At 64.3% G+C, this 214,919-nt stretch carries 207 protein-coding genes, 3 tRNA genes and 2 rRNA genes; 86 read left to right on the top strand and 126 right to left on the bottom strand.

What is annotated here, in order from left to right; genetic code table 11:
* Nucleotides 1–51 precede the first annotated feature (51 nt).
* From clpA to ACN0YF_RS01050, 3 genes are all read right to left on the bottom strand, one after another.
* Nucleotides 52–2,367 carry an ATP-dependent Clp protease ATP-binding subunit ClpA gene (clpA, locus tag ACN0YF_RS01060; RefSeq protein WP_417481464.1) on the bottom strand — a complete coding sequence of 772 codons (2,316 nt, stop codon included), beginning with the start codon at nucleotides 2,365–2,367 and terminating at the stop codon, nucleotides 52–54.
* A 4-nt stretch (nucleotides 2,368–2,371) separates the two neighbouring features.
* Nucleotides 2,372–2,701: an ATP-dependent Clp protease adapter ClpS gene (clpS, locus tag ACN0YF_RS01055; protein WP_339747267.1), complete on the bottom strand. Its 330-nt coding sequence runs from the start codon at nucleotides 2,699–2,701 to the stop codon at nucleotides 2,372–2,374.
* 217 nt (nucleotides 2,702–2,918) lie between these two features.
* Complete coding sequence (locus ACN0YF_RS01050) at nucleotides 2,919–3,623, bottom strand: phasin family protein (protein WP_417492993.1); 705 nt, start codon at nucleotides 3,621–3,623, stop codon at nucleotides 2,919–2,921.
* Nucleotides 3,624–3,770: 147 nt separating this feature from the next.
* On the opposite strand from ACN0YF_RS01050, the gene ACN0YF_RS01045 reads away from it, so the two are divergent.
* The 6 genes from ACN0YF_RS01045 to rpmG all read left to right on the top strand — a co-directional run bounded on the left by ACN0YF_RS01045 (nucleotide 3,771) and on the right by rpmG (nucleotide 12,319).
* The gene (locus tag ACN0YF_RS01045) at nucleotides 3,771–5,078 is read left to right on the top strand and encodes a D-alanyl-D-alanine carboxypeptidase (protein ID WP_417492992.1); all 1,308 of its coding nucleotides are present in this window, start codon (nucleotides 3,771–3,773) and stop codon (nucleotides 5,076–5,078) included.
* 119 nt (nucleotides 5,079–5,197) lie between these two features.
* A complete protein-coding gene (gene topA, locus ACN0YF_RS01040; RefSeq protein ID WP_417492991.1) occupies nucleotides 5,198–7,894 on the top strand; it encodes a type I DNA topoisomerase in 2,697 nt (898 codons plus the stop codon).
* Nucleotides 7,895–7,899: 5 nt separating this feature from the next.
* A complete protein-coding gene (rnr, locus tag ACN0YF_RS01035; RefSeq protein WP_417492990.1) occupies nucleotides 7,900–10,155 on the top strand; it encodes a ribonuclease R in 2,256 nt (751 codons plus the stop codon).
* Nucleotides 10,152–10,832, top strand: a complete 681-nt coding sequence (locus ACN0YF_RS01030; RefSeq protein ID WP_417481469.1) for an NUDIX hydrolase — start codon at nucleotides 10,152–10,154, stop codon at nucleotides 10,830–10,832. The genes rnr and ACN0YF_RS01030 overlap by 4 nt, the downstream gene beginning before the upstream one ends.
* Before the next feature lie 57 nt (nucleotides 10,833–10,889).
* Complete coding sequence (locus ACN0YF_RS01025) at nucleotides 10,890–12,068, top strand: MFS transporter (RefSeq protein ID WP_417492989.1); 1,179 nt, start codon at nucleotides 10,890–10,892, stop codon at nucleotides 12,066–12,068.
* Nucleotides 12,069–12,151: 83 nt separating this feature from the next.
* Entirely contained in the window at nucleotides 12,152–12,319 is a 168-nt protein-coding gene (gene rpmG, locus ACN0YF_RS01020; protein ID WP_417481471.1) for a 50S ribosomal protein L33, read from the top strand.
* Between the two features lie 123 nt (nucleotides 12,320–12,442).
* Here rpmG and ACN0YF_RS01015 read toward each other — a convergent pair whose 3' ends face one another.
* Together ACN0YF_RS01015 and ACN0YF_RS01010 are read right to left on the bottom strand one after the other, a co-directional pair.
* Nucleotides 12,443–13,798 carry a PleD family two-component system response regulator gene (locus ACN0YF_RS01015; RefSeq protein WP_417481472.1) on the bottom strand — a complete coding sequence of 452 codons (1,356 nt, stop codon included), beginning with the start codon at nucleotides 13,796–13,798 and terminating at the stop codon, nucleotides 12,443–12,445.
* A gap of 11 nt (nucleotides 13,799–13,809) precedes the next feature.
* Nucleotides 13,810–14,175, bottom strand: coding sequence for a response regulator (locus ACN0YF_RS01010; RefSeq protein ID WP_417470163.1), 366 nt, complete (start codon nucleotides 14,173–14,175; stop codon nucleotides 13,810–13,812).
* 191 nt (nucleotides 14,176–14,366) lie between these two features.
* Between ACN0YF_RS01010 and ACN0YF_RS01005 the strand changes: the two genes are divergently transcribed.
* Together ACN0YF_RS01005 and ACN0YF_RS01000 are read left to right on the top strand one after the other, a co-directional pair.
* On the top strand, nucleotides 14,367–15,272 hold the full coding sequence (locus ACN0YF_RS01005) for an ROK family protein (RefSeq protein ID WP_417492988.1): 906 nt from the start codon (nucleotides 14,367–14,369) through the stop codon (nucleotides 15,270–15,272).
* Nucleotides 15,269–16,567, top strand: a complete 1,299-nt coding sequence (locus ACN0YF_RS01000) for a DNA polymerase IV (RefSeq protein ID WP_417492987.1) — start codon at nucleotides 15,269–15,271, stop codon at nucleotides 16,565–16,567. The genes ACN0YF_RS01005 and ACN0YF_RS01000 overlap by 4 nt, the downstream gene beginning before the upstream one ends.
* Here the strand turns inward: ACN0YF_RS01000 and ACN0YF_RS00995 are convergent.
* Nucleotides 16,503–17,405, bottom strand: coding sequence for a serine aminopeptidase domain-containing protein (locus tag ACN0YF_RS00995; RefSeq protein WP_417492986.1), 903 nt, complete (start codon nucleotides 17,403–17,405; stop codon nucleotides 16,503–16,505). The two genes, ACN0YF_RS01000 and ACN0YF_RS00995, sit on opposite strands and share 65 nt — an antisense overlap.
* A gap of 101 nt (nucleotides 17,406–17,506) precedes the next feature.
* On the opposite strand from ACN0YF_RS00995, the gene ACN0YF_RS00990 reads away from it, so the two are divergent.
* Nucleotides 17,507–17,968, top strand: a complete 462-nt coding sequence (locus tag ACN0YF_RS00990) for a RidA family protein (RefSeq protein ID WP_417492985.1) — start codon at nucleotides 17,507–17,509, stop codon at nucleotides 17,966–17,968.
* A gap of 3 nt (nucleotides 17,969–17,971) precedes the next feature.
* On the opposite strand, the gene ACN0YF_RS00985 is transcribed toward ACN0YF_RS00990, so the two are convergent.
* Nucleotides 17,972–18,535 (bottom strand): manganese efflux pump MntP family protein, encoded by a 564-nt coding sequence (locus tag ACN0YF_RS00985; RefSeq protein ID WP_417492984.1) that lies wholly within the window; start codon nucleotides 18,533–18,535, stop codon nucleotides 17,972–17,974.
* Nucleotides 18,536–18,680: 145 nt separating this feature from the next.
* Here ACN0YF_RS00985 and ACN0YF_RS00980 point away from each other — a divergent pair, with 145 nt between their 5' ends.
* On the top strand, nucleotides 18,681–19,424 hold the full coding sequence (locus ACN0YF_RS00980) for a DsbA family protein (RefSeq protein ID WP_417481478.1): 744 nt from the start codon (nucleotides 18,681–18,683) through the stop codon (nucleotides 19,422–19,424).
* Between the two features lie 71 nt (nucleotides 19,425–19,495).
* Nucleotides 19,496–20,257 carry an ion channel gene (locus ACN0YF_RS00975; protein ID WP_417492983.1) on the top strand — a complete coding sequence of 254 codons (762 nt, stop codon included), beginning with the start codon at nucleotides 19,496–19,498 and terminating at the stop codon, nucleotides 20,255–20,257.
* A gap of 4 nt (nucleotides 20,258–20,261) precedes the next feature.
* On the opposite strand, the gene ACN0YF_RS00970 is transcribed toward ACN0YF_RS00975, so the two are convergent.
* Both ACN0YF_RS00970 and thiS read right to left on the bottom strand, forming a co-directional pair.
* A complete protein-coding gene (locus ACN0YF_RS00970) occupies nucleotides 20,262–21,065 on the bottom strand; it encodes a thiazole synthase (RefSeq protein WP_417492982.1) in 804 nt (267 codons plus the stop codon).
* A complete protein-coding gene (gene thiS / locus ACN0YF_RS00965; RefSeq protein WP_417470251.1) occupies nucleotides 21,066–21,266 on the bottom strand; it encodes a sulfur carrier protein ThiS in 201 nt (66 codons plus the stop codon).
* Nucleotides 21,267–21,341: 75 nt separating this feature from the next.
* Here thiS and aroQ point away from each other — a divergent pair, with 75 nt between their 5' ends.
* Genes aroQ through aat form a run of 4 tightly spaced genes read left to right on the top strand, consistent with a single transcriptional unit; the run spans nucleotide 21,342 to nucleotide 24,333 of the window.
* Nucleotides 21,342–21,782 (top strand): type II 3-dehydroquinate dehydratase, encoded by a 441-nt coding sequence (gene aroQ / locus ACN0YF_RS00960; RefSeq protein WP_417481481.1) that lies wholly within the window; start codon nucleotides 21,342–21,344, stop codon nucleotides 21,780–21,782.
* Nucleotides 21,783–21,803: 21 nt separating this feature from the next.
* Nucleotides 21,804–22,292, top strand: coding sequence for an acetyl-CoA carboxylase biotin carboxyl carrier protein (gene accB, locus ACN0YF_RS00955; protein WP_417492981.1), 489 nt, complete (start codon nucleotides 21,804–21,806; stop codon nucleotides 22,290–22,292).
* Nucleotides 22,293–22,320: 28 nt separating this feature from the next.
* Nucleotides 22,321–23,667 (top strand): acetyl-CoA carboxylase biotin carboxylase subunit, encoded by a 1,347-nt coding sequence (gene accC / locus ACN0YF_RS00950; protein WP_417492980.1) that lies wholly within the window; start codon nucleotides 22,321–22,323, stop codon nucleotides 23,665–23,667.
* 15 nt (nucleotides 23,668–23,682) lie between these two features.
* On the top strand, nucleotides 23,683–24,333 hold the full coding sequence (gene aat / locus ACN0YF_RS00945) for a leucyl/phenylalanyl-tRNA--protein transferase (protein WP_417492979.1): 651 nt from the start codon (nucleotides 23,683–23,685) through the stop codon (nucleotides 24,331–24,333).
* Here aat and ACN0YF_RS00940 read toward each other — a convergent pair.
* Together ACN0YF_RS00940 and ACN0YF_RS00935 are read right to left on the bottom strand one after the other, a co-directional pair.
* Nucleotides 24,300–24,752 carry a DUF2155 domain-containing protein gene (locus ACN0YF_RS00940; RefSeq protein ID WP_417492978.1) on the bottom strand — a complete coding sequence of 151 codons (453 nt, stop codon included), beginning with the start codon at nucleotides 24,750–24,752 and terminating at the stop codon, nucleotides 24,300–24,302. The genes aat and ACN0YF_RS00940 overlap by 34 nt on opposite strands.
* 56 nt (nucleotides 24,753–24,808) lie before the next feature.
* A complete protein-coding gene (locus ACN0YF_RS00935) occupies nucleotides 24,809–25,219 on the bottom strand; it encodes an NADH:ubiquinone oxidoreductase subunit NDUFA12 (protein WP_417481486.1) in 411 nt (136 codons plus the stop codon).
* Between the two features lie 158 nt (nucleotides 25,220–25,377).
* Between ACN0YF_RS00935 and ACN0YF_RS00930 the strand changes: the two genes are divergently transcribed.
* From ACN0YF_RS00930 to ACN0YF_RS00920, 3 genes are all read left to right on the top strand, one after another.
* The gene (locus tag ACN0YF_RS00930) at nucleotides 25,378–28,344 is read left to right on the top strand and encodes a hypothetical protein (RefSeq protein ID WP_417492977.1); all 2,967 of its coding nucleotides are present in this window, start codon (nucleotides 25,378–25,380) and stop codon (nucleotides 28,342–28,344) included.
* Nucleotides 28,345–28,402: 58 nt separating this feature from the next.
* Entirely contained in the window at nucleotides 28,403–28,894 is a 492-nt protein-coding gene (locus ACN0YF_RS00925) for a pentapeptide repeat-containing protein (RefSeq protein ID WP_417492976.1), read from the top strand.
* A gap of 131 nt (nucleotides 28,895–29,025) precedes the next feature.
* Nucleotides 29,026–30,249, top strand: coding sequence for a pentapeptide repeat-containing protein (locus ACN0YF_RS00920; protein ID WP_417492975.1), 1,224 nt, complete (start codon nucleotides 29,026–29,028; stop codon nucleotides 30,247–30,249).
* A gap of 74 nt (nucleotides 30,250–30,323) precedes the next feature.
* Here ACN0YF_RS00920 and aspS read toward each other — a convergent pair whose 3' ends face one another.
* The 5 genes from aspS to ACN0YF_RS00895 all read right to left on the bottom strand — a co-directional run bounded on the left by aspS (nucleotide 30,324) and on the right by ACN0YF_RS00895 (nucleotide 36,122).
* Nucleotides 30,324–32,141, bottom strand: a complete 1,818-nt coding sequence (gene aspS / locus ACN0YF_RS00915) for an aspartate--tRNA ligase (protein ID WP_417492974.1) — start codon at nucleotides 32,139–32,141, stop codon at nucleotides 30,324–30,326.
* 746 nt (nucleotides 32,142–32,887) lie between these two features.
* The gene (locus tag ACN0YF_RS00910) at nucleotides 32,888–33,178 is read right to left on the bottom strand and encodes a DUF6522 family protein (RefSeq protein WP_417492973.1); all 291 of its coding nucleotides are present in this window, start codon (nucleotides 33,176–33,178) and stop codon (nucleotides 32,888–32,890) included.
* Between the two features lie 7 nt (nucleotides 33,179–33,185).
* Nucleotides 33,186–35,483, bottom strand: a complete 2,298-nt coding sequence (locus ACN0YF_RS00905; protein WP_417492972.1) for an adenosylcobalamin-dependent ribonucleoside-diphosphate reductase — start codon at nucleotides 35,481–35,483, stop codon at nucleotides 33,186–33,188.
* A gap of 89 nt (nucleotides 35,484–35,572) precedes the next feature.
* Complete coding sequence (locus ACN0YF_RS00900; protein ID WP_417492971.1) at nucleotides 35,573–35,674, bottom strand: hexameric tyrosine-coordinated heme protein; 102 nt, start codon at nucleotides 35,672–35,674, stop codon at nucleotides 35,573–35,575.
* A complete protein-coding gene (locus ACN0YF_RS00895; protein ID WP_417492970.1) occupies nucleotides 35,667–36,122 on the bottom strand; it encodes an Rrf2 family transcriptional regulator in 456 nt (151 codons plus the stop codon). The genes ACN0YF_RS00900 and ACN0YF_RS00895 overlap by 8 nt, the downstream gene beginning before the upstream one ends.
* A gap of 167 nt (nucleotides 36,123–36,289) precedes the next feature.
* On the opposite strand from ACN0YF_RS00895, the gene ACN0YF_RS00890 reads away from it, so the two are divergent.
* The gene (locus ACN0YF_RS00890; protein ID WP_417492969.1) at nucleotides 36,290–36,460 is read left to right on the top strand and encodes a hypothetical protein; all 171 of its coding nucleotides are present in this window, start codon (nucleotides 36,290–36,292) and stop codon (nucleotides 36,458–36,460) included.
* Nucleotides 36,461–36,597: 137 nt separating this feature from the next.
* Here the strand turns inward: ACN0YF_RS00890 and ACN0YF_RS00885 are convergent, their stop codons facing one another.
* Nucleotides 36,598–36,981, bottom strand: a complete 384-nt coding sequence (locus ACN0YF_RS00885) for a hypothetical protein (protein ID WP_417481495.1) — start codon at nucleotides 36,979–36,981, stop codon at nucleotides 36,598–36,600.
* A gap of 396 nt (nucleotides 36,982–37,377) precedes the next feature.
* Between ACN0YF_RS00885 and ACN0YF_RS00880 the strand changes: the two genes are divergently transcribed.
* Nucleotides 37,378–41,682: an autotransporter domain-containing protein gene (locus ACN0YF_RS00880; RefSeq protein ID WP_417492968.1), complete on the top strand. Its 4,305-nt coding sequence runs from the start codon at nucleotides 37,378–37,380 to the stop codon at nucleotides 41,680–41,682.
* 93 nt (nucleotides 41,683–41,775) lie between these two features.
* Here ACN0YF_RS00880 and ACN0YF_RS00875 read toward each other — a convergent pair whose 3' ends face one another.
* Complete coding sequence (locus ACN0YF_RS00875; RefSeq protein ID WP_417492966.1) at nucleotides 41,776–43,062, bottom strand: sensor histidine kinase; 1,287 nt, start codon at nucleotides 43,060–43,062, stop codon at nucleotides 41,776–41,778.
* Between the two features lie 155 nt (nucleotides 43,063–43,217).
* Between ACN0YF_RS00875 and ACN0YF_RS00870 the strand changes: the two genes are divergently transcribed.
* From ACN0YF_RS00870 to rnd, 6 genes are all read left to right on the top strand, one after another.
* Nucleotides 43,218–43,856: a response regulator gene (locus ACN0YF_RS00870; RefSeq protein ID WP_417492965.1), complete on the top strand. Its 639-nt coding sequence runs from the start codon at nucleotides 43,218–43,220 to the stop codon at nucleotides 43,854–43,856.
* Between the two features lie 225 nt (nucleotides 43,857–44,081).
* A complete protein-coding gene (locus tag ACN0YF_RS00865) occupies nucleotides 44,082–44,708 on the top strand; it encodes a TetR/AcrR family transcriptional regulator (protein WP_417481499.1) in 627 nt (208 codons plus the stop codon).
* 32 nt (nucleotides 44,709–44,740) lie between these two features.
* Nucleotides 44,741–45,526, top strand: a complete 786-nt coding sequence (locus ACN0YF_RS00860) for a lysophospholipid acyltransferase family protein (RefSeq protein WP_417492964.1) — start codon at nucleotides 44,741–44,743, stop codon at nucleotides 45,524–45,526.
* Nucleotides 45,527–45,554: 28 nt separating this feature from the next.
* Nucleotides 45,555–46,262 (top strand): lysophospholipid acyltransferase family protein, encoded by a 708-nt coding sequence (locus ACN0YF_RS00855; protein WP_417492963.1) that lies wholly within the window; start codon nucleotides 45,555–45,557, stop codon nucleotides 46,260–46,262.
* On the top strand, nucleotides 46,259–47,575 hold the full coding sequence (locus tag ACN0YF_RS00850; RefSeq protein ID WP_417481502.1) for an MFS transporter: 1,317 nt from the start codon (nucleotides 46,259–46,261) through the stop codon (nucleotides 47,573–47,575). Before ACN0YF_RS00855 ends, ACN0YF_RS00850 begins: the two co-directional genes overlap by 4 nt.
* A gap of 36 nt (nucleotides 47,576–47,611) precedes the next feature.
* A complete protein-coding gene (gene rnd, locus ACN0YF_RS00845; protein ID WP_417481503.1) occupies nucleotides 47,612–48,778 on the top strand; it encodes a ribonuclease D in 1,167 nt (388 codons plus the stop codon).
* Nucleotides 48,779–48,784: 6 nt separating this feature from the next.
* Here the strand turns inward: rnd and ACN0YF_RS00840 are convergent, their stop codons facing one another.
* From ACN0YF_RS00840 to ACN0YF_RS00820, 5 genes are all read right to left on the bottom strand, one after another.
* Nucleotides 48,785–51,139: a putative bifunctional diguanylate cyclase/phosphodiesterase gene (locus ACN0YF_RS00840; protein ID WP_417492962.1), complete on the bottom strand. Its 2,355-nt coding sequence runs from the start codon at nucleotides 51,137–51,139 to the stop codon at nucleotides 48,785–48,787.
* 123 nt (nucleotides 51,140–51,262) lie between these two features.
* On the bottom strand, nucleotides 51,263–52,792 hold the full coding sequence (locus tag ACN0YF_RS00835) for a Ppx/GppA family phosphatase (protein WP_417492961.1): 1,530 nt from the start codon (nucleotides 52,790–52,792) through the stop codon (nucleotides 51,263–51,265).
* Between the two features lie 5 nt (nucleotides 52,793–52,797).
* Complete coding sequence (locus ACN0YF_RS00830) at nucleotides 52,798–54,966, bottom strand: RNA degradosome polyphosphate kinase (RefSeq protein ID WP_417493082.1); 2,169 nt, start codon at nucleotides 54,964–54,966, stop codon at nucleotides 52,798–52,800.
* Nucleotides 54,967–54,968: 2 nt separating this feature from the next.
* Complete coding sequence (locus ACN0YF_RS00825; protein ID WP_417492960.1) at nucleotides 54,969–55,649, bottom strand: hypothetical protein; 681 nt, start codon at nucleotides 55,647–55,649, stop codon at nucleotides 54,969–54,971.
* Nucleotides 55,650–55,669: 20 nt separating this feature from the next.
* Nucleotides 55,670–56,749, bottom strand: a complete 1,080-nt coding sequence (locus tag ACN0YF_RS00820) for a DUF2066 domain-containing protein (RefSeq protein WP_417481507.1) — start codon at nucleotides 56,747–56,749, stop codon at nucleotides 55,670–55,672.
* 130 nt (nucleotides 56,750–56,879) lie between these two features.
* Between ACN0YF_RS00820 and purM the strand changes: the two genes are divergently transcribed.
* Genes purM through arfB form a run of 3 tightly spaced genes read left to right on the top strand, consistent with a single transcriptional unit; the run spans nucleotide 56,880 to nucleotide 59,039 of the window.
* A complete protein-coding gene (gene purM, locus ACN0YF_RS00815; protein ID WP_417492958.1) occupies nucleotides 56,880–57,920 on the top strand; it encodes a phosphoribosylformylglycinamidine cyclo-ligase in 1,041 nt (346 codons plus the stop codon).
* A 28-nt stretch (nucleotides 57,921–57,948) separates the two neighbouring features.
* The gene (purN, locus tag ACN0YF_RS00810) at nucleotides 57,949–58,599 is read left to right on the top strand and encodes a phosphoribosylglycinamide formyltransferase (RefSeq protein ID WP_417481509.1); all 651 of its coding nucleotides are present in this window, start codon (nucleotides 57,949–57,951) and stop codon (nucleotides 58,597–58,599) included.
* 20 nt (nucleotides 58,600–58,619) lie between these two features.
* A complete protein-coding gene (arfB, locus tag ACN0YF_RS00805) occupies nucleotides 58,620–59,039 on the top strand; it encodes an alternative ribosome rescue aminoacyl-tRNA hydrolase ArfB (RefSeq protein WP_417492957.1) in 420 nt (139 codons plus the stop codon).
* On the opposite strand, the gene ACN0YF_RS00800 is transcribed toward arfB, so the two are convergent.
* The 4 genes from ACN0YF_RS00800 to ACN0YF_RS00785 all read right to left on the bottom strand — a co-directional run bounded on the left by ACN0YF_RS00800 (nucleotide 59,036) and on the right by ACN0YF_RS00785 (nucleotide 62,088).
* Entirely contained in the window at nucleotides 59,036–60,055 is a 1,020-nt protein-coding gene (locus tag ACN0YF_RS00800; protein WP_417492956.1) for an adenosine deaminase, read from the bottom strand. The genes arfB and ACN0YF_RS00800 overlap by 4 nt on opposite strands.
* A gap of 103 nt (nucleotides 60,056–60,158) precedes the next feature.
* Nucleotides 60,159–60,767: a LysE family translocator gene (locus ACN0YF_RS00795; protein WP_417492955.1), complete on the bottom strand. Its 609-nt coding sequence runs from the start codon at nucleotides 60,765–60,767 to the stop codon at nucleotides 60,159–60,161.
* A 103-nt stretch (nucleotides 60,768–60,870) separates the two neighbouring features.
* Nucleotides 60,871–61,293, bottom strand: a complete 423-nt coding sequence (gene ndk / locus ACN0YF_RS00790) for a nucleoside-diphosphate kinase (RefSeq protein WP_417492954.1) — start codon at nucleotides 61,291–61,293, stop codon at nucleotides 60,871–60,873.
* A gap of 117 nt (nucleotides 61,294–61,410) precedes the next feature.
* Complete coding sequence (locus ACN0YF_RS00785) at nucleotides 61,411–62,088, bottom strand: hypothetical protein (RefSeq protein ID WP_417481514.1); 678 nt, start codon at nucleotides 62,086–62,088, stop codon at nucleotides 61,411–61,413.
* Nucleotides 62,089–62,252: 164 nt separating this feature from the next.
* Between ACN0YF_RS00785 and ACN0YF_RS00780 the strand changes: the two genes are divergently transcribed.
* Both ACN0YF_RS00780 and ACN0YF_RS00775 read left to right on the top strand, forming a co-directional pair.
* Nucleotides 62,253–64,136 carry an ABC-F family ATP-binding cassette domain-containing protein gene (locus ACN0YF_RS00780; RefSeq protein ID WP_417492953.1) on the top strand — a complete coding sequence of 628 codons (1,884 nt, stop codon included), beginning with the start codon at nucleotides 62,253–62,255 and terminating at the stop codon, nucleotides 64,134–64,136.
* A gap of 83 nt (nucleotides 64,137–64,219) precedes the next feature.
* A complete protein-coding gene (locus tag ACN0YF_RS00775) occupies nucleotides 64,220–64,615 on the top strand; it encodes a TspO/MBR family protein (protein WP_417492952.1) in 396 nt (131 codons plus the stop codon).
* Nucleotides 64,616–64,619: 4 nt separating this feature from the next.
* Here the strand turns inward: ACN0YF_RS00775 and ACN0YF_RS00770 are convergent, their stop codons facing one another.
* Genes ACN0YF_RS00770 through ACN0YF_RS00755 form a run of 4 tightly spaced genes read right to left on the bottom strand, consistent with a single transcriptional unit; the run spans nucleotide 64,620 to nucleotide 67,303 of the window.
* Nucleotides 64,620–65,012, bottom strand: a complete 393-nt coding sequence (locus ACN0YF_RS00770; RefSeq protein WP_417492951.1) for an I78 family peptidase inhibitor — start codon at nucleotides 65,010–65,012, stop codon at nucleotides 64,620–64,622.
* A gap of 18 nt (nucleotides 65,013–65,030) precedes the next feature.
* The gene (locus ACN0YF_RS00765) at nucleotides 65,031–65,330 is read right to left on the bottom strand and encodes an I78 family peptidase inhibitor (protein ID WP_417492950.1); all 300 of its coding nucleotides are present in this window, start codon (nucleotides 65,328–65,330) and stop codon (nucleotides 65,031–65,033) included.
* Nucleotides 65,327–65,779 (bottom strand): DNA polymerase III subunit chi, encoded by a 453-nt coding sequence (locus ACN0YF_RS00760; protein WP_417481519.1) that lies wholly within the window; start codon nucleotides 65,777–65,779, stop codon nucleotides 65,327–65,329. Before ACN0YF_RS00760 ends, ACN0YF_RS00765 begins: the two co-directional genes overlap by 4 nt.
* Before the next feature lie 45 nt (nucleotides 65,780–65,824).
* A complete protein-coding gene (locus ACN0YF_RS00755) occupies nucleotides 65,825–67,303 on the bottom strand; it encodes a leucyl aminopeptidase (protein WP_417492949.1) in 1,479 nt (492 codons plus the stop codon).
* Nucleotides 67,304–67,426: 123 nt separating this feature from the next.
* On the opposite strand from ACN0YF_RS00755, the gene ACN0YF_RS00750 reads away from it, so the two are divergent.
* From ACN0YF_RS00750 to rsmA, 6 genes are all read left to right on the top strand, one after another.
* The gene (locus ACN0YF_RS00750; protein WP_417481521.1) at nucleotides 67,427–68,542 is read left to right on the top strand and encodes an LptF/LptG family permease; all 1,116 of its coding nucleotides are present in this window, start codon (nucleotides 67,427–67,429) and stop codon (nucleotides 68,540–68,542) included.
* A 3-nt stretch (nucleotides 68,543–68,545) separates the two neighbouring features.
* Nucleotides 68,546–69,643, top strand: coding sequence for an LptF/LptG family permease (locus ACN0YF_RS00745; RefSeq protein WP_417492948.1), 1,098 nt, complete (start codon nucleotides 68,546–68,548; stop codon nucleotides 69,641–69,643).
* Nucleotides 69,644–69,723: 80 nt separating this feature from the next.
* Nucleotides 69,724–71,907: an LPS-assembly protein LptD gene (locus ACN0YF_RS00740; protein ID WP_417492947.1), complete on the top strand. Its 2,184-nt coding sequence runs from the start codon at nucleotides 69,724–69,726 to the stop codon at nucleotides 71,905–71,907.
* A gap of 67 nt (nucleotides 71,908–71,974) precedes the next feature.
* On the top strand, nucleotides 71,975–73,249 hold the full coding sequence (locus tag ACN0YF_RS00735; RefSeq protein ID WP_417481524.1) for a peptidylprolyl isomerase: 1,275 nt from the start codon (nucleotides 71,975–71,977) through the stop codon (nucleotides 73,247–73,249).
* Nucleotides 73,249–74,265: a 4-hydroxythreonine-4-phosphate dehydrogenase PdxA gene (gene pdxA, locus ACN0YF_RS00730; RefSeq protein ID WP_417492946.1), complete on the top strand. Its 1,017-nt coding sequence runs from the start codon at nucleotides 73,249–73,251 to the stop codon at nucleotides 74,263–74,265. Before ACN0YF_RS00735 ends, pdxA begins: the two co-directional genes overlap by 1 nt.
* Entirely contained in the window at nucleotides 74,262–75,122 is an 861-nt protein-coding gene (gene rsmA, locus ACN0YF_RS00725) for a 16S rRNA (adenine(1518)-N(6)/adenine(1519)-N(6))-dimethyltransferase RsmA (protein WP_417492945.1), read from the top strand. The genes pdxA and rsmA overlap by 4 nt, the downstream gene beginning before the upstream one ends.
* On the opposite strand, the gene gmk is transcribed toward rsmA, so the two are convergent.
* The 7 genes from gmk to fabD all read right to left on the bottom strand — a co-directional run bounded on the left by gmk (nucleotide 75,109) and on the right by fabD (nucleotide 81,108).
* On the bottom strand, nucleotides 75,109–75,762 hold the full coding sequence (gene gmk / locus ACN0YF_RS00720; RefSeq protein WP_417481527.1) for a guanylate kinase: 654 nt from the start codon (nucleotides 75,760–75,762) through the stop codon (nucleotides 75,109–75,111). The two genes, rsmA and gmk, sit on opposite strands and share 14 nt — an antisense overlap.
* A complete protein-coding gene (locus ACN0YF_RS00715) occupies nucleotides 75,752–76,633 on the bottom strand; it encodes a YicC/YloC family endoribonuclease (RefSeq protein ID WP_417492944.1) in 882 nt (293 codons plus the stop codon). Before ACN0YF_RS00715 ends, gmk begins: the two co-directional genes overlap by 11 nt.
* Before the next feature lies 1 nt (nucleotide 76,634).
* On the bottom strand, nucleotides 76,635–77,699 hold the full coding sequence (mltG, locus tag ACN0YF_RS00710) for an endolytic transglycosylase MltG (protein WP_417492943.1): 1,065 nt from the start codon (nucleotides 77,697–77,699) through the stop codon (nucleotides 76,635–76,637).
* A 25-nt stretch (nucleotides 77,700–77,724) separates the two neighbouring features.
* On the bottom strand, nucleotides 77,725–79,005 hold the full coding sequence (fabF, locus tag ACN0YF_RS00705; protein ID WP_417492942.1) for a beta-ketoacyl-ACP synthase II: 1,281 nt from the start codon (nucleotides 79,003–79,005) through the stop codon (nucleotides 77,725–77,727).
* Nucleotides 79,006–79,015: 10 nt separating this feature from the next.
* Nucleotides 79,016–79,252 (bottom strand): acyl carrier protein, encoded by a 237-nt coding sequence (locus ACN0YF_RS00700; RefSeq protein WP_091770144.1) that lies wholly within the window; start codon nucleotides 79,250–79,252, stop codon nucleotides 79,016–79,018.
* A 162-nt stretch (nucleotides 79,253–79,414) separates the two neighbouring features.
* Nucleotides 79,415–80,152, bottom strand: a complete 738-nt coding sequence (gene fabG, locus ACN0YF_RS00695) for a 3-oxoacyl-[acyl-carrier-protein] reductase (RefSeq protein ID WP_417481531.1) — start codon at nucleotides 80,150–80,152, stop codon at nucleotides 79,415–79,417.
* A gap of 2 nt (nucleotides 80,153–80,154) precedes the next feature.
* Nucleotides 80,155–81,108, bottom strand: a complete 954-nt coding sequence (gene fabD, locus ACN0YF_RS00690; RefSeq protein ID WP_417492941.1) for an ACP S-malonyltransferase — start codon at nucleotides 81,106–81,108, stop codon at nucleotides 80,155–80,157.
* A 236-nt stretch (nucleotides 81,109–81,344) separates the two neighbouring features.
* Between fabD and rpsF the strand changes: the two genes are divergently transcribed.
* The 9 genes from rpsF to ACN0YF_RS00645 all read left to right on the top strand — a co-directional run bounded on the left by rpsF (nucleotide 81,345) and on the right by ACN0YF_RS00645 (nucleotide 89,648).
* Nucleotides 81,345–81,701, top strand: a complete 357-nt coding sequence (gene rpsF, locus ACN0YF_RS00685) for a 30S ribosomal protein S6 (protein WP_091770150.1) — start codon at nucleotides 81,345–81,347, stop codon at nucleotides 81,699–81,701.
* Nucleotides 81,702–81,728: 27 nt separating this feature from the next.
* A complete protein-coding gene (gene rpsR / locus ACN0YF_RS00680) occupies nucleotides 81,729–81,968 on the top strand; it encodes a 30S ribosomal protein S18 (RefSeq protein WP_091770326.1) in 240 nt (79 codons plus the stop codon).
* Nucleotides 81,969–81,980: 12 nt separating this feature from the next.
* Nucleotides 81,981–82,607: a 50S ribosomal protein L9 gene (gene rplI, locus ACN0YF_RS00675; RefSeq protein ID WP_417481533.1), complete on the top strand. Its 627-nt coding sequence runs from the start codon at nucleotides 81,981–81,983 to the stop codon at nucleotides 82,605–82,607.
* 173 nt (nucleotides 82,608–82,780) lie between these two features.
* The gene (locus ACN0YF_RS00670) at nucleotides 82,781–84,262 is read left to right on the top strand and encodes a replicative DNA helicase (RefSeq protein ID WP_417491960.1); all 1,482 of its coding nucleotides are present in this window, start codon (nucleotides 82,781–82,783) and stop codon (nucleotides 84,260–84,262) included.
* Nucleotides 84,234–85,358: an alanine racemase gene (gene alr / locus ACN0YF_RS00665; protein ID WP_417492940.1), complete on the top strand. Its 1,125-nt coding sequence runs from the start codon at nucleotides 84,234–84,236 to the stop codon at nucleotides 85,356–85,358. Before ACN0YF_RS00670 ends, alr begins: the two co-directional genes overlap by 29 nt.
* Before the next feature lie 60 nt (nucleotides 85,359–85,418).
* The gene (gene radA, locus ACN0YF_RS00660; RefSeq protein WP_417492939.1) at nucleotides 85,419–86,795 is read left to right on the top strand and encodes a DNA repair protein RadA; all 1,377 of its coding nucleotides are present in this window, start codon (nucleotides 85,419–85,421) and stop codon (nucleotides 86,793–86,795) included.
* A 23-nt stretch (nucleotides 86,796–86,818) separates the two neighbouring features.
* Nucleotides 86,819–87,463: a CvpA family protein gene (locus ACN0YF_RS00655; RefSeq protein WP_417492938.1), complete on the top strand. Its 645-nt coding sequence runs from the start codon at nucleotides 86,819–86,821 to the stop codon at nucleotides 87,461–87,463.
* The gene (gene purF, locus ACN0YF_RS00650; protein WP_417492936.1) at nucleotides 87,460–88,941 is read left to right on the top strand and encodes an amidophosphoribosyltransferase; all 1,482 of its coding nucleotides are present in this window, start codon (nucleotides 87,460–87,462) and stop codon (nucleotides 88,939–88,941) included. Before ACN0YF_RS00655 ends, purF begins: the two co-directional genes overlap by 4 nt.
* Complete coding sequence (locus ACN0YF_RS00645) at nucleotides 88,938–89,648, top strand: SDR family NAD(P)-dependent oxidoreductase (protein ID WP_417492934.1); 711 nt, start codon at nucleotides 88,938–88,940, stop codon at nucleotides 89,646–89,648. Before purF ends, ACN0YF_RS00645 begins: the two co-directional genes overlap by 4 nt.
* Nucleotides 89,649–89,699: 51 nt before the next feature.
* On the opposite strand, the gene der is transcribed toward ACN0YF_RS00645, so the two are convergent.
* The 13 genes from der to ACN0YF_RS00580 form a co-directional block, all read right to left on the bottom strand.
* Nucleotides 89,700–91,097 (bottom strand): ribosome biogenesis GTPase Der, encoded by a 1,398-nt coding sequence (gene der / locus ACN0YF_RS00640; RefSeq protein WP_417481540.1) that lies wholly within the window; start codon nucleotides 91,095–91,097, stop codon nucleotides 89,700–89,702.
* 12 nt (nucleotides 91,098–91,109) lie between these two features.
* Nucleotides 91,110–92,477 carry a PQQ-binding-like beta-propeller repeat protein gene (locus ACN0YF_RS00635; RefSeq protein WP_417492933.1) on the bottom strand — a complete coding sequence of 456 codons (1,368 nt, stop codon included), beginning with the start codon at nucleotides 92,475–92,477 and terminating at the stop codon, nucleotides 91,110–91,112.
* The gene (locus ACN0YF_RS00630; protein ID WP_417492932.1) at nucleotides 92,470–93,219 is read right to left on the bottom strand and encodes a tetratricopeptide repeat protein; all 750 of its coding nucleotides are present in this window, start codon (nucleotides 93,217–93,219) and stop codon (nucleotides 92,470–92,472) included. The genes ACN0YF_RS00635 and ACN0YF_RS00630 overlap by 8 nt, the downstream gene beginning before the upstream one ends.
* 74 nt (nucleotides 93,220–93,293) lie before the next feature.
* Nucleotides 93,294–94,121 carry a 3-methyl-2-oxobutanoate hydroxymethyltransferase gene (gene panB / locus ACN0YF_RS00625; protein WP_417492931.1) on the bottom strand — a complete coding sequence of 276 codons (828 nt, stop codon included), beginning with the start codon at nucleotides 94,119–94,121 and terminating at the stop codon, nucleotides 93,294–93,296.
* 114 nt (nucleotides 94,122–94,235) lie between these two features.
* The gene (locus ACN0YF_RS00620) at nucleotides 94,236–94,577 is read right to left on the bottom strand and encodes a hypothetical protein (protein ID WP_417481544.1); all 342 of its coding nucleotides are present in this window, start codon (nucleotides 94,575–94,577) and stop codon (nucleotides 94,236–94,238) included.
* The gene (locus tag ACN0YF_RS00615) at nucleotides 94,574–95,080 is read right to left on the bottom strand and encodes an RNA polymerase sigma factor (protein WP_417492930.1); all 507 of its coding nucleotides are present in this window, start codon (nucleotides 95,078–95,080) and stop codon (nucleotides 94,574–94,576) included. Before ACN0YF_RS00615 ends, ACN0YF_RS00620 begins: the two co-directional genes overlap by 4 nt.
* 47 nt (nucleotides 95,081–95,127) lie before the next feature.
* Complete coding sequence (locus ACN0YF_RS00610) at nucleotides 95,128–95,511, bottom strand: hypothetical protein (RefSeq protein WP_417492929.1); 384 nt, start codon at nucleotides 95,509–95,511, stop codon at nucleotides 95,128–95,130.
* A gap of 80 nt (nucleotides 95,512–95,591) precedes the next feature.
* Entirely contained in the window at nucleotides 95,592–96,149 is a 558-nt protein-coding gene (locus ACN0YF_RS00605) for an NnrU family protein (protein ID WP_417492928.1), read from the bottom strand.
* 79 nt (nucleotides 96,150–96,228) lie between these two features.
* A complete protein-coding gene (locus ACN0YF_RS00600) occupies nucleotides 96,229–96,552 on the bottom strand; it encodes a hypothetical protein (protein WP_417492927.1) in 324 nt (107 codons plus the stop codon).
* Nucleotides 96,539–97,078 carry an RNA polymerase sigma factor gene (locus tag ACN0YF_RS00595; protein ID WP_417492926.1) on the bottom strand — a complete coding sequence of 180 codons (540 nt, stop codon included), beginning with the start codon at nucleotides 97,076–97,078 and terminating at the stop codon, nucleotides 96,539–96,541. Before ACN0YF_RS00595 ends, ACN0YF_RS00600 begins: the two co-directional genes overlap by 14 nt.
* On the bottom strand, nucleotides 97,078–97,497 hold the full coding sequence (locus ACN0YF_RS00590; protein ID WP_417492925.1) for a hypothetical protein: 420 nt from the start codon (nucleotides 97,495–97,497) through the stop codon (nucleotides 97,078–97,080). Before ACN0YF_RS00590 ends, ACN0YF_RS00595 begins: the two co-directional genes overlap by 1 nt.
* A 101-nt stretch (nucleotides 97,498–97,598) precedes the next feature.
* Complete coding sequence (locus tag ACN0YF_RS00585; protein WP_417492924.1) at nucleotides 97,599–98,447, bottom strand: redoxin domain-containing protein; 849 nt, start codon at nucleotides 98,445–98,447, stop codon at nucleotides 97,599–97,601.
* A gap of 71 nt (nucleotides 98,448–98,518) precedes the next feature.
* Nucleotides 98,519–100,006, bottom strand: a complete 1,488-nt coding sequence (locus ACN0YF_RS00580) for an alpha/beta fold hydrolase (protein WP_417492923.1) — start codon at nucleotides 100,004–100,006, stop codon at nucleotides 98,519–98,521.
* Nucleotides 100,007–100,147: 141 nt separating this feature from the next.
* Here ACN0YF_RS00580 and ACN0YF_RS00575 point away from each other — a divergent pair, with 141 nt between their 5' ends.
* Nucleotides 100,148–101,680 carry a LytTR family DNA-binding domain-containing protein gene (locus ACN0YF_RS00575; RefSeq protein WP_417492922.1) on the top strand — a complete coding sequence of 511 codons (1,533 nt, stop codon included), beginning with the start codon at nucleotides 100,148–100,150 and terminating at the stop codon, nucleotides 101,678–101,680.
* Between the two features lie 15 nt (nucleotides 101,681–101,695).
* Here ACN0YF_RS00575 and ACN0YF_RS00570 read toward each other — a convergent pair whose 3' ends face one another.
* A complete protein-coding gene (locus ACN0YF_RS00570; RefSeq protein WP_176780322.1) occupies nucleotides 101,696–101,917 on the bottom strand; it encodes a SlyX family protein in 222 nt (73 codons plus the stop codon).
* A 106-nt stretch (nucleotides 101,918–102,023) separates the two neighbouring features.
* Between ACN0YF_RS00570 and ACN0YF_RS00565 the strand changes: the two genes are divergently transcribed.
* Complete coding sequence (locus tag ACN0YF_RS00565) at nucleotides 102,024–102,389, top strand: hypothetical protein (protein ID WP_417492921.1); 366 nt, start codon at nucleotides 102,024–102,026, stop codon at nucleotides 102,387–102,389.
* On the opposite strand, the gene ACN0YF_RS00560 is transcribed toward ACN0YF_RS00565, so the two are convergent.
* The 3 genes from ACN0YF_RS00560 to guaA form a co-directional block, all read right to left on the bottom strand.
* The gene (locus ACN0YF_RS00560; protein WP_417492920.1) at nucleotides 102,386–102,979 is read right to left on the bottom strand and encodes a 2-hydroxychromene-2-carboxylate isomerase; all 594 of its coding nucleotides are present in this window, start codon (nucleotides 102,977–102,979) and stop codon (nucleotides 102,386–102,388) included. The genes ACN0YF_RS00565 and ACN0YF_RS00560 overlap by 4 nt on opposite strands.
* Nucleotides 102,976–103,719: an SDR family NAD(P)-dependent oxidoreductase gene (locus ACN0YF_RS00555; RefSeq protein ID WP_417492919.1), complete on the bottom strand. Its 744-nt coding sequence runs from the start codon at nucleotides 103,717–103,719 to the stop codon at nucleotides 102,976–102,978. Before ACN0YF_RS00555 ends, ACN0YF_RS00560 begins: the two co-directional genes overlap by 4 nt.
* 63 nt (nucleotides 103,720–103,782) lie before the next feature.
* Complete coding sequence (gene guaA, locus ACN0YF_RS00550) at nucleotides 103,783–105,342, bottom strand: glutamine-hydrolyzing GMP synthase (protein ID WP_417492918.1); 1,560 nt, start codon at nucleotides 105,340–105,342, stop codon at nucleotides 103,783–103,785.
* 351 nt (nucleotides 105,343–105,693) lie between these two features.
* Between guaA and ACN0YF_RS00545 the strand changes: the two genes are divergently transcribed.
* Nucleotides 105,694–106,494 (top strand): sulfotransferase family protein, encoded by an 801-nt coding sequence (locus ACN0YF_RS00545; protein ID WP_417481559.1) that lies wholly within the window; start codon nucleotides 105,694–105,696, stop codon nucleotides 106,492–106,494.
* Entirely contained in the window at nucleotides 106,487–107,284 is a 798-nt protein-coding gene (locus tag ACN0YF_RS00540; protein ID WP_417492917.1) for a sulfotransferase family protein, read from the top strand. Before ACN0YF_RS00545 ends, ACN0YF_RS00540 begins: the two co-directional genes overlap by 8 nt.
* Before the next feature lie 35 nt (nucleotides 107,285–107,319).
* On the opposite strand, the gene ACN0YF_RS00535 is transcribed toward ACN0YF_RS00540, so the two are convergent.
* From ACN0YF_RS00535 to ACN0YF_RS00500, 8 genes are all read right to left on the bottom strand, one after another.
* The gene (locus tag ACN0YF_RS00535) at nucleotides 107,320–108,633 is read right to left on the bottom strand and encodes an RsmB/NOP family class I SAM-dependent RNA methyltransferase (RefSeq protein WP_417492916.1); all 1,314 of its coding nucleotides are present in this window, start codon (nucleotides 108,631–108,633) and stop codon (nucleotides 107,320–107,322) included.
* The gene (locus ACN0YF_RS00530) at nucleotides 108,630–108,992 is read right to left on the bottom strand and encodes a DUF3088 family protein (RefSeq protein ID WP_417492915.1); all 363 of its coding nucleotides are present in this window, start codon (nucleotides 108,990–108,992) and stop codon (nucleotides 108,630–108,632) included. The genes ACN0YF_RS00535 and ACN0YF_RS00530 overlap by 4 nt, the downstream gene beginning before the upstream one ends.
* The gene (locus ACN0YF_RS00525; RefSeq protein ID WP_417492914.1) at nucleotides 108,989–109,405 is read right to left on the bottom strand and encodes an MAPEG family protein; all 417 of its coding nucleotides are present in this window, start codon (nucleotides 109,403–109,405) and stop codon (nucleotides 108,989–108,991) included. Before ACN0YF_RS00525 ends, ACN0YF_RS00530 begins: the two co-directional genes overlap by 4 nt.
* A gap of 114 nt (nucleotides 109,406–109,519) precedes the next feature.
* The gene (gene guaB, locus ACN0YF_RS00520) at nucleotides 109,520–110,989 is read right to left on the bottom strand and encodes an IMP dehydrogenase (RefSeq protein ID WP_417492913.1); all 1,470 of its coding nucleotides are present in this window, start codon (nucleotides 110,987–110,989) and stop codon (nucleotides 109,520–109,522) included.
* An 866-nt stretch (nucleotides 110,990–111,855) separates the two neighbouring features.
* Nucleotides 111,856–114,441 (bottom strand): hypothetical protein, encoded by a 2,586-nt coding sequence (locus ACN0YF_RS00515; protein ID WP_417492912.1) that lies wholly within the window; start codon nucleotides 114,439–114,441, stop codon nucleotides 111,856–111,858.
* A gap of 142 nt (nucleotides 114,442–114,583) precedes the next feature.
* A complete protein-coding gene (locus ACN0YF_RS00510) occupies nucleotides 114,584–115,612 on the bottom strand; it encodes a YHYH protein (RefSeq protein ID WP_417492911.1) in 1,029 nt (342 codons plus the stop codon).
* A 6-nt stretch (nucleotides 115,613–115,618) separates the two neighbouring features.
* A complete protein-coding gene (locus tag ACN0YF_RS00505; RefSeq protein ID WP_417492910.1) occupies nucleotides 115,619–116,260 on the bottom strand; it encodes a PEBP family protein in 642 nt (213 codons plus the stop codon).
* 212 nt (nucleotides 116,261–116,472) lie between these two features.
* The gene (locus tag ACN0YF_RS00500; protein WP_417492909.1) at nucleotides 116,473–116,877 is read right to left on the bottom strand and encodes a hypothetical protein; all 405 of its coding nucleotides are present in this window, start codon (nucleotides 116,875–116,877) and stop codon (nucleotides 116,473–116,475) included.
* A gap of 184 nt (nucleotides 116,878–117,061) precedes the next feature.
* Here ACN0YF_RS00500 and ACN0YF_RS00495 point away from each other — a divergent pair, with 184 nt between their 5' ends.
* Both ACN0YF_RS00495 and ACN0YF_RS00490 read left to right on the top strand, forming a co-directional pair.
* Nucleotides 117,062–117,907, top strand: a complete 846-nt coding sequence (locus tag ACN0YF_RS00495) for a metal-dependent hydrolase (RefSeq protein WP_417492908.1) — start codon at nucleotides 117,062–117,064, stop codon at nucleotides 117,905–117,907.
* A gap of 95 nt (nucleotides 117,908–118,002) precedes the next feature.
* On the top strand, nucleotides 118,003–118,383 hold the full coding sequence (locus ACN0YF_RS00490; protein ID WP_417492907.1) for a DUF1304 domain-containing protein: 381 nt from the start codon (nucleotides 118,003–118,005) through the stop codon (nucleotides 118,381–118,383).
* On the opposite strand, the gene ACN0YF_RS00485 is transcribed toward ACN0YF_RS00490, so the two are convergent.
* Nucleotides 118,368–118,757 carry a VOC family protein gene (locus ACN0YF_RS00485; RefSeq protein WP_417492906.1) on the bottom strand — a complete coding sequence of 130 codons (390 nt, stop codon included), beginning with the start codon at nucleotides 118,755–118,757 and terminating at the stop codon, nucleotides 118,368–118,370. The genes ACN0YF_RS00490 and ACN0YF_RS00485 overlap by 16 nt on opposite strands.
* A 134-nt stretch (nucleotides 118,758–118,891) precedes the next feature.
* On the opposite strand from ACN0YF_RS00485, the gene soxR reads away from it, so the two are divergent.
* Nucleotides 118,892–119,347, top strand: a complete 456-nt coding sequence (gene soxR / locus ACN0YF_RS00480) for a redox-sensitive transcriptional activator SoxR (protein ID WP_417492905.1) — start codon at nucleotides 118,892–118,894, stop codon at nucleotides 119,345–119,347.
* A gap of 41 nt (nucleotides 119,348–119,388) precedes the next feature.
* On the opposite strand, the gene ACN0YF_RS00475 is transcribed toward soxR, so the two are convergent.
* Nucleotides 119,389–120,153: an RlmE family RNA methyltransferase gene (locus ACN0YF_RS00475; protein WP_417481571.1), complete on the bottom strand. Its 765-nt coding sequence runs from the start codon at nucleotides 120,151–120,153 to the stop codon at nucleotides 119,389–119,391.
* Nucleotides 120,150–121,127 carry a Ppx/GppA phosphatase family protein gene (locus ACN0YF_RS00470; RefSeq protein WP_417481572.1) on the bottom strand — a complete coding sequence of 326 codons (978 nt, stop codon included), beginning with the start codon at nucleotides 121,125–121,127 and terminating at the stop codon, nucleotides 120,150–120,152. Before ACN0YF_RS00470 ends, ACN0YF_RS00475 begins: the two co-directional genes overlap by 4 nt.
* A gap of 328 nt (nucleotides 121,128–121,455) precedes the next feature.
* Between ACN0YF_RS00470 and hspQ the strand changes: the two genes are divergently transcribed.
* A complete protein-coding gene (gene hspQ / locus ACN0YF_RS00465) occupies nucleotides 121,456–121,791 on the top strand; it encodes a heat shock protein HspQ (protein WP_417481573.1) in 336 nt (111 codons plus the stop codon).
* Nucleotides 121,792–121,922: 131 nt separating this feature from the next.
* Complete coding sequence (locus tag ACN0YF_RS00460; RefSeq protein WP_417481574.1) at nucleotides 121,923–122,987, top strand: acyltransferase family protein; 1,065 nt, start codon at nucleotides 121,923–121,925, stop codon at nucleotides 122,985–122,987.
* Between the two features lie 78 nt (nucleotides 122,988–123,065).
* On the opposite strand, the gene ACN0YF_RS00455 is transcribed toward ACN0YF_RS00460, so the two are convergent.
* The 4 genes from ACN0YF_RS00455 to ACN0YF_RS00440 all read right to left on the bottom strand — a co-directional run bounded on the left by ACN0YF_RS00455 (nucleotide 123,066) and on the right by ACN0YF_RS00440 (nucleotide 126,502).
* On the bottom strand, nucleotides 123,066–124,073 hold the full coding sequence (locus ACN0YF_RS00455; RefSeq protein ID WP_417492904.1) for a fumarylacetoacetate hydrolase family protein: 1,008 nt from the start codon (nucleotides 124,071–124,073) through the stop codon (nucleotides 123,066–123,068).
* A gap of 66 nt (nucleotides 124,074–124,139) precedes the next feature.
* A complete protein-coding gene (locus ACN0YF_RS00450; RefSeq protein ID WP_417492903.1) occupies nucleotides 124,140–125,165 on the bottom strand; it encodes a hypothetical protein in 1,026 nt (341 codons plus the stop codon).
* A 22-nt stretch (nucleotides 125,166–125,187) separates the two neighbouring features.
* On the bottom strand, nucleotides 125,188–125,823 hold the full coding sequence (locus ACN0YF_RS00445) for a carbonic anhydrase (protein ID WP_417492902.1): 636 nt from the start codon (nucleotides 125,821–125,823) through the stop codon (nucleotides 125,188–125,190).
* Nucleotides 125,824–126,040: 217 nt separating this feature from the next.
* Nucleotides 126,041–126,502, bottom strand: a complete 462-nt coding sequence (locus ACN0YF_RS00440; protein WP_417492901.1) for a hypothetical protein — start codon at nucleotides 126,500–126,502, stop codon at nucleotides 126,041–126,043.
* A 91-nt stretch (nucleotides 126,503–126,593) separates the two neighbouring features.
* Here ACN0YF_RS00440 and ACN0YF_RS00435 point away from each other — a divergent pair, with 91 nt between their 5' ends.
* On the top strand, nucleotides 126,594–127,502 hold the full coding sequence (locus ACN0YF_RS00435) for a LysR family transcriptional regulator (protein WP_417481579.1): 909 nt from the start codon (nucleotides 126,594–126,596) through the stop codon (nucleotides 127,500–127,502).
* A 9-nt stretch (nucleotides 127,503–127,511) separates the two neighbouring features.
* Here the strand turns inward: ACN0YF_RS00435 and ACN0YF_RS00430 are convergent, their stop codons facing one another.
* The 6 genes from ACN0YF_RS00430 to ACN0YF_RS00405 form a co-directional block, all read right to left on the bottom strand.
* Nucleotides 127,512–128,174, bottom strand: a complete 663-nt coding sequence (locus ACN0YF_RS00430; protein ID WP_417481580.1) for a TIGR02466 family protein — start codon at nucleotides 128,172–128,174, stop codon at nucleotides 127,512–127,514.
* The gene (locus ACN0YF_RS00425) at nucleotides 128,171–129,226 is read right to left on the bottom strand and encodes an isoaspartyl peptidase/L-asparaginase family protein (RefSeq protein WP_417492900.1); all 1,056 of its coding nucleotides are present in this window, start codon (nucleotides 129,224–129,226) and stop codon (nucleotides 128,171–128,173) included. The genes ACN0YF_RS00430 and ACN0YF_RS00425 overlap by 4 nt, the downstream gene beginning before the upstream one ends.
* A gap of 72 nt (nucleotides 129,227–129,298) precedes the next feature.
* Nucleotides 129,299–129,829, bottom strand: a complete 531-nt coding sequence (locus tag ACN0YF_RS00420; protein ID WP_417492899.1) for a hypothetical protein — start codon at nucleotides 129,827–129,829, stop codon at nucleotides 129,299–129,301.
* 94 nt (nucleotides 129,830–129,923) lie between these two features.
* Nucleotides 129,924–131,966 carry a penicillin-binding protein 1C gene (gene pbpC / locus ACN0YF_RS00415; protein ID WP_417492898.1) on the bottom strand — a complete coding sequence of 681 codons (2,043 nt, stop codon included), beginning with the start codon at nucleotides 131,964–131,966 and terminating at the stop codon, nucleotides 129,924–129,926.
* Between the two features lie 3 nt (nucleotides 131,967–131,969).
* Nucleotides 131,970–136,829 (bottom strand): alpha-2-macroglobulin family protein, encoded by a 4,860-nt coding sequence (locus tag ACN0YF_RS00410; RefSeq protein ID WP_417492897.1) that lies wholly within the window; start codon nucleotides 136,827–136,829, stop codon nucleotides 131,970–131,972.
* Between the two features lie 106 nt (nucleotides 136,830–136,935).
* Nucleotides 136,936–137,643, bottom strand: coding sequence for a sulfite exporter TauE/SafE family protein (locus ACN0YF_RS00405; RefSeq protein WP_417492896.1), 708 nt, complete (start codon nucleotides 137,641–137,643; stop codon nucleotides 136,936–136,938).
* A gap of 125 nt (nucleotides 137,644–137,768) precedes the next feature.
* On the opposite strand from ACN0YF_RS00405, the gene ACN0YF_RS00400 reads away from it, so the two are divergent.
* Nucleotides 137,769–138,536, top strand: coding sequence for a DUF2189 domain-containing protein (locus ACN0YF_RS00400; protein ID WP_417481586.1), 768 nt, complete (start codon nucleotides 137,769–137,771; stop codon nucleotides 138,534–138,536).
* Here ACN0YF_RS00400 and ccoS read toward each other — a convergent pair.
* From ccoS to ACN0YF_RS00345, 11 genes are all read right to left on the bottom strand, one after another.
* Nucleotides 138,488–138,700, bottom strand: coding sequence for a cbb3-type cytochrome oxidase assembly protein CcoS (gene ccoS / locus ACN0YF_RS00395; protein ID WP_417492895.1), 213 nt, complete (start codon nucleotides 138,698–138,700; stop codon nucleotides 138,488–138,490). The two genes, ACN0YF_RS00400 and ccoS, sit on opposite strands and share 49 nt — an antisense overlap.
* Nucleotides 138,697–140,883 (bottom strand): copper-translocating P-type ATPase, encoded by a 2,187-nt coding sequence (locus ACN0YF_RS00390; protein ID WP_417492894.1) that lies wholly within the window; start codon nucleotides 140,881–140,883, stop codon nucleotides 138,697–138,699. Before ACN0YF_RS00390 ends, ccoS begins: the two co-directional genes overlap by 4 nt.
* Entirely contained in the window at nucleotides 140,871–141,338 is a 468-nt protein-coding gene (locus ACN0YF_RS00385; protein WP_417492893.1) for a FixH family protein, read from the bottom strand. The genes ACN0YF_RS00390 and ACN0YF_RS00385 overlap by 13 nt, the downstream gene beginning before the upstream one ends.
* Nucleotides 141,335–142,819, bottom strand: a complete 1,485-nt coding sequence (gene ccoG, locus ACN0YF_RS00380; RefSeq protein WP_417481590.1) for a cytochrome c oxidase accessory protein CcoG — start codon at nucleotides 142,817–142,819, stop codon at nucleotides 141,335–141,337. The genes ACN0YF_RS00385 and ccoG overlap by 4 nt, the downstream gene beginning before the upstream one ends.
* Nucleotides 142,820–142,860: 41 nt before the next feature.
* Nucleotides 142,861–143,790 carry a cytochrome-c oxidase, cbb3-type subunit III gene (gene ccoP / locus ACN0YF_RS00375; protein WP_417492892.1) on the bottom strand — a complete coding sequence of 310 codons (930 nt, stop codon included), beginning with the start codon at nucleotides 143,788–143,790 and terminating at the stop codon, nucleotides 142,861–142,863.
* The gene (locus ACN0YF_RS00370) at nucleotides 143,783–143,974 is read right to left on the bottom strand and encodes a cbb3-type cytochrome c oxidase subunit 3 (protein ID WP_417468382.1); all 192 of its coding nucleotides are present in this window, start codon (nucleotides 143,972–143,974) and stop codon (nucleotides 143,783–143,785) included. Before ACN0YF_RS00370 ends, ccoP begins: the two co-directional genes overlap by 8 nt.
* 9 nt (nucleotides 143,975–143,983) lie before the next feature.
* The gene (gene ccoO, locus ACN0YF_RS00365) at nucleotides 143,984–144,742 is read right to left on the bottom strand and encodes a cytochrome-c oxidase, cbb3-type subunit II (protein ID WP_417492891.1); all 759 of its coding nucleotides are present in this window, start codon (nucleotides 144,740–144,742) and stop codon (nucleotides 143,984–143,986) included.
* A gap of 12 nt (nucleotides 144,743–144,754) precedes the next feature.
* Complete coding sequence (gene ccoN / locus ACN0YF_RS00360) at nucleotides 144,755–146,404, bottom strand: cytochrome-c oxidase, cbb3-type subunit I (protein WP_417492890.1); 1,650 nt, start codon at nucleotides 146,402–146,404, stop codon at nucleotides 144,755–144,757.
* A gap of 196 nt (nucleotides 146,405–146,600) precedes the next feature.
* On the bottom strand, nucleotides 146,601–147,821 hold the full coding sequence (locus ACN0YF_RS00355; RefSeq protein WP_417492889.1) for a threonine ammonia-lyase: 1,221 nt from the start codon (nucleotides 147,819–147,821) through the stop codon (nucleotides 146,601–146,603).
* A 112-nt stretch (nucleotides 147,822–147,933) separates the two neighbouring features.
* Nucleotides 147,934–148,143: a hypothetical protein gene (locus ACN0YF_RS00350; RefSeq protein WP_417492888.1), complete on the bottom strand. Its 210-nt coding sequence runs from the start codon at nucleotides 148,141–148,143 to the stop codon at nucleotides 147,934–147,936.
* A 62-nt stretch (nucleotides 148,144–148,205) separates the two neighbouring features.
* Nucleotides 148,206–149,702, bottom strand: coding sequence for a flavin-containing monooxygenase (locus ACN0YF_RS00345; RefSeq protein WP_417492887.1), 1,497 nt, complete (start codon nucleotides 149,700–149,702; stop codon nucleotides 148,206–148,208).
* Nucleotides 149,703–149,835: 133 nt separating this feature from the next.
* Between ACN0YF_RS00345 and ACN0YF_RS00340 the strand changes: the two genes are divergently transcribed.
* On the top strand, nucleotides 149,836–150,510 hold the full coding sequence (locus tag ACN0YF_RS00340; RefSeq protein ID WP_417492886.1) for a hypothetical protein: 675 nt from the start codon (nucleotides 149,836–149,838) through the stop codon (nucleotides 150,508–150,510).
* On the opposite strand, the gene ACN0YF_RS00335 is transcribed toward ACN0YF_RS00340, so the two are convergent.
* A complete protein-coding gene (locus ACN0YF_RS00335) occupies nucleotides 150,453–151,031 on the bottom strand; it encodes a TetR/AcrR family transcriptional regulator (RefSeq protein WP_417492885.1) in 579 nt (192 codons plus the stop codon). The two genes, ACN0YF_RS00340 and ACN0YF_RS00335, sit on opposite strands and share 58 nt — an antisense overlap.
* Before the next feature lie 68 nt (nucleotides 151,032–151,099).
* Here ACN0YF_RS00335 and ACN0YF_RS00330 point away from each other — a divergent pair, with 68 nt between their 5' ends.
* The 4 genes from ACN0YF_RS00330 (at nucleotide 151,100) to ACN0YF_RS00315 (ending at nucleotide 154,158) form a co-directional block, all read left to right on the top strand.
* The gene (locus tag ACN0YF_RS00330; RefSeq protein ID WP_417492884.1) at nucleotides 151,100–151,474 is read left to right on the top strand and encodes a hypothetical protein; all 375 of its coding nucleotides are present in this window, start codon (nucleotides 151,100–151,102) and stop codon (nucleotides 151,472–151,474) included.
* Nucleotides 151,475–151,489: 15 nt separating this feature from the next.
* The gene (locus ACN0YF_RS00325; protein WP_417492883.1) at nucleotides 151,490–151,861 is read left to right on the top strand and encodes a hypothetical protein; all 372 of its coding nucleotides are present in this window, start codon (nucleotides 151,490–151,492) and stop codon (nucleotides 151,859–151,861) included.
* A 115-nt stretch (nucleotides 151,862–151,976) separates the two neighbouring features.
* Entirely contained in the window at nucleotides 151,977–153,020 is a 1,044-nt protein-coding gene (gene rsgA, locus ACN0YF_RS00320; RefSeq protein ID WP_417492882.1) for a ribosome small subunit-dependent GTPase A, read from the top strand.
* A gap of 91 nt (nucleotides 153,021–153,111) precedes the next feature.
* A complete protein-coding gene (locus ACN0YF_RS00315; protein ID WP_417492881.1) occupies nucleotides 153,112–154,158 on the top strand; it encodes a strictosidine synthase family protein in 1,047 nt (348 codons plus the stop codon).
* Here ACN0YF_RS00315 and ACN0YF_RS00310 read toward each other — a convergent pair.
* Entirely contained in the window at nucleotides 154,155–154,394 is a 240-nt protein-coding gene (locus ACN0YF_RS00310) for an excalibur calcium-binding domain-containing protein (RefSeq protein WP_417492880.1), read from the bottom strand. The genes ACN0YF_RS00315 and ACN0YF_RS00310 overlap by 4 nt on opposite strands.
* Before the next feature lie 1,009 nt (nucleotides 154,395–155,403).
* On the opposite strand from ACN0YF_RS00310, the gene ACN0YF_RS00305 reads away from it, so the two are divergent.
* The 3 genes from ACN0YF_RS00305 (at nucleotide 155,404) to ACN0YF_RS00295 (ending at nucleotide 159,666) form a co-directional block, all read left to right on the top strand.
* Nucleotides 155,404–156,504, top strand: coding sequence for an NADH:flavin oxidoreductase (locus ACN0YF_RS00305; RefSeq protein WP_417492879.1), 1,101 nt, complete (start codon nucleotides 155,404–155,406; stop codon nucleotides 156,502–156,504).
* 169 nt (nucleotides 156,505–156,673) lie between these two features.
* Nucleotides 156,674–158,785 carry an ATP-binding protein gene (locus ACN0YF_RS00300; protein WP_417492878.1) on the top strand — a complete coding sequence of 704 codons (2,112 nt, stop codon included), beginning with the start codon at nucleotides 156,674–156,676 and terminating at the stop codon, nucleotides 158,783–158,785.
* Between the two features lie 326 nt (nucleotides 158,786–159,111).
* Entirely contained in the window at nucleotides 159,112–159,666 is a 555-nt protein-coding gene (locus ACN0YF_RS00295; protein ID WP_417492877.1) for a hypothetical protein, read from the top strand.
* A 60-nt stretch (nucleotides 159,667–159,726) separates the two neighbouring features.
* On the opposite strand, the gene ACN0YF_RS00290 is transcribed toward ACN0YF_RS00295, so the two are convergent.
* The 13 genes from ACN0YF_RS00290 to ACN0YF_RS00230 form a co-directional block, all read right to left on the bottom strand.
* A complete protein-coding gene (locus ACN0YF_RS00290; RefSeq protein ID WP_417492876.1) occupies nucleotides 159,727–160,182 on the bottom strand; it encodes a hypothetical protein in 456 nt (151 codons plus the stop codon).
* Nucleotides 160,183–160,199: 17 nt separating this feature from the next.
* Entirely contained in the window at nucleotides 160,200–161,348 is a 1,149-nt protein-coding gene (locus tag ACN0YF_RS00285; protein ID WP_417492875.1) for a HigA family addiction module antitoxin, read from the bottom strand.
* Nucleotides 161,349–161,364: 16 nt separating this feature from the next.
* The gene (locus tag ACN0YF_RS00280) at nucleotides 161,365–161,706 is read right to left on the bottom strand and encodes a type II toxin-antitoxin system RelE/ParE family toxin (protein WP_417492874.1); all 342 of its coding nucleotides are present in this window, start codon (nucleotides 161,704–161,706) and stop codon (nucleotides 161,365–161,367) included.
* A gap of 309 nt (nucleotides 161,707–162,015) precedes the next feature.
* Nucleotides 162,016–162,091, bottom strand: a tRNA-Phe gene (locus tag ACN0YF_RS00275).
* A 115-nt stretch (nucleotides 162,092–162,206) separates the two neighbouring features.
* Nucleotides 162,207–162,389 carry a DNA gyrase inhibitor YacG gene (locus tag ACN0YF_RS00270; RefSeq protein ID WP_417471316.1) on the bottom strand — a complete coding sequence of 61 codons (183 nt, stop codon included), beginning with the start codon at nucleotides 162,387–162,389 and terminating at the stop codon, nucleotides 162,207–162,209.
* Complete coding sequence (locus ACN0YF_RS00265; RefSeq protein ID WP_417481607.1) at nucleotides 162,389–163,459, bottom strand: ribonuclease E/G; 1,071 nt, start codon at nucleotides 163,457–163,459, stop codon at nucleotides 162,389–162,391. The genes ACN0YF_RS00270 and ACN0YF_RS00265 overlap by 1 nt, the downstream gene beginning before the upstream one ends.
* Entirely contained in the window at nucleotides 163,456–164,064 is a 609-nt protein-coding gene (locus tag ACN0YF_RS00260) for a Maf family nucleotide pyrophosphatase (RefSeq protein ID WP_417492873.1), read from the bottom strand. The genes ACN0YF_RS00265 and ACN0YF_RS00260 overlap by 4 nt, the downstream gene beginning before the upstream one ends.
* A 38-nt stretch (nucleotides 164,065–164,102) precedes the next feature.
* A complete protein-coding gene (gene infA, locus ACN0YF_RS00255) occupies nucleotides 164,103–164,321 on the bottom strand; it encodes a translation initiation factor IF-1 (protein ID WP_019961978.1) in 219 nt (72 codons plus the stop codon).
* A 98-nt stretch (nucleotides 164,322–164,419) separates the two neighbouring features.
* Nucleotides 164,420–164,869 carry a low molecular weight phosphatase family protein gene (locus ACN0YF_RS00250; RefSeq protein ID WP_417481609.1) on the bottom strand — a complete coding sequence of 150 codons (450 nt, stop codon included), beginning with the start codon at nucleotides 164,867–164,869 and terminating at the stop codon, nucleotides 164,420–164,422.
* Nucleotides 164,866–165,369: a UPF0262 family protein gene (locus tag ACN0YF_RS00245; RefSeq protein WP_417481610.1), complete on the bottom strand. Its 504-nt coding sequence runs from the start codon at nucleotides 165,367–165,369 to the stop codon at nucleotides 164,866–164,868. Before ACN0YF_RS00245 ends, ACN0YF_RS00250 begins: the two co-directional genes overlap by 4 nt.
* Complete coding sequence (locus ACN0YF_RS00240) at nucleotides 165,366–165,806, bottom strand: DUF2948 family protein (RefSeq protein WP_417492872.1); 441 nt, start codon at nucleotides 165,804–165,806, stop codon at nucleotides 165,366–165,368. The genes ACN0YF_RS00245 and ACN0YF_RS00240 overlap by 4 nt, the downstream gene beginning before the upstream one ends.
* Nucleotides 165,807–165,818: 12 nt before the next feature.
* On the bottom strand, nucleotides 165,819–167,084 hold the full coding sequence (gene murA, locus ACN0YF_RS00235) for a UDP-N-acetylglucosamine 1-carboxyvinyltransferase (RefSeq protein WP_417492871.1): 1,266 nt from the start codon (nucleotides 167,082–167,084) through the stop codon (nucleotides 165,819–165,821).
* Between the two features lie 52 nt (nucleotides 167,085–167,136).
* On the bottom strand, nucleotides 167,137–167,361 hold the full coding sequence (locus tag ACN0YF_RS00230; RefSeq protein ID WP_417492870.1) for a hypothetical protein: 225 nt from the start codon (nucleotides 167,359–167,361) through the stop codon (nucleotides 167,137–167,139).
* A gap of 105 nt (nucleotides 167,362–167,466) precedes the next feature.
* Between ACN0YF_RS00230 and ACN0YF_RS00225 the strand changes: the two genes are divergently transcribed.
* Nucleotides 167,467–167,541: transfer RNA gene (locus ACN0YF_RS00225), tRNA-Thr, on the top strand.
* A 28-nt stretch (nucleotides 167,542–167,569) separates the two neighbouring features.
* Here the strand turns inward: ACN0YF_RS00225 and ACN0YF_RS00220 are convergent.
* Nucleotides 167,570–168,463: a CPBP family intramembrane glutamic endopeptidase gene (locus tag ACN0YF_RS00220; RefSeq protein ID WP_417492869.1), complete on the bottom strand. Its 894-nt coding sequence runs from the start codon at nucleotides 168,461–168,463 to the stop codon at nucleotides 167,570–167,572.
* A gap of 12 nt (nucleotides 168,464–168,475) precedes the next feature.
* A complete protein-coding gene (locus tag ACN0YF_RS00215; protein WP_417481615.1) occupies nucleotides 168,476–168,970 on the bottom strand; it encodes a MarR family transcriptional regulator in 495 nt (164 codons plus the stop codon).
* 156 nt (nucleotides 168,971–169,126) lie between these two features.
* Here ACN0YF_RS00215 and ACN0YF_RS00210 point away from each other — a divergent pair, with 156 nt between their 5' ends.
* Both ACN0YF_RS00210 and pip read left to right on the top strand, forming a co-directional pair.
* On the top strand, nucleotides 169,127–169,600 hold the full coding sequence (locus ACN0YF_RS00210) for a hypothetical protein (protein ID WP_417492868.1): 474 nt from the start codon (nucleotides 169,127–169,129) through the stop codon (nucleotides 169,598–169,600).
* A 63-nt stretch (nucleotides 169,601–169,663) separates the two neighbouring features.
* Complete coding sequence (pip, locus tag ACN0YF_RS00205) at nucleotides 169,664–170,692, top strand: prolyl aminopeptidase (protein ID WP_417492867.1); 1,029 nt, start codon at nucleotides 169,664–169,666, stop codon at nucleotides 170,690–170,692.
* Here the strand turns inward: pip and ACN0YF_RS00200 are convergent.
* On the bottom strand, nucleotides 170,689–171,411 hold the full coding sequence (locus ACN0YF_RS00200) for a DUF2793 domain-containing protein (protein WP_417492866.1): 723 nt from the start codon (nucleotides 171,409–171,411) through the stop codon (nucleotides 170,689–170,691). The genes pip and ACN0YF_RS00200 overlap by 4 nt on opposite strands.
* 160 nt (nucleotides 171,412–171,571) lie before the next feature.
* On the opposite strand from ACN0YF_RS00200, the gene ACN0YF_RS00195 reads away from it, so the two are divergent.
* Genes ACN0YF_RS00195 through ACN0YF_RS00185 form a run of 3 tightly spaced genes read left to right on the top strand, consistent with a single transcriptional unit; the run spans nucleotide 171,572 to nucleotide 175,676 of the window.
* The gene (locus tag ACN0YF_RS00195; protein WP_417492865.1) at nucleotides 171,572–173,005 is read left to right on the top strand and encodes a methylmalonyl-CoA mutase family protein; all 1,434 of its coding nucleotides are present in this window, start codon (nucleotides 171,572–171,574) and stop codon (nucleotides 173,003–173,005) included.
* The gene (gene scpA, locus ACN0YF_RS00190; protein WP_417492864.1) at nucleotides 173,002–175,155 is read left to right on the top strand and encodes a methylmalonyl-CoA mutase; all 2,154 of its coding nucleotides are present in this window, start codon (nucleotides 173,002–173,004) and stop codon (nucleotides 175,153–175,155) included. Before ACN0YF_RS00195 ends, scpA begins: the two co-directional genes overlap by 4 nt.
* Nucleotides 175,156–175,193: 38 nt before the next feature.
* On the top strand, nucleotides 175,194–175,676 hold the full coding sequence (locus tag ACN0YF_RS00185) for a CC0125/CC1285 family lipoprotein (RefSeq protein WP_417483305.1): 483 nt from the start codon (nucleotides 175,194–175,196) through the stop codon (nucleotides 175,674–175,676).
* Between the two features lie 25 nt (nucleotides 175,677–175,701).
* Here ACN0YF_RS00185 and ACN0YF_RS00180 read toward each other — a convergent pair whose 3' ends face one another.
* The 3 genes from ACN0YF_RS00180 to ACN0YF_RS00170 all read right to left on the bottom strand — a co-directional run bounded on the left by ACN0YF_RS00180 (nucleotide 175,702) and on the right by ACN0YF_RS00170 (nucleotide 180,128).
* Nucleotides 175,702–176,301, bottom strand: a complete 600-nt coding sequence (locus ACN0YF_RS00180) for a proton-conducting membrane transporter (RefSeq protein WP_417492863.1) — start codon at nucleotides 176,299–176,301, stop codon at nucleotides 175,702–175,704.
* A 3-nt stretch (nucleotides 176,302–176,304) separates the two neighbouring features.
* Nucleotides 176,305–177,339 carry a hypothetical protein gene (locus ACN0YF_RS00175; RefSeq protein WP_417492862.1) on the bottom strand — a complete coding sequence of 345 codons (1,035 nt, stop codon included), beginning with the start codon at nucleotides 177,337–177,339 and terminating at the stop codon, nucleotides 176,305–176,307.
* A 290-nt stretch (nucleotides 177,340–177,629) separates the two neighbouring features.
* A complete protein-coding gene (locus ACN0YF_RS00170) occupies nucleotides 177,630–180,128 on the bottom strand; it encodes a TonB-dependent receptor (RefSeq protein ID WP_417471282.1) in 2,499 nt (832 codons plus the stop codon).
* Between the two features lie 316 nt (nucleotides 180,129–180,444).
* Here ACN0YF_RS00170 and ACN0YF_RS00165 point away from each other — a divergent pair, with 316 nt between their 5' ends.
* Nucleotides 180,445–182,445: a prolyl oligopeptidase family serine peptidase gene (locus ACN0YF_RS00165; protein WP_417492861.1), complete on the top strand. Its 2,001-nt coding sequence runs from the start codon at nucleotides 180,445–180,447 to the stop codon at nucleotides 182,443–182,445.
* A gap of 13 nt (nucleotides 182,446–182,458) precedes the next feature.
* On the opposite strand, the gene ACN0YF_RS00160 is transcribed toward ACN0YF_RS00165, so the two are convergent.
* Nucleotides 182,459–183,088 (bottom strand): glutathione S-transferase family protein, encoded by a 630-nt coding sequence (locus tag ACN0YF_RS00160; protein ID WP_417492860.1) that lies wholly within the window; start codon nucleotides 183,086–183,088, stop codon nucleotides 182,459–182,461.
* Nucleotides 183,089–183,315: 227 nt separating this feature from the next.
* On the opposite strand from ACN0YF_RS00160, the gene ACN0YF_RS00155 reads away from it, so the two are divergent.
* From ACN0YF_RS00155 to ACN0YF_RS00140, 4 genes are all read left to right on the top strand, one after another.
* A complete protein-coding gene (locus ACN0YF_RS00155) occupies nucleotides 183,316–184,230 on the top strand; it encodes a hypothetical protein (RefSeq protein ID WP_417483300.1) in 915 nt (304 codons plus the stop codon).
* Nucleotides 184,231–184,289: 59 nt separating this feature from the next.
* Nucleotides 184,290–185,078 (top strand): hypothetical protein, encoded by a 789-nt coding sequence (locus ACN0YF_RS00150; RefSeq protein WP_417483299.1) that lies wholly within the window; start codon nucleotides 184,290–184,292, stop codon nucleotides 185,076–185,078.
* Nucleotides 185,079–185,222: 144 nt separating this feature from the next.
* Nucleotides 185,223–185,549, top strand: a complete 327-nt coding sequence (locus tag ACN0YF_RS00145; protein ID WP_417492859.1) for a hypothetical protein — start codon at nucleotides 185,223–185,225, stop codon at nucleotides 185,547–185,549.
* A gap of 71 nt (nucleotides 185,550–185,620) precedes the next feature.
* Entirely contained in the window at nucleotides 185,621–186,292 is a 672-nt protein-coding gene (locus ACN0YF_RS00140; RefSeq protein WP_417492858.1) for a glutathione S-transferase, read from the top strand.
* Between the two features lie 9 nt (nucleotides 186,293–186,301).
* Here the strand turns inward: ACN0YF_RS00140 and ACN0YF_RS00135 are convergent, their stop codons facing one another.
* The 5 genes from ACN0YF_RS00135 to wecB form a co-directional block, all read right to left on the bottom strand.
* A complete protein-coding gene (locus ACN0YF_RS00135; RefSeq protein WP_417492857.1) occupies nucleotides 186,302–186,595 on the bottom strand; it encodes a type II toxin-antitoxin system RelE/ParE family toxin in 294 nt (97 codons plus the stop codon).
* Nucleotides 186,582–186,839, bottom strand: coding sequence for a type II toxin-antitoxin system ParD family antitoxin (locus ACN0YF_RS00130; protein ID WP_417492856.1), 258 nt, complete (start codon nucleotides 186,837–186,839; stop codon nucleotides 186,582–186,584). Before ACN0YF_RS00130 ends, ACN0YF_RS00135 begins: the two co-directional genes overlap by 14 nt.
* A gap of 80 nt (nucleotides 186,840–186,919) precedes the next feature.
* Nucleotides 186,920–188,644, bottom strand: coding sequence for an NfrA family protein (locus ACN0YF_RS00125; RefSeq protein WP_417492855.1), 1,725 nt, complete (start codon nucleotides 188,642–188,644; stop codon nucleotides 186,920–186,922).
* A gap of 18 nt (nucleotides 188,645–188,662) precedes the next feature.
* Entirely contained in the window at nucleotides 188,663–190,858 is a 2,196-nt protein-coding gene (locus tag ACN0YF_RS00120; RefSeq protein WP_417492854.1) for a glycosyl transferase family protein, read from the bottom strand.
* 4 nt (nucleotides 190,859–190,862) lie between these two features.
* Complete coding sequence (gene wecB, locus ACN0YF_RS00115) at nucleotides 190,863–192,065, bottom strand: non-hydrolyzing UDP-N-acetylglucosamine 2-epimerase (RefSeq protein WP_417492853.1); 1,203 nt, start codon at nucleotides 192,063–192,065, stop codon at nucleotides 190,863–190,865.
* A 322-nt stretch (nucleotides 192,066–192,387) separates the two neighbouring features.
* On the opposite strand from wecB, the gene ACN0YF_RS00110 reads away from it, so the two are divergent.
* Nucleotides 192,388–193,200, top strand: a complete 813-nt coding sequence (locus ACN0YF_RS00110; protein ID WP_417492852.1) for a hypothetical protein — start codon at nucleotides 192,388–192,390, stop codon at nucleotides 193,198–193,200.
* A 21-nt stretch (nucleotides 193,201–193,221) separates the two neighbouring features.
* On the opposite strand, the gene ACN0YF_RS00105 is transcribed toward ACN0YF_RS00110, so the two are convergent.
* From ACN0YF_RS00105 to ACN0YF_RS00080, 6 genes are all read right to left on the bottom strand, one after another.
* Nucleotides 193,222–193,956, bottom strand: coding sequence for a hypothetical protein (locus tag ACN0YF_RS00105; RefSeq protein ID WP_417492851.1), 735 nt, complete (start codon nucleotides 193,954–193,956; stop codon nucleotides 193,222–193,224).
* Nucleotides 193,957–193,986: 30 nt separating this feature from the next.
* Complete coding sequence (locus ACN0YF_RS00100; RefSeq protein ID WP_417492850.1) at nucleotides 193,987–194,760, bottom strand: copper resistance protein B; 774 nt, start codon at nucleotides 194,758–194,760, stop codon at nucleotides 193,987–193,989.
* Entirely contained in the window at nucleotides 194,747–196,777 is a 2,031-nt protein-coding gene (locus ACN0YF_RS00095) for a copper resistance system multicopper oxidase (protein WP_417492849.1), read from the bottom strand. Before ACN0YF_RS00095 ends, ACN0YF_RS00100 begins: the two co-directional genes overlap by 14 nt.
* An 11-nt stretch (nucleotides 196,778–196,788) precedes the next feature.
* Nucleotides 196,789–199,152 carry a heavy metal translocating P-type ATPase gene (locus tag ACN0YF_RS00090; protein WP_417492848.1) on the bottom strand — a complete coding sequence of 788 codons (2,364 nt, stop codon included), beginning with the start codon at nucleotides 199,150–199,152 and terminating at the stop codon, nucleotides 196,789–196,791.
* A gap of 80 nt (nucleotides 199,153–199,232) precedes the next feature.
* Nucleotides 199,233–199,652: a Cu(I)-responsive transcriptional regulator gene (gene cueR, locus ACN0YF_RS00085; RefSeq protein WP_417492847.1), complete on the bottom strand. Its 420-nt coding sequence runs from the start codon at nucleotides 199,650–199,652 to the stop codon at nucleotides 199,233–199,235.
* Nucleotides 199,653–199,763: 111 nt separating this feature from the next.
* On the bottom strand, nucleotides 199,764–201,137 hold the full coding sequence (locus ACN0YF_RS00080) for a M20/M25/M40 family metallo-hydrolase (protein WP_417493080.1): 1,374 nt from the start codon (nucleotides 201,135–201,137) through the stop codon (nucleotides 199,764–199,766).
* A 127-nt stretch (nucleotides 201,138–201,264) separates the two neighbouring features.
* Between ACN0YF_RS00080 and ACN0YF_RS00075 the strand changes: the two genes are divergently transcribed.
* The gene (locus ACN0YF_RS00075) at nucleotides 201,265–202,158 is read left to right on the top strand and encodes a pirin family protein (RefSeq protein ID WP_417492846.1); all 894 of its coding nucleotides are present in this window, start codon (nucleotides 201,265–201,267) and stop codon (nucleotides 202,156–202,158) included.
* On the opposite strand, the gene ACN0YF_RS00070 is transcribed toward ACN0YF_RS00075, so the two are convergent.
* The gene (locus ACN0YF_RS00070) at nucleotides 202,159–203,271 is read right to left on the bottom strand and encodes a DUF2891 domain-containing protein (RefSeq protein ID WP_417492845.1); all 1,113 of its coding nucleotides are present in this window, start codon (nucleotides 203,269–203,271) and stop codon (nucleotides 202,159–202,161) included.
* A 231-nt stretch (nucleotides 203,272–203,502) separates the two neighbouring features.
* Here ACN0YF_RS00070 and ACN0YF_RS00065 point away from each other — a divergent pair, with 231 nt between their 5' ends.
* The 5 genes from ACN0YF_RS00065 to thrC all read left to right on the top strand — a co-directional run bounded on the left by ACN0YF_RS00065 (nucleotide 203,503) and on the right by thrC (nucleotide 209,624).
* A complete protein-coding gene (locus tag ACN0YF_RS00065; RefSeq protein ID WP_417492844.1) occupies nucleotides 203,503–205,128 on the top strand; it encodes a phosphoenolpyruvate carboxykinase in 1,626 nt (541 codons plus the stop codon).
* Nucleotides 205,129–205,359: 231 nt separating this feature from the next.
* Nucleotides 205,360–205,509, top strand: a complete 150-nt coding sequence (locus ACN0YF_RS00060) for a hypothetical protein (protein ID WP_417492843.1) — start codon at nucleotides 205,360–205,362, stop codon at nucleotides 205,507–205,509.
* 94 nt (nucleotides 205,510–205,603) lie between these two features.
* Nucleotides 205,604–207,391, top strand: a complete 1,788-nt coding sequence (locus tag ACN0YF_RS00055; RefSeq protein WP_417492842.1) for a homoserine dehydrogenase — start codon at nucleotides 205,604–205,606, stop codon at nucleotides 207,389–207,391.
* A complete protein-coding gene (locus ACN0YF_RS00050) occupies nucleotides 207,388–208,332 on the top strand; it encodes a homoserine kinase (RefSeq protein ID WP_417492841.1) in 945 nt (314 codons plus the stop codon). The genes ACN0YF_RS00055 and ACN0YF_RS00050 overlap by 4 nt, the downstream gene beginning before the upstream one ends.
* Nucleotides 208,329–209,624 carry a threonine synthase gene (gene thrC, locus ACN0YF_RS00045; RefSeq protein ID WP_417492840.1) on the top strand — a complete coding sequence of 432 codons (1,296 nt, stop codon included), beginning with the start codon at nucleotides 208,329–208,331 and terminating at the stop codon, nucleotides 209,622–209,624. The genes ACN0YF_RS00050 and thrC overlap by 4 nt, the downstream gene beginning before the upstream one ends.
* Before the next feature lie 51 nt (nucleotides 209,625–209,675).
* Here the strand turns inward: thrC and ACN0YF_RS00040 are convergent, their stop codons facing one another.
* The gene (locus ACN0YF_RS00040; RefSeq protein WP_417492839.1) at nucleotides 209,676–210,179 is read right to left on the bottom strand and encodes a hypothetical protein; all 504 of its coding nucleotides are present in this window, start codon (nucleotides 210,177–210,179) and stop codon (nucleotides 209,676–209,678) included.
* A 516-nt stretch (nucleotides 210,180–210,695) separates the two neighbouring features.
* Between ACN0YF_RS00040 and ACN0YF_RS00035 the strand changes: the two genes are divergently transcribed.
* On the top strand, nucleotides 210,696–211,172 hold the full coding sequence (locus tag ACN0YF_RS00035) for a GNAT family N-acetyltransferase (protein WP_417492838.1): 477 nt from the start codon (nucleotides 210,696–210,698) through the stop codon (nucleotides 211,170–211,172).
* 45 nt (nucleotides 211,173–211,217) lie between these two features.
* On the opposite strand, the gene ACN0YF_RS00030 is transcribed toward ACN0YF_RS00035, so the two are convergent.
* Nucleotides 211,218–211,481: a DksA/TraR family C4-type zinc finger protein gene (locus tag ACN0YF_RS00030; protein WP_417492837.1), complete on the bottom strand. Its 264-nt coding sequence runs from the start codon at nucleotides 211,479–211,481 to the stop codon at nucleotides 211,218–211,220.
* A gap of 261 nt (nucleotides 211,482–211,742) precedes the next feature.
* On the opposite strand from ACN0YF_RS00030, the gene ACN0YF_RS00025 reads away from it, so the two are divergent.
* Nucleotides 211,743–212,417, top strand: coding sequence for a DUF6946 family protein (locus tag ACN0YF_RS00025; RefSeq protein WP_417492836.1), 675 nt, complete (start codon nucleotides 211,743–211,745; stop codon nucleotides 212,415–212,417).
* Nucleotides 212,418–212,485: 68 nt separating this feature from the next.
* Here ACN0YF_RS00025 and ACN0YF_RS00020 read toward each other — a convergent pair.
* Nucleotides 212,486–212,562 (bottom strand) — tRNA-Met (locus ACN0YF_RS00020).
* A gap of 120 nt (nucleotides 212,563–212,682) precedes the next feature.
* On the opposite strand from ACN0YF_RS00020, the gene ACN0YF_RS00015 reads away from it, so the two are divergent.
* A complete protein-coding gene (locus ACN0YF_RS00015; protein ID WP_417492835.1) occupies nucleotides 212,683–213,948 on the top strand; it encodes a prolyl hydroxylase family protein in 1,266 nt (421 codons plus the stop codon).
* A gap of 225 nt (nucleotides 213,949–214,173) precedes the next feature.
* Here ACN0YF_RS00015 and rrf read toward each other — a convergent pair.
* Together rrf and ACN0YF_RS00005 are read right to left on the bottom strand one after the other, a co-directional pair.
* Nucleotides 214,174–214,288 (bottom strand): 5S ribosomal RNA (rrf, locus tag ACN0YF_RS00010).
* A gap of 91 nt (nucleotides 214,289–214,379) precedes the next feature.
* A 23S ribosomal RNA gene (locus ACN0YF_RS00005) occupies nucleotides 214,380–214,919 on the bottom strand; the annotation flags it as partial.

Genomic DNA, 214,919 nt, shown 5'->3' with positions numbered 1-214,919 from the left:
GGCGCCCCGTGGGAGCGCCGCTTTCTGTTCTGTCGAGGGAAAGTCTGAAGCCTAGACCGCTTCCTTCTTGCCCTTTTTCCCGGCCTTCGCGTTGCGTGGCAGCAAGCGGTCACCCGGGGTGATGTGGAAGTCGAGCCGGCTGTCATCGGCCGGATCGATATCGACCTTGACCAAGCCACCCTTGGCGAGTTCGCCGAACAGGATCTCGTCGGCCAGGGGCTTCTTGATATGCTCCTGGATGACGCGGCCGAGTGGGCGGGCACCGAAGCGGCTGTCATAGCCGCGCTCGGCAAGCCAGGCGGTCGCGTCCGGGGTCAGTTCGAAGGTCACGCCGCGATCGGTGAGCTGGGCTTCCAGCTGCAGTACGAATTTCTCGACGACACGGCTGATCGATTCCGGCCCGAGCGGCGCGAAGGGAATGATCGCGTCGAGACGGTTGCGGAATTCCGGCGTGAACAGGCGTTCGACGGCCTTGTCGGCCTCGTCATCCTTCTTGCCACGCCCGAAGCCGATCGCTTCCTTGGCGGCATCCGCGGCACCCGCATTGGTCGTCATCACCAGGATGACATTGCGGAAGTCGACTTTCTTGCCATTGCTGTCGGTCAGCGTGCCGTTATCCATCACCTGCAGCAGGATATTGAACAGATCCGGATGTGCCTTCTCAATTTCATCGAGCAGCAGCACGCAATGCGGATGCTGGTCGACGCTGTCAGTGAGCAGGCCGCCCTGGTCAAAGCCGACATAGCCCGGAGGCGCACCAATCAGACGCGAGACGGCATGGCGTTCCATGTATTCCGACATGTCGAAGCGCAACAGCTCGACGCCGAGAATGTCAGCCAGCTGCTTGGTTACTTCCGTCTTGCCGACGCCCGTCGGGCCGGAGAAGAGATAGCTGCCGATCGGCTTGTTGGGCTCACGCAGACCGGCGCGGGACAGTTTGATCGCCGTCGAGAGACGGTCGATGGCTGCCTGCTGGCCAAACACCACCCGTCCGAGATCGACCGGCAGGGTTTTCAGAGCCTGGGTATCGTCCTTGGAGACGGATTTCGGCGGGATGCGGGCCATGGTCGCAACCACGCCTTCCACTTCCTTGACGCCAATCGTCTTCTTGCGCTTCGACGTCGGCATCAGGCGCATTTGCGCCCCGGCCTCGTCGATGACGTCAATCGCCTTGTCGGGCAATTTGCGGTCACCCATATAGCGCGCCGACAATTCAACGGCCGTCTTCAGCGCATCATTGGTAAAGCGGACATCGTGAAATTCCTCGAAATAGGATTTCAGCCCCTGCAGGATCTTGATGGTGTCCGGCACGGATGGCTCGGCGACGTCAATCTTCTGGAAGCGGCGGGCCAGCGCCCGGTCCTTCTCGAAATGCAGACGATATTCCTTGTAGGTGGTCGAACCCATGCAACGCAGACCGCCCGATTGCAGGGCCGGCTTCAGCAGGTTGGACGCATCCATGGCGCCGCCTGAAGTGGCGCCGGCACCGATCACGGTGTGGATCTCGTCGATGAAGAGCACCGAATCCTCGGTCTCCTCGAGTTCCTTGACCACTTGCTTGATGCGTTCCTCGAAATCGCCGCGATAGCGCGTGCCCGCCAGGAGCGCGCCCATATCGAGCGAATAGATCGTCGCATTGGCCAGGACGTCGGGAACTTCATGCTCGACGATCTTGCGGGCAATACCTTCGGCAATGGCGGTCTTGCCAACGCCGGGATCACCGACCAGGAGCGGGTTATTCTTGCGGCGGCGGGCGAGCACCTGGATACAGCGCTCGACTTCGGCGTCGCGGCCGATCAACGGATCAACCTTGCCGGCTTTCGCCTTCTCGTTGAGATTGACGCAATAGGCCGTCAGCGCGTCGCCATCCTTGCGCGGCTCTTCGGCCTCCTCGGCACCGCGAACCACTTTCTGCTCGGTGGCGCCAGGTTTGCGCCCGATTCCGTGCGAGATGAAATTCACCGCGTCGTAGCGGGTCATGTCGCGTTCGGCGAGGAAATAGGCGGCATGGCTTTCGCGCTCGGCGAACAGCGCCACAAGCACATTGGCGCCCGTGACCTCCTCGCGGCCGGCATTCTGGACGTGGATCACGGCGCGCTGGATGACGCGCTGGAAACCGGCGGTGGGCTTGGCGTCTTCCTCGTCATCGACCACAAGCTCGGAGAGTTCGTTATCGACATATTCGACCAGGGTGGAGCGCAACTCATCGAGATCGACGTCACACGCCTTCATCACCGCATTGGCATCGCCATCGTCGACGAGGGAAAGCAGAAGATGTTCGAGTGTCGCGAATTCATGTCCACGCTCATTGGCATAACCCAGGGCGCGATGAAGGCTGTCTTCCAGATCGGCTGAAAATGAGGGCACCACTCTATTCCTTTTCCATCGTGCACTGGAGCGGATGTTGAGCTCGGCGTGCGGCATCCATGACCTGGGCCACCTTTGTTTCGGCAACCTCATATGTGTACACGCCGCACATTCCGACACCGGTCTGGTGGACATGCAGCATGATCGTCGCTGCATCTTCGGGGGATTTGCGAAAGATCCGGACCAGGACCTCTACGACAAACTCCATTGGCGTATAGTCATCATTGAGTAGCAGAACACGGTAAAGCGAAGGTTTCTTGGTCGCCGGCCGGGTCTTCAGAGCGAGCCCATGCTCCTCCTCATTCCCTGCATCATCTTGTTTTCGTTCGGTCATATTAAAATCAGATTCGAAAGACAGTCAGAGCGATTTACGGCCAAGAATAGGCTTTGTCAGAGCCCGTGGGAAGGGTTTGCCGTCAGCAAACCGGTATTTGATTGTGTCCGCGATTCTCTTTGCGACCCAATCGATCTGGGGATGCGAAGGGCAAAAAGAAAGGGCCCGGTGCAGAACACCGGGCCCAGGCGGGGAGAAAATTGTCAGTCTGCGGCGATTAGCGCTGCGACTGAGCCAGCTCGGCAACGGCGGCGAAGCGGGTGTTCAGCGGCTTCGCGCCTTCAGCGACCAGACCCGAGAAAAGCTCGGTGGTCTTGTTGAGTTCGGCGAGATAGCTGCCCATGGCCGACTTGGCGTAGTTGGACTGGATCTCGAAAAGCTCCTGGAGAGATTTGGCCGAAGACAGCGCCTTCGTGGCGGCAACGCCCTCTTCCATCGCCGTCTTGGCGTAGGCAGCGGCATTGGTGCCAACGGCCTCAAGGCCCTTGCCGGTCACGGTCGCGGAAGCGATCACGGCTTCAACGGTATCCTTGTTGAAGGCGGTGGCTTCATTGACGGCGCTCAGCGTCTTTTCCAGACCCTGCTTGATGGTGTCGTTGGTCGCGGTGGTCATCGATTCAATGGTGGCGTTCATGGTCTTGCTCGTTTTCATCTGGGCCTTCGCAGCGGGCTTGCTGGCGGCCGGTTTCCGTTTCGCGGGCGCAGCGGGTTTGCTGGCGGCGATTTTTGTCTTGGCGGCCTGCTTCTTCGCAGCAGGCTTGGTGCGCGCCGCTGGCTTGACGGCCAGGGGCTTCGCAGGAGCCGCAGTTTTAGCGATGACAGCCCGCTTCGCGGCTTTCGGCGCGGCTGCAACATCCGCCGACGTATTCGCTGCAGCAGCGATTACGGGGGCTTCGGTTGATTTGACGTTGATATCGGTCATGGTTCGCTTCTTGTTTTGCTGCATTGGCTCTTCGCAGTCGCAACATATCTAATCCTCGCACCTGGGCGGGTCAAGCGGTATTTTGTGCAGTGCAGCATTTTATTTCCCGGGCGCCGAGGTCGCTTAACCGAGTGGAAACCTCGCGCGATGGAAACTGGCGCAATGATCTCGCGCTTTCCCCGACTGGCTGCGGCCCTGATGCTCGCATTGTCCGCGCTGGCCCTGCACGCGCCGGCGCACGCCGACACGTCGCGCTATGCCGCCTTCGTCGTTGACCAGAATACCGGTGTCGTTCTGCACTCGCGCCAGTCGGAAGCCACGCGCTACCCGGCCTCCCTGACGAAGATGATGACGCTCTACATGCTGTTCGACGCACTGGAGAGCGGTGAGATCGGCATTCAGGACCAGATCCGGATTTCGGCCCACGCAGCCAATGCTCCGCCCTCGAGGCTCGATCTGGCGATCGGTTCGACCATCTCCGTCGAGGACGCGATCCGCGCCCTGGTAATCCGCAGCGCCAATGATGTCGCGGTAGCTGTCGGCGAACGCCTTGGCGGCACCGAAACCGGCTTTGCCACGGCGATGACGGCCAAGGCCCGCGAGCTCGGCCTGCCCGGCACGACCTTCCGCAATGCCTCCGGCCTTCCCAATAGCCGCCAGGTGACCACGGCCCGCGACATGGCCCGGCTCGCCATCGCGCTGCAACGCGATTTTCCGCAGCATTTTCACTATTTCGACGAGACCACCTTCGTCTGGGATGGCCGCACCTATCGCAACCACAACACGCTTGTCGGCCGTGTCGAGGGTGTTGACGGCCTGAAGACCGGCTATATCCGCGCCTCCGGTTTCAATGTCGTGGTTTCGGCCCAGCGTGGCGAGCACCGGCTGATCGCCGTTGTCATGGGCGGTCCGACCGCCGCGTCGCGTGACGCCCATGCCGAGGAATTGCTCGACGCTGCCTTCTCGACGCTGGAACAGCGCGACGACCGCCGCCTGTTCGCGGCCCTCTCCTCACCGCGCATCAGCCCGATCCGGCAACAGGCCCTGATCGCCATGGATGTCGCGGCGCTTGATCTGGCGCCGCCGACGGAAATGGGCTCGGCCCAGGCCGCACCGCCGCTGCGCATCATCCTCGCCGACGAGAGTTCCGAACTGGCTGACATCGTGCCCGCATCCAGACCGGCAGCCCCGGACGCCCCGCTCCTGCGCGGCGCCTGGTCTGTCCAGGTCGGGGCCTATAACTCTGCTGCCGCGGCCCGTGAACGCCTCGATCGCGTCACGCCAGTCTCACCGATCCTGGCCCTGGCCCAGCCGGCGGCACGCTCGGTCGATATCGGTGGAAACCGTCTGTGGCGCGCCCGTTTCGAATCATTGACGGCGGACGAAGCGGCACATGCCTGCGCCGAGCTCAGTGCCCGCAACGAGCCCTGCTACACGGTCGCGCCCGGTCGCTGATTTCATAATTCCTGCAGGGCAAAAACCGCCTGTCGGTTGACTTAGCCTGCCTGCTCGCACACTTTCCGGCGCCTTGACCGCAGCCTGGTCACCCTCATCCCGCCCCGGAAATGAACCCGATGAATGTTGTCGTCGTAGAATCCCCTGCCAAAGCCAAGACCATCAATAAGTATCTCGGCTCGGACTATATCGTGCTGGCCAGTTTCGGCCATGTGCGCGATTTGCCGGCCAAGGATGGCTCGGTCAAACCGGACGAAGATTTTGCGATGATGTGGGAGGTCGACCCGGCCTCGGCCAAGCGCGTCAAGGCGATCGCCGATGCGCTCAAGGACTCTGACCGTCTGATCCTCGCGACTGACCCGGATCGCGAGGGGGAAGCCATTTCCTGGCATTTGCTCGAGGCGCTGACCAAGCGCCGCGTCCTCAAGGATGTGAAGATCGAGCGCGTGGCCTTCAACGCCATCACCAAACAGGCCGTGCTCGACGCCATGGCGCATCCGCGCGCCGTCGATATGGAACTGGTCAATGCCTATCTGGCACGCCGGGCGCTCGACTATCTTGTGGGCTTCACCCTGTCGCCCGTGCTGTGGCGCAAGCTGCCGGGCTCACGCTCGGCCGGCCGTGTGCAGTCCGTCTGCCTGCGTCTGATCTGTGACCGGGAACTGGAGATCGAGAAGTTCCGCTCCGAGGAATACTGGTCGGTCGATGCCGATATTGCCTCGGGCAGCGACTCCTTCCGCGCCCGCCTCGTCACCTATGACGGCAAGAAGCTGCAGAAGATGTCGCTCAAGGACCGCGCCATGGCCAATGCGGCCGTCGCAGCGATCGACGCGTCCAGCTTCACCATCAGCGCCGTCGAGGCCAAGCCGACCCGTCGCAATCCGCCGCCGCCCTTCACCACCTCGACCCTGCAGCAGGAAGCGGCGCGCAAGCTCGGTTTCTCGGCAACGCGCACCATGCAGACGGCGCAGAAACTCTATGAAGGCGTCAATCTCGGCGGCGAAACCACCGGCCTGATCACCTATATGCGGACCGACGGCGTCTCGATGGATGGCAGCGCCATCAATCAGGCGCGCGACGTGATCGCCAGGGAACACGGCGCGCTCTACGTGCCATCGGCCCCGCGCGTCTATTCGACCAAGGCAAAGAACGCCCAGGAGGCTCACGAAGCCATCCGCCCGACCAGTTTTTCGCGCCTGCCCGAGAGCCTGCATCTCGACAGTGATATGGCCCGCCTCTACCAGCTGATCTGGCGCCGTGCCATGGCCAGCCAGATGGAGAGTGCCCGCTTCGAGCGCACCACGGTCGACATCACCAGCGCCGACCAGAAAACCGCCCTGCGTGCGGTCGGCTCGGTGCTGTTGTTCGACGGTTTCCTCGCGCTCTACCAGGAAGGCACGGATGACGAGGAAGACGAGGCCGAAGCCCGTCTGCCCAAGCTCGTCGCCGGCCGCGATGTCGGCATCGCCAAGACCTATGCGGACCAGCATTTCACCCAGCCGCCGCCGCGCTTCACCGAAGCCTCGCTGGTCAAGCGCATGGAAGAGCTCGGCATTGGCCGTCCCTCGACCTATGCCTCGACGCTGCAGGTCCTGTCGGCCCGTGAATATGTCCGCCTCGAGAAGAACCGCTTCTATCCCGAGGACAAGGGCCGGGTCGTCACCGCCTTCCTCGAGAATTTTTTCGCGCGCTATGTCGAGTATGATTTCACCGCCGCTCTGGAGACCCAGCTCGACAAGGTCTCGGCCGGCGAGCTCGACTGGAAGCAATTGCTGCGCGACTTCTGGACCGATTTCCGGGCAGCCATCGATGATATCGGCGAGCTGCGCATCACCGCTGTACTCGATGCGCTCAATGATGCGCTGGCACCGCATATCTTCCCGGAAAAGGAAGACGGCAGCGATCCGCGCCTGTGCCCGTCCTGCGGCGAAGGCACGCTGAGCCTGCGGCTCGGCAAGTTTGGCGCCTTCCTGGGCTGCTCCAACCATCCGGACTGCAAATTCACGCGCCAGATGAGCCCGACCGATGAAGGGGCCGGCGATAGTGATCGCGAGATCACGGTCGATCCGGTCACCGGCTCGATGATCATGCTCAAGAATGGCCGTTTCGGCTGGTATCTCGAAATCCCCGGCGAGAATGAAGGCGACAAGCCCAAGCGCGCGTCCATCCCCAAGGGCTGGGATCCGCAAACGCTGACCGACGAACAGGCGATCAAGTTGATCGCCCTGCCGCGCACCATTGGCGCGCACCCGGAAGACGGCGAGCTGATCACCTCGAATATCGGCCGCTACGGCCCCTATGTTCACCACGGCAAGACCTATGCGAACATCCCCAATGTCGAGGATGTGTTCGATATCGGACTGAACCGTGCTGTCGCCGTACTGGCCGACAAGAAGGCCGGTGGCGGACGTCAGAACTCCGCCACGACGCTGAAGGATCTCGGGGAGCATGACGGCAAGCCATTGCGGATCATGAGCGGCCGTTTCGGTCCCTATGTGAAGTATGAGAAGATCAACGCCACCCTGCCCAAAGGCACCGATCCGGAAACGGTGACGGTCGAGCAGGCGATGGAATGGGTCGAGGCCCGTGCCGCCAAGGGTGCCAAGCCGAAGAAGAAGCCGGCGGCCAAGAAACCGGCAGCAAAGAAGAAGGCTCCGGCCAAGAAAAAGGCGCCAGCCAAGGCTGCGGCAGCTGATGCTGACGGCGCGGCCAAGAAAGCGCCCGCCAAGAAGCCTGCTGCGAAGAAGGCCCCGGCCAAGAAACCGGCCGCGAAGAAACCCGCGGCGAAGAAACCAGCTGCCGGAAAGGCGGATTAATCGCGGTGAGCGAGAACGAAAAACCTTCCGGCTTCAACCGGGAAACCCTGATCGAGGCCATCAAGCGCGGCGCCGGCAGTCTCGACAAGCGCGGCCTTGCCCGCGCTCTTGGCCTCAAGACCGGCGAACAGAAGAGCCTGCTCAGACAGGCCCTGGGCGGCCTTGAAGCGGAAGGTGTGATCCGCCGCGACGAGCAGCGCAACTACGCCCTCGCCGGCGAATTGCCGCCGGTCTGCGTCGTCGAGATTACCGGCCGCGATATCGATGGCGAATTGCTCGCCCAGCCCCCGCGCGCCAATGGCGATCTTCCGCTGATCCGGCTCGCGCCCGGCGAAGGTGCCGGCGGGCGGGGCGATGCTGCGCTCGGCGTTGGCGACAAGGCGCTGGTGCGTCTCACTCCGGATGATGAGGGCGGCTATGAAGCGCGCCTGATCCGCAAGCTCGGGCATTCCGTCCAGAAGATTCTCTGCGTTCTGCGCAAGCCCGCCAAGGGCCCCTACCGCCTGATCCCGGTCGACCGCCGCTCACGCCATGAACTGGTCCCGGCCAAGGGCGAATCCGACAAGGCCAATGATGGCGATCTGGTGCTGTGCGAACTCGCCAAGGAACGCCGCAACGGGCTGAAGACCGCCACCATTCTCGAAGTGCTCGGCGATGTGGACTCGCCCGGTGCCGGCAGCGTCATCGCCCTGCACTCCCACGGCGTGCCGATGGGCTTTTCCGACAAGGAAATGCGCGAATCCGACTCTGTGGCGGCAGCGAAGCCGCAAGGCCGTGAGGATCTGCGCGACCTGCCCCTGCTGACGATCGACCCGGAAGACGCCAAGGACCATGACGATGCCGTCTGGGCCGCCGCCGACACCGATCCGAAGAATGAGGGTGGCTGGATCGTGATGGTCGCGATCGCCGATGTCGCCGCCTATGTGACGCCCGGCAGCGAACTCGATCGCGGCGCCTTCAAGCGCGGCAATTCGGTTTATCTGCCCGACCGCGTCGTGCCGATGCTGCCCGAACGCCTGTCCAACGATCTGTGCTCGCTGCGCGAAGGCGAGGAACGCCCCTGTCTTGCGGTGCGCATGGTGTTCGACCGCTATGGCAACAAGAAGAGCCATAAATTCCTGCGCGGCTGGATGAAGTCCGCCGCCAAGCTCTCCTACAATGACGCGCAGGCGGCGATTGACGGCAATGGTGATGACAAGGCGAATGCCCTGCTCGACACCGTGCTGCGGCCACTGTGGAGCGCCTATGCGGTGCTGTGCATCGCACGCGCCAAACGCGAACCGCTCGAGATCGATTCGCCTGAAAGGCGTGTCCGTGTCGGCCCTGACGGCAAGGTGACCGGGATCGAGCTGCGTGAGCGTTTCGACGCCCACCGCCTGATCGAGGAATGCATGATCCAGGCAAATGTCTGCGCGGCGGAAACGCTCGAGGAAAGGCGCGTGCCCCTGATCTACCGGGTGCATGAAGAGCCTTCCCGCGAAAAGATCGATGCGCTGGCGGATTATCTGCCCAATGTCGGTTTGAAATGGACCCGCGGCGACAAGATCGCGACCAGCCGTTTCAATCAACTGCTCAAACAGGCCAAGGGCGGCGAGCATTATGAGACCGTCAATGAGGTCGTTCTGCGCAGCCAGTCTCAGGCGGTCTATCACACCGTCAACCAGGGCCATTTCGGCCTGCACCTGCAGCGCTATGCCCACTTCACCTCGCCGATCCGGCGCTATGCCGACCTCACCGTCCACCGCGCCCTGATCCGTGCCCTCAATCTGGGCAATGACGGGCAAAGCGACGAGGAACGCAGCCGGCTGAACTCGATTGCCGAGGAGATCACCCGCTCGGAACGGCGCGCCATGGCCGCCGAACGCGATGCTGTTGACCGTTTCGTCGCGCTCTATCTGGCCGATCATGTCGGCGGGGAATTCCCCGGGCGCATCACCGGCGTGACGCGCTTTGGTGCCTTTGTCCGCCTCGCCGCCACAGGCGCCGACGGGCTGGTGCCGATCAGCCGGCTCGGCGAAGAGCGTTTCGTGCATGATGAGCGCGCCCACGCCCTGATCGGCGAGCAGACCGGCGGCCGCTATCGCCTCGGCATGCTCGTCACGGTGCGCATCGAGGAAGCGACCCCGATCACCGGCGGCCTGCTGCTGGACATGGTCACCGACGCAGAACCTGGCCCGCGTCCCAAACGCGGTACGGGACGTGGCGCCCCGTCCGGCGGCCGCACAGGTGGCCGCCCCTGGAAGAAGGGCAAGCGTCGATGAATGACGAAACGCGCAAGCCTGCCATCAAGGCCTTGCGGCCGCGCCTTGCGGCCTCACTGATCCTGACGCGCGGCGAACGTGGCAATACCGAAGTCCTGATGGGGCGCCGCTCGGCCCGCCACGTCTTCATGCCGAACAAATATGTCTTCCCCGGCGGCCGCGTTGATCGGGCCGATCTGACAGCCCCGGTCGCCGAAGACCTAGCCGAGGATGTGTTCGCGACCATGACCCGCATCCTGCCGGAGCGCCGCGCACGCGCTGCGGCCATGGCAGCGGTGCGCGAAACCGCGGAAGAGACCGGCCTCCTGATCGCCCGCGAGGGTTCGATCCGCTCCCGTCACAATAACTGGGCGCCGTTCCGCGCCTCCGGCGTGGTGCCCGACCTCTCGCCGCTGCGCCTGATTACCCGCGCCGTCACGCCGCCTGGCCGATCACGGCGTTTCGATACCTGGTTCTTCACCGCCGATGCCAGCGCCCTGTGCGATGACCGCCCACCCAAGCCGAGCGATGAGCTTGAGGATGTGCAATGGGTGCCGCTGACACAGACCCGCACGCTGGATCTGCCCATGGTGACGCATTTCGTGCTCGACGAGCTGGAACGCGTCCTGCCGCCCTCGCCCCAGCCCACTCGCTGGATACGCGACGTACGCGGCAGGATGGCCGTCGAACCTTTGTGATCCACCGGTCTGCAGACAGACGCTGACGCCGCTCGCGGCGCTGCGTATAGCTCCGTCATGTTTTCCTTTCTGACCGCTCCGCAATTTGCCAATAACCGCGCCCTGCTCGCTGCCATCAGCTGCGCGGCGGTGTGCGGCATCGTGTTCGGCCTCTCCATGCCGCTGATTTCATTGCGGCTTGAGCATATGACGGGTTCCGGCCTCGTGGTCGGGCTCAATGGCGCCGCCCTCGCCCTGTCGACACTGGCGATAGCGCCGCTTGTCCCCCGTCTGATGGCACTGGCGCCGGCGCGCATCCTGTTGATCGGCGTGTTGATCGCGGCCGCAGCCCTGTTTGCGCTGTTTCCGCTCATGCCGGCGGTGACGCCCTGGTTCATCCTGCGCTTTGCGGTCGGCTGTTTCATCACTGTCGTCTTTGTCATCTCGGAAACCTGGATCAACCAGATCGTGACACCGCAACGCCGCGCCTTCATGCTCGGCGTCTACGGCACTGCCCTGGCCGGTGGTTTCGGGATTGGCGGACTGATGTTCGCAGCCTTCAGCACCGCCGGCGACCTGCCCTTCTACCTCGCCAGTGGCGTCTTCCTGCTCGGCATCGGGCCCGTTGCGCTGCTCAACAGCCCTCAGGCGGTCGCCCCGGCGCGCGAGGATGCTTCGATGGATGCGATCATCGACGCAGCGAAATCGGCGCCTGCGGCCATCCTGGCGGGCCTGGCCTTCGGCGCGATCGAGACCCTGACCTTCTCTATGCTGCCCGTCTATGCCGACCGCATTTCCCTCGATCCGGTCTCCATCGGCATGATGGTGCTCGCCGTCGCGATGGGTGTGCTGGTATTCCAGATCCCGCTCGGCTGGATTGCCGACCGTACCGGGCGGCGCGTCACACTGCTCGCCATCGCCGCCATCGCGACCCTGGGCCCGGTCCTGATCGGCCTCGCCGGTACCAGTCTCGGGCTGCTGATCCCGATTCTCTTCATCCAGTCCGGCGTCGCGAGCGGCCTGTACACGGTCGGCCTGTCCCTGCTTGGTGAACGCTTCACCGGCGGACGGATCGCAGCGGCCAACGCGGCCTTTATCTTCGCCTATGGCCTGGGCTCCCTGCTCTCGCCACCGGCGGCTGGTGTGGCGATGGACGGGTTCGGTCCATCCGGACTGCTGGTCGTGCTCGCGATCACCGCCGGCGCCTATCTGCTCTTCCTCGCCCTAACGCATCGGAAAGCGGCGCGCAGGAGTTGACACCTGCTGCGCCTTGCGTATGTTCGCGCGCTCTCGCGACGGCATGGGGCCGGACACGCGCGTAGCATCAGGACGACCGAGACATGGCGAAACCTACAACCATCAAGATCCGCCTGAACTCCACGGCTGACACTGGTTATTTCTACGTGACCAAGAAGAACGCGCGCACCATGACCGAGAAGCTCGTGCTGAAAAAGTACGACCCGGTTGCCCGCAAGCACGTCGATTTCAAAGAAGGCAAGATCAAGTAAGACGGCTTTTCCGTCTCACTTGCCAAACGTAGATCAGGCCGCAGCGCAAGCTGCGGCCTTCTTCGTGTGTCCGCTACCTGCCTGGCGCGAAACTCCCTGAATTTGTGAATCGGCTGGGCCGGATCAGGCCGCGGCAGCCTCGACGCGGTTACGGCCCTCGCCCTTGGCGGTGTAGAGCGCTTCATCGGCGCGGCGCAGCAGCGATTCCGCACTCTCGCCATCGAGCGCCTGGGCACAGCCGATGCTGACCGTGACCGGCGTCGAACGGCCATCGCCCACCCGGAAGGGTTCCGACGCGATCGACGCCCGCAAGCGCTCAGAAGCCGCCTTGGCCTCTGCGAGACCCGCTCCGGGCATGACAATCACGAATTCCTCGCCGCCATAGCGCGCTGCCAGATCGAGCGCGCGCAGATCGCGCAAGAGGCGCTCGGCAAAACCGCGCAGCACATAATCGCCGCCCTCATGGCCGAAATGGTCATTGATGCTCTTGAAATGGTCGATATCGGCGATCAACAGCGAGACCGGCGCGCCGCCGTGATTGGAGCTCTCGATCGCCTGGTGCAGGCGCGAGGCGATATAGCGGCGATTGTGCAGACCGGTCAGCGGATCGGTAATCGCCATTTCCAGGCTCTCATCGAGCTGGCTGCGCAGACGGTCGGCATAGCGCTTGCGGCGCAGTTGGGTCGTCGCACGCGCCATCATCTCGCCGGCATCGACCGGCCGGTGAATGATATCATTCACGCCAAGATCGAGCGCACGCACTGCCGTGGGGACATCCCCCGGATTGACGACAGCGATGATGGGCAATTGCCGCGTCGCGGCATCCGAACGGATCCGGGCACACAGCCGCAGACCGTCGAAGCCGGGCGAGGTCAGATCAATGACCAGAAGGTCGACCTGTCCGCGCGCCGCCTCGATCCCCTTGGCGGGCTCGGTCTCGACCTGGGTGCGAACCTGGGCCGGCATCGCGGCCGCATAGCGGGTGGCGGCCCGCGAATCGGCGCTGATGACAACGGCCTGGGACACCGACTCACCCTCGCCGATCGGCTCGGCCATGACATGGCTGAGCGCATCGCTGGATTCGCGGTGTCGCAATTCATCGAGCACGGTCTTCAGGCGCAGCAAGCTGCGAACGCGGGCAAACAGTGTGACGTCATCAATCGGTTTGGTCAGGAAATCATCGGCGCCCGATTCCAGACCGCGGATCCGGTCATCGCGCTGATCCAGCGCCGTCACCATCACAACCGGGATATGCCGGGTCCGCGGCTCGTCCTTGAGCAGGCGGCAGGTCTCATACCCGTCCATGCCGGGCATCATGACATCAAGCAGGATGAGATCGGGCTGTTCGGCCTTGGCCACCTCGATGGCGGCAAAGCCGTCGACCGCGGTGCAGACGTCGAAATACTCGGCCTGCAGCTTGGCCTCGAGCAAACGGACGTTGGCGGGTTGATCGTCAACGACCAGGATACGTGCGCTCATCGCGTCAACCCCTAGTCGAGAAACTGGCGGACAGTCTCGATAAAGGTGGTGACCGTGATCGGTTTCGAAAGATAGGCCTCGCAGCCTCCCTGGCGAATCCGCTCCTCATCCCCCTTCATCGCGAACGCAGTGACTGCCACGATCGGGATGGAGCAAAGCGTCTCGTCATCCTTCAGCCATTTGGTGACTTCAAGGCCGGAGACTTCCGGCAATTGAATATCCATCAGGATGAGATCGGGCACGTGTTCACGGGCCATCTCCATGGCCTTGAATCCGTCCTTGGTCTGCAGGGTCTCATAGCCATGAGCCTCGAGCAGATCGTTGAACAGCTTCATGTTCAACTCGTTGTCTTCGACAATCAGCACCTTTTTGGGCATGACTTGCAGCATGTCGATGACGCGCTTCCCGTTGTTTGAGCGCTTGTAACGCGCCTGTTGAACCCCACCCGCACTAAACCCGATCTTCCTTAACCAACAATGAGTCAGAGCCCACTTTCATCGCCAAAAGGAACAAGATAAGAACAAATAACTGACTTGCCACTATATCGGCAGCGGAAAGCGGCGAAAACATGATTCGAATCGGTATCGATCTGGGCGGCACCAAAATCGAGGCCGTCGCGATGGACGCGGACGGTGCGATCACGGAACGCCGGCGCGTGCCGGCGCCGCAGACCTATCCTGACTGTCTGGAAGCGATTGCCGGGCTGGTGACGGCGATCGAACGCGAATTTGGCCGCGGCAATCCGGTCGGGATTGGCCATCCCGGCTCGATCAGCCCGGCCACGGGCTTGATGCGCAACGCCAATTCGACCTGGCTCAATGACCAGCCCTTTGCCCGGGATATCGAGGCCACGCTCGGACGCCCCGTGCGCCTGGCCAATGATGCCGACTGCTTTACCCTCTCCGAAGCCGCTGACGGGGCCGGGGAAGGCGCGAAGATTGTCTTCGGCATCATCCTTGGAACCGGCGTCGGCGGCGGCATCGCAATAGACGGAAAACTGTTGCACGGCGCCCAGGGCATTGCCGGCGAATGGGGGCACAACCCCCTGCCCTGGCCAGACGAATCAGATCGTCCGGCGGCGGCCTGCTGGTGCGGCCAGTCGGGCTGCCTGGAAACCTGGCTGTCCGGCCCCGGACTGGCGCGCGATCACGCCAGCCGCAATGGCGGCGAACTCGACGCCGCCGCGATCTTTGCCGCGGCCGAGGCTGGTGATGCAGCGGCCCGCAGCAGCGTCACCCTCCACAGCGACCGGCTGGCGCGCGGCATTGCCAGCGTGCTCAACATTCTCGATGCCGATGTAGTCGTGCTCGGCGGCGGCGTGTCGAATGCTCCGGGCCTGGCGGAGCGTGTCACGGCGCGCCTGCCTGATTTCCTGTTCTCCGATGTCGTGCGCACCCGCATTGTCACGCACCGGCATGGCGACAGTTCCGGGGTGCGCGGCGCGGCCTGGCTATGGCCGGCGGAGGCGAAATGAGCGGCCCGGGCTATTGCCGCGCCTGCCTCGCACCGCTGCCGAAACCGGTCGATGCCTGCCCGACCTGCGGCTCCCACCGGCATCTGTTCCATCCCGAACTCGGCACGCTCTCCATCGCCCATATCGATTGCGACGCCTTCTATGCCGCCGTCGAGAAACGCGACAATCCGGAGCTGGCCGACAAGCCGGTTATCATAGGCGGGCGTCAACGCGGTGTGGTCTCGACCTGCTGCTATGTGGCGCGCATGTATGGCGTGCATTCGGCGATGCCGATGTTCAAGGCATTGAAAGCCTGTCCCGACGCCGTCGTGATAGGTGGCGACCACGCCAAATATGCCCGCGAGGGCGGCCGCATTCGCGAGATGATGCGCGATGTTACGCCTCTGGTGGAACCGCTCTCGATCGACGAGGCCTTTCTCGACCTGACCGGCACCACCCGCCTGCATGGCGCCCCGCCCGTACTGACACTGCTCCGGCTGCAACGGCGGATCCATGAACAGGTCGGGATCACGGTCTCGGTCGGCCTCTCCTTCAACAAATTCCTCGCCAAGACCGCCTCCGACCTCGACAAGCCGGATGGCTTCGCCGTGATCGGCGAGGGGGAGGCGATGGATTTTCTCGGGCCGCGCCCCGTGCGCTCGATCTATGGCGTCGGGCCGGCCTTTGCCGCAAAGCTGGAACGTGACGGCTTGCGTACGCTCAATGATATCCGCCGCCACAGCGACAAGGAGATGGCCAAACGCTATGGCGATTTCGGCTATCGCCTGGCGCGGCTGGCGCGCGGCGAGGATCACCGCAAGGTCGAGCCGGAAAGCGAGCGCAAGAGCGTGTCCTCGGAAACCACCTTCAATGCCGACCTCAGCGAGCTGAAAACGCTGGAAGATCAGCTCTGGCGCCAATGCGTCAAGGTCGCCGACCAGATGAAGGCCAAGGCGATTTCCGGGTCGGTGATCACGCTGAAACTGAAGAGTGCCGACTTCCGCAGCCGCACCCGGCGCCGCACCCTCAATGAGCCCAGCCAGCTGGCCGATACCCTGTTCAAGGTCGGCCGCGAATTGCTGAAACCTGAAGCCGACGGCACCCACTATCGCCTGATCGGGATCGGCTTTTCCGGGCTGCAACCGCATCTCGGCGATAGCGGCGATCTGCTCGACCCGAATGCCATTCGCCGGGCGACCGCCGAGCGCGCCATGGACAAGGCGCGGGCCAAGTTTGGCGGCGATGCCGTGGTCAAGGGGCGGGCGTTGAAGACGCGCCCGAAGCCGGCCCCTGTAAAACCTGATCGAACCAGTTGAAGGGCAGTGGCCAGAAACCCTGTGCTGCCGGTTTGAACGCCCCGAAATGACCGACCTTGCCGGCCCCGACCTCGCCGGGCTCCAGCCGCAGCAGCCGTTTGTCAGCCGCCGAGTAGATCGCCAGGAAATCCTCTGCGGCACGCCGGCTCGACAGCGTGTCATCGGCAAAGGTCCAGTCGGTGACCGGCGCGGTGATGCGGTCGAAGCAGTGCGGCCCCAGCATATCGAGCTCGTCGCCGAAATAGCCCGGCTTGAAGGCCCAGCGGCGCCATTGTTCGAACACGCCTCGCGGCAAGGCCAGACCACCCCAGGCGCCTCCGGCAGGAAGATAGCCCTTCAGGGCCAGGCAGGCCGGTCCGTAGGCGAGCCAGAAAAACAGCGCGGTCGGCTTGTAGCTGGCCTCGTGCGCGCCCCAATACCCGGTCCCGGCACAGATCATCGCATGCGCCGCCGGGAGAAGCCCGTTGTCGGCAAAGCCCGGCAAATGCGCGCCCACCGAGTGCCCGAGTGTGAAGACGGGCGCGTCCGGCGCCAGTGCCTGCGCCCGATCCAGCGCGGCTGCGAAGTCCTGCCGGCCCCAATCGACAATATCGGCCTGGAAGCCTTTCATCTGCGAGGGCGCGGAAGCGCCAATGCCGCGATAGTCATAGAGCAGACAGGCATAACCCATGGCCGCGCCCTGACGCGCCATGCGGCGGTAGAGCTCCTTGGGAAAACCGGTGCCCGACGAGATCAGCACAGCGGCTTTCGGCGTCTCCGGCGCAATGACGAGGCCCGCCAGCGAATAGCCGTCGCGGGCATCAAAACGGAGATCGGTTTCATTGATCCTGATGGTCATGGATACACCTTGCCCGATGACGCGCACGTCAAGTCAAGTCATGCCGGTTGCACGGCGCTGTTACACCGCTAATCTCGCGACGGAAAACCAAGGGAGTCCCCATGTCCACCTTCGAAACCCGCCTCACCGAACTGGGCATCACCCTGCCCGACCCGGCCGCACCAGTCGCCAATTACGTGCCCTTCGTGCGCACGGGAGACCAAGTCTATGTCTCCGGCCAGGTCTCGATGGGGGCCGACGGGCTGATCAAGGGCACGCTGGGCCTGGACATGGATGTCGAGGCCGGCCAGGCCGCCGCGCGCCTGTGCGCCATCAATCTGATCGCCCAGCTCAAGGCCGCTTGTGGCGGGGATCTGTCGCGGCTGAAACGCGTCGTGAAACTTGGCGGTTTCGTCGCTGCAGCGCCGGGCTTCACCGACATTCCCAAGGTGATCAATGGCTGTTCCGACCTGATGGTCGAGGTGTTCGGCGATGCCGGACGTCATGCGCGTTCGGCCGTCTCATGTCCGGTCCTGCCGCTGGGTGCGGCCGTCGAGATTGATGGCGTGTTCGTGATCGCCTGAGGCTCAGCCGGCGGTCATGTGGCTGACGAAGATCGACACACCGATCGCGATCAGGATGAGACCGCCGGCCAGCTCGGCATGACGTCCCAGCCGGGCGCCGAGATGCGGCCCCGCATAATAGCCAACCGAACTCATCGCGAAGGAGGCCAGCCCGATCGCCAGGGCAGCCCAGACCGAGCCGCCGGCCAGGGCCAGGGCAATACCGACAGCCGCCGAATCGATACTGGTCCCAATAGCGGTCACCACCGTGCCCAGAAGCGTCCGGCGCCGGACCGGGGCGGCCTCATCGGGCGCGGACAGGCCCTCGCGGATCATGCGGCCGCCAATCACCGACAGCAGGACCAGCGCGATCCAGTGATCGATCGCCATGACGATATCGGCGAGCGCGATCGCGACCCCCCACCCCATCAGGCACATCAGGCCCTCGGCCACACCGAACACCAGGCCAATTCGAAGCGCATCGATCATGCGGGCCTGCGGTGTCGCCGCTCCACGCGCCAGGGCGGCGGCAAAGGCATCCGTCGAGAGAGAAAAGCTGGTGAGGATGAGCGCGAAAGGATTCAACATCGGCGCTGCTTAGCGTGACCAGCGCTGGCCCGGCAAGCCGACATGGCGGACGAGCGCTGCCGGCCCGGAGAAATCTGCACCTCGCCCCTCGTCCCGCTCGCCGCTCTCGGCTAGAGAAGACGGGACGAGAAAAAGGATTTGTCCCATGCTGCGCCTGTTTGCGATCATTGCCGCCGCCACCCTCCTGTTCGGATGCCAGCAGGCACCCGCCGATGCGCAGCTCAATGAGCGCTCTCGCGAAGAGGTCGGCGAGATTGTCCGGGCCTATATCCTGGAACACCCTGAAATCATCGAAGAGGCCCTGATCGAACTGCAGCGCCGCGCCCAGGCGCGTGAAATGGAATCTGTCTATGCCGCGATCGAGCGCAATGCCGACGCCATTTATAGCGATGAGCGCGACCCGCGCTTCGGCGGTACCGAGCCGGACGTCACCATCGTCGAATTCATGGACTACAAATGCTCCTATTGCCGCGTCGCCAATGAATGGGTCAGCGATGTCAATGAGCGCTATGGCGATCGCGTCCAGTTCATCTTCAAGGAATACCCCATCCTCGGCCCCGATTCACTCGAGGCCTCGCGCGCCGCACTGGCTGCCCTCAATCAGGGCCCGGAAATCTATGAACTGTTTCACCGCTCGATGATCAATGCCTCCGGCCCGCTGCCGGCGACCCGGATCGACCAGCTCGCCGCCCTCGCCGGCGTGGATGTCGAGCGCATGCGTGCCGACATGGAAGACGAGTCCATCATGAACCACATCCTCGATGTGCGGGCCCTGGGCCAGGCGCTCGACGTGTCCGGCACCCCCTTCTTCATCGTTGATGGTGTCGTCGTGGCCGGCGCCAATGAGATGGCGCTGGAAGCGGCCCTGCAGACCGGGCTCGGCGGCTGATAGCGGACGCGAAAGCGCTGGATGGGCTTCCGGGAATCATCGCCTGATCGCCCGAAACGGGAGGCAAGCCAGTGCTGTCCAGGATCAGAGACCTCTATGACGGCCATTCCGATGCGGCGCACCGGTTTCGCTATGGCCTGCTGGCGTTCGATGTCGCGACCACGCTGTATGTGGTCGCGACCTCATTTTTCACGCATACGCTGACGATCGAGATCATCGACATGGTGCTCGGCGCGGTGATCCTCGCGGATTTCATCGCGCGTCTGGCCATTGAAACAAAGCGCCGCAGACTCTTCCTGCGCCTGACGACTTGGGCCGACATCGTCGCCATCGCATCCTTCCTCGCGCCAATTGCCGGGGAAGGTCTCGGATTCCTGCGCATCCTGCGGACGCTGCGCCTGCTGCACAGCTATCAATTGCTGAAGCGGCTGCGTGCCGACTTCGCCTATTTCCGCAGCCATGAGGAAGTCCTGCTGGCGTCACTGAACCTGATGGTCTTCCTCTTCGTCACGACCGGGCTGATCTACGCCCTGCAGTACGGCAAGAATGACGATATCCGCAATTATGCCGACGCCTTCTACTTCACGGTCACCACGCTGACGACGACCGGTTTTGGCGACATTACGCTGGAAGGCACGGGCGGGCGCCTGCTCTCGGTCGGCGTCATGATTATCGGGGTGACGCTGTTCCTGCGCCTGGCGCAGGTTCTGTTCCGGCCCACCAAGGTGCGTCAGGAATGCCAGACCTGCGGCCTGATGCTGCACGACGCCGACGCCGTGCATTGCAAGCATTGCGGCGCCACCATCCGTATCAGGACCGACGGCAGCAGCTGACGGGTCAGATCAGGCCGGACAGCGGGCTGGACGGGTCAGCATAGCGCTTTTTCGGCATGCGGCCGGCGAGATAGGATTGCCGGCCGGCGATAACGGCATGCTTCATCGCCGAGGCCATCAGGACCGGGTCTTTCGCTTCGGCGATGGCGGTATTCATCAGCACACCATCGCAGCCGAGCTCCATCGCCACCGTCGCGTCGGACGCCGTGCCAACGCCGGCATCGACAATCACCGGCACTGAGGATTGTTCGATGATCAGGCGGATATTGACCGGGTTCTGGATCCCCAGCCCGGAGCCGATCGGCGCGCCGAGCGGCATGATCGCACAGCAACCGATCTCTTCGAGCTTTTTCGCGAAGACCGGATCGTCCGAGCAATAGACCATGACGTCAAACCCGTCCTTGATCAGCAGCTCGGCAGCGCGGAGCGTCTCGACCATGTCGGGATAGAGGTGTTTCGGATCAGAGAGAACTTCCAGCTTCACCAGGTTCCAGCCGCCGGCCTCGCGCGCCAGACGCAGGGTGCGCACGGCATCCTCGCCGGTAAAGCAACCCGCCGTATTGGGCAGGAAGACATATGCCTTCGGATCGATGAAATCGACCAGGCGCGGCTCGTCGGGATTGGACAGGTTCACGCGCCGGATCGCGACGGTGATCATCTCAGCGCCGGAGGCTTCGAGTGCACGGGCGTTCTGCTCATAGCTGGCATATTTGCCGGTGCCGATGATCAGGCGCGATGAGAAAGTGCGGCCGGCGACCACCAGCGGTTTGTCCTGCAGGGCCTGCGTCATGATTGATCCGTCTTCCATTTATCCACCGCCCACAAAGGCCACGATTTCGATTCGGTCGTCCTGTGCCAGCTCGTCGAGCGGATAGCGCGAGCGCGGCACGATTTCCAGATTGCGCTCGACGGCGATCTTGCGCCCGTCCAGCCCGAGCTCACGCACCAGGTCGGCGACACGGCTGCCCGGCGCGATACTCCGGACCTCGCCATTGACTGTCAGCTGCAACACGGCTTCCACTCACCCCGCTTGTATGTTCAATGGCTGACGTCGTAGAACTGATGCGGGCTGTAAGGCAAGGCCATGACGAAACCGATCTACATCCTCAACGGACCGAACCTGAATCTCCTGGGCACCCGCGAGCCGGAAATCTATGGCGCGATGACGCTCGACGACATCGCCGCGGCCTGCAGCGCCCATGCCGGCAAGCTCGGCCAGACGATCGAGTTCCGCCAGTCCAACCATGAGGGCGTGCTGGTCGACTGGCTGCATGACGCAAACGTCAATGCCAGCGCGGTGATCTTCAACCCCGGTGCATACACACATACATCTGTGGCTTTGCATGACGCGGTTCGCGCGATAGAACCCCCGGTCATTGAAGTTCACTTGAGCCAGACAGCCGCCCGGGAAACATTCCGGCATCATTCCTTCGTTGCCTCTGCTGCCAGGGGCAGTATTACCGGACTTGGTCTGGCAAGTTATCTGCTGGGAATCGACGCAGCCCTGCATTGCCTGAATCACTGACGGATCCAAAAGGCCCAAATCATGAGTTCTGAGACCCGAAGCCGTTCGCCCATCGACCCTGAAATCGTGCGCGAGCTCGCCGATATCCTGCGCGAGACCGATCTGTCTGAAATCGAGGTTGAGCGCGGCGATCTTCGCCTGCGCATCGCCCGGCAGCTGCAGGCCGCGCAAGTGGTGCAGGCCGTCGCCGCACCGGCCCCGGTCGAGCCTGCCGCCGCCGGCTTCGCCGTCGAGACGCCAGGCCCCGTCACCGGAGCCGGCGATCTCAGCGCCCATCCGGGCGTCGTCAATTCGCCGATGGTGGGCACCGCCTATCTCAAGCCGAATCCGGACGCTGACAATTTCGTCAAGGTCGGCGACACGGTCAAAAAGGGTGACACCATCCTGTTGATCGAAGCGATGAAAACCTTCAACCCGATCGTGGCGGACAAATCAGGCAAGATCTCGGAAATTCTCGTCGAAGAAGGCCAGCCGGTCGAATACGGCGAGCCGCTCTTCATCCTGATCTAACGCTCACCCCTTTCCGCGAGCGCCAAACATGTTCGATAAAATCCTGATCGCCAATCGCGGCGAAATCGCCCTTCGCATTCACCGGGCGTGCCGTGAAATGGGAATTCGCACCGTCGCGATCCATTCGGAAGCGGACGCCAATGCCATGCATGTGCGCCTCGCCGATGAAAGCGTCTGTGTCGGCCCCGCTTCGGCGGCCAAGAGCTATCTCAACATCCCTGCGATCATCGCGGCGGCCGAGGTGACCGGCGCCCAGGCGATCCATCCCGGCTATGGCTTCCTGTCGGAAAATGCCCGTTTCGCCGAGATCGTCGAGGCCCATGACCTGACCTTTATCGGACCGACGCCGGCACATATCCGCATGATGGGCGACAAGATCACCGCCAAGAAGGCCGTGATGGAGGCCGGAATTCCGGTTGTCCCCGGCTCTGAAGGCGGCGTTTCCGATATCGCGGAAGCCAAGGAAATCGCCTCGGGCATCGGCTATCCCGTGCTGGTCAAGGCCGCTTCCGGCGGCGGCGGACGCGGCATGAAGGTCGCGGAAAACGAACAGAAACTGCAGGAAGCCATGGAGACCGCCTCGGCGGAAGCCGCGGCAGCCTTCGGTGATGGCACCATCTATCTGGAAAAATATCTCGGCCGCCCGCGCCATATCGAAATCCAGATCCTGGCCGACACACACGGCAATGTCGTGCATCTGGGCGAGCGCGATTGCTCGCTGCAGCGCCGCCATCAGAAAATCCTGGAAGAAGCGCCCTCACCGGCCCTGACGGCCGAAGAGCGCGCCACGATCGGCGAGACTGTGCGCAAGGCGATCGAAGTGATCGGCTATCGCGGCGTCGGCACGATCGAATTCCTCTACGAGAATGGCGAATTCTACTTCATCGAGATGAATACCCGCCTGCAGGTCGAGCATCCCGTGACCGAAATGATCACCGGTATCGACCTGGTACGCGAACAGATCCGCGTCGCCGACGGCGCCCATCTCGATATCCGCCAGGAAGACATCAAGTTTGAAGGCCATGCCATCGAGTGCCGGATCAATGCGGAAAACCCCCGCACCTTCGCGCCCTCGCCCGGCAAGATCACTGATTTCCACGCTCCGGGCGGGCTCGGTGTGCGGCTCGATTCGGCGCTCTACACGGGCTATTCCGTGCCGCCCTATTATGACAGCCTGATCGGCAAGCTGATCGTGCACGGGCGCACCCGCGCCGAGGCGCTGCTGCGGCTTCGCCGGTCACTGGAAGAAATGGTCGTCGGCGGGATCGAGACCTCGATCCCGATCTTCCTCAACCTGCTTGAGGAGCCGGAGTTCGTGAATGGCGACTACCATATCCGCTGGCTCGAGGAATGGCTGGCCAGCCGCGAGGTCTAAAAGGGACAGGGCGTCATGCGCGGGTTCGGGTCGACAGAGTTGCTCGATTGCTATGCGCGCGGCGTCTTCCCGATGGCCGAAGGCCGCGACGATCCGCGCATCTACCTGCTCGACCCGGACGAACGCGGCATCCTGCCGCTCGATGAATTCCACGTGCCGCGCCGGCTGCGGCGCACCGTGCGCCAGGACGTCTACCAGGTCACCGTCAATCATTGTTTCGAAGCCGTGGTCTCGGGCTGTTCACAGGCAGCACCGGGCCGCGAGGAAACCTGGATCAATGACGGGATATTCGGCCTCTATACCCAATTGCACCAAAAGGGACACGCCCACAGTGTCGAGTGCTGGGCCGATGGCGAACTGGCCGGCGGACTCTATGGCGTCTCGCTCGGCGGCGCCTTTTTCGGGGAGAGCATGTTCTCGGTGAAGCGCGATGCCAGCAAGGTCGCGCTGGTCCACCTGATCGCACGGCTCAACACGGGCGGCTATCAGCTGCTCGACACCCAGTTCACCACCGATCATCTGGAAAATTTCGGAGCACGCACGATTGCCCGCGACGCCTATCGGACGCGCCTGCGTTCAGCGCTGGATCTCGATGCGGATTTCTTCGCGCTGCCGGAAAGTGTCAGCGGGGCTCAGGCCCTGCAGTCGAGCACCCAGACATCATAGATCGCGTGCTCGAGCGGGTTTTGAGCCGGGCGTGACGCGAACATCCAGCCGGAAAACACCATCTCTCCCGCAATATCAACGCCGAAACCGTCGGTGCGGCGATCAATGATCTGCAGGAAGGCGTAGGTTTCAGGCGTCTCTTCGGGAGGACGCTTGCGGCAATACTGTGCCGTGATGGTCAGGGCACCGAACTCGACGCTCTCGCCAATATTGACTTCGAAATCACGCGTGCGTGCCGTCACCTTGTCGAGGCCGCGCAGGACCACGATCGAGCCTGGACGGCTGGAGAGTTCCTGGTTCGGCCGGCTGTCGGGATCATCGCCGCGCAGGCTGGATCCGATATCAGACGCACTGTCCTGGGCCTGCAGGCCAAGCGGCAGGCAGGCGGCGATGACGAGAGTGGCAAGAAAACGCTTCATGACTCGAAACTGCCCGTGGATTATGGCGCTGTCGAGGCGGTTCGCCCCACAGGCGACTAGTTCGATTCCGGCGACCAAGCTTCGTAGTCACCGGCGGAGGATTGCCGCTTCTCGTGCAGAGCCAGACTGCCGCTCGGGCGGTAGGCATAGACAGTGCCGGTGAGATTGGGATGGTGATCCTTTTCCCAGACTTGGCGCTTGAGCGGCGCTTCGGTTGGCGGCAGATCGAATGTGTGGTGCAGCCAGCCATGCCAGTCAGACGGTACGCGCGAGGCGTCGGCATAGCCCTTGTAGATCACCCAGCGGCGCTTGTTGCCGTCCGGACCGGTGACGCCACTCTCTTCGAAATAGCGGTTGCCGTAATCATCCTCGCCAATCTTCTTGGCACCCCGGCGCGACAGCGTCAGCAAGGTGCCCGGCGTGGCATCATTCCACCAAACGAAAATCTTGGAGATAAAACCCAGCATGGTGCGCGGCTCCGAGTCGGTCAGGGCGAGGAATTCCCCCGTATATGCCTCCGCATCGTGTCCGGGTCCAGTCTTGAACACTGCGGGCTTCTGACAGCGCCATATCAGCGTTAGACTTTCGTTAACTCCGGGCGATTCGGGGATAAAAAGGTGGGATCATGAAACTCAATCATCGCTTCGCCGAGGCCATTGCCGCCGCCGGCGATCGCCACGCCTATGTGCAGCGCGAAGTCGATGCCTGTGGCGATCCCGACGGCGAGCGCACGACCGGCGCCGGGCGCACCATCACAGTACCGCAGGACTGGAGCCCGGCTGCAGCATTGAGCCTCGCCCAGCTGCTGGACGAGGCTCGTCCGGCCGCTACCCGTCCACGGCCCGGCCTGCAGGCCTTCGGTGGCCTGTCACCACAATTGCCCGAAGATGACCAGCTGGCGCCGGAAAGCGGCTATGACACCGTCATCTCGCGCATCGCCGGATCGCTGACCTGGTCGGTGGCGCGACATGGCGGACTCGACAGTGCCGAAGACGCCCCGGTTTTCCACCGGGAAATTGCCGCAAGCCTGCGCGGGCGCTATGTCGTCCCGGACGCGGAATTGTGCCGCCATGGCGGTATTGACTGGGCCTACGGCCTACCCGTCCCGCCGGCGCAATTGGCGCCGCAGCCCGAGATGATCGAAGCTGGCTGCGCTGAAGCCCCGGCCCGATTGCGGGCCGTGACCGAGGCCGCGACACGTGAGGGCATGCTCGATGTCGGCGCGCGGGTCACGCGTGACCGGCTCGATGCGATTACCCAGGCCTGCCTGCGTTGCTCTGGCGAGGGCGAAGAGTGTTTCGATCCGCGCCGCAATGCCGCCCTTGCCCGCGCCATGCGGGCTGCCCTGCGTGACGGCATCGCCGAGGAAACCGTCGAGCGCGCCCTGGCCCTCGCCCGCCAAGGCATCGCCGCAGATGCCCTCAACACCCTGCAACCGCCAGCCGCCCGGCACACGGACAGCGTGGTCCAGATCCCTGCCGCCCTTGCCCGCGCCATCGAGGCCGATGAAGCCTGGCATTTCGGTGGGGACACCGCGCCGGGCCATACGGTCGTGCAGGCGCGCGAGTTTCGCGACAGTCTCGCCCGCTCCATCTGGAGTTTCGGGGCACCGGCCCTCGCCTTCAAGGCCAGCCCCGCCCATAGCGGTCCGGTGCTGCATATCAACCTTCCCGCCTTTCTCGACGCAGAGGCCGGGTTTCGCGCCAACCTGTTCGCCGACGCGGTGCGGCTGTGGTCCTGCGCCCTGACGCTGAGCGCGCCGCGGACCGCGGATACGGCCGGCACACTGAACCTGACAGGCGCAGGCGCCCTGCTGGGCGCCGCCGGCCTGGCCTATGGAAGCGTCGATGCCCGCCAGGTGATGGCGGCGATCGGGCGACTGGCGACGCTGTGCCTGCGCGAAACCGCCGGCGAGCTGGGCGCGCTGGCGCCCGGGCTCGGCCCTGATCCGGAGAGCGGCGCACTGCCTGCCACTTTCACCGCGCTCACAGCCGAGCTTGAGCGAACCTCATCGCGCTTCGCGCCGCGTTCTGCCCTGGCCCGTCCGGGCCTGACGCTGGCCTGCGCCGCACCGGAAGCCGCGATCGCGCCCATGCTGGACAGTGACAGCCAGGGCGCGATGCCGGTCGAGAACGCCATCATCGCCGATGGCGGCATTTCCGGTGGTCACCGCCTGCGCGTCAGCGTGCGCAGCGGGCTGCAACGCCTGGGTGCCAGCGCGACCGAAATCGAGGCCGCCGAAGACCATGCGGCCGGCCACGGCACGCTGCGCAGCGCACCGGCCATCTCGGTAGCGGCGCTGGAGGCGCTGGGCGTGCCGGAAGCCGCGATCGAGCGCATCGAGGATTCCATCGGCGACGGCGCCTCGGTGCGCTACGCCCTGAATCGCTGGACGCTGGGCGAGCAGGTCTGCCGCACCAGTCTCGGCCTGGGCGCCGATGTCCTGGAGCGGGACGGCCAGTCCCTCGCCCGGGCGCTGGGTTTCACCGAAGCCGAGATCGCCGCCGCTGACCGGCATGCCCATGGCAGCGGCACGCTGGACGACGCCACGGAGCTTCCGCTCGAGTGGCGCTCGGTGTTCGCCGCCGCATCCCCGGGCGATCAGCTGCTGATGAGTGCGGCACTGGAGGCCCAGATCAATGGCAGCGTCGAGACGCGCCTCGCGCTGGATGGTGAAAGCACGATCGATGATGTCGCCAGCCTGATCGACCAGGCGGCCGCGCTGGGCCTGCGGCGTCTGACGCTGCGGCGCAATCGCTCGGGCCTGCTCGACCTGCTGCCAGCGATTGATTTCGACAAGGGCGACTACACCACCGAACCAGCTGCCGAACGTGTGATCGAACGAACCGTCGAGCGTACTGTGGAGCGCGTGGTCGAGCAGCCGGCGGCGCGCCGCAAACTGCCCGACCGCCGCAAGGGCTATATCCAGAAAGCCACTGTCGGTGGCCACAAGGTCTATCTCCACACGGGCGAATTCGAGGATGGCGAAGTCGGCGAGATCTTCATCGACATGCACAAGGAAGGCGCCGCCTTCCGCTCCCTGATGAATAATTTCGCCATCGCGATCTCGATCGGGCTGCAATATGGCGTGCCGCTCGAGGAATTCGTCGACGCCTTCGTCTTCACCCGTTTCGAACCGGCCGGTGCCGTGACCGGGAATGACTCGATCCAGCACGCCACCTCGATCCTGGACTATCTGTTCCGCGAGCTCGGCGTCTCCTATCTCGGCCGCGACGATCTGGCCGAACTTTCGCCGGACGCCGCCGACCAGGGCGGGCTGGGCAAGGGTGTGGCGGAGGAAAAACTGTCGCAACAGGATGCCGCCCGCTTCATCTCGAAGGGCTTCAGCCGCGGCCAGGTTCCGGACAATATCGTGATGTTCGCCAATGCCGCGCGCAAGGTCGCCAGCGGGCAGGCAGGGAACGGTACGGGCGAGCTGGACGTGCTCGACACCCTTGCGTCCGCCCAGACAGGGAAGGTCCGTGATGTCAGCCTGTATTCCGGCGATCCCTGCCCGGAATGCGGCCATTTCACCGTCGTCCACAGCGAGAATGCCCACCGATGCGATGCCTGCAACTGGACCTCGGACTGATCGCCGGAACGGCGTGCGGCTTGCATCGGGCCCTGCCTCAGGCTCGGAGCGCCTCATTATGAAACGAATTCTGGTTGCCATCGCGATTATCCTGTCGGCCTCGGCTGCGGCAAACGCCCAGGACGGGGCACAGATCGCCCGTGTCCAGGCGGGTCAGTCCTGTCCCGGCTGCAATCTCTTCCAGGCCGAGCTCAGCTATCTCGACTTGCCCGATCTAGATCTGTCCGGCTCGCGACTGCGCCAGGCCAGTCTGGCCCTCGCGACCATGAACCGGACGAAATTCGACAATGCCAATCTGTCGGTCGCCAATATGTTCGGCGCCCGTTTCAGCCGCGCCTCCTTCCGCAATGCCGATATGAGCCACGCCGTGATGGTCGGCGCCTATTTCGGCGGTGCCAATCTGAGCGGCGCCAATCTGGCCGGTGCCAATATTTCCGGTGCTGAGATGGCGCTCGCTGTCGGCCTGACCCAGTCCCAGCTCAACCAGGCCTGCGGCGATGCCTCGACCGAATTGCCGGCCGGCCTGCATGTGCGGCCCTGCCGCCCCTGATCCCGGGACGCCATCTTGCCCGCCAGGCGAGGATTGCTTACGGGTTACTGTGATTTAAGTCGTCACCAGCCGGATCCTGTTCTATCCATCAAGACATGCGGAACCCCGCCACCATATTCGCCCTCGGTGCCATGAGCCTGCTGATTTCCACTCAGCCGGGCTGGGCACTGGGTGACGACCATCCAAGGCGCGGCCTCGCCATCGGCGGCGAGTGCGATTCCTGCGACTTCTCCGACAAGAATCTGGCCGGCGCGATCTTCATCGGCGCCAATTTCGTGGACTCGGATTTCTCCGACTCGGAACTCGGTGGCACCACCATCGTCGAGAGCCGTTTCACCGACACCGATTTCAGTGACACCAATCTCACCCATTCCCGCCTGAGCGGCGTCACCTTCCTGCGCACCGACATGAGCGGCGCCGACTTCACCGAAAGCCGCATCGAGCGCGTGAATTTTTCCGACGCCGATCTGGACGATACAAATTTCACCGACACGCAGATGGCGTTCGCCACCTTCATCGGCAGCCGGCTGGAAGACGCCGTGTTTGCGAATGCCACACTCAGGCAGGCCAATTTCTTCCGATCACGCATCTCAGACGCCAATTTCCGCGGCGCCTTGCTGCACGGGGCCAATTTCACCGACGTCACCGGCGCGGATGCCAGCTTCCTTGATGCCGACCTGCGCGGTGCCAGTTTCGAGAATGCCGCCCTGGAAGGCGTCAACTTCACCGGCGCCGACCTGGGCGGGGTCAATTTCACCGCTGCCGTCATCACCGATATTACCGGCCTGTCGAAAGAAGCCATGCGCGGCGCCTGTGGCGACGAAGCGACGCGGATCGATGGCGGCTTCGATCTGCCGCTCTGTGGGCAGCGATCAAACACCGTCGCCGACAATGGCGACTCATACCGTTTTGGCTGGCGTGTCAGCCGCAGCGGCGACAGCAGCATGACGGTCCAGTTCGAGACTGATGACGGACAGATTGTGCAACTCTTGCAGGGCGATGGCCTGATATCCGGGATCCGTGGCGAGGGCCTCGATGACGAAACCCTTCGCGGCATTTCCGCGGCTGCGCTGCGCGACATTGCGCGTGCGGAGCGGGAAATCAGCCGGGTGCAGCAGGGACGCAGCTCGGCGACAGCGGAAGCCGAGCGCGCCGCGGCCAGGGCCGAGGTGGAACGGGCGCGGGCCGAGATCGAACGGTCGCGTGCCGAAATCCTGCGTGAGCGGGAGCGCCAGCACCAACGCGACATCACGATCGAGCTGCACGGGCGTGACGACAACCATATCTGGATTGTCCCGCCGCCAAACGAGGCCCACCAGCCGCCTCTGCCACCTGAGCCACAACGGCAGCACTAGCGCCGCAGAACCCACAATAAAACGGCCGGAGATTGCTCTCCGGCCGTTTGTCATTCGGGTCCGGGCAAGCCGGCCTAGCTGGTCTTCTTGGCTTCCGGGATCACATTGCGGATGTGCAGTTCGCGCAATTGCTTCATCTCGACTTCGGCCGGGGCGTTCATCATCAGATCGCGCGCCTGCTGGTCCTTCGGGAACATCACGATCTCGCGCAGATTGTCGACACCGGCGAGGATCATCACGATCCGGTCGACGCCCGGGGCGATACCGGCGTGTGGCGGAGCGCCATAGCGGAAGGCATTGAGCATGCCGCCAAATTCCTCTTCCACGGTGGCGGCGTCATAGCCGGCATGGGCGAAGGCTTTCAGCATCACATCGGGACGGTGGTTGCGCACCGCGCCGGAGGACAGCTCGATACCATTGCAGACGATGTCATACTGGAAGGCCTTGAGGCCGAGCAGGGTTTCATCATCGCCCTCCTCGATCGCGAGGAATTCCTCGGCCGAGATTTGCGGCATCGAGAACGGGTTGTGCGAGAAATCGATCTTCTTGTTGTCTTCGTCCCACTCATACATCGGGAAATCGACGATCCAGCAGAATTTGAAGACATTCTTCTCGCACAGGTCGAGCTCGGTGCCGACGACATCGCGGGCGCGTCCGGCAAAGCTGGCAAAGGCTTTCGGCTCGCCAGCGGCGAAGAAGACGGCATCGCCGGCCTTCAGATCGAGCGAAACCCGCAGGGCCTCGGTGCGTTCCTCGCCGATATTCTTGGCAACCGGGCCAGCGGCCTCGAGCACGCCATCGGTCTCGCGCCAGAAGATATAGCCCATGCCGGGCTGGCCATCTTTCTGGGCCCAGGAATTCATCCGGTCACAGAAAGCGCGGCTGCCGCCGGTCGGGGCGGGAATAGCCCAGACAGCGACCTTGGGGTTCTTCTCGATCATGCCGGCGAAGACCTTGAAACCGGAACCGCGGAAGGTCTCGGTGACATCGCTCATCTTGATCGGATTACGCAGATCCGGCTTGTCGGAGCCATACCAGGCCATGGAGTCGGCATAGGTGACGCGCTCAAAGGCCGTGTTCGGCACGGTGCGGCCATCAGCGAATTCGTCGAACAGGCCTTTGAGGACCGGCTCGATGACATTGAACACGTCTTCCTGGGTCGCGAAGCTCATTTCCATGTCGAGCTGGTAGAATTCACCCGGTGCGCGGTCGGCGCGGGCGTCTTCATCGCGGAAGCATGGCGCGATCTGGAAATAGCGGTCAAAGCCGGAGACCATGATCAGCTGTTTGAACTGCTGCGGCGCCTGCGGCAGGGCATAGAACTTGCCCGGATGCAGGCGTGACGGCACGAGGAAATCGCGCGCGCCTTCCGGCGAGGAGGCGGTGAGGATCGGCGTCTGGTATTCGACGAAGTCCTCATCGACCATGCGGCGGCGGATCGAGTCGATGATCTTGGAGCGCAACACGATGCGCTTGTGCAGGCTTTCGCGGCGCAGATCGATATAGCGGTGCTTGAGGCGAACCTCTTCGGACCAATCCGGCTCACCGAAGACGGGCAGCGGCAGCTCCTCCGCTTCCGACTGCACGGCGAGATCGCGCACGCGCACTTCAATGCCGCCGGTCGGCAGATTGGGGTTCACCGCCTCGTCATCGCGCGCCACGACTTCACCGGTAATGGTGACAACGCTTTCGACGCGCAGACGCTCCAGCCGTTCGAAATGCTCGCTCTCCGGCTCGAGCACACACTGGGTGATGCCGTAATGATCGCGCAGATCGATGAAGAGCAGGCCACCATGGTCGCGCTTGCGGTGGATCCAGCCGGAAATCCGGGCCGTCTGGCCGACTTCACTCGGGCGAAGCTGGCCACAGGTATGGGAGCGATAAGCGTGCATGGTTTTCAAGGTCCGCAATGAGCGTGAATGGAGTTGCCGCGACATGCCGGTGACCAGGGCGTTCTGTCAAGGATTCGGGGGGAAATGGTGCAGTTGCGTGGCTGCCGCCGCAGCCCCCCGGTCCCGCGCCCGTTACCATTGACGGATAGCGAGGATGCCGAGAGCGCGGCGCGCTGATGCCGGATGCGGGGGAATGGTGAGGACAGCGACGGGCGGATGCAGGCCGAAAGGGATATGTATCAAAGACCCCGGCCCCTCATCGAAGATGAACAGGATTATGTGAAACGGGACGCACTGTCTGCCAGTCTGCCATTGCCCCGACGGGAGCCGTGGAGCCGCAAGGGAACAGGCGATTCCTGGATGGCAGGGTCGTGGCAGACTGTCACCGGCGACCATTCACTCTCACGGCCGGAGGCGAGAAGTCTTGACGGGCCAACGATGTCAAAGAGCGAATTTCGCCCGATTATAGCGCAGATGGGATTGGGGCGGATTGGATGGGCCGACGAAGGAGTCCGGCATTGACCGAAGCCGGGCTTCCCCCAGGGAAGGCAGAGGACGCCCCTGTCCGCCGGGTGAGTTTTCATCCGGCCCGAGCGGCCAGACCCCGCCCCGAAAACCATGCCGGGATTCAGCCGGGGCAGGATTGGGAATTCAACCGGTCTTATAGATACCTGGCTTGGGGAAACGGGTGCCTGCCGCCATTATTTTCGGAACATCGCCCGGGAATGAGGGCCTGCTCGCTATGCCTATCCCCCGGCAGCGCCGGTGACCGCAGGCTTGCGCCGGCGCCCGTCGATCTCCATCGCCTTCGACAGCACGGCCCCGCTCTCATCGACAATCAGCCTCAAGGCGCGGGCCTGATAGCGGAAGGTGAGCTGGAAGCGGCCCGCATCCTCGCCGACGCCGGTGGCGCAGGCGCTGGTGATCTCGCCGGCGCGCATCCTGGCCTTCACCGCGTCATGGTCGAGGCCGAAGGCGCCCGCGAGCAGGCCGGCATCGACGGTGAAGTCTCCGGCGGTGATGGTGACCGGGCTCATCGCGGCCTCAGCTGCACTTGGAATAGCCGCAGCTGGTGCAGGTATTACAGCCCTCCAGCTTGCGGATGGTGGGTTGATGGCATTTCGGGCAGAGCGGCTCCGTCGGACGTCCGGCGACGGCCTCGACCTCGGCCCTGCCCGCCGCTGCGCGCTGTGCCTCGGGCACGATCGTCACCGGCGCCCCGGCGCCCTCGAGCGTATTGAGATGGCGTTCGATGACGCCGCCGATCACCGCCAGAAGGCTCGGCTCATAGCGGCCATTGACGAAGGCGCCGCCCTGGGGATCGAACACGGCGCCGAGTTCCTCGGCGACAAAGCGGACATCGCCGCCACGCCGGAACACGGCGGAGATCATCCGCGTCAGCGCCAGGGTCCAGGCGTAGTGATCCATATTCTTGGAATTGATGAAAATCTCGAAGGGCCGCCGTGTGGTGACGGTCTCGCCATCGGCGCTTTCGCGGGTCTCGAGAATATCATTGATGGTGACATAGATCGCATGCTCGCTTTGCGGCCAGCGGATCTTGTAGGTCTGCCCGGGCAATTCCTCGGGCCGGTTCATGAAGCCGGCCGGTGTGGCACCGGCGCTTGAGGCCGCGGCCGCCGGCGCTTCGGGCTTGGACAGGACCGAACCGGTGATGTCATTGGGCCGGTAGGTCGTGCAGCCCTTGCAGCCCAGATCATAGGCCAGCCGGTAGACCGACTTGAAGGCCTCGAAATCGATATCGCGCGGCAGGTTGATGGTCTTGGAGATCGAACTGTCGACCCATTTCTGCGCCGCCGCCTGCATCACGACATGCTCGCGCGGGGTCAGCCCGTCCGCCTCGACGAAATAGTCCGGCAGCGCCGCCTCCTCCCCGAACAGGGCGCGGAAGGTGAGATAGGCGAAGTCCTGGACCGGCTCCTCGATACGCGAGCCGTCGGGCTGCAGGACCTTGCGGTTGAAGACATAACCGAACACCGGCTCGACGCCGCCGCTGGTATTGTTGGCATAGAGCGAGATGGTGCCGGTCGGGGCGATCGAGGTGAGATGGCTGTTGCGGATGCCATGTTCGGCGATCAGGGCGCGGACATCCTCGTCCAGGGCCTGGATCATCGGCGCCTTGAGATAATGCTCCGCCTCATAGAGCGGGAAAGCCCCCTTCTCGGCGGCCAGCAGGGCGCTGGTGCGATAGGCCTCGTTGGCGATCAGGCCGAGCCAGCGATCAACCGCCGCGACCGCATCGTCGGAGCCATAGCGAATGCCGCACATGATGAGGGCATCGCCCAGCCCGGTCACGCCGAGGCCGAGCCGGCGCTTGTTGAAGGCCTCCTCGCGCTGTTTCTCGAGCGGGAAATTGCTGACATCAACCACATTGTCCATCATCCGCACCGCGGTCGCGACGCAGGTTTTCAGGGCTTCCGGGTCGATATCGGCGGCCTCGGTGAAAGGCTCCGACACGAAACGGCTGAGATTGACCGATCCGAGCAGGCAAGCGCCATAGGGCGGCAGCGGCTGTTCACCGCAGGGATTGGTCGCGGCAATCGTTTCCAGCCAGGACAGGTTATTGGTCTGGTTGATGCGGTCGATGAAGATCACGCCCGGCTCGGCGCAGTCATAGGTCGCCTGCATGATCGCGTCCCAGAGATCGCGCGCGCGCAGGGTGGTGTGGACCTTGCCGTTGAAATGCAGCGGCCAGTCGGCGTCCTTGTCGACGGCCTCGATCAGGGCATCGCTGACGAGGACGGAGAGATTGAAATTGCGCAGGCGCGCCTGGTCCCGCTTGGCCTCGATGAAGGCGAGAATATCGGGGTGGTGGTCGCGCATCACCCCCATCATCGCGCCGCGGCGCGAGCCGGCGCTCATGATGGTGCGGCACATCGCATCCCACACATCCATGAAGCTCAGAGGTCCGCTGGCATCGGCATCGACGCCGGCAACATGATCGCCCTTCGGCCGGATGGTGGAGAAATCATAGCCGATGCCGCCGCCCTGCTGCATCGTCAACGCCGCTTCGCGCAACATGTCGAAAATCCCGCCCAGGCTGTCGGGGATGGTGCCCATCACGAAACAGTTGAACAGGGTCACATTGCGGCCGGTACCGGCGCCGGACACGATGCGGCCGGCCGGGAGGAAGCGGAAATCCTCCAGCGCGCGCCGGAATTCGCGCTTCCAATGCGCCGCCTTCTTGCCCTCGCAGCGCGACAGCGCCGTGGCGACCCGGTCCCACGTGTCCTCGATGGTCTTGTCGACCACCCCGCTCTCGCCGCTCTTGAACCGGTATTTCATGTCCCAGATATCGGTCGAGATTTTTTGCAGGGCGATCATGGTGCTCTCGTGTCAGGTGCGGGCCTGAAAATCAGGCGCGGGGGCGAAATATACGAGGTTCCGGGCCCGTTGAATGCCCGGATTGAGGGTCATCTTGACGCAGACCAGTAGTTGTTCGCCGCGGAGATGGTGGCGAAACGGGTGGCGATCACGGCGCTGACCGCGATCAGGGCGGAAAGCCAGTTATCCATGCCTTGGGTCTCCTGTTGCGGGTTGGGGATCGGCGATACCGGCCAGCGATGGCAGCGCGACATCGGCCAGGGTGGACCGGTCAAGCTCGGTCAGAAAGGCCGTCTCGGCCTCGCGCAGGCGGGTCTTGAGGCGGCAATGCGGCGTGATCGAGCAATTGCCACCATCGGCAGCGAAGCAATTGACCAGCGCCTGGTCGCCTTCCAGCACGCGGATGATATCGCCCAGACCGATCTGGCCGGCGGGCCGGGCCAGGCGGGCCCCACCGCCACCGCCGCGCCGTGTCATCACGATTCCGGCCTGGGCCAGGCTCGCCATGATCTTGGTGAGATGATGCCGTGACAGGTCGAATTCATCGGCCAGTTCCGCCGTGGAATAGGCCCGGTCAGGATCGGAGGCCATCCGCATCAGGGCGCGCAGGCCGAAATCGGTGAAGGAGGTCAGGCGCATGACGACTCGACTCGCAATTGGTATTTACAATACCTATTAGCAGGGTCTATGCGTGAGACAAGCCCTGAAATCGCGCCCGCCACGATGCCGGGGCCCGGCCCGACTTTCGCCAGGCAGGAGCCTCACCCGCGGCGGCCTGTCTGGCGCGGATTGAAAGGAGATGTCGAATGAGCGATCCCAAGAACACCCCGCGCGGTTTTGCCTCGCCGCCCTGCCTGGCCCATGAAATAGACCCGGCCTATGCCGATATCCTGCCCGCCGGACCGCAGCCGCTCACCCCTCCGGAGCAGGAGATCATCGATCAAACCGGAATCGCAGAGCCGAACCCGGACGACTGAGCCCGGTGCCAGGGACACCTCACCCCCGCGAGCCCCCTGGTCTTGTCGCACCCGCCGCGCTCAACCCGGCGGTTCCGCGGCATGAAAAAGGCGGCACCGGTGACCGGTACCGCCCTCTTCGGCTTTATGATCCCAGATTATTCCTGGGGCATGGAGGCCTCTGGCGCCTCGTGCATGTCGTGGTCGTGGGCCGGTGCGATGTCTTCATGCGGCATGTCCTGCGCGCTGTCGTCATGATGACCGTCAGCGGAGGCGTCCTCGGGATGGTGGCGGGCATGAATGATGTCGTGGCAGGCATTGAAGCTGGCGCGAGTCGCATCGTCCAGATTGGCCAAGACGGCGTCATGCGCCGCCTGATCGCCTTCGGCGACGTCAGCCATCAGGCCGTCATACAGCGCCATGCAGGCTTCCTCGCTCGGCGCAGCGGTTTCGCCGGCCATATGGTGGTCCATGGCAAATGCCGACGAGCCGATCAGGCTCAGGCTCGACGCTGCCATCATGGCCAAAACGAACTTGTTCATGGGGGTCTCTCTCCTGGATGACCAATGGGGCGCAAGCCCCGGATAACCGCCCTGACGATGCGCGATGCGGCACCCGCACCGGACGTCAAAGCCACCCACCATGCGCCCGATTTTGGCAAGTCAGCAAGGGGAATCGGCAGATGTAGCCCGAACCCCGGATGAGCAGGCCTGGCGCCCGGGCTCCGGCCAGCCAGGCCGTCACTTTGGCCCGCCAAACGACCACAAAATACGACGATCGTCGTATTTACAGAAAACCTCGAAAACGGCCTTCTCCCGCCTCACGTCGGACGCAGGTGCCGACCCCAATATTCGAGGTATGTCATGGAAAATTCAATCGATGCAGGCCCGGCGCAGACACGGGATATCTCAGGATACAAAACCCGGCTGACGGGAAGCGTGAGCCGCTGGGCGCTCGCCGGTGCACTGGGCGCGCTGATGGCCGGCACGGTGCCCGCCACCGCCGCAGCCGATATTGTCCTCACCCCCGGCAGTGACGACCATGTGATCACATCGGACGACCTGCCCAATGACACGATCGATGCCGGCGACGGTTTCGACTTCCTGACCGCCGATGTCGACGGGTACGACAACGAGCTGGACATGTCGCGCCTGCTCAATTTCGAAAGCTACACCATGGCCGGCTCCGGCGAGCTGACACTGCTCGGCGACGGATCGGCGCAGCAGTGGGCGATCCAGAGCGGCCTCATCATCATTGATCAAGATGCCAGCATCGGCGGCGTGTTCGGCTGTTGCGCGGCGCCTGGAACCAGCGTCATCAATTTTGGCACGGTCGCAGCAGGCGGCTCGATTGAACTCTTCGGTGTCGACGATGCTGACGTGTTCAATTACGGCCTGATCGAGGATGGCTATATCGCCGTGAGCGGCGAGCACTCCCACCTCCTCAATGCGGGGATCATCCATGGGGATTCCCCGTTTGGCGCGCTGATGAGCGCCGACGGGCCTGACGCGCACATGGTCAATGACGGAGGGATCTACGGCTCCGGGACCTGGGTGGTCGGTGTCGGCGCTTCCGGCAGCGGCGCCTCTCTGATCAACTTTGGTGACATCGTGGTTGAGGGGGATGAAACGACCGGTGCCTACCTCACCGGCGACGCGTGGGAATTGGTCAATGTGGCCGGGGCAATCGTCGGCGACACCTATGGTGCCCGCCTGGAGGGCGATGATGGATCCCTGGTCAATTCCGGCCTCATCCTCGCCCTGAGCGAGGGCGGCGCGGTGGCGGGCGCGAGCGTCACCGGCGACTACAACTCTATCGAAAACACCGGCGAGATCGTTGCCGGAGTCGGGTTATGGGGCGATTTCGGCACCGGGAGCGATACTGCCCCCCATTCATTTCTCCCCGACGGCCTGGCTGTCGACGGCAATGAAAACTGGATCCTGAACGACGGCCTTATCGCGGCGGCGGGGGATGGCGCCAACGGCGTCTCGATCACCGGCGCCGACAACACCCTCGTCAATACAGGCGACATTGCGGCCCAGGGCGACGATGCCTTCGGCCTCAATATCCTCACCACCGAAACGCACTCATCGGATGGGACGACCTACCCCGAAACCGTGGCCTTCGTCGTCAATACCGGCCGGATCTACGGCACCCGCGCTGGCGTACGCTATGGAAGCTCCGTCAGACAGAACCAAATCTTGGTCAATGAGTTGGGGGGACTTATTGCGGGTGAGCTGTTCGGCGTCAGGGGCGGCGACGGCAACGAGATCGTCCACAATTACGGTACGATCCAGGGGGCCACGGCACTGGACCTTGGCCTCGGTGAAGACGTCGTCTACTTCTACGGCGGTTCCAGCTATGAAGGCCTGCTGGACGGTGGCGCGGGCTATGACGAATTCCACGTCACCGGCGAAGGCGAGCTCACCCTCGACCTGTCAGACCTGACCGGCTTCGAGCTGCACCAGCTGGATGGCCCGACCCTCCTCACCCTGACGGGCGAGGATGCCGGAAGCGACTGGTTCATCAATGGCGGCCAGATCATTGTTGCCGAAGGTGCGCGCCTGCGCAGCATCGCCTCGCCTCTCGCCCTGGACGGCCCGGCCGCGGCCGTTGCGGTGGAGAATAACGGCCTGCTCGAGCGCATCACGATCGAGGCTGGCGGCAGTGTAGTCGAGAATAATGGTGACATCATCAATGACGAGTGGGGCGGATATGGCATTTCCGTCTTCTCCGAGGACGGCGGCATCGCGGTCACCAATAATGGCACGATCCTCGCCTCCGGCCCGCGTGGCGTCGGCGTCGCGCTCGGAGGCGGTGGACATCAACTCATCAATGCCAGCTCGATCACGGTCATGGATCCCGAATACGGCATTGGCGTGCAGGTGCAGGACGACAACAACATCGTCCTCAATACCGGTTCGATCCTCGCCGAGAACTCGGCCGTCACTGTCGACGGCGACGACAACGCCATCGTCAACTTTGCATCGAGCATCATCCGGGGCGCCTATGCCGACCTGAGCTATCAGGCCACGATCGATGTCGACGGCAGCCGGATCTCCGTGACCAATGCCGGACTGATCACCGCCGGCTATGACGCCGATGGCGAGGTGTTTGGCGACAACCGGAGTTCCGTTGCCATCCGTCTCGATGGCGAGGGCAATGAAGTCCGCAATGAAGGCTCGATCCTAGGGGCAGGCTTCGGCATCCAGGGGGTTGGCATCGCGGGCAGCGCGAATGACCTGATCAATGACGGTGTGATCCGAGTCGAGGGCGATGAAGCGATCGGCGTGCGCCTGTCATCGGTCATAGGGGCCGTGCCCGCTGATCCCGACGCGCCGATCGCGCACATCACCAATTTCGGCCTGATCGAAGCCTTCGGCACAGACGCCAACGGCATCGCCGTGTTCAGCACCGCCGGTACGAGCAGCATCACCACCAACTGGCAAAGCGGCACGATCGAGGCCGACGGCCTGGCTTTCCTCGGCGGTGACGGCGCGGATGTCCTGGGCAATTACGGCACGATTATCGGTGGCAATTTCGGTCTGGGCACCGCGATCGACATGGGCGCCGGCGACGACGTTCTGTCCTTCACCACCAGCTCGCGGATCATCGGCCTGTCCGATGGCGGCGAAGGCCTTGACCGGATCTCGCTCCGAGCGGGCGGCGATGAAGTCGGATTCTTCTACGGCGACAACTACGTCAATTTCGAGCAGATCCTGGTGTTCTCCGGGGATTGGCGCTTCGCCGGCAATTCCAGCTTCGACCTGCTTGTCACCGATGCCGACACACGGCTCGGCGGCAATGGCACGCTGACCGGCGACGTGATCATCAACGGCATACTGGCCCCGGGCAATTCCATCGGACGCCTGGACGTCACCGGCGATGTCACCCTCACCGCCAGTAGTGTCTTCGCTGCAGAGGTCAGCAGTGTCGGTCTCCACGACCGGCTCGTCGTGGACGGAGCCATCACCCTGCAGGGCGGCGATCTCATGATCGAGACGGTCCCGTCGGGCGTCTATTCAGTGCGTTCGCAATTCACGTTGATGACGGCGAGCGATGGCATTAGCGGCAGCTTCGGCTCGGTCAGCGTCAACGACGCCTTCAACGCCTATGCCCGCAATAACGGCAATGCCTTCGATCTCGTTCTGGTGCGACAGGTCGATTTCACCGGCGATGCCCTGACGCCCAACGCAGCAGCAGTCGGCGGCCACCTCAATGCCGAGCTCGGCGAGAACACGGGCCAGGGCATGGTGGACCTGATGGACGGCATTCTCGCCCTGTCCGCCTCCGACCAGTCGGTCGCATTGCAGGAATTGTCCGGCGATGTGCATGCCTCGCAGATCGCGCTCAACAACCAGGCCTATGGCCGCTTCATGGACAGCGTCAGCGCGCACGTCCGCAATGATCCGGCGGCCAGCGGTTATTGGCTCGAGGCCAGTGGGCGCAATGGCGAAATCGACTCCAGCCCGGGCGTCCACGGTCTCGACACCCGTGATCGCGGCCTTTCGGCCGGGGTCCAGCTGGCGCGGGGCCAGGGCAGCATCGGTCTGGCCATCGGCTTCAACCACACGGATGCCACCGGCGATCATGTGAAGGCCGAGACCGATAATTTCGGTGCCACCGCCTACGCCGTACGCCAGGCCGGGGCCTACACATTCAGCGGCCAGCTCGGCTGGATGAGCCATGATGTCGACACACGGCGCGCACCCGCACTCGGCTTCGTTCCCGGCACGCTCAGCGCCGGCTATCGCGCAACCACACTCGGTGTCGGCGCCCGGATTGCGCGGCAATCCTCCGGCACGATGCTCGGCGGTGCGATGTTCGAGCCGGAACTGGCATTGAACCTCGCCACCACAGACACGGAGGACTTCAGCGAAGCCGGCGATCCGGTCGCGGCCCTCAATGTCCGTCCGGGCCAGATGGAGAGCCTGACCAGCAAGCTCGGCGCCAGCCTGGTCTGGGGCGAGCGCGCGGCGGAGGGGCAATACTCCGTGCGGATCCACGGTGCCTGGCTCCACGAATATCTCGACGAGACGGCAACGCTTTTCGGCGGGTTCCAGGGTGCATCATCCTCCTTCCTGACCGAGAGCAGCCGCTTCGACCGCGACCGCTTCCAGGCCGGGGTCAGCATGTCCGCCCGGATGGGGGCGAGCATGCACCTGCGGTTCGACTATCTCGGCGAGAGCTCGGGATCCCAGACGGGACACTCGCTCAGCGCCCGTCTGGTCGCCCCCTTCTAGTGTGGGGGCAGTCTGCGAGACTCACGGGGAGGTCCGCAGACGAAAGGGCCGTCTGGAGCAGCTTGCCCGGCTGCTCCAGCGGTCTGAACCGCCTCAGACCCGCGGGCAGCGAAGGCAGGCCATCACGCCGTGCCCGGGGCGCGAGGTGATGCGCAAGGCCAGGTCGCCGCGTTCGGCCAGCCGGAACATGATTTCCATCCCCATTCCCGAACGCAATGGTTGCCCGCCATTGATACGGGCCAAGGCGCTCCGCGATTCGAGGAACAGGTCACGATCCCCCATGCCGGCCCCGTTATCGGCGACGACCAGATCGATGAACTGCCCCGCGCGCCGGGCCCCCACCAGCAGGCGGGAGCCCTTGGAATGGGTGATGGCGTTGGAAATCAGATTGGACAGGATGTGCCCGGCCACCCCGGAATCGACCTGGATCCGCGCGGAACAGGGTTCGCAATGCAGCGCCATGCCCCGGCTGAGCGCGACATCCTTGAGGCCGCTGACGCTGTCCCTGAGCAAGCGTCCCGCATCGCAGGGGGTGGGTGTCACCGGGCGTTTCGCATTGTCGAGATAGGACAGCTCGAGAACCGAGGACAGCATGCTGGCGACATTGCTCGCCACCAGTTTCTGACGCTGGACCAGCGGTTTGACCTTGTCCCATTGTTCCGCATCGACCAGCTCCTCAAGCATGCTGGCATTGAGGTCGAGGGCATAGATCGGCTGGCGGATATCATGACCGGTGGCCGCGAGCAGGAAGGATGAAAATTCCTGCGCCTTTTCGGCGGCGATTTTCGCCTGCTCATACAGACGCGTGATGTAGAAGCGCCGCCGGGCCCGCATGCTGAAGGTGATCGCCATCAGCCAGGCAAAGAAACAGCAGGCAACGACGACCACCGACTGGGCGATCATCGGGTGCTCCGATTGGTCGTTCCAGACCACGGCGAGGATGAGATAGGTGATCATGTAGGCCATGGACATGAAAGCGATCCCCCAGGGGAAGGCCGCCAGCGCGACACCGATCGCCAGCACGTGCAATGACATCCAGGAGCTGGTGAAGACCAGGACATCCGCCACCCCGTCCGGCGTGGCTTCAGCGGTTGGAAAGACCGACGCCACGATCACCGCTGTGAGGGTCGAGATCAGGATCCAGCCATAAACGATCAGCGGCAGGGCGCGGCTGTCATAGCCTGGCCGTGCCATCAGCACCCAGGCGCCGCCCAGGAGGCCGACACTGCCCGACAGCAGCCGGGCCGACAGGGTCGGCAGGAAATACGGACTGTCCTGCATATACATCAGGTCGGTCGCCGTAGAGACGATCCAGGCGAGGGAAAAGCCGATCAGGGTCAGCGCGGCCTGCACCCGGATCCCGGCCCAGCTGTCACGCATGAACGCGGTTTCAATCTCCGGATCGTCGAAGCGACCATCCAGGCGTCGAATTTTCGGTTCCCCCAACACCCCCTCCTCGCCATTGCCTAATACCCTGCCCGGCGATAGTTACTGCAGCATCGCAGTCAGTGATGTGACCAATATAGGGCACAAGAATGAGTGACCAACACCCCGGCCACCTCCCCTTGCGCGTTGTCGTCGTCGACGACCACGCCATCGTTCGGGATGCAGTTTCCGCGGTGATCGAGATGAGCGATGCCTTCGAGCTCGCCGGCAGCGCCAGCAATGGCACCGAAGCACTCGAACTGCTCGGCCGCGTCGAGGCCGATGTCGCCGTGATCGACTTCGCCATGCCGGACATGACCGGCGTCGATGTCATCAACAAGCTGCGCGACAAGGGCACAGAAACGCGTTTCCTGCTGCTCACCGGCTCGCATATGGATGAAGACGAGCGCGAACGCCTGTCGCGATGCGCGGAGGGCTTCCTGCACAAGGAGGCCGGTCGCCAGACCCTGATCGAGGCGATCCGGGCCGTTGCCGATTCGCCCTGCCTGCGGCCTGCCTCCGGAGACCAGATGGACATGAGCGGCGTGCTGGGCACAGGGGATCTGACCGGGCGCGAACGGGATATCCTGCGCGAGATCGCCCGCGGACATTCCGTCGACCAGATCGCCGACAAGCTGGGGATCAGCGCCGCCACCGTGCGCAAGCATCGCGAAAACATCATGGGCAAGCTCGAGCTCAACTCGACCTCCCAACTGGTCCGCGCCGCGATGCAGATCGGCCAATACTGACCCGACCGGCCCGGCAGCAACCTCATGCCACTGCACATGAAGGCCGCGCAGTTGCCGCGCCTCACCCCTTTTTCACCGGCTGCCCAGCCCTGTGTGGGTTGCGAAAGCTGCCCCCTGCCGGGATAAACACGGCGACGTAAGTAACTATTCACTTGCAACCCGCCCGGAGCTGTGAGAAACAGCATGTGAATGAACGCTTACTTCCATGCCACACGGAGACTGACCATGGCCGGAAAACTTCGCGAAGACCTGTTTGAAGGCGCCGACCCGAATATCGGGGTAACGGCACCGCGCGGCACGACCAAGGCGCGGATCGAGCGCGCCGCGCTGCAGCTCTTCGCCCGTCACGGGATGGACGGCGTGTCGATCAAGCAGATCGCCGAGGCCTGCACCATTTCCGACGGCGCGATGTATCGCCATTTCAAGAGCAAGGATGATCTCGCCCGGCTGATGTTCGAGGCCATCCATGCCCGTCTGCAGCAACTGGTCGCGGCCAATATCCGCCCCGATGCCAGCTTGGAAGAAACGGTGCATGCGGTTGTCAGCGCCTATTGCGAACTGGCCGAGAGTGACCCGGCGCAATTCACCTATCACCTCACCCATCGCAACTATTTCCTCGCCGCGTCCGGCGATGGCGGCGCCAACCCCTCCAACGTGATGAGTGCCCGCGTCGCCGCGGCGATGGCCAATGGCGAAATTCCGGACGGCGACCCCGAACTGGCCGCCGCCATGGCGCTCGGCCTGGTGATGCAGCCGGCTGAATACCGGATATTCGGCCGCATCCAACAGCCGATGACCGAACTCATCCCCGTTTTCACGCGCGCCATCATGGCCGTGCTGCGCGCCGTCTGAGCGCCCTTCCCCCAAGCTTCCGGAGAACCGTCATGCGTTCGCTGATCTTCAACCTCGCCTATTACACTATCTCCGCCGTCTACGCGGTAATCTGCGCCATTCTCGCCCTGGTGCCGGGACGCAAACTGCTGATGCACGGCATCCGCTCCTATGCCCGCCTGACCGTGCTGCTGATGCGCTGGATCTGCGGCATCAAGGTCGAAGTGCGCGGCACGCCGCCAAAGAACCAGGCTGTCATCCTCGCCGCCAAGCACCAGTCCTGGGGCGATGGTCTGGTGATGATGGCCAAATGCGGCGACGTGAATTTCATCTGCGGTGACCACATGCTCAACTACCCGCTGATCGGCTGGGTGCTGAAACGTTGCGGCGCCATTGTGGTGTCAAACCAGGGCGGGCCCGAGGCCATGGCCAGCCTGCGCGCCGGCGTCGAGCGCTCCCAGGGCGAAGGCTCGCCGCGCCCGATCCTGATCTATCCTGAAGGCCATCTCACCCCGGTCGGCACCGGCCTGCGCTACCGCTCGGGCGCCTGGCAGCTCTCCTCGCAGCTGGACCGTCCCGTGGTGCCCGTCGCAACCAATCTCGGCCAGTGCTGGCCGCAACAGAAATGGACCAAATTCGCCGGCACCGCGGTGATCGAGTTCCTGGAACCCATGGCCCCGAGCGCCGACCGCGATGAATTCCTGGCCGAGCTGGAGACACGCGTCGAAACCCGCTCCCGTGCCCTGGAGGCTGAATTTGCGACGGCGGGCACAGAATCGGTTTCTGATCCAGCAAAGACAACAAAAACAAGCGCAACCATGCATAAACGCCTGGTTTGACAGAACAACCAAATGCGGGGGTAGAGCAATGCGTTCCCTTATCTTCAATATCGCCTTCTGGACCCTCTCGGCCGTGTTCGCCATCATCTGCTATATTGCAGCCTGGCTGCCCGGCCGCCGCCCGCTGATGACGATGATCATCGCCTATGGCAAGGCGACCCGCCTGTGCATGCACTGGATCGGCGGCATCCCCGTCGAGGTGCGAGGCCAGCCGCCGGTCGGTGAGCCGGTGATCATCGCCGCCAAACACCAGGCCTATGCCGACGGACCGCTGATGGTGGCCCTGGCCGGCGATCTCAACTTCGTCATCGGCAATGGCATCGAGAAATTTCCGCTGGTTGACCGGATCGTCAAATGCGCCGGCGCCACCATGGTCGATGCCCAGGGGCATACACGCGCCCAGGGTGCGCTGCAGCAGGCCGTCAAGCAGATCGCGGACGACCATCGCCCCCTCCTGATCTATCCGGAGGGCGGCATGGCCGCCGTCGGCGTCACCCGGCGCTACCGCAAGGGCGTCTACCTGCTCTATGCCGAGCTCGAACGCAGCGTGGTGCCGGTTGCGACCAATCTCGGCCTGCGCTGGCCGGAAGAGGAATGGGAAAAACATCCCGGCCCGGCCGTCATCGAATTCCTTGATCCCATCCCGCCCGGCCTGCCGCGTGAAATCTTCATGCAGCGCCTTCAGAATGTCGTTGAAACCCGTACCCGAGAACTCGAAGAGGAGGGACAGTCATGAGTGCCAAGATTGCCGCCCAGCTTGTCACCCAGAGACGCTTCCTTCCGCTGCTGCTGGCGCAATGCCTCGGCTCGCTGAACGATAATCTCTTCCGCTATGCCCTGGTGACGATGGTCACCTTCTCCGGCCTGACCCTGTTCGGGCTTGATCGCGACATCCTGGTGCCGATTGCCGCCTCGATGATCACCTTGCCGATTTTCCTGTTTTCGGCCATCGCCGGGCGGCTCGCCGACAAGTACGACCGCACCAAGATCATGCGCGTCACCAAGCACCTGGAAATCTGGATCATGCTGCTGGCCGCCCTGGCCCTGGTGCTGCGCCAGCCGCTCATCCTGCTGCCGACCCTCTTCCTGATGGGCACGCAGTCGGCCTTCTTCACGCCGGCCAAGAATTCCGCCCTGCCCACCCTGCTCGCCGCCCATGAACTCGTGCCGGCCAATGCGCTGCTGAGCGGTTTTCTCAATGTCTCCATCCTGCTGGGCGTGGCGCTGGGAACCTGGCTCGCCGTGCAGCCGATGGGACCGGAAATGATCGCGGGCGGCCTGATCCTCATCGCCCTGCTCGGCTGGTTGTCAGCACGGCAATTGCCGCACGTCGAGGCCGCCAATCCCGATCTGCCGGTGACCTTCAACTTCATCGCCGAGACCGTCCGCGTCCTCGGCTATGCGCTCAAGGCCCCCGAAGTCCTGCGGCCACTGCTCGGCGCGGCCTGGTTCTGGATGCTGGCCGCCTCGATCATTACGCTGATGCCCGTCTTCACCGCTTCGGTCCTGGGCGCAGACGCCACAGTCGTGCTGTTGTTCAGCGCCCTGTTCACGGTCGGCGCGGCGATCGGTGCGCTGCTCTGTGGTGCGCTCAGCGGCAAGGGCGACGCCCTCGCCTTCTCGATCGCCGGTGCGATCGGCCTGGTGATCTTCACCACCGATGTCGCCCTGGCCACCTGGTCGAACCCGCTGGTGCCGGAAGGGGCGCCACTGATGGATGCCGGCGCCTTCTTCGCCGAGCGTGGCAATTGGCGCCTGCTCGCCGATCTCGGACTCGCCGCTGTCTCGGCCGGCCTGTTTGTCGTGCCGCTGCAAGCGATGGCCCAGCGGCGCGCCGCACCGGAACTGCGCGGACGTCTGCTCGCGGCCGGCGGAATCATGAATGCGGCGACGGCGACACTGGGCCAGTTCACTCTTGCCTTCATCGCCATGGGGCATTTGCCGATCCAGACCGCATTCCTGCTGATTGCCGGTGGCAGCGCCCTGGTGGCCATGGTGACGATCTGGCGGCTCGCCCTGCGCCGCAAGGCACCGTCTGCGGCTCGGTGATAGCCAAAAGCCGGCTCAGGGGCTAAAGGCCAAGGCATGAACATTATCACGACAACAGACCAGCTCGCCCGGGCCTGCGATGCCCTCCTCCAGGCCGAACATGTGGCCGTCGACACCGAATTCATGCGCGAGACGGTCTATTGGCCCGCCCTGTGCCTGATCCAGGCCGCAGGCGGCGATACCGAAGTCATCATCGACCCGCTCGCCGAAGGCATCGATCTCGAGCCCTTCTGGGAGCTGATGGTTGATGAGCGGGTGATGAAAGTCTTCCACGCCGCGCGCCAGGATCTGGAGATTTTCTACAATCTCGGTGACGGGCTCATCCCGACGCCGATGTTTGACAGCCAGGTCGCCGCCATGGCGATCGGGCTGGGCGACTCGATTGCCTATGACAATCTGGTCCAGACGCTGCTCAAACGCCCCGTCGACAAGGGCTCGCGCTTCACCGACTGGTCGCGCCGCCCGTTGTCGGACAATCAGCTTGTTTACGCGATGGGCGATGTAACGCATCTGCGCGACCTCTATCCGATCATGCGCGAACGGCTCGAGAAGAAGAACCGTACCGGCTGGCTGCAGGACGAAATGGCAATCCTGACCAGTCCCGACACCTATCGCATGGATCCGGAAGACGCCTGGAAGCGCCTCAAACTGCGCAAGACCCACCCCAAATGGCTCGCCGCACTGCGCGCCGCAGCCGCCTGGCGTGAACGCGAGGCCCAGACCCGCGACATGCCGCGCCAGCGCGTGATGAAGGATGATGCGCTCTACGAGATCGCCACCCTGGCTCCGACCGAAGAGGGCCAGATGCAGGGCCTGCGCGCCGTGCCGCGCGGCTTCGAGCGCTCCAAGCCGGCCGAACGCCTGTATGCCGACATGAAAGTCGCAATGGCCGACCCTGAAGCCTATGCGCCCAAGGTCGAGAAGCCGGCACCGACACCACAGGGCATCGGACCGACAATCGAATTGCTCAAGGTCTATCTCAAACTGGTCGCTGACGAGGCCGGTGTCGCGCCGCGCCTGATTGCGACCATGCCTGACCTGGAAAAGATCGCGGCCAGTGACGACCCCGATGTACCGGCCATGCGCGGCTGGCGCCGGGGCGTGTTTGGCGAGCCGGCGATGGGTCTCAAGCGCGGCGAGATCGCCCTGGTGCTCGAAGACGGCAAGGTCGCTGCCCGGCCTGTGCCCGGCAAGGCCGGCTAGACCAGACTAGCTGGCGCGCTGCTGCGCTATGTCCACGACAGGGCCGTCTGCGAGCGGCACCAATGGCTCCGCAGGCAAGGCGGGCGCCGCGCCGACCATGTCGATCAGGGCGTCCAGACGCACCGGCCTCGAAAACAGATAGCCCTGGGCCTCGTCACAGCCGAGCGCCGACAGCGCCGCGAGCTGGCTGCCGGTCTCGACGCCTTCAGCAACCGTGCGCATACCCAGCACCCGTGCCAGCGCGATGATCGCACCGACAATCGCATCGGAACTGTCTTCCTTGCCAAGGCAGTCGATGAAGGACTTGTCGATCTTGAGCTTGTCGAAGTCGAACTTGCGCAGATAGCTGAACGAGGAATAACCGGTTCCGAAATCATCCATGCTGATGCGCAGGCCCAGGGCGCGCAATTGCTGCAGCACGGCCAGATTGGCTTCGGTATCGGCCAGCAGCACCGACTCGGTAATCTCCACCTCGATCCGCTCCGCCGCGACGCCATTGGCCGCGAGCGCGTTGACGAAGACGGAGCACAGATTGTTGCTGCGCAATTGCATCGGCGAGACATTGATCGCGACACGGATACCCGGATGGATCTGCGCCGCCGCCGCAATCGCACTGCGGATCACCCATTCGCCAACGGGCACGATCAGACCGGAGCGTTCGGCCAGGTCGATAAAGCGGTCCGGCGCGATATTGCCGAGCCGGGGATGTTCCCAGCGCAAAAGCGCCTCGCAACCGGCGATGATGCCCGTCGATGCTCCCGCCAGCGGCTGATAGACGAGATGCAATTGCTCCCCGGCGATGGCTGAACGCAGATCGTGTTCCAGCAGCATCAGTTCCTGCGCTTCCAGATCCATAGTCCAGTCGAATTCAACGACATGGCCGCGGCCCTGCGCCTTGGCGCGGTAGAGCGCCAGATCGGCTTGTCGCACCAGGATCTCCAGATCATCATCTTCGCGCGCTACGCGGCGCAGGCCGATACTGGCGGAACATTTCGCCACAGCGCCATCGAACGGATATGGCCGCTCGATGGCATCAATGATCTGCCGGGCGAGCAAAACCGGATCGCCGCCAGGCTGGTTGATCGCGACGGCGAATTCATCGCCGCCCATGCGGCACACCACGCCGGCGGTGCGGATGATCCCGCGAACGCGCTTGGCGACCTCGATCAACACGCTGTCGCCCGCGGCGTGACCCAGCGTGTCATTGATGATCTTGAAGCGATCAAGATCGATCAGAAGCAGGCAACCGGCCTCACGGCGGCTGTCGGTATAATTGAGCATTTCCTGGAGTGTCGCCCGGAATGTCTCGCGATTGGCCAGGCCGGTCAGGCTGTCATGGGCCGCGAGATGGGCAATGCGATCAGCGCTTTCACGTTCTGCAGTGATATCGGCGGCCACACCCTGATAGCCACAGAACTCGCCATTCCGGTAGATCGGTTTCCCCGTCAGGGAGAGCCAGCTATGGCCACAATGGGAGGTGCTGCGTACGACAAGATGCGAAAAACTGTCCTGCTCGCGCATCATGGCCGCGAGCTCATAGGTGTCGGCGTTTGCCTCGAAACCGTCGAGCAGGGTAGCCGGAGGCTGCCCTGAAGGACAGAACCGCGCGGCGCCACTTTCCAGCCGGCCTGAGGCGTCGGTGGTCCACAGCCAATCCGATGCCGCCTGCTCGAAGTCGCGCAGCAGCATGCCGATCAAATCGGTCTGCTCGCGGGCCAGGCGTTCACCCAGCAGGCGGCCGACGAATTCGCCAAAGGTCCGGTGCACGCTGAAGATCATTGTCGCGATATAGACAACGAACAGGGCGCAGAGAAAAAGGTGCAGCGGGGTCGGATCAGACAGCAGGCCAATAAAACCGCCGAGCGCCAGCAGTCCGATGAAGCTGAAGCCGGCGCGCGGGATGCTGAGCATGATGAAGGCTGCGCCGCACATCATCCCGACCACCACCGTGGCGATGATCGTCTGGATCTCCGGCGGCGAGCTGGCAAAACAAAGCGCAGGCAGGGCTCCCCAGACAGCGCCGAGAACCGCCGTGTCGCGCACAGCCCGATTGATCGACCCGGCCGAGCGTGTTTCCCGCGCCGGTTGCTTGAGGCGTTTGGCCCACTGGTAGAGAAAGACCAGCATCAGGCCGGTAATCGCCAGCGCCCAGGTCACAACGATCCAGCGCAGCGGACTGGAATACATCACTGCCGCCATCAGGCCGGCATTCATGAGATTGGCGGTCACGATTACCAGGCTATAGCGCTGATAGGTCGCCACCTGCCGCGCACGGACCCAGCCCGCGCTGTCGGGCGGAATCACCAGGGGGGCTTCGGCTTCGCCAAACAACCCCAAGAGCGCGGTGCGGATACGGGGCAAGCCCCCCCGCCGAAAGAAATCCAGTCGTCCCATGCAAGCGGGTGTAGCCAAACGAGGTTGATGCACCGTCAACGCGCTCCGCCGGGACGCGCATAATTTATGAGCTAAACCAAGAGGATCGGCCTAGGCGTCGATATACCGGACCTCGCCCTTGCGACCGATCGCAGCGGCCAGATTGCCCAGCAGGGAGACGGAGCGTTCGACATAAAGGTCGCGCACGCTTTCATCGACGTCCAGGCACACCAGGCCAGGCTCCACGCGCAGGGTGAAGCAGTCGAGCAGGCTCGCCGAACGGCCCGACAATTTGGCGGCCAGGCGCAGGGTGCAACCAAGCATCTGGGCGACATCATGCTGCGCCTCATCGATCAGATGAAAGACCGCAAGCTCGTCCAGTGCACTGCGGCGGCCGCCATACCGATGGTGCATCACGGCGGCGAGAAAGGCCCGCTCGGCATGATCGATGCCGGCAAAGGGCGCGTAGAGCACGCTGTCACGGGTCAGTTCAAGACGGTGATCGGGGTGGCGGCGCGCGCCCAGATCGGCCAGCCGGGCGGCGGCTTCCTGCAGGACCCGGTCGCGGCGCGGCGTGAAGACCGTGTCGACATTGGCCATGGCCGGGGCGATCCATTGCGCCAGGGAGCGCCCGAAATCCGGGGTCGGCGAGACCGGCCGCGCCAGCGCCTCCGCACCGGCGATCAAGGGGTCGATCGCCTGCACGGCGGCGGGCAGTTGCTGCATCAGCACGCCCTCGCGAAGGCCATAGGCGGAGAAGACGACGTTGGAAAACTTCCCCATCTCGACAATGCGGCTGAGCAACAGGGCCGCATAGGGAATGGTCGGGGCGCGGCGCGAGGAAATGCCGGGAATACCCGCCAGGGACGCAGTGCTGAGCCGGCTGGCCAGCCGCGTCAGTTCCCGTACCCGCTTGGCATCAATGCGAAACTGGTGCGCGACGCGCAGGGGATAGTCTGAGCGTGCAAAGGCCAGCTGGGCCAGCGAGCGCCAGGCACCGCCAATCGCGTAGAATTCACCACCCTGCCCGGCCAGGACACCGGCCTCGCGCAAGCGTTCATCGATCAGCGCGGAGACAGCCTCTGTATCCCACGGGCCCGGCGGTATGCCTTCCTGGGGCCCGAGGGCAAAAGTCTGCCCCGCACCGAGCGCACCATGATCGATCGGCGTCAGCTCAAGGCTGGAGCCGCCGAGATCGCCCATCATGCCATGGGCGCCGGGAATACCGGTCACCAGACCAAGGGCGGAGAGTTCGCCCTCCTCCGGCCCCGACAGGACACGCAGTTTGAAGCCGGTCTCCGCCGCCACACGCTGTACGAATTCAGGCCCGTCGCTCGCATTGCGCACGGCCGCGGTAGCAACAGCATAGCGCTCACTCACGCCCTTGGCGTCGAGCAGGCGCTCAAAGCGTTTCAGGGCCCGCATGGCGATATCGACATTGTCCGGATGCAGCGTGCCGCGCTGGCGCAGACCGCGGCCAAGCCCCGCCATAACCTTCTCGTTGAAGACCGGCCAGATCGCGCGCCCCTCAAGCCGGAAATGTACCAGGCGCACGGTATTGGATCCGACATCGAGCACGGCGATGTCGCGTTCCACCGCGTTCTCATGGAAAACCGGCTCGGTGAGGCTGACGGGATCCAAGGGGCCTAACCATCCCCCGTGAGTACAGGTGGCTGGTCATTCTTCAGCGCATGGCCGCGTCCGGACAGGCTTGGATTGGTCATGAAATAGGCGTGGGCACTGAAGGCCTTCTGCATGCCCGAGGTGTCGACGCGGCGGTACTCGCCATTTCCGTCCATATACCAGCTCTGGGCGGTGTCATTGAGATTGGCGACCATGATCTGGTCGAGCACCTGCCGGTGCACGGTCGGGTTCTGGATCGGGCAGAGCAGTTCGACCCGGCGGTCGAGATTGCGCGGCATCCAGTCAGCCGAGGAGATGAACACCTTGGCCGCCGGAGACGGCATCTCGCCGCCATTGGCGAAACAGACAATGCGTGAATGCTCAAGGAAGCGCCCGACCAGGCTCTTGACGCGGATATTGTCCGACAGGCCGGGAATGCCCGGGCGCAGGCAGCAGATGCCGCGCACAATCAGTTCGATGCGTACACCGGCCTGGCTGGCGCGGTAGAGGCCATCAATGATTTCCGGGTGCACCAGCGCGTTGAGCTTGGCCCAGATCGCCGCCGGCTTGCCGGCTTTCGCGTTGGCGATCTCGACATCCATATGTGCCAGCAAATCCTGTTTCAGCCGCAGGGGCGAAACCGAGAGCCGCTCGAGATTTTCCGGGCGGGCATAGCCGGTGACGAAGTTGAAGATGCGCCCGGCGTCGCGCCCGAAGGCGGGATCGGCGGTAAACAGCGACAGGTCGGTATACACCCGCGCCGTGATCGGATGGTAATTGCCGGTGCCGAAGTGGGCATAGGTGCGCAGCGCCGTGCCTTCGCGCCGCACGACCAGCGAGATCTTGGCGTGGGTCTTGTACTCGACGAAACCATAGACGACCTGCACACCGGCGCGTTCAAGGTCGCGGGCCCATTTCAGATTGGCTTCCTCGTCGAAACGCGCCTTGAGCTCGACCAGGGCAGTGACATTCTTGCCCGCCTCGGCCGCCTCGATCAGGGCGGCGACAATCGGCGAGTTCTTCGAGGTGCGATAGAGCGTCTGCTTGATGGTAACGACATCGGGATCGGCCGCCGCCTGACGCAGGAATTTCACCACCACGTCAAAACTTTCATAGGGGTGGTGGACGATGATGTCCTTCTCCCTGATCGCCTCGAAACAATCGCCGCCATGGTCACGGATACGTTCGGGATAACGTGGCTCATAGGCCGGGAAGACCAGGTCCGGGCGGTCATCGGGGATCAGCTGGTCGACCTGGGCGAGGCCGAGCAGGCCCGGCACCAGCACCACGTCCTGTTCCTCGGCATGCATGTGGGCGACGATGAAATTGCGCAGCGCCGTCGGCATCTCCGCATCGACCGTCAGGCGCACGATCACGCCGCGGCGGCGTTCCTTGACCAGGCGTTCGAATTCCAGGACCAGGTCCTCGGACTCTTCCTCGACCTCGATATCGCTGTCCCGGATGACACGGAAGGCACCGCGGCCAACCATTTCATAGCCCGGGAAAAGCTCGTCGACATACATCGACAGCACGGTTTCCAGGGTGACGAACCGGCGATCGGGCCGGCCGCGCCCGCCATGGGAGCGCGTTGGCAGCTCGACGAAGCGCTTGACGCCCGACGGCATCGGGATCAGCGCATTCATCATCTTGCCGGTGCCGTTATTGCGCAATTGCAGCGCCAGGGCGAAACCGAGATTGGGAATGAAGGGAAAGGGGTGCGCAGGATCGATCGCCAGCGGTGTGATCACCGGCAGGGTGTGGGAGAGAAATTCACCGCGCAGCCAGGCAATATCGGCTTTCGAGAGATCGGACTCGCCCAGTACGCAAACCCCGAGTGCCGCCATTTCCTCGCGGAGCGAACACCATAGGGCCTGCTGCCGGCTCATCAACTCGCCGGCGAGAACATGGATGTGCTCGACCTGCTCGGCCGGCGTCAGCCCGTCGAGGCTGGATGCGGTCACGCCATTGCGGATCTGTGCCCGCAATCCGGCAACACGCACCATGTAGAATTCGTCCAGATTGCTGGCCGAGATCGACAGGAAGCGCAGGCGCTCGAGCGCCGGGTGATTGAGGTTCTCCGCTTCACCAATGACGCGGCGGTTGAAGCGCAGCCAGGACAGTTCCCGGTTCAGGAAGCGCTCCGGCGAAACCATGAGGGCGCCAATATCCGTGGCCTCGTCGGTGGCGAGCATCGTCATTCCGGATCTCCATCCTCGGGCAGTTCGTCAAGTGCGGCGCGCGCGACCGCCCGGGTCACAGCGGTTTGCCCGGCCAGCGCGAGCTTATCCATCCGGTCGACCAGAATACGGATCGCGGAAACCGAACGTTCCATGCGCGGCAGCAAATATTCTATCACGCCGGGCCGCAGCGGCGCGCCGCGATCACGGAACTGTTTCAGCAGAAGCCGGGTGAGCAATTCGTCGTCGGGCTCGTCCAGATCGGCGTGCGGCAGGGCGCGCAGGCGCGACACCAGATCCGGCAGGCTCGCCTTCCACAGCACCGGCAGCGTACGCCCGGTCAGGAGCAGCGCCGGGATATCCCCTTCCGCCGCGCGATTGATCGCGTGAAACAGGGCATCGTCGGCGACGCCGCCATCGACATCCTCGACGAGAAGGCAGCGCCCGAACGGCAGGCCCGCCAGGCAGGCCTCAAGCCCCGCCGCATCGGTGATGCGGGCCCCGGTCTGCTGGGCCCAGATGGCGCCGAGATGCGATTTGCCGGACCCGCCGGGGCCGATCAGCGCCATGACGGCGCGGGGCCAGTCCCGCCATTTCGACAGGGCAGCAACGGCGGCCGCATTGGCACGCCCCTCGACAAAACTGTCCGCGCTGAAATCCACCCTGACGGGCAGGTTGAGCACCAATTGGCCGGTCATGCCTTCGGTCCGATCCTGGCTCAGAATGCGCTGCGTACCACCCAGCCCAGTCCGGGATGCTCTTCCAGCGTCGCACCGCGTTCGGCAAGCTCGGAGGTCAGCTGTTCCAGCGCGCCGCGATAGCTCACCGTCATCAGCGCACCGTCACGCGACATCGCATCGAGGCGCGCATTGGTCACCAGCGAGGCACCGGTCAGCGCGCCCTGCAGCGACTGCCATTCAGCCAGCCCGCCATAGATCACGGTGACGCGCATGTCCTCGGTGGCGGTATTGCGCACGATCGCCTCGCGCTTCCAGGCATTTTCGCGGCCGACGACAAAGCCCAGCGCGCCATCACGCCAGTTGCCGTAGACGGTCTCAGGCCCCCAGGTATCGACCGCCATCTCGGCACCCGCGTCAAAGCTGACGAGGAAACCACCGATCCGGCGCACACCTTCTCGCTCCTGGGCGCGCAGGACGGCGATCCGGCTGACGCCGTAGACCGAAGCCAGTTCACGCAGGCGCGGCTCGTCCAGCGCCAGGGCATCGCGGGCCGAAATGATGCTGCGGCCGCGGCCATCGACCGGCACGGCCATTGGCGCAAGGGCATGGGCATAGGAGCGGCTGGTCCAGGCGGACAGCCAGGGGTTTTCGTCCCAGAGATAGAATTGGCCGCCGGCATCATAGACCGGCAGGACCAGGGTCGGGCGAGCCTGGGATTCAACGAAGGGCACACCATAGCTGCTGAGCAGGCGCACGACGGCGCGGCGGTCGAAATTGACGTCCAGCTCGCCGAGATAGCGTGTGGCACTGCGCTGCTCATTGTCGATCTGCAGGCCGGAAATCAGTTCGGCGATCGCACTGTCATCGAAGATCGAATCAATCGCGCCGACCGAACCGAAATCGAGTGGCGTCCCGGCCCGGTCTTCCGGCAGGGTCAGACGTTCGATCAGGCGCTGGGCCGCCATGGCCTGCCCGCGCCGCATGGCGATGGTCTGCGCCTCGAGCGCATTGCTCCCGGTCGCATCGATCGAAACACCGAGAATCGTATACGGGTCGTCGGCGCTCGCGAGGGCGGGAATGGCGAAAAACAGGCAGATGGCTGCAAATATCGGTCGCACGGGCACGACTCCTTGGTATCGATTGACCTTTAGTATAGCCAGACACAGTCGCGCGTGAAGCCCGTGACTTGCTTCTCAGGCAGGTTTCGACTGTACTCCGCCGCGCTTTGAACAGAGCCTGGAAACCCGCATGACCGCCAAAGATGACAAAAAACGCCCCAACGGGCTGACCTATGCGCAATCGGGCGTCGATATCGATGCCGGCGACGCGCTGGTCGATCGCATCAAACCGCTGGCCAAATCGACCCGCCGCCCCGGCGCTGCGGCCGATCTGGGCGGGTTTGGCGGCGCCTTCGATCTCAAGGCTGCGGGCTATAGCGACCCGATCCTGATTTCCGGCACTGACGGGGTCGGCACCAAGCTGCGCCTCGCCATCGATACCGGCAAGCTGGATACGGTCGGCATCGACCTGGTCGCCATGTGCGTCAATGACGTGCTCGCCCAGGGTGCCGAGCCCCTCTACTTCCTCGATTATCTCGCCACGTCCAGGCTCGATCCGGTGCGCGGCGAAGCCATCATTGCCGGTATTGCCGCCGGTTGCCGCGAAAGCGGCTGCGCCCTGATCGGCGGCGAAACCGCTGAAATGCCGGGCATGTATGAGGGCGATGATTTCGATCTGGCCGGTTTTGTCGTCGGCGCGGCCGAGCGCGGTGCCCTGCTGCCCGATCATGAGCGCATGGCAGCCGGCGATGTGCTGATCGGCCTCGCCTCCTCGGGCGTGCACTCCAACGGCTTCTCGCTGGTGCGCAAGGTGGTCGAGCTGTCCGGCCTGGCCTGGTCAGACCCGGCGCCCTTCACGCCCGGCCTCACCCTGGGCGAAGCCCTGCTGGCGCCAACACGGCTGTATGTGAAAGCCTGCCTGCCGCTGATCAAGGCCGGCCTGGTCAATGGCCTCGCCCATATCACCGGTGGTGGCCTGGTCGAGAATCCGCCGCGCATGACGCCGGACCATCTCGTGCCGGTCATCGACTACAATGCCTTTGAACTCCCGCCCGTCTTTGCCTGGCTGGCCGAGACCGGCGGCATCGAGGCGCATGAAATGCACCGCACCTTCAATTGCGGGATCGGCATGCTGCTCTGCGTCGCACCGGGCGATGTCGATGCGACGATCAGCGCGCTTGCGCAAGCGGGCGAGACCGCCATGATTATCGGTACGCTCAAGCCCGCCTGACCCCAGACCACAGCCAAGGACGCACACAATGGCGAAAACCAAGATCGCCGTGCTCATTTCCGGGCGCGGTTCCAATATGCAGGCCATCATCGACGCCGCGAAGGCCGAGAGCTATCCGGCTGAAATCGTGGTGGTTGTGTCCAACAACCCCGACGCCGCCGGGCTCGACTATGCCCGCGAGGCCGGGATCGAGACCGAAGTGGTCGACCATCGGGATTACGAGACCCGTGAGGAGTTCGAACAGGCGCTTGACGCCGTCCTCAAACTCTACGACACGCGCATCGTCTGCCTCGCCGGTTTCATGCGCATCCTCACACCCTGGTTTACCGAGCGCTGGCGCGACCTGCTGCTCAATATCCACCCCTCATTGCTGCCCGCCTTCAAGGGCCTGCACACGCATGAGCGGGCGCTGGAGAATGGCGTGCGTATCCATGGCTGCACGGTGCATTATGTGCGTCCGGAAATGGATGACGGCCCGATCATCGGCCAGGCCGCCGTGCCGGTCCTGCCTGACGACACTCCCTCAACCCTGGCCGCACGCGTCGTCGCGGCCGAGCACAAGCTCTATCGCCAATGCATCGCCCTGGCCTGTTCCGGCAAGGCGCGCGTTGCCGGCGAGCGGGTGCGGCTGCAGGTGCGGGAATTCGGCGCCGAGCTCCTGATGAACCCGCACGACTGATCGGCCCCGGGGATCGCGCGATGCAAATCACACCCTCCCTGGAGATCGACGAGGCCGAGCTGGAAGAGCGCTATACCCGCGCCTCCGGTCCGGGTGGCCAGCATGTCAACAAGACCGAGAGCGCCGTTCAGCTGCGCTTTAACCTCGCCGCCTCCACGGCCCTGCCCCCCGCCGTCAAGGCGCGCCTGGTGCGCATCGCCGCCAGCCGCCTGACCAAGGATGGCGTGCTGGTGATCCGCGCCGAGGAAACCCGCTCGCAGGAGCGCAATCGCGCTGCCGCTCGCGAACGGCTCCGGGCGCTGATCCTCGAAGCCCTCACCCCGCCCAAGCCACGCATCAAGTCACGGCCCTCGCTGTCCTCGATCAAGAAGGTCAAGGCGGCGAAAGCGATCCGTGGAACGCGGAAATCCTTGCGGCAGAAACCGACGGCTGAGGATTAGGCTGACGCGTCAGCCACCACCGCATCGATCTCGGCGAGATGCGCCTCGATCGCGGCCGGCTCCAGGAAACTGCCCCGGAAGGAATTCTTCGCCAGCTCGATGATCTCCTCCGCCGTCAGGCCGATGGCATCGGCGGTGCGGCGGAAATTCTCGTTGATATAGCCACCGAAATAGGCCGGATCATCCGAATTGATCGTGGCGCGCAGGCCGAGCGAGAGCATGGTCTTGACCGGGTGATCCTCCAGCCGGGCGATGCCGCAAAGGCGCAGGTTCGACAGGGGACACACCGTCAGCGTCATCTTCTCGCGGCCGAGCCGGGCGACCAGGGTGCCGTCTTCCAGGGCGCGATTGCCATGGTCGAGACGGTCGATGGCGAGCATGTCGAGGGCCTCATGGATATATTCCGGCGGCCCCTCCTCGCCGGCATGGGCGACGCGCTTGAGACCGAGCGTGCCGGCGGCAGCAAAGACCTGGCGGAATTTCGATGGCGGATGGCCCAGCTCGGAACTGTCGAGGCCGACACCATCGATACGGTCGAGATGTTCCGCCGCCATTTCCAGCGTCTCAAAGGCGGCCTCTTCGGAGAGATGGCGCAGGAAACAGAGAATGAGCCTGGAGGTGATGCCCCATTTTTCCCGGCCCTCATCGAGGGCAGAGCTGATGCCGTTGATCACGGTCGCAAAGGCGATGCCGCGATCAGTATGGCCCTGGGGATCGAAGAAGACCTCGACATGGCGGACATTGTCTTCATGGATGCGGGCCAGATAGGCCATCGTCAGATCATGGAAATCCTGTTCGGTGATCAGCACATTCATGCCGACATAATAGATATCAAGAAAGTCCTGCAGACTGCTGAAATCATAGGCTTTACGGATATCCTCGACCGAGGCGAAGGGGATCTCGATCCCGTTGCGCCTGGCCAGTTCGAACATCAGTTCCGGCTCGAGCGAGCCTTCAAGATGAAGGTGAAGTTCGGCCTTGGGCAGGCGTTCGATCAGGGCGTGAAGGGAAGACATGCCGGGCCTCGCAATTGCGGTGGAATGAGTCGGGCGCAAACTGACGCGCGCCGGGCGGATCGGCAAGGTCTATTGCCGAGAGGCCATCGACCACGCCGCCCCCTCACCCCGCCGTCAGGATCATGCCGACCGTGATGATGAAGACGGCGCCGATGGCGAAGTTCAAAATGCGGGCATGGTGGTGATTGCCCATCACCCGCCGCAACATCCCGCCCGCCAGTACATAGATCAGGCCGCACGGCGTACCGAACAGGGCAAACACGCCGACCATCACCAGCGCCCGTTCGGCCGATGTCTCGCCCAGTGCCGAATAGCCGCCGACGATCGACATCGCCAGCAAGAGGCCCTTCGGATTGACCCACTGGAACAGCATGGCCTCGGGCACATTCATCGGACGCGCACCGGTCTTCGCCGCCTCGGCCGGGTCGATGACACCGCCGCGAATGCCGGCCCGGATATAGGTCCAGCCCATCCAGCCCAGCCAGGCTGCACCGCCGACGCGAACCAGCATGGCCGTCCAGGGGAAGCGCTCAAACAATTCACCCAGGCCGAACACCATTGCCGTCAGCAGGATCGCAAAACCGAGATTGGCGCCAATCCAGTGCGGCACGGCAGCGCGTGCGCCAAACAGCGCACTTGAGGTCAGCAGGATAAGGTTATTCGGCCCCGGCGTGCCCCACATGGCGAGGATCAACCCGCCCAGGCTGGCCATCAATGCAATATCCAGAACGTCTCTCCCGTGGCCCAAAGCCCGTATTCAACAAAAAGGCCCGGCGTTTCCGCCGGGCCCCTTGTCTGCGTATCGGCGATCAGCCTTAGCCGACCATTTCGATACCGGCGAAGAAATAGGCGATCTCTTCAGCAGCGGTTTCAGGCGCATCGGAGCCGTGAACCGAATTGGCTTCGATCGACTCGGCGAATTCCTTGCGGATCGTGCCGGCTTCAGCCTGCTCGGGATTGGTGGCACCCATGACGTCGCGGTATTTCGCGATCGCGTTTTCGCCTTCGAGGACCTGGACCACGACCGGGCCGGAGATCATGAAGGAGACGAGGTCGTTGAAGAAGGGGCGAGCCTTGTGGACGCCGTAAAACGTCTCGGCCTGGGCGCGGCTCAGCTGCATGCGCTTTTGCGCGATGATGCGCAGGCCGGCGGCTTCAATCTTGGCATTGATGGCGCCGGTGAGATTGCGGGCAGTGGCGTCGGGTTTGATGATCGAGAAGGTGCGTTGCAGCGCCATGATGTGAATTCCTCAGGAGAGTTGGACGAGCGCGGGCCAACCCCGGGGCTCTATGAATCGGGCGGGCTTATAGCGGGATCAGCCCGGCTTGGAAAGATGCCGCTGTGCCGCCGGCTGTCAGCGACGGGTCATGACGGTAAAGTCTTCGGGCTCAGCGCAAACCCGGTTCATGGATTGCCAGAATCCGCCACGGGTCTCCGTCCACCGGATATTGGCCACGGGATAGGTGATCCCGGCCTCGCCGGTCAGGCCGGGATAATTCGCCCGGGCCCGCGCCACTTCGCCTTCGATCTCCGCTTCGGACACCGCGTTGTCACGCAGCTGAAGTTCCCCCGGCACACCGAGGAGAGCGGGCTCTGCCAGCATGGGCATGACCGAAATCATGCCGGAGCGGATCTCCCACACCGGCGCACCGTTAAAGTAACAGAAATAGGTCGTAACCTCGCTCATGCCCGTCGAACTCACGGTGCCATAGTCGACGAGGGCATAGGTGCCCGGCGGGATTGGCTGCACGCGCAGATCAAGCCGGGGGTCGTCATTGATCCGGTTCACGCCGCCCCAGACCGAGGCATTGACCGAGTAAATGGCGTCGCCGAACTGACCGGTTTCCAGATCGACCGACTTGAAGGCGTAGCGACGGCCCAGCCCGGTCGTCGGCAGGACCATCAGCATGAGGGCATCCTGCGATGCCGGGTCGAAGCGAATGCTCGATGGCGGCGCTGACGCACAGGCGGTCAGGGCTGCACTGCACACGAGCAGGGCTGTGCCCGCCAGGCGCGACACGATCTTGAACATGAAATTTCCCCGAAGGCGGCGGGCGAACCCGTATCGACCGCACCGCAGCGATATATCCATGTCTCCACCATGCTATCAATCGGGATTGTGCCAGCGCCGGACCGCTGCCGCTTCAACGCCAAGCACGCTTGCGCCAACCGCCAAGCCGGGCTACGCGCCTGCCCATGCTACACATCAATGATCTGACATATCGTATCGAAGGCCGGATGCTGTTCGACCAGGCGACCTTTCACCTGCCCCCAAAATGCAAGATGGGGCTGGTCGGGCGCAATGGCACCGGCAAGTCGACCCTGTTCCGGCTGATCCGCGGCGATATCCATCCGGAGGGCGGGGACACCACGCTGCGCAAGGGTGCGCGCGTCGGCTGGGTGGCCCAGGAGGCGCCGGGTGGTGACGAGAGTCTGATCTCCGTTGTGCTCGATGCCGACCTGGAACGCGCGGCCCTGCTCAAGGAAGCCGAGACCGCGACCGACCCCAATCGCATCGCCGAGATCCAGATTCGCCTGGCCGATATCGATGCCCATACTGCCGAGGCACGGGCCGGCTCCATCCTCTCCGGTCTGGGCTTCACGGCTGAAGAGCAGTTGCGCGCCTGCCGTGAATTCTCCGGTGGCTGGCGCATGCGCGTCGCCCTCGCCGCGACCCTGTTTGCCGAACCCGACGTCCTGCTGCTCGATGAGCCGACCAATTATCTCGACCTTGAAGGCGTGATGTGGCTGCAGACCTACCTCAAGAGCTTCCCCGGCGCCGTGCTCGTCATCTCCCACGACCGCGATCTGCTGAACGGTTCGATGCAGCGCATTGCCCACCTCAAGGATGGCAAGATCAGTGTCTTCGAAGGCGGCTATGACGACTTCGAAAAGGCGCTGGCCGAGCGTCAGCGCCTGCAGGTGAAGATGGCCGACAAGCAGGATGCCGAGCGCCGGCATTTGCAGGCCTTCGTCGACCGCTTCAAGGCCAAGGCCTCGAAAGCCAAACAGGCCCAGTCCCGCGTCAAGCGGCTGGAAAAGATGCAGCCGGTGGCCACCACGGTCGCCGACCCGGTCGCGCCCTTCCTCTTCCCTGCTCCCAAAAAGGCGATGGCGCCGCCCATCGTGCGGATCGAAGAGGTCGATGCCGGCTATGCGCCGGGCAAGCCCGTGCTGCGCAATGTCAATCTGCGCATCGATCCCGATGACCGTATCGGCATTCTCGGCCGCAATGGCGCCGGCAAGTCGACCCTGGCCAAACTGCTCTGCGACAAGCTGATCCCGCTCTCGGGCCATATGCGCCATCACAAGAAGCTGGAGATCGCCTATTTCGCCCAGCACCAGATTGACGGTCTGCATGCCGACACCTCGGCCTATCAACACGTGATCGATCTGATGCCGGACGCGACCGAGGCCCAGCGCCGCGCCCGCCTGGCCCGTTTTGGCCTGCCGCGCGACCGCCAGGAAACCCCGGCCGGTTCCTTGTCCGGCGGCGAGAAGGCGCGGTTGATGTTCAACCTGATCACCTTCCATGGCCCCCACCTCTTGATCCTCGATGAGCCGACCAATCACCTCGACATGGACAGCCGCTCGGCCCTGATCATGGCGCTGAACGAGTATGAAGGTGCCGTCATCCTGATCAGCCACGACCGGCATCTGATCGAAAGCTCGGTCGATCGTCTCTGGCTCGTGGCCAATGGCTCGGTGACACCCTATGACGAGGATATCGAGACTTATCGCCAGAGCTTCTCCGGTCGCCCCGCCCGCGCTGCCAAGCGCGAGAAAAAGGATCTGCCGCAAGACGACAAGAGCGTGAAACGCCGCAATCTCGCCGCCCGCCGCGACGAGCTCAAGCCCCTGCGCACCGAATCCACCCGCTGGGCCAAGGAAGCCGACCGCCTGCGCGGCATTCTCGAAGTGATTGATCGCGGGCTGGCCACGCCGGGCCTTTACAAGAAAGACCCGAAGGCCGCCAAGGACCTGCAGATGAAGCGTGCCAAGGCCGTCGAACTGATCGATGCGGCGGAAGCCAAATGGATGGCGGCGGAAGAAAAGCTGGAAGCGGCGCGAGCGGGCTAGACGAGGCACCGGATCGCCCGCTTGAACTCCACCCCCACTCATCCCCATATTCGCAGCCAGGACGCTGAAGCGAGAGGCGAGACGTGCAGATCAAGGACTGGTACGCGCAACTGAGGAAACCGGCCTGGGCCCCACCCTCATGGCTCTTCGCCCCGGTCTGGTCGGTGCTCTATTTCATCATCGCCGTCAGCTTTGGCTATGTGTTCTGGCTCGCCTTCAGCGGCCTGGTTTCGCCCTGGCTGGCGCTGCCCTTCGCGTTGAACCTGGTCTTCAACGCGGCTTTCGCCCCGCTGCAATTCGGCCTGCGCAGCAATGCGCTGGCCGCCGCGGATATCACGCTGGTGCTGGGCACGCTGATCTGGGCGCTGGTCGCGGTCCACCAGATCGCGCCCTGGGTCGTCTACGCCAATCTCGCCTATCTGGCCTGGGTCTGCTTCGCGACAGTGCTGCAATACGCGATCTCCTGGGAAAACCGCTAGTCCCCTAGCCGCAGGTCAGGCTCTCCACCGTGTCGTCATCGGCGATGCGGATCGTCAGCCGTTCAGGAATGTATTCCATCGTGACGCGCGAATAGCGGCCGACGACGCGGTAATTCTCCGGCAGCGTCCGGCTGTCGACCGCGACGCGCGGCTGGCCGACATAATGCTGCAGGCTTTCCATGCCGCATGACCCGGTGATCGGGCGCTGGAAACGGGCCGTGCCAATATCCTGGACCTCGCCCATGGCCGGCATGTCGGAAGCCGGTCCGGCAACGGCCGGTTGAGCGGGCGCCGTGACAGGCGCGAGCGTCGGCAGCGCCTGGCGCGGCGCCGGCGACATGTCGAAGGCGCAGCCCGTCAGCAACAGGCCGCCCAGAAGAATTGAAACACGTTTCATGAAATCGGGCCCGCCGGGTCAACCACACCAGAGACGCACGATAACGCCGTCGCCGTCGAGATCAAGATTGAGGCGTTCGCCGCGAAAATCCATGGTCACAGGCTGGCCGGGATGGATCGGGCGGACCAGGCGCGCCAGGCTGTCGAGATCGACCTCGCTGACCGGCTGGCCAATCAGGTATTCGCGCGCGACGGCACCGCAGGGATCGTCGGTGTTTTCAAAACCCGGCATTGCCGCCTCGCCGCTCTCCGGCGTGGTCGTAGCACAGGCCGACACGGCCAGCGCGGACAATACGGGTAACAGGATGCGTTTGGTCATGCCTTCTTCTCCCAGCGGCCTTCCGGCGATTGGCGCCAGTATGAGACGGTTCGCTCCGGTGTCGAGAGCTGTTTCCAGAGCCGCCGCGCCGCATTGACGGCGCTTTCGTCCTGGCCGTCAAACATCACGATGACGCGCTCGAAGGCGTCCGGGTTTTCCGGCTGCGCACCGTCGAGCAGGAAGAGGCATTGCGCCTGGCCCGGATTGGCCTCGTCGCTGGCGAGCAGGACCGGCTGACGCTCCGGCTCGGGCTCGTCGGCCAGGCCATGCGGCAGGAAGCTGTCCTCGCGCCAGGTCCACAGGGATTTGTCGAGCGAGGCGAGACGATCAGTGTCGGCAGAGCGCACCAGTGCGCGCCAGCCCTTGGCCAGCGTCTTTTCGAGCAATTCAGGGAGCACCTCTTCAGGCCCGGAACGCTCGAGATGATAGAACCAGATATCAGCCGGCATACATAAAAAGGGCGGCCCGAAAGCCGCCCTCTCCTTGTTCGAAGGCTAGCCCTCGTAATTGTCGCGCACGAAGCGGTCGAGCATGCGCACGCCCCAGCCTGTGCCCCAGCTGGGCTGCCGTGGGTCGTCCTTCATGCCGCCCATCGCCGTGCCGGCAATGTCGATATGGCACCAGGGCTTGTCATTGACGAAGCGCTTGAGGAATTCCGCCGCCGAGATCGAACCGGCCAGACGGCCTTCGCCGACATTGCGCATATCGGCATTCTTGGTCTCGATATGCTTTTCATAATCGGAACCGAGCGGCAGACGCCAGACAGGCTCGTCCGCTGCATTGCCGGCAGCGAAGAGGCGTTCGGCAAGCTCGTCATTATTGGAGAAGATGCCGGCGCGGGAATTGCCGAGCGCGATCAGGATGGCACCGGTCAGCGTGGCCAGGTCGATCATCAGCTTCGGATCGAAGGTCTGCTGCGCATACCAGAGCACGTCAGCCAGCACGAGGCGGCCTTCCGCATCGGTATTGAGGATCTCGATCGTCTGGCCCGACATCGAGGTCACGATATCGCCCGGGCGCTGGGCATTGCCGTCAGGCATGTTCTCGACCAGGCCGACAATGCCGATCGCATTCACATTGGCCTTGCGGCCTGCCAGGGCGGTCATCAGGCCGACAACGGCAGCGGAGCCGCCCATATCACCCTTCATTTCGTCCATGCCGGCACCTGGCTTGAGCGAGATGCCACCCGAATCGAAAGTCAGGCCCTTGCCGACGAAGACGAGCGGCTTGTCGCCCTTCTTGCCGCCATTCCATTTCATGATCGCGATATGGCTCTCGAATTCCGAAGCCTGACCGACGCCGAGCAGGGAGTGCATGCCCAGGTCGAGCATCTGTGCCTCGTCGAGGATCTCGATATCGAGCCCGAGCTTGGCCATGCCTTCGATCTGCTTGGCATAGGTTTCCGGGTTGAGGATGTTGGGCGGCTGGTTGAGCAGTTCGCGTGCGGTATCGACGCCATCGGCGACCGGGCCCCAATCCTTCCAGGCCGATTGCGCGGCGGCGACGTCGTCGACAGCGATCACAACCTGTTTCAGCGAGGGTTTCTTGTCGTCGGAAAGCTTGGTGCGGTACTGGTCGAAACGGTAGGCGGCGAGGCGTGCACCGAGGCCGGCGCGGGCTGCGCCTTGGCCATCAGCTTCGCCATCCAGGCGCAGGGTGACGATTGTCTCGCCGCCGGTCAGGAGCTTGCCGACGACCGCAGCGGCGGCCTTCTCGAGCACATTTTCGTTCAGTTTTGCCTTCTCGCCGAGACCGAAGATCACGACGCGCGGCGCATCAATGCCGGCCGGCGCGATAATTTCCAGCGTCTCGCCGGCACCGCCCTTGAAGCGCGAGGCCGCGATGGCGCGGGTGAGCGAACCGAATGTGGCGTCATCCACGGACTTGGCCGCTGGCGACAGCGTGGCCTTGTCATAGGCCGGGACGGCGATGGCTCCGACAGCGGAACCGGCAGTGACGAATTCGATCTTCATGGCTTGACCTTCTCGAAAAGCGGGAGCTCCAAAAATGCGCGTGGAGCCGAAAAGATGGATTGCGGAAGTGGTATCCGATCCAGACGTGAGATAGAAGGCGGATCACGCAGCGAAAATTCGGTCATGATTCTGGTTCAACGCTATTTCTTTACCCAATTGCTCTGGCCCTTCATCACGTCGGTGTCCGCGCTGGCGGGACTGGCACTGCTCACGCAGAGTCTGTCGAACGTCGACCTGGTCTCGGGCTATTCGCAGACAGCGCTGACCTTCCTCAAGGTGACGCTGCTGGCGCTGCCGCAACTGACAGCCCTGCTGGTGCCGATCGCCCTGTTCATCGCCGTCCTGTCGGGAATGAACCGGCTCTCCGCCGACAGTGAACTGGTGATCGCCTCGGCCTCGGGCATGAGTCGGCTGGCGGTCCTGTCGCCGCTGCTGCGGCTTGCCGTCTATGTGATGATCTTCAATCTGGCGATCAATCTCTTCGTCCAGCCCCTCGCCTATCGCGAGATGCGGCGCAGCCTGCACGATCTGCGCTCCGACGCTGCTGCCAGCCTGATCACGCCGGGCGCCTTCACCCAGATCGGCGCCGGCGTCACGCTCTATGCCCGCGAACGCGGCCGCGACGGGCGCATGCAGGACGTGCTGATCCACGACACCCGCGTCACCAATGAACCGATCACCATCACGGCGCGCGAAGGCTTTATCGTCCGCTCCTCGACCCAGTCCTCCATGGTGCTGGCCGATGGCAACCGCCAGCAGATCGATGCCGCCGGCGAGCTCGGCTATGTCACCTTTGACCGCACCGAGTTCGACCTTGGCGAGTTCATCGGCCCGATCGACGCCATGTTCTTCAAGGAGAGCGACCGTTTCCTGCATGAGCTGATCTGGCCCGACGCCAGCACGATCGCTCGCAGTGGCGGCCCAGAACGCGCCTGGGCGGAAGCCCACTACCGGCTCTCGGCGCCGCTCTACAATCTCGTCTTCGTCCTGATCGCCGCCGCCGTCTTTCTGGCCGGCGATTATTCGCGCATGGGCTATGGCCGCCGCGTGATGGTCGCGGTCGCGCTCGGGCTGGCACTGAGACTGGCCGGTTTTGCGGTGCAGTCAGCCAGCGCCGTCGATGGCGCGGCCAATATCGGCCAGTATCTCGTGCCGCTGCTGGGCTGTCTTGGCGCGATGGCTGTCATCTACTGGCCGACGCGCGTGCGTCCGGCGCGCCATTTGACGGCGGGGGTCTGAGTCATGCCGTTCAGCCGCCTGAACCGTTACATGATGGCCCAGACACTGGTCGGGCTCGGCCTGGCCCTGCTGGTGATCAGCACCGTCATCATCCTGGTCGATTTCGTCGAGCAATCGCGCTCCATCGGCACCCGCGTCGATATCGGCTCGCTCGACCTGCTCGGCCTGACCTTGCTGAAAACGCCATCGCTGATCGAGACCACTCTTCCCTTCGTCTTCCTGTTCGGCGTCCTGACCTCGCTCTTCCGTCTCAACCGCTCCAGCGAACTGATCGTGATGCGCGCCTCGGGCATGTCGGCCTGGCGTATCCTGTCGGCCCCGATCGCCCTGGCGGTCGCGGGCGGCTTGATCGGCACGCTGGCCCTCAACCCGCTCGGCTCGGCCGGCAATGCGGAATTCGAACGCCGCCGCGATGCGCTGATGGATGTCCGCCGCAGCCCCGATGTCGAACAACCCGTCTGGCTTCGCGAGTCCAATCTCGACGGATTCACCGTGATTGCCGCCCTGTCGCTCGACGAGGACAGCCAGCGCCTGATGACCCCGGCCTTCATGTATTTCTCGGTCGATGCCGAGGGCGTACCCCGGCTCGAGCGGCGGATTGATGCCGGCAGCGCCAGACTGCGCGACGGTTTCTGGGAAGTCACCGATGCGGTCGAGCGCACGCCCAACAGCGCCGCGCTGCAACTGGGCCTGGTGACGATCCCGACCCTGATCAATCGCCAGGCCCTGTTCGAACGGTCGCGTTCGCCGGACGGGGTTTCGGTCTGGGACCTGCCGGGGCTGATCGATTCGGCCCATGAGGCGGGGCTGGCGACCGAGCGCTATCAATTGCGCCTGCACCAGCTCCTGGCGCTGCCACTGACCTTGCTGGCCGCCACTCTGATCGCTGCAGCGGCGACCCTGCGGCTGCACCGGCTCGGCGGCGCTGCGGCCTTCGCCCTGGCTGGCGGCCTGGCTGGATTTCTGATGTTTTTCCTGCAGGAAGTGCTCGGCTCCATGGGGGCCACCGGCGCGCTTCCGGCCGCGACTGCGGCCTGGGCAGCTCCGGCGCTTACCGCCCTGCTGGCCATGAGCTATATCGCCTCGACCGAAGACGGATGACGCGATGGACGACCGCGGCCGGTTCCGTTAGTCATAAAGGCCGGTATTCGAACCTGGCCGGGTCAGACAAGGAGTGACGCATGGCGTCGCAGTTTAGCCGTCTCGCGGCTGCATTGATGAGCTCGAGCGTGCTCGCCCTGTCGCCTGCGGCTCTGGCCCAAGCAGCGGAAGCCGACGAAGCACCGGTTTATCTGGAAGCCGACAATCTCGAGGATCTCGGTAACGGGGCGGGTTTTCTTGCCACCGGGCATGTGCGTGCGCGCCAGAGCGGCCGGACCCTCTATGCCGACGAGCTGGAATATCATCCCGATCTGAATCGCATCATCGCGCGCGGCAATGTCGTTATTCACGGCCAGGGCCCCTACCCGCAATATGCGGACGAGGTCGAGCTCGATTCGGAAATGTCGGCCGGCCTCGCGCTCGGCTTCGCGACGATGCTCGAGAATAACGGCCAGATGGCTGCCGCCGCCGCGATTCGCCAGAGCAATGGCGGCCTGCAACTCGAAGACGCCTATTACACCGCCTGCGAACTGTGCGAGAATGGCGAATACGAGCCGACATGGCGGCTGCGCGCCCGTCAGGTGATCCAGGATCCCGACGAGCAGATGATCTATTATCGCGACGCCCAGTTCGAAGTGATGGGCGTGCCTGTGCTCTACTCACCCGTCTTCGCCCATCCGGACCCGTCCGCGGACCGGCACAGCGGATTTCTCTTCCCGGGCTTCAGCGTTTCCTCGCGGCTCGGCTTCTCCTATCAGCAGCCCTACTACTGGGCGATCTCGCCATCCCAGGACATCACCCTGGCACCGCGCGTGATGACCAATGTCAATCCGCTGCTCTTCACCGAATACCGCAAGCGCTTCTGGTCCGGCGAGATGGCCTTCGAGGGCAGCATCACCCATGAAGCCGAGATCGACAGTGATGGCGATCGTTTCGGCGATGAGAGCTGGCGCTGGCATTTGTTCGGTGGCGGTCAGTGGGAGATCAATCCGGACTGGCGTTGGGGCTTCGGCATCCAGCGTGCCTCCGATGACCTGCATTTACGGCGTTATGATTTCTCCGAAATCGACCGTGACCGCGGCGCCCCGATCGAAGGCGGCAACCGGCGCCTGGTTAGCCAGATCTATGTTGAGGGGCGCACGCGCAACAGCTATGGCTCGCTGATCGCAGCGGACTATCAGAGCCTGCGCGAAAACGAGGATGACGACACGATCCCGACGATCGCGCCGATGTTCAGTTATGAGCGTGTTTTCAACGCCCCCGGACCCTGGGGCCGGGTCAATCTGAGCGGCAATGCCGTGATGCTCGAGCGTCAGCTCGGAACGGATTATGCCCGCGCCAGCGTGACCGCCGACTGGCGCGCCCGTTGGGTCAGCGGCAATGGTATCGTCATCGAGCCCTTCGCCTATGCGCGCAGCGACACCTATTCCTACAATGACCTGCCTGCCACCTATGCCGAGAGCGAGGACAGTTTTTCCCGCCAGCTTGCGCTGGTTGGCACCGAGTTCAGCTGGCCCTTCTATCGAGCAGGCGAGACGGTCGACTGGATTGTCGAACCCGTGATCTCGGCGGTTGCCGCCTCCGATGATCCCGACGCGGACCGGGTCTATAACGAAGACAGCATTTCGCTCGACCTCGACGAAAGCCTGCTCTTCGAGGCCGACCGGGCCGCGGGCTTCGACCTGTGGGAGCCGGGACAACGTGTCACCTATGGCCTGCGCACAACCGCGCAATGGGGCGAGAGCGGGCTAGCCCGTCTCTTCCTCGGCCAGAGCTACCGGCTCGATGGCGATCCGGTCTTCAGTGCCGGCAGCGGCCTGTATGAGGACGAGTCGGATTACATCGTCGCCGGCACGATCGAAATCGCAGGTTTCGAGGCTGACCTGCAGACCCGCCTCGATGCGATGGATGGCGACATCAACCGCGTCGATATCGGCTTCGGCTATACGAGCGACCGCTTCACCGGCCGGATCAGCTATATGGAAGTGAGCGATGATGACGGCACCCGTTCGGACCAGCGCGAGGCACGGGCCAATTTCGAAGTGCGTCTCACCGACCGCTGGAGCGCCATCGGCAGCACCGTCCGCGATCTTGACCGGGACTATTCGCGTTTGACCACGGCCGGCTTCCGCTATGCCGATGAATGTACTGAACTCGACATTGTCTACCAGCGCGAAGACGAACTCATCGCGCTCCTCGGACCATCAGAATCGATCCAGATTCGGATCACCCTGTTCACCCTCGGTGGGATGAGTCCTGACTAAACTACAGTGCCGGGCGATTGCACCGGCTTCGTCTTTGGGTAATGTTCCGCGCGGAACCGGATAGCGAATGTTGATGACACCCGTTAAAAACCTAGTACTGGCGTTTATGGCGTCCCTGCTCGTGATCGCGGCGCCTGGCGCCATGGCACAATCGACCGAGGGCGTAGCCGCGCTTGTGAACGATCAACCGATTACCACGGTAGATGTTCGCAATCGCATGCGGCTGATCATTGCCTCGACGGGGTTGACCCAGATTGACCCGGCGACCCTGGCCCAGATCCAGGGTCAGGCGATCCGCGGCCTGGTCGACGAAAACCTGCAATTGCAGGCCGCCCGTGAATACGACATCGAGGTCACGGACGAAGAAATCAATCAATCGATCCAGGATCTCGCAGACCGCAACAACACCACGATCGACGCCATTGTCGGCGATCTGGAACGTTCCGGCGTCGATGTCGCGACCCTGCGGCACCAGCTCGAGGCGGAAATCGCTTGGCAGGTTCTCGTCAATGGCCGCTATGGCTCGCGTATCCGGATCAGTGACCAGCAAATCGAAATGGCGCTTGAGCGCCTCGCCGCCAGTGCCTCCCAGCCGCAATTCCGGATTTTCGAGATGTTCTTCGAAATTCCGAACGTCAACGCCGAAGAAGAAACCGTGCAGCGCGTCATCGCCGTGATGGATCAGCTGCAGCGCGGGGCTCCCTTCCCGGAACTGGCGCGCCAGTATTCAGACGCTCCGTCAGCCGCCAATGGCGGCGATATCGGCTGGATCGTGGCCTCGCAATTGCCGCCTGAAGTCGCGGCGATCGTCCCGCAGCTGATGCAGCAATATACCCAGAGCCGCGGCGGCGCAGCCCTGTCCAACCCGGTGCGGGTGCCCGGTGGCTACACCATCGTTGCCCTGGTTGCCGCACGTGATGGCACAACGACGCTGCAATTCGACCTGGTGCAGATCACCGTACCAGCCAGCGCTGTCCAGGCGGACACAAATGCAGCCCTGACCACCGCGCTGGCGGCCAACCCGACCTGTTCCGAGGCCGAGGCGGCGGCAAGACGCGTCCCGGGTGCTGTCGTCACACCGCTTGGTGCCATCGGTGCCGACTCGCTGCTGCCGCAGATCCGTGATGCCCTGACGCCCCTGCGCGAAGGGGGCAATACCGGCGTCCTTCAGACCGCAGCCGGACTGCAAGGCCTGATCGTCTGCGAACGCACCATTGCCGGCCCGGGCGTTCCCAGCCGGGATGATCTGGAATCGCAGTTGCGCGGTCAGCAGCTCTCCCTGCATTCACGCCGCTGGCTCAGGGATTTGCGCCGCGACGGCACGGTCGAGATCCGCGAGTAATGTCGCGCCCCTCACCTGTCGTCATTTCGATGGGTGATCCGGCTGGTATCGGTCCGGAAATCATCCTCAAGGCCTGGTCACAGCGCCGCAGCGATGCGCCTGTCTTTGCCTGTATCGGTGACCCCGAGTCCCTGCGTGCCACTGCCCGGCAACTCGCCCTGCCCGCCCCGGTCGAGATCACATCATCCGCCGAGGCCGCATCGGTATTTGCCGCTGCCCTGCCCGTTCTGGCAGCTCCCGCCCGTCTCACCACACCCGTCATTGCCGGCCGGCCTGACCCGCGCCATGCCGCCTGTGTGAAGGCCTGTATCGAGGCCGGAGTGGAACTGTGCCTGATGGGTGAGGCCAGCGTCCTGGTCACAGCCCCGATCGCCAAATCCGTGATGTATGCAGCCGGCTTCAATTTTCCTGGTCATACGGAGTTTCTCGCGGAATTGACCCGGGACCATCCGGTCGCCGGCGAGCGCGGCCCGGCCATGATGCTGGCCGGCGGCGGACTGCGCGTCGTGCTGACCTCGATCCACGAATCCCTCGCCCAGGCCATCGCCGGCCTCTCCGCGGCACGTATCGAGCACATCGCCCGCCTGACGCATCAGGCACTGGTGCGCGATTTCGGCATTGCCGAGCCTCGCCTCGCCCTGGCTGGCCTCAACCCGCATGCCGGCGAAGGCGGCTCACTCGGGCGCGAGGAGATCGAGATCATCAATCCCGCCGCTGCCCGCCTGCGCGCTGAAGGCATCAGCATAAGCGACGCCCTGCCGCCCGACACGATGTTCCATGCCGAGGCGCGCGCCGGCTATGACGCCGCAATCTGCCTCTATCACGACCAGGGCCTGATCCCGGTCAAGACGCTGGATTTCCATAGCGGCGTCAATATCACCCTCGGCCTGCCCATCGTGCGCACCTCGCCCGATCACGGCACCGCCTTCGACATTGCCGGCCAGGGTGTGGCCCGGGCTGACAGCCTGCTCGCGGCCCTTGATGCCGCCCGTGAAATCGCCGGACACCGCGCATGAATGATCCGCTCCCCCCGCTGCGGGATGTCATCGCCCGCCATGACCTGGCGGCGAAGAAATCCTTCGGCCAGCATTTCCTGCTCGACCTCAACCTGACGGCCAAGATCGCCAGCTTCGCCGGAGACATGTCGAACAGCCATGCGATCGAGATCGGCCCCGGCCCTGGCGGGCTGACGCGGGCGATCCTGGGCGCCGGCGCGCGCCACCTCACCCTGGTTGAAAAGGATGCACGCTTCCTACCAGCACTGGAGGAAATCTCGGCGGCCTGGCCCGGACGCGTCACGGTGCTGGAGGCCGACGGGCTGACGATTGACGAGACCGCTATCCTGACCGGCGATGATCGCGTGATCCTGTCCAACCTGCCCTATAATGTCGGCACGATATTGCTGATCAAATGGCTGCAGGCGCAGCCGATCTGGTGGCGGCGCGCGGTCCTGATGTTCCAGCGCGAGGTCGCTGACCGTATCGTCGCCGCCGTTGGCGACAAGGCTTATGGCCGCCTCGCCATCCTGACGCAGTCGGTGTGTTCAGCCCAGATGGTGATGAAAGTTCCAGCCCAGGCCTTCACCCCGCCGCCCAAGGTCGAATCCGCTGTCGTGATGCTCGATCCCCTGCCGGACGGCCAGCGCTTTGCCGACCTGCAGGCGCTCGGCACCGTCACCGCCTCCGCTTTCGGACAGCGGCGCAAGACCTTGCGGCGCAGCCTGGGACAGGCTGCGAGCCAGACGACGGCCTCAACCGAAGAACTGATTGCCGAAGCCGGGCTTGAACCCGGCGCCCGTGCGGAAACAATTGATATTGCAGGATTCCAGGCGCTTGCCAGAGCCTGGCGGGCGGCGCGCGCTATTCAGCCATAAGCGCGGCGACAAAATCATCCAGCCAGGGATGACGCGAACGCTTGAGGCGTTCGGCGTGCAGGATCTGGTTGAGCTTGTCGAGAGCGCGGGCGAAATCATCATTGACGATGACATAGTCGTATTCGTGCCAGTGACTGATCTCGTCCTTGGCGCGGGCCATGCGGTCACGAATGATTTCCGGCGTGTCCTGGCCACGCTTGCTGAGACGGTCCTCGAGCAGGTCCAGAGACGGCGGCAGGATGAAGATCCGCACCGTATCGTCCGGCGCCTGCGCCGCGAGTGCCTGGGCACCCTGCCAGTCGATATCGAAAATCACGTCACGGCCATCATCGATGGCATCGAGCACCTGGGTTTTCGGCGTGCCGTAATAGCGGCCGAACACTTCGGCCCATTCGAAGAAGTCACCGGCCTCGATCTGGGCCTTGAATTCCTCGACGCTGACAAAATTATAGTCCTGTCCATCGACCTCGCCGGGACGCGGCTGACGCGTCGTGGTCGAGACCGACAGGACAACATCCGGGTTCTGGCTCAGCAGGCGCTTGGACAGCGTCGTCTTGCCGGCACCCGACGGGCTCGACAGCGCCAGAAGCACGCCGCGGCGGCCGCCGCGAAAGATCGGTGGATGTCCGTCACTCGACATTCTGTACCTGCTCCCTGAATTGGTCGACCGCGTTTTTCATGGCGAGGCCAATCTGGGTCAGTGAAGAATCGGAGGACTTGGAGCATAGAGTGTTTGCCTCGCGATTAAACTCCTGTGACAGGAAGTCGAGCTTGCGGCCGGTCGGCGATCCGGCCTCCAGCAGCTCGCGCGCGGCGCGGACATGGGCATGCAAACGGTCGAGTTCCTCGCGCACATCCATCTTCACTGCCATGGCCGCGGCCTCGACAGCAAGCCGCTCCGGATCGAGGCCCTGCGGCAGGAGCTCGGCGTATTTGGCGGCAATGCGATCCCGAATCGCGTCCAGGCGCACAGCGGCGCTGGTTTCGGCCTGCTGCGTCAGGCTCTCGATGGTATCGACATGGGCGCTCAGCAGGGCCTTCAATTCGCCGCCCTCGACCAGGCGCACATCGCGGAGATTGTCGAGCGCCAGCGCCAGGCTTTCGAGCAGCGCGGCATCAAGCTCGCCAGCATCCTCAGGCTCGCTACGGTCCTCCAGATCGAGCACACCGCGCACGCCCAGCAGACCGTCGAAACTGACCGGCAGGACCCGGCCGCTGACGACATAGGGTTCGGCGGCGGCAAGAATGGCATCAATGCGCTGGGTATCGATGCGCAGGGCCGCCTGGGCAGCATCCCGATTGAGGGTCAGGCTGGCCTGCACATTGCCGCGGGCGAAACGTACCTTGGCCAGATCACGCGCCGCAGCCTCGAGGCGTTCATAGCCGCCTGGAAAGCGAAAGCGGGCCTCCAGCCCCTTGCCGTTGACGCTGCGCGCCTCCCAGACCCAGCTGAATTGGTCAAAGCTGGCCTCGGTGCGGGCAAAGCCCGTCATGCCGGATAATGGCGCCATACTAATCGCCCGCACGCTGGCGGGCCCTCTCGATCTGGCGCCAGCGCGCGACATTTCTCTGATGCTCGGCATAAGTGGCGGCGAAGGCGTGTCCGCCCGTCCCGTCGGCGACGAAGAACAAGGCCCGGCTTTCGGCCGGGTTGAGCACAGCTGCAATCGATTCGGCGCCCGGATTGGCGATTGGCGTCGGTGGCAGACCGTCATTCTGGTAGGTGTTCCAGGCGTTGTTCGCATTGTCGAGTTCGGAGCGGCGCAGACCGCGTCCGAGGGGCTCACCGCCGGTGATGCCGTAGATGATGGTCGGATCGCTCTCCAGCCGCATGCCGCGGCGCAGGCGATTGACGAAAACGGCGGCAACTTCCGGCCGTTCCGAGGCGACACCGGTTTCCTTCTCCACTACGGAGGCGAGAATGATCGCCTCCTCGCGGGTTTCAAACGGCAGGTTCTCGGCACGGTGAGGCCACAGCTCGTCCAGGAGCTCGCTCTGGGCCGCGAGCATGCGATCAATCACGGCTTGGCGCGAGGTGCCGCGATCAACCAGATAGGTCTCGGGCAAAATCGTGCCCTCGGCCGGAATTTCGGTGATTTCACCGGTGAGGACATCGGCCTCCTGCAGGACAGCGACGATCATCGCGCTGGTCAGACCTTCGGCGAAGGTGACCGAGTGCTGCACCGTGCGTCCCGAACGAAGCAATTCATAGATCTGCGCCATGCTCGCCTCGGCGGGCACGGCATATTCGCCGGCGCGCAGGGCACGGTCGCCGCCATCGAGCGTTACGGCCGCGCGGAACACTCGCCCGTCACGCACCAGGCCCGCGGCTTCGAGTTCATTGGAAATCCGCACCAGCCCCGTGCCACGCGGCAGCGTGATCACCGTTTCCTCGAGCGCCGGCCCCGGACTCACAAATTCCGCCTGCAGCCAGCGATAGCCGCCATAGACGGCGCCGGCGGCCAACAGGGCGAGCACCAGCAAGCTGACAAAGAGCCACAGGACGATGCGTCCAAGGCCGCCCTTGGGCTTTGCATTGGCATTGACCTTCGCCTGGGGCGTTTTCACGTCACTCATGGAGCCATCCCGAAAAGCGGCGCACTCAGTCGGCCGCGACGAATACCACGGAGGCATTGGTGCCACCGAATCCGAAAGAATTCGATAGCGCCGCGCGAACCGGACGTTTGACGGGCTTGTGGGCCGCCAGATTGAGGGAAGTCGACACCGACGGATTATCGAGATTGAGGGTCGGCGGACAGATGCCGTCGCGGATCGCGAGGATGGAGAAAATGCCTTCCACCGCACCGGCGGCACCGAGCAGATGCCCGATCGCCGACTTGGTCGAGGACATCACGACATCATTGCTGTCGCCGAACAGGCGTTCAACGGCGCGCAATTCGATCTCGTCGCCCTTGGGTGTCGAGGTGCCGTGGGCGTTGACGTAATCGATCTCGGACGGGTCCAGACCGGCATCCTTCAGCGCGGCCGACATGGCGCGGAAACCGCCATCGCCGTCATCAGCGGGCGCGGTGATGTGGTGGGCATCGCCCGACAGGCCGTAGCCCTTGACCTCGGCATAGATGGTCGCGCCGCGCGCCTTGGCGTGCTCGTATTCCTCGAGCACGACAACGCCGGCCCCCTCGCCCATCACGAAACCGTCGCGGTCGCGGTCCCAGGGGCGCGAACCGGCGGTCGGATTGTCGTTGAAACCGGTCGAGAGCGCCTTGCAGGCGATGAAGGAGGCAATGCCCAGACGGCAGACGGCCGCTTCGGCGCCGCCGGCGACCATCAGGTCGGCATCACCGCGAGCCACCAGCCGCGCGGCATCGCCGATCGCGTGGGCGCCGGTTGAACAGGCGGTGACGACAGAATGATTGGGGCCCTTGAGCCCGTGACGGATCGAAACCTGGCCAGAGGCGAGATTGATCAACAGGCCGGGGATGACAAAGGGAGAGAGCCGCCTTGGACCTTTTTCATGCAGGTCGATGGAGGCGTTATAAGTGGATTCCAGGCCGCCAATGCCCGAGCCGATCATCACGCCGGCGCGGCAGCGTTCTTCTTCGCTCGTGGCAACCCAGCCGCTGTCGGCGATGGCATAATCGGCCGCGGCAATTCCGTAGAGAATGAAATCATCAACGCGCTTCTGGTCGCGCGGGCTCATGACGGTGTCCGGGGCAAAGGCACCCGGATCATCGGCTGAACCACCACCGCGGCCATCGACGCGCGGCACGAGACCGGCGATCTGGCAGGCCAGATCGCCGGTTTCAAAATGCTCAATCAGGCCCAGACCGGATTGGCCGGCAAGAAGTCGTCCCCAGACGAGATCCTTGCCGCAACCAAGCGGAGTGACCAGACCGATACCCGTGACGACGACGCGCCGCATGGTCCAGTCTTTAGCCGACTTTCTCGGAGATGAACTTCACAGCGTCACCGACCTTTTGAATGTGTTCGGCAGCGTCGTCAGGAATTTCGATATCGAACTCCTCTTCAAACGCCATCACGAGCTCAACATTGTCCAGGCTGTCAGCACCCAGATCGTCGATGAAGCTCGCATTATCCGTGACTTTTTCGATGTCGACATCGAGATGCTCAACAACGATTTTTTTAACGCGCTCGAGAACGTCAGACATTTCAGACCCTCATGGTAATTCGCCGCAGGAAATCGACGGCGCAGGAAAGGAGGCAGAGCGCCCCAAAACCGGGCCGCCTTCACCAAGATGCGCGGGCAAGTAACATACTTCCCGAGCGGTGACCAGAATGGGCAACCGTGCTCATTCTGACAAGATAGTATGCTAAATCATAGCCATGCCGCCATTCACATGCAGCGTCTGGCCGGTGACATAATTGGCTTCCTGGCTGGCCAGATAAACAATCGCAGCAGCAATATCATCGCCGGTGCCCAGATCGCCAGCAGGAATTTTGGTCAGGATCGCCTTGCGCTGCTCTTCATTGAGCACATCCGTCATCGGCGAGGCAATGAATCCGGGAGCTACGCAATTCACGGTGACGCCGCGCGAGGCGACTTCCTGGGCCAGGGATTTGGAAAAACCGATCATGCCGGCCTTGGACGCACAGTAATTGGTCTGACCGGGATTGCCCGTCACACCGACCACCGAAGTGATGCCGACGATACGGCCCCAACGCGCCTTCATCATGCCGCGCAGGGCGGCACGGCAAAGCCGGAAGTAACTCTCCAGATTGACGCGCATCACCATGTCCCAGTCATCATCCTTCATGCGCATCAACAGCTGATCGCGGGTGATGCCGGCATTGGCGATGAGGATATCCATCGAGCCCATCGCCTCGGCGGCCTGTTTCGGCAGCGCGTCGACAGCATCGGCATCGGAAAGATTGCAGGGCAGGACATGGGTGCGGTCGCCCAGTTCGGCGGCCAGTTCCTGCAGCACGTTTTCACGTGTACCTGAAAGAGCGACGGTGGCGCCTTGCGCATGCAACGCCTTGGCAATCGCCTGGCCGAGGCCGCCTGTGGCGCCGGTGACGAGCGCATTCTTGCCGGTCAGATCGAACATGGTCAGTTATCCTCTTTCAGCGAAGCCGCGAAGGCTTCCAGATCGGCGGCCACATTGAGCGGCACGCCATTCGCGTCCTTGGTGGTGCGTTTGAGCATGGTGGTGAGCACCTTGCCGGCGCCGGCCTCGGCGAGCGTCTTGATACCGCCCTCCTCGACCATCCACATGACGCTTTCGCGCCAGCGCACCCGGCCGGTCACCTGTTCAACCAGCTGACGGCGAATGATTTCGACGTCGGAGGTTGGACGGGCCGTGACATTGGCGACCACCGGCACGGCGGGCAAGGAGATGACCGTCGAGGCCAGGGCCTCGGCCATCGCATCGGCGGCGGGCTGCATCATGGCGCAATGGAATGGCGCCGAGACGGGCAGCATCATGGCTTTCTTGACGCCCAGCGTGCTCGCCCGGTCGATGGCGGCCTCGATGGCAGCCGTTGCGCCGGAGATCACGATCTGGCCGGGCGCATTGTCATTGGCAATGGCACAGACGCCGACCAGCGAACCGGCATCAACGGCCTGCTGCGCCATGTCCTCATCGGCTCCGAGCAGGGCCGCCATGGTGCCCAGCCCGACCGGAACGGCCTGCTGCATGGCACGGCCGCGCAGCTTGAGCAGTTTCGCAGCATCGCTGATCGTCAGGGCGCGCGCCGCAGCCAGGGCCGAGTATTCGCCCAGGCTGTGGCCGGCGACGAATTTCGCCGCGCTGACATCAACCCCGAATTCGGCCTCAAGCACCCGCATCACGGCCAGGCTGGCCGCCATCAATGCCGGCTGCGCGTTTTCCGTCAGGGTGAGATCCTCGATCGGACCATTGGCCATCAGGCCGGAAAGATTCTGTCCGAGCGCCTCATCAACCTCGGCCAGCACGGCGCGGGCGACGGCGAATTCGGCGGCGAGCTCCTGGCCCATGCCGACGGCCTGGCTGCCCTGGCCGGGAAATACGAATGCGAGCGTCATCAGAACGCCTCCCGTCAATTGAATTGTCCGCTCGATACCCCTTGTCATGTTGCACGCGCAAGAGGGGATGCGGCTTGCACGCCCCACGGCTTTAGGCTATGGCCGCGCTTCGCTTGGTTGCGGTCCTGTCCCTTTATCTCCGTCACATGGTGTGGCGGATCGGTCCAGGAGCCACCGCGAGCCTGCCCGCCCCTTCGGCGAGGCTTGCGCCGCAACCGCTTATGAAGGGAGCCAAGATGGCACTTTACGAGCACGTATTCATCGTACGCCCGGACGTTTCTCCGGCCCAGATGGAAACTCTTCTGGAAGAAACGAAGACCCTGATCGAGACCAATGGCGGCAAGACCGGCAAGATCGAATATTGGGGCCTGCGCAACCTGTCCTACCGCATCAACAAGTCGCGCAAGGGTCATTACGGCCTGATCGATATCGACGCCAATGGCGCCGTCATCGACGAACTTGAGCGCCTGCAGCGCCTGTCCGAAGACGTCATGCGTTTCATGACCCTTCGTGTCGACGAGCACACCGATCAACCTTCGGCGATCCTGTCGAAGAAGGATGATCGTCGTCCGCGCCGCGATTTCCGGTCGTAAGGAGAGAAACAGATGTCATCCGATAATATTGCAAACCTGCCAGCCCGCCGGCCGTTCATGCGCCGTCGCAAGGTGTGTCCGTTCTCCGGCGAAAATGCGCCTGCGATCGACTACAAGGATCCCAAGCTCCTGCTTCGCTACATGTCCGAGCGTGGCAAGATCGTCCCGTCCCGTATCACGGCGGTATCCGCCAAGAAGCAACGTGAACTGGCCCGCGCCATCAAACGCGCCCGCCAGATGGCTCTGCTTCCCTATGTGATGGATTAAGGAGAGCGCACGATGAAACTGGTTCTCCTGGAACGCGTCGAAAAGCTCGGCGTCATGGGTGATATTGTCTCGGTCCGCCCGGGATTCGCCCGTAACTTCCTTCTGCCGCAAGGCAAGGCGCTCCGCGCCAATGAAGGCAATATGGCCCGCTTCGAAGCGGAAAAAGAAGCCCTGATCGCGCGCAATGCCGAACGGGCTGCTGAAGCGGCAACCGCCGGTGAAGTGATCGATGGCGAAACCTTCGTCATGGTTCGCTCGGCTGGTGAAAGCGGTCAGCTCTACGGTTCTGTCTCCTCGCGTGACATTGCCGAGATCGTTTCCGAATCCGGCACTTCGGTCGCCCGCTCGCAGATTGATCTGCATGCGCCGATCAAGAAGCTGGGCCTGCACGACATCCGGATCCGCCTGCACGCCGATGTGGCCGTGACGGTGACGATCAATGTCGCCCGCTCGCTCGACGAAGCCGAACGCCAGGCCTCCGGTGAAGATGTGATCGCAGCCCAGGCTGACGAAGATCGCGCCATCGCCGAAGCCCAGGCTGCCGAACTCTTCGAAGCCAGCGAAGAAGGCGAAGAACTGGCCGAACGCCGCGCCGAAGGTGCGGACGATTCGGAAGCGCCTGAAGCCGACGAAGACTAGGCCTTCAGCCAACGCTGAATGCCGGAAACGGGCGGGTCATTTGATCCGCCCGTTTTTGTTTGCAACCGGACTTTTCCACACCCGTCCACAGGCCGGGGAAATACTGTGGCAAAGATTCACCCTGCGCGGATTGAGGGGTCGCATCCCGACCGCCGAGCCTGTATCCCATTCGCATGACCACTGAGCTGATGACCTTCGAGACCGGCGAACCGACGACGCTGGAGACCGCGCCGCACAATCTGGAGGCCGAGCAGGCCTTCCTCGGTGCCCTGCTCTACGACAACGAGATCTATCACCGTGTCGCCGACTGGCTGAAGCCCGAGCACTTCTATGATCCCGTCCATGGCCGGATTTTCGAAACCGCTTCGGACCTGATCGGTCGCGGCTCACTGGCCGATGCCGTGGTTCTGAAAACCCATTTCGACCGCGATGATGGCCTGCGCGAGATCGGCGGCACCACCTATCTGGCCGTGCTGATCGAGAGCGCGGCGAACAATTCCGCGGCCACCGAATACGCGCGAATGATCTATGAGCTCGCCCTGCGGCGCGACTTGATCCGCATCGGTGATGAACTGTCGGCGACCGCGACTACCGATTCGGAAACCCAGCCACGCAAGCTGATCGAGGCTGTCGAACAGCAATTGTTCAATCTCGCCGAGGCCGGTTCGACCTCGCGCGGTTTTGTCAGCTTCAAACAGGCCCTGACCGAATCCGTCGAGACCGCTGCCGCCGCCTATGAGCGTGATGGCGGACTGTCGGGCATTTCCTCGGGCCTGAAAGCGCTGGACGACAAGCTCGGCGGCATGCACCCGTCCGACCTGATCATCCTCGCGGGGCGTCCCTCGATGGGGAAAACCGCGCTGGCCACGAATATCGCCTTCGATGTGGCGCGCAATTACGCCAGCGAAGAACAACCCGACGGCACGATGAAGACGACCAAGGGCGGCGTGGTCGGTTTCTTCTCGCTGGAAATGTCGGCCGAACAGCTCGCCATGCGTCTGATCGCCGATTACACCGGCATCCCCGGCTATATGATCCGCCAGGGCACAATCGACGCGACCCAGTACGAGGAAATCCGCGACGCAGTGCTCGAGATCCAGTCGTTGCCGCTCTACATTGATGACACGGGTGGTCTGCCAATCGGCGCCCTCGCCGCGCGCGCCCGCCGTCTCAAGCGCACCCACGGGCTCGACCTGATCATCGTTGACTACCTGCAGCTGGTCACCTCCTCGCGCAACCGACCGGGCGATAGCCGGGTGCAGGAAGTCTCGGAAGTAACCCAGAACCTCAAGGCCCTGGCCAAGGAACTGGAAGTTCCCGTCATCGCTCTGTCCCAGCTCTCGCGGAATGTCGAAAGCCGCGAGGACAAGAAGCCCCAGCTCTCCGACCTGCGTGAATCGGGCTCGATCGAGCAGGACGCCGACGTGGTGCTCTTCGTCTATCGTGAGGCCTATTACAAGGAACGCGAGAAGCCGCGTGAGGACACGCCGGAATACTTGGCCTGGCAGGAAGAGTTCCGCGTGATCGAAAAGCTCGCCGAAGTCGTGATCGGCAAGCAGCGCCACGGTGCGATCGGCACGGCCAAGCTGGCCTTCGACGGCGCGCGCACGAAGTTCAGCGATCTCGATGTCCGCTTCGAAGACGGCCAGGACTGACCCGATGGTTCAGCCGGCGCCGCGTCTGATCATCGATCTCGCCGCGATCCAGCGCAATTACGCCCGCCTGCAGGCGATGGCGCCGGGAGCGCGGGTCGGCGCGGTGGTCAAGGCCAATGCCTATGGACTCGGCGCGATGCAGGTCCTGCCCGCGCTGGCCGATGCCGGTTGCCGCACATTCTATGTCGCCCACACGGCCGAGGGCCGCGAGGCACGCGACGCGCTGGCCGGACGACCGGCGGAGATTTTCGTCTTCAACGGGTTCTGGCCCACCGACCTGGCGGCGCTGCGCGAGGCGCAGCTGTTTCCCGTCATCAACGATCTGCATCAATTGCATCAGCTGCGCGAGCTGGCGCCGGACCTGCCCTGCGCGATCCATTTCGACACCGGCATGAACCGGCTCGGTCTCGGCCCGAACGCGACCCGGACGCTGATGGAGAATCCCGACTGGCTCGCCGGCCTCGAGGTGCGCCAGCTGATGAGCCATCTGGCCTGCTCCCACGAAGCGTCCCATCCGCTCAACGCCCGGCAATTGGAGCGGTTCGCCCGCATTCGCGACCTCTTCTCCGGCATCCCGGCCAGCTTCGCCAATTCCGGCGGCGCCATGCTCGGCTCAAGCTATCATTTCGACATTCTGCGCCCGGGGCTGGCCCTGTATGGCGGCCATCCAGCCGAGGGCGGCCCCAATCCGTTCGAGGCGGCGGTGCGGGTCGAGGCACCGGTGCTACAGGTGCGCACTATCGCTGCCGGTGACTGCGCCGGCTATGGCGCCATTTTCACCGCCGAACACGACATGCGTATTGCCACCGTCGCTACCGGCTATGCTGACGGATTGCTGCGCGCCTGCGGCGATGGCGGGTTTGGCCGCATCGGCGGCACCCGGGTCCCGATCATCGGCCGCATCTCGATGGATCTGACCACTGTCGACCTGAGCGATGTTACCGCCCCCGTTGAGCCGGGCGACTGGGTGAGTTTCCTGGGTGAGGATGTCGGGGCGCTGGCCGAGACGGCGCACACCATCACTTATGAATTCCTCGTCCGCCTCGGCCAGCGGTTCCAGCGCGTCTACCAGCCTGCCCCTGTCACAGCAGACTGAGCTTGCCGCACGGCGGAACAGAGTGTGAACTAAGCGCCAAGTTGAAGAAGACGATTCGCCATGGCCCGTGCTGAAAACATCTATGTCTGCCAGAGCTGCGGTGCCTCCCAGAGCAAATGGGCCGGGCGCTGCGATGCCTGCGGCAGCTGGAACACGCTGGTCGAGGAAACCCCCGCCGCTCCGCTGGGCACCCAGGCGACCAGCGCCAAGCGCCGCGGCAAGGGCAGTACACTCGACCTGGTCGATCTCGGCGCCGACACGCCCGAAGCTCCACGCCTGAAATCAGGCATTCCCGAACTCGACCGGGTCTGCGGCGGCGGTCTGGTTCGCGGATCGGCCATACTGGTTGGCGGTGATCCGGGGATCGGCAAATCGACCTTGCTGCTGCAACTCGTCGCCCTGATGGCCCGCGCTGATGCACGCGCGATCTATGTCTCCGGCGAGGAAGCGGTCGCCCAGGTGCGCCTGCGCGCGCGGCGGCTTGGCCTGGCCGATGCGCCGGTTTCACTGGCGGCGGAGACCTCACTCAACAATGTGCTCGATGGCCTGAAATCGGAAAAACCCGACATCGTCGTGATCGATTCGATCCAGACCATGTGGAGCGACCAGCTCGCCGCCGCACCGGGCACCGTCGCCCAGGTCCGCGCCTGTTCGCAGGAATTGGTGCGCTTCGCCAAACAGCGCAATTGCATCGTGATCCTGGTCGGCCATGTCACCAAGGACGGCCAGATCGCCGGACCGCGCGTGATCGAGCACATGGTCGATGCCGTGCTCTATTTCGAAGGCGAGCGCTCGCATCAATTCCGCATCCTGCGCGCGGTGAAGAACCGTTTCGGCCCGACCGACGAGATCGGCGTGTTCGAGATGGGCGATTCCGGACTGGGCGAAGTCGCCAACCCCTCTGCCCTCTTCCTCGATGGCCGCGGCGATTCGACGTCGGGTGCCGCGGTATTTGCCGGTATGGAGGGCACACGGCCCGTCCTGAGTGAAATCCAGGCCCTGGTTGCCCCGGCGGCCTTTGGCACGCCGCGCCGGGCTGTCGTCGGCTGGGATAGCGGCCGGCTGGCCATGGTGCTCGCCGTGCTGGAAGCGCGCTGCGGCGTCGACTTCTCCAATCGCGACATTTTCCTCAATGTCGCCGGCGGCCTGAAAATCGCCGAACCGGCCGCCGATCTGGCGGTTGCGGCCGCCATCGTCTCCTCGGCGCTGGATGTTGCCCTGCCCTCGGACGGCGTTGTTTACGGAGAAATCAGCCTTTCCGGTGATGTTCGCCCGGTCGGCCGGAGCGATTCGCGCCTCAAGGAAGCGGCCAAGCTGGGCTTCACGCGGGCCATCGCCCCGAAGGCCTCGGCCGACGATGCAGCGCCGGTGCGGGTTCTGGGCGTGGCCACAGCGCTCGAACTGGTGCAAACTCTGCAGGCGATGGCGGGCGAATAGGGAACAGGCCGATGGACGGCTCCTTGAGTGCATTTGACGGGATCGGTCTGACCGTCCTGCTGATATCCGGGCTTCTGGCGCTGGTGCGCGGTTTCGTGCGCGAAGCGCTGTCGATGACAGCCTTTGTCGTCGCCTCGCTGGCGACCCTGTGGGCACTTCCGGCCTTTCTGCAGCCGGCTCGCGATCTGATCGACCCCGACTGGCTCGCGCCGCTGGCGATCGGGGCCGTGATCTTCCTGCTGGTCTATCTGGCCATAACCTTCGTCACCTCTTCGCTCTCGAGAGGGCTGGCCAAGGGCGATGACGTCAATGTCGTCGACCGCACGCTCGGTTTTGCCTTCGGCGTGGTCCGCGGCCTGATCCTGCTGGCACTCGGCGTGATCGTCATGACCGCGACCCTCGGGACAAACGGTCAGCCACCGGCCGCCGTGACAGCCTCGCGCATCTATCCGCTGGTCAATGCGACCGCCCGCGCCCTTCAGACACTGGCGCCAGCGACCTCGCGCCTGGCCGCGACCGGACGCCTGCCCGAGGCTGCCTCCGACCCCGTCTATGATCCGATTGCAGAAACCATAAGAAATGATGCGGCCACCTATGGCAGCCGGGACAGAAACCGACTAGATGAGCTGATCGGTTCGACCACGGATGACCAGGATGACGATGGATGAGCGATAAACACGCACTTCCCTCCACGCTGACTTACGATCCCATTACGGATCGACCCCAGGAAGAATGCGGCGTTTTCGCCGTTTACGGCAGCGAGGACGCCGGTGTTCTCACCGCCCTCGGCCTGCATGCGCTGCAGCATCGCGGCCAGGAAGCCTGCGGTATCGCGACCCATGACGGGTCGCGTTTTCATGTCGAGCGTTATCTCGGCCTGGTCGGCGAGAACTTCGCCTCCCCTGACATGCCCTCCCGCCTTCCGGGCAAGGTTGCCATCGGCCATGTGCGCTACTCGACCCAGGGCGCCTCGGTGCTGCGCAATGTGCAGCCGCTCTATTCGGACGTGCGCGGCGGCGGCATTGCCCTGGCGCACAATGGCCACATCACCAATGCACGCGTCCTGCGCGAAGAACTGGTGTCCAGCGGATCCATCTTCCAGTCGACCAGCGATTCGGAAGTCGTGCTTCACCTCGCAGCCCTGTCGCGCAAGTCCAAGCTGACCAATCGCCTCTCCCATGCCCTCAAGCAGATCGAGGGCGCTTTCGCCTTCGTGGTGCTGGTGAATGACCGCCTCATCGCGGCCCGTGACCCCTATGGCATCCGGCCGCTGGTGATGGGCAAGCTGGACGATGCCATTGTCTTCGCCTCCGAGACCACGGCGCTCGACATGGTCGGTGCGACCTATGTCCGCGACGTCGAACCGGGCGAAGCGGTGATCCTCTCCGATGGCGAGATGCGCAGCGAACGCTTCTCGCCGGCGCGCCCGGCCCGCACCTGTGCCTTCGAGTACATCTATTTCGCCCGCCCCGATTCAATTATCGGCGGCCGCAGCGTCTATGAGGCCCGCAAGGAAATGGGACGTCAGCTGGCCGGCGAATCGCCGGTCGATGTCGACGTCATCATCCCGGTGCCAGATAGCGGTGTGCCAGCGGCGATCGGTTATTCGGAAGCGAGCGGCATCCCGTTCGAACTCGGGATCATCCGCAGCCACTTCGTCGGCCGCACCTTCATCCAGCCCAACCAGGACCGGCGCGACCTCTCGGTCCGGCTCAAGCACTCCGCCAATGCCGCCGCCGTGCGTGGCAAGCGCGTGCTGCTGATCGATGATTCCATCGTCCGCGGCACCACCTCGCTGAAGATCGTGCGGTTGATGCGCGAAGCCGGGGCGACCGAAGTGCATTTCCGCTCCGCCTGCCCACCGATCAAATTCCCTGATTTCTACGGGATCGACATGGCCGGTCAGAAGGAATTGATCGCCGCGAATATGAATGTCGAGCAGATGGCCACCAAGCTCGAGGCCGACAGCCTCGCCTTCCTGACCGTCGACGGCATGTACAAGGCCATCACCGGTCGCCCGCGCGACAACCGCGCGCCGCAACTCTCCGACCACTACTTCACCGGCGATTATCCGACGCGGCTCATGGATCATGACCGCTCGCTGTCGGCGAAGGAGTTCCAACTCTCCCTTCTGGTGGACGCATGACCTCTGCAGACCTGACTGGCCGCGTCGCCTTGGTGACCGGGGCTTCGCGTGGCATTGGCCGCGCCATGGCGCTCGAACTCGGCAAGGCCGGCGCTCACGTGATCGCCACCGCGCGCACCACTGGCGCGCTGGAAGAGGTCGATGACCTGATCCGCGCCGCCGGCGGTTCCTCGACCCTGGTGCCACTGGACCTGATGTCGAGCGACGGCATCGAAGAGCTCGGAGCCATCATCGAAGAGCGTTGGGGCAAGCTCGACATTCTGCTGTGCAATGCCGGCCAGCTCGGCGTGCTGACGCCCGCTGCCCAGGTCAAGGCGAAGACATGGAATGAGGTCATCGGCGTCAACCTGCTGGCCCCTGCCCGCCTGATCCGTGCCTTCGAGGCCTTGCTGATGAAATCCGAGGCCGGCGGTCGTGCGGTCTTCATCTCGTCAGGCGCAGCCACCTCGCGACGCGCTTTCTGGGCGCCCTATGCGGCCAGCAAGTCCGGGCTCGACGCTCTGGTCCAGTCCTGGGCCGAGGAGCACAAGAACAATGCGTTGCGCATCAATGCCGTCTATCCCGGCGCCGTTCGAACCGTAATGCGGGCCAAGGCCTTCCCCGGCGAAGACGCGAATACGCTGCCGGAACCGGCCAGCCTCTGGCCTTTGATTCACGAACTGGTTGCCGACGATTGCCGGCGCCACGGTGAAATCGTCCGCGCCTGAGGCCTCCCCAATACCGCATGAAAAAGGCCCGGGTCATTGCCCGGGCCTTGATCAACGTTTCTTGGGTCCCTGCGGGGTGCCGCCGCGCTCATTGCCGGCTTCCTTGTCGACATAGGGGTTCTTGCCGGCCTTGACGATCAGTCGGATCGGCACGCCCGGCAGATCAAATGCCGTGCGCAAGCCATTGATCAGATAGCGCTTATAGCTATCCGGCAGATCGGCCGCGCGCGAACACATCAACACGAAGGTCGGCGGCCGTGACTTGGTCTGGGTCAGATAGCGCGGCTTGATCCGGCGGCCGTTGACGGCCGGCGGCGGGTGACGCTCGATCATCTCGTGCAGCCAGTCATTGAGATCGCGGGTCTTCACCTTGGCGTCCCAATTGTGATGCAGCACCGACAGGGTCGGCATGATCTTGTCGAGCCCCTTGTTCTTCAGGGCCGAGATCGGCAGTAGCGGCGCGCCGGACATCTGCGGCAGCAGCCGGTCGAATTCCTCGCGCACTTCCTTGAGATAGGCTTCCCGGTCGGGCACGAGATCGAATTTCGAAATCGCCACAGCGACGGCACGGCCTTCGGAAAAGGCCATGTCGGCCAGCTGAAGATCCTGTTTTTCGAGTGGATGACTGGCATCCATGAGCAAGAGAACCACTTCAGAGAACTTGATCGCGCGCAGGGTGTCGGCAACGCTCATCCGCTCGAGCCGATCGGAGACCTTGCCCTTCTTGCGCAGTCCGGCGGTGTCGTGCAGGCGAACGCGCCGCCCGTCCCACAGCCATTCGACGGCGATGGCGTCGCGGGTGATGCCGGCTTCGGGGCCGGTGATCAGGCGTTCCTCGCCGATCAGGCAATTGATCAGGGTCGACTTGCCGGCATTGGGCCGGCCGATCACGGCGATGCGCAGCGGCGGGGCATCCGGACGGGCCTTCGAACTCTTGCGCGGCTGCTCGCCAATGGCATCGATGATCGCCTGGTAAAGCTCGCTCATCCCCTCGCCATGGGCGGCGGAGATGGCGACCGGTTCGCCCAGGCCCAGGCTGTAGGCATCAAGCAGACCCGCCTGCCCGGCGCGCCCCTCGGCCTTGTTGGCCAGCAATACGACGGGCTTGCCCGCCTTGCGCATGACTTCAGCGAAGGTCTGGTCGAGCGGCATGATGCCGGCGCGGGCATCGATCAGGAGCAGACAGATGTCGGCGTCCTTGATCGCGATCTCGGTCTGGGCGCGCATTTCCGCCTCCAGACCTTCCTTCTTCTCGTCATCATAGCCGGCAGTGTCGATCAGACGCAGATCCATATCGCCGAGACGGCCCACGGCTTCACGGCGGTCGCGGGTCACCCCCGGCCGGTCATCGACAATCGCCAGCGGCTTTCCGGCCAGACGATTGAACAGCGTCGATTTTCCCACATTGGGCCGTCCAACGACGGCGATGCGGGGTATAAAATCAGTCATTTGTTTTTTGGCCTATCGAAGCGCTATCAGGCGCGCTTCATCGGTAACCACATAAACGGTCTCATTGGCAATCACGGGTGCCACAAAGACCGATTGTCCGAGCGAGAACTGGCGGATGATCTCGCCGTCATAGGCATTGACCAGGACGCCGTCGCCATCGCTGGAGGCGAGGAAGACCCGTCCCCCGGCCAGAACGGGGCCAGCCCAGGCAATGCGGTTCTTGCGCCGGTTCGGATTCTCGAACAGGTCGAGCTGGGTAATCCAGTGAACCACACCCGTATTGCGGTTGAGGCAGACCAGTTCGGCCTCACTGGTGATGATGTAGAGGAACTCGCCCGCAACCCAAGGCGTGTGCAGACCACCGGCCGGCTGGGTCCAGACCCGCTCACCGGTGCGCAGTTCGATCGCCACCAGCGTACCGGAATGGCTCATCGCATAGACGATACCGTCGATGATGACCGGGCTGCCGGCCACATCATTGATTTCCGACAGGGCCGTCAGGCCGGCACCGCGGGTCAGGCTGTCAGACCAGACCGGGTTGCCGTTCTGGACCCGCAGGGCCACGAGCTCTCCGGACGCGAAAGGCGCCACGACGATATCGCCCAGCACGGCCGGGCTTGGCCCGGTGAGCAGGCGTGCCGTCTCGACAATGCCCTGATAGGTCCACAGGACCGAACCGGTCGCAGCATCGAGCGCCAGCAGTTCATTGTCGTCACTGGTCACGAAGACGCGGCCATCGGCGACGGTCGGCGCGCCATGGAAGGGCACCAGCGTCTCGGTGCGCCAGACTTCCTCGCCGGTTTCCGCATCGAGGGCGACGAAGAAATTGAAGCCGGAATGGGCAAAGATCCGGCCGGAATCATAGGCCAGGCCCGAACCAAACGACATGCGGTCATAACGATTGGGAACGCGCAGGCGCACCGACCAGACCTGGCTTCCGGTTTCGGCATTGAGGGCCGTGATCTGTCCGGTCGCGTCACCCGCGAAAATGCGGCCTTCGGCGATTACCGGCCGGGCATTGAGCCGCCGGTTGTTATTGGAGCCCTGGCCAATGGACTGGCGCCAGGCCGTGTCGAGATTTCCGCTGGCCTGGGTGTGTTGCAGGGCATGGGTCGGGTACCCGCCCGGCTGCGGCCAGACCGTATTGATGTAGGCCTGCGGCAGCGAGACGGTCTCCAGCTCGGTGTCCGTGCTGATCTGCAGCGTCTGCTCGAACGAGAGGATCGACACGCGGCCATCGGTCGGCGCGGTATCGGTGTTCTCATCGCCGTTCGAAAGAAAGTCGAAGGCATTCATCGGATTGGGAACCGAGGAGCAGGCCGCGAGCGGCGCCATCACCAGGGCCAGAGCGGCCACACGCAAACGCTTAACATCAATCATCGCCCGAATCCCCGGCGCTAGCTTGTTCAGTATCTGAATCGGTTGCCGTCGTGGCAGCTGCCGGTTCGGGCGCCACCATTTCCGCTTCGCCGGGCTCGTTCTGGCCGGCAATCAAGGCCAGGCCTTCCAGCGCCCGCCGCGCCACGCCCTGCGGCGCATCGAAACTGGTCGACAGGAATTGATACTCGCGGCGCGCCCGTTCCATATCGCCGGCCCGGAGCGCGGCCACAGCGATCGCCTCGCGTGCCAGATGCCGGTAGGGCGAGGTCGCGGTCGTCAGCGGTGTCAGGCGAATCTCGACGTCATTGAAGCTCAGCGTGTCCCACAGGGCCCACACCGCCTTCAGCGTGGCGAGATCGCGGACAAGGGGCTCGGCAGTGCGTGCAGCGACCTGTTCGTAAAAACCGGCGGCAGCGGCATTGTCGCCCGCGTCCAGTGCGATTCCGGCGCGTTGCATCAAGGCCAGCGTCGCATAGGAGGCGGTGCCGGTTTCCACCAGCGTCTCGAGACCGGAGACAGCCTGTGCCGGACGCCCCGCGTCCAGCGCGTTCATCGCGACCTCGAAGGCATCCGAGGATTGCTCACGTGTTGAGGTCTGCCACGCGTGCCAGCCCTGATAGCCGGCGGTACCGACGATGATCGCAGCGGCGACGCCCAGCACCAGCGGGCCGTATTGGCGCGCCAGGTCCTGGTATTTGTCTCTGCGAAGTTCCTCGTCAACTTCTTCGAAAATATCGACCACGTCGAAGCGGCTCCGTGCTTATGGGATAATATGCGCGCGACCCTAACGTCAGCGCGCCTCAGCGGCAACAGACCTCAACCGTCAATACGCTTCAGGGTGTAGACCTCGTCGCCGGAGGGAAAGCTGCGCTCGCGCACTTCGCGGGCATAGCGCGCGACGGCCGCGTCGGTACGCTCGGCCATATTGTCATAGCGCTTGACGAATTTCGGTGTCCAGTTGAACACGCCGAGCATGTCCTGGGTCACCAGGATCTGCCCGTCGCAATGGCCCGACGCCCCGATTCCGATGGTCGGGACCTTGACGGTCTGCGTGATTTCGCGCGCCAGATCCTCATCCACCCCCTCGATCACGATCGCAAAGGCACCGGCCTGCTCGGCGATCGCCGCTTCCTCGATCACGCGATCACGTTCGGCGCCGGTCTTGCCCTTGGCCTTGAAGCCGCCCTCGGCGAGCGCCGCCTGCGGCCGCAGCCCGACATGGCCGATCACCGGGATGGAACGCTGGGCCATGAATTCGATCGTCTCGCCGGCATAGGTGCCGCTCTCGATCTTGATCGCCTGGCAGCCGGTCTCGCTCATGATGCGGGCGGCATTCTCGAAGGCCTGTTGCGGGGATTGCTCATAGCTGCCAAACGGCATGTCGACGGCGACCAGCGCCCGACTGGCACCACGCATCACGGCCTGGCCGTGCAGGATCATCATTTCGAGGGTGACGCCGATGGTGCTGGCGAGGCCGTGCACGACCATGCCGACACTGTCGCCGACCAGCAGAAGATCGCAATGCGGATCAAGCAGGCGCGCCATAGGAGCATCATAGGCGGTGAGGCAAACCAGGGGCTCGAGCCCCTTGCGCGCGCGGATATCGGCGGCGGTGATACGGCGGGTCTGGGTCTGGGCGGACATGGGGGGCGGCCTCTCGGGGCTGGGACTGCCGCGAGACTAGCGCACCATGCTGCAGTGCAAAAGTCTTGAGCACTCCGGCCCGTCAAACCGGTGCCCACCTTTACTGGTCAGACTCTAGGCGAGCCGGCGCGGCAGGATCAGCGCCACCATCCCCAGCGCCACGGCCATGGCGAGTGCCGCCATCGTCTCCGGAGACATCAGGAAAGCGAAATTCGCGATCAGGCCATCGGCCGGGATCTGCACCTGGGTGAACACGCCTTCCAGCTGGGTGCCCGCAATCGCCGAGCCGATCGAGCCGGCCCCACCGAGCACCAGGGCACGCTTGCGGTCCGGATGCGACAGCTGCGCCACCACCTTGGCCGCAAAGGCGTCCGCCTCGGCCTGCTCATTCAAAGGCTCTGCCGCCTCCGCGAAGGCCGCCATGAGCCGTTGGTCAAAGGCATCGTTCATAGTCATGACGCCATTACCTCCGATTCCGCAAAATAGGCCTGCAATTTGGCACGCCCGCGATTGACGTGCGACTTGATGGTCCCCAGCGGCATGCCGGTCGCCTCTGCAGCTTCCGAATGCGACATGCCGCAGGAATAACACATCACTACCGCCACACGCTCTTCCTCTTTCAATGTGGCGAGTGCGCGATCGAGATCAACCACATTGCCCATATCCCGGGGCGCCTCGCTGTCTTCCGTCCCGCTGCCGAAGCGCTCCATGGCCCTGTCCGTCGACTTGCGCTTGCGCGCCGATTTGAGGAATTCCATGTACGCGATTGAGCACAGCCAGGATTTGAATGTTCCCGTGCCGAGAAAACTGCCGATCTTCTCGAAGGCCCGGACAAAGGCGTCCTGGGCGAGATCATCGGCAAGGGCGTGATTGCGGCACATGCGGTGCAGCATGCCACGCACCACGCCCTGGTGGCGCCGGACCAGCTCTCCGAAGGCGGCGGCGTTCTTCGTCGCCATTACCAGAGCTGTCAATTCTTCGTCCGACGCCTTCATCGCACTGGTTCCTACAGGTCGTCTTTTTTGGAACCGAACAGACCGAAGCCCATCAGGACAAGGCCGATAAAGCCCGGGAATGCCGCGATACCGGTCATCACCGTGAAGGCTTCCTGGGCATCATCATCAACGCCCGAAATCGTGTAGCCAAGGACGATGAAGGCCACGGCGACCGCCAGAAGAATGGCGCCGGATTTGAGATCGCCATTGCTGTCCTTGCGCGGCATGCCCAGGGCCCGGACCAGTTCCGGCGTGACTTGCTGGCCCGCCCGAATGGCCTCTTCAACCGTGCTGAGCGCGGCCTTGCGTTTCTGGGTTCCGCCATTGATGGCGATGAAGACAATGGCAACCACCATTGCAAACATGCCGAGCGGGACCATGATTTCTACACCCATTTCAACCTCCATAACCGGGCAGCACCACGCCGCCTTTCATTGATAGGATGCCTGCCGACCCGCAAACGGATGCAGCGGCATCAGCCAATGATGGCAACGCCAAACAAGTACATGTGAACATTCATGATTATCAGGGCGAGCAAGGCGCCCAGAATGATCGCGGTGAGCTCCCCGCCCCAGCCCTTGACCACCGGCGGCGGCGTTTCGCGCAGGCAGGCGGAGATGAAGGTGATCGTCGACCAGATGAAAAAGCCGCCAAACAACAGCATCGCCGACAATTCGCCATTGGCCAGCAAATGCGCGCCTGACCACAGGATGACACTCGCCAGCATCGGGTGGCGGACGACACGCCGGATATGGCCGGGCGCATAGGCTGACACGAGAAGGATCAGCGCCAGCGGGACAATCAGGAAAGCGACATGCCGGGTCCACTCCGGCGGAGCCCAGATCGCCACTGGCGGATGGGCAATGATCTTGCCATAGATGAGCAGGCCGAAACCGATCAGCGACAGGGCGGTATAGATCAGCTTGTAGGGTGCCTCGCCGAGCGCGCTTCTCAGCCCGGTCCGCAGGCCCGGCACCACCTGCAGCGAATGCACGCCCAGAAACAAGACCAGTCCGGCTATCAGAATAAGCATGTCGTCCCCCACCCGCTATCTGTTGCTTATAGGCGATTCATCCCGGCCTCGCCGAAAAATCTCCGGCCGTCGGTGGCGATCAGAGCAGGCGCTGTGCCCAGCCGGGCAGCCCCACTCGGTCCGTCGCGAGGCAGTAGGCAGCGAACGCCGCCAGCGCGGTGGCACCGAGCATCAGCATGGCTTCCAGGAACGCCCCCGACAGGAGAACCAGCAGGCCCACCATCACCGGGCGCAGCAATAACAGCGCTGCAAACACGACCAGCCCGGCCACAGCCGCACGCGCCAGACCGAGCTGCAGCCGGCGCCGCGCCACGCGTTCCATGACGGCCATGCGGAAACCGGGATCGACAGCGGGCGCCTCATCGGCGTCGAAAAAAGCCTTGAGTGGATCAGGTTTCGTCATCACGCACTCCCAAAATCTCGACCAGCCGGGCCCGGCCGCGCAAGACATGTGATTTTACCGTACCCAGGGGCATTTCCAAAATGCGCGCCGCATCGGCATGCGACCAGTCGCCCGCCAGGCACAGCGCGACGGCGGCGCGCTGGTCCGGCGGCAATTGGGCCAGGGCCTGCTGCATGGCGATATTCAATTCGGTGCCGGGCTGGTCGCTGTCCGCCCGTTCGGCCTGCCAGTCGGTCTCGCGCCGCCGGGTCCGCGACATGGACCGCGCCATCCCCTGCGTCCGCCGCCAGGCGATGCCGAACAGCCAGGACCGGACCCGTGCCGGCTCGTCCAGCGTGCGCAGCGCGGTCCAGGCGGCCAGGAAGGTTTCCTGCGCGAGGTCATCGGCATCGGCCTCATGACCACAGACACGGCGCAGAAAACTGCGCACCGCCTGTTGATGGCGGTCCACCAGAATCGCAAACGCATTGTCCGAGCCTGACCGTGCCGCCGCGACCAGCGCGGCGTCGGTCCATTGCGTCGACATCAATCGTCTCTGTTACCGCCCCGGAACATGGATGAGGCCAGGAAGGCGAGCGACATGACGCCCATGATCAGGGCGATGAAGTAGAACTCACTCTGCGATTCCCCCATCCAGCCGGCATAGCCGGTATAGGCAAACACCCCGGCCAGGCCTGCGAACAGAACAATGAGGAATGCGTGCCCGCGACCACGGCGGGGTCTGCCCCCCTCGTCGTCATCCGACCATTCGGGGCGGGCGTAATCGGGCTTGTCGAGATTGGCCAGCAATTCAGCCGGCGGCTCCTTGCCCGAGGCAGCATAGGTCTTGAGCAGGTCAATCTTGGCCTGGGTACGCTTGTAGCGCATCAGGCTGCCCCAGCCAGCCGAGATGAACCAGAAGAGCGGGAACAGAAGCCACCAGTAATTGCGAAACAGGTCAGCCATGTTGTGTCCTTTCGTGCCGTAGCGATCTTGCTTTCATAAACAGGTCGCCGCTGCGGCGCGAATTGGATGCAGACCGCGTGCAGATTATGCAGCGTCTCGCATCAGGCCGCATCGTTGAACACCGCCAGCAATTCCGCCGGCGTGGGGCGCACGCGGTAATTATCGGTCTCATGCGTCCACAGGATCCCGCCCCCCGCCGCGACAGCGATCACGGTCGGCAGCACGGACTCGGAGCGATAGCCGAGCAATTCCATCCCCAGCGGCAGGGCGGCCGGATTATCGATCCCGAGCACACGCCCGGCGGCATTGCCCGTATCGGAATAAAATTCCAGCCCGTCCGGCTTGCCCTCGGCCAGCGCCGCGGTCTTGCCCACCGATTGCGGGGCGATGAAGGCGACGCGAATGCCACGCTCCACAAAGGGCGCAATCCCCGCCGCCATCTCATTGACCTGCCCCATACAGAAGGGACACCAATTACCCCGGATGAAGATCAGCACCGCGGGCGTTTCGGTCAGTGCCTGTGAGCTCACGGCATCTCCCGCACGGTCGAGCACCTCAAAGGCCGGCAGGCTGGTGCCCACCGCGATCGCGGGGCTCGGTTTGCGGTTAAAGCGCGAATACCAGAACACGTAGAGCAGAAAGCCGCCAAAGCCCGCGAGCGCGAGATAGACCAGATCGCGTTCGCCACCCGCGAAATGCGCTTCCCATGCTGCCAGCAACAAGCCAGCGAGGCCCCCAGCGATGAAGAGCGGGAAATTGGCGCTGGTCCGGGCCATGCGGCGCGTCAGCATCGCGATCGACAGGATCACCACGATCGGCGCGCCCGTGAGCAGCACACCCAGCCAGCCGATCCAGTGATGGCTGGAGAACAGGCCCTGACTGGCCTTGATCACCAGGATGACGGCGCCGGTCAGATAGGCCATCACATAGATGCGTTTGAGTGTATTCATTCCCGCCTCCCCGTTTGCGTGACCACAGCTCTATCAGCTGCGGTCACGCAGGGGCAGTCACGAGCGGGTCATCAACCTTGCTGGTCGAGCGGATTGGCCGTCATGTCCGGCAGATCGATGATGATTTCACTGCTGGCGGCCGACTCACCACGCATGAAGCGATGCATGGCCTCGGCGACCTCCGGCGTGGTCATGAAGAGGTTATGCCCGGCATTGCGCACAATGATTTGATGGACGTGGCTCAGGCCAGAGACGGAAGCGGCCTGGGCGTCGGGATAGGTGCGCCCGTCGAGCGTGCCCGTGAGCAGCAGGACCGGTGTGTCGCCATGTGGTGGCTGGCGGAATTCATCGCCGAGATCAAACCCGTCCCAGGCACCGCGGATCTGCGGCATCGGGAAATTGAGATAGCCTCCGATCAGACCGGTCTCAGCCTGGCGCTCGAATTCGGCAAGGCGCTCATCATCAATCCCCGAGGCGAGATCCATCGCTGTCGGCATCGCGCTCAGCGTGATCGGCTCACGCATCGTCCAGAAGCGCTGCAGCAACATGACCGCCAGATCGCTCTCGCCAGCATCGAGCTGGGTGTAGAGCATCAGCAGCAAGGCCGCATATTGCGGGTCACTGATCAGGCCGGAGGAGAATTCCTGCAGATTGCGGCGCTGCAGCAGGAAGGGCAGTGTTTCGCCATTCTCCTGTGGCACCTGCACCAGCATGGGCTCGGCCTCGAACCGGGCATGCACGCGCCGCATCAGTCCGGCGACGTCGGGGTAAAGCGCCCGGGCCGCCGGCTGGGTGTCGATGGCCGCCTGCAGGCGCGCGAAATAGCGATCGGTTTCGGCCGGCATCTTGACCGTCTGGTCGAGCCCTTCGGCGCTGGCGATGATGACGCGGTCTATCTGGCCGGGAATATCCTTCAGCGCCGCCAGGGCGAGATGGCTGCCATAGGAGATCCCCCACAGCGAGATCTGCTCGGCACCGAAATGCGCCCGCAGCGCCGCCAGATCCTGAACGCTTTCGCGCGTCGTATAGCCGGTGACGTCGACACCCTGCTCGCGCCAGAACACACCGCACTCCTCGACCGCGCGCCGATAGGCGGCTGCGTATCCGGCATCGCTGATCGCTTGCGTCTCGGAGATCGGCTGCGAGGAGACACAGCGCGGCAATTCGGTCGATCCGCCCGTGCCGCGCTGATCGAAGGCAATGACATCGCCATGCTGGCGCATCTCCTGGAACAGGGAAAAACGGGCCCCCCGGGCCGTACCGCTACCCGAACCGCCTGGCCCGCCGGAGAGATAGACGATCGGCGAGCCCGGATTTTCACCGGTCGCGGGAAAGCGGATATAGCTCACCTCGATCATGCGGCTGGCCGGGTCGGCGCGGTTTTCCGGGACTGTGACTGTCCCGTGAAAAGCCGGAACACTGTCGCCGCTGCGGGCGGTGAACTCGATGGCTTCCTCGCCATAGGCATTGGCGGCAGGCGGTGATTGCGCGAAGGCGGCGGGCGAAAGGATCAGCACACTCAGCGCCGTTGCCAGTATGGATTGCTTCCAGGACGTCATGTTTCACTCCGTGATCTTGAGCCCCCCGGCTCGCATGCATCCTGCCTCCCGGGTGCGCCCATGCACGCGCCAATCGTGCAATGGTGGCTTCTGGCCGTTGAACGGCGGGACGTTCACGCGCCTGCGCGCTAGAGTGACGCCATGACACGCACGCCCCTCACCCTGCTCCTCACCCTCCTCCTGCTGGCACTGCCGCTCGGCTCTGCCGCGGCGCAGCGCCTTGTTGCGCTGGACGCGTCATCGCTTCGCGTCTGCCCGGCGGATGACACACCAGGCCCGATTCCCGATTTCAGCGGTGAAGATTGCACCGATATCACCCTGAGCGGGCTTGATCCCCAGGGCCGGCAGATCTGGGTCCGCGCCGAGATCGACTGGGACGGCGCGCAATGGCCGCAGGACCGTCCGATCGGCCTCTTCATCTCCGGCAAGGCCGCAAGCACGGCGTGGCTCAATGGCCATGAGCTTGGCTCCAATGGCCGTCCGGGCCCGGACCGGGCGACAGAAATTCCCGGCCGCATGGATGCGGTACTCTATGTCCCGCGCGAGCGCCTGCTGCCCGGGCGCAATGAACTGGTCCTGCTGATGTCGTCACAGCATGGCTTCCTGCAGCTGGGCTGGCCGGTACACTGGATCGGGCTCGAGCGCTACCAGCCCCCGACCAGCATGCTCGCAGCCGTCTATGCGCCCAGCCTGGTGACACTCGGCGTTCTGGTGCTGGGCTTCGTCTTCTTTGCCGCGATGGCGGTCCGCGGCGGCGACCGGGAGGGCTCTGCCCTGATCAGTGCGATGTCCCTGATCGCCGTGGCGCAATTGCTGATCGAGACCAGTCGCGGCCTCTATGCCTATCCCTATCCGATGCATGATCTGCGTCTGGTGCTGATCACCGCCTGCACCGCCGCCTTCGGGCTGACCCTGATCGCCTATCTCCTGCACCGCTTCTCCGGCCTCTCCCTGCGCGCACGTCTTCTGCGCCTGCTCGGCGTCGGCGCCCTGCTGATGGCGGTCCTGCAGATGCATTCCGGCTATGACGCCAAGACGCTCTATGCCTTCGAGACCGTGATACTGGCCGGGCTGGCCTGGTGCGGTACCTGGGTCTGGCAGCGCAAGCCCGGCGCCCGCGCCCACCTCGCCGTCCTGGCCGGACTGGCCGCTCTGGCCGTGCTCTTCCCGGAACTCTTCATCGACCGCTATTTCTACCAGGCGATCGCCGGCCTTTTGCTCTTCCTGTTCGCCCAGCACGCCATCGCCCTGGTCAATGAGCGCCGCATCCGCGCGCTGGAAGCCACCCGCGCCGACCGGCTCGAGATCGCGCTGAGCCAGGCACGCCAGAAGGATCATCCGGTCCAGATCGAACTCGTCAGTGCCGGCCGCACCGATTACATCCCCAGCGACCGCATCGCCCAGCTCAAGGCGGCGGGTGATTATGTCGAAGTGCATTTCGAGAACGGCCAGACCGCGCTCTATACCGGCTCACTGACCGGCCTCGAGGCGAGCCTGCCGCCGACCTTCCTGCGCGTCCACCGCTCCCACATCGTCAATACCGACTATGTCAGCGCCCTGGAGCGCGATGCCTCCGGCGTCGGACGTCTGATCCTGACCAACGGAATGGATGTGCCGATCAGCCGGCGGATCCTGCCGAAGGTGAGATCGGCGCTGGCTGAGGCGGCGGAGTAGCGAAAACGTCTTCGCCTACCAGTGCGGCGGCGGACGGTTTTCCGGGGCTGGACCTTGGGCCTCGACGGCATGGATACGGTCGAGGAACTGGTTGAGCCGCGCCTTGATCAGGTCGAACTCGGTGCGCTGGTCATTCATGACCTCGGAAAGCTCCTGCAGCATCTGGTCCTGGTGCGCGATATGGGCTTCGAGCTCATCGATACGCTCGATCAACGGGTCTGGCAGCTCGTCGCTCATGGCCTGTTCCTCTACATCACGGATTGCACACAACCGGTGGTGCAACCGTCTTGCCTGCGGTCTTGCCTGCTCTATGCTGCATGCTGGTTCGGGGGGCGAGAAACTCATGCAGTTGAAAACGATCAATGGCAAGCTGACGCTGGGCAGCGCCTACAAATTATTCGTGGTCAGCTGGTTTATCGGCTGGACCAGCATCTTCGTCATTATCGGGGGGATAGCGCTTCTTCCCACGCTCGTCAGCGGCCAGGCCACGATAAACGGCGTAGTCGTCGAAGGTGCAGGACCGGTCGCCGCGCAATTATTGCCCTTCCTGGCGCTCATCCCGATCATCGTCACCTTCCACGCCTTCGTGTTCAGCGGCCTGCTCCTGCTGGGATTCGTCATCTACCGCATCTGGCGCCCGGTGCAGATCACCGACTACCAGCCGGCGGTCAAGAATGAAGTCCCGACCAATACGGCCACCGGGGACTAGAGCGTCTCCAGCCGGTCCTTGCCGAAATAGAGCTCGCCATCGACGATGAAGCTGGGGATGCCGAACACACCCTGGTCGACGGCCAATTGCGTATTCGCCATCAGCTGCGACTTGATCTGTGGCGTCCCGATCAATTCCAGCAGGCGCTGCGCCGGCAGGCCGGCTTCGGTCAGCGTGGCGTGAAGGACATCGGCGTCGTCGAGCTTGCGCGGCTTTTCCCACATGAAGTGGAACATTGCCTCGACATAAGCCTCCAGCACGCCCTCTCCTTCAGCCGCGACCGCACCGCGCATCAGGGCCAGCGTGTTGACCGGGAAGTGCGGATTGAAGTTGAAGTGTTTGAGATCATGGCGGGCGATGAAGCGCTCGATTTCCTTGTATTCATAGGCCAGCTTGGCCGGCACCCCGGCGAAGGCGATCATCGGCGCCTGATTGCCCGTCGACTTGAAAATCCCGCCGAGCAGCACCGGCACATAGCGAAATTTCAATCCCGTGCGCGCCTCGACCTGCGGCAGGATGCGATGGGCGAAATAGGCATTGGGGCTGGCAAAGTCGAAATAGAAGACGGGGTCAGTTGAAGGATCGCTCACCAGTTTTCTCCATAGGGCCGAAGGTCAAGTTCATGCGTCCAGGCATCGCGCGGCTGGCGATGCAGCATGAGATAGGTTTCCGCGATCGAGGCCGGGTCCATCAGCGTGTCCGGCGGCATGGCGGCCAGAGCCTCAGCCCCCTTCGCCTGGGCGATGCGCTCACGCACCCAGGCCGTATCCACCCCGGCATCAATCACGAGATGGGAGACGTGCAGCCCTTGCGGCCCCAGCTCACGCGCCATGGATTGCGCCAGCGAGCGCAGCCCGGCCTTGGCCGCGCCAAAGGCCGCATAGCCCGCGCCGCCGCGCATCGAGGCCGTGGCCCCGGTAAAGAAGATCGACCCCCGCGCGCGCGGCAGCATGATCCGCGCCGCCTCACGCCCGGTCAGAAAGCCCGCCTTGCAGGCCATGTCCCACACCTTGGAGAAGACCCGCTCCGAGGTCTCCAGCAGCGGGAATTGTACATTGGCGCCGACATTGAAGATCACCACCTCAAGCGGCGCTGAGGCTTCGGCCGCGTCGAGGAAAGCGGTCACGGAACTCTCGTCTCGCGCATCCAGCGAATGCCCGGTGAAACGCCCGCCCGCCGCCGCGATCTCCTGCGCCAACGGCGCCAGCTTCTCGCCGCCCCGCCGCCCGCCATGGACATGATAGCCCTCGGCGGCAAAACGCCGGGCGATGGCGGAGCCGATGAAATCACCGGCGCCGATAATGGCGATGCTGGCATTGCGCTGGGTCATGCCGGGCTCCCGGTCTGTTCGCATTCGAGAGCGCGCCTGGGCGCGCGAATGGAGCGCTAGCCCCTACTCCCACTCAATCGTCCCCGGCGGCTTGCTGGTCACATCATAGACGACGCGGTTGATCCCGCGGCATTCATTGATGATACGGGTCGCCACTCGCCCGAGGAAATCATGCTCGAACGGGTAGTAATCCGCCGTCATGCCGTCGACCGAGGTCACGGCGCGCAGGGCCAGCACCGCGTCATAGGTGCGCTCATCGCCCATCACGCCGACCGTGTTGACCGGCAGCAGGACGGAGAAGGCCTGCCAGATGACGTCATAGAGGCCGGCCTTCTTGATCTCCTCGATATAGATCGCATCGGCCTTGCGCAGGATGTCGGCCTTCTCCTTGGAGACGGCGCCGGGAATGCGGATGCCCAGGCCCGGTCCCGGGAAGGGATGGCGCTTGACGAAAGCTTCCGGCAGGCCGAGTTCACGGCCCAGCGCGCGGACTTCATCCTTGAAGAGCTCACGCAGCGGCTCGACCAGTTGCATCTTCATGCGCGCCGGCAGACCGCCGACATTATGGTGGGATTTGATGGTAACCGAAGGTCCGCCATCGAAGCTGACGCTTTCGATCACATCGGGATAGAGCGTGCCCTGGGCGAGGAAATCGGCGCCGCCGGCTTCCTTCGCCTTTTCGTCGAACACATCGATGAAGAGGCCGCCAATGATCTTGCGCTTCTTTTCCGGGTCCTCGACGCCCTTGAGCGCGGTGAGGAAGAGGTCCTCCGCCTGGGCGTGGACCAGCGGGATATTGTAATGCTCGCGAAAGAGATCAACGACCTCGTCGGCCTCGCCCAGACGCATCAGGCCGGTATCGACGAATACGCAGACCAGCTGGTCGCCAATTGCCTCGTGCAGCAGCACGGCGGCCACGGAACTGTCGACACCGCCTGAGAGGCCGCACAATACCCGCTTGTCGCCGACCTGGGCGCGGATCTTGGCGATCGCCTCGTCCTTGAAGCTCGCCATCGACCAGTCACCGCGGAAGCCGGCGATCTGATGGGTGAAATTGCGCAGCAGCTCCGCCCCGCGCGGCGTGTGCACGACTTCGGGGTGGAATTGCACCGCATAGAATTTGCGCGCCTCGTCGGCAATCGCCGCATAGGGGGCATTGCCCGAGGTGGCGATGACATGGAAACCGTCCGGCAGGGCCGCGACGCGGTCGCCATGGCTCATCCAGACGCGCTCTTCATGACCGACCGGGCCAAAGCCTGCAAACAGCGGGCTGTCGGCGACGATCCTGATATCGGCGCGGCCGAATTCGCGCTCTTCCGATGCCTCGACCTTGCCGCCGAGCTGGGCGCACATGGTCTGCTCGCCATAGCAGATGCCCAGAACCGGGATGCCGCGCGTGAAGACCGACGGATCGGCCTTGGGCGAATTGTCCCAATGGGTCGAATGCGGCGAACCCGACAGGATGATCGCCTTGGGGTCGTAGGCGTCAATGAAGGCCTTGTCGGCGCGGTTATAGGGATGGACTTCGCAGAAGACGCCGCTCTCGCGCAAACGCCGCGCGATCAGCTGGGTGACCTGGCTGCCAAAGTCGATGATGAGGGCTTTTTCGTGTTGATCTGTCATGCGCTCTCACTCCCGCAGGCGCGGGCTTTCCGGGGACGAAATGTGGGGGTTATGGCCGAGCTCGATTTCAGCATGGCGCCGGATAGCGCGAGTCAGCCGCGATGGCCAGCAGGGAATCCGGTTTCAAAACCGCCAATCGCGAGATGGCCGGCGGAATCCCCGCGGCAAAGCGGCCAAATCGAGTCCGGATCGTGGCTGAAACAAGGCACGCTGCGGGACGGGCCGGCCGCAAATCCCCCGCTGTCACAAAGCATACATCTTCCTGTAATTAATTGCATTTCCGTAACGGAACCGTCACCGCCCGCTCATCTTTCCCGGCGCTTGTATGGACGCAGGCGGGAGACATCGGACATGCAGGAAATCATTGGCCAGGCTCCGATTTTTATCGGCGGCGCACCCCGATCGGGCACGACGCTTTTGCGTGCCATCGTCAATACGTCGAAAGGCATCGTGTGCGGGCCTGAATCCCGGATCGTGCCGGCGCTTGCGGCCCTGTCCTCGCAGGTCGAGCAGATGCACATGCCGGTTCTCGAGCGGCAATACGGCCTTGATGCCGACATGCTGCACCAGCGTTTTGCCGCCACGATCAACGGCTTCCTGGCACCGCTCCAGGCGGAATCGGGATGCCGCATCGCCGAGAAGACACCGGCCAATATTCTCCACTTCGCGCAATTGCGCCGTCTGTTTCCCGACAGCCCGCTGGTCGGCATTGTTCGCGACGGCCGTGATGTTGTCGCCTCACTCCTGTCGATGGACTGGACCGACAGCCGGACCGGTCAGCCCCTGCCCATCACCCGCGACGCGGCCGCGGCCGCCCGGCTCTGGGTCGCCAGCGTCGAGGCCGGGGCAGCCATGCGCGACGACGGCAATTACCTCGAACTGCGCTATGAATCCCTGGCACGCCACCCACGCGACATCATCGCCGGCCTGTTCGCCTTCCTCGGCGAGGATTCGCAAGCCGTCGAGGCCGCACTCGACCATGCCCGCACGTTTGACCCGGCCTCGGGGATCAATGAGACGAGCAATGAACGCGTTTCCCAACCCATCGACACCCGCGCAATCGGGCGGTGGCGCGAGGCGTTGAGCGATTCCCAGCACGCCACCGTCATGCAGATCGCTGGCCCGGCCCTGTCGCGGCTGGGATATGTCTGAGACCGCAAACGGGACTGGCTTCGTCTTTCTCGGCGGTTGCCCGCGCTCCGGCCTGACCGTGATGCGGCGGCTTCTGGCCGGGCATTCGCGGATCCATTGCGGTCCCGATACCGGCCTGCCTGTGGCGATCGCCATGCAATGGGAGAATTTCACCACCCAGCTTGGCGATCTCCACCGCCAGGATTTCGGCCTCGAGGCTGAGCAGGTCCGCGCCAACATGGCCGAGCTGCTGACCGGGCTGATTGGCGAACCCATCCAGGGCCAGCCTGGTCACTTGCTGGTAGAAAAGACCAGTCTCAACATTCTCGCCTTCGAACGCCTGGGCCGTCTCCTGCCGCAGGCGCGCTTCGTCCACATCGTCCGCGATGGCCGCGATGTCGCCGCTTCCCTGCTGCAGCGCGACTGGCGCGGCCCCGATGGTCGTCCCTTTGCCCATGTCAGCGATCCGGCGGCCGCACTGAAATACTGGTGCGATCTGACCGGGATCGGCTTGCAGGCAGAAACCGCCATTGGCTCCGGCCGCGTCCTGCGTCTGCGTTATGAGGATGTGGTCAAGAAGCCCAAGCGCAGCGTGACCGCCCTGCTGCGCTTTCTGGAGCTCGAATACGAGCCCACGACGCTCAATTACGCCGGCCGCGCCATCGAGCTGATCGGACTGGAGCGCGACAGCCTGCCGCTGCTCGACGCGCCGCTCACCACCGCCCGTATCGGCGGCGGTCGCTCGGTGGACGGGGCGGTGAGTGCCGTTGTGCGGGAGCGGCTACGCGGGTTGGGCTATCGGGTGGATTGAGCGACCGGCGGGGGGCTGGCCCGCGCCGTTCAACCCTACCCCACGCGTTCCATCACGCAGATGTAAAACCCGTCCGTATCGGTGCGCGCTGGCGAGAGTTGCAGCGCGCCGTGACTGCCGACGCATGTCTCCAGGATCTCCTCGGCGCCCTTGGCCAGACCGCCGGAGGCCTGCATCGCCTTGATGGCGGGGACGGGCTTGAAATTCTCGTGCCTGGCGAGGAAAGCGGTGACGCGGTCCTCGTTTTCTTCCGGCAGGACGGAACAGGTGACATAGACCAGGCGGCCGCCCTGTTTGACATAGCGCGAGCCGCGCTCGAGCACGGTGTCCTGTTCGCCCATGCGGGTTTCCAGGGCGCGTTCGCGCAGACGCCATTTGGCGTCGGGACGGCGGCGCCAAGTGCCGGTGCCGGTGCAAGGCGCGTCGCAGAAGACGACGTCCATCTTGGCCACGAGGTCGGCGAGGCACTTGTCTTCCTCGGCATCCTGGACCTGGACATTATGCGCCCCGGCGCGCTTGAGGCGCGGCCAGATGGCGCGCAGGCGGCGCCAGTCGATATCCCAGGCGTGGATCTGGCCGGTATTGTTGAGCAGCGCGGACAACGCCAGCGTCTTGCCGCCGGCGCCGGCGCAATAATCGAGGATCTGCATGCCTTCGCGGCCGCCCGAAGCGAGCGCGGCGAGCTGGGAGCCGATATCCTGGACCTCGACCCAGCCCTTGCCATAGGCGGGAATGCTTTCCGCCGCCGCCGACTTGCCGCGCGGATCGCGCTGCGGGATGCGGATCGCCATGGCGGCGAGCTCGGAAGGCTCGGCGGTTTTCAGCTTGGAGCTGACTTCCTTGAAAGCCTTGTCGAACCCGACCTGGACTTCATTGACGCGCAGATCGACCGGCGCGCGCGAGCACAGCTCATGCGCTTCCTGCTCGGCCTTGTCGCCAAAGGCGCGCTGGAAGCTCGCCTCGAGCCATTCGGGGAAATCGCCGCGGATATAGAGCGGGGCATCGGAGATATCCCGTTCCAGACCGCTGCGTTCGGCATTGGTGAGCGGTTCCGGCGCATGCGGATCGCTCTCCATCATCGCGTCGATCTCTTCGACGGAGAGGCCCCAGACGCGGGCGACGGTGCCGAAGGCGAGCGCGCGGGCGCTTTCATCCTGCATCGCATGACCGACCGAGGACTGGTGGCGCAGGGCGTCGAGCACGAGGCCGGTGATCCAGGCGCGGTCACCGGAACCGGCATAGCGATTGGCCTTGCCCCAGTCGCGCACGGCGTCCTTGACCGGCGTGTGCTGGCGCAACTGGATTTCGAGGATTTCGATCGCTGCGGCGATCTTGGCTGCGTCTCTCATTTTGGCTGTGCTCCGCCGTATGTGGTGGCGAGCTGATGGCAGATCGCGATCGGGTCGGTCAGGAAACGGCGATCATTCGCGGTCTCCACCTTGGTGTGGGCTTCAGTCTCGCCAGCCAGGATCAGGGTCGGCGCATTCTGGTGCGCCTCGCCGAGCAGGGCCACGATTTCCGGCCGTGGCCGGGGATGTTCTATGCGGACAATGGTGATGGCGTCCTGCCAGTGCGGATTGCCCAGCAAGACGCCCTCGATCAAGCAGCAATCGGCACACAGGCGCGGCCCGTCGGCGCCGTCCCAGGCGCCGGTGAGCAGGAAGAGGATATCCTTGCCGGTCTCGATGGCGGGCTGGTCCTGCATCATCGCGTCATCAGCTCCACTGCGAACACGACCCAATAGCCCAGCAATACCAGAAGTCCGGACGCGAAGGCCATGAAGCGCGAACGCAGATGATTGCTGGTGACATGGATCAGCGCGTGCAGCAGGCGCAGACCGACATAGGCCCAGGCGAGCACGACCAGCAGCACGCTGGTGGCTCCGGTAATCAGGGCGAAGGCGGTTGCGGCATAGAACAGCGCCGGCGAGGCGAGCTGGTTCTCATAGGCGTTGGAGATCTGCTGCACCCGCACCGGCCAGGCGGACTGGCCGAGGGCGATATCGGCCGGCTTGACCTTGCCGGAGGCCACGGCGCGATAGCGCATCGAGCCCATGGTGAAGACGAGCGCGAAGGTCAGGGCGACCTGCACGAAAACCGGATAGAGAAGCGCATAATTCATGGCAGTCATCCTTGTTCAAACGGGTGCACGAGCCAAGGCCCTGCCCCCGTTCCGGTCAATCGACAAAGGTGCAGACAAGCCATACGCGCCCGCCCCTTGCCGTGCCCGGCCTGATCAGCTTTGCGTCGGATAGTTCGGCGCCTCACGGGTGATCTTGACGTCATGGACATGGCTTTCGCGCAAGCCGGCATTGGTGATGCGGACGAATTGCGCCCGCTCGTGCAGGTCGGCGATGGTTTTCGAACCGGTATAGCCCATCGCGGCGCGCAGGCCGCCGACCATCTGGTGCAGGATCGGCGAGACCGGTCCCTTGTAGGGCACCTGGCCTTCAATGCCTTCGGGCACCAGCTTCATGCGCTCGGTATCCTTCTGGAAATAGCGGTCGGCAGAACCCGCCGCCATCGCACCCAGCGAGCCCATGCCGCGATAGGATTTGTAGGAGCGACCCTGGTAGAGGAAGACCTCGCCGGGTGCTTCTTCCGTACCGGCCAGCAGGGAGCCAACCATGATGGCATCGGCACCGGCGGCAATCGCCTTGGCCATGTCGCCGGAAAACTTGATACCGCCATCGGCGATGATGCAGGCATCCGAGCCTTGTGCGGCGCGGCGGGCATCCATGATCGCGGTCAATTGCGGCACACCGACACCGGCGACAATGCGCGTGGTGCAGATCGAGCCCGGCCCGATACCGACCTTGATGCAATCAGCGCCCGCCTCGATCAGCGCCTTGGCGCCGTCATAGGTGGCGACATTGCCGGCAACGATGCGCGAAAGGCTGGAGGCCTGGCGGATCCGCTTGACCTGGTCGAGCACGGAGGAGCTCTGACCGTGGGCGGTGTCGATGACGACGACATCAACGCCGGCATCGATCAGCGCCATGGCGCGTTCAAAACCGCTATCGCCGACCGTGGTCGCGGCGGCGCAGCGAAGCGAGCCCTCGCGGTCCTTGGCGGCGGTGGGATGGGCCTGGGCCTTTTCCATGTCCTTGACGGTGATCAGGCCGATACAGCGATGATCGCCATCGACGACCAGCACACGTTCGATCCGGTGGCGGTGCAGCTTGGCGCGCGCCTCGTCCTGGGTCGCGCCTTCATTGACGGTGACAACGTCCCGCGTCATCAGATTGCCGACCTTCTCATTGGGATCATCGGCAAAGCGCACATCGCGATTGGTGATAATGCCGACCAGCTTGCCCGGCTTGCCCGGCGCTGCGCCTTCGACAACGGGAATGCCGGAGATGCGGCGCTCGGCCATCAGGGCGCGAAGCTCGGCCAGGGTCGCGTCCGGCGAGATCGTCACCGGATTGACCACCATGCCGCTCTCGAAACGCTTGACGCGGCGTACTTCCTCGGCCTGTTCGGCAATGGTCAGATTGCGGTGGATCACCGCCAGCCCGCCGGCCTGCGCCATGGCAATCGCCATATGCGCTTCGGACACCGTATCCATGGCCGCAGCCATGATCGGAATATTGAGACCGCAATCGCGCGCCACTCGCGTGGAAACGACGGCGTCGGCGGGAAGAACATCGGACGGGCCAGGTTGCAAGAGCACGTCATCGAAGGTCAGACCTTCACGAATCTCCATCAGAGACTCCTTTTCGCTGCTTGCGGCGCGGCTATAACAGGTGTGGCGCGAAGGTCAATTGTGGAGTGCGGGGGATAGCGGTGTTGCGCAGCGAGGCCGGGCCGGGATCGCCTTCATCACCGGGTCTGCCCTTCGTCTGCCTTTCATCAGGCGTTGAGTATGCATTGTGATGCCGTCAGGTGCGCGTTCAGCGACGGGGCGCGTGTGGGCTTATTGCTGCCATTTCAAGACCTTGCTGAGATTTCCTGCACCATTTCCACCAGTTTTCGCATTTCCAGGCCCCGACCGGGACAGGTCCGGCTTCCAGAATGACGGCGGGGGTTCCGGTCGGAACCGGGCCGTTCTGCCAGTCTGCCACCCGACCCCGCAAACCCCTGTGTGAACAGTGAAATCGGCGATTTGCGGTGTGGCAGACACTGTCACGAAATGGCAGCGCCTGTCGCGCAGACGCATATTTCGGCTGTGACTTTGCGCCGGAGCCAACAATGTCAAAGAGCGAGGATCGCCCGATTATAGCGCTGCGGCGGAGGCGGCGGATAAGCGGGGCATGGCAGATGCGCCTGCTCCTTCAATCCCCCACCCGTTGTCATCCTGGGCTGATGCCCGGACGCGTAGCGATCCGGGCGTAGATCGGCGGAGAAGGATTGATGTGACTTTCGGACAAATGAGCAAGCGCTGCTGGCACCCATCCTGGGGACACACCTCCATCCGACCCACCTGAACTTGGCAAGCTATTCGCTTAGGAGCCAGATTTAGAATCGTCCGAACGCACATTTTTAACAGGTCAACTTCCCCAACAAGCAGATCCCAACAAAGGGGGCACGCGGCCTGCCTCTCCAAGTCAAAGCGTCACGCTGAAAGGACGGTTATTTGGGACCAAGTGCATCAAGCTTGAAGCGGATACGGTCAAGTGCGACTAAAACTTTTATAAAATGGAAGGCTCCGTGTTCCAGCGTGTACACTGTATGTGCACGTTCCAATGCCGCAACAGAATTAATCAAATTTGCGCGAGCCTCTTCTCTAGCAGAGATGTCCGCTAGAGCTTCATAAAGCAAACCGAGATTGTGCTGCACGCTCGCCCAAGTGACCGGCATATTGTATTTGTTGGCCACTGTCAGCGCCGCCTCGAACGCCTCCATTGCCTGCGCAAGCCGGGCCGGCTTCGCCTCGCCTACCGACGCTTCGCCAAGCGCAAAAAATGCTCCTCCCAGACCATTTTGTGTCTCAGCCCACTGCACTGGCAATTCAGCCTTGGTCCGAACCATCAAAGCTGACTTGAAGGCTACTGCGGCACGCTCCAGCAGCGCAGCTCCAGCCTGACCTTCAAGGCAAGAACCAAGCTCCGAAAGAGCACAACCAAGACTAAACTGAGTTGACGCCCAAACAATTGTCCTTTGACCTTTTGCTTGGACCTCCAGTGCCGCGTTATAAGCCTCGACAGCCTGACCCAGACGCTCCACTCTCTCCTTGCCAACCAAATGGCTGGCCAGTTCGCGGTGCGCGTTGCCCAAGCTCGACTGGGTCATAGCCCAATCCACACGCATACCTCTCTGATCATATACAGCCAGGGCGCCTTCGAACGACACCACGGCACGTTCAAGGACTTTTTTGCGTCGGGAGCCAGACAACCTCGCACCAAGCGCCCCAAGTGCATTCCCAAGATTGTGTTGTGTAATGGCCCACTCGACCGGCAACGCGGCACGGGTCCTTACCATCAACGCGGACTCGAAGGTGGCAACCGCGTCGCGCAAGAGCTTGACCCCTGCGCGGCCGGGCGTACGATCGCCTTGGCGGCGTAGCGAGCACCCTAAGTTGTTTTGCGCGAGTGACTTTTGCGCTGGCGTTCCGAAGCGAGCGTACAAGGAGATCACACGCTCGTACACGTCTATAGCTCTGCGCGAATATGCAGCCCCCGTTTCTCCGCCTAGCCGGGCTCCAAGCGTGCCGAGCACGATCGCAAGGTTGTTCTGAGTGCCGGTCCTTACTTCAAGCGTGTCGGGAGTTTCATATGAGGCCAGCGCTGCGTCATACGCCGCAACAGCGCGCGTGAGCGCGCCCTGGTCAGGGAAGGTTTTTCCGAAGTTGCCCGCGGCATCAGCCTCGTCGCACTTGTACCTAGCCCAGACTTTCAAATCGAACGGGCGGGCCAATTCAGCCGCTGCAGCGAAATGATCCGCAGCTTCGATATAGCGCGCGCTGGCGTTGGCGAGGCGGCCCAGTTCAGATTCCGTATTCGCTTCCTCCAACGATATACCTCGACGAATTTCTCGCTGACGAGCCCGCAATTCCAGCAGGGTCGAGCGCGCCTCCGACAGGCGCCCCGCCTCGATATGGACATGGGCCTGATCGCGCAGATATTGCAGGTCTGGACCGGCTCGATTGCTGACCGCCTCCAATTGCTTGCCGAGGTTGATCAATTCCTGGCGTCCGCCCCGGAACGCGGCCTCGAAGGCATCTGCAGGCAGTCCGGCGCGCAGGACTTCCGTCAGCACACCCTCGACCTGGGTTTCGGATGTCGGGCTTTTGCCCGCCTCGCGCTCGGTCTTCAGTTCCGCCCGCAGTGCCTCAAGCTGCGCGCTCATATCGCGCAGCCTGGCAGACTGCTCGACGCTCATCAGCGCCGCAAACCGGCTTCTGAACGCCTCATCCTCAACCATGAAGGCCTGGATCTCATTGCGCATCGTCGCGAAAAAGCCGCGTACGCGGTCATGGAAGCGACGATAGAAATCCTCCATCGGCCCGCCCGACCAGACGACGTCCTCGGCCTCAGTGGCGATCACCATCTCACCGAAGGCTGCAACCTCGATCGCGCCCCGCAAGCCGGCCTGCTCGGCGTTCTGGCGCACGGCCACCGCATCGTCCGCCGCAAGACCGGCCTCCATGCGGGCGTCAGAATAGAAGAAGGCCTCCATGCCCAGCAATGCCATCTTGTCCGGAGCGGTGAAAAAAGCCTCCGCCGCCACCGGGGCACTTGCTTTGACGAAGAGCCCGCGCATGGCCTGGGCGGCGGCTGCGGCGCCCCGCACAATCCCGGTCAGATCGCCCGCCTCGGGTGGTTTGGGATCCTTGCGCTCTGCCAGTGCTCGCGGATCAAGCGCCTTGTTGACGTCAAGATCGCGCTCAAGATCGATCCAGTTTTCCAGATCACGCAGGAAGGGCGAGGCCTCGCGCGTGATATTCAGCGCATCGCGTGTTTCCAGTGCCAGCCTTTTGAAGGCCTTGAGCCGGGCCGTGCGGATCACGCGCAGGAAATGGTGATTGCCAGGCTGGGCTGCCGGATCGGCGATGGCCTTGAGCTTTTTCTTGCTGGCCGAGAACAGGTTCGCGGCCACTTCATCGCCAACGGCGCCGGCGATGGCTGCCGCAACAACGGCGCCCGCTCCACCCGAACCGAGCGCGACCAGCCCCGTAACAATCCCCGACGTCGCGCCCATGACAAGTTGCCCCTTCAATCGCGTCTCACACACATGAGCTTAGCGGTCAAACTCAAGGTCGCAAGGCGCGTAAGAATGGGAGTAGGTGTATTTGCGTGGAGCCCCTGTCCTTCCGCGCAGCTCGCCGTCCACGTCAATTCGACCTAGGAGCCTCCCCCCATCAACGCGCGGTCCGGCAATATTCGCCGCTCTGCACCACACCGCCATTGGTCACCGTCCGCGTCGTGAAGTCATAGCAATCGGGCGTGTCGGAAGGCGAGTAGCGGATATAGTGGTCCTGGCCCTGATACCGGTAATCCATGCTGCGGCTGCCATCGGGGTTTTCGGTGAAGACGAGGTTTTCCACCCCGCCCTGGGGTGGCCGTCCGGGAGCGGCACCGCGGCCGTCAGTGGCGGTGAGCGGGGGGACGCGCGGGAGGCGGTCGAAATCGGTGACGACGCCCATCAGGCATTGCACGATATAGGGGGCCGTTTCGGAGGTGTGGTAGCGATAGCCGAAAGCGTCATCGGCCTGGCCATTGCAGACGTCCAGCACACCTTCCGGGATCGGTGAACCGTCGGGATTATTGTCGCCATAGATCGGGAATCCGTCGAAGGCCCAGCCCAGCACGGCAGCGTCGCCGGCATTGGCCATCTGCGCGATCATGCAGGTCGGCTTGGCGTGATAATGATAATCATCACCGCGCCCGGCATGACCGCCACAGACATCAAGCTGGCCGGTCTGGATGGTGTCATGATGGGCCTGATGGTGGGCCAGATCGGCCTGGCTCATCTCGCCGCCGCCGGTGTAATCATAGATCGGCACGCCATTGACGGCGACGCCCAAAGCGGCGTCCCGGGTCAGCGGGGTGGTGCCCAGCGTCGGCTCGAGCAGGACCGGCGCGGCGTAGAAGGCCGGAACCGGGACCTGTTCATTGGTGCCGACAATGCCCGTCATCAATTCATGATCCGGATAGGTGTCGGAGCTGATGATCGCATGGCCGTCGGTGCAGGTGACGGTGACGCTGTCGTCAAACCCGGCCTCGGCCACGGAGCGGGCAATGGCGGCGCAGCGCTCCTGTGGCGAGGCATCAGCGGCGAGCTCATGGTGATCGTCATGCGCCAGGGCGGCCGGGGCCGTGGCGGCGGTCATCAGCAGGGCAACAAGCGGCAGGGCGGAAAAGCGGCGCACGGAGCGGGTTCCTTTCATGGCGGTTTACTCGACGGCCAGGCGGCAGAGCAGCGTATTACTCTGCTCGAGATCGGGCCCCCAAATGAGGCGCGCTGACGAGTCCCAGTCGATGCGGTCATAGCCCTCCTTGGGCCTCACCTCGCGCTCGGTGTATTCGACAGCATGGGGCCAGGTGCTGGCGTCAAAGCCCGGCAGGTCCCAGCCGGCCGGCTCATCCATCGCCTCGAAGGCGCAGGCGCCCTCGCCCGCCACCGGGTTCGCCTCGGCTTCGCAGGCCTTGTCCAGCGGCGCGGTGTGGATCACTAGGCATTGCCAGCCGGAATCGCTGACGGCGACCGTCTCGCCCGCCGCATCATGGATCTGCACGATCACGCCGCCATCACCCATCTGCTGCCGCCCGGTGCCGATATATTCCAGACCGGTATCATTCTGGCGGAAATCCATCGCCACCAGCCCGACCACAAAGGGCCGCTCCGCCTCGAACTCGAAGCTCTCGGCGTTGAAGGAGCGCTCGGTCGTGATCGGCACGCTGTCCTCGGCAACCTGGACACCGTCAATCCGCATCTCGAACCAGTTGTCGGCCCAGACATCGGCGGAATAGGTCTGCGCGAGGACGGGCGTTGTGAACATCAGCAACAGGGCTGAGGCGGCGATGGCGCGTTTCATGACGGGATCCTTGAGGGTTGTTTGCAGCTTAAACGCACCGGGCATGGAATTCCGTCGGTTGGGATGGGGCGGCGGCGGATATGCCGGCTCCCAACCAGCAAACCCTTGTCATCCCGGCCGGATGACCGGCCTTGAGCCGGACGCAGGGCCGGGATGACAAAAATGACATTTTTGGATGAAAGCAGCGGCCCGCTACGGGCCAGGCCCCGCCCTCAGTCCTCAGGGCTGGTTTCAACCGGCGGGCAGCTGGGGACGTCGACGGCTTCGCAGGTCTCCGAATAGCTGCATTCCGGCCATAGCCCGCCGGCGCCGGTACGGGTGCAGCGCTGGGTATATTCGAGATTGCTGCCGTCGGCACAGCGGATCTGGACCGTGCGTTCGATAAAGCTCACCGTCGCGCAGGCGCGCAGGACGCGATTATAGATATCGATCAAAATGCCCGAGGACTCCTGCGCCACCGGGGCTGTCTCGCCGCTTTCCCGCGCCGGGCGCTGGACCATTGAGGCGGGACTTTCCGGGCGCTGCACGGCCGGTTGCACCTGGCGCGTCTGGGCCGTTGCGACGTTCGCGCCGGCCAGGGCCATCAATAATGCGCTGATCAATGCGAGTCTGGGCATGTCATCCCCCTCCAGGTGCCAGGCGAACATCAAAGCACCTGCCAGCGCGCGGCGCAATTTTGCCGGGCCAACACGGACGGTCCGGCCTGAAGGCAGGCATCGAATATCCGTGTCGGCTTTTTTTCTGGCCCCAGAAGTGAACACCGTTCACAATGCGCCCGACATCAACAGGACACACACGCCCATGACCGCCCCGCACGCCGCCATAAAGACCACGCCAGACGATCTCACCGTTACCCCGCGCGACATCCATTTCGCGACGCAGGCCGCACATTCCCGGACCTGGCTGGGCGGTGATCCGGTGGCGACGGCGGTGTTCAATGCGATGTCGCTGACCTTTCCCGATGGCGAGCGTCTGTTCATGGATGCCGTGCGGCATTACCGGGGCGAGCTTTCGGGCAAGCTGCTGGAGGACGCACGAGCCTTCATCAAGCAGGAAGCGATCCATTCGCGCGAGCATGTGGCGCTCAATGGCGGGCTGGACCGCAATCATTATCCGGTTGACGCGATCGAGGCCGAGATCCGCGACCGGATCCGCGTCACGCGTGAACGCGGCCCGATTGCCATGCTCTCCGTGACGATCGCGCTGGAGCATTTCACCGCGATGATGGCCGATGTGACGCTCGAGGATGGCAGCGTCTTCGAGGGCACGCATGAGGACATATTGCGCCTGTGGCAATGGCATGCGCTGGAGGAGACCGAGCACAAGGCCGTCGCCTTTGATGTCTTCCAGCAGGTCACCGCCAAATGGAAACCGCGCCAGCGCTATTTCGTGCGCGCGCGGGTGATGGCGCTGGTGACCATCCTCTTCACCTCGAATATCAGCCGCTATGCCTCGAAACTCCTGATCGCTGACGGCGTCAGCCCATGGACGGCGCGGGCGCGGGTCTTGTGGTATCTCCTGTTCAAGCCGGGCCTTTTCCGCAAGGGCTGGCGCACCTACTGGTCCTGGTACCGTCCCGGTTTTCATCCCTGGGATCATGACAACCGCGCCACGATTGCCGCCTGGCAGGACAAGTTCGCGGCCTGACACCGCCCCGCCCTGCTCTCCATCCCGCTTGCCGCCCGGCCCGCGCCGTGCTGTGCTCGTTCATCGCCTGCACAGCGGGCGCAAAGGGGAGCGGCATGATGCGCATTCTGGCCATTGTCGCGGCGCTGGTCGTCGCCATTGAACATTTCGGCTTTCTCGTACTGGAGATGTTTCTCTGGCAGGGCGAGGCCGGAATGCAGGTCTTCAACCTCACCGCCGAGCAGGCGGCACAGACCGCCACCCTCGCTGCCAATCAGGGCCTGTATAACGGCTTCCTCGCCGCCGGCCTTGTCTGGAGCGTGGTGCGCGGCAATCGCGAATTCCTGCGTTTCTTCCTCCTCTGCGTCATCGCGGCGGGCGTTTATGGCGCGACATCGGTGAGCCCGGGCATTCTCTACATCCAGGCCGCACCGGCAGCTGTCGCGCTGCTGCTCAGCTTCGGCTGGAAACGGCCCCGGAGCTATCGCGGGGCATAGCTCACCACCTCGAATTCAATCCCGTTGCCATCGTAGAAATAGAAGCGTCGGCCCGGCTCGTAATCGCCATGGTTCTCGCTTTGATAGCCGGCGGCGAGGACGCGGGCCTCGATGGCGTCGAGATCGTCGACGACGATGGCGACATGGTTGAGATTGGCCTGCCGCGCCGCGCTGCGCTCTGCGGGCGGCTCGGGCGCCCTGGCGCCATAGAGCGCGAGATACTGGTCCGCTGTGCCGACATGGACGGTGTGGCCGCCATTGGCCGACGGGCCGCTCCAGCGGATATGCCAACCAAACAGATCGCACAGCATGGCGGCGGTCTCGGGCGGATTGGCGACGGTGAAATTGACGTGTTCCAGCAGGCCTGCAGTCATCGGGTTTCCTCTTCTCACGCTGAACATTTCCGGCCCGGGGGTCAGGCGATGGGCCGGTCGATTTGCCAAGCGTAATTGCTCAACCTAAGTTGAAGTCAAGCATTTGATTGCAGTGACACCCGGGAGCGAAAATCATGCGGGCTACAGATCTTATTCCGATCGGAAAACTGGCTGCCCGGGTGGGCGTTTCCGTCTCGGCGGTGCGCTTTTACGAGGCCAAGGGGCTGATCCATGCCGGGCGCAATGCCGGCGGCCAGCGGCGCTTTGCCCGCTCCGATGTGCGCCGACTCTCCTTCGTGCTGATCGCGCAGCAATTGGGGTTCTCGATCCAGGAAATCGGCGAACGCCTCGCCGCCCTGCCCGAGGGCCGCACCCCGACGGCAGCCGACTGGGCGAAGATCAGCGCCAGCTTCCGCGAAGCCCTGGACCAGCGCATCGACCGCCTCACCGCCCTGCGCGACCGGCTCGATGGCTGTATCGGCTGTGGCTGCCTCTCGCTGGAAAAATGCGCGCTCTACAACCCCGATGACCGCGCCGCCCGGCTCGGTGCCGGGCCGCGCTATCTGATGGGGGACAGGCCGCAGGTGTGAGGTTGGGCGGGGGAACACCCACGCTCGATTGCGGCCAGACCCTAGCCCTTGAAACCCATCGCGATCAGGAAGGTTTCGGCGCTTTCCGAGCGGCTGGAGGCGGGCTTGAAATGGCGGACTTTGGCGAATTTTTGCTTGAGCTGTTCGAGCAGCTCGGCCTCGGCGCCCCCCTGGAAAACCTTGGCGATGAAGAAACCGCCCGGCTTGAGGGTTTCAAAGGCGAACAGGGTCGCCAGCTCGACCAGGCCGACAATGCGGACATGGTCGGTATTCTTGTGGCCGGTGGTCCACGGCGCCAGATCGGAGATCACGCCATCGGCAGGACCGCCCATCGCGGCCTTGACCATGTCAGGCGCATCAGGCTCGGTGAAATCCTTCTCGAAGATCGTCGCGCCATCGATCGGGTCGATGGGGAGAAGGTCAATGCCGATCACTTCAGCCACGCCCTTCTTGACGCAGACCTGCAGCCAGCCGCCCGGCGCCGAGCCGAGATCGACAATGCGCATGCCCGGCCGGATGAAGTGGAAGCGCTCGTCCAGCTCGATCAGCTTGTAGGCGGCGCGGGAGCGATAGCCCTCCATCTGGGCTTTCTTGACATAGGGGTCATTGAGCTGGCGCTGCAGCCAGTTCTTCGACGAGGTCTTGCGGCCACGCGCGGTCTTGACGCGCTCGAACATCTGTTTCGAGGCACGGCTGTCCCCGCCCTTGGTGACAGGGCCACCCACGCGGCGGCGGCGCTTGTTGTCGTCAACCGGCGGGGTGTCGCCGGCCGGCTTGTTGTCGTCTTCGTCCGAAGGTCCACTCATGGGCTGGTCGCTCCTGGCGATTTCTTGCGGCGGCGGCGTGATTTATTGCGCCGCATCAGATTGAGCAACAGGCCTTCGCGCAAGCCGCGATCCCCGACGCGCAGGGTCTCGGCCGGCCACAGCTCGGCGACCGCTTCATATATCGCGCAGCCCGCCAGCACCAGCTCGGCACGGTCATGACCGATCGTCGGCTCCTTCGAGCGTCCGGCCAGATCGAGATCGCGCAGCCGCGTGCACGCAGCCTCCGCCTCGGCACAGCTCATCCACAGACCATCGACCTTGGAGCGCTCATAGCGCGGCAGGCGCAAATGCACGCCGGCGATGGAGGTCACCGTACCGGAGGTGCCGACCAGATGCGCCCGCCCCTCCGAGAAGATCGGCCGCATCGAACGGGCGCCGCGCGGCGTCTTCATCAGCTGGCGGACATAGGATTTCATGTCGTTATACCAGGCGACGCGGTCCTCGCGTTCGGGAAAGCGCTCCGCCAGGGTGACGACACCGACCGGGGTCGAGGTCCAGGAGCGCACCGGGGGACGCCCGCCGCTCTCCAGCCCGCCGCGCTCGCGCCAGGCCGCCAGGTCAACCCAGGACAATTCGGTCGACCCGCCACCGATATCAATCACCAGGGCGGCATCCTTGCCCTCATCGAGCAGGTCGAGGCAGCCATGCAGGGCCAGGCGCGCCTCTTCTTCCGGCGTGATGAGGTCGAAGGCGATACCGGTCTCGGCCTTCACCCGCTCAAGAAACTCGACGCCATTGCTGGCTTCACGGCAGGCCTGGGTGGCGATGGCGCGATGACGGATCTGGGGATGGCGGCCGAGCTTGTCGGCGCAGATGCGCAAGGCCTCGACGGCGCGGTCCATGGCGCCCTGGGACAGCACGCCATGGGCATTGAGCCCCTCGCCCAGCCGGACGACCCGGGAAAAGGCATCGATCACCTGAAACCCGCCACTGGTGCGTTGCGCCAGTAGCATGCGGCAATTATTCGTACCCAAGTCGATCGCGCCGTACACTGGAGCGGCAGGCCTGCGCCGTCCGCCCCGCTTGCGTGCGGCGGATCCGGGCCCCGGGGTTTCCGGGGTCGTAGGCTCCGCCATGTCAGTCCTTTCGCCAGTACGGAGCGCCTGCAAAGGCCGGCGCATCACGATCTGGCCCAATTTTATTTTCATGATCAGCATACCCGTCTCCCATCCCGCCGCAAGGAGGCGTAACGCAATCAGGGGCCGCGCGGGCTCGCCGCACTCGCCGGCGCGACTGCGATTGGCCCACAGGAAATTAACCGGCAGGGTTCAAAGTGTTGCGATGGAAATGCGTGAAGCCAAATTCGGTCTGGGCGATATTGTCCGCCACCGCCTCTACCCGTTCCGCGGCGTCGTCGTCGATGTCGATGCGGAATTCTCCAATACCGAGGAATGGTATCAGGCCATCCCCGAAGACGTGCGGCCCGATCGCGACCAGCCGTTTTACCATCTGCTGGCCGAAAATGAGGACAGCTATTACGGCGCCTATGTCTCGGAACAGAACCTGTTGCCCGACGCCGAAAACGGCCCCATCAGCCACCCGCAGATCGACGAGGCTTTCGAGGCCTTCGACGGCACGCGCTACATCCTGCGCGACCTGCCGCAAGTGTCGAATTAACCCGGCATAAACCCTGTTTTCACTGCACCGTTCCCCTGCGCCGTTTTCGCGCCTGTCTGGCCCGTGACTTGCTGTCGTTCAGGCATGTCCCCGGATTGAGACATCCGACGCGCGCAATGGGAGCCAGATTGATGAGCAGTAACCGCAATATGGGAATCGATACGCTGCGCGGGCTCGCCTGCGTCCTGCTGGTTGCCTTTCACGTCATCGGTGAAGCGCCTGAACACGGACTGCGTCTCGATTGGGATCACCCCTTCGCCATGTTCTCGGCCCTGTTCTTCCATCTGCGCATGCCGCTGTTCGCGATGCTGTCAGGCTTTGTCTATGGCTATCGCCCGATCCGCCGCGGCGAAGGTGGCAAATTCCTCACCGGCAAGGCCCGCCGTCTGGTCCTGCCCTATCTGTTCGCCGCGACGGCCTTTGCGGTGGTCAACACCGTGCTCGGCGGCGCCTTCGCCTTGCCGCTCGGCGATTTCTGGCAGGTCTATCTGGAACCCTATGCGCATTTCTGGTTCCTGCACTCGATCCTGACGATCTTCCTCGTCATCGCAGCGCTGGACTGGATCTGGCCGCGCGCACCGCTGCAGGTCGCGGTTGGTTTCCTGGCCGTCAGCTCGGTTTTGTTCCTGACGCCCTTCGGTGATGGCATCAAGCTCTTCTCATTCTTCCACACGCCTTACCTCGCGCCCTTCTTCGCGCTCGGCCTGGTGATCAACCGGATGGAACTGGCCAAGGTGGGACAATTGCCGCGCCAGCTGGTCTCCACTGTGCTGGTCGGCGGTCTGGTGAGCATGTTCGCGGTGCACGCCTATATCGTGCTCTCCGATCCGGGCCATGAGCTGCTGCGCCGCGACTTCGTTGCACTGGGTCTCGGCCTGTGCTTCTCCGGCGCCCTGATCATGCACCGCTTCACCATCGCGCCACTGGCCTGGCTGGGGCAGTACTCATTCTCGATCTATCTCTACCATATGTTCGGCGCGCTGGGCCTGCAGATGGTCTACAACTTCATCGGCATGCCTGACCCCGCGATCGGGCTGGCACTGGGCATGATTGCCGGTCTCGGCGCACCGGTGGTGTTCCAGATGCTGACACTTCAGGTGGGCGGTTTCGCACCCATGCTGGCGCTGGGCCTGAAATCACGCCGCAAGGCCGGCCCGCGCGTCACAGCGACCCCGCGCCCGGCCAGCGCCATCTGACCCTGGCGTCAATCGGATAGAGAAAAGGCCAGGACCGGCGGGTCCTGGCCTTTTTCATGTCTGGAGCGTGGGCCGGTCTCAGGCCTTGACGACTTCCTGTTCGATCGCGCCGAAGATGAGATGCCCGGAGGCATCCTTCATCGAGATGCGGACGATATCGCCATACTTCATGAAGGGCGTGGACGGCTTGCCGTTCTGGATCGTCTCGATCATGCGGATCTCGGCGATGCAGGAATAGCCCACCCCGCCTTCGCTGATCGGCTTGCCGGGGCCGCCATCGAGCTTGTTGGACACGGTGCCCGAGCCGACAATCGTGCCGGCCGTGACCGGGCGCGTCTTGCCGAGATGGGCGATCAGCTGGCCAAAATCGAAGGTCATGTCGGTGCCGCAATCGGCCTTGCCGAACAGCTCGCCATTATATTTCACCAGCAATTCGCCATGCAGTTTCTTGCCATCCCAGGCATCGCCCAGCTCGTCGGGCGTGACGGCAACGGGTGAGAAGGCGCTCGGCGGCTTGGACTGGAAGAAGCCGAAACCCTTGGCCAGTTCGCCCGGGATCAGGCCGCGCAGCGAGACATCATTGACCAGCATGACCAGACGGATCGCCTTGGCGGCCTCGTCAGGCGTGCAGCCGGCCGGCGCATCGCCGGTGATGACGGCGACCTCGCCCTCCATGTCACAGCCCCAGGCCTCGTCACCGAGCGGGATATTGTCGCGCGGAGCGAGGAAGGCGTCGGAGCCGCCCTGATACATCAGCGGATCGGTCCAGAAGGTCGCCGGCATTTCCGCATTGCGGGCCTTGCGCACAAGTTCGACGTGATTGACGTAGGCCGAGCCATCGGCCCACTGATAGGCGCGCGGCAGCGGCGAAAGCGCGTCGCGCTCGTGGAAGCGTTCCGACGGCACCGTCTCGCGCTCGAGCTGTTCGGCCAGCGTGCGCAGTTCCGGTTCGCAGCGATCCCAGTCATCGAGGGCCGCCTGCAGGGTCGGCGCGATCAGGCTGGCATCGGTGCACCAGGCCAGATCCTTCGATACAACAACAAGCTTGCCATCGCGATGGCCGTTTCTGAGCGAAGCGAGTTTCATGTGCGTTGACTTTCCCTATTGTGAAATTGCGAAGGCGTGCCTGCGGCCAGTGTGACCCAAGCCGGATCAGTTCGCCAGCAATGGATGCGGCATGGCGCCCGGGCGCGGCGAAGACGGAAACAGGCCATAACTCCATTCGATAATCGCATCGAGCGAGGGGCCGATCATCGCCGCGGTCTGCTGCGCCTCCTCGGCACGGCGCGCAGCGCTATAGGCCTGCGTCGGGTCCTTGGAATCGCGACCGAAGAGCGGACCGTCGGCGACGGCTTTTGCATGGTCGGCGCCCAGGCCGAGACCGAAGAAGTCATCGACCGCGATCAGCGCCGGCTCGGGCGTCTGCAGAAAACTGTCGCCATCGAGCGAGGCAAAGCGGTCTGCGCCGACGGCGCGCGCGGCCTCGAGCAGGCTGGCCAGCTGCATGTGCCAGACCAGGGCCGCGATCTGCAGATCGGTCAGTTTCAGCAATTCACGCGGCGCAGTCTGGGCGATGGCATGGCCGTCCATGGCGAAGATCGTGAACAGCTGGCGCGCAAAGGCCCGGCCCGGCTCGCCCTTCTTGGCGATGGAGAGCAGGAAGGCGCGCAGGTCGGAATAGAGCAACAGATGCCGCGCCTGCGGCAGCAGGCGGGAGACGTCGCCGGCGAGATTATTGACAGTATTGGTCGGTTTGATCGTCACATGCTCGCGCCGCACGAAGGGGCGTGAGAGCAGCGCCAGCACCGGTCCCAGCTCGCGGCCGAGCGCCTCGGCGCCCTGGGTGCGCTTCATATTGGCCAGGCTCATCAGCACGGCCGGTTCGCGCAGGCTGAGATTGGTACCGGGCTTGTCGAGACAGCGCGCCAGCAGGGTCGAGCCGCAAAACGCCGTGTGCCAGATGAAACAGGGCGCCCGCTTTGGCAGCGCCAGGCCCGCAAAATCGCTGACCGGGTGGGCGGCCTGCTGCGCCGCGGAGCGGTCCCAGCGATCGTCGAGGAAAGCTTCCTCGACCAGCGCCTTCCGGCTGACCCGGCTCAGGCGCAGGGTATGGCTGCCGGCGTCATGCGCATAGGGAAACCAGGCGGGATCGGCGGCAATTTGAGGCGCTTTGCTCACAGCGGACTTTCTCCCGGCCGGCCTAGGGTTCCACCGGCTCAAACACACCATCGGGCCGCATCCATTCCAGAATGCCGGTCGCGATCGAGAAGCGGGCGCCGTGCAATTGCATGCCGCGCGATTTCACCGCTTCGGTGACAAAGGGAAACTGGTGCAGGCGCTCGACCGATTGTTGCACCGCGAGCAATTCCATGTGGCTGCACAGGGCCGGCAGGCTGGGCTCGCCGAGCTCGGCGAGCACCTGTTCGCGCGTCGGCTCCAGCGGTTCCAGCCAGGGCCCGAGGAATGTGCTCTCGAGCTTGTCGAGGCCAATGGCGCAGGCTTCAATCCCGCCGCACTGACCATGCCCCATCACGACGACATGCTCGACGGCCAGCTGTTCAACGGCGAATTCCAGGGCCGCGGAAACACCGTGGCGGCCACCATCAAGATCGATCTGGGGCACGAGATTGGCGACATTGCGCACGACGAAGAGATCGCCGGGCCGCGCGCCGAAAATATGCACAGGGTCAACGCGGCTGTCGGAACAGGCAATCACCAGCGTGTGCGGTTTCTGTCCCTGGCTGAGCTCCTGATAGAGCGAGCTTTGCGCCGGATAACTGGTGGCGCGAAACCGTCGATAGCCGGCAGCGAGTTGTTCGGGAGGCCCCTGGGTCATCAGTCATCATTTCAGCTCTGCGCCCCGCAATTGCCGGGACTGACGGTGATTGTCACGCAGGCCGAAACAGGCTCTGCCGACGGCGCGAGCCTGTGTTTTACTGGTAAAGCCACGCCAATAGAAGACGCCTCTCTCAGCAAAAAAGCGGGCCGGAGCTGAAGCTCCGGCCCGAATGAATGCGGCAAAGCTTATTGGGGCCCGGGAGGGACGACCAAGTCTAGTCGCATTGTGCGAGCGAAAGATTCGCCCGGACTTCGTCTTCATCGCCAGCCAGCGCGGCGGCGGCGTTGAAATCAGCGGTGGCTGCGGCGTGATCGCCGGCAAGCCAGTGGGCCACACCGCGATTATTCACCGCGCGCCAAGCATCGGCGCGCAATTCGAGGGCGGCGTCGCAGGCTGCAACAGCCCGCTCATACTCACCGGTTGCAGCATAGCCCGCGCACAGATTGGTCAGCGCAGCGGCGCGCTGGCCGGGCGCGGCACCGGAACTGGCGATTTCCTCGCCAAAATGAATCACCTGGCGCCATTCACCGCGCGTCACGGAATTGTACTGGGCGCGCACGGAGCCATTGGCGGTCCGGTGGGCAGCGAATTGCGGCTCGGCGTCACAGGCCTGGGCCTGGGCGCCAGCGCCCGCACCGGCAATGAGAGCGGTGGCGAGGATGATTGATCGGAACATTGAGAACTCCATGTGTGAACGGCGTTCAACTTGGGAACAAAGGTATTCGAATGGAATTGACGAATTCAGGATCGTAGATATACATAATTGAATGGAAGACTGGTCCGACTATCTCGTATGCCTCGCCATCTCTGAAGCGGGCAGCCTGACGGCTGCCGCGCACCAGCTCGGCGTCAGCCAGCCGACGGTGACGCGGCGCCTGCAGGCGCTGGAACAACGCTTCGGTGAGCCCGTGTTCGAACGGGAGAACGGCCAGTCCCGCCTGACACCGCTGGGCCAGAAAATCGTCGCCCATGCCGCCCGCATGCGCGAAGAGGCCTCGGCGATCGAGCGCGCCGTCGTGGCCCAGGACCAGAGCCTGTCCGGCCGTGTCGTGATTTCAGCCTCCGAAGGGATCGGCGCCGACTGGCTGCCGCGCGCGCTGGCGAGTTTTCACCGCACCAATCCGGGCATCGGCATCGAGATCTCCATCAAGAATCACCCGGCCAATCTCGCCGACCGCGAAGCCGATATCGCCCTGCGCTGGAACGGTCCCGGCACACAGCAGAGCCTGATCGGCCGCCGCGGCGCCACGGTCGGCGCCGGCCTCTACGCCTCGAAGGCCTATCTGGCGGAAAAGGGACGGCCCGGGCGTGTCGAGGACCTGGCCGACCATACCTGTGTCGGCTGGTCGATGGGCGATTATTTCGGCTGGCCGGCCACCGAGGAAGGCGCGGCCGTCCTGCCCAGTCATGTCGCCTTCCGCGCCAACACACCGACGACGCATGTGCGCGGCCTAGAGGCCGGCTACGGGATCGGCGTCACCTCACACCGGCTGGCCTGCCAGCACAGCAATCTCGAGCGCGTCCTGCCGGAATTCGAGTCCTCGCTCGACCTGTGGGTCGTGGCACACGAGACGGTGCGCAAGAGCGGCCGTATCCGCGCCACCTTCGATCACATCATCGACCAGATGACCGCCGACATCGCCTATTTCACGCGCGGCGCCGCCTCGGTGCTCTGAGACCGCCCGTCAGGCGGCCGGCGGTGCGGGCATGGCAATGATATTCATCGCCACCGATATCCGGTCGCGGTTTCCGGTGTGCGGCCGCACCGCGTGCATCATCCAGGACGGAAAGATCACCAGCTTGCCCGGCTCGGGCGCGATCCGGTGCTGCGACAGCTGCCGGTTTCCGTCAGCATCGGTAAAGACAAGGTCCGGCGCAGCCATGCGGATCATCGGGAAACGCGGATCCTGGGCCACGAAGAGCCCGTCCTCCTTGTCGCCGCCATCATCGACATAAAAGCTCGCCGACCAGAAGGAGCCGGGATGGCAATGCATCTGGTTGGATGCCCCGGCCGGCGACATGTTGGCCCACATCTCCAGACCCATCTCATAGCGGGACTGGCCCTGGGCAGCCACGACATCGCTGGTGAAGCGGCCGCAGATCTTCATCGTCTCGACCGCAAGGGTCTGTGCGGCATTGCCGCCCCAGTGCAGCATCTCCGTATCGGAGTGCCAGCCCAGGATATTCGAGCGTGCGATCCCCTTCGACTGCTGGCGCCGCGCCGTGATCGCGGCACGCAGCGGTTCGATCAGCTGATCGGCCATCGGCAGGCGAACCTCGATTACCGGAGTCGCGAACAGCATGTTGACATTGATATCGGGCTCGGCGCCGGGCGGTGTCATGCTCATTCCTCGTCACCATAGATCGCGATCAGCGGCTCACCACCGGCGCTCTGACGGGCGCGGTACATGCCGGGTGTGTTGAAGCTCCAGGCGATCTCGCCGCCCGGCGTCAGGGCAATGATGCCGCCATCGCCGCCCATCGCCGTCAGCTCGTCCTGGATCACCCGGTCCGCGGCAGCCTGCAGGTCCATCCCCTCGAATTCCACCAGGGCGCAAATCCGGCTGGCCACGGTCAGGCGGATGAAATACTCGCCCGTCCCCGTCGCCGAGACGCCGCAGGACTGGTCATTGGCATAGGTGCCCGCCCCGAGGATCGGGCTGTCGCCGACCCGGCCCCAACGCTTGGCGGTGGTTCCGCCCGTCGAGGTGCCCGCCGCGACATGCCCGGCATTGTCGAGCACCACGACACCCACAGTCCCGAAACGGTGCTCGCGGCTGTCGCGCAGCAAGGCGCCCTCATCGACCGGCTCCGGTTCGGGCGCGCCCTCGGGACGCGGCGGAATCGGCAGGCCCAGCCGGCCCAGCTCGCGTTCCAGGGAAGCCCAGCGGCGCTCGGTAAAGAAGAAGGCGGGATCGACAATCTCGAGCCCCTGCTCGGCGGCAAAGGTCTCGGCGCCCTCGCCCTGCAGCATCACATGCGGGGAATGCTCCATCACCGCCCGTGCCAGCGAGATCGGATGGCGCACCGATGTCACGCCGGCCACCGCGCCGGCATTGAGGTCACGCCCGTCCATGATCGAGGAATCCAGCTCATTGCGGCCGGCCGCGGTAAAGACGGCCCCGCGTCCGGAATTGAACATCGCATCATCCTCGAACTCGGTGATGATCCGCTCGACCGCGTCGATTGCCGTGCCGCCCGATTCGAGGACGGCTTCCCCGGTCGCCAGCGCCCGCGCCATTGCCGCGCGATAGGCCGCATCGGTTTCCGGCGTCATCGCCTCGCGCTCGATCACACCGGCGCCGCCATGCACCACCAGGGCCCAGCGGGGCGTCTCCTGGGCCAGCGCACCCGGCGCGATCAGCGAAGCGGACATGGCCGCGATCAGGAAATGACGCATGGTTTCAAACCCTCCCTTGTTGCCGGCAAGCTTTGCGCTGATCCGGCCTGCTGGCAAGGGCATGACGGGTTGTCAGGACGCGTTGCGTGCAGTGCACAGGGGCCGCAGACCCTGCAGATTGGGTTGCGGCCGCAGCCAGCTGGCACCGCCAAAATACAATTGTACGCCCTGCACCACCCAGTCGTTCTGGCACCGGACCTGCTCGAAGCTGCCGGTGCACGGCGCGGCCTGCGCCGTTGCCGTCTCACCGGCAGCGGTGAGGAAGCGAACCGCGACGATGCGGCGATCGCGGCCGAAACAGGCACCCACGCCCTGCAATGTCTCGCCAACGCCCAGCACCGCCACGCCCGAGCGCGCCACCTGCCGGCCCGTCACCCGTCCGGCACAATAGCGGGCGGCCCGCGGCGGCGCGCCGCGGAAGAAGGCGCGCACCTGGCACAGGCGGTTGTCACGCAGCGTCAATTGGAGGCCGTAGAGGTCCTCGGCATTTTCACTCAGCAGCGTCTTGCTTTCCGGCGTCTCCAGTCCCAGCAACATCGAGGGGTCGATATCCAGGTCCGAGCCGGCGAGGCTGGCAAAAACGGCGAGACTGACGATCAGCACGGGGCATCTCCGCAATCAGGGGTCGAGGGCGCCAGCATATGTCAGCAAGCGGCCCCGGTCGCCCGGTCTGCGATCACAAGCCCGTGCGCTGCGATCAACTGTCCATCCGGATCCTCACCCGCGCCCGCGAACGGCGTCCGTCGCGGTCAACGACCTCGACGAGATAGAATCCCGGCCCGTCCGGATACCAGACAGCATCGCCCAGCGCGTTGCGCCCGACCGGTTCGCCATCGGCATACCAGGTCACGGCGCTCTGGCCCTGGGCGGCTAGGACAAAGCCGCGGCCCGGACGCTCCGCCCAGACCTCCGACCCGTCCGGGGGGAACAGGATTTGCGGCGCCGGGTCGAGCTGGAAACGCGCCATCGTCAGCGGTGCCGGTGGCAATTCGCTCTCGTCCCGGTCCGGCTGGGCCTGTCCCGGCTCCAGGCTCTCGATCAGATCGAATACGCGGAACAGCAGCGGCAAGGCACCCTCGCGCCCGGTAATGCCCTCGCGCGGAACGCCATCGGCACGCCCGGTCCAGACCACAACCGTGTAGCGCCCCGACACCCCGGCCGACCAGGCATCGCGGAAGCCGTAGGACGTGCCGGTCTTGAAGGCGATTTCCGGCGCCTGGGTTGTCAGGCTGGCCGGCATGCGACCGCCGGGATGCGGTGCCCGGCGCAGTATGGTCAGGATTTCGCGCGACGATTCGGCACTGATCAGGGCGTAGCCCGTGCCCGGTTCCAGCGCCTCCTCCTGCTCGATCCAGCGGAGCGGCCGCGCATGCCCGCCATCGCCAAGCGCGGCATAGAGCACCGCCAGCTGGCGCACGCTCAGACCGGCACCGCCCAGCGCCACAGCCAGCCCGTCATCACGCGCGGCACCGTGCGGGCGTTCCGGACGGGCACCGGCAAAGCCGAGGGCGGCGGAAAACCGCCGCGCGCCGACATCATCAAGCGTGGTGACGGCGGGAATATTGAGCGAGTGCTGCAAGGCCTCGGAAATCGTGACATCACCGCGGAACCGGCGGTCGAAATTGTCCGGCTGATAGCCGGCAAACCGGCGTGGCAGATCGGCGATACGGGTTTCGGGCGCGGCCAGACCGTCATCGAAAGCCATGGCATAGATGAAAGGTTTCAGCGTCGAGCCGGGCGAGCGCGGCCGCGTTGTCAGATCGATCCAGCCGCCGGGCCGTTCACGTCCGGCCGAGCCCACCGCCGCACGCACGGCCCGGCTTTCGGTCTCAACCACCATCACCGCGATCTGGGCCTCGTCATCGCCGATCGGCAGATTGGCACGCACCTGCTGCTCCAGCGCGCGCTGCAGGCCGGCATCAAGGGTGGAGACCATGTCGGTGCGACCGGGATGGGTCCGCGCCAGGGTTTCGGCGACCTGCCAGGCGTCACCGGGAAAGGCGCGGCGCACCGGTGCCGGGTCCTGCGCGGCATCGGCACGGGCGGTGGGACGGGCCAGGCCGACACGGGCCAGCCGGTCGAGCACCCGGCCACGCGCCGCGATCGCAGCCTGCGGATGCCGGTCGGGGCGACGCGCTTCGGGTGATTGCGGCAGCGCGATCAACAGCGCGATCTGTTCAATGGTCAGGGCATCGGGTTCACGGCCGAAATAGGCCCAGGATGCCGCCCTCACCCCCTCCAGATTGCCGCCATAGGGCGCGAGCGTGAGATAGAGCTCGAGAATTTCGCGCTTGCTGAAGCGCATCTCCAGCTGCAGCGCGCGGGTCATTTGCAGGAATTTGGCGCCGAAGGTGCGCGGCCGCGGCTCAAGCAGGCGCGCGACCTGCATGGTCAGCGTCGAGGCGCCCGACACGATCCGTCCGGCCCGGATCCCTTCCCAGGCCGCCCGCACCACCGCCCCGGCATCGACGCCGGCATGCTGATAGAAACGGGCATCCTCATAGGCCAGCAGTGCCGCAATGAAGTCCGGATCAATGTGATCGAGATCGGCAGCCATGCGCCAACGCCCGCCCTCAACGGGAAAGGCGCGCAGCAGCTCGCCATCGCGGTCGCGCACCAGTTGCGAGCGCGCGGCAGCCTGTTCAAGCGGCGGCGGGAAGGCCTCGTCGAGCGCCAGCAGCAGCACCAGGCCCGCCAGAGCGCCCGCGACAACCCAGTAGATCCGCCCCAGGCCGAGCATGGTCTAGTCGCGGGGCCGGATGCTGACCTGACCGGTTTCGCTGCGTGCGAACACATCGGGCCGGTACATGTCTTCAACCACCACACCGGGCATTGTGTACTCGCCCGGCGTCACGGCACGGACGATATAGGCCAGATGCGACGGCCGGCCGGAGCGCAGATCGATCGCGGCGACGAAGCGGTCATCGCGGGCCTCGGCAATCCGCGGATCATGGACCGCGCCAAGCCAGGCATAGACCCCGTTCGGGCCTGCATCCTCGGGCCGGATAATGGCCTCGATCTCCAGCCCTGCCGGCAGAAGGTCGACCACGATGGCCGGAATGGTGCGCTGTTCGCTCGGAATGATATCGAAATCGATGATCAACCGGTCGCCCTGGACCAGCTTGGTCAGATCAACCGAAGTGCCATCCATCGCGCGGACATGTTTGGTGATCGCCACCTCTTCGGCGACCGCAGCGGGAGCCTCCAGCGTTTCGCCATGCGCGATCTGGGTGACCCAGACCGGGTTGGGGCCGCGATTGGCAAAGCGGCGCGCCTCGCCCAGCTCGCCCGGGGTCAGGGTGAAATCGCGCTGTCCCGGCGTGACCGCGTCGCCGGCGCTCTCGATCTCGAGGGCGTCGGTACCGGCAGAAAGCGCCTGTGCCGCCAGCAGAAGGAAAGCCTTCTCCTGCGTGGTCAGACGTCCCGGCTCGGGCAGTTCATGCGCCACACGTTCGGCCAGACGGCCGACGAGATCGCTCTCGCCCGCCTCGGCGGCCAGCGCCAGAACCCCGGCAAGGTCACGCCGCGGGGTCTGATACCAGTCACCACGATTGGAATAGCCCAGGGCCGCCTCGGCCTGCTCGAATGCACTGTGGGCCCGGGCCCGGTCACCGATCAGGAACAGCGCCGCGCCGATCTGGGCGCGGGCCAGCGGGCTGGCGATCGCCTCAAGGCGCTCATCATGCATATAGCGCAGGCGCGAACGGTCGGCGCGGCCGGCGCGGGCCAGCACATAAAGGGCATAGGCCGCGCTGCGGTCCGACAGGCGCTGGCTGGTATCGGTCTGCCCGACCCAGCGATGCACGGTCGAGTCATAGCCCGGCGCACGCCAAAGCTCCTGCGAGGCGACATGTTCGAGCGCAGTATAGGCCCGCTCCATCGCGGCGTCGGGAACCGTGTAACCGGCCGTCTTGGCGCGCGAGAGGAAGTCGACCACATAGGCCCCCAGCCACGGCGTCGCACCGCGATCGCCAACCCGCCACAGGCCAATCGCCCCGTCTGCGGCCTCCCGGCTCAGCAGGGTGGCAATCGAATCCTGGATCTGGATGCGGGACTGGTCGAAGCCGGTCGTGCCGGACAGCGCGGCCAGATCCTGGGCATAGAGCAGGGGCAAGGCCCGGCTGGTGATCTGCTCGGTGCAGCCATAGGGATAGCGGCTCAGCGAGCGCAGCAGGGCGTTTTCGTCGAGCGGGGTCGCCGAGAAACTGACCGAAACCTCGCTCGAACCCGGCAGGAAGGCCGCCAGGGTCGCCGAATCCAGCGACCAGCTTTCACCCGGTTCGACGCGTCCGCGCACAACCTCGGAGGATGGCAGCCAGGCCGAGCGAACCTCGATCGGATAGCTGCGCGAGACGGCAAAGCCGGCCGGCCCGTCGACACTCAGGCCGACCTCGCCGATGCCGGCATCGGCGCCGCTGACCGGATAGCGCCGGTCGATACGGGCACCGCTGGCCAGTTCAATACTGTCCTCGCTGGACGCATTGACGGGACCGGAGGCATTGATGGCAGCGGTATAGACACCGGCTGCGCCCTCGACATTGTCGATGGTCAGCGTCGTCATGCTGGAATCGCCCGGCGCCAGGAAGCGCGGCAGAATCAGCTCGGCGGGCACTTCATCGCGGACCGTCAGTGGCTGCGTGGCCTGGCCAAGCCCGGTCCCGGACCAGGCGACGGCCATCAGGCGCAGTTCGCCATTGAAGTCCGGGATATCGAGCGTCACCGTCGCATTGCCGGCACGGTCGAAGGCGACCGGTCCGGAGAATAGCGCCACGGTGCGGGTCGGCACCACGGTCAGGCCGGCGCCGCCGATCTGGTCACCGCCGGTGCGCACCGGAGCCGCTGCGCCCTGGTTGGGATCGAGCAGGCGGCCATAATCATCGAGCAATTCGACCGCGAGCGAGGCGCGTCCGAAATACCAGCCGACCGGGTCCGGCGACTGGAAACGGGTCAGGGCGAGAATGCCCTCATCGACGGCGGCCACCGTCACCCAGGCGCCGGTGCGGACCGGTCCGGTGGCGGTAATGGCAATTTCGAGCGGCTGACGCGGTCGCGCCAGTTCGGGGGCGTCGAGGCTGAGCGTGAGCAGGCGGTCGCCGGTATCGACCGGCAGATAGGTGACGCCGACGGCGCGGCGCGGCCGCGGCTGCGCCACCGGATCGCGCGGCGTGAAAACGGACACCATGGCATAGGCGCCAGCGCCCCATTCCTCGGTGACACGGAAACTCACCTCGGCCCCGGATTCAGGCACGAAGACCGATTGCGTCGCCAGGACATGGTCGCTGGCAATCACGATCTCGGCTTCCCCCGCATAGGGCGGCAGAATGCTCAGTGTTGCCATCTCCCCGGCCGCAACGGGCTGGTCCGGTCCGGCGAGACGAACCCGGTCCGGCGCGTCATCGCCGGTTGAGGAGGTGCGGCCCCAGCCGACCCAGAAATGCGTACTCGCCGAGACGCCGGATTCAGCGTCGGTGACGACGAGCTGGTAATCGCCCCAGGACAATTGCGCGACATCGATCTGCGACACGGCCTCGTCCGACAGGACGGTGACCCCATCCTCGACCACCACGGAATTCTGCGTCCGGCGCCAGCGCCAGGCCCCGCCTTCGGTGCGATACCAGTCATAAGTCCAGTCAACGCGGATGACCTGCCAGTCGAGCCGGGCCGTGCGCAATTCACCCGTCGGGGTCAGGCCGACGATGTCGAAACTGGCGGCACTGTCATTGCCGAGCCGGCCTTCAAACTGCGGGTCCAGCCCGAGGTAGAGATCGCGCGGACGATAGGGAATGCGCACATCATCGGCCACAGGGCGACCGCCCGGTTCGATCGCCGAGATCACGGTGCGGATACGCAGCGGTGCACTGGTGCCCTCGCCCTCGCCTTCCGGGTCGACACGCAGCACGGCATGGCCGGCGCCATCGGCGATGGTCTCACGCAGGTCCCGGCTGGTCTCGCGGAAGCTCTCGTCATACCGGCCGAAAGCAAAGCGGGCGTATTCAGGGAAAGGATTGGGATCGGTCTCGATGCGGATCGTGCCCTCGACCGGCAGACCGGCACCGGGCGCCCCGTAGAGGAAGCGGACATTGGCCTCGACATCGCGGACCTCGCCGGCGCGCAGCGGCGCGCTGGTATCGGCCGTCAGGTCCAGCGCGATACGCTGCGGCACGAAATCCTCAACCGAGAAACGCGTCTGCGCAATCAGGCCATAGCCATCGAGCATGGCATCAATGCGCCATTCGCCGCGCGCGGATTCCCGCGCCAGGTCATAATCCCAGAATACGGTGCCACCGATCGGCGCACCCTCGAACCGCTCACGGGCGGCCTCGATACCATTGGGGCCGTACAACACCAGATCGCCGGAGCGGTTGGAGATCGAGATGGCCTGGCCATCGCGCATCATCGCGGCGATATGGACCTGCTCGCCGGGACGGTAGATGCCGCGATCGAGATAGAGGAAGCCATCCGCCCCCTCGCTGCGGTCACGGCCGGCAATGTCCTGGCCACTCAGATCAACCGGATTGCGCTGCAGGTCGAGCACGGCAAAATCATTGTCGGGACCATAGGCGGTCAGCAGGCGGGGCGTATTGCCCTCCTCGCCGCGCATCAGCGGGCCGGCGAAGCGTGCGCGGCCATTGGCATCGGTCGTCGCCGTGCCGAGAATTTCATTGCTGCGCGCGACCAGTTCGACACGCACGCCGGGCACGGGCAGTGCCGTCTGCAGCGAACGGACGACATAATCGATGCCGTCGCGGCCGCGATACGCGGTCAGCGCCAGATCGGTGATCACCAGCCAGCGGCTCGAGCGGGCCGGAACATGGAAGTCGTCCTCGGCCTCGGCATCGTCGACGACCTGGACATAATAGGCCCCGGGGCGCAGCTGGCCGATGGTTTCGGCGAGCGGGAAGACGGTGGTCACCGGCGCGTTGGGCGTGCCGTGCGTGTCCATCTGGCCCTGCCAGAGCCGTTCAGCGACGGGGAACGGGCTTTCCTCCTGGGCCTGCCAGTCATATTCGTCGAACCCGGCGGTGAAGCCCGATGTGATCGAGCGGAAGGCCAGCGCCCGGTCCGTCACACGCCAGAGCGTGACCTCGACGGTATCGACATTGACGGTCTCGATCGCGAGGCCATCGGCTTCCAGACGCGGCAGGATCACGCCCGAACCGGCAATGCCGACATAGGCGGGGCGGTCCCCGAAATCGATCTCGATCTCTTCATCGGCGCGCAGGGCGCGGCCATCGGCAGCGGGAAATCCGGACCGCAAGGTCACGCTCTGTCCCTCACCGAAGGCGAAACCACCCAGGCAGAGCGACTGGCCGCTGACGGCCATGGCGACGGGGCGTTCGGGGTCGAGCGCGACATAGGGTTCGTAATCGGCCTGCGGATCGAGCGGCTGGGTGAAGCCGAGGCAAAGCCGCGGCGCATCGCCGGTCACATCAATCTGGTAACGCAGGAAAGCAAACTCGGAGGGCGCTTCAACCGTGGCGCGGGCCGCATCGGCCGGCCGGGTGTCGAGTGCCGGCCCCTGTACGGATGTGTCCGGCCCGGAACAGCCGATCAGGCCTGCAGCCAATACCAGGGCCACAGCCCCAACGCGCCAGTTCAACATGTCGACAACTCCCCATCCCAGAAGACTGTTATCATAGGCCGACTGGCCGCAGTTCGCACGCTCTTTTCCGGCGCGCGCCGAACGAACATGACGGTTTGTCAGGCCACTAGCCCAGTTCGATCCCGCAAAATGCCGCCAGTGTGCGCCAGGGAATGGCCGCCGAGGCGATACCGAGTACCACGATCACGAGACCGACGGTGAGGCGCAAACCGGGCCGCTGCGACAGCCGCATCAGCACCTGGGCACCGAAGGCCGCGCCGACGACGGCGGGCACGGTGCCGAGCCCGAAACCGGCCATGATCATCGCGCCGCCACCGGCGCTGCCGGACAGCATGGCGTAGAACAGGGCCGCATAGACCATGCCGCAGGGCAGAAAGCCCCAGACGAATCCGGCCAGCACCGGGCTTGCGGCCGAGAAGGCCCCGCCGAGCGGCGCGCGCAGCCAGGTCACGACCCGGCTGCCGACACGGTCCAGGCCCGCCAGGCTCGGCGCCCAGCCGGCCACCGACAGTCCGATATAGACCAGCGTCACCGCACCGGCCCAGCGCAGCAGGGCGTGTGCGACGCCGCGGTCGAACGAGAAATAGACGCTGGAGCCGATCAGGCCGACGATCGCACCGGCCACAACATAGGCTCCGACCCGTCCGAGCTGCGCCAGCAGAATGACGCGGGCCCGCGTGGCATGATCACCATCAGGGGCCAGGGTCAGCATCAGGCCGGAGGCAATGCCGCCACACATCCCGACGCAATGCAGGCTGGAGGCAAAACCGGCCAGAATTCCGCCGGCCAGGCTGAGCTGGGTCAGTGGGTCCATCGAGGCCTCCGCACGGGCATGGCTGTCATTCCTGTGGTGAAGGCCTCAATAGGCTCAATAAAATTGTGGCATAATCCCGCGAACCGGGGAAGCATGGTACAAGACATCCGGGAAGGTTGAACACCATGGTCACACTGCAGAAAGTCCGGCGCGATGCGCCCTGGAAATGGCTCAAGGACGGCTGGGCCGACATGATGCGCGCCCGGCGCGTCAGTCTGAGCTATGGCCTGATCTTCGTCGTCGTCGGCCTTCTGATCACCGGCGGACTGTGGCTGCTCGGGCTGGGCGCCATCGCGCCGGTGGCCCTGAGCGGCTTCGCCCTCATTGCACCGGCCCTGGCGATCGGCATCTACCAGGTCAGCCGCGCGCTGGAACGTGGCGAGGTGCCGCGCTTTCGCGTCATCATTTCGCGCTTCCCGGACCGCATCACCCAGATTGCCTTTCTCTCCCTGCTGTTGCTGCTCCTGCTGATGGCCTGGGTCGAGATTGCCCAGTTCCTGCTGGTGATCATCGCACCGGGCACGCCGCTTTCGCCCGGCCCCTTCCTGGAATTCTCCCTGTCGGAACCGGCGGGCATCACCCTGCTCGTGCTCGGCACCCTTGTCGGATCCCTGCTGGCCGGTCTCGCCTTCTCAATCTCGGCCATCGCCTTTCCGATGCTGGTCGACCAGGATGTCGATGCGGTCACGGCGCTGGTGGCCAGCGTCACAGCGGTGCGCCGTCAGCCCTTCGTGATGTTCACCTGGGCCTGGCTGATCGGTTTCATGACCCTGGCCGGCACCGCCTTCTTCCTGATCGGCCTGGCGCTGGTCTTCCCCTGGCTGGCACATGCAAGCTGGCATGCCTACAAGGACTTTTCGCCATCAGCTTCGGACTCGCCGGCCTCGGCCTGAGGCCGGGGCCGCGAGGGCAGCGGCTTGTCGTCATCCATCAGGATACGCTGGGCCGCGCCGTCGAGATCGTCGAACTGACCGGACTTCAGACTCCACAGGAAGCCGACCAGCCCGAGAAAACCCAGGCCCAGTGCGACGGGTATCAGCCAGATCAGAGCGTTCATCGTCTTGCGAGCCTCAGGGCATTGAGCGTTACCAGGATGGATGACGCAGACATGGCGATGGCAGCGATCAGGGGTGTGACCATTCCGAGCACCGCCAGCGGGATGGCGATCATGTTATAGCCCGCCGCCAGGGCGAAATTCTCCAGCACCCGGCGGCGCGCGGCCCGTGAAATATCGAGCGCGACCAGACAGCCGGACAATTTGTTTCCCTGCAGCACGAAATCCGCCGCAGCCTGGGAAATCTCCGCTGCCGCCGCCAGCGAGACCGAGGCATCGGCCGTCGCCAGGGCCGGCGCGTCATTGAGACCGTCACCGATCATCAGCACGCTGCGTCCCTCAGCCTTCAGGGCCTCGATCCGCGCGATCTTCTCCTGCGGCTTCAGCTCGGCCGACCAGTGCTCGATGCCCAGCTCGGCCGCGATCGCGCCCACCGGGCCCGGGCGGTCACCGGACAAGAGCTCGATACGGCAACCGCGCTGGCGCAGCCCCTCGATGGTCGAGGCCGCATCGCTGCGCAAACGGTCGGCGAAGCGAAAACGCACCGGTGCGCCATCATCAACGACCAGCCAGGCTTCCGAATGCGGATCGCTGACCGCATTGATCCCGAGCCAACGGGCAGCCCCGAAACGCAGACGGCGCCCGTCCTCGACGCATTCAAGTCCACCGCCGGCGATCTCGCGGACATCCTTTGCGGCCGGCCCCATACCCGCCGCATCGGCGATGGCGCGTGACAGGGGGTGGCGGCTGGTGCGCGCGAGGCGGGCGGCCAGTTCCAGCATGCCCTCGGGCAGTGCCTCCGGCTCGACCAGGCGCGGGCGGCCTTCGGTCAATGTCCCGGTCTTGTCGACCACGACCGTGTCGATCTTGGCCATGCGTTCGAGCGCATCGCCGGATTTGACCAGCACGCCGGCCTTGAACAGACGGCCCGAGGCAACGACCTGCACCGCGGGTACGGCCAGTCCCAGGGCACAGGGGCAGGTGATAATCAGCACGGCGATGGCGTTGATGACGGCCGTGTGCGGCTCGCCGGCGAGCACGAACCAGCCGATCAGGGTGGCCAGTGCCAGCGAGTGTACCAGCGGCACATAGAGCCGCGCCGCCTGGTCGGCGAGGCGCACGAAGCGCGAGCGGCTCTGCTCGCCGGCCTCGACCATGCGGGTGATCTCGGCCAGCAGGGAATTGTCGCGATCGGCACTGGCGCGCACGACCAGCTTGCCGTCGAGATTGAGCATGCCGGAGAAGACCTGCACGCCGGGCCGCGCCTCGACCGGCGCCGTCTCGCCGCTGACGAGCGAACCGTCGAGGGCGCCCTCGCCTTCGATGATCACCGCATCAACCGGCACACGATCACCCGCGGCCAGCACCAGCTGATCGCCGGCACGGACATCGCGGGCCGGCACGGCTTCCATGACACCGTCGGGGCGCAGACGATTGGCGGTCGCCGCCTGCATCGCCGCCAGGCCCCGCGCCGCCTGGCTGGCGCGGGCGCGCAGCCGCATGTCGAGGAAGCGGCCGATCAGCAGGAAGAAGAGCAGCATCGCCGCGGCGTCGTAATAGGTCTCGCCATGGCCGATGAAGGTCTCATAGATCGAGAGCCCGCAGGCGAGCAGCACGGCCAGCGAGATCGGCACGTCCATATTGACGTGGCGATTCTTGAGCACGGACCAGGCCGAGCGGAAGAAGGGCTGGCCGGCATAGGCCACGGCCGGCAGCACGATCAGGGCCGAGATGCGGTGCATCAGGGACTGCATCGCCGCGCTCATCTCAAGCCCGCCGGACCAGACCGAGATCGAGAGCAGCATCACATTCGCCATCGCGAATCCGGCCACGGCCAAAGCACGCAGCAGACGGCGCTCGTCTTCCTTCTGGGGATCGTTGTCGTTCTCCGGCTCATAGGGCGTCGCCGGATAGCCGATCTCGCCGAGCTTGGTGACAAAGCCGCGCGCCGCCGAGGGCTCGCCGCGCCAGACCAGGGCCAGACGGCCGGTGGACAGGTTCAGCCGCGCCTGTTCGACGCGCTCATCGGCGAGCATGCCCGACTCGATGCGGGCAATGCAGCCAGCGCAGGTCGCGCCGCGCACGAGAAGATCAAGATGCGACTGACCATCAATCTTGCGGACAAAGGCCTGCGGATCCGCCTGGCCCGAGCCGGCGTCCGGCGTGGCGGCACCTAGGGCAGCCATAGCTCGTATTCCACCTCGAAGGGCGCCTCGCCCTCATTGAGGACCCGGACGCGCCAGCGGCCAGCCGTCTCGCATGCCAGCTCGGCGCGATACACGCCGGGCCGGGCTTCGGCGAAGGCAAGCGGGCAGGCCTGCGTCGTGTCGGGATGGACCATCTCCCCGGACAGGTTCAGGCCGGAAACCGGTGCCGCTTCTGCGTCGAGCACCTCCAGCAACAGGGCCCCGTCAACGGCATTGAAACGCGCCGACCAGCCCAGTTGATCCTGCGCCTGGCGGCGAGCGATCGTCTCGTTGAACTCCAGCCCTTGGACGTAGGAGTGGGGCACGTCCTCGCCCGGAAACGTCTGCAGGGCCAGGGTGATGAAGGTGGCATTGACGCCGATGGTGACGCCGAAGAACAGCAGAATCATCACCAGCACATGCCAGCCGCGCAGCGGGTTGAGGAAGCGTCTCATTCGGCCAGCCCCGTCACCAGAACCGAGCGCGTCTCGGCTGTCTCGCCGGTCGCCGGATCAACAACGCGGAACATGATGTCCTCGCGCGGCACATCGACGGCCTCATGCGGCAGGGTGAGATAGACGACGAAATCGCGCGTCCGGTCGGCTTCGATACTCATGCGCATCGGGGCCTCCTCGGGCGCTCCCAGCACCCGGACCGTGATGGCCGGATCGCCTTCGACAACGAGATCCAGTTCACGTGCCTCATTGCCCTTGTTGACGACCTTGATGGTGTAGCCATTGCGGATCGAGCCATCGGACAGGCGGACATAATTGGGATTGCGGTCGCGTGCGGCGTTGAGTTCCAGCTCGGTGCGCGTCAGCAGACCGGCCAGCATCACGGCCGCCACGGCCACCAGTGCCACGGCATAGACCAGGGTGCGGATGCGCACGAAGCGGTAGCGCGGTTTCTCGCCCGACTGGAAGCGATCGATATTGTCGTCGGTCTCGTAGGCGATCAGCCCGGTAGGCCGGTCGACCTTGCGCATGACATCATCGCAGGCATCGATACACAGGGCGCACTGGATGCATTCCAGCTGGGCGCCGTCGCGGATATCGATCCCCATCGGACAGACAGCCACGCATTGCATGCAATCGATGCAATCGCCCCGCCCCTCCCAGGTATCGGTCTTCTTGTGCGGCCCGCGCGGTTCGCCGCGGTCAACGCGATAGGTGACGTTGAGCGCTTCGCGATCGGTCATCGCCGCCTGGATGCGCGGCCACGGACACATATAGGTGCAGACCTGTTCGCGCATCGTGCCGGCCAGCACATAGGTGGTGAAGGTCAGAACCGCGAAGAAGAGATAGGCCGACATGTCGGCCTGGCCGGTGAAGAAATTGGCCAGCGTGTCATAGGCATCGTGGAAATACAGGATCCAGGCCCCGCCGGTCGCTGCGGCGATCAGAAGCCAGACCGTATGCTTGCCGACCTTGCGCCAGGCCTTGTTGAAGCTCCAGGGCGCACGGTCCAGCTTGATGCGGGCATTGCGATCGCCCTCGAAGGCGCGCTCGACCATGATGAAGAGATCGGTCCACACCGTCTGCGGACAGGCATAGCCACACCAGACACGCCCGAACAGGGCCGTGACCAGGAACAATGCCAGCGCCGCGAGGATCAGCAGGCCGGTGATGTAATAGACTTCCTGTGGCCAGATCTCGATGAAGAAGAAATAGAAACGGCGGCCGGCGAAATCGGCCAGCACCGCCTGGTCGGGCGCATCGGCGCCGCGATCCCAGCGCAGGAAAGGCACGAGGTAATAGACCGCCAGGGTGACGGCCATCACCACCCATTTGACGAAACGGAACTTGCCGTGCGCCAGCTTGGGATAAATCGGCTCGCGTTTCTTGTAGAGCTCGCGCTCGTCGGCGGCATTGACCGCCTTGGCTTTCGAGCGGGAGACCCCGGGCGCCGCCATGCTGCGTTTTTGCGTATCAGACATGGCGGCGTTTAATCCGGTTAAAGAGGTTTAGGCGATGCGACTTACTGACCCGTGGGACGGCTTGCCGCAGCTTCGCCGCCACCGAGCAGATAGACATAGGCTGCGAGGGCGTCGATCGTGGTGTCGCCCAGACGGTCTTCCCAGGCAGGCATGACGCCATAGGGGCCGCGATAGATGGTCGCCAGGATCTGGTCCCGCGAACCGCCATAGAGCCAGTCCTGGTCGGTCAGATCCGGCGCGCCCTGGGTGCGGTCACCACGGCCATCGGCCATGTGGCAGCTGGCGCACTGGCTGGTGAAGATATCGGACCCGCGGGCGATGGAATCGGCCGGCCCGGTCTGCCCCGACAGGGACAGGATATAATCAGTGACATCACCGATCTGGGACCGGGTCAGCAGCCCGTCGCGGCCGAAGGCCGGCATTTGCGAGAAGCGCGTATCGGCATGCTCGCCACGGATGCCGAAGCGAATCGTGGTGCGGATATCGTCATAGCTCCCGCCCCACAGCCAGACATCGTCATTGAGGTTGGGATAGCCGACAAAGCCCTGGGCACCGGAGCCGTGGCAGGTCGAGCAATTATTGCCGAAGGCGGCATCGCCGGCAGCGCGCACGAAGCCGAGCAGATCCGGATCATTCTCGATCTCGTCGATCGAGGCGCCGCGCAGGCGCTCAAAACCCGGAGCCCGCGAGGCTTCCAGATCGGCCATCGCCATGGCGACATTGGCGCGCTCTGAATTGTTGCTGATCCCACGGGTGTGGTCATTGTCCGCATCCGCGCCCATGCCCGGCAGGGCCGGGATCGCCGGCATCATCACCATATAGACGATGCCGATAACGATGCAGGCATAGAAGGTGTACAGCCACCAGCGCGGCAGCGGCGTGTCGAGTTCCTTGATCCCGTCCCACTCATGGCCGGTGGTTTCGGTTCCCGAATGCGCGTCGGTTTCGCGGTTTTCCTTGTGATCAGACATGGGCCCGGTCCTCATTCGCGTCTTCGGTGATCGGTGCATCGTCGTCGCTCAGCGGCAAGCGTGCCGCCTCGTCGAAGCGTTTCTGGTTGCGGGGCCACAGGGCATAGGCCAGGGCGCCGGTGAACAGCAGGATGAAGAGCAACATGCCCCAGGTCTGGGCAAAGCTCGAGAGAATGGAATACATCGCCGCCCCCTATCTCAGGTTTTCATCGGCTTCGGCTTCATAGGTGGAGAAATCCACCATCGTGCCGAGCACTTGAAGGTAGGCGACCAGCGCATCGAGCTCGGAAATCCGGTCGGGATTGCCGTCGAAATCGCGCAGGGTCGCGCCGGGGTAGCGCGCCAGGAAGCCGTCATAATCCGAAGCGAACGGATCGAGCTGCGTCGTCACATCCGACACCGCCGCCTCGATCATCTCGTCGCTATAGGGCACACCCACCGTGCGCAGGGCGCGCAGATTGGCGGCGACATTTTCATAGCTCAGGGTCGAGGTTTCCAGGAAGGCATAGGCCGGCATGATCGACTCCGGCACCACCGAGCGCGGATCACGCATATGGTCACGATGCCATTCGTCGGAATACTTGGCGCCGACGCGGGCCAGATCCGGTCCGGTCCGCTTCGAGCCCCACTGGAAGGGGTGGTCATACATGCTCTCTGCGGCGAGCGAGTAGTGGCCATAGCGTTCGACTTCGTCGCGCAGCGGGCGAACCATCTGCGAGTGGCAGTTATAGCAACCCTCGCGGACATAGATGTCCCGTCCCAGCTGTTCCAGCGGCGTATAGGGCCGCATGCCGTCGACTTCCTCGATCGTCGAGTCGAGATAGAAGAGCGGCGCAATCTCGACGATGCCGCCGATAGAGACGGTGACGAGAATGCCGACAGTGAGGATGAGCGAGTTTTTCTCGAACAGCTTTTTGTGGAGATCGCTCCACAGGCTTTTGCCCTTTGACATAGCCGTCTCCCCCTAGGCCGGAATCTGCGCGGGTTGAGGCGAGACAGCCTCATCCGCTTCGGTCTCATCGCTCCGGATGGTGCGATAGACATTGTAAATCATGATCAGGGCGCCGGTCAGATAGAGCAGGCCACCGACCGCACGGATGATGTAGGAGATGTGCATCGCCTCGACGGTTTCCACGAAGGAGTATTCCAGGAAGCCGAGCGAGTTATAGGCGCGCCACATCAGACCTTGCATGATGCCCGCAACCCACATCGAGGTGATGTAGAGCAGGATGCCGAAGGTCGCGATCCAGAAGTGCCAGTCGACCAACGCCTTGGAATACATGCCGGCTTTCTTCCACAGCCATGGAACCAGGCAGTACAGCGCCCCGAAGGACACGAAGCCGACCCAGCCGAGCGCACCGGAGTGCACGTGGCCAACGGTCCAGTCGGTATAGTGGGACAGCGCGTTGACGGCGCGGATCGACATCACCGGACCTTCAAAGGTCGACATGCCGTAGAAGGCAACCGAGATCACCAGCATGCGAACGACCGGGTCGGTGCGCAGCTTGTCCCAGGCGCCCGAGAGCGTCATCAGGCCGTTGATCATCCCGCCCCAGGACGGCATCCACAGCATAATCGAGAAGGCCATGCCCAGCGTCTGCGCCCATTCCGGCAGCGCCGTATAGTGCAGGTGGTGCGGGCCGGCCCAGATGTAGATGAAGATCAGCGACCAGAAGTGGATGATCGACAGGCGGTAGGAATAGACCGGCCGGTTCACCCGTTTCGGGATGAAGTAATACATGATGCCGAGGAAGCCGGCGGTGAGGAAGAAGCCAACGGCGTTATGGCCGTACCACCACTGGGTCAGCGCATCCTGGACGCCGGAGAAGGCGGAATAGCTGTGCGAGCCGAAGAAGCTGACCGGAACGGCCAGATTATTGATGATGTGCAGCATCGCAATGGTGACGATGAAGGCCAGGTAGAACCAGTTCGCCACATAGATATGCGGCTCCTTGCGCTTCCACAGCGTGCCCAGGAAGACCAGCAGATAGGCGACCCAGACCAGGGTCAGCCAGATATCGGCATACCATTCCGGCTCGGCGTATTCGCGGGACTGGGTGATGCCGACCAGATAGCCGGACCCGGCCATGACGATGAAGAACTGGTAGCCCCAGAACACGAACCAAGGCCAGATCCCGCCGGCGATCCGGGTGCGCGAGGTGCGCTGCACCACATAGAAGGAGGTCGCGATCAGCACATTGCCGCCGAAGGCGAAGATCACCGCCGAGGTGTGCAGCGGCCGCAGGCGCCCGAAACTGGTGAAGCCCCAGTCCTCGATATTGATGATCGGGAAGGCCAGCTGGAAGGCGATGATGACGCCGACAAGCAGTCCGGCAGCAGCCCAGAACAGCGATGCGATGACGCCCGCCTTGACCAGGTTCTCATTGTATTCGCGCTCATCGGTCTCGACACCGCCACTGGCGATACTGCCGACGAGCAGGAGGATACCGGTCAGGAAGCCGGCCAGGAGCAGCCAGGACTGGCCCTTCATGGCAGCGTCCGGAGCGTAAGCCGCGGCAAACAGCGCCCAGAGGGCTCCGAGCACGGTTATGAGAAGCACTGTTACGGTACTGAAATCCAGCCCGCTGCGTGTGAGTGTCTGCGGCGATTGCATCGATGCCCCCGAGGATGTTGGCCTGTCTGGTCCCGGTTTATCGCGCGATTCCACAAAATCTGTATGGCAATTTGTCGCGTCCGGGCATGAAGTGTTGAAAACCCGCCGCTTTTCTCGCCCGAAACCGGGGCCCACGGCAGGTATAACTTATGCCCGAGCAAATTAGGCCCCGGGCTGCAGATGTCATCTCCCTCGCTCAGTAGTCGGCGAATTCGACCCGGAAGCCGGCCTGGCGCAGGGCCGCATGCACCCGGTCCATATGGGCGGCGTCCTGGGCCTCGAGCGAGATGTCGATATAGGTCACCTTGGCCGGCAGATCCGAGAAGGTCTTGTGGTAGGCGACATCGGTCACATTGCCGCCAGCCTCGGAGATGATGTGAGAGACCGAAGAGAGCTGCCCAGGCACATCGATCAGTTCGATTCGCAGTCGCGCCAGCCGCCGCGACCGGGCCAGATCCCGCAAGAGCAGGGATGACAACAGCCGCGTGTCGACATTGCCGCCGGTCAGCACCAGGCCGACCGCCTTGCCGGCGAAACGCTCCGGATGCGCCAGCACGGCCGCAAGGCCCACAGCTCCCGCCCCTTCGGGCAGGACACGCAGCCGTGTCAGATAGAGGTTCAGGGCCCGCTCGATCGTGCGCTCATCGACCAGCAGCACATCATCGAGCATCTCGCCCATGATGCGCCGCGTCAGCGTGCCCGGTTCGCGCACGGCGATGCCTTCGGCCAGCGTCATGCCGCCAACGGGCCTGTCGCCGCTGTGAAACAGGTTGTGGAAGGGCGGGAAGAGATCGGCCTGCACGCCGATGATCTCGATCTCCGGCTTGATCCGTTTTGCCGTCAGCGCGACGCCCGAGGCCAGGCCACCGCCGCCAATCGGCACCACGATGACATCGAGATCGCCCTGATCGGCCAGCATTTCCGTCGCCACAGTGCCCTGCCCGGCCATCACCAGCGGATCATCAAACGGATGCACCAGCACCCGCCCCTCGGCGGTACAATAGTCGCGTGCGAGCTGGCTGGTTTCGTCGAAACCGGCGCCGGCGAGCTCCACTGTCGCGCCCAGGGCCCGCGTCGCATTGACCTTGATCGCCGGCGTCCCGACCGGCATGAAAATCACCGTCTCGATGCCGAGCAGGCGCCCGTGCCGGGCGACGCCCTGGGCATGATTGCCGGCCGAGGCCGCCACCACGCCGCGCGCCCGCTCCGCCGGGGACAGGCTGACCAGCTTGGCATAGGCGCCGCGCTCCTTGAAAGAACCGGTCACCTGCAAATTCTCCAGCTTGACCCGAATGTCGCAGCCGGTCAGCTCGCTCAGCGCCTCGGCCCGCTGGCAGGGCGTGCGCAGCACACCGCCCATGCCGCTTGCATGGCAATCGGCAACAAAATCGAACTCGGCGGCAAAATCTGAAATCATGGCGGGCTCACTTGGGGTCGGTGCTTGGTCTGATCGGGGCGGTTGGAGCGAGGCGCAAAAAAACCTCGCCCGGTCGGAGCGAGGTTCGGTCTGCGGCGGCATCAGGTCGATGTCAGGCAGGGGCGAGCGGCGCTCCGGTCAGGCTATGGCCGATGATAATCAAAATGAGCGCGGCCTGGCCGAGCAGGCGGATACGGATCCGGTTCTGGTCTGCGAGGGGAAGGGCGATGGCGCGCGTCATGATCGGTCTCGACAGCTTGATCCGCGCAGACTGGCCGCGATTGGATGAAAAGTCCAGCCGGTCACGCGGCGCGGGTGACATCCGGGCCGAAATCCCCAAATTTACGCCGAAACCGCAAAAATCATGCGCAATCAGGGTGCCCCCTACTCGGCCGCCTCCAGCGCCGGAGCCTGCTGCCCCTTGTCGCCGGCCCGGCCGAACTTCATCGCCCCGTCCTCCAGCTTGCCGAAGCGGATGGTGAACATGTCCTGGACGTAGTTCTGATAGGTGCGCCATGGCGATTTCACGCCCTGTTGCGGCAGGTGTGCCATCGCCCGCTGGACATAGCTCGAGGAGAAATCGAGCATCGGCACGGTCTCCAGATCTGCCGGCGGTGTCGGCACGCAGTAATCATAGCCCTTGGCCGACATGTGATTGAGCAGACGGCAGACGCGCTCGCAGGTCAGGTCGATCTTCAGCGTCCAGGAGGCATTGGTATAGCCAAAGGCGATCGCGAAATTGGGCACATCGCTGAGCATCATGCCGCGATAGGTCACCTTTTCGGCGGCGCGGACCATGGCGCCATCGACGCTGAGCGTCATGCCGCCGAGCAATTGCATCTCCAGCCCGGTCGCCGGGATGATCAGATCGGCCTCGATCTCCTCGCCGGATTTCAGCTTGATGCCGGTGCTGGTGAAACACTCGATATGGTCGGTGATGATCGAGGCGGAGCCGTCAGCCAGCACGTCGAAGAAATCACCATCTGGCGCGAGGCAGAAGCGCTGGTCCCAGGGATTATAGCTCGGCGAGAAATGCTTTTTGACGTCGAAGTCCGGCCCGAGGTGCAGGCGGATCGCCTTGAGCACCTGGCCCTTGACTAGGCGCGGCTGCGTCTGGGACAGGTGGTAAATATAGATATTAAGCAGGACGTTCTTCGCCCGCGTCACCGAATAGGCGATCTTCTCGGGCAGGATCTTGCGCATGAAATCGGCAAACCCGTCGCGTGAGGGCCGCGCGGCGATATAGGTCGGCGAGCGCTGCAGCATGGTCACATGCGCCGCCTTTTCCGCCATTGCCGGCACCAGCGTCACCGCGGTCGCACCGGAGCCGATGATCACCACCTTCTTGCCGGTGTAGTCGATATCCTCCGGCCAGAGCTGGGGATGAATGATGGTGCCGGGGAAGTCCTCCATGCCAGGAAAGTCCGGCATATAGCCGTGCTCGTAGCGATAATAGCCCGAGCACATCATCAGGAAATTGCAGGTAAAACTCTTGCGCTGCCCGTCCTCGCCGCGCTCGGTGCGCACCGTCCAGCGTGCCGTCTCGCTGTCCCAGTTGGCGTGGATGACGCGGGTGCCGAAACGGATCTTCTCCTCGATACCATTGCGCCGCGCCGTGTCAGATACGTATTCGCGGATCGCCGGCCCGTCGGCGAACACCTTGCCGTCGGTCCAGGGCCGGAAGGCGAAACCGAAGGTATACATGTCGCTGTCGGAGCGGATGCCCGGATAGCGGAACAGGTCCCACGTACCGCCGATTGCCTCGCGCGCCTCCAGGATCGCATAGCTGCGGTCGGGCGAACGGGTCTGTAGATGATAGGCCGCGGCAATGCCGGAAATCCCGGCTCCGACAATCAGGACATCAAAATGCTCGTCGGACATGAATGCGCTCCTCGGCTTGGCGGGCTGGGCCCGAGAAAAGTGAACACTGTTCGCTCGATTGACGCAAGTGCGGTTTGGTCCAGCTGCAGATCAGGCGCTACCCTTGCCCTTTCACAACCGGAGCCTGCTGCCCATGCCGCTGCAAAATCGCGTCACCCCCTTCGGGGAAATCCTCGCCCATCCGGCGCGCGGCACCCTGATGGGTAATCGCGGCTGCCTGCATGACGAACATCGCCGGCTCGGCGAGAAACGCTGGGCCCACCAGGCCTGGGTCGCCTGCGCCCTCACCTTCAAGGACTGGCAGCGCCCGATCATGCGCCCCGGCGTCTATACCGAGCTCTTCTTCACCGACGAGGCCGTCGCCCTCGCCGCCGGTCACCGGCCCTGCGGCACCTGCCGCCATGCCGACTATATCGCTTTCCAGCAGGCCTTTGGCCGCGCCCGGCCCGAACTGGGCGAGCGCCCCTCGCCGGCAGCGATGAATCGCCTGCTGCATGCCGACCGTGTCCACTCGCGCAGCCGGACCCAGATCACGCACAAAGCCCCGCTTGAGCGCCTGCCCGATGGCGTCTTCTTCACGCTGCCCGGCGGCAATGACGCCCTCGTCCGGCAGCGGGGCCGTGTATTCGCCTGGAGCTTTGACGGCTATCAGCCCAGCCCGGTCGAGCCCGCTGGTGAAGTCTGCGTCCTGACACCTCGGATCATCGTCGATGTTCTCCGGGCCGGCTATCAGGCCGGAGAGGTCGCACCTCAGGTGCGGGCACCGGTGTCTGCAGTCATGGCCGCGCGAAAGCCGGCCTCGACATAGCGGTCCACCTCCTCGGGCACGGGCTGACCGGGCAAATAGAGCCGCACTGCGCCCAGGGGAAAGGCGACCATGCCCATGCGGCAGGCCGTGAGTGAATGGCCCGTGCTGTCAGCATAGGCCTGCAAGGCGGCCGCAACCTTGTCATTGATCGTCCGCAGCACCTGCAGGCTCGGAGGCGGCGTCGCCGGCGCGATGAAATCGACCTGACGGCAGCAACACAGAATAATCGCACGTGACCGCTCCTCGCGGCAGAAGCGGGGCGTCGCCAGGGCGGCTTGCAAGCCAGCCTCCGCATTCTCGGCCGCCAGGGCTGCGAGAAACCGGTCGTGAAAGGCCGAGACGGCGTCGATCCAGGCCTGCGCCAGCAAACCCTCCCGTGAGCCATACCGGTGATAGAGCGAGCCGATCGAGATACCGGTTGCGGCAACCAGGCCCTGCAGCGTGACGGCGCCCTCGCTCGCCAATTGCGCACCTGCGGCGGCGAACACGGTCTCGTCGCGAATGGTTGACAGGCGTCCCATTCGGGAAACATATAATAGAATATTCATTCTAGTAAAGCGCTCATCACCGCGCAGGAACCGAGATCGCCATGACATTCATTCTGATCGCCGCAACCGCGGCCGCCATGGTGACCTTTGCCGTGCATACATTCGCCGGAGGGGTTTTCGTGGCCCGGCCACTGCTGGCGGACACCAGCCTGCCGCACCTCTCGAAATGGCTGAATTACTATTGCTGGCACATCACCAGCGTATTGATCATCTTCATTGCTGCGGGCTTTCTCTGGCTGGCCCTCCATCCGGGAGAGAGCGCGCTCCTGTTCGGGCTGTCTGCCCTGAGCGCGGCGCTCTGCGGCCTGAGCATTGCCGTCGGGCTGAAAGCCGCAATCAACCCGCTCCGCTTCCCCTCCACATCACTTTTCGCACTGATCGCAGCGCTGGGTTGGTGCGCGTTCCTGCTGCGCTGAACAAGGCGTTTTCCTATGCTGCTCATCGCCGCCGCACTCCTCCTTGCCGTCAGTGCCATGCACTCGATTGTCGGCGAGATCCGCCTGATCCGGCCGCTGCTGCGGCTTGACGGACTACCGGTCATTCTCGGCAGTCCCGACATGACCCGGACGACAATCCGCGTCGCCTGGCACCTCACCTCCCTCATCTGGCTCGGCATGGCCGCACTCCTCGTCCGGCTGCAACAAACCCCGATGGATTTCGCCGCCTGTTTCCTCTGGGTCATGGCGGCCCTTTTCGCCGCCTCCGGCGCCGCTGCGCTTGTTGCCTCGCGGGGCCGGCACCTGTCCTGGGTGTTTTTCCTGCCAATCGCCGCGCTCTGCGCCCGCTTCGCATCGGGCCTGTGAGCGGCGGGGGCTCGGGGCCGGCGTGAAAACTGGAACCGCACACCCGATGTGCTAGGAAAGCACCGGAACGCAGATTTCAGGCGGCGGTCTATCCGTCCACACACAAGGCACTTTCATGTCAGACGCATCGCTCGCCGCACTCGGCTGGTCAGACTATTTCGCGACCCAGCTTGAGCCGGGCGAGCTCGAGGCGACACCGCCGGCCCGTCTGTGCGATGTGCATCGCGACCGGGTCCAGGCCCTCACCCCCGATGGCGAGATCACCCTCACCCTGCCCGGCGACATGCAGGCCGGCGATCTGGCCGTCGGTGACTGGGTATTGTTCGACCCGTCGGAACACCGCATCACCCGCCTCCTCGAGCGCCGCTCCATCCTGCGCCGCCGCGCCGCCGGCACGGTGTTGATGCACCAGCTGATCGCCGCCAATGTCGACACGCTGATGATCGTCACCTCCTGCAATGCGGACTTCAACCCGGCGCGGCTGGAACGCTATCTCACCCTCGCCGCCAGCAGCGATACCAAGCCGCTGATCGTGCTGACCAAGGCCGACCTGGTCGATAACGCCGCCGACTATGTCCGCCAGGCCGAAGCGCTGTCGCCCCATGTCAGCGCCATCACGCTCGATGCCCGCAACACGGCCGCGCTGGGCCGGCTCCTGCCCTGGCTGCAGCCCGGTGCGACGGCGGCCCTGGTCGGCTCGTCCGGCGTCGGCAAGTCGACGATTCTCAACGGGCTGACCGGCGAGGCGAGCGAGACCCAGGGCAATCGCAAGGGTGACGACAAGGGCCGCCACACGACCACGGCGCGCAGCCTGCGCCCGACCCTTTCCGGCGCCTGGCTGATCGACACGCCGGGCATGCGCTCGCTCGGCATGAGCGATAGCGGCGACGGGATTGACCGCGTCTTTTCCGACCTGACCGAGCTCGCCACGCAATGCAAATTCTCCGACTGTGCCCACAAGTCCGAGCCCGGCTGTGCCATCCAGGCGGCGATCAAGGCCGGCGATGTCGATGCCGACCGCTTCCGGCGCTGGGAGAAACTGCTCGCCGAGGATCGCTATAATTCGGAAACCCCGTCCGAGGCGCGGGCCCGCAAGCGCGGCTTCACCAAGAAGGTCCGCTCCAGCGTCCAGGGCAAGCATGGCCGCCAGGGCCGGTAGCCGGGCGCGGCAGAGCCGCCCAAACAAGGCGCGCGCCGGATCGTGAAATGCTCTATTCTGCCCCGACAGCTTTGTTTCCGGGGGGAGTTTCATGCGCAATATCCTGATCATTCTGGGCCTGATCATCGCCGCCGCCCTGGCGCGCATGGCCTTCGTCATCATTCCCGCCTCGGGCATGATGGCCGATCTGACGCCGGTCACGCCGGGTCAATGCGAGGCGCTGACCATCGCCCCCGGCACGGAAGACATCACCATCGATCCGGCCTCAAACCGCGTCTTCCTCTCCACCGATGACCGCCGCACCGGCGAGCGCGGCGGCATCTTTGCCTTCGACCTCAACGAGCCGGGCAGCCTGCATGACGTCTCCGGTGATGCCCCGGCCGATTTCCACCCCCACGGCATCAGCCTGTGGACCGGCCCGGACGGCAGTCAGCGCCTCTTCGTCGTCAATCACCGCGCCGGTTTCGACATCGCCGGCGGCACCCACGCCGTCGAGATCTTCGATGTCGGCGAGGATGGCATGCTGAGCCATGTCGAGAGCATTAGCCATGAGGCCCTGCTCTCGCCCAATGATGTGCTCGGGGTCGGCCCGCGCAGCTTCTACGCCACCAATGACCGCGCCTATCATTCCGGCATCATGGCCAATCTGGAGGCCTATTTCGGCCTGCCGCTCTCGAGCGTGTCCTATTTCGACGGCACCGATGGCGACATGGTCGCCCACGGTATCGCCTATGCCAATGGCATCAACATCTCCGCCGACGGCAATGAGGTCTATGTCGCCGAACTGCTCGCCCGCCGGGTGCGAGTCTATGACCGTGATGCGTCGAGCGGCCAACTCACCGCCGACCGCGCCTTTGCCGTCCCGACCGCGCCGGACAATATCGAGGTCGATGAGCGCGGTGACCTGTGGATTGGCGGCCATCCGCGCGTGTTCGATTTCGTCGCCCACGCCGCCGATGCCGGCGCCATCGCCCCCTCCCACGCCGTGCGCCTCAACCCGGTCACCGGCGAGACCGAAACGGCCCTGCTGGTGATGGACGGCTCGCTGAACGCCTCCAGCGTCGCGGCCCAGCGCGACGGCGTCTTGCTGGTCGGTGCGGTGTTCGATGATCACATCCTGGTCTGCGCGGGCGACTAGCGCTTGGCGCGGCGCCCGTCCGGGGTCCAGAGCTCGCAGGAGATCCCGTCCTTGTCGCCATCCAGCTTGGGCCAATAACCCGGCTCACCGCGCCGCGCTGGTGCCAGACCCACGGTGCTGGCTGAATAACAGCCCTCGCTCGCCAGATAGTGCCGCACCGTTACCGGCACCGGCCAGGGACTGAGTCTGCCAATCGTGAACCACACCAGCGCCAAGGAACAAACGAGCAGGCCCAAACCTAGCCCCCAGGCGCGTACCGTGGCCAGCGCGTGAGATGTCCGCTGCCGCCGCATCGCGCGGTCCGACACAGCACGAAACTGGTTCCTGAGACGAGTGACATGAACATCCCGATCCGGACGCAAGTGAGCCTCCTGTTTCACCATCAGGGCAGACAGACCGCGCAGCGCTCCAGCCTGCCAGGACTGAAATGATCGCGTGGCTCCGTTAAAAAATCCTCTCACCTCCCCGGCAGCACGAAAATCTCCACGCGGCCTGCCGCTGGAGGTTTGAGGGGGCCTCCCGGTGTTGGGAGGTGTGCGGGACGCCGGCGAATGCCGGTTCTTGAGTAAGTTTTGGGGGCATCCGAGACGTCCCGCACGTGGAGATTTACTCAGGTCCCTCGCGGGTCCTGCCTCGAAATGACCGTGGAAGATTGGTCGAGCCCTATTGCCTCACTTCCCCGATCATGGCCCCACCGGAACTCGGGCTGTCACACCGTCGTGCGGATGGGCTCCACGCTCCCGATCGCCGCAAGTGACTGAGCTCACGCCTCCCGTGCGACCAGAACTCGGCGACTATGCGCGCACGTTAGCGGGGTGGGGATAAGTTTGATGTTTAATCGTCATCCCGACGAAAGTCAGGACCTCGATATTGCAGGTTCCGCACTTGTCAGGTCGAGGTCCTGACTTGCGTCAGGATGACGTGGGACAGTTGGCAGAGGGCGGGGATAGGGACCCGAAATCTCGCACCCATCATCCAAGACAATCTTCCCCGGAGGAGCTCAGCGAATTCCGGGGAGGGTGTTCTTCTATTGGAACCCTCGCGCCCGTCATCGTCACCATCTCCGCCCCGGACCTGTTCCGGGGCGGAGATGGTGACGGCCTTGCGCACAGGTCTGCGGGCGTCCGGACCGGTGGACGCCGGAGCCATAGCGCCCGGCGTATGGCCGAAATACATACCCGAGGGTCGATTTTCGGGAAAACAGGCTTATCTGTGCAGCGAGTTTTCATTTGCAAGGATAGCCGCATGACCTCGACTGCCGCCCTGTTCAAGCCCTTCTCGCTGGGCTCGCTTGACCTGCCCAACCGCATCGTGATGGCCCCGATGACGCGCTCCAAGAGCCCGGGTGGCGTCCCCGGCCAGCCTGTGGTCGATTATTATCGCCGCCGCGCCGAGAACGCGGTCGGCCTGATTATCACCGAAGGCACGACGATCGACCGGCCCGGCGCCAGCTTCGATCCGGCCATACCCAATTTTCATGAACCCGAATCCCTGGCCGGCTGGAAAACCGTCGTCGAGGCCGTCCACGCCGCCGGCGGCAAGATCGCACCGCAACTCTGGCATGTCGGCCTGGCCCGCAAGCCGGGCACGGGTCCGCATCCCGAAGCCCCGTCCGACAGCCCCTCCGGCATCATGCCCGGCGGCAAGAAGGTCGGCGAGCCGATGAGCGCCGAAGACATTGCCGACACCATCGCCGCCTTCGCCAAGGGGGCCAAGGCCGCCGCCGAGCTCGGCTTTGACGCCATCGAGCTGCACGGCGCCCATGGCTATCTGCTCGACCAGTTCTTCTGGGAAGGCATGAACCAGCGCGATGACCGCTATGGCGGTGGTCTGGTCGAGCGCACCACGCTGGTGCAGGAAATCGTCAAGGCCGTGCGCGCGGAAATCCCCGCCGACCTGCCGCTCATCCTGCGCTTCTCGCAATGGAAACAGCAGGATTACAACGCCAGACTGGCGACCACGCCCGACGAGCTCGCCGCCTTCCTTGGCCCGCTTTCCGATGCCGGCGTCGACATCTTCCACGCCTCGACCCGCCGCTTCTGGATCCCGGAATTCGAGGGCTCGGACCTCAATCTCGCCGGCTGGACGAAAAAGCTTACCGGCAAGCCGGCGATCACCGTCGGCTCGGTCGGCCTCAACTCCGATTTCATCGGCGCCTTCATGGGCGAGAACTCACCGGCTGCCTCCCTCGACGGCCTGATCGAGCGCCTGGAACGCGACGAATTCGACCTCGTCGCCGTCGGCCGCGCCCTCATCTCCGACCCGGCATGGGCCGTGAAAGTCCGCGACGGGCGTTTTGATGAACTCGCCGATTTCCAGGCGGAAAAGCTCAAGGAACTGGTGTAATCCAACACGCCAGCGCGTGACACGGAAACGCCCGGCCGGCTGGCCGGGCGTTTTTGTTTGGGGGAGGCACAACGGGAGCAGCCAGCCCTCGCCTGAAGCATCCAGTAGCATTAAGCATATTTTGGGGATGCCCGCTGCATTCTGCCGTCCGAGGCATGAAGGGCAGTCAATGACGCAAGACCAAACGCGGCAGGGGTTCAATAAAATCAGGGCCCTGGGCCTGGATATCCTGGCCTGGCCCCTGCTCGTGCTGGTGGCTGGTCTCATCAGCACATACCTGCTCGCAGCCCGCGCAGAGACTGAACGGCTGGCGGCGCTGCGTTTCGCTGTCGAGACGCGGGCAGGCGATCTCAGCGATCATCTGCAATACCAGATCGTCCAGGAAATGCTGGCCATCGACCGCCTGGGGCAGCGATTTACGGTGCAGCCCGGGGGTTTGCCCTATGAAGTCTGGGTTGCCGATGCCCGGGCCTATCTGGAAGACAAGCCCTGGATGCAGGCCATCGAGTGGGCCGATACCAGCTATCGCATTCGCTGGATCGAGCCGCTGGTTGGCAATGAAGCCGCGATGGATCTCGACCTCTACAGCGTAGAATGGCGCAGGACCGTGATCGATAATGCGGTGCGTAACCGCGAAATGGTGGTCAGCAACAGTTTCCAGCTGGTGCAGGGCGGGCGCGGTCTCGTCGCCTATTATCCCCTCCGCATTGATGACGCGCCAGGCGGCCTGATCATCGGCGTGTTTGCGGTTGAGCGCCTGATCGAGAACCTGCTGCACATTGAACGGCTGAGCCAGTTTTCGATCGCCGTCGAGGAATTGGGCGAGACGATCTGGACTTCCCGGAATTTTACCGCCAGAGCTGAAAACACCGGCGCAGCGGCGGCAGCACTCGTCGAGTTCAATGGCGTGGAGTGGACCTTGCGCGTCGAGCCGACCGCCGAATTGCTCGGCAGTTTCCGGCGCTACGCCGTCTCCGTGACCTGGACCATCGGCTTGCTGCTCTCCCTGCTGGCCACCAGCGTGACCGCCGTGACCCTGGTCGCCAACCGGCGGGCGAAGGCCCTGCGTGGCATGGTGAACACGCTCAATGCCCGTGAGGTGGAACTGGAAGAGGCCACGCGCCTGGCTCAAAGCGCCAACCAGCTCAAGAGTCAGTTTCTGGCCAATATGAGTCACGAAATCCGCACACCTCTGAACGGCGTGCTCGGCATGGCACAAGTGCTTCAGGATACCGGTCTTGATAGCCAGCAACGCGGCATGGTGGGGACAATCCGGGAATCGGGAGAGTCACTGCTGGGCCTGATCGACGACATTCTCGACCTGTCAAAGATCGAAGCGGACATGCTGGCCGTGGCCAATGCGCCCTTCGAACTCGATGAATTGCTGAACTCGGTGATGTCCGCCCACAGGCTCGAAGCGACCGATCGCGGCCTTGCTCTGACGCTTGATATCCCCGAAGCGGCGCGCGGCCGTTTTATTGGCGATGCCAACAGGTTGAGGCAGGTATTCAACAATCTCATCGCCAACGCCCTGAAATTCACCGCGAGCGGCAGCGTCAAGGTCGCCGCGGACTTGCGCCAGGGGCCAGGGGGCGAGGAATTGGTATTCGAGATCACCGATACCGGGATCGGCATGGATCCGGAGACCTGCGAGCGGGTGTTCGCCCCCTTCATGCAGGCCGATGCCTCGACATCGAGAAAGTTCGGCGGCACCGGTCTCGGCCTGTCCATCTCCCGGCGCCTGTGCGAGCTGATGGGCGGCTGGATCCGGGTCGAAAGCGAGCCGGGCCAGGGCTCCGTGTTCAGCTTTGCCATTCCCGCGATCCGCAGCGAACAATCCGCCGGCGAGGCGACACAGCCACCGGCCCCGCCGGACGGCGAGTGCCTGCTGGCTCACACCAGCATACTCGCGGCCGAGGACGTGGCCACCAACCGGCTGGTCCTGCACAGCCTGCTGGCCCCGCGTTGCCGCGAGATCACCCTGGTCGAGAATGGCGAAGAGGCCATCGAGGCCTGGAAGCGCCAGCGGCCCGATATCATCCTGATGGATATCCACATGCCGGTAATGGACGGTGTCACGGCGATCCAGACCTTGCGGGCGATCGAGGACGAGCAGAACCTGCCGCGCACCCCGATCATCGCCCTGACCGCCAACACCATGGCCAACCAGATCAACGCCTATCGCCAGGCCGGCGCCGACAACCACCTCGCCAAGCCCTACCGGTTCGAAGCCCTGGCCGCTATCATCGCCGAAACACTTGCAGCCAGCAGGACTGCCTGACACGCGTGGTGCAAGGGGGCGGCAGGCCGGCATTTCATGGCAAAGCTTGGGAAAATGGTGCCCGGGGGCGTGGGCATTATACCGGGCCATTTCAATGAGTTATTACTCAGTGGGACACTCACGAACTTCCAACACTTTCAATAGCTTACAAGACGTGCCGTCCCACCTCTGCGCTCGAATTCGCACGAAACCTCAAGCTAATTAATACTGCCACAGAACCATGACTGTGGCCCGCCCGCTTAGCTTGCGCCGATGCAATTGACAACAAGGGCGACAACCCGGCACGAGGCCACTATGTTAACGCATCGACATTGGAGGGTATACGCATGAGCAATCTCAATCAGCTCCCACTCGCCGGGCTACGATCCGGCAGGATGCATGAAATCCCCGCTGGCCACGTCGGCATTCTGAGATGGGATGGGATGTGGGCGCTCTTCTTTCGGTTTGACCATACCCCCAACCACCCGGCGTTTCTGTGCTGGCGCCTGGGGTCAAATGCCACTCTGGCTCCAATTTTTGTGCCTGCACAGCCCCAAGCTGGTTCATCGATCACGGGCCTTGCGGTTGGAGAGGCACTTTGGACCGTCGCAGCCCCCAACCGCGGGGCGATGAGTGAGCCTGGCGCGGGTCGTATTCTCATAGACGCTGAACGCCGAGTTCTTACGATCTCCGCCGCTGGCGTAAGCGACGAGTTCACACAGGTTCACTACATCGACCTAGAGTCCCTAGAGCACATCAGTGGCGTCTCGTCGCTCGACTGGGCCTTTGAACACTGGACCATATCGGTAGGTTCGGATCCACGCGAGAGAATCCGGATCGCGTGGAAGGACGCCGACGGCGTGCAGATAAATCAGGGCCTAATGCATATCGCCGCAAAGTAGGTCCAAATCTCAAATTGATATCGCAGATTTCTAGGAGGTAGGTCCCACTCCTCGGGCGGGCTACGCCGCATCCTCTTCTTCCAGGTCCAATGAAAAATCAAAAATCATCTGGAGAGGCTTCTCAGCGGAATGCCGGTCATTGTAACTCTCCACATCGGTCTTCAACTGACGGCAATCACCCAAAATCTGATGCCGGCGTTGCTGGAAGGCGAGCTGCATATGGCTACGCGGAGCGGTTCTCAGATCATCCCAAAGGACACACTGCTTGCCGTTGAGCATCATCGTAGCGGAGTGCTTCAGACGAACGCGCCGCCCTTTCGCATCAGTGGTGTACTCCTCCCGCATGGCACGAGAGATATCCTCTGCGCATTTGCGAATGGCGATATCGTCTTCAAGCTGCCAACGACCCGTCTGAATTGCCCAAGCCGCAATCTCCTTGGTGGTCGCCGGCCACTTGTTCCCAGCCAGCCGAAATTCCGTTACGATTTTCTGTATCTGCTTCGAGTAGGTAGCCATATGAGCCTCCTGTGCTTCTAGAAATCGGCAGGCCCCATCCGGCCAAAACCGTCGGTTAAAGCGGAATGAGAAATGATGTCTCTGACCTTCACCAAATACTTCCGAAACAATTCGTAGCGTCCGGTGCGGTGGTGAAGTTGGCCAACAACCAATCCAGGGTGTCGCCGAATCCGGTTCGCGAAACCGAGTACCTTCTTGTGAGAGTACATCGGATCTACACGCGCAATGAAATTCTCTATCTGATCGTGCGGGACGCAAAAATCAGACGCCGCCGCATTCGCCGCTGCCTCTGCCTCGCCCCCAGCCTCTGAAGTCAGCTCTCCATCCTCCGAGGCAACGTCGACCACAGGATCCGTTCGGCCGTCACCGCGAAGCACGTGTTCGATCTCGTGCCGAAGCACGAACCAGAAATTATCGATCCGATCGTGCAGCAGCGTTAAGCCAATAACCGGGGTTTTCCCCCCATCAATCCAAAAGCAAGCGCCGTCGATTTTAGACCCCGGCAGCGGCTCGACGATCACGAACCGGACCCCGCATTGCGCCAACATTCCAGGAACATGTCGAATTTCTTCGGGATCCCCGGTCAGGGTTTCAAGATCGCCCAACACTGCACGCAGGCCAGATTCAGAATAATTTGGGCCGACTAGCGCGGTGGCCAACTGCCGGACTCGAAAGAGCCAAGCTTGCTGCAGGATAGATGGAGCATGCTCATAGTTACGCTTCGCTGCATGTGCGAACTGGGGAGTTTCACCAACAGACCGCACTCCGAAAAACGACAGCACGCGTGACTCGAATACCTCCACGTTTTCCGAAGCCTCAACCCAACCACGCTTAACTAGCTCCCGCACCGGAAAGGCTTCGCGCAATCGTGCCTCGCGTCCAATCCGCGTATCCCTTCCAGTTCGGGCGTCGACCATCCCCGCTTTGAACAACTGGTAGCTAGACTCAAGGTTCAGCCAGTACTGTGGAGACGTGCCAAATGCGGCCGCGAAATCCAATGCAGTCTCAGGCGAAACGCCACGCTTGCCGTGTATGATTTCATTCACCAATCGAACCGGGCGCTCAATAAGCTTCGCGAACTCAGTCTGAGTCCAGCCTCGCGCATCGAGTTCGTCACGCAAAAACTCTCCCGGAGGGAATGCTTCTGCCGGCATTCGATTTGTCATTTCACCCTCCTAAAACTCAATGGTAGTCAACAATTTCGACCACCTTAACTACTGCCTGCCCATTTTTTTCTTTGATTAATTCGATTATGAGCCGCCAGTTCCCCGTCAACATTACTGAGCATTGACCTGCCCTTTTGCCTTTGAGGCGCTCAAATCGGGCGCCTTTGTTCTGGTAGAGATCGCGCTCGTCATGCGCCGCACGGATCATTTGCATTCGCTTGCGGAATCCCTTGACGATCGCTTGGCTGTGCCCTGCGGCGAACCGCGCGTCGGTCTCGAGCTGGTCGAGCGCGTCATCTGCGAATTCAACGTCCATCTCGACATTATCGCGGCTGGCGCTCGGAAAGTCAACAGCCACTTTTACACTAAGTGTAAACGTGGCGCTTTCAAATCGCCGAAACTTCCAACGCCGCGCCGAAGGATGACAGATTCTGTCCTGGTGGTGGGAATCCGTTATGGGCTCGCACCACCAAATCCTGGTGCGATGAGCCGCAGCCGTCCAATCTAAAGTACTGATTTACAAGACATGGCCGTGAGCCGCGCTCACGGAGCTAGGCACGTCTTTGGGCCATTCTGACAACAAAGTGTCCCACTTTTCCGGCTGGTGTCAGAAGTGGGACAAAATGGGGGGTTTAAATGGCTGATTTCATTGGGTTTGATTTAGTAGTGGTGCCCGGGGGCGGATTCGAACCACCGACACGCGGATTTTCAATCCGCTGCTCTACCAACTGAGCTACCCGGGCACCGGGCTCGCCATGCAGCTTTGGGCCGCTGGCGAGAGCGCGGTTTATAAGGTGCGCGCTGGCACCTGTCCACGCTGCAGCGCGCTGGATCGCAGATTATTGCAGTGAAGCGCGGCTACTCGTTATCCGGCTGGCCCGGCGGGGTTTCCTCGGCCTGGTCGACCGGCTCGCCGGGAATGGCGTAGGCGCCGGTGAACCATTTGCCCAGATCGAGATCGGCGCAGCGTTTCGAACAGAAGGGCTTGAAGGCCTCGACCGGGGGATTCTTGCACATCGGGCAGGTGACGGGTTTGGGCATCAGGATTTGACTCCGCAGTCCTCGCGGCCGAATTCGGCATTCAGTGCGAGGGTGAAACGGCCGCCGATCCGTTCGGCCAGGGCCGCATTCCAGCCGATCGTGTCGGCTTCCAGCCAGGCGTGGACCTCGCTGGAGACCTGCAGGGTGAGCCGGCGCGAGCGCTGGGCGCGCGCTTCGCCCTCAAGGCGTCTCAGGGCCGCCAGGGCGCAGGTTTCAACACTCATGGCACCGGTCTCATCCAGCTGGATTTCCGCCAGGGTGCGGCCACGGCGCTGGCGTGCCAGCTCGCCGACACAGAATTGGGAGAGCGGCGCGACATCGACCTTGGCGCGGTCATTGCGGAAAGCCTGGCGCAGGGCCTGTTCGACCGCCTTGCGCTCGGGCTGGCCGCGCATGTGGACGAAATCAATCGCGGCAATGCCGCCCAGGCCGCGCAGGCGGATCTGGCGCGCCGATTCCTTGGCGGCGGAGAGATTGAGCGCCTGGGCCAGCTGCAGCGGCGAGCCGGTGCCCTTGCGGCCCTCGGCATCGACATCGATGGTCACCATGGCGCGGGTCTGCTCGATGCAGAGCGAGCCGCCACCGGGAATCGGGGCAACCGGGTCCAGCGCCAGCTCGAAGGCTTCCTCAAGATCGAAATCGGTCTCATCGGCCCAGACAACGTCGGCGCCGGAGAATATCTGCGCCAGGCGCTGGGCCAGGATGGGCGCCGGTTCGAGGCATTCCGGGGCATCGCCGGCGGGCGCGTCGACCAGGTTGAGGGTCGGGCCCTTGTCGGCGAAGGCTTCACGCGAGACGCGCACGCCAATCGCGGCGCCTTCATGCAAACCCTTGGGCCGGCCGGCCTTGCCGAAAGGCATGAAGCCCTCCTCGCCGACACCAAGATCGACAAAGGCGGCGTTGAGCGCCGGCTCCACGCGGCGGACGCGGCCACGATAGAGTTCGCCCTCGACGGCGCGCTGGCGCAGTTCCGACCAGCGGTCGAGATGCAGCTCGACGATGCGGCCATTCTCGGCGACGGCGGCGCGGGTCTCGCCGATATTCTCTTCGATCAGGATCTGGCGGATCATGGGTTCTTCGTTTCGTTCTGGACATCAAGGACTGGATAGCCACGCCCGGCCAACAGGTTGACGGTCTCATGGATCGGCAGTCCGACAACGCCGGTATAGGAGCCGATCAGAGAGATGACATAGGCGCCGGCACGGCCCTGGATGCCATAGCCGCCCGCCTTGCCGCGCCATTCGCCGCTGGCGATATAGCTTTCCAGCTCCGGCGTGCTCAGACGCTTGAACTTGACCCGGGTCTCGACCAGTTTCGCGGTCAGTTCACCGTCCGGCGTGCGCAGGGCAATACCGGTAAAGACGCGGTGATTGCGCCCCGAGAGCAGGGCGAGACAGGCGCGCGCCTGGGCCTCGGTCTCCGCCTTGGGCAGGACACGGCGGCCGACGCCGACAACCGTGTCGGCAGCGAGCACGAAGGCGTCGGTGTCCGGATGGGCGGACGCCTTCTCCAGCGCAAGCCGCCGCGCCAGAGGGCCAGGCAGCTCTCCGGGGATTTCACTCTCGTCGATATCGGTGGGCTCGACCGCGTCCGGGACAAGACCGGCACTGGCCAGCAGGTCAAGACGGCGCGGTGAGGCGCTGGCCAGGATCAGGCGTGGGCGGGGCTCAGCCATGCGGGCATCCATCTCGCGCATCCACGCTGCTCGGGATCTTACTTGAAGCGATAGGTGATCCGGCCCTTGGTCAGATCATAAGGCGTCATTTCGACCAGCACCTTGTCGCCGGCGAGAACGCGGATACGATTCTTGCGCATCTTGCCCGCGGTGTGGGCAATGATTTCGTGGTCGTTTTCGAGTTTCACCCGGAAGGTCGCGTTCGGAAGCAATTCCGTCACTTCACCGGGAAACTCCAATAATTCTTCTTTAGCCATGCGGCTCCTCATAGTCGTCAATGCGGGTCAAAAAATACGTAAATCAGCCCGACTCCGGGGCCGATTGCGCCCCGGCGCGCGTTATAGTCCCGCCTGCCCTACAAAGTCGAGGCTTCAGGCGCTTTTTGCGGCGGGCTCCATCCGGCAATGCGGGCCTTGATGGCATCACGCGTTTGCCGGTAGGCCGCAAGACGCTGCTCACGGCTGCCCCCGGTCTCGCTGGGATCGGGAATGGGCCAGGCCTGGAACTCGGCCGACTTGTCGGCGGCGTATTGCCGGGCCAGCCGGTCGGCGGCCGTCGACAGCGAGACAACCAGGGCGGCAGGCGGATCGATCACCCCGCTCAGCGCCATCGGCGTGATGTCATCGAGATCACAGCCCAGCTCGGCCATGACCGCCAGCATGAAGCCGTCGGCAAAGGCAGCCGGAATCACACCGCAGGAGCGCGCCTGCGCTGCATCACCGAATTGCTGCCGCCACAATGCAGCCGCCATCGGCGAACGGATCGCATTGCGTCCGCACACGAACAGGACCGACGGCACGCTCATGACGCGGCCCGCCGGTGCAGGGCACAGATCAGGGTGAAGAGGCGGCGCGCGGTGTCAAAATCGACCTCGATCTTGCCGGCCAGCCGCTCGCGCAGCAGGGTCGAGCCCTCATTATGGACGCCGCGGCGCCCCATATCGATCGCCTCGATCTGGGCCAGGGGCGCATCGCGCACGGCCTCGTAATAGCTTTCACAGATCATGAAATAGTCTTTCACGATACGGCGCAGCGGCCCCAGCGCGAACACGAAGGCGCGCACGGGCGTGTCGTCTTCCAGCCGGACATCAAACAGCAGGCGGTCATGCTCGATCGCCAGACGCAGGGCATAGGGGCCGCTGGTCTCGCCGACGGCCTCGCTGACGGGGCGGAAACTGTTGCCCTCAAGCAGGTCGGCGATCGCGACCCGGCGCTCATGGTCGGCATTGACGTCGGTCGGGCCGATACTGGCCAGGTCGAGATCGATCCGGACGATTCTGTCAGGCAGATCCGATGCGCCGCTCATGTCTCGTCCATCCCGTGTTCGGGCCGGCGGGTCGCCGGCCAGGGTGCGCTGATATCGACCATCGCCACGTCGAGGCACTCGACCTCAAGCCGCAGCTCGCCACCACCGGAGAACACCAGCACGACCTCACCCGATGGCGCCTCGCCCGGCTCGAAACTGATCGAGAGCAGATTGACCACGGCCTCCTCGGCCCCCTGGCGCAGATTATATGACCGGGCGGCGACAACATTGCCGAACTGGACACCGCAGCGCACGCGTTGCTTGCGGCCAGTGGCCTCCCAGCGAAAGCGGTTGAAGGCGATGGTGAAACTGCGCGTCTGCCGGGAGAACTCGAAATCGCCCAGCTGGGCCACCGCGTCCTGCAGGGCAGCCGAAATCGCTTCGAGGTCGGTGGCGTCCAGCGCCGTCAGGCGCAGCGGGGCAATAGCGCGCTTCACGTCAAGTCTCCGTCAATCGGCCCGGCGTTCGATGCGGGCACCGCAGCCAGACAGTTTCGCTTCCAGTCGCTCGAAGCCACGATCGAGATGGTAGACCCGGTTGACCACGGTTTCACCCTCGGCGGCAAGTCCGGCAATGACGAGCGAGACCGAGGCGCGCAGATCCGTCGCCATCACAGGGGCACCGCGCAGCAGCGGCACACCGCGCACGACGGCTTCGCTGCCATGGACGCTGATATCGGCGCCGAGCCGGGTCAGTTCGGGCGCGTGCATGAAACGGTTCTCGAAAATCGTCTCGCGGATCACCGATGTCCCCTCGGCCAGCGTCATCAGCGCCATGAATTGCGCCTGGGCGTCGGTGGGGAAGCCGGGATAGGGCTGGGTCTCGATATCGACGGCGGTGAGGCGCGTGCCATTTCGCGCCACGCGCACGCCCTCATCGGCGGGCTCGACGGTGACGCCGGCATCAGCCATGGCCCGCCAGAGCGCCTTGTTATGGGCCCAGTTGGCGCCATCGAGGATGCAGTCGCCGCCGGTAGCCGCAACGGCCAGGGCATAGGTGGCGGTCTCGATCCGGTCGCCGACGACATGATGGCGCACGCCCTTGAGCCGGCTCTGCCCCTGGATGCGAATCGTGCTCGTGCCCGCCCCTTCGACCAATGCCCCCATCGCTGTGAGCATCGCGGCCAGATCTGCGATCTCCGGTTCACGCGCCGCGTTCTCGATCACGGTTTCGCCGCGCGCGAGGGCAGCGGCGAGCATGGCGTGCTCGGTGGCACCGACGGAGGCAAAGGGCAGGTCAATCTCGCCGCCGACCAGTCCGCCCGCCGGGGCGCTGGCATCGACATAGCCTTCTGTGACCTCGATTTTGGCCCCCAGCGCCTCGAGCGCCCTGAGATGCAGATCGACCGGCCGCGCGCCGATGGCGCAGCCACCGGGCAGGGAAACACGGGCATGGCCTTCGCGGGCGACCAGCGGTCCGAGCACATTGAAGGTCGCGCGCATCTTGCGCACCAGATCATAGGGGGCAAAGGTATCGGCGATGGTCGCGGCGTGCAGGTGAAGCTCGGCGCCCTCGCCCTCCTCCACCGACACGCCCAGCTTGGCCAGCAGATGGCCCATGAAGCGCGAATCGGCCAGGCGCGGCATATTGGTGAGTGTCACCGGCTCATCGGTCAGCAGGGCTGCCGCCATCAGTTTGAGCGCCGAATTCTTGGCGCCGCTGATGGGAATACGGCCTTCAAGCCGCGCGCCGCCCTGGATGATGATCCGGTCCATTGTCACTCCTCAATCCGATGAACCTGCATGCAGCGGTTCGAACCCGGCGGGATTATGACCCATCCCGGGGATTTTTCGTGGCAGGGATTGCAGAGGCTTGTGCAGTCGGTGCCTCACTGCTCTCGTCGGCCGGGTCATCAGCGGTCTGGACCGGCGCAGCGCGGTCGGCCTTTCGCCGGCGCAGATTGGCGCGCAGGGCCGCAGCCAGGCGGGCCTCACGGCTGTCGGGATCGCCGGCGGAGGCGGCCTTGCGCGGCGGGGTTGGTGTCTTTGTCATGTCATTGGTCATGTCGAACGCAGCTCCTCACGTCAAGACGCACTTGGCGGGAGGGCGACCATGTATTATACGCCCGGCTTCGCGTCGCGACTTTAGCGACCCGGCGCCGCCATAGCTCAGGGGTAGAGCGCGTCATTGGTAATGACGAGGTCCACAGTTCAAATCTGTGTGGCGGCACCATTTTTCCCGACTTCCGATCCAGCAGTTTCTAGCCGGCCCCCGTTCCGGGCTCGGCCGAATCCTGTGCCGTTGCCGGCGCATTGACACCGGGCCTGAACAGGCCGCGGCGCAGCGCGATCACCAGCAGGACGATGACGGCGAGGCTCGAAACCACCAGCATCAATACCGTGTCCTCCGGCCCGGCCAGCCCGCCGGAAATCCAGTCGGGGCCCGTGAATTCACTGCGCAGGGGCGCCAGCTCGCGCCAGTCCTGCATGCCGGTCAGCGGCAGGCCGGTGGCGAAAATGGTGAAATTCCACAGCGCGTGATTGAGACCGACAGCCCACAGATTGCGGGTCAGCATATAGGTCAGCGTCCAGATGCCGCCGATCGTGGCCCCGGTGGCGAAGGAGAGCCAGCCGCCCCAATGGGCGTTGAAGATATGCGCGGCCGAAAAGATGATGGTCGGTACGAACAGGGCCGCCCAGCTGCCGAAATGCCGCTCGACAATGCCAAAGGCGATGCCGCGGAACACCACTTCCTCGAACATCGCGGCCGCGAGAATCACCAGGGCGACCCCGGCCATGCCGCCAAAATCGCCCAACCCGACGATCTGATAGGTGCCGGCCAGATAGAGCGCCGCAATCGGCAGACCGATCAGCGCCGCACCGCCCAGCCCGGTGAGCGTGATCAGGCCCACCGCCGGTGACAATTCAACGGCCGAGCGCTTCTCCACCCAGCGCACATAGCCCCAATAGCCCGCCACGAAGGCGACCAGCATCAACACCCGGCGCACATAGCCCAATGTCTGTTCGTCCAGCTCCAGCACGGACTGCAGGAGGGGCAGGAGCGCCAGGCGCGTTGCCGCGGCCATCACCGCGACGGCGATCAAGGCGGCCGCGATCTGGGCAATGGCGCGAAGCGCGGGTTTGAAACGGGACATGGCTGAGCCTTTTCAGTGTGAGGATGCGGCGGGGGCAAGCGGCGGCATGCGCGCGCTCAGAGGACTGGCATCCAGCGCCGCATTGGCGGCAAGGATGGCGGCGTGGAGGTCGAGACCGACCTCCGCGAACAGATCGTCATAGGTCTGTGTCAGGGCCGGCAGGAAGGCCTGCAGCTTTTCCGCCTCCTGCTGTCCCGCCGGTGTCAGCTCGACCCGGCGGCGGCGGCGGTCGCGGTCGTCATTACGCAGGACCGCGAATCCGTGCTCGACCAGCCAGCCGACACGCTGCGTGCACAGCTGGTGCGAATAGCGCAGCTCGGCGGCGATCTCGGCCAGCGAGCTCGGGCCCTGATGGTGCAGGAACTGGACGATGCCCGTTGCCTTGCCGCGAATCTCCAGCCCGGCGTCCTGCAGGGCGACTTCCATCTGGTCGCTGAGCCGGTCCAGCAACTGCTTCACCCGCAGGGCAAAGGCTGCGCGTCCGTCGAAGAAAGGGGTTTCTGGCATGGCTGGCTCCGGCTGGTCTGGATTCTACAATTTATTGTACAATTAGTTGTATACATCAATTCCGCCGACACAAGCGCCAATCACATTCCGGGCGCTGGACCGATCCGGAAGGCTTCACTAGATTGCCCGCAGCGCTTCCAAGGGGGCTGGGAGAGAATGAAATCCGATTGGCAACGCGCGCTCGCTGCGCTCCTGCTGGCCACCGGCCTCGGTGCGGGCCTGGCCGGATTCGCACCCGAACTGCACGAGACCGGCCTCATCCCGCCGCCCCGCCCTGCCGAAGAGACCGAGCTGGTCTATTCCATCGTCAATCTGACCGAGGATATGGCCGCCCGCACCGCCTGCCCGCTGGACTTGGCCGCGGCACGCGCCCGCATCGAGGCCGGCCTGCGCGCCCATGCGCTCAAGCCGGTCTTCAGCCCAATCGCCGAGGGCCCGGGCGTGTTGACGCAGGAAGTCGCGGCACAGCCCATCTCCGCCGGCGATGCTACCGTGTGCGACTGGACGGCGAGCGCCGCCTTCAATGGCCGCCGCGGACCGGTGCGGCGCGACCGGGAGGGGCAATCCTATTCCAGCCTCGAGGCGGCAAGCCGTGATGTCGAGCCCCTGCTGACCGGCCCGGTGCGCTGAGCGCGCTATCGCCGGCGAGGCCGGCGCGCTAGGCTCGCCCCGGACCCATTGCCCCGGATGCCCATGAGCCCCCTCTTCGCGCCCATCGAACCCCACCGCACCGGCCGCCTGCCCGTCAGCCGTGGCCATGAACTCTATTGGGAGCAATGCGGCCGCGCCGACGGCATCCCGCTGCTGGTGCTGCATGGCGGTCCGGGATCGGGCTGTTCGCCGCGCTATCAGCGGATGTTTGACCCAGCCCGCTTCAATATCACCCTGATGGACCAGCGCGGCTGTGGCCGCTCCACGCCGCACCTCTCGCTCGAGGCGAACACGACCGCGGAACTGATCGGGGATATCGAGGCCCTGCGCACCCGGCTGGGCATCGAGCGCTGGGTCGTGTTCGGCCCCTCCTGGGGGTCGACCCTGGCGCTGGCCTATGCCCAGACCTTCCCGGAGCGGGTGAGCACGCTGGTCGTCGAGGCGATCTTTCTGGCAACACCGGACAATCTCGACTGGTGGCACAGCGAGGCCGGCGCCCCGCGCTTCTTCCCGGAAGCCTTCGCCGATTTCATTGCCCCTGTGCCGCAGCAATATCGCACCACGCCGCGCGCGATCATGGACTGGTGTTTTGAAGACATGCTGCGCGAACAGGCCGACGGGCTGACCGCCCTGCGCCGGCTGGAAGACCCGAAAGCCAGCCTCGCCGAATTGCGGCAATCCACGCTCTATCGCTGGACCGAGTATGAGGAACGCCTCTCCTGGCTTGATCAATCGGCCGAAACGACACGTGACGGCCTCGCCGAGCGCGGGCCGGACTTCGTGGCGGCGCATTCGCTGATCGAGGCGCATTATTTCCGCAATGCCTGCTTCCTCAAGCCGGACCAGCTGATCGCCAATGCACATCGCCTGGCCAATATACCGATGCAGATCCTGCACAGCCGCTATGACATGGTCTGCCCGCCGCGCGGCGCGATCCGGCTGGCGGCGGCCTGTCCACATGCCGGACTGCACATGGCGCCGGTCAATGGCCATGCGATGACGGATGCTGTGCAGGCGATTCTGAACGGGGTGATGGCGGGTGTGCTGCCGCTAAAACTGCCACGGCGCTAGTCCGGCGCTTCGGGCATCCAGGCGTGGATGGCGAGGCTGACACTGCCACCGGTAAAACTGCCGCCATTGGCGGTGAGCACGATCGGCGTGTCGCTGTAGAAGGCCGTCGGGCCGATGACGCCGAGATTGCTGGCGCCCGCCGATATCCCCAGCGAACCGCCGAATTTGGATGTCTCGCCGGCGATTCCGCAATCGAAACTGGTGGCACCTGTTATCATTTCAGTCGTCCGCACTGACACGCAGAAGACGATTGAACGGGCCGGGATCATCATCGCGGTGACCAAACTGGCGCCGGTCAGGCCGGTGACGCTGTCGGCAATCAGGATGGCGCGGGTCTTGGCCCCGCCAGGCGATTCGGCCAGCACGGTATCGGCCCCGGCCAGCAGCCAGGCGGTTCCGTCGAAGACAATATCGCGGCCCTCATCGGCCAGATGCACGCGCCAGCCGGGTTTCGGCGGCAATTCGCTCCAGAATCCGTCGCGATAAATCGCCAACGAACCGGCCGCCATCGCGGCCCAGTCATCCCCGCTGGCCCCGGTCGGGAGGATCCAGCTCTCCCCGTCTTCCGGGCTGACGGGCTGCACGGCCAGGCTGCGGCTTTGCGCCTGCGCCTGCACCAGCGCATCGAGGCGCAGCAGGCTCTCATTCACGGTGACATGTTTTTGCGCCTGCGCCGGCATCACCAGCGGCAGGTCAAGATTGGGGGTGGTCTCGGACATTCTGGCCTCCATGGCTGCTTGCCCCGATTGTGAAGCCGGCCCCGGCGCTGTGGGATAAGCCAAATCGCTGTCCATGCCCGCCGCGCGGACTTGACGTGCGGGCCCTGCGCGCCTTTTCTCCGCCCCGACACGATGATGGCCTTGCCGCGACAGGATGCTCATGACCGACACTATCCGCGATTTTGCCCGGGGATTTCCCGCCCAGAGCCCCGCCAGCTGGCGCGCACTCGCCGAAAAAGCCCTGCGCGGCGCCGATTTCGAAACCACGGTCGAGCGGCACACGATTGACGGTCTTCAGCGAGGCCCGGTCTTCTTTGACCGCCCGGCCGGCACCGGTGCGGTGGATACGCTGCCGCGCGACGGCCATCTGCCCTGGGGCATGCGCCAGTCGATCACCGAGGCCAGCCCGGCCGAAGCCAACGCCGCCGCGCTCGACGATCTGATGGGCGGCGTGTCGGAACTGGAATTGCGGCTGCACTCGACCGGCCAGTTCGGCCTCAAGGCCAACGAGATCGATCCGCTCGACGCAGCACTGAAGGGCGTCGATCTCTCCCTCGCCCCGATCCATCTCGACAGTCTCGACGGCCAGGGCCATCACGCCCATCTCCTTTTGACCCTGTTCGCCCGCCGCCGCCTCGATGGCGAGCATCTGCAAGGCGGGCTCGGCCTGGCGCCGATCGAGCGCGCCGCACGCCAGGGCATTGCGCTGGACGATCAATGCTTTCCCAAGGCGCGCGATCTTGCCCAATTGTCCCAGGCCGCCTTCCCGCAGCTGAAAATCTTCCGTTGTGACGGCGCCCTCGCCTTCGAGGCCGGCGGCTCGGAGGTGCAGGAACTAGCGCTAATGGCCGCCTCGGCCGCGACCTATATGCGCCTGATGCTCGAAGCCGGTCTTTCGGCTGACGAAGCGGCGACGGCCATCGAGGCCCGTCTCGCCGCCGATACCGATATCCATCTCACCATCGCCAAACTGCGCGCCGCACGGCGCCTCTTCGCCCGCATCGCGCAGAGCTTCGGTGCCGGGGATACCGCGCAGCGGCTGACCCTGCATGCGACCACATCGGGCCGGATGATGAGCGCCAAGGATCCCTGGACCAATATGATCCGCACCGCCTGCGCCGGCTTTGCCGCAGCCGCTGGCGGGAGCGACGCGATCACCATCCGCCCCTTCACCGATGCGATCGGCCGTCCGACCGGGCTGGGCCGCCGCGTGGCGCGAAATCTCCAGATCCTGCTGGCCGAGGAGAGCCATATCGGCAAGGTCACCGATCCGGCCGCCGGCAGCTATCTGCACGAGACGCTGAGCGACGAGCTGGCGCAGGCCGCCTGGGCCCTGTTCCAGCAGATCGAACGGCGCGGCGGGCTGGTTGACGCCTTCGCCGATGGCTGGCTGCAGGGCGAGATCGCAGCGGTGCGCGAGAAACGCCTGCAACAAATCGCCGACGGCAAGGATGTCATTCTCGGCGTCACCCAGCACCCGGACCCGCATCCCAAACCGGTGGAAACCAACGGCACATGGCCCCACTCCGACGCACCGGAGGGCGCCCTCACCGCCATCCGCCTGGCCACGCCATTCGAGGGAGCGCGCTCATGAGCCAGACACCCGATTTCACCACGCTCGATCTCGGCCCCGCCCTGCCCGCTTCGGCGGCGAAAGGTGAAGACTGGACCCCGGCCGAAGGCATTGCCATCCACACGAATTATGGTCCGGCCGATAGCGACAGCATCGACTTCATCCACACGGTTCCCGGTGCCGCCCCCTTCGTGCGCGGCCCCTATCCGACCATGTTCCTGCAGCGCCCCTGGACGATCCGGCAATATGCCGGCTTCTCGACGGCGGAGGATTCCAACGCCTTCTATCGCCGCAATCTCGCGGCCGGCCAGAAAGGCCTCTCGGTCGCCTTCGATCTGGCGACACACCGGGGCTATGATTCAGATCACCCGCGCGTGGCCGGCGATGTCGGCATGGCCGGTGTGGCGATCGATTCCATCTATGACATGCGCACCCTGTTCGACGGCATCCCGCTCGACCAGATGAGCGTCTCGATGACGATGAATGGCGCCGTCCTGCCGGTGCTGGCGCTCTATATCGTGGCGGCCGAGGAACAGGGCGTGAAGCCGGAACAGCTCTCCGGCACGATCCAGAACGACATCCTCAAGGAGTTCATGGTCCGCAATACCTATATCTATCCACCGGCCCCCTCGATGCGGATCATTTCGGACATTTTCGACTACACCTCGAAACACATGCCGAAATACAATTCGATCTCGATCTCCGGCTATCACATGCAGGAGGCCGGCGCTCCAGCCGATCTCGAGCTCGCCTACACCATTGCCGACGGGCTGGAATACATCGCGACCGGCATTGAGGCCGGCATGGATGTCGACACTTTTGCGCCGCGTCTCTCCTTCTTCTTCGGCATCGGCATGAATGTCTTCATGGAGGTCGCCAAGCTGCGCGCCGCGCGCCTGCTTTGGGCGAAGCTGGTGAAGGAACGCTTTGATCCGAAAAGCGAAAAATCGATCTGCCTGCGCACTCACTGCCAGACATCGGGCTGGTCGCTGACGGCCCAGGACGTGTTCAACAATGTCGGTCGCACGGCGCTGGAAGCCATTGCTGCCGTCGATGGCCACACCCAGTCCCTGCACACCAATTCGCTGGACGAGGCCCTGGCCCTGCCGACCGACTTCTCGGCCCGCATCGCCCGCAATACCCAGATCCTGCTCGCCAGCGAGGCCCATGCCTGTGATGCGATCGATCCCTGGGGCGGCAGCCATTATGTCGAACGCCTGACCCATGACCTCGCCGCGCGGGCGATGGATCATATTGCCGAGATCGACGCCCTGGGCGGCATGGCGAAAGCCATCGAGGCCGGCGTGCCCAAATTGCGCATCGAGGAAGCCGCCGCGCGCACCCAGGCGCTGATCGATAGCGGCCAGCAGACCATCACCGGCGTCAATAAATTCCTGCTCGATGAAGACGAGGATGTCCCCGTCCTCAAGGTCGACAATTATCTCGTGCGCAAGCAGCAGATCGAAAAGCTCGAACGCCTGCGCAAGGAACGCGATCCGGCCAAGCTGGAAGCCGCACTGGATGCCTTGGCCGCATCAGCCGCCTCTGGCGAGGGCAATCTGCTCGAGCTGGCGGTCGACGCCGCACGCGCCATGGCGACCGTGGGCGAGATCTCCGATGCGATGGAGCGTGCCTTCAAGCGCCATGTCGCCGAGATCAAGGCCGTGACCGGGATTTACGGGCCGGCCGCCGGCAGTGATGACAAGGTCCGCCGCGCCCGCGACACCGCGGCGCGCTTCCTCGATCTTCATGGCCGCAAGCCGAAAATCCTGATCGCCAAGCTCGGCCAGGACGGCCATGACCGCGGCCAGAAAGTCGTCGCCTCCGCCTATGCCGATCTCGGCTGGGATGTGGTGATCGGCCCGCTCTTCCAGACCCCGGAAGAAGCGGCCGCCCTCGCCATCGCGGAAGACGTCCATGCCGCGGCCGCCTCATCGCTCGCAGCCGGACATTTGACGCTGGTGCCGCAATTGCGCGCCGCCCTCTCCGAGCGCGGCCGTGACGATATCCTGGTGGTGGTCGGCGGCGTGATCCCGCCGGATGACGAGCCGGTGCTGCGCCAGATGGGCGCTGCGGCGGTCTTCCCGCCCGGCACGGTGATCGCCGACAGTGCGCTGGTGATGCTGGAACGGATGGGCGTCGAGGCGGTGGTGGCAAGCGAGGACGAATGATCCTATCGTGAGCGGGCAACACAGCTGGAGCTGCCGCCATGAGACGCATTCTTCCCCTGCTCATCCTCACCCCCGCCCTGGCCCTCACGGCCTGCGCAACGTCAGGCCCGACGCGCTACGCGCCGGCCTATGAGGGGCAGTACGGCTATTCCGAACGCGCCATCGAGCAAGATCGCTTCATGATCCGCTTCGACGCCGGTCCGGACACCAGCATCGAGGAAACCGAGGATCTGGCGCTGCGGCGGGCGGCCGAGTTCACGCTGGAACAGGGCGGCGACTGGTTCGTGGTGGTGCGCCGCAATCGCGACGGCAATGATCGCGATCCGGTGCGTGTAGGGACCTCGGCCAGCTATTCCACCGGCTCGCGTGGCTATTCAGCTCGCGGCATCGGTGTCGGCATCCGCTTCGACGGCTCGGCCGGTCAGAAATCCGTGACCCTGGAGATTCTGGTGCGCACCGGCACGGTCTCCGATGATGCCAATGCCTATGATGCCCGCAACGTGCTGGCCCATATGCCCTGAGGCAGGGACTGTCGGGCAAACAGTGTCAGGCGATCAGCGCCTTGGCCTGGCCGACCCAGTCATCGCGGACAATGCGGCCGCGTCCATTGATCCTGGCATCCCAGTCAGCGATATCGCTTTCGGTCCAGGCGGCGATCTGCGCATAGCTGACCACACCCTCGGCTTTCAGACTGGCGGCCGCCTTCGGCCCAAGCCCCTTGATGACCGTCAGGTCTTCCACGGACACAGGATTAGCTGGCGCAGCTGCCGGTTTCGCCGTTGCAGGCGTGGCAGCGGCTGGCGCAGCGGGTTTGGCGGCGGCAGGCTTGGTAGCGGCAGGCTCGGCCGCGGTCTTGCGCCTGGCCGCCGGCTTGGCGGATTTGGCCTTGCTTGAGTCCTCGGGAATGTCGGCATGACCGGCCTTCACCGCTGCCGGGGCGCGGCTTGCGGCGACGGCGCGCGCTTCAGCCTCACCGAGGCGGCGCGCCAGGTTCTCATTCTCGCGGCGCAGCGCAATGACATCGGCCAGCGCCTTGTCGGCCTCGACGCTGCGCGCCTCGCCGCTCCAGACCTTCCAACCCGTCAGAACCCCGAATCCGAAGGCCGCCAGAATCAGGAAACCAATTTGCCAGACCAGCCAGAACATGCCTCAACCCTCAATCGATGAAACGGAAAACGTAAGTGCCTGCAACTGGTCATCTGCCAGTGCAACAATGATCCGGTTTTCGCCAACGGCGCCGCCGGACAGAAGCGAGCGCACCTGGTCGGCGCGTTGCCGGGCCAGCTCTTCACCGCCGTCGGCGATATTGATCGTCACGGAAAGCCGCGCGGTGTCAGGACAGGCCGAAAATGTGCGACCGAGCCGGCGCAAGGCAATCTCGGTCAGCGGGCTGGCACCGACGCCACCGGTCTCGAAACGCAGCGCATCGGTGCCCTGGGCCGCCCGGATCACGGCAGCGCAGGCATCGATATCCGGCACGTTGACGATGGCCGGAGCTCCGGCCGGAATAATGATCGATGCAGCGCGGAAGGGCGCCGGCATCGTCTGCAGCGTATTGGCGACGGAGCGGGCAATCTGCGGGTTCTCGGCATCGCCATAAAGCCCGCCCTGCTGGCCGCTGAGAACGATGGCACCGCGTTCAAGCCGCGCGAGCTGGCCGAGCAACCGCTTGGCGGCCTCTTCCCATTCAGCCGCCGGAGCGCCCCCCGGGATCAGGGTAAGATCGGAATCGGCGCCGTTGGGGAAATTCGCCGTGGCGAAACGGGCGATGGCATCGCGTGCTGCGGCATCCGTCGCATCGCCGCGGATCAGGACGCGGCCACGGAAGGCGACGTCGGCGCGGAAGGAAAAGCCGCGATCGGTGCGCGCATCGGTGATCTCGTCGACCACGTGCGTCACGCCGCCGGCGATACTGCCGCCCGACCAGGTCGAGCCGGCGACAACTTCCAGCGCAATTTCGCGCGCCGTGTCATTGGGCGCAGCCCCGGAGACGATCGCTTCCTGACCGCGAAAACGGACATGGGCCCAGTCCATCTCGCGCCGATCGAGCGCGGCGCGTGCATTGCTCTCCAGACGGGACTCGAGGCTGGCGATGGAAAACGGTCCGACGACCATGGACAGGCCGGTCACGACCAGCAGGCCGGCCAGGGCGATCAACAGAATATTTCGGGCGCGCAGCGTCATGGCAAAATCATCAATGTCTCAACGGTGGGGATTCGAATCATGTGGGCCTGTTCAATCATCGTATCGCGGCCAATTCAGGGCAGGCACCCCAAAGCAGGTGATGTGGTGAAGATTGTGCAGCCACAATCCTTGCGCAAGTGTCGGTAGTGTCACAGGCGCGTGGGCATGGCCCGAAAACGGATCCGCAGGACAGCAGGGCGACAGGACAGCAGCCCCACAACCAAGCAGACCGACAAGAAAAAGGGCCGGGCGTCGCCGCCCGGCCCCTTCCCTGTCATGCGTAGGCTCGACTAGCGGCGGGCGCGGAGCGTAAGGCCCCAGGACCGTGCCTGGCCGGTAGAGGCATTGAAGGAACCAGGCTGGAACGGCCCATCAAAGCCGACCTGGATATAGCCTTCATCCGTCAGATTGCGGCCCCACAGTTCCAGCGACCATGTCTCATCGGCAGCGCCGATGCCGATACGGCCGTTGAACACGGTGTAGGCATCCTGCATCTTCTCGATGTCGAGATCGGAGCCGGTATTGTGCTCCGACAGATAGCGGGCGCTGAGGTGAGCCAGCCAGGTCATGTTGTCGCCGAAGGTCCCGTTATACGTGGCCGAGGCCGACGCATACCATTCCGGAGCCAGCGAGAAGTTCTGACCGGACAGGACATCAACTTCAGGCGTGCCCGTCGGAGCGAACGTGTCATAGGTCGCGTTGGCGTAGGTCAGGCCACCCTGCATGGTCAGGCCAGGCATGGCTTCCGGCAACCAGAGCAGTTCCATCTCGGCACCCTGGGTCGATGCACCATCGATCGAGGTCACGAAGAAGGCGATGCCGTTGAAGGTGTTCAGCTGGTAGGTGTCGAAATCAGACTGGAACAGATAGAAGTTGGCCAGCACCGTATCGTTGGCCCACTCGGTCTTGATACCGATCTCGAAGCTGTCGACGGTTTCCGGGTCGAAACGAGCCGGATAGGTGTTCGGATTCGCGAGCACCGAAGTGAAGTCCACCGCATCGCTGCCGGCCTGGTCGAAGCGGTCGAGGTTGAAACCGCCCGCCTTGTAGCCACGCGAATAGGTCCCGTACATCAACAGGTCATCACTGAAGCGGTGCGACAGCGACAGCAGGCCGGAGAACTCGTTCTCCTCGAGCGTCTGCGTATTGTCGATCCGGGCGAAAACATCCCGGGCGAACGGCAGACAGGTGTACGCACCGAAAGTATCGGACCCTGGAGGGAAGAAGCCCAGGACGGCCTGTGCGAACGGGGTCGAGAAGTCGAGGGCATCACCGAACACGGTTTCCCAGACGTCACACGCCGGCGCATAGCTTTCACCAAAGTCGAAATGCGCCGTCTTTTCAGTCCGCGTATGACGCAGACCGAAGGTCAGATCTGTTGCATCGGTGAGGTGCCAGGTGTTGTGCGTGAAGAAGCTGAGGCTGTCGCCATCCTGGGTGAAGGTATCACCCACCGGATTGCCACCGCCCAGCGGCACGCCCGTTCCCGCAGCAAGCGGAACATAGCCAGGGATCAGGAAGCCGCCCAGGCCATTGGCCAGGTCGGTGACCAGCGTCGGGCTTCCGCCCAGCAGGCCGAGATAGGTCGAGAAGTGTGCACCCATCTGGATGGCGTCTTCGCGAACCAGGTTCTCGTTCGAATAGTAGGAACCGACCATCCACTCGAAATTCTCGGTCGAGCCGGAGACGCGCAGTTCGAAGGTGGTGTTGCCGAATTCGAACCGGTTGTTGTCGATATCGCGGAACACGATGTCGGCGCCGGTGAAGTCCGTATCCTGACCGGAGCGCAGCTCATAGTCACGATCCGACAGGATGGCCGTCACGTCGAAGCTTTCGAAGTTCAGGTTCAGTTCGGCGCTGAAGCCCTGATCCGTGATCTCCTGGCCGGTGTCACGGTTGGACTGAACGAGACCGCTGAACGGATCCTCGCTGCCCGCCATCGGCCGCGCGCCAGGCACGAGGAAGTTGATCGCGCCGGCAGTCGGACCGGACACAATGCTCGGCGCACCGCAGCAATCCTCGTCACGTTCGGTGTAGTCGGCGGTCAGCAGCAGGTTTGCCTGGTCGCTGAAGTCGAACAGGACCTGGCCGCGCAGGGTGAAGAAATTCTGGGTGCGGTCCTCGGTCTCCGTACGCGGGCCACCGAAGGTCTCGGCGGTCTGGTAACCGTCATGAGACCGGCTGGCAGCGTAGAGACGCCCGGCGATCCGGTCGCTGAGCGGACCGGTGATGCCGGCAGCAGCACCCCAGCCGGTGGCATCGCCGCCCATATAGGTCAGCTCGCCATTATAATCGAACTCGAACTCGGGCCGCTTGGTGACGACGTTGATGATACCGGCAGTGGTATTGGCACCAAACAGCGTGCCCTGCGGGCCGCGCAGGACTTCGATGCGTTCCATTTCGCCGAGATCGTTGAAGGCAACGCCATTACGGGCGCGCGGCACACCGTCGATCACGATGCCGACAGACGATTCCAGACCCGGATTGTCGCCAACCGTACCAATGCCACGAATACGGGCGGTGGTGACAAAATCATTCGTGGTCGAGGTGACGTTGAGGCCTGGCGAGATGATCATCAGGTCCTTCAGGTCGCGGACACCTGAATTCTGCAGCAGGTCCTCATTATAGGCCGTAACCGCAACCGGCACGTCCTGGATACCCTGCTCACGCTTTTGCGCCGTCACCGTGATGACGTCCACGCTGCGGCTTTCCTGCGCCGCGGCCTGTGCACCGGTCAATGCGATGACCGAGGCTGCTGCGAACAGAATCGTTTTCTTGGTCGATAACATTCCTTGAACTCCCTCCCGAGAGCTGGCGATTTTCGCTCAGCTGTTTTCATTGAGCGCTTTGCGCGCCCTGCGGAAACATTGGGGGAGTTTGGGCCTGAGGTGAAGCGAAAAAGCGGAACAAATGCAGAGCTTCGCCGCAATTCGTACCCAAAACTCGAATTTAAACCAGACTGTTGCAGAGTCGTCACATTCCAGGCACGGAATTGTGGCTTGGCCTGTGCGGCAAAAACGGTTCTGATACAGCCATCGTCACGGGAGGTTGATTGTGTTGAAGAGTCTTCTGGCCGCACTCGCGTGCGCAATATCCACACCGGCATTGGCCCAATCTCCCCTGCCGCTGCAACCCGTTGACGTGTTTTCCCTCGAAGCCGCGTCCGATCCCCGGATCGCGCCCGATGGTGGCCTGATCGCCTATGTCCGGCGCTCCAACGACATCACAACCGACCAGACCCGGTCGGCGATCTGGCTGATCGGTCCGGATGGCAGCGATCACCGCGCCCTCGCCCCTGAAGCCGGCTCGACACACACGCCGCGCTGGTCTCCGGACGGTCGCCAGCTCGCCTATATCAAGGCCGATGATGACGTTGCCAGCATCCGGGTCCGGACCCTGGCCACCGGCGCCGACCAGGAAATTGTCCAGCTGCGCGGTGGCGGAGCCGGGCTGAGCTGGTCGCCGGACGGGACACGCCTGGCCTATGCCGGCTTTGTCGGACGGGCCGCCATCCCCGCCGCCGCCCTGCCGGCGCAGGACGAGGATATGGACTGGGCCGCCGGCGCCCGGGTCGAGGACCGGCTGACCTTCCGCTTCGACGGCGTCGGCGAGCTGCCGCTCGGCCGGCAACAACTCTTCATCGTCGATATCGCGACCGGCGAGCCCGTGGCGGTGACCTCCGACAGCCTCGGCGCCAGTGGCGACCTGGCCTGGTCCGCCGACGGCCAGTCGCTCCTGTTCGCCGCCGACCGGCGCGAGGATGGCGCCAGCCTGGCGCCGGACAGCGAGATCTTCCGCGTCGGCCTCTCCGATTCGCAACCGCAGCCCCTGACCGGCCGCGTAGGCCCCGACATGGCCCCCCGCCCCTCTCCGGACGGCAGCCTGCTCGCCTATCTCGGCTATGACGACCACCGCATGGGCTATGACAATATGCGGCTCTACCTGGCCGATGCCGACGGCAGCGCGCCGCGCGTCCTCTCCGAGGCGCTGGACCGCTCCGTCAGCAATCCGCAATGGAGCGCAGATGGCCAGGCGATCTACGTCCAGTATGAGGATCACGGCGAAACATTGATCGCCCGGATCGGTCTTGACGGCTCAATCGAACCGGTGGCCCGCGGACTCGGCGGCGCGGCCATGGGACGCCCCTATACCGGCGGCGAATTCTCCGTCGCGCACAATGGCCGTATCGCCGCCACCACGAGCACGGCGCAACGCCCGGCCGAGCTGGCGACCGGCGCAGCCGGGGAAGCCCTGCATGCCATCACCGACCTGAATGGCGACGTGCTGGATGATCGCGCGCTCTCCGATGCCGAGACGGTCCATTGGGCCTCGCCCTTCGACGGGCGCGAGATCGAGGGCTGGGTGCTCTACCCGCCCGGCTTCGACCCGGCGCGCCAATACCCGATGATCCTGGAAATCCATGGCGGCCCCTTCACCGCCTATGGCCCGTCCTTCTCGGCCGAACTCCAGCTGATGGCCGCGGCCGGTTATGTCGTCATCTACACAAATCCGCGCGGCTCCACGAGCTATGGCTATGAGTTCGCCAACCTGATCCATCACGACTATCCCGGCCATGATTACGACGACCTGATGGGCGCGGTGGACATGATGCTGGAGCGCGGCTTCATCGACCCCGAACGCCTGTTCGTGACCGGCGGCTCGGGCGGCGGTGTCCTGACCGCCTGGATCATCGGCTCGACCGACCGGTTTGCGGCGGCGGCCGTCGTCAAACCCGTCATCAACTGGGCCAGCTTCGTGCTCTATTCCGACCTGCCCCAGTATTTCTATCGCTACTGGTTCGCCAGCGCGCCATGGGAAGATCCGGACGAATACTGGCGCCGCTCCCCGCTCTCGCTCGTCGGCAATGTCGAGACCCCGACCCTGGTGATGGTCGGCGGCGCGGATGTCCGCACACCGCGCGGCGAGAGTGAGCAATATTACTCGGCCCTGCGCCTGCGTGGCGTGCCCAGCCGGCTGGTGGTGATTCCCGATTCCTTCCACGGCATCGCCAATTCACGCCCCAGCCGCCTGCTGACCAAGGTCGCGGAAATCCTGCGCTGGTTCGAGGCTTACGACCCGGCGCAGGAAGCCGTGGCCGCGGAGTGATCGCGGCGCGGCGCTAGAGTGCGGCGCTGGGACGCCTGGAGATCGCCTCGCGCCAATTGGCCAGGTGCTCCAGCTCCGGACCGGGCTTGAGTTTCACCCAGGCGGCGAAGTCGACAAAGGCATAGCCGGCAATATCGGCGGCGCTGAAGGCATCACCGGCGAGATAGTTCGCTTCGCCAAGGCGTTGGTCCATCACGCCGAGGAAAGCGGCCGCACGCTGGCGGCCGCGCTGGGCCAGAGCCGGGATCTGCTCATAGCGGTCCGGGCCGGTAATGGCGGAGTCCTTGAAGAATTCCGACGTGTTGCGCAGGGCTTCGGCGGCGCCCATGAAGCCTTCCCACTCGACCCGGGCCAGCCATTCGGCGACCAGCGCTTTCTCGACAGGCGTGCGCCCCAGCAGGGGTGGCTCAGGCCGGATTTCCTCGAGATAGCGCGCAATCGAGGCATTGTCGCACAGCACCGTGCCGTCATCGAGCGCCAGCGCCGGGACGGTGCAGCGTGGATTGACCGCGCGATAGGCCTCGTCGAACTGCGCCCGGGCACCGAGATCGACCTGGATGGTTTCGATATCCAGCCCCTTCTCCGCAATGAACATCCGCGCCCGGCGCGGGCTTGGTGCAGCCTTGTAATCATAAAATTTCATTGCAGATATAGTCCCTTATCCAGACTTGTGACGGGCTTTCGGCCTGCCGCGGGGCTTGCCCGGGCGGGCCTGAAACTGCCTCCTCGCCACGCCGGCGGCAAGAGGATAGCGGCGCAGACCCGCCGCAATTGATCCTCAAATCGCCGGGTTGTGCCCCATTGGCTGCCACATTTCACCATTAACCATAGTGTCAGTGCCAAACCGGCGCGAAGAAGAAGGGGGAGGCCATGCCCTTAGACCAACGAACAGATCCCGGCTTCGGGAGACTCACCGATCTGCCGCCTGATCTCGCGGAATTCCGCGATGTCCGCTCGCCGTCAGAGATGATTCAGCTCGGCCGCACGATCTCGCTCGCTTCAGCGCGCCATGAGGACCTGCTCAAATTCCGCCGCACCTGGGGCGGCGCTGTTGAGGACAAGGAACTGGTTGGCGACTCCACGATCAAACCGATCGACCGGGCCGCGATCTATCCCAAATCCCACATCCTGCATTTTTCGGTTCTTGCCTCGCTGGTGCTGTTTGAAGGCCTGGCGAACGCCTATTTCTTCTCGACCGGTTCCGATCTCGGCCTGCTGGGCGGCTGGCTGCAAGCCATCACCGTCTCCTTCACCAATGTGATCGCGGCCTTCTTCCTGATCGGATTTCTCGGCCTGCGTCACATGTCGAACCCGCACAAGCCGGTTCACCGTGTCCTCGCCGCGATCGGCACGATGGTCGGTGTCGCGACCCTGCTGGCGCTCAATCTGAGTGCGGCACATTTCCGCGACCTGCTGGAATTCAACGCCGCGACCCTGGCAATGGGGGCCGGCGACGTCACCGGCCTGGTCCTGACCCCGGTCAGCGCCGCCCTGTCGGACCCGTTTGGCATCCAGACGCTCGAAGCCCTGCTCCTGCTGGTTCTGGGAACCACGTTCGCGATCATCGCCGCCTTCAAGGGCCGCACTTTCGATGATGCCATTCCCGGCTATGGCGGCGTCTCCCGCCGTCTTGAAGCGGCTGCGACTGATCTGGAAAAGGCGCTCGAGGCGGGCTGGAAAGATGCCAAGAAGCTGAGCCAGCACGAGCTGGAGCAATTGGTCGAAGCCAAGGAATTGCACGACGAGATCTGCCGCGATCTGGCGGGGCCGGGCAACCGTCGCTAGAGTGACAGTCGAGGCGGGCCCTCTCCGGGTCCGCCACACAAAAAGTGGCGGGGGCCCCTATGACCGGACGCGATGCACTGGGAATATTCAATCTGCTGATTGTGGCCGCCGTTCTGGGCGCGATCAGCTACGCCGCCTTCGTGCTCAAACCCCCGGTCTATGATAGCCAGACCCTGTGCCTGGCCGGCGCCATCCCGCCCCACCGCGTCGTGGTGATCGACAAGACCGATCTCTACTCGCCCGAGCAGGCCCAGGCGATCGGCGCCCTGATCCTGGCCCAGCGCGACCAGCTCGCGGTCGGCGAACGCCTCTCGCTCTACGAGCTCAATGAGAGCGGCCAGCTGCGCAATACCAACAGTTTCTCGCTGTGCAATCCCGGCGCCGGTGAGCAGGTCAATCCGCTCTACCGCAATCCCGACCGTGTGCAGGCGCGCTATGATGCCCTGTTCGCCGAGCCGCTCGCGCGCGCCCTCGCCGACCTTGTCGAGCCCAAGGACGCCCCCAACAGCCCGATCATCGAGGCGCTGGCCCGGCTTGGCCAGGACCCGGCCTTTGACCGCAGCGTGCCCGAGCGGCGCATCGTGCTGGTTTCCGACATGTTGCAGAATTCGGAAATCTTCACCGTCTATCGCCGCCGGCTCGGCAGCCTGGAAAACCGCGTCCCCGAGCCCGCCATTGTCGCTGACGCGATTCGCGAGACCTATGGCGACAGCCTGCGCGGCGTCCGCCTCGACATCCGCCTGATCCCCCGCGGCCAGTGGGAAGCGGAACAGCACGGCCCGCTGATGCAATACTGGGACACGGTGTTCGCCATGCTCGGCGTGCAGGTGAGCTGGAACGAGCTTTAGGCCTGTCCCCGATCTCAAGCGGATTCGGCCGGTTTTCCACAAGCCAGCGCGGCAGCTCATAGCTTATGCATGTTCGGCGGCGCCGATTTCACCCACTGTATGTTGTGGCACATCGTCACCGACACGCAATTGGTTGAGGTTCCCATGGCTGCTCCCGCCCTACTCCACGACACCGACTGGGTCGGGTCATGCGAGCCGCATAATCCGGTGCTCGACCTGGACATTCTGAGCTTCTGTGTCCGCTCACCACATCTGGTCGAACTCGCCTTCACCCTCGCCGATCATGGCCATACCCATGTCGGCCATGTCGTGCGCCTGACCGAATTCACGCTGGCGGACCTGGCCAATGGCGATCCCGGACTGGCGCGCGATCTGCGCCTGCGTCTGCAGAAGTGCGGTCTCGATACGGCGATGGTGCTCGAAGGCTGGTCTGCTCCGGCCAATGAGGTCGCAGCCGACACGCTCGACTGACACGCCATTGCGTTTGCGAGCAGTTCGCGTATTGCCTTGGGCCGCGTTCGCAACAGGCCAGGGGCTGCCCGATGATCACCGTCCACCATCTCAACAATTCGCGTTCACAGCGCATTCTCTGGCTGCTTGAGGAACTCGGTCTCGAATACGAGATCAGGAAATACATGCGCGACGCCGCCACCATGCGCGCGCCCGCCGATCTGAAGGCCGTTCACCCGCTGGGCAAATCGCCGGTCATCACCGATGGCGATATCACGGTCGCGGAGTCCGGTGCGATCATCGAATACCTGGTCGACACCTATGGCCCGGCCCTGAAGCCCGACGCCGGCACCGAGGCCTATCGGCGCTATGTCTACTGGCTGCATTTCTCCGAGGGCTCGCTGATGCCGCCCCTGTTGTTGAAATTGCTGATGAACCAGATCAAGTCCGCGCCGGCCCCCTTCTTCGTGAAGCTGATCGCCAAGAGCATCGCCAGCCGGGTCGAGGAACGTTTTATCGGCCCTGAGCTGGTCTCTCTCTTCGCCTATATCGAGGCCGAACTCACTGCCCATGAATGGTTCGCCGGCGACAGCTTCACCGGTGCCGACATCCAGATGAGCTTCCCGCTCGAAGCGGCGGCCGCGCGCGGCGGGCTCGACAAGTCACAGGTGAAAATCCAGGCTTGGGTCGACCGCATCCACGCCCGCCCGGCCTATCAGCGGGCGCTGGAGCGCGGCGGCGAGTACGGGATTATCGGGAATTAGGTTTGCCGTTCAGACGTGCCGCAACGGGTCTTGCCGCTGGGCGAGTATGCGCAGGATCTGCACATCGCCGTCATCCAGCCGGATGTAGTAAATCGAATGCCCGGCCTGCTCGAACCGGCGCAGGCCGGGCGTGATATGCCCGTAATCATGGCCGAGGCCTGGATAGCTGGCCAGAAGGGCGAAGCGCTCAAATAGCGAGTCAAAATAAGCGCCCGCCCGCTCCAGCCCGAAATTCAGGATCGAATACTCGTATATCGCCTCGACATCGGCCTCGGCCCGGATCGTGAGCCTATAGCCGACCATCGGCCTTCAACCGGTTTTCGACCCGCGCCTTGATTTCGGCAGGGCTGCTGTCGCTTGCCCCGCTCTGCAGGCTTTCCTGCACGATATCACGCAGCTGGTTCTCGGCGGTATGGCGTTCCTGATCGCGGCGGATCAGATCACGCATATACTCGCTGTCATTGGCATAATGGCCCGATTGAATGCGGATCTTGATCCAGCTTTCCATCGCATCCGGAATGGTGATTGTCTTGCGCGTCATGGCCATGGGTGCGGCTCCTCTTGGCTGAGATTACCACCCGCTCATCGTATGACCAAAATCACACGATGAGCACACACTGCCCTACCCTAAAAGCTGAACACCACCCGTGCCATCAGCGCGTCATCACCGCTGCCCTCGACGTCGAAGAGATACTCGACGTCGAAATCGACGCGGCGGCGATAGGCGTGATGATCGTCCTCGCCGAACCAGTGCGAGACCGAGACGCCGGGCCCGGCTTCAAACCGGTCCTGGCTGCCATAGATGTCGTCGGAATACTGGGCCACAGCCGTGACATAGGGCGTCACGGTCCAGCCTTCAGCGGTGCGGAAACGGCGGCCCTGGCGCACTTGCGCATAGGCGCCGAAATACTCGTTATCGCCGGGGATATAGGCCAGGTCGGCATAGACGCTGGTATAATTCCAGCTCGAGGCCTCCGGCTTCCAGTCATAGCCATTGGTCCAGCCATAGCTGGCGCGCAGCAGCCAGTCATCGCGGGCATTGTCACCCAGCGCGACAAGGCGTTCGCCCGAAAGGCTGAAATCGACCGACTGGAACGGCTTCCAGCGCGCACCGACTCCCAGCTGGGCACTATCATCATCCAGGCTGAACGAGCCCGGTTCCATGCTGACATATCCACGCCCGAACAGGGTGATGCCGGTACCGTTTTCATACAGGCCTTCGGGGCGCCAGCTGAACTCGGCGCCGAGCGAGGACTGGGTGATACTGTCCTGCAGCCCGCCCGACAGGGAAACGCCCTCATTGCGGTAACTGGCATAGGCAAAGCCGGAGGTACGGCTTTCCAGCGCGGTGACTTCGCGGCGCAGCCGGTAGAGCCGCTCGGCATGGGCCGCCTCGCCGCCCTCGGCCTGCAGGCGGTCGATCACACCGATAAAGGCGGCACCGGCCTCGGCTTGCTGGCCGGCATCCTTGAAGGCATAGGCCTGGTCTTCGCGAATGCCCAGATTGTCCGGCTGCACGGCGATGACTTCACCGAAATGCTGGGCCGCCTCGGCATTCTCGCCGATCGAGCGCAAGGCGTAGGCGAGTGACAGGCGGACATCGGTATTGCTCGGGTCCTGGGCGAGGACGGTGCGGAATTCGCCGACCGCCGCGCGCGGCTCACCGGCCGCCTGCAGCATCAGGCCATGGTCAAACCGGCGCCAGCTCTGGTCATCGATCGCGATGGCGCGCGCCATGTATTGCGCCGCCATTTCCGGCTGGCTCTCGCGCAGCACCTGGGCCTGCTCGTCATAATATTGCGCCAGCGCGACGCCTTCGAATTCACCCGGACGCACCTGCCACAGACGTGACTGGGCATCGCCGGTACGGCCGCTGAGGCGGGCGGCGCGGGCTGCCTGCAATTTGTCGGACGGTGCATCGGAAAGCTGGGCGGCATAATCCCAGCCGATCAGCGAACGGTCCCAATCGCCCTGCGCCTCGGCCTGATAGCCCAGCGAGCGCAGCGCAAAGAGTTGCTGCTCTGTATCGAGCTGGTCACGGCGGCGGACCACCTCCCACAGATCGGCGACGGCGCGGGCGCTGTCACCGGCCTCGATGGCGCAATTGGCGGCGTCGAGATAATCGCTGGCGCGCGAGAGAACCGAGCCGAGCTCCTCCCAGATCGGCATCGCCTCGGCGCAACGCCCCTGGGCGTTGAGCTGGTAGGCGTGCGCGCGGGCCGAGGCGATTTCCTCAGGGGTCAGATCGGCACCGGCCGTCGTCACCCAGCCGAGCGCGGCGGCAGAGGCGCCAAGCAGCATGGCGGTGCGGGTAAAGCGGGCGCGGCGGCGTGGTTGGGCTGAGACAGACATGGGTTTGTTCCTTTCCACTCAGGACGCAGATGCGTCGAGGGCGAGTTCCGGTTGACTGTCGACGAGGATTTTCCAATCCGCATCCGACACTATGCCCGATTCCCGGGCTATTCTGATAAAGTGATAAGGCGCTTCCGATCCGGCACTGATGCGGCGGATGCCCATCCAGATCGCGGAGATCTGTTCATCAGTGGCCAGGTCCAGGCGCTTGAGCACGCGCGCCGCACGCAGATCGGCCTCCAGGGGCGAGCGGTCCCAGCCATAGCGCAGACCGAAGGACACATCGCTGGCCGGCGCGATCGCAAACACGATCGCCGGTTTCAGCGCCGCGCGAAGCTCCGCCTCGGCGGCCTCGTCCAGTGGCTCGGCGACAGCGAGGTTGAGCCCGGCCTTGCTCTGCCCCAGCGGGAAGACACCGAATTTGCGGGCCAGATCGGACGCGACCAGATCGCGGACCTCGTCCTCAACCAGCAGCGGGTCAAAGGCCGCGACCGGATAGCGCGAGACTTCGCTCCAGGCGGTGGCGATTTCTTCTTCGGTCGCATGGCCGGCGCGGACCAGCACCTCGGCCAGCCCCAGCCCGGCCGCATTGGCCTCGGCCTCGGCAGCGACCAGCGTGTCGTCATTGACGATGCCGTAGAATTTGAGCGCGTCGCCGAGCGTATTGCCCTGGCCACTGATCTCCGCCATCGACGGATAGGCGTGCATCGTCTTGTCCCAGGTGATGCGTTCGCCCGTGATCATGTGCACCGCAAAGCGGCGCGCCGCCCGCATCGAGGCGAGGAAGCCGACATAATTGCCGACCACCATGCGCACCGGTGACAGGATGGCGTGTTTGAGCCCGTGCGCCGAGGCGGTGAAGATGACGCGGTGGACGACGCGATTGACCAGGAAGATGAAGTTGATCAGCACCAGCGTCCACACCCAGCTGTTGTGATCGATCAGCGGCGGCAGGGTGCCGACCGAGGGAACCAGCTTGGTGACAATCCAGTAGAGCGCCCACTGGAACACGATGGCATAGGCCAGCATGCCGGTCGGAGCCGTCCAGATCGCCTTGCGGTCGCGATAGAGGAAATAGCGGTGGGAGAAGGGGCCGATCCAGCCGAGCTGTTTCCAGCCGAGATAGGAAATGCCCAGCATCCAGCGTGATTTCTGCTTCACGGAGACCGAGAGATTGTCCGGAAAATACTCGCGCGTGCCGACCAGTTCGCGGCGATAGATGGTGCGCATGCCGCTGCCGTGCTTGCGCTTGATCTCGCCGACCGGAACCTTGGCCCAGAAGCGCACGAATTCCGATTTCAGCCCAGCCTGGAACAGGCGGTGACCGACATCATAATCTTCCGTCAGGCTGTCGGTATTGAAGGGCTGGTTGTCGCGCTCCTGGCACAGAAGCTCGATACACCAGCGCGAAAACGAGGTCGCAACGCCGGCCGAGGGCACCAGCCGCGTCATGGCCGAACGCGCGATCAGGTCCTTGCCATGCCATTCGGCGAACTCGTCCATGTAGTGGCACGGCACCAGCTCATTCCATTTGCGCGGCATCGAGAGCACCGGCAGCTGCACCATGTCGGAGCGGTCGAGATAGGCATTGACCACCTTGAAGGAGAGCGGGTGGATGACGTCTTCGGAATCCTGCATGGCGAAGGCGTCGTAATGCACGCCGACCTTCTTCTCATGGGCGAAGATGTTCTGGATCATCCAGTTGAGGCAATCGGCCTTCGAGGTCGGGCCAGGATGGCCGACCATGGCGCGCACGACCTGCTTGTTCTGGCGGGCGATCCGGTCGACTTCCGCGATGGTGTCGGGGTCATTGGGATAGCAGCCGACGAAAATGTCGTAATTGCTGTATTCCAGCGAGGTCAGCGTATTCATCAACATACGCGCGATGACATCGCTTTCCTGCCAGGCCGGCACCATGATGGCGAGGCGCTTTTCCGGCGCTTCCATGATCGTCTTGGTGGTCGGCACGAAGCGGAAGGGCCGCGTCAGGACGCGCTGGCCCTGCAGCACCCAGAAATACAGGTCGAGAAAGGCGTCATCGGTCGAGGAGATGAAAATCGCAATGGCGGCGTAGATCGTCGCCCAGCTCAGACCGGTCCAGTAGAGGCGCGCGATCGTGGCCCCGTCCAGCCCCATGACCCAGTCGGCCACAGCCACCCAGGCGCTCGCGCCGAATGTCTGGACTGCCGCTAATATTTCTCCCCAGCCCTCCATGATCTCACGCCCCGACCTTGACGCGCCGGGCGTCCTGCACCGGCTGCGACTCGGGCCGCAAGGCCTGCAGGTCCTGAGCCGGCTGTGGCGTCTCTGGCCGCGAACCGGCGCCGAGGAAGGCTGATACCAGCTGCGCAATGCGGCGGCCGGCATGACCATCGCCAAACGGGTTGGCGGCGCGCGACATGCGGCGATAGGCACGCGGGTTGTCGAGCAATTGCCGTGCATTGGTGAGAATGGTCTCGGTGCGCGAGCCAACCAGGCGGGCGACGCCGGCCTTGACCGCCTCGCCGCGCTCGGTCTTGTCACGCAGGACCAGGACCGGCACGCCGAAGCTTGGCGCCTCCTCCTGCACACCGCCGCTGTCGGACAGGATCAGATGGGCGCGTTTCATCATGGCGACAAAGTCAGGATAGGCCAGAGGCTCGATGAGATCGATCCGCTCCTCATTGCCCAGCAGGGCCTCGATCGGGCCACGCACACGCGGGTTGAGGTGAACGGGAATGACGAAGCGCAGGTCGGGATAGCGGTTGCGCAGGGCCTTGATCGCCGCCGATACCCCGCTCACACCCTCATCCCAGTTTTCACGCCGGTGCAGTGTCACCAGCACCATGCGCTCATTGGCACGAATGGCATCGAGGGCCTGCGGGCGGATGTCCATGGCACCGACCATCTGCACGGCATCGATCACCGTATTGCCGGTCACCCGGATCTTGTCGGTGGAAATGCCCTCATCGGTCAGGTGTTTGGCGGCGGCGCGCGTGGGCGCGAAATGAAGATCGGCGATCGGCGAGATCAGCTTGCGGAAACCCTCTTCCGGGAAGGGGTGGCGCATATCGCCCGAGCGCAGGCCGGCCTCGACATGGCCGACAGGAATATCGTTGAGAAAGGCTGCCATCGCGCCGGAAAAGGCCGAGGCGGTATCACCCTGGACCAGCACGAAGTCGGGGCGGCTGGCGGCGAATTGCTCTCCGAGATCGCCGATCAGGGCGCTGGTCAGGCTGGTCAGTGCCTTGCCGTTCCAGTCGAGCTGGAGCCGGGCGTCGGGGGTGATGCCGAAAACGTCGAGTGTCTGGTCAGCGAGGCTGCCGTGCTGGCCGGTGGCGACCCATTCCGGCTGCAGGTTCGGTGTGCCCAGCAGCGCGGCGCGAACCGGCGCGAGCTTGATAACTTCCGGACGCGTGCCCGCTACGATGGATATTTTCATGACTTCAGCCCCAGCTGCACTGGCACCCCGAAGTGGAGAGGCGCCGTCCTCATCCCCGGTTGTCCGGGAACCTTTTCCTTGTCGTTCAGGACTGGGACCGAAAACGCGCCGGGTTACGGCGATTTAAGGATCAATTAAGGTTATTCCGTCCGGCATGGGGCAATTGCGGGGCCGCGCCGGTCATATTCTGTTCACTTTGACAACCGGGCGGCGGCCCCTATGGTGATTGAGGCCCGCCGATATGGCCTGCCCTGCAACGGTTTTGCGCCTCGTGGCGCCCGGACCGGACCGTGTTCACCTCATCCCCGGCCGAAGGCTTCCCATGTTCAAATTCACCCTGACCCTTGCTGCCCTCGCTGCTGCCGCCAGCGCCGGCGCCGCGGCACAAGGCCCGGATTCGATACGGCAAAGGCCCACTTTCGAGCTCGCACTGGGCGGCTTCGTGACCGATCATGATGCGGCGATCCGCTTCGATTCCGCAGCGCTCGGGCGCGGCACCGAGCTGGATTTTGCCGATGATCTCGGTTTCGACCTGTCCAAGACCGTCCTGCGGGCCGATGCCATCCTGCGGCTGGGCGATAGCGGGCGCCACCGGTTTGATGCCAGCTATTTCAGGCTCTCACGCGCCAGCACGACGGTTCTCGAGGAGACAATCCAGTTCGGCGACCAGGTCTTCACCTACAGCGCCGATCTCGACAGCCAGTTCCGCCTCGCCATCGCCAAGCTGAACTATACCTATGTCGTCTCGCGGGGCATGAACCACGAGTTCGGCGTCTCCGCCGGTGTCTTCATGGCCGATGTCGATCTCGGCCTCACCGCGCCCGATTTCGGCCTGAGCGAGCGCGAGGCCGTGACCCTGCCGCTCCCCACGGTCGGCCTGCGCGGCCAGACCGAAATCACCGAGCGGTGGACGCTGAAGGCGAGCACCGATCTCTTCTTCCTGGAAACCGATGATGTCGCCGGTTCACTGGCTGATCTGCGCCTGTCGGCGGAATTTGCCGTCACCGATCATGTCGCGCTGGGCGCGGGGTATTATTATGTCACCAGCGATATCGAATACACCGGATCCCGCGACACGCTGAGCCTAGGCTATGATTATAGCGGGCTGGTGGTGTTCCTGAATTTCCGCATGTGAGGCGGACCGGCCGTCACCCCCTCAGGGCTTCGACTCGGCCTGTTTGAGGGCCATCAGCAGGCTGCGCCGCATCTTGATGAAGAGCAGCAGCAGGCCGGCGAACACCGTGACGAGGCTGAACAGGGCGAAACCCTGGAGCCAGATGGTGTTGAAATCATCCCGGTCCTGATAGCCCATGATGTGCAGCATCCAGAAAAAGTCGAACAACCGCCATTCATCATTGCGCCGGCTGGTGAGCAGGCCGGTCTCGGCGGCGTAGTAGAGGCTGGTGCCGTCGCCATCGTCGAAATTGACCCGCCAGGCCGGCAGCGGCGCATCGCGGTATTCGGTCGTCGCCGCCTCAAGATATTCAACCGACTGCGCGGGCAGATCACCGCGATGGAAGTCCTCGGCCAGGGCAATCGCCGTCGCCCCGGAAATCGGGGTCAGGCGCTCGCCGCTATGGGCGTCGACCAGCCGGCTTTCGCCGAAATAATTCTCGACCTGATAGACCGCGCGCCCGAGCCAGGGCATCAGCGCCACCGTCCGGACCGGACCGGGCAGCCCCGCCGCATCGGCCGCCTGCGCCGCAGAAATGACCCCGGCCAGATCAAGCTCGACAACCGGCGGCGGCGCGACATGGTGATCGCCATGCACGCGGTCGATATCGAGCAGGCTCATCACCGCACCGCCGGCCACCCAGATCACGATCTGGATGCCGACAAACAGGGCCAGCCATTTATGGATGCGCGCTGTCCAGCGTAATACTGCCGTCATCGAAATCCCCCCGTTCCGGCGAAGCCGGCCTTAAAACCAGAAGCGTATACCGACGGCAATGACCCGGTCACTCGTCGCCTCGCCGGCCAGCCGCGCCAGATCGGCGGTATCGCCCTGCAAATCATGCCATTCGATCCCGACATAGGGCGCGAATTCGCGGCTGAACTCATAGCGCAGGCGCAGACCGAATTCGGTTTCCGTCAGCCCGGAGCCGAGATCATGATCGGCGATATCGCCGGCAGCAAACTGGACTTCAGCGCGCGGCTGCAGCACCAGGCGCTGGGTGATCAACAGATCATATTCCGCCTCGATGCGCGCTGTCAGATCGCCGGCATCGCTGAGGAAGGCCGCCGCATCAATCTCGAACCAGTAAGGCGCCAGCCCCTGCACACCGACGACGCCATAGCTGGTCGACGGGCCCGGCTCGAAATCATGGCGCACACCGACCTGCAGATCGAAATTGGGCGAGATGGCGCGGCTGTAGAGCGCCTGGATTTCCGCCGAGTCGAATTCGGAGGCGTCGAAGGAATATTCGCCGCCGGTCTTGATCCAGAATTTGCGTTCGTCGCCACCGATCCAGCCCTGGGCGTCCCACAGGAAGGCGTCATCCTCCCCGCCACTCAGATGCTCGAAGCGGTCGACCAGCACCATGGAATGCGTAGTCCCCATGCCATGAAACATGTGAGCGCGGGCGGCAGCCATGCGTGCCGGATCGGCATCGACCGGATTGCCCTGGCGTGCCTCTGCGGCCGGAAGGATGGCCAGCGCCAGAAGCGCGGCAGCGAGCGGTTTACATATGGCCATGATGATCTCCATGTCCGGGGCGAACCGAAACCACCTGCATCATGCCGGCATGCATGTGGAAGAGCAGATGGCAATGAAAGGCCCACTCCCCCAGCGCATCGGCGGTGACGTCGACGGACAGGCGCTCGGCCGGCTTGACGATGATGGTGTGCTTGCGCGGCTTGTGGGCGTCCTCGCCATTGACGACGTCGAAGAACATGCCGTGCAGATGGATCGGGTGCGGCATCATGGTGTCATTCACCAGGGTCAGGCGCAGGCGTTCATTATGCCGGAAGACGATCGGCTCGACGACCGGCGAGAAGGCCGCCCCGTCAAAGGACCACATATAGCGCTCCATATTCGAGGTCAGGTGCACCTCCACCTCGCGTTCCGGCGGGCGGCGGTCCGGATTGGGCTCAAGGCTCTTGAGCTGGGTATAGACCAGCACCCGGTGCGGCACCTCCGCCAGGCCGATCCCGCGCTCACCCAGCCGGTCGAACACCATGGCCGGCATCATGGCGACGCCCGGGCCCGTGGGGTGGTCATGGGTGAGCGGAGTCTCCATCCCGGCCATCGGCGCAGAGCCATGGCCCATCGCCGCGTGATCCATTGGCGCTGGCTGTGCCGGCATTGAATGCCCCATCGCCGCATGGTCCATCGCCGGCGCAGGAGCAGGTGTGCCATGCCCCATGGCGGCGTGATCCATGCCCGGAGCCGGGGTTCCGTGTCCCATAGCGGCGTGATCCATCGGGGCTGCGGGCGCGGGCATCGCGTGACCCATCGCGGCGTGGTCCATCGCGGCGTGGTCCATGGTGGAATGATCCACGGGGGCCGCCGGGGCAGCAGCGGCTGGCATGTCATGGCCCATGGCGGCGTGGTCACCGCCCATGGCCGAGTGATCCATCCCCATATCGCGCATGCTCAACAGCGGCCGTTCGCGCAGCGGCGGCACCTCGGCCTGCATGCCGGCGCGCGGCGCCAGTGTGGCGCGGACATAACCGCTGCGGTCGATGCTCTCGGCCATGATCGTATAGGCCTGATCGCGCGGCTCGACGATGACGTCATAGGTTTCCGCAACCCCGATCTGGAACTCGTCCGTCTCGACCGGCTGCACGGCCAGCCCGTCCGACTGGACGACCGTCATCGGCAGGCCGGGAATGCGCAGGTTGAAGATCGTCATCGCGGACGAATTGATGATGCGCAGCCGTACCCGCTCGCCCGGGCGGAACAGGCCGGTCCAGTTGTCCTGCGGCCCATGGCCATTGATTAGATAGGTATACGCGGCCGCGGTGACGTCGGAGATATCGGTCATGCTCATCCGCATCCGCGCCCACATGGTGCGCTCGGAGACGGCCTGGTCGAGGCCCTCCTCCCGCGCGTCGCGGAAGAAGTCGACCAGGGTGCGGCGCTGGGTATTGTAGACGTCGGAGACCTGTTTGAGCCGGTTGAAGACGGTGTGGGCGCCCTCAAACGTCCAGTCGCCGAGCATCAGCACATATTCGCGGTCATAACCGACCGGGTCCTCGCCGGCCGGATCGATGATGATCGGTCCGTAATGGCCCATCTGTTCCTGCAGGCCGGAATGGGAGTGATACCAGTAGGTGCCCGACTGGCGGACGGGGAAACGGTACTGGAAGGTCTCGCCCGGTGCGATGCCGGGATAGGTCACGCCCGGCACACCATCCATCTGGAAGGGCAGGAGAATGCCGTGCCAGTGGATGGAGGTATCCTCGTCCAGCGAGTTGGTCACATTGAGCGTGATCTCCTCGCCCTCGCGCCAGCGCAGCACCGGCGCGGGCATATGCCCGTTGACGGTGACGGCGCGGCTGCCGCAGCCATCAATCCTCACCGGCGTGCGCCCGACATTGAGATCAAAGCGCGTGCCGGTCAGCGCGGGCAGGCCGGCACTGGTCAGCGGTGCCGCGCTTTGGGCCCAGGCGGGCAGAAGCGAGCTGGCGGCTGCGAAACCGCCGGCGGCGAGCGTGGTGTTGAGAAAATCGCGCCGGTTCATACGGATCGCCTTCTGGTTCGTGTCCATGGGCGCACCCATCACAGTTTGACGCTGCGCAGGCGCAGCGCATTGGAAATCACCGAGACCGATGACAGGCTCATGGCGGCGGCGGCAAACATTGGCGAGATCAGGATGCCGAACACCGGATAGAGAAGCCCCGCCGCCACCGGGATCCCGGCGGCATTGTAGATCATCGCGAAGAACAGGTTCTGCCGGATATTGCGCATCGTCGCCTGAGCCAGATGACGGGCGCGGACAATGCCGGTCAGATCGCCCTTCACCAGGGTGATCCCGGCGCTCTCGATCGCGACATCGGCGCCGGTGCCCATGGCGATGCCGACATCGGCGCGCGCCAGCGCCGGAGCATCATTCACCCCGTCACCGGCCATGGCGACCCGGTGACCGGCGGCCTGCAGGTCCTCGATCAGCTTTGCCTTGCCGGCGGGCAGCACCCCGGCATGGACATCGTCAATGCCCAGCTGCGCCGCCACGGCCCGCGCCGTACGTTCATTGTCGCCGGTGGCCATGATGACGTGGATGCCGGAAACGGCGAGATCCTTCAGCGCGGCGCGCGTGCTGTCCTTGATCGGGTCGGCGACAGCGATGAAGCCCGCACAACTTCCATCCACGGCGAGGAACATCACGGTCTCACCGGCATCGCGGCGTGCATCGGCATCGGCCTGGAGGGCCGAGACATCAATGCCGAGATCATCCATCAGCGCCCGATTGCCCAGCGCCAGCTGATGCCCGCCTGCGCGGCCTGTCACGCCCTTTCCGGTGACGGACTGGAAGTCTTCGACCGAGGCCAGGTCCAGCCCCTGCGCCGCCGCGCCTTTCAGGATGGCTTCGGCGAGCGGATGCTCCGAGCCGCGTTCCAGCGCTGCGGCGAGGGCCAGCACATCATCGCCGGAATGAGCGCCGGTGCCTTGCACACCGACCAGGGCAGGCTTGCCCAGGGTGAGCGTGCCGGTCTTGTCGACCAGCAGCGTGTCGACTTTTTCGAAGCGCTCCAGCGCCTCGGCATCGCGGATCAGGACGCCGGCCTGGGCGCCGCGTCCGGCGGCCGTCATGATCGACATCGGCGTGGCCAGCCCCAGCGCACAGGGACAGGCGATAATCAGCACCGAGACGGCGGCGATCAGCGCATGCGCCATCGCCGGCGGCGGTGACCAGAGCGACCAGCCGATAAAGGCGAGGATGGCGACACCGATCACGGCCGGCACGAACCATCCGGCCACGATATCGGCGAATTTCTGGATCGGGGCGCGGCTGCGCTGGGCTTTGGCGACCATCTCGACGATCTGGCTGAGCACGCTGTCGGCGCCCACGCGGCGCGCCTCGATCACCAGCCCGCCGGAACCATTGATCGTGGCGCCGGTGACGCTGTCGCCCTCGTCCTTCTCGACCGGCACGGCCTCACCGGTGATCATGGATTCATCGACCGGGGAATGCCCCGACACCACGACCCCGTCGACGGGCAGTTTCTCGCCGGGCCGCACCCGCAACCGGTCACCGACCGCCACGCTGTCGAGCGCGACCTCTTCCTCGCTGCCATCTTCGCGGATGATGCGCGCCGTCTTTGGCGCGAGATCGAGCAGTGCGCGGATGGCCGAACCCGTGCGTTCACGCGCGCCGAGCTCGAGGATCTGGCCGAGCAGGACCAGCACGATAATCACCGCGCCGGCCTCGAAATAGACCGCGACATGGCCGCCCATATGGCGGAAGGCGTCCGGGAAAATGCCGGGCAGGAGCACCGCCGTGACGCTGTAGATATAGGCGGCACTGACGCCGAGCCCGATCAGGGTGAACATGTTGAGATGGCCGGTGCGCAGCGATTGCACCGCACGCTGCAGGAAGGGCCAGCCGGCCCACAAAACCACCGGCGTCGCCAGGGCGAGTTCAAGCCACAGGGCCGCGCCCTCACCCACCCACTCGCGGAGAAAGCCGAGCCCGACCATCGGCCCCATGGACAGCAGAAGCAGCGGGACCGTGAGGATAGCGCCGATGATGAAACGGCGGCGGAAATCGACCAGTTCCGGATTGGGCCCCACATCACCGGCCGGCACGCCCATCGGCTCCAGCGCCATGCCGCAGATCGGACAGGTGCCCGGCCCGTCCTGGATGATCTCCGGGTCCATCGGACAGGTATATTGCGTGCCGGCGGGCGCTGCGGCCTCGGCCTGGCGATGGGCGCCGGCCAGGAAATGTTCCGGGTCGGCGGCGAAGCGCTCGCGGCAGCGCGCGGCGCAGAAATGCCAGGTCGTGCCGCCATATTCGAATTGCGGCTTGCCGGCCGCCGTGTCGACGCTCATGCCGCAGACGGGATCAATGGCCTGGCCTGTATGGGCATGGCCGGCGGCGCCGCAACAAGTGGACGAATGTTGGTGATGATCGGATGTCATGACCGCTGCCTCTGTGAAGTAACAGCACAGGTGTAATCCTTCCAGTGGCTGGAAGGTCAAGCGGAAGAATCCATCACCCGCTAAGTCTTGGCTGATGACCCGCAGCCGGCCGATTGCAGGCCGGACAATTCGTCGATGATCGGGCAGTCGGGCCGGTCATCGCCATGGCAGGCGCTGGCGAGTTTCTGCAGGGTGGCGCGCATGGCCTTGAGCTCGGCAATCTTGTCGCCGATCTGGCGGATATGCTGCTGCGCCAGGGCCTTCACATCGGCGCTGGAGCGCGAGGCATCGCCGTCGAGCGAGAGCAGTCTCCGGCAGTCCTCGATGGAAAATCCGAGCGCCCGGGCGCGGGCCAGAAAGCCGAGCTGGTGCAGATCGGCCTCGCGATAGTCGCGATAGCCATTCCCGGCCCTCTGCGGCGAGACCAGGCCGATGCTTTCATAATAGCGGATCGTCTTGGCCGGCAGTCCGCTGAGGGCGGCGGCTTGCTTGATATTCATCGGCGTCTCCGGACTTGCGGAGCTGGCAGGCCCCCGGTCAATCACCGAAGGCCTGCCGATCCGTCATGCCGGCTGCAACAGCCGGCGCGTCTATTCTTCTGCGGCCGCCTCTTAGGCAGGGCCGCGGAAATCGACATCCAAATTGGCGGCCAGATAGACCATCGCAGCATAGGCGGCGACATTCTGGGCCAGGGCGTCGGGATCGATCTTGTCGAGCGTATCGTCCGGCGTGTGGTGCAGATCGAAATAATCCATACCGTCCTGGTTCAGCCGGACAGTTGGCACGCCCTGCATCGCCATCGGGATGATGTCCGGCCCGCCACCGGGGACATCATTGCCGCCACGCAGGACACCCAGCGGCAGCAGGATGCGACCAATCGCATCAACCGCCGGATTGGCGCCTTCATCGACATTGGAGGCGAACTGCCAGATGCGACCGGCGCCGAAATCGGATTCGGTCGCCAGCACGTGATTGCCAAGCTCGTCTGCATGTTGCTCCGCATAGGCGCGAGCCCCCAGCAGACCGACCTCTTCGGCCCCGAACATCACGACGCGAATGGTGCGGCGCGGACGCTCGGGCAATTGCGCGATCAGTTCGGCGGCGGCGACGGTGATGGCGATGCCGGCCCCGTCATCAACCGCGCCGGTGCCGATATCCCAACTGTCGAGATGGCCACCGATCAGCACGATCTCGTCGGGCAATTCGCTGCCGACAATGTCCAGCACGACATTGCCGCTCGTCACTTCGCCATGCCAGCCGGGCGTTGCGCGCAGATGCATCGCCAGCGGCGAACCATTATTGTGCAGACGGCGCAGATGGTCGGCATCGGGATTGGAAATGGCGATGACCGGGATGCTGGCCCAATCGCCGTCCATCGAGCTGATCATGCCGGTGTGCGGATTACGGTGATGATCCGAGCCGACCGAGCGCACGACGATGGCATCGGCGCCGGCGCGTTCGGCATGTTGCCAGCCGATGCGGCGGCGTTGATTGGCCGGGCCATAACCGGCACCGGTCTGGGTGGCGACGAGCGGATCACCGTCAACAAAGGCGATCTTGCCCTCAAGCGAACCATCGGCGACGGCGGTCAGGGCATCGACATTGCGGAAATAGACGACATCGGAATTGATCGGGCGCAGGATGGGTGAGCGGCCGGAACCACCCAGGGCCGTACCGTGCAGCGCCATGTCATAGGGTGCGGTGATCGAGATCTCGAGCTCGCCGCGGTCCCAGAAAGGCATGGTGAAGGGCTCGACCGTGACGCTGTCAAAACTCAAGGATTGCCCCAGCGCCTCGCCCCAGGCGCGGGCGCGCGCCTCGGCTTCGGAACCGGCCAGACGCGGCCCGACCTCGGTCGTCAGCGATTCAACGACGGACCAGGCCAGATCGCTCTCGAGCGCCTGGACCATGAGCGCTTCGGCGGTCTCGGCCCGGGCCGGATCGATTTCGAACGCGTCCTGGGCAAAGGCGGTGCTGGCGAGCATCAGTGCTGCAGCACCTGCGATGATTGTTTTCATGAAGTCCTCCCCAAAAACAGATGCAGGCACTATGAGAGTTGAAACGCGCCGCGCAAGCGGTTGCGGTCAGTCCACAACAGGCGGAGGCATCACAATGTCGGCAATGATCGAACGCAGGATCGAGGGCCGCACCCGCGATCTCGGCGGATTCGAAGTGCGGCGTGTCCTGCCGGCCCCGCGCCAGCGCATGGTCGGCCCCTTCATATTTTTCGACCAGATGGGACCGGCGCAATTCGCGCCCGGTCAGGGAATCGATGTCCGCCCTCATCCCCATATCGGGCTGGCGACCGTGACCTATCTGTTCGAGGGCGCCCTGCGGCACCAGGATAGTCTGGGCATCGATGCCGTCATCCGTCCGGGCGATGTCAACTGGATGACGGCCGGGCGCGGCGTCGTCCATTCCGAGCGCACCCCGCCGCCGGAGCGCGCCGATGGCCATGCCCTCTACGGCATCCAGACCTGGGTCGCCCTGCCCGAGGGCCAGGAAGATATCGCCCCGGCTTTCCACCATCACCCGGCCGCGTCGCTGCCCGACTTCGAGCGCGATGGCGCCCGCTTCCGCCTGATCCTGGGCACCGCCTGGGGCCATGAGGCGCCGGCCGAGGTCTTCTCACCGATCTTCTATCTGCACGGCACCCTGCCCGCCGGCTCTGCCGCAAGGCTCGACATCGAACACGACGAGCGCGCGGTCTATCTGGTCAGCGGCGAGGCGACGATGGATGGTGAGGCCTTGCAGCCCGGCGAGATGGCCGTGCTCACGCCGGGCAGCGCGCCGGTGCTCGCCGCGGCCACTGAGAGTGTCGTGATGCTGTGTGGCGGCACTCCGCTCGGCAAACGCGAGATTTTCTGGAATTTCGTTGCCAGCGATGCCGACCGGCTGACACAGGCCAGGGCTGACTGGTCCGGTGCCGCCGCGGCCGGCTTCCCGGCAGACGGGCGCTTCACCCTGCCCGCCGGAGAAACCGAACATATTCCGCTGCCCGAATGATTATTCCGGCAGTTCGCGCCAGGCCGGGGCTTCAACACCGCGCCCGGTGACCAGATAGGTGGCGAAGCTGGCGAGCCAGTGACCGCCGGCATAGTCCTCGCCATTGACGGATTGCGTGCCGACATCGGTGTGCACTGCCGCCGCGGCGAGCAAGGATGCGCGGCGCGGATCGGCGTCCGGCAGCGCCGAGGCAATGCCCTCCAGCGCCCAGGCGCGGGACAGGTTGACGCCGTCGAGATGCACCAGCTTGCCATCGCTGGCATCGAGCACGATGCCCGGCGTCAGCCAGTCGGACGCGCCATCGAGCGGGATATCCGGCAGGAAGCCCTGCAGCCAGTCCGCATACTCCGCCGGCGGCATGACACGGCGCATCAGATCCGCCTCCATAAGGCAGGGCGAAAGGAAATCCTCGCCCGAGGGCTCATAGCCAATCGGGCAATTGCGGTCTTGGGCATGAAATTCCAGCGCCTTGGAAACGATCAGCGCCTCCAGCCCGGCATCGCCGGCTTCGCGAGCCCAGTCGAGGCCCAGCCCGAGGGCAAAGGCGGACTGGTTGTGAGTGCCGATCCGGATCGGATAGGCCAGATTGGGCAGCCAGCTTCTGTACCGGTCTGACACGGTCTGCTCGAGCGGAGCGATCGCCTCGCGCCAGCGCGCGGCCCGCGGATCGTCCCATTCACGAAGCTCGGAGCCGAGCTGCAGCAGCCAGGCCAGCCCGTAGGGCCGTTCGAAGGCCGCACGGCCCTCGGCATCGAAATAGGCCAGCTCGCCGGCGATATTCTCCGGCGTCAGATTGGCATCGAGCGCTGCGGTTGCAGCCTGGGTCAGGGCGCTGTCGGGCATGGTGCGCAACAGGCGCACCAGCAACCAATGGCCATGCACCGAGGAGTGCCAGTCAAAGCAGCCATAAAAGGCCGGGTGCAGTTCGCGCGGCGTCCGGGCATCGGCGTCAGAGGCTAGAACGTGGCTGATCTTGTTGGGGTATTCACGCTGGACGCAATCGAGCGCCATCGTCATGAAGCGCGTCTCCAGCGCCGGAGCAGGTGCGGGCTCGGGAGCCTCGGCGGCTTGGGTGGTCAAGAGCAGACTGCCCAGGAGCGATAGCGTTAACATGGCGAGTTCCAACCTTCTGTTCGATTTCCGGCGTGCCTTTTTGGCTTTTCTGGTTCAAGTTGATCTGGTACCGCCACATCACATGACGGTTTGCTGGACGTGGCAAGACTCTTGCGCTCTCCGGCATATGTGAGCGCGGCGCGCCAACCAAGCAGACCCGGTCTGCAGCACGCCGCAAGCGAAAAGGGTTACCTCTCCGGCAGATGAGAGGGCCACTGGGGGAACAGGAACATGTCGACATCCGAACGTCACGATGGCGGCCTCGCGGCTATGGGTATCCAGGCTGGCAAGGTTCATCTCAACTGGAACGAGGCCCGGCTTTACGAAGCTGCGGTGCAACGCAATGAGGGCGAAGTCGCCGAGGGCGGCGCCCTGGTCGTGAAGACCGGCGTCCATACCGGCCGCTCTGCCAAGGACAAGTTCACGGTCCGTGACGCCGAAACCGAAGATCAGGTCTGGTGGGAAAACAACGCCCCGATCGACCCGGCCCATTTCGACGCACTGTGGACCGATTTCCGCAATCACATGAACGGCAAGGAATTGTTCGTGCAGCAGCTGTTTGGCGGCGCCGACAAGGACCATCGCCTGCCGGTGCGGGTCGTCAATGACCTGGCCTGGCACTCGCTCTTCATCCGCCATTTGCTGCGCCTGCCGACCGAAGACGAACTCCAGGAGTTCGAGGCCGAGTTCACCATCGTCAACCTGCCCGATTTCAAGGCTGACCCGGCGCGTCATGGCTGCCGTTCCGAAACCGTGATCGGTGTCGACTTCACCCGCAAGCTCGTGCTGATCGGAGGCACCTCCTATGCCGGCGAGACCAAGAAGTCCGTCTTCACCATCCTCAACTACCTCCTGCCCGCCAAGGGCGTGATGCCGATGCATTGCTCGGTCAATGTCGGCAAGGATGATGATGCGGCGATCTTCTTCGGCCTGTCCGGCACCGGCAAGACCACCCTCTCCGCTGATGCCAGCCGCACCCTGGTCGGCGATGACGAGCATGGCTGGTCGCCCAATGGCTTGTTCAATTTCGAGGGCGGTTGCTACGCCAAGATGATCAAGCTCTCGGCCGAGGCCGAGCCGGAGATTTTCGCCACCACAAAGATGTGGGGCACGGTGCTCGAGAATGTCGTGATGGATCCGGACACCCGTGTCCTTGATCTTGACGACAGCTCCCTGGCCGAAAACAGCCGCGGCGCCTACCCGCTCAGCGCCATTCCCAATGCCAGCGAATCCGGCACCTGCGGTCACCCGAAAAACCTGGTCATGCTGACCTGCGACGCCTTCGGCATCATGCCGCCGATCGCGCGGCTGACCCCGGCCCAGGCCATGTATCATTTCCTGTCGGGCTATACCGCCAAGGTCGCCGGCACCGAAAAGGGCGTCACCGAACCCAGCGCCACCTTCTCGGCCTGTTTCGGCGCGCCGTTCATGCCGCGTCATCCGGCCGAATATGGCGCCCTGCTGCGCGAGCTGATCGCAACGCACAATGTCGATTGCTGGCTGGTCAATACCGGCTGGACCGGCGGTGCCTATGGCACGGGCAAGCGCATGCCGATCAAGGCCACGCGCGGTCTGCTCAATGCCGCCCTCGACGGATCGCTGAAAACCGCCGCCTTCCGTGAAGACCCCAATTTCGGCTTCATGGTGCCGGTCGCCGTCGATGGCGTCGACAGTGCCATTCTCGACCCGCGTTCGACCTGGGCGGACCGCGAGGCCTATGACGAGCAGGCCGCCAAGCTGGTTGCCATGTTCATCGAAAACTTCAAGACCTTCGAAAACCATGTCGCGCCTTATGTCCGCGCGGCGGCACCGCGGCTTGAAAAGGCCGGCAAGACACTGGAAACAGCGGCAGAATAGCCCCGCCCAGCGCCTTCAGACAAACCAGCCCCGGTCAGAAATGGCCGGGGCTTTTTGCTGTCCGCAACACGGCCCTCGCCACAACGCATGGCGTGACATTTTGGCTCGCCTGGTGCGTGAAATGCAGCTTTGTGGCAAAAAACGTTTGACCGAGCGCGCCGGTTGGGCCTTTCTTGCAAAAGAATTTCGCCAAGCCCTGTTTCGGGGCACGGCACAACTGACCGGACGATCATGCCCCTTGATGCCCTGACCCGCCTTGACCTCCAGCGCTGCGCGACCCGCGGCGATGGCCTTGGCATGTCCGGCCCGGCACTCATTTCCACCACCATGACCATTACCATGACCACCTCGGGTACGAGGGGGCAGGTTGGCGTGGACTAGCGGTTTTCAAAATCCGTATCACACCCCGGCCCGCTCCCACCAGGAAGCGGGTTTTTTCATGCTTGAAATCCAGATCATCCAAAGGACCAGTCCAGTGACATCTCCAGCCAGCCCAGCGTCCGCACCCAAGCTCTGCGTTCTCAAATTCGGCAGTTCCGTGCTCCACACGGCCGACGACTATGCCCGCGCCGCCCATGAGGTCTACCGCCACACACGCGCCGGCGAGAAGGTCGTCGCGGTGGTCTCAGCGCTCGACGGCGAGACCGATGCCCTCTTCGACGTCGGCGCCTCGGTCGGCCAGAACTCGCACGATGCCATGCTGGCGCGGCTGGTGCGTTGCGGCGAGCTGAAATCGGCCGCCCTGATGGGGCTGGCCCTGCAGCGGGCCGGCATCACGGCCGCAGTGCTCGACCCGCATGAAATGAGCCTCAAGGCCGAAGGTTCGTCGCTGGATGCGAACCTGACCGGTCTCGACAAGGCGCGTGTGCTGGCACATTTCGAACAGGCTGATGTCATTGTCGCGCCGGGCTTTTTCGGCGAGGGCGCCGACGGGCCGGTAACGCTGGGCCGCGGCGGCACCGACCTGACGGCCGTCATGTTCGCCCACTGGCTCGGCGCCAGCCGCGCCCGCCTGATCAAGGATGTCGATGGCGTCTATACGGACGACCCGGCCCGCGTGCCCGATGCCCACCGCTTCGACCAGCTCGACTATGCCGAAGCGGCACGTGTCAGCCGCGGCCTGGTGCAGGACAAGGCGATCCAGGCGGCGCAGTCGCTGGGCGTCATCATCGAGGTGGCCGCCCTGGGCAAGGCCTTCGCGACGCGGATCGGCCCCGTGCAGCCCAAAACCGGTGCCCGGCACCGCGTGCGCCCGCTGCGCGTGGCCATGCTCGGGCATGGTTCCGTCGGCGCCGGCGTCTGCGAACATCTGCTGGCCCATCCCGGCCGCTTCCAGCTCAACCCGGTCCTGGTGCGCAATGCGCTCGATCATGCCCGCAACGGGCAGGCCGGCCTGCGCTTCACCGAGGATCTGGCCGAGGCGCTGGAAAACCAGCCTGATATCGTCGTCGAGACCATCGGCGGCACCGGTGTTGCCCGCAGCCTCAGCCAGTCCGTACTGCGTGATGGCATGCATCTGGTGACCGCCAACAAGGCGGTGATCGCACTCGACTTCGACCGGCTGCACGAACTCGCAGCCGACTCCGGCCGGCACTTGCGCTATTCGGCCGCTGTGGGGGGCGGCGCCCCGATCCTGGAAACCCTCGACCGGGTCAGCCAGTCCGGTGCCGTGCTTTCGGTGGAGGGGGTGATGAACGGGACCTGCAATTTCATTCTCGGCCGGCTGGGCGAAGGTGCCCTGCTCGCCGATGCCATCGCCGAGGCCCAGGCCCTGGGCTTTGCCGAGGCCGATCCGCGCGGCGATATCGATGGCGACGATGCCGCCGACAAGCTGGCCATCATTATCCGCCACGCCTTCGGCGTCAGCATCGCCCCCGGCGACATCGCCAAGGAAAGCCTGTCGGACCTCTCGGCCCACCGGATGCAGGCGGCCGCAGAGCAGAATCTGGTCTTCAAGCAGGTCGGTCATTGCTCGGCCAGCAGTGATGGCCGCATCGAGGCGCGGATCGAACTGCGTGCGCTTGAACCGGACCATCGCCTGGCGCAGCTGCGCAATGAGGAGAACGGCTTTCTCGTTCAACTTCCCCATGAATCCCTCTATGTGCAGGGCAAGGGTGCCGGCCGCTGGCCGACGGCAGAGGCAGTGTTCGCCGATATCGTCGACATACAGCGCCTGGCCGGTGGCCATCTCAAGCAACCCGCCGGCCTGCGGCCGCAGCGGTACGCACAGACGGCACGAATGCCGGGAGAAGAAATCGCATGACATCGGCTCCCAGTTCGGCCCGCGCCTCGGCGCCTGCCAGTATCGGCAATGTCGGCGTCGGTTTTGACGTGCTCGGCCTCGCCTTCGATGCCGTGCGCGACAGCGTCACCGCGCACCGTACCCGCGCGCCCGGCGTACAGCTGGGCACGGTCTCCGGCCTGGTCCAGGACCTGCCCGCCGAAGTGAACCGCAATTGCGCCCTCGCCGCAGGCCAGGCCGTGCTGGACGCGGCCGGTGCCGGATTCGGCTGCCGGATTGATATTCACAAGGGCGTCCCACTGAGTGCCGGCATGGGCGGATCGGCCGCTTCGGCGGTCGCTGCGGCCGGCGCCGTCAATGCCTTGCTGGAGACGCCCTTCGAGACCGGGGACCTCCTGCTTCCCGCGATGCAGGGCGAGCGCGTCTCTGCCGATCCGCCGCCCTGGGACAATGTCATGGCCTCCCTGCTCGGCGGTCTGGTGATCGCGGCACGGCTTGATCCGCCGCTGATCCGGCGCCTGCCGCTGCCGGATGGCATTGCCTGCATCCTGTTTCACCCGGAGCGCAAGATCGAGACCCGCCGCGCCCGCGAACTCCTCTCTGACAGCATTTCCAAGGACATCGCCGTCGAACATGCGCGCAACATCGCCAGCTTCGTGGCCGGCTGTGCCAGCAATGATCGCGAACTGATCGCCAGCGGGCTGCGCGATGTCTTGATCGAGCCGCAGCGCCTGCCGCTGCTGCCGGAACTCGCAGCGGTGCAGGCCGCAGCACTGGAGGCCGGGGCGCTGGGCTGTTCCTTCTCCGGATCCGGCCCGTCGGTCTTTGCCTGGGTGCCGGACGATCAGGCGAAAGCCTGCGGCTCGGCGATGGCGGCGGCCTTTGCGGCGGCCGGTTGCGGCGCGCGGCCCTATCATGCGCCCCTCATCTGTGATGGTTTGCGGCTGGAGCCGGTGGCATGAGATATCGCAGCACACGCGGCCAGGCGCCGCTGGTCAGCGCCGACAAGGCCCTGCGTGCCGGCGTCGCGCCCGATGGCGGGCTCTACCTGCCCGAGACCTTGCCGCAGTTCGAGCCGGGTGATTTTGCCGGGAATGCCAGCCTGGGTGCCCTCGCCAACCGCTTGCTCGCGCCCTTCTTTGCCGGCTCGCCACTGGCGCAGCCGCTGGAGGCGATCTGTGCCTCGGCCTTTGATTTTCCGCTGCCATTGGTAACGCCCGACAAGAGCGAGCCCGGCCTGCAGGTGCTCGAGCTGTTCCACGGGCCGACCGGGGCCTTCAAGGATTTCGGGGCCCGCTTCCTGTTCCGGGCCTTCGATGCCATTGCCAGCGCTGACGATCCGATCACCGTGCTCGCCGCCACATCGGGCGATACCGGCGGCGCGGTCGGCTGTGCGGCCGAGGGCGCGCGCCATGCCCGCGCCGTGATCCTGTTTCCCCGGGGACGGATCTCCGCCTTCCAGGAACGGCAATTGTGCTGCTGGCGTGAACCGGTGACGGCCTTGCGGGTGACGGGCGATTTCGACGCCTGCCAGCGCCTCGTCAAGTCGGCCTTTGCCGACAGGGCGCTCAGCGCCCGCCACGGGCTGACCTCGGCCAATTCGATCAGTATCGGACGGCTGTTGCCGCAAATGGCCTATTGGGCCCGGGCCAGTCTGGATGTGTTCAAGGCGACGGGGATCAAGCCCGGCCTGATCGCGCCGACCGGCAATCTGGGCAATGCCTTTGCCGCCGTGCTGGCGCGCGCCTGCGGCCTGCCGATCGGACCGGTCGTGCTGGCGACGAATGCCAATGGCACCCTCGCCGACTGGCATGCGAGCGGCGAATACACCGCCCGCCAGTCGATCGCGACTTTGGCCAATGCAATGGATGTCGGCGCGCCGAGCAATTTCGAACGTCTGTCGGGTTTTGGGGATGAATTGATCGAGGATGTGGTGCGGGTCGAGGATGAAGCCATCCGCGCGCGCATTGCCGCGAGCCATCAGCAGAGCGGCTATATCGCCTGCCCGCACACGGCCACCGCTCTGGAGGCCTTTGCCCGGATGACACCGGAAACACAGGCCGAACGGCCCTGGATCGCCGCAGCGACGGCGCATCCCTACAAATTTGCCGATGTGGTGGAGCCGCTGATCGGCCTGCGGCTGACACCGCCACCGGCGCTGGCTGAAGTGCTGGAGCGGCCGGTGCATGTCAGCGATATCGCGGCAACGCTCGAAGCCCTTGCGGCGCAGCTCGGGGCGCCGGCAGAAAATTGACCGGCGCGCTGCTGCTCCGCGGGTCAGCGGGCAGCAGCAGCCGGGTCTGAACTACCAGCCGAAGCTGAAGATGATATCCGCATTGCCATCACCGACCTGGGTGTAGGTCTGGTGCTGGCCATTGCCGACCTGGATGACCCCGAGAACATTGTTATTGCCCTCCTGCACCGTGTTGACGGTGCTGCCTTCGCCGACCTGGGCGACGGCGACGATATTGCCATCGCCGTTCTGGTAGAGATTGGCAGAGAGGTCATTGCCGTATTGCTGCAGCGACATGGTGCCATTGCGTCCGTTCTGGAACAGCGAGGCGCCATTGTTGTGACCGTTCTGGTTGACGGAAACGCCCTGTTCGAAACCCCGGCGCATATCCTGGTAGATATTCAGGACCGGAGAATAGCCGCGGGCATTGGATTCCATCGCGACGGGACGCGAATTGCGCAGCGCCTCGCGGGTCTGGGCCGCGTGGTGGCCGCGGGATTGAGCCTCGGCAGCACCGCTGACGGCGGCCAGGGACGCCAGCGCCAGGCCGGCCATGAAGAAACGACGAAGTGACATGGGTCTTGCTCCTGTTAGCCGCCGGGCGAAATGTCCGAAGGGCGATGAGGGGAAGATGCCGTCTCGCGCCTGAGTGAAGCCTGAGTGCGGCGTTCATGCTGGCGACAGGCGGCCGCCGGCCCGGCTCCGGCCTGGCCCGTATCATCCCCGCATGGGTTCCCCGGCTGTCCTTCATGCCTCCGGATCTGCCCCTGGTGTGCCCCCATGTGTCTCCGGAGTGCTCCGGATCGCCCGGCTTCCGGCGATCTGCCGGATGTTTTCCCTTTGGTTCCGGAACGTTACAGATCCCGCCGCATTTCTCACCTCGATCTGCGCTGGCCTTGTCTTCAAATCCCCCTCCCTGATCGCCCGTTGCGGCCGGGCCGGAACCGGTCCGCCGGACGCGGCAACAGTGGCCAGTCTAGCCGCCCGGGGGGAGGCGGGGATAAGATGGGGTAGTGGCGGCGCTCAATGCCGCCATAAATTGACGCGCGCGGCCGCGATCGCCGCATGGCCGTTCACGCTGGAAGCCCGCCCATGGCCCCTGTTGCAATCCATCTGCGCAAACACATCGACCCCGCCACCCATTACACCCCCATCTGGCCGGCCGGCCTGGTGCGGGCCGAGTTCGAGCCGCGGCGCCATGCCCGCGCCGCCCGCGCCCTGCTCAATGCCGCCTATGCGGAGGGCGGTGGTGATGTGCTCGATTTCGAAACCTGGTGGGCGGCCCTGACCGCCGATCCGGAATACCGCCCCGAACTGTGCTTCGTCGCCATCGACGACGCGACCGGCGCCCTCGCCGGCTTCGCCCAGTGCTGGAGCCTTGGCTTCGTCAAGGATATCGCCATCGCCGCCCCCTGGCGCGGCCGCGGCCTGGGTCGGGCGATGATGACGGAGATCTTCCGCAGTTTTCAGCTGCTCGGCGTCACCGAGGTGGATCTGAAGGTCGCCGCCGACAATCCTTCCGGAGCCATCGGCTTCTATCAGCGCATGGGGATGGTGAGACCCGGCTGAGGACCGGGCGCTCGCCCGGCAGCCCCGGCAGCTCAGCCAAACGCCCTATTTGAGCTGGCTATCCTTGCTGCCCCGGCGATTGAAGCTGGACGCCGCGCGCTGGCCATCGCGCTGCGACTGACAGGCAATACAGGTCCGCACGCCCGGCACGGCCAGCCGCCGCGGCTCGGGAATCGCCTCGCCGCACTCCACACAGAATTCCGCACTCTCGCCCGACGGCATCCTGCTGCGCGCATGCTCGAGCGCATCCGACACCGTATCGTCGATCTGGTCCTGTATCGCCCCGTCCCGGGTCCATCCGCCGGCCATTGGCCCGTCTCCACCTGTGCTCAACCTCCAAGAGGTGGCCATTCGGGGCGAAAAATCAAGCCGGACAGGCGCGCCGGGCGGAAGCCGGGCCGTGCGGGGCGGCGGCAGGGTTTCATTGGTCCCATCCCATAATTCCGGTTCTTCAGCCCCCCATGATACCGAATGCAATCAGCCGAATGAGGCGCTAGGATGGAGGTGACAAGCTCGTTTTCGTGCACACCGCTGCGCCGGAAATTGGCCACGAGCCGGAGACACCTGATCATGCCGCCCATCTACAAACCCACCAGCGGACCGGAGGACTGGAAGCAATTTCTGGCCAAGCCCGACCTGCACTGGAAGACCGGTTACTCCGCCAAATCATTGGCCTATTGCTGGGAAGGGGCCGATGGCCTGCCCTCCGAGGTCGCAACGGCAATCCGCAATCAATGGGGCGCCGAACCTGAGCCGCTGCTCATCATCCCCGAGTACAAGGTCCCCCTGCCCGGCGGCGCTACCGATAGTCAGAATGACGCCTTCATGTTCTGCCGGATCGGGGCGCAAACCGCCGCCGTGATGATCGAGGGCAAGGTCAATGAACCCTTCGGGCCGAGCATCGGCGAATGGTTCAAACAGCCCAGTCCCGGCAAGATCGAGCGCCTCCAACATCTCTGCACCCTGTTGGGTGTGAGCTACCCACCGGCGCCGGAGCTGCGCTATCAGCTCTTCCACCGCTCGGCGTCGGCCATAATCGAGGCTGACCGATTCAAGGCCGACCTTGCCATCATGATCGTGCACTCCTTCTCGCGGACCCGGGCCTGGCACGAGGATTTCGCCGCCTTCACTGCCGAGCTGGGTGCACCAGGCGAGACAGGCGGGTTGCCACGAGCCATAAGCGTACCCGGGCGACCCTTCCATCTCGGCTGGGTCACCGGAGACGCTGAATATCTCACGCGCTGATCTTCCGCGCCGCGCCCCAACCCAGAATCAAAAAACCCGCCAACTCGATGAGTTGACGGGCTTTTCTTTGGGTGCGGGGATAGGATTTGAACCTATGACCTTCAGGTTATGAGCCTGACGAGCTACCGGACTGCTCCACCCCGCATCAGGATGTCTGCCCGGGGCGATGCCCGGGAGAGGCGCGTATGTAGGCTGGCGCGGCGGGTGCGTCAAGGCGGCAGCTGCGCTTTGCCTGCAAGGGGGAAATGGGCCTAGACTTGTGGCCATGAGCAATGACAGCAAAACCCTGCCCGATCCCTTCGACCAGGCCCTCCTGGACTGGCGCAATGGCCGATATGAGGCGGCCCTCGCCGGGCTGCGCACCGCCACCACCGGCGGAGATGCCGGCTGTGCGAGCCTGTTATTGCAGATGAGTGCGGATCCATCGGCCCCGGCCGGCGCGAAGCCCGCCGCCGCTGAAACCGTGTTCTCGGCGCCGGACACGCCGCCATTGCGGCGGCATGGGGCCTTCATCCGCGCCAGCGGCTATGGCGTGACGGCCGATCCCGCCGCCGCCCTGGCGCAGCGGATCGAGGCGGCGCGCAATGGCGATGCCCTGGCGATGACGGAAATTGCGCTGCTCTCGGCCCTGATGACCGATGGCGCGGCCCCCGCGGACCCGCCCCTGTGCGGCCCCCTGCTGGAGACAGCCGCCGAGGCTGGCAGCGCGGCCGCGATCGCGGCCCTGTTGCGCCTGGCGCTCGAGACCGGAAGGATCAGTCCCGTGGCGCGGCGCCTGGCGCCGGCGCTGGGCCGGTCCGGTCACCCGCTGGCGAGCGCCCTGATCACGGCGACAACCGCCCTGCCCGAGGCCGCCGCCACCGCACCATCCGGCACCGCCGCGCCCGACTGGCCTGCGGCCGAGCCACTGCTTGCTGCCATTCTTGAGCCCGCGGCCCCGGCCGAGACCATCCACCCGGCGCCACGCGTGGCGCGGTCGACCGGCTTCCTGCCGGCGATGCTGTGCGATTACCTGGCCGCCCAGGCGGCCTCCCTGCTCAAGCCGGCCCAGGTGTTTGACCCGCTGACGGGACAACCCCGGCCCGATCCCTACCGGCAGTCGCTGACCGCGGCGCTGCCGGACGGGGCGATGGATCTGGTGTTATGGGCGATCAAGATGCGCATGGCGATGCTGGCCGGCGGCACTTTCGATCAGGGTGAGCCGCTGGCTGTGCTGCTCTACCGGCCGGGCGATCAATACCGGCCGCATGTCGATTATCTCAGTGATACCGGGCCGGTCACGGCGGCGGATCTCGCCCGGCGGGGCCAGCGGATTGCGACCACGCTGGTGCGGCTCAACCAGGAGTTCAGCGGCGGTGCCACCGTGTTTCCGCGCCTGGACATCAGCTGGACCGGCGCCAGCGGCGATGCGCTCAGCTTTGCCAATACCGACGCGGCCGGCCAGGGCGATCCGATGTCGCTGCATGCCGGCGAACCGGTGCAGGCGGGGGTGAAAATCCTGGCCAGCCTGTGGCTGCGCGAACGCGCCTGAGGCCCCTTCAACGACGGATTGCCGCCGATCGCGGCACCAACAGGGCTCCAGATCGGTCCTGGTGCCGGGTATCAGGCCGGGGATAAGCGCGAAATGAGGGGGTTTTGCCCGAAAATCAGTCAGAAAACCGTCAAAAGCCCAGGAATCCGGACACAAAAAAACCGCGCCGAAGAGCGGTTGATTTGATTGAATTGCGTGTGGAGGATCATGAAATCTAACGTGCAGACCGGGCGGCGACCTACTCTCCCACACCTTGAGATGCAGTACCATCGGCGCTAAGGGTCTTAACGGTCGTGTTCGGGATGGGAACGGGTGCGATCCCCTTGCAATAACCACCCGGTCAGCGCGTTAGATTTCATGTTTTTGAAGAGACAATCCTGTTTGAGGTGCTTGATGCACAGGCGAAGCAATCGCCGTGCATGAACATCGTTGAGATCAAGCCAATCGAGTTATTAGTACCAGTCAGCTTCATGCGTCACCGCACTTCCACATCTGGCCTATCAACGAGGTGGTCTTCCTCGACTCTCAAGGGAAAACTAGTTTTGAGGGAGGCTTCCCGCTTAGATGCATTCAGCGGTTATCCCGTCCGTATATAGCTACCCTGCTATGCTGCTGGCGCAACAACAGGTCCACCAGAGATACGTCCACCCCGGTCCTCTCGTACTAGGGGCAGCTCCTCTCAATTTTCCGACACCCACGGCAGATAGGGACCGAACTGTCTCACGACGTTCTAAACCCAGCTCACGTACCGCTTTAATTGGCGAACAGCCAAACCCTTGGGACCTGCTCCAGCCCCAGGATGCGATGAGCCGACATCGAGGTGCCAAACAATGCCGTCGATATGGACTCTTGGGCATCATCAGCCTGTTATCCCCGGCGTACCTTTTATCCGTTGAGCGATGGCCCTTCCACTCGGGACCACCGGATCACTATGGCCGACTTTCGTCTCTGCTCGACTTGTCAGTCTTGCA

This window comes from Maricaulis sp. (assembly GCF_048270265.1).
Lineage (GTDB): Bacteria > Pseudomonadota > Alphaproteobacteria > Caulobacterales > Maricaulaceae > Maricaulis.
The sequence above is the reverse complement of the archived record's forward strand: the minus strand, read 5'-3'. Positions and strand labels throughout refer to the sequence as shown.

Bases quoted from the DNA above. Each gene is read 5' to 3' on its own strand.
- clpS (WP_339747267.1), bottom strand. From the start codon at position 2,701: ATGACCGAACGAAAACAAGATGATGCAGGGAATGAGGAGGAGCATGGG.
- ACN0YF_RS01050 (WP_417492993.1), bottom strand. From the start codon at position 3,623: ATGACCGATATCAACGTCAAATCAACCGAAGCCCCCGTAATCGCTGCT.
- ACN0YF_RS01045 (WP_417492992.1), top strand. From the start codon at position 3,771: ATGGAAACTGGCGCAATGATCTCGCGCTTTCCCCGACTGGCTGCGGCC.
- topA (WP_417492991.1), top strand. From the start codon at position 5,198: ATGAATGTTGTCGTCGTAGAATCCCCTGCCAAAGCCAAGACCATCAAT.
- ACN0YF_RS01030 (WP_417481469.1), top strand. From the start codon at position 10,152: ATGAATGACGAAACGCGCAAGCCTGCCATCAAGGCCTTGCGGCCGCGC.
- ACN0YF_RS01025 (WP_417492989.1), top strand. From the start codon at position 10,890: ATGTTTTCCTTTCTGACCGCTCCGCAATTTGCCAATAACCGCGCCCTG.
- rpmG (WP_417481471.1), top strand. From the start codon at position 12,152: ATGGCGAAACCTACAACCATCAAGATCCGCCTGAACTCCACGGCTGAC.
- ACN0YF_RS01015 (WP_417481472.1), bottom strand. From the start codon at position 13,798: ATGAGCGCACGTATCCTGGTCGTTGACGATCAACCCGCCAACGTCCGT.
- ACN0YF_RS01010 (WP_417470163.1), bottom strand. From the start codon at position 14,175: ATGCCCAAAAAGGTGCTGATTGTCGAAGACAACGAGTTGAACATGAAG.
- ACN0YF_RS01005 (WP_417492988.1), top strand. From the start codon at position 14,367: ATGATTCGAATCGGTATCGATCTGGGCGGCACCAAAATCGAGGCCGTC.
- ACN0YF_RS01000 (WP_417492987.1), top strand. From the start codon at position 15,269: ATGAGCGGCCCGGGCTATTGCCGCGCCTGCCTCGCACCGCTGCCGAAA.
- ACN0YF_RS00995 (WP_417492986.1), bottom strand. From the start codon at position 17,405: ATGACCATCAGGATCAATGAAACCGATCTCCGTTTTGATGCCCGCGAC.
- ACN0YF_RS00990 (WP_417492985.1), top strand. From the start codon at position 17,507: ATGTCCACCTTCGAAACCCGCCTCACCGAACTGGGCATCACCCTGCCC.
- ACN0YF_RS00985 (WP_417492984.1), bottom strand. From the start codon at position 18,535: ATGTTGAATCCTTTCGCGCTCATCCTCACCAGCTTTTCTCTCTCGACG.
- ACN0YF_RS00980 (WP_417481478.1), top strand. From the start codon at position 18,681: ATGCTGCGCCTGTTTGCGATCATTGCCGCCGCCACCCTCCTGTTCGGA.
- ACN0YF_RS00970 (WP_417492982.1), bottom strand. From the start codon at position 21,065: ATGGAAGACGGATCAATCATGACGCAGGCCCTGCAGGACAAACCGCTG.
- aroQ (WP_417481481.1), top strand. From the start codon at position 21,342: ATGACGAAACCGATCTACATCCTCAACGGACCGAACCTGAATCTCCTG.
- accB (WP_417492981.1), top strand. From the start codon at position 21,804: ATGAGTTCTGAGACCCGAAGCCGTTCGCCCATCGACCCTGAAATCGTG.
- accC (WP_417492980.1), top strand. From the start codon at position 22,321: ATGTTCGATAAAATCCTGATCGCCAATCGCGGCGAAATCGCCCTTCGC.
- aat (WP_417492979.1), top strand. From the start codon at position 23,683: ATGCGCGGGTTCGGGTCGACAGAGTTGCTCGATTGCTATGCGCGCGGC.
- ACN0YF_RS00940 (WP_417492978.1), bottom strand. From the start codon at position 24,752: ATGAAGCGTTTTCTTGCCACTCTCGTCATCGCCGCCTGCCTGCCGCTT.
- ACN0YF_RS00935 (WP_417481486.1), bottom strand. From the start codon at position 25,219: ATGCTGGGTTTTATCTCCAAGATTTTCGTTTGGTGGAATGATGCCACG.
- ACN0YF_RS00930 (WP_417492977.1), top strand. From the start codon at position 25,378: ATGAAACTCAATCATCGCTTCGCCGAGGCCATTGCCGCCGCCGGCGAT.
- ACN0YF_RS00925 (WP_417492976.1), top strand. From the start codon at position 28,403: ATGAAACGAATTCTGGTTGCCATCGCGATTATCCTGTCGGCCTCGGCT.
- ACN0YF_RS00920 (WP_417492975.1), top strand. From the start codon at position 29,026: ATGAGCCTGCTGATTTCCACTCAGCCGGGCTGGGCACTGGGTGACGAC.
- aspS (WP_417492974.1), bottom strand. From the start codon at position 32,141: ATGCACGCTTATCGCTCCCATACCTGTGGCCAGCTTCGCCCGAGTGAA.
- ACN0YF_RS00910 (WP_417492973.1), bottom strand. From the start codon at position 33,178: ATGAGCCCGGTCACCATCACCGCCGGAGACTTCACCGTCGATGCCGGC.
- ACN0YF_RS00905 (WP_417492972.1), bottom strand. From the start codon at position 35,483: ATGATCGCCCTGCAAAAAATCTCGACCGATATCTGGGACATGAAATAC.
- ACN0YF_RS00900 (WP_417492971.1), bottom strand. From the start codon at position 35,674: ATGGATAACTGGCTTTCCGCCCTGATCGCGGTCAGCGCCGTGATCGCC.
- ACN0YF_RS00895 (WP_417492970.1), bottom strand. From the start codon at position 36,122: ATGCGCCTGACCTCCTTCACCGATTTCGGCCTGCGCGCCCTGATGCGG.
- ACN0YF_RS00890 (WP_417492969.1), top strand. From the start codon at position 36,290: ATGAGCGATCCCAAGAACACCCCGCGCGGTTTTGCCTCGCCGCCCTGC.
- ACN0YF_RS00885 (WP_417481495.1), bottom strand. From the start codon at position 36,981: ATGAACAAGTTCGTTTTGGCCATGATGGCAGCGTCGAGCCTGAGCCTG.
- ACN0YF_RS00875 (WP_417492966.1), bottom strand. From the start codon at position 43,062: ATGCGTGACAGCTGGGCCGGGATCCGGGTGCAGGCCGCGCTGACCCTG.
- ACN0YF_RS00870 (WP_417492965.1), top strand. From the start codon at position 43,218: ATGAGTGACCAACACCCCGGCCACCTCCCCTTGCGCGTTGTCGTCGTC.
- ACN0YF_RS00865 (WP_417481499.1), top strand. From the start codon at position 44,082: ATGGCCGGAAAACTTCGCGAAGACCTGTTTGAAGGCGCCGACCCGAAT.
- ACN0YF_RS00860 (WP_417492964.1), top strand. From the start codon at position 44,741: ATGCGTTCGCTGATCTTCAACCTCGCCTATTACACTATCTCCGCCGTC.
- ACN0YF_RS00855 (WP_417492963.1), top strand. From the start codon at position 45,555: ATGCGTTCCCTTATCTTCAATATCGCCTTCTGGACCCTCTCGGCCGTG.
- ACN0YF_RS00850 (WP_417481502.1), top strand. From the start codon at position 46,259: ATGAGTGCCAAGATTGCCGCCCAGCTTGTCACCCAGAGACGCTTCCTT.
- rnd (WP_417481503.1), top strand. From the start codon at position 47,612: ATGAACATTATCACGACAACAGACCAGCTCGCCCGGGCCTGCGATGCC.
- ACN0YF_RS00830 (WP_417493082.1), bottom strand. From the start codon at position 54,966: ATGCTCGCCACCGACGAGGCCACGGATATTGGCGCCCTCATGGTTTCG.
- ACN0YF_RS00825 (WP_417492960.1), bottom strand. From the start codon at position 55,649: ATGACCGGCCAATTGGTGCTCAACCTGCCCGTCAGGGTGGATTTCAGC.
- purM (WP_417492958.1), top strand. From the start codon at position 56,880: ATGACCGCCAAAGATGACAAAAAACGCCCCAACGGGCTGACCTATGCG.
- purN (WP_417481509.1), top strand. From the start codon at position 57,949: ATGGCGAAAACCAAGATCGCCGTGCTCATTTCCGGGCGCGGTTCCAAT.
- arfB (WP_417492957.1), top strand. From the start codon at position 58,620: ATGCAAATCACACCCTCCCTGGAGATCGACGAGGCCGAGCTGGAAGAG.
- ACN0YF_RS00800 (WP_417492956.1), bottom strand. From the start codon at position 60,055: ATGTCTTCCCTTCACGCCCTGATCGAACGCCTGCCCAAGGCCGAACTT.
- ACN0YF_RS00795 (WP_417492955.1), bottom strand. From the start codon at position 60,767: ATGGCCAGCCTGGGCGGGTTGATCCTCGCCATGTGGGGCACGCCGGGG.
- ndk (WP_417492954.1), bottom strand. From the start codon at position 61,293: ATGGCGCTGCAACGCACCTTCTCGATCATCAAACCCGACGCCACTGCC.
- ACN0YF_RS00785 (WP_417481514.1), bottom strand. From the start codon at position 62,088: ATGTTCAAGATCGTGTCGCGCCTGGCGGGCACAGCCCTGCTCGTGTGC.
- ACN0YF_RS00780 (WP_417492953.1), top strand. From the start codon at position 62,253: ATGCTACACATCAATGATCTGACATATCGTATCGAAGGCCGGATGCTG.
- ACN0YF_RS00770 (WP_417492951.1), bottom strand. From the start codon at position 65,012: ATGAAACGTGTTTCAATTCTTCTGGGCGGCCTGTTGCTGACGGGCTGC.
- ACN0YF_RS00765 (WP_417492950.1), bottom strand. From the start codon at position 65,330: ATGACCAAACGCATCCTGTTACCCGTATTGTCCGCGCTGGCCGTGTCG.
- ACN0YF_RS00760 (WP_417481519.1), bottom strand. From the start codon at position 65,779: ATGCCGGCTGATATCTGGTTCTATCATCTCGAGCGTTCCGGGCCTGAA.
- ACN0YF_RS00755 (WP_417492949.1), bottom strand. From the start codon at position 67,303: ATGAAGATCGAATTCGTCACTGCCGGTTCCGCTGTCGGAGCCATCGCC.
- ACN0YF_RS00750 (WP_417481521.1), top strand. From the start codon at position 67,427: ATGATTCTGGTTCAACGCTATTTCTTTACCCAATTGCTCTGGCCCTTC.
- ACN0YF_RS00745 (WP_417492948.1), top strand. From the start codon at position 68,546: ATGCCGTTCAGCCGCCTGAACCGTTACATGATGGCCCAGACACTGGTC.
- ACN0YF_RS00740 (WP_417492947.1), top strand. From the start codon at position 69,724: ATGGCGTCGCAGTTTAGCCGTCTCGCGGCTGCATTGATGAGCTCGAGC.
- ACN0YF_RS00735 (WP_417481524.1), top strand. From the start codon at position 71,975: ATGTTGATGACACCCGTTAAAAACCTAGTACTGGCGTTTATGGCGTCC.
- pdxA (WP_417492946.1), top strand. From the start codon at position 73,249: ATGTCGCGCCCCTCACCTGTCGTCATTTCGATGGGTGATCCGGCTGGT.
- rsmA (WP_417492945.1), top strand. From the start codon at position 74,262: ATGAATGATCCGCTCCCCCCGCTGCGGGATGTCATCGCCCGCCATGAC.
- gmk (WP_417481527.1), bottom strand. From the start codon at position 75,762: ATGTCGAGTGACGGACATCCACCGATCTTTCGCGGCGGCCGCCGCGGC.
- ACN0YF_RS00715 (WP_417492944.1), bottom strand. From the start codon at position 76,633: ATGGCGCCATTATCCGGCATGACGGGCTTTGCCCGCACCGAGGCCAGC.
- mltG (WP_417492943.1), bottom strand. From the start codon at position 77,699: ATGAGTGACGTGAAAACGCCCCAGGCGAAGGTCAATGCCAATGCAAAG.
- fabF (WP_417492942.1), bottom strand. From the start codon at position 79,005: ATGCGGCGCGTCGTCGTCACGGGTATCGGTCTGGTCACTCCGCTTGGT.
- ACN0YF_RS00700 (WP_091770144.1), bottom strand. From the start codon at position 79,252: ATGTCTGACGTTCTCGAGCGCGTTAAAAAAATCGTTGTTGAGCATCTC.
- fabG (WP_417481531.1), bottom strand. From the start codon at position 80,152: ATGTTCGATCTGACCGGCAAGAATGCGCTCGTCACCGGCGCCACAGGC.
- fabD (WP_417492941.1), bottom strand. From the start codon at position 81,108: ATGACGCTCGCATTCGTATTTCCCGGCCAGGGCAGCCAGGCCGTCGGC.
- rpsF (WP_091770150.1), top strand. From the start codon at position 81,345: ATGGCACTTTACGAGCACGTATTCATCGTACGCCCGGACGTTTCTCCG.
- rplI (WP_417481533.1), top strand. From the start codon at position 81,981: ATGAAACTGGTTCTCCTGGAACGCGTCGAAAAGCTCGGCGTCATGGGT.
- ACN0YF_RS00670 (WP_417491960.1), top strand. From the start codon at position 82,781: ATGACCACTGAGCTGATGACCTTCGAGACCGGCGAACCGACGACGCTG.
- alr (WP_417492940.1), top strand. From the start codon at position 84,234: ATGTCCGCTTCGAAGACGGCCAGGACTGACCCGATGGTTCAGCCGGCG.
- radA (WP_417492939.1), top strand. From the start codon at position 85,419: ATGGCCCGTGCTGAAAACATCTATGTCTGCCAGAGCTGCGGTGCCTCC.
- purF (WP_417492936.1), top strand. From the start codon at position 87,460: ATGAGCGATAAACACGCACTTCCCTCCACGCTGACTTACGATCCCATT.
- ACN0YF_RS00645 (WP_417492934.1), top strand. From the start codon at position 88,938: ATGACCTCTGCAGACCTGACTGGCCGCGTCGCCTTGGTGACCGGGGCT.
- der (WP_417481540.1), bottom strand. From the start codon at position 91,097: ATGACTGATTTTATACCCCGCATCGCCGTCGTTGGACGGCCCAATGTG.
- ACN0YF_RS00635 (WP_417492933.1), bottom strand. From the start codon at position 92,477: ATGATTGATGTTAAGCGTTTGCGTGTGGCCGCTCTGGCCCTGGTGATG.
- panB (WP_417492931.1), bottom strand. From the start codon at position 94,121: ATGTCCGCCCAGACCCAGACCCGCCGTATCACCGCCGCCGATATCCGC.
- ACN0YF_RS00620 (WP_417481544.1), bottom strand. From the start codon at position 94,577: ATGACTATGAACGATGCCTTTGACCAACGGCTCATGGCGGCCTTCGCG.
- ACN0YF_RS00615 (WP_417492930.1), bottom strand. From the start codon at position 95,080: ATGGCGACGAAGAACGCCGCCGCCTTCGGAGAGCTGGTCCGGCGCCAC.
- ACN0YF_RS00610 (WP_417492929.1), bottom strand. From the start codon at position 95,511: ATGGGTGTAGAAATCATGGTCCCGCTCGGCATGTTTGCAATGGTGGTT.
- ACN0YF_RS00605 (WP_417492928.1), bottom strand. From the start codon at position 96,149: ATGCTTATTCTGATAGCCGGACTGGTCTTGTTTCTGGGCGTGCATTCG.
- ACN0YF_RS00600 (WP_417492927.1), bottom strand. From the start codon at position 96,552: ATGACGAAACCTGATCCACTCAAGGCTTTTTTCGACGCCGATGAGGCG.
- ACN0YF_RS00595 (WP_417492926.1), bottom strand. From the start codon at position 97,078: ATGTCGACGCAATGGACCGACGCCGCGCTGGTCGCGGCGGCACGGTCA.
- ACN0YF_RS00590 (WP_417492925.1), bottom strand. From the start codon at position 97,497: ATGGCTGACCTGTTTCGCAATTACTGGTGGCTTCTGTTCCCGCTCTTC.
- ACN0YF_RS00585 (WP_417492924.1), bottom strand. From the start codon at position 98,447: ATGAATACACTCAAACGCATCTATGTGATGGCCTATCTGACCGGCGCC.
- ACN0YF_RS00580 (WP_417492923.1), bottom strand. From the start codon at position 100,006: ATGACGTCCTGGAAGCAATCCATACTGGCAACGGCGCTGAGTGTGCTG.
- ACN0YF_RS00575 (WP_417492922.1), top strand. From the start codon at position 100,148: ATGACACGCACGCCCCTCACCCTGCTCCTCACCCTCCTCCTGCTGGCA.
- ACN0YF_RS00570 (WP_176780322.1), bottom strand. From the start codon at position 101,917: ATGAGCGACGAGCTGCCAGACCCGTTGATCGAGCGTATCGATGAGCTC.
- ACN0YF_RS00565 (WP_417492921.1), top strand. From the start codon at position 102,024: ATGCAGTTGAAAACGATCAATGGCAAGCTGACGCTGGGCAGCGCCTAC.
- ACN0YF_RS00555 (WP_417492919.1), bottom strand. From the start codon at position 103,719: ATGACCCAGCGCAATGCCAGCATCGCCATTATCGGCGCCGGTGATTTC.
- guaA (WP_417492918.1), bottom strand. From the start codon at position 105,342: ATGACAGATCAACACGAAAAAGCCCTCATCATCGACTTTGGCAGCCAG.
- ACN0YF_RS00545 (WP_417481559.1), top strand. From the start codon at position 105,694: ATGCAGGAAATCATTGGCCAGGCTCCGATTTTTATCGGCGGCGCACCC.
- ACN0YF_RS00540 (WP_417492917.1), top strand. From the start codon at position 106,487: ATGTCTGAGACCGCAAACGGGACTGGCTTCGTCTTTCTCGGCGGTTGC.
- ACN0YF_RS00535 (WP_417492916.1), bottom strand. From the start codon at position 108,633: ATGAGAGACGCAGCCAAGATCGCCGCAGCGATCGAAATCCTCGAAATC.
- ACN0YF_RS00530 (WP_417492915.1), bottom strand. From the start codon at position 108,992: ATGATGCAGGACCAGCCCGCCATCGAGACCGGCAAGGATATCCTCTTC.
- ACN0YF_RS00525 (WP_417492914.1), bottom strand. From the start codon at position 109,405: ATGAATTATGCGCTTCTCTATCCGGTTTTCGTGCAGGTCGCCCTGACC.
- guaB (WP_417492913.1), bottom strand. From the start codon at position 110,989: ATGGAGATTCGTGAAGGTCTGACCTTCGATGACGTGCTCTTGCAACCT.
- ACN0YF_RS00510 (WP_417492911.1), bottom strand. From the start codon at position 115,612: ATGAAAGGAACCCGCTCCGTGCGCCGCTTTTCCGCCCTGCCGCTTGTT.
- ACN0YF_RS00505 (WP_417492910.1), bottom strand. From the start codon at position 116,260: ATGAAACGCGCCATCGCCGCCTCAGCCCTGTTGCTGATGTTCACAACG.
- ACN0YF_RS00500 (WP_417492909.1), bottom strand. From the start codon at position 116,877: ATGCCCAGACTCGCATTGATCAGCGCATTATTGATGGCCCTGGCCGGC.
- ACN0YF_RS00495 (WP_417492908.1), top strand. From the start codon at position 117,062: ATGACCGCCCCGCACGCCGCCATAAAGACCACGCCAGACGATCTCACC.
- ACN0YF_RS00490 (WP_417492907.1), top strand. From the start codon at position 118,003: ATGATGCGCATTCTGGCCATTGTCGCGGCGCTGGTCGTCGCCATTGAA.
- ACN0YF_RS00485 (WP_417492906.1), bottom strand. From the start codon at position 118,757: ATGACTGCAGGCCTGCTGGAACACGTCAATTTCACCGTCGCCAATCCG.
- soxR (WP_417492905.1), top strand. From the start codon at position 118,892: ATGCGGGCTACAGATCTTATTCCGATCGGAAAACTGGCTGCCCGGGTG.
- ACN0YF_RS00475 (WP_417481571.1), bottom strand. From the start codon at position 120,153: ATGAGTGGACCTTCGGACGAAGACGACAACAAGCCGGCCGGCGACACC.
- ACN0YF_RS00470 (WP_417481572.1), bottom strand. From the start codon at position 121,127: ATGCTACTGGCGCAACGCACCAGTGGCGGGTTTCAGGTGATCGATGCC.
- hspQ (WP_417481573.1), top strand. From the start codon at position 121,456: ATGGAAATGCGTGAAGCCAAATTCGGTCTGGGCGATATTGTCCGCCAC.
- ACN0YF_RS00460 (WP_417481574.1), top strand. From the start codon at position 121,923: ATGAGCAGTAACCGCAATATGGGAATCGATACGCTGCGCGGGCTCGCC.
- ACN0YF_RS00455 (WP_417492904.1), bottom strand. From the start codon at position 124,073: ATGAAACTCGCTTCGCTCAGAAACGGCCATCGCGATGGCAAGCTTGTT.
- ACN0YF_RS00445 (WP_417492902.1), bottom strand. From the start codon at position 125,823: ATGACCCAGGGGCCTCCCGAACAACTCGCTGCCGGCTATCGACGGTTT.
- ACN0YF_RS00440 (WP_417492901.1), bottom strand. From the start codon at position 126,502: ATGTTCCGATCAATCATCCTCGCCACCGCTCTCATTGCCGGTGCGGGC.
- ACN0YF_RS00435 (WP_417481579.1), top strand. From the start codon at position 126,594: ATGGAAGACTGGTCCGACTATCTCGTATGCCTCGCCATCTCTGAAGCG.
- ACN0YF_RS00430 (WP_417481580.1), bottom strand. From the start codon at position 128,174: ATGAGCATGACACCGCCCGGCGCCGAGCCCGATATCAATGTCAACATG.
- ACN0YF_RS00425 (WP_417492900.1), bottom strand. From the start codon at position 129,226: ATGCGTCATTTCCTGATCGCGGCCATGTCCGCTTCGCTGATCGCGCCG.
- pbpC (WP_417492898.1), bottom strand. From the start codon at position 131,966: ATGCTCGGCCTGGGGCGGATCTACTGGGTTGTCGCGGGCGCTCTGGCG.
- ACN0YF_RS00410 (WP_417492897.1), bottom strand. From the start codon at position 136,829: ATGTTGAACTGGCGCGTTGGGGCTGTGGCCCTGGTATTGGCTGCAGGC.
- ACN0YF_RS00405 (WP_417492896.1), bottom strand. From the start codon at position 137,643: ATGGACCCACTGACCCAGCTCAGCCTGGCCGGCGGAATTCTGGCCGGT.
- ACN0YF_RS00400 (WP_417481586.1), top strand. From the start codon at position 137,769: ATGGTCACACTGCAGAAAGTCCGGCGCGATGCGCCCTGGAAATGGCTC.
- ccoS (WP_417492895.1), bottom strand. From the start codon at position 138,700: ATGAACGCTCTGATCTGGCTGATACCCGTCGCACTGGGCCTGGGTTTT.
- ACN0YF_RS00390 (WP_417492894.1), bottom strand. From the start codon at position 140,883: ATGGCTGCCCTAGGTGCCGCCACGCCGGACGCCGGCTCGGGCCAGGCG.
- ACN0YF_RS00385 (WP_417492893.1), bottom strand. From the start codon at position 141,338: ATGAGACGCTTCCTCAACCCGCTGCGCGGCTGGCATGTGCTGGTGATG.
- ccoG (WP_417481590.1), bottom strand. From the start codon at position 142,819: ATGTCTGATACGCAAAAACGCAGCATGGCGGCGCCCGGGGTCTCCCGC.
- ccoP (WP_417492892.1), bottom strand. From the start codon at position 143,790: ATGTCTGATCACAAGGAAAACCGCGAAACCGACGCGCATTCGGGAACC.
- ACN0YF_RS00370 (WP_417468382.1), bottom strand. From the start codon at position 143,974: ATGTATTCCATTCTCTCGAGCTTTGCCCAGACCTGGGGCATGTTGCTC.
- ccoO (WP_417492891.1), bottom strand. From the start codon at position 144,742: ATGTCAAAGGGCAAAAGCCTGTGGAGCGATCTCCACAAAAAGCTGTTC.
- ccoN (WP_417492890.1), bottom strand. From the start codon at position 146,404: ATGCAATCGCCGCAGACACTCACACGCAGCGGGCTGGATTTCAGTACC.
- ACN0YF_RS00355 (WP_417492889.1), bottom strand. From the start codon at position 147,821: ATGATTTCAGATTTTGCCGCCGAGTTCGATTTTGTTGCCGATTGCCAT.
- ACN0YF_RS00350 (WP_417492888.1), bottom strand. From the start codon at position 148,143: ATGTCACCCGCGCCGCGTGACCGGCTGGACTTTTCATCCAATCGCGGC.
- ACN0YF_RS00345 (WP_417492887.1), bottom strand. From the start codon at position 149,702: ATGTCCGACGAGCATTTTGATGTCCTGATTGTCGGAGCCGGGATTTCC.
- ACN0YF_RS00340 (WP_417492886.1), top strand. From the start codon at position 149,836: ATGCCGCTGCAAAATCGCGTCACCCCCTTCGGGGAAATCCTCGCCCAT.
- ACN0YF_RS00335 (WP_417492885.1), bottom strand. From the start codon at position 151,031: ATGGGACGCCTGTCAACCATTCGCGACGAGACCGTGTTCGCCGCCGCA.
- ACN0YF_RS00330 (WP_417492884.1), top strand. From the start codon at position 151,100: ATGACATTCATTCTGATCGCCGCAACCGCGGCCGCCATGGTGACCTTT.
- ACN0YF_RS00325 (WP_417492883.1), top strand. From the start codon at position 151,490: ATGCTGCTCATCGCCGCCGCACTCCTCCTTGCCGTCAGTGCCATGCAC.
- rsgA (WP_417492882.1), top strand. From the start codon at position 151,977: ATGTCAGACGCATCGCTCGCCGCACTCGGCTGGTCAGACTATTTCGCG.
- ACN0YF_RS00315 (WP_417492881.1), top strand. From the start codon at position 153,112: ATGCGCAATATCCTGATCATTCTGGGCCTGATCATCGCCGCCGCCCTG.
- ACN0YF_RS00305 (WP_417492879.1), top strand. From the start codon at position 155,404: ATGACCTCGACTGCCGCCCTGTTCAAGCCCTTCTCGCTGGGCTCGCTT.
- ACN0YF_RS00300 (WP_417492878.1), top strand. From the start codon at position 156,674: ATGACGCAAGACCAAACGCGGCAGGGGTTCAATAAAATCAGGGCCCTG.
- ACN0YF_RS00295 (WP_417492877.1), top strand. From the start codon at position 159,112: ATGAGCAATCTCAATCAGCTCCCACTCGCCGGGCTACGATCCGGCAGG.
- ACN0YF_RS00290 (WP_417492876.1), bottom strand. From the start codon at position 160,182: ATGGCTACCTACTCGAAGCAGATACAGAAAATCGTAACGGAATTTCGG.
- ACN0YF_RS00285 (WP_417492875.1), bottom strand. From the start codon at position 161,348: ATGACAAATCGAATGCCGGCAGAAGCATTCCCTCCGGGAGAGTTTTTG.
- ACN0YF_RS00270 (WP_417471316.1), bottom strand. From the start codon at position 162,389: ATGCCCAAACCCGTCACCTGCCCGATGTGCAAGAATCCCCCGGTCGAG.
- ACN0YF_RS00265 (WP_417481607.1), bottom strand. From the start codon at position 163,459: ATGATCCGCCAGATCCTGATCGAAGAGAATATCGGCGAGACCCGCGCC.
- ACN0YF_RS00260 (WP_417492873.1), bottom strand. From the start codon at position 164,064: ATGGCTGAGCCCCGCCCACGCCTGATCCTGGCCAGCGCCTCACCGCGC.
- infA (WP_019961978.1), bottom strand. From the start codon at position 164,321: ATGGCTAAAGAAGAATTATTGGAGTTTCCCGGTGAAGTGACGGAATTG.
- ACN0YF_RS00250 (WP_417481609.1), bottom strand. From the start codon at position 164,869: ATGAGCGTGCCGTCGGTCCTGTTCGTGTGCGGACGCAATGCGATCCGT.
- ACN0YF_RS00245 (WP_417481610.1), bottom strand. From the start codon at position 165,369: ATGAGCGGCGCATCGGATCTGCCTGACAGAATCGTCCGGATCGATCTC.
- murA (WP_417492871.1), bottom strand. From the start codon at position 167,084: ATGGACCGGATCATCATCCAGGGCGGCGCGCGGCTTGAAGGCCGTATT.
- ACN0YF_RS00230 (WP_417492870.1), bottom strand. From the start codon at position 167,361: ATGACAAAGACACCAACCCCGCCGCGCAAGGCCGCCTCCGCCGGCGAT.
- ACN0YF_RS00220 (WP_417492869.1), bottom strand. From the start codon at position 168,463: ATGTCCCGTTTCAAACCCGCGCTTCGCGCCATTGCCCAGATCGCGGCC.
- ACN0YF_RS00215 (WP_417481615.1), bottom strand. From the start codon at position 168,970: ATGCCAGAAACCCCTTTCTTCGACGGACGCGCAGCCTTTGCCCTGCGG.
- ACN0YF_RS00210 (WP_417492868.1), top strand. From the start codon at position 169,127: ATGAAATCCGATTGGCAACGCGCGCTCGCTGCGCTCCTGCTGGCCACC.
- pip (WP_417492867.1), top strand. From the start codon at position 169,664: ATGAGCCCCCTCTTCGCGCCCATCGAACCCCACCGCACCGGCCGCCTG.
- ACN0YF_RS00200 (WP_417492866.1), bottom strand. From the start codon at position 171,411: ATGTCCGAGACCACCCCCAATCTTGACCTGCCGCTGGTGATGCCGGCG.
- ACN0YF_RS00195 (WP_417492865.1), top strand. From the start codon at position 171,572: ATGACCGACACTATCCGCGATTTTGCCCGGGGATTTCCCGCCCAGAGC.
- scpA (WP_417492864.1), top strand. From the start codon at position 173,002: ATGAGCCAGACACCCGATTTCACCACGCTCGATCTCGGCCCCGCCCTG.
- ACN0YF_RS00185 (WP_417483305.1), top strand. From the start codon at position 175,194: ATGAGACGCATTCTTCCCCTGCTCATCCTCACCCCCGCCCTGGCCCTC.
- ACN0YF_RS00180 (WP_417492863.1), bottom strand. From the start codon at position 176,301: ATGTTCTGGCTGGTCTGGCAAATTGGTTTCCTGATTCTGGCGGCCTTC.
- ACN0YF_RS00175 (WP_417492862.1), bottom strand. From the start codon at position 177,339: ATGACGCTGCGCGCCCGAAATATTCTGTTGATCGCCCTGGCCGGCCTG.
- ACN0YF_RS00170 (WP_417471282.1), bottom strand. From the start codon at position 180,128: ATGTTATCGACCAAGAAAACGATTCTGTTCGCAGCAGCCTCGGTCATC.
- ACN0YF_RS00160 (WP_417492860.1), bottom strand. From the start codon at position 183,088: ATGAAATTTTATGATTACAAGGCTGCACCAAGCCCGCGCCGGGCGCGG.
- ACN0YF_RS00155 (WP_417483300.1), top strand. From the start codon at position 183,316: ATGCCCTTAGACCAACGAACAGATCCCGGCTTCGGGAGACTCACCGAT.
- ACN0YF_RS00150 (WP_417483299.1), top strand. From the start codon at position 184,290: ATGACCGGACGCGATGCACTGGGAATATTCAATCTGCTGATTGTGGCC.
- ACN0YF_RS00145 (WP_417492859.1), top strand. From the start codon at position 185,223: ATGGCTGCTCCCGCCCTACTCCACGACACCGACTGGGTCGGGTCATGC.
- ACN0YF_RS00140 (WP_417492858.1), top strand. From the start codon at position 185,621: ATGATCACCGTCCACCATCTCAACAATTCGCGTTCACAGCGCATTCTC.
- ACN0YF_RS00135 (WP_417492857.1), bottom strand. From the start codon at position 186,595: ATGGTCGGCTATAGGCTCACGATCCGGGCCGAGGCCGATGTCGAGGCG.
- ACN0YF_RS00130 (WP_417492856.1), bottom strand. From the start codon at position 186,839: ATGGCCATGACGCGCAAGACAATCACCATTCCGGATGCGATGGAAAGC.
- ACN0YF_RS00125 (WP_417492855.1), bottom strand. From the start codon at position 188,644: ATGTCTGTCTCAGCCCAACCACGCCGCCGCGCCCGCTTTACCCGCACC.
- ACN0YF_RS00120 (WP_417492854.1), bottom strand. From the start codon at position 190,858: ATGGAGGGCTGGGGAGAAATATTAGCGGCAGTCCAGACATTCGGCGCG.
- wecB (WP_417492853.1), bottom strand. From the start codon at position 192,065: ATGAAAATATCCATCGTAGCGGGCACGCGTCCGGAAGTTATCAAGCTC.
- ACN0YF_RS00110 (WP_417492852.1), top strand. From the start codon at position 192,388: ATGTTCAAATTCACCCTGACCCTTGCTGCCCTCGCTGCTGCCGCCAGC.
- ACN0YF_RS00105 (WP_417492851.1), bottom strand. From the start codon at position 193,956: ATGACGGCAGTATTACGCTGGACAGCGCGCATCCATAAATGGCTGGCC.
- ACN0YF_RS00100 (WP_417492850.1), bottom strand. From the start codon at position 194,760: ATGGCCATATGTAAACCGCTCGCTGCCGCGCTTCTGGCGCTGGCCATC.
- ACN0YF_RS00095 (WP_417492849.1), bottom strand. From the start codon at position 196,777: ATGGACACGAACCAGAAGGCGATCCGTATGAACCGGCGCGATTTTCTC.
- ACN0YF_RS00090 (WP_417492848.1), bottom strand. From the start codon at position 199,152: ATGACATCCGATCATCACCAACATTCGTCCACTTGTTGCGGCGCCGCC.
- cueR (WP_417492847.1), bottom strand. From the start codon at position 199,652: ATGAATATCAAGCAAGCCGCCGCCCTCAGCGGACTGCCGGCCAAGACG.
- ACN0YF_RS00080 (WP_417493080.1), bottom strand. From the start codon at position 201,137: ATGCTCGCCAGCACCGCCTTTGCCCAGGACGCGTTCGAAATCGATCCG.
- ACN0YF_RS00075 (WP_417492846.1), top strand. From the start codon at position 201,265: ATGTCGGCAATGATCGAACGCAGGATCGAGGGCCGCACCCGCGATCTC.
- ACN0YF_RS00070 (WP_417492845.1), bottom strand. From the start codon at position 203,271: ATGTTAACGCTATCGCTCCTGGGCAGTCTGCTCTTGACCACCCAAGCC.
- ACN0YF_RS00065 (WP_417492844.1), top strand. From the start codon at position 203,503: ATGTCGACATCCGAACGTCACGATGGCGGCCTCGCGGCTATGGGTATC.
- ACN0YF_RS00060 (WP_417492843.1), top strand. From the start codon at position 205,360: ATGCCCCTTGATGCCCTGACCCGCCTTGACCTCCAGCGCTGCGCGACC.
- ACN0YF_RS00050 (WP_417492841.1), top strand. From the start codon at position 207,388: ATGACATCGGCTCCCAGTTCGGCCCGCGCCTCGGCGCCTGCCAGTATC.
- thrC (WP_417492840.1), top strand. From the start codon at position 208,329: ATGAGATATCGCAGCACACGCGGCCAGGCGCCGCTGGTCAGCGCCGAC.
- ACN0YF_RS00040 (WP_417492839.1), bottom strand. From the start codon at position 210,179: ATGTCACTTCGTCGTTTCTTCATGGCCGGCCTGGCGCTGGCGTCCCTG.
- ACN0YF_RS00035 (WP_417492838.1), top strand. From the start codon at position 210,696: ATGGCCCCTGTTGCAATCCATCTGCGCAAACACATCGACCCCGCCACC.
- ACN0YF_RS00030 (WP_417492837.1), bottom strand. From the start codon at position 211,481: ATGGCCGGCGGATGGACCCGGGACGGGGCGATACAGGACCAGATCGAC.
- ACN0YF_RS00025 (WP_417492836.1), top strand. From the start codon at position 211,743: ATGCCGCCCATCTACAAACCCACCAGCGGACCGGAGGACTGGAAGCAA.
- ACN0YF_RS00015 (WP_417492835.1), top strand. From the start codon at position 212,683: ATGAGCAATGACAGCAAAACCCTGCCCGATCCCTTCGACCAGGCCCTC.